Origin of the sequence: Methylobacterium sp. SyP6R (genome assembly GCF_019216885.1) — a bacterium.
In the GTDB taxonomy this organism is placed as follows: domain Bacteria; phylum Pseudomonadota; class Alphaproteobacteria; order Rhizobiales; family Beijerinckiaceae; genus Methylobacterium.
Genome location: NZ_JAAQRC020000001.1, coordinates 962112 through 1190811 on the forward strand (window position 1 = coordinate 962112; position 228700 = coordinate 1190811).

Below are 228700 nucleotides of genomic sequence, written 5' to 3' on the forward strand. Positions count from 1 at the left end.
TGCCGGCGGAGACGTTGGGCCGGAACCCGGTCGCATCGCCGGCGAGTACGGTGCGGGCGCCGAGATCGTAGTACAGCGCTTCGCCCTTGACCGAGAGATGCGGGCTGATCGCGACCTCGACGCCGCCGCCGGCGACCCAGCCGGTGCGCAACGCGCCCTTCCGCCCGTCGAAATCGGGCCGGTTGACGCGCTCGCCGAAGAATCCGGCATCCGCCGTGGTGGTGGTGTCGATCCGCACGCCGCCGAAGGCGACGCCGCCGGTGCCGTAGACGAAGACCCGGTCGAACGCGTAGCCGACCTTGCCCCGGGCCGTGGCGAGCCAGTCGAGGCGCTGCCCGGCATGGTAGACGCCGCCCGGATAGACGGCGCCGGGCTGGCCCGCCTGCGCGAAGGCGCCGGTCGTGAGGCCGTAGGAGCGGATCGGCGTGAACTGGTAATCGGCCGCCGCGCCGACGACGAGGCCCGGCCCCGGCGCGAGCTGGTAGGTGTAGCCGATCTCACTCCCGGCGACGACGTCGTCGGCCTTCGGCGAGAGCGCAGGCCGCACCGGGCAACGCAGGCCGTTCGCCCGGCCGTCGGCGCCGATGCAGGCCGGGCTCGTCCGGTTGTCGAGATGACCGTAGCCGGCGAACAGGCCGCTATAGAGGCCGGTCCAAGTGAAGACGGGCAGGGCTGCGACGGGTGGGGCCGCACGAAGGGGCAGATCCGCCGCGAGCGCGTCGGCCGCGAAGCCGGCCAGGGGGATCAGAGTGAGCAGGACGCGCATCGCAGGGGGCTCGACAAGGTCGGTCGCAAGTTCCGCCTGTATGCGCGCGCGCTCACGCGGCGCCTGTCACCTGGCGGCCACTCTCCCGGCCCGTCTGACGCAAGAGGATCAGGGAAACGTCGACCTGTCGAGAAAAATCCTTCGCTGGCATGGATTTACATCGATAGTCGCAAAAACGTGCGCAAGGGATGAAAACGACGCGTGCCATCGCCATTTCTTTCTCTCTATTTCTGCATGGCCCAGCAGAAACACGATCTGCGCCGTAACGCCCCGTCGGGGTCAAGGCTCGAGGGGCCGCCACGCCTCCGCCGTCGGGCGCGGCCGCGACGCCATCATCCCGCCCGGTCGGCGGATGGCAGCCAGGCCGACAGGGCGTCCAGCACGGCCGCGACCGTCGCCGGATGGTTCATCAGCCAGGTATGGTGGGCCGGCACCGCGCACCATCGCTCGCCGACGCCGAGGCGGGCGCGCTCCACGCTGACGAGGCCGTCATGCGGCGTCGGGATTCGGGCGCGGAAGAACGGGATGAGCGCCCGCGTGCCCGCCACCACCGCCATCGGGCAGGCCGGGATCGGAATCGCCCCGGACGCGTCGGTGCGCAGGTCGCGGAGTGCCGGACCGAACAAAGCCCGCCCGAGCCGGAAGGCCGCGACGCAGTCGGCCGCCTCGCTGCCGCGGTTCGGGGTACCCAGCATCACGAGGCCCGCCGCGAGCTCGGGCTCCGCCGCGGCGAGGGAGCGGGCGACGAGGCCGCCCATGGAATGCCCGACGAGGACGATCGGGCCGTCGGCCCGCTGCCGGATCCCCGAGACGACGGAACGCAGGTGCTCCGCGCAGGCCGCGATGCCGAGGCGGCGGGACGGGTAACCGAGATTTTCGACGTGGTAGCCGGCCGCGATGAGACGCGCGGCGAGTCGCGCCATGCTGGCCTTCGTGCGCCCCAGGCCGTGCAGCAGCACCACGGTCATCTGCGTCTCGAACCGGATCTCTCGCCGTTGCTGCCTTGCAGCCGGTTCGATCCGTGATCGTCAGGGGAGGGGAATGGTGGGCGCACTAGGGCTCGAACCTAGGACCCGCTGATTAAGAGTCAGCTGCTCTACCAACTGAGCTATGCGCCCGTCGCCCGAGGGCGAGAGGGGAACGGCCACCAACCGTTCCTCAGGTGACGGCTGCTCCTGAGAGCACCCGGTTCAAGCTACCGCGAGAGTAACTTGGGTCTTGTGGTGGGCGCACTAGGGCTCGAACCTAGGACCCGCTGATTAAGAGTCAGCTGCTCTACCAACTGAGCTATGCGCCCGCTCTCACAAGAGCGCCTCCGGGGAAGCCACCAAACCGCCCCGGCGGTGAGGGTCGTTTAAGGGGCCGGCGCCGGGCTGTCCAGCCCCGATCCCGCCGACCCGTCGATTTTTTGCCGGCTGGCTCGCCGACCTCGCCTACTCGGCCCGGGTCACTCCGCGGCGGCGTGCTGGGCGTGGAGGCGGCTGGCGCCGGCCATCAGCTTGTTCAGCGCGGCGAGATAGGCCTTGGCCGAGGCGACCAGGGTGTCCGGGTCGGCGCCGCGGGCGGTGACGATGCGATCGTCCTGGCGCAGGCGCACCGAGACCTCGGCCTGGGCATCGGTGCCCTCGGTGACCGCGTGGACGTCGTAGAGCTCGAGCGCGGCCTCGTGCGGCACCAGGGCGTGGATCGCCTTGAAGACCGCATCGACGGGCCCGTTGCCGTCGGTCTCCTCGGTGACGATGCGGCCCTCGATGTCGAGCTTCATCGTCGCCCGCTGCGGGCCGCGGGTGCCGGCCATCACCGTCAGGGAGACGAGCTTGATGCGGTCGTGCGCGGTGGCCAGGTTCTCGTCGACCAGGGCCTCGATGTCCTCGTCGTAGACGTGCTTCTTGCGGTCGGCCAGCGCCTTGAACCGCTCGAACGCGTCCTGGAACTGGTTGTCCGACAGCCGGTAGCCCATGTCGTCGAGCTTCGAGCGGAAGGCGGCCCGGCCGGAATGCTTGCCCATCACCAGCGAGGTCTTGTGCACGCCGACCGATTCCGGCGTCATGATCTCGTAGGTGGTCTGGTTCTTCAGCATCCCGTCCTGGTGGATGCCGCTCTCGTGGGCGAACGCGTTCCGGCCGACGATCGCCTTGTTGTATTGCACCGGGAAGTGGGTGGCGCCGGCCACCAGCTTCGAGGCGCGCACGAGTTGGGTGGTGTCGATGCCGGTGGCGTAGGGCAGCACGTCGGCGCGGGTCTTGATCGCCATCACGATCTCCTCCAGCGCGGCGTTGCCGGCCCGCTCGCCGATGCCGTTGATGGTGCACTCGATCTGGCGCGCGCCGCCCTCGATGCCGGCCAGCGAGTTCGCCACCGCCAGGCCGAGGTCGTTGTGGCAATGGACGGAAAAGACCGCCTTGTCGGCATTCGGCACCCGCTCGCGGACGGAGCGGAACATCGCCCGGTACTCCTCGGGCGTGGCGTAGCCGACCGTGTCGGGCAGGTTGATGGTGGTGGCACCGACCCGGATCGCCGCCTCGACGCAGCGGCACAGGTAGTCGATCGGCGTGCGGGTCGCGTCCATGGCCGACCACTCGACGTCCTCGACGAGGTCGCGGGCCTGGGCCACGGTCTTCAGGATGATCTCCAGGACCTCGTCCTCGGTCTTGCGCATCTGGTGGGCCAGATGGATCGGCGAGGTCGACACGAAGGTGTGGATGCGCCCGCGCTTGGCGAAGCGCACCGCCTCGCCGGCCCGGGCGATGTCGGCGGGGATCGCACGCGCCAGGCCGGCGATCACCGCGGATTTCGCGCGGCGGGCGATCTCCGCGACCGCCTCGAAATCGCCGTTGGAGGCGATCGGGAAGCCGGCCTCGATGATGTCGACACCCATCGTGTCAAGCATCTCGGCCACCGCCAGCTTCTCCTCCAGCGTCATGGTGGCGCCGGGGCATTGCTCGCCGTCGCGCAGGGTGGTGTCGAAGATCAGCACGCGTTCGGCCGAAGTCGCGGTACGGGCGGTCTGGTCGGTCATGGCACTGGAATCCTGGTTCGCCCGGGATCAGGGGTCGCGCGGGCGCGTCGTCAGAGGAAGGTGTCGGGAAAAAGTATCTCGGTCCTCGATCCCCCAAGGGCCCAGGCGCACGCCCGGACGGCCCTCAGGGGCTGGTAAGGAGGAGAAGGCCGCCGAGGAGGAGCGCGCGCGCCCGCGCCGCCGAAAGGGCGGTCTTGGGAAGCGTCAGCGGGGAGCCGGCATGAGCCACGGCTCGCGTCTCCTGAAGGGTGCTGGACCCGGGGCGAGGGTCGCTTGTGTACCGGGCCGGAGGATCGATGACAAGGGCGTGATGACGCGGGAGCGATGACGATCCGCGATCACCCCTTGCGTCGTCCGGCGATTGACCGGCCCGTCCGTGATTGCGACAAGCTCGGCTTTACGCAACCGATCCCAAGGTGGAGCCTCCCCGTGTCGTATTGGAAGCCCGGGCTTGCCGTCGCGGCCCTCCTCGCCCTCGCCGCCTGCCAGTCGAAGCCGGCCGTGCCGCCGCCCGCCGCCGCGCTCGGCCCGGTCGCCGCGCTGCCCGCCGGGGCGCTGCCTGCCGGCACCGGTTGCGGCCCCGCCATCGCCCGCACCCAGGCCATCGTCGACAGCGACGTCGCCACCGGCAACCTCAACGCCCCGGTCGGCAAGCGCTTCTCCGCCGATCTCGCCCAAGCCTCCGCCGCCTGCGCGGCCGGCCGCGACGGTGAGGCCCTGCACCTGCTGGCTGCGGCCCGGTCGCGCTACGGTTATCCGTAGGGCGCGAGCCCGTCGGATCGGGATGACTCGACAGTCTTGACATCCTCCTCGTCATTCCGGGGCCGCGAAAGCGGTGCCCGGAATCCAGAAACACAGGTGCTTCCAAAGAAGATGGGACGATCTCCGGTTTATCCCGCACCATCAGCGGTTCTGAATTCCGGGTTCCGCTTTCGCGGCCCCGGAATGACCCGGTGGGTGTGATCACTGTCGGAGACAGTCACACCGGCTCTTGCAGAAAAGCCGTCTGCGCCGCCTGCTCCAGATCGGCGATCAGGTCGCCGGCCTCCTCCAGCCCGGCATTGAAGCGAAACATCGCGCCCCTCTGTAGCGTCGCCGGATCGCGGCGCGGATGGACCGGCAGCACCAGGGAGACGTGGCCGCCCCAGCTCTCGGCGACGCGAAACAGCAGCAGCGCATCGACGAAGGCCTGGACCCGCTCGGCCGGCAGTCCCTCGTCGAACGCCACCGTGAACAGGCTGTTGCCGGCGCCGAAATACTGTCGGAAGCGGGCATGGTACGGGCTCGCCGCCCGGGCCGGGCTCAAGATGTCGGCCGTGAACGGCTTGTCCTCGAACCAAGCCATCAGCGACCCGGCGGAAGCCGCGTGCCGCTCCAGGCGGCTCTCCGCGCTGTCGACCCGGTGGAACAGACGGGTGCAGGTCTGGGGCGAGACCGCCCCGTTGCCGCTGATCCGCAACTGCCGGCGCAGGCGGGCGAGGTCGGCCGCCTCGCGCGCCACCACGATGCCGCTCGGCGTGTCGCCGTAGCCGCCCTCGTACTTCGTCGTCGCCTGGACCGCGACGGCGATGCCGTGGTCGAGGGGCCGGAAGCGGACGTGGCTTCCCCAGGTATTGTCCATCACCGTACGAATGCCGGCCGCGCGCGCCGCCGCGACGATGCCGGCGATGTCCGGGATCTCGAAGGTCCCGCTCGCCGGCGCCTCGAGGTAGAGCATCGTCTCGGCGGGCGCGACGCGCGTTCCGGCCTCGCGGATCAGGGCGGCGACCTCCTCGCCCGAGGCGCCGGACGGATAGGTCATGAGCGCGGCGCGCCCCGTCTCGGACAGGTAGCGCCAGGCCGGGAAGTAGATGGCGTCCGGGATCAGCACGACCTTCGGGGCGAAGGCGTCGACGACCGTCGCGATCGCCGCGAGGCCGGAGGCGCAGACGATCGCGCCGGCCCCACCATGCAATCGGGTGAACTTCGCGCAGACCGCCTCGGCCTCCGGCGACAGGACGACGCCGTATTCGGCACCGCCATAGGGCGCGCGGCCCGCCGCATCGGCCGCCTCGTAGTCGCCGAGCGTCTCGAAGCCGACGCTGCTCTGGCCGAGCGAGCCGAGGTCCGAGAAGGCGCGGGCCTCCCCGAGGCCGCCCGGATTGAGGTGGCCGCGCGAGGCCGCGAGGTCGAGGATCGGGGCGTGGATGGCCTGCGTCTCCGGTCCGCACCCGGCGAGGAAGGCGGTGCGACGCTCGGCCTTGGTGCCGGCCTCGGCGGCGGAGGGGGCGGGCGGAGAGTGGGGCACGGCGGCATGTCCTTCGGGAGCGGATGGCGTGCCGTATAGGCCTGTCCCGTCCGACCCGCCACGCCGCCTCATGTCCTGCCGCGGGGGCTGCCCGGCGGGAACGTCCGGCGCCGCCGGCGGTTCGGGTACTCGGCCGTGCATCTGCGATCCGCACCGCCCGACAGGAGCCCGGCAGACCCGATGCAATCCCCGCCCGACAACCTCGATGCCCACGCCCTCGGTCGGGCTGCCCCCGACAAGGGCCTCGCCCGCGCGGCCTGCCCCTATGCCGAGGGCACGGAGGCGCGGGAGCGCTGGCTTGCCGGCTACGACGAGGCCGTGGCGGCGGGGGCGGAGCCTGTGACCGGCGGCCTCAAGCGCGAACCGGGCCGCTGATCCCCCGGCATGGACGCGCGAAATCCAGTCCGCCCGGGCCTCGACCGCAAGGCGGTCGGCGCCGTGGTGCTCGGCAACGCCCTCGAATTCTACGACTTCACCGTCTACGCCTTCTTCGCCAAGGCGATCGGCGAGGCGTTCTTCCCGGCCTCGGACGCGAGCCACAGCCTGCTCGCCTCGCTCGCCCTGTTCGGCGTCGGCTACGTCATGCGGCCGATCGGCGGCGCCCTGATCGGGGCGCTCGCCGACCGGTCCGGGCGCAAGCCCGCCATGCTGGTCACCATCGTGCTGATGGCGCTCGGCATGCTGATGCTCGCCGCCTGTCCCGGTTACGCGCAGATCGGCGGCTGGGCGCAAGCCATCGTCATCGCCGGCCGGCTGATCCAGGGCCTGGCGCTCGGCGGCGAGGTCGGCCCCTCGACCGCCTACCTGCTGGAAGCGGCGCCCGCCAAGCACCGAGGCTTCGTCACCAGCTGGCAGATCGCCAGCCAGGGCTGCGCGGCCCTCTTCGCCGGCCTGCTGGCGACGGCGCTCGCGCTGACGATCGGCGAGGCCGCCATGGCGGCCTGGGGCTGGCGGGTGATGTTCCTGGTCGGCCTCGCCGTCGTGCCGGTCGGCCTCGTGATCCGCAGCCACCTGCCGGAGACCGGCGGCGTCGAAAAGGACCCGACCGCCGCGGCCTCGACCGGGGCGGTGATCGGGCGGCTCGTGCGCGAGCACGGCCGCCTGCTCGGGCTGACCTTCCTGGTCGTCGCCGCCTCGACGGTCTCGAACGCGGTCGGCACCAACATGCCGGTCTATGCCGGCGCGACCCTGGGGTTGAGCGAGACGGTCGCGACCGCGGTGCCGATCGCGCTGGGCCTCGCCTCGGTGGCCTTCCCGCTGCTCGGCGGATACCTCGCCGACCGCTACGGCCGCCGCCCGGTGATGATCTGGCCGCGCGCCCTGATCCTCGTCCTGGCGGTCCCGGCCTTCGCCTGGCTCCTGCGGGCGCCGGGACCGCTCGCCGTCTACGCCGTGACCTTCCTGCTCTCGGCCCTGTCCTCGATCAACGCCGCGGCGGTGATCGTCGGCATTCCGGAGGCCCTGCCGCGCGCGGTGCGCAGCTCGGGCCTCGCCATCGTGTACGCGCTCGCGGTCTCGGTGTTCGGCGGCAGCACCAACTACGCGATCAACTGGCTGATCGCGGCCACCGGCGACCGGATGGCGCCGGCTTACTACCTCGCCGCCTTCAGCCTCGTCGGCACGGTGGCGGCATGGATGCTGCCGGAGACGCGCGGGCGGGTTCTCGACGCCGGGGAGGGAGGTCGGCGCTAGACGCTCGCGACCGCTTCCCGCGCGCTCCGTCGCCTCCCGTGAAAATTCCGCCGGACCGACGCCCGCAGGGCGGGGCGATGCTGGCGGTCGGGCGTTTCATGACGGAGATCGGGGACGACGCGGCGCCCGTTCGGAGCCGCGAGAGCAAGGTGACATGAGCAGCACAACCGCCTCCACGCAACGCTGGCGCTTCCTCGCCCCCGGACGGCGCCTGCCGGGTTCGCCGCTGGCCTTCCTCCTCCTCGCTCTGGCCGTCGCGGCCGGCGGCTGGAACACCGTCGCGGGTGCCCGCAGCCGGGCCGAGGCCGAGCGGCTGGGTCGGGTCATGGCGCTGAGCGAGCATGTGCTGTCGAGCATGAAGGATCTCGAGACCGGCCAGCGCGGCTACGTGCTGACCGGCCGCGAGGATTACCTCCAGCCCTACGACGCGGCGCTCGCCCGGATCGACGGCGAGCTCGCCGCCATCGACGCCGTGACGCCCGACCGGACTGTCCGCGAGCGCCGCCGCAGCGTGATCGCGGCCGAGAAGGACTACGCCGCCCGCGTCGTCGCCGCCCGCCGGAGCGGCGGCCAGGAGGCGGCACTGAGCCTGATCCAGACCGGGGAGGGCAAGCGCGTCATGGACGCCGTGCGCGAGACGACGCGGGAGGTCCAGGACCGGGCCGCCACCGACCTGCGCCACCTGGCCGAGGCCGACGCTCTGCGCTCGCCGCTCCTGTCCCTCGTCACGCTCGCCTGCGCGCTCGCGGCGTTCGGCCTCCTGGCCCGCCTCGCCCTGATGCGCCGCCGCGAGAGCCAGCGCATGGCCGACCTGCTGGAGAGCGTCCTGGAGAACGCGCCCGTGGGCCTCGGCTTCCTCGACCGCGACCTGAACCTGCGTCACATGAACCGGGCGCTCGGCAACATGAGCGAGCGTGGCTTCGGCGCCGATCTCGGCGCGCCGATCTGGGCGCTGCTGCCGTCCTTGCGCGACGCACTCGGGCCGAAGCTCGCGGCGGCCCGGGACAGCGGGCTCGTCACCGCCAATGTCGAGGTCGCGGTGCCGGCTCCGAGCGCACCGGGCGGCATCCGCCATTTCGAGGCGAGCTTCTTTCCCTTGCGCCGCCGCGGCGGCGGGCCCGAGGGCGAGCGGGCCGACGGCGTCGGCATCGTCATGGACGACGTGACCCTGGGAAAACTCGCCGAGCGCCGCCTCGTCGACAGCGAGGAACGGTTCCGCTCGCTCACCGAGGCGACCTCCGCCATCGTCTGGACCACCACGCCGGACGGCGCCTTCCGGGAGATCACCTCGGAATGGACCCGCTTCACCGGCCAGGCCCCCGCCGAGGCTGCGGGCCAGGGCTTCCTGGCGGCGATCCATCCCGACGACCGGGAGGCGACGCGGGACGCCTGGGAGCGGGCGGTGGCCTCGCGCGCGCTCTACGCCATCGAGCACCGCGTCCGCCGCCACGACGGGGTGTGGCGCCACATGGAGGGCCGCGCCGTGCCGATCCTGGAGGCGGATGGCCGCGTGCGCGAATGGGTGGGGGCGCATGCCGACGTCACCGCCCGCAAGGAAGCCGAGCTGGCGCTGGAAGCCGCCAAGGAGGCGGCGGAGGAGGCCAACCGCGCCAAGAGCCAGTTCCTCGCCAACATGAGCCACGAATTGCGCACTCCGCTCTCGGCGGTGATCGGCTATTCGGAGATGCTGCAGGAGGAGATGGAGGATCTCGGCGAGGAGAACCTGCTCGCCGACATGCGCAAGATCGAGGCGAATGCCCGCCACCTGCTCGGCCTCATCAACGACGTGCTCGACCTCTCGAAGATCGAGGCGGAGCGGATGGAGGTCTTCGCCGAGGACCTGGACGTCGCCGAGACCGTCCGGGAGGTCGCCACCACGGTCGACGCCCTGGTGGTGAAGAAGGGCAACTCGTTGAGCCTCACCCTCGGCGACGATCTCGGACGGGCCCATACCGACGCGACGAAGCTGCGGCAGTGCCTGATCAACCTCTTGAGCAACGCCGCCAAGTTCACCGAGGGCGGCACCATCACGCTTCGCGCCGAACGCGAGCACCGCGAGGGCGGCGACCGGCTGCGCTTCACCGTATCGGACACCGGCATCGGCATGAGCGAGGAGCAGCAGGCCCGGCTGTTCCAGCGCTTCACCCAGGCCGACGCCTCGACCACCCGCCGCTTCGGCGGCACCGGGCTCGGGCTGGCCATCACCCGCGCCTTCGCGCAGATGCTCGGCGGCGAGATCGCCGTCGAGAGCCGGTTGGGTGAGGGCACCACCTTCACCCTGGAACTGCCGGCGCTCTACGAGGAGCGCGGCCCGGCCGAGCCTGCCGGCCCGGTCGTGCCCGAGGCGCCGGCGGCCGCCGGGGCGCGTCCCGATACCGGCTCCAACCTCGTCCTCGTCGTCGACGACGACCCGGCGACCCGCGACCTCCTCGCCCGCTTCCTGCGCCGGGACGGGTTCTCGGTCGCGACCGCCGCGGACGGTCGCGTCGGCCTGGAGCAGGCGCGGCTTTTGCGCCCCCGGGTCGTCCTTCTCGACGTGACGATGCCGCGCATGGACGGCTGGTCGGTGCTGCGGGCGCTGCGCGCCGACCCGGATTTCGGCGCGACGCCGGTCATCATGGTGACGGTGCTCGACGAGCAGAACCTCGCCTTCTCGCTCGGCGCCACCGACTACCTGCACAAGCCGGTCGAGTGGGGGGCGCTCAAGGAGGCGATGGAGCGCTTCCGGCCCGCCATCCACGAGGGACCGGTCCTGGTGGTCGACGACGACCCGGACGTGCGCGAGCGCATGACCACCATGCTGACCCGCGAGGGCTGGCGGGTGGCGACCGCCGAGCATGGGCTGGCCGGCCTGGAGGCGGTCGGGGTGCGCAAACCCGGCCTGATCCTCCTCGACCTGATGATGCCGGAACTCGACGGGTTCGGGTTCCTGCGCGCCTTGCGCGACCGGCCCGACTGGCGCGACATCCCGGTCGTCGTGCTGACCGCCAAGGACGTCACCGCGGAAGACCGCCGCCGCCTCGCCGGCCAGGCCGACCGGATCCTGCCGAAGGCGGGCTTAGGGATGGCGGATCTCGCGGCGACCCTGCGCGGGTTGATGAGCCCGGGGGTGGGGAACGAGGCGGCGGAGGCGCCGGATCGGGCGGCGGCGCCGTGACGGCGCGGCTCCGCGCCGCGAGGCCGAATCGCGCCGGTGCCCTACCTTCACCGTCATGATCCTGCTTCGCCATGGCCAGAGCCAGTTCAACCTCCACTTCCACGCCACCGGCGTCGATCCCGGCATCGTCGATGCGCCCCTGACGCCGCTCGGCCACGAACAGGCGGAGGCCGCCTCCCGCGCGCTCGCGGGGGAGGGGGTACGGCGCATCCTGTGCTCGCCGCTCACCCGTGCGCTCCAGACCGCCGCCCCGGTCGCGTCGCGCCTGGACCTCCCCGTCCTGGTCACGCCGACGGTGCGGGAGCGCCGCGGCGCGAGCTGCGACATCGGCACCTGCCGCACCGACCTCGCCCGCGCCTGGCCCCATCTCGACCTGAACCACCTGGACGAGGTCTGGTGGCGGGAGGCCGAGGACGAGGCCGACCATGAGCCGGATCACCTGTTCGACGCGCGCACCGCGTCCTTCCGGGCCGGGATGGAGGGTGATCCCGACTGGGCCCACACCCTGGTCGTGTGCCACTGGGGATTCATCATGGCGGTCACCGGATGCAGCCTCGCCAACGGCGAGTGGGTCCGCTGCCGGATGGATGCGGGCGGGCGGCTGGTGGCGGTCGAGCGTTGATCTGGGTCGAGGTCAACCTGGGTCGAGGTCAATCTGGGTCACGGCGGCGAGGCGACCGTTGCCGCATCCGCGATGCGGACCGGAAACCGCGGCGCCCGGCGCTTCACTTATGCGAAAATCCGGCTCCCACGATCCGGCGGACCGACATCCCTCATCCGGACGGTGGTCGATCACCCATGCGCGACACGATCATTCGGCGAACCCGCACGTAATACTGGCGCAACAAACCTCCGCCACTCTGCGAGGTGAAAGGCGGACGATCGAGTCAGTCTCTCCTCTGATGTATTCAACATGCATCATTCCGATGAGTCCGATTCATTCCCGTGCTGTATCGGTGGCGTAGACGTAAGGCTTCCCCTGTATCGAGAAGGGTCGACGCGATGACGGTTCAAGCACGGCGCAGGCTCGACTTCACGGAGAGCGCGACGGACCAATCCGGAGAGGAGATCCGGTCGCATGTCCGGTCCCGGCTGGAAAGACTCATCGCCAGTCTGAACCCGGGCGAGGCGAGGGTTCGGGTCGAGGCGGATTAGGACTCCGCCCCGGACCCTGATCGAACGGCTTCTCCTACGCTTTCCGATCGATCGCTTCGCGATGCGGATAGCGGCCTCGCTCAGGCGCCGGGCGGGCTGATGATACGAAATCCGGAAGTCATCTTCCGGATTCCGCATCATCTCGATTCCGGCCCATCAGGCGGTGCCCAGAAGGTCCAGGATGGCGCGTCGGTCGGCGACGACGCCCGGATCCTCGCGGTGGCGCGGATAGGGCCGGTCGCATGCGATGTCGGCCCTGATCCGGGCCGGGCGGTCCGAGAAGACCAGGATGCGCTGGGCCAGCATCAGGGCCTCCTCGACGTCGTGGGTGACGAGGAGCGCGGTGAACCCCTTGTCCCGCCACAGGCGCACCAGCTCGGCCTGCATCGCCAGGCGGGTCAGCGAATCGAGCTTGCCCAGAGGCTCGTCGAGCAGCAGCAGCGGCGGCGCATTGACGAGGGCCCGGGCCAGCGCCACCCGCTGCGCCATGCCGCCCGAGAGCTGGTGCGGGAAGGCGTCGGCAAAGCCGGAGAGCCCGACCAGAGCGAGCGCCTCCTCGACGCGCCCGCGTTCCGCCCTCAGGCGTCCGCGGGCTTCGGGGCCGATTGCGACGTTGCCGATGACGCTGCGCCAGGGATAGAGCGTCGGGTCCTGGAACACGAGGCCGCGGGAGGGATGCGGGCCGCGCAAGGGAGCGCCGTCGACGGCGATCCGGCCCTCGTTCGGCGGCTCCAACCCGGCGACGAGGCGCAGCAGGGTCGACTTCCCGCAGCCCGAGGGCCCGAGCAGGGCCACGAAGGCGCCGGGCGCGACGTCGAACGACACGCCGTCGAGGACCGGGAGCGGCGCCTTCTTCAGGGCGAAGGCGTGGCGCACGTCGCGCAGCGAGAGAGCGGCGCCCTCCGCCGGGACCGGGGCGGGCGCCACGGAGGCGGGGGTTCGGGCGGGAGTTCGGGACGGGGCGACCAGGCCGGCTACCATTGGACGAGGCCCTTCTGCCAGGACAGGAGACGGTCGCGCAGCCGGAACAGCAGGGTGATCAGACCCGAGCAGGCCAGCGCCATCACGGCCAGCGCCGCGTACATGTTGGCGTAGGCCGCCCAGCCCTGCGCCCATTGCAGGTACCAGCCGAGGCCGGCTTTCACGCCCAGCATCTCGGCCACCACCAGCACCGCGAAGGAGCTGCCGAGCCCCATGAACAGCCCGACGAAGACGTGCGGCAGGGCCGCCGGGATCGCCACCTTGAGGATCAGGAAGCCTTCGCGGGCACCGAGCGTCCGGGCGACGTCGTAATACGCCTTGTTGACCCCGGCGATGCCCGACCAGGTCAGCACCGTGACGGGAAAGCCGGTGGCAAGCGCAACGAGGAAGGTCGAGGCCGCGCCGCTCGACGGGAAGACGAAGAACGCGAGCGGCAGCCAGGCGGTGGCCGGCAGCGGGCCGACGAAGCGCAAAACCGGATGCACCCAGTAGCCGACGCTCCGCGACCAGCCGACCGCGACCCCGAGGGTGAAGCCGGCGAGCGCCCCGAGGGCGTAGCCGCCGGCCAGCAGCCGCAGGGAATGCCAGACGCTGTCGGCGAGCCGCGCGTAATCCTCGACGAAGACCTCCAGGATCGCCTGCGGCGGCGGGAAGAACGGCATCGGCAGCCAGGCGCGCTTGGCGGTCGCCACCTCCCATAGGCCCAGCAGGGCGGCGAGCACGATCAGCCAGGGCGACCAGCCCTGGATCCGGTGGATCGGGCCGGCCTCGCCGGGACGCAGGAAGCCGGCCGCCAGGACCAGGGCTCCGAACCCGGCGAGACCGATGGCGAGTTCGCGGGTGAGGCCGAAATCGCCGAGGTCGGGCGGCAGCGCCACGAGGGCGGCGAGCCCGAACCAGGCGGCCGACGCCGCGACGGAGGCAGGGGCGGGCAGGAAGGCGGGGCGCCGGACGGTGCCCTCCGCCCGGGGAAGCGCGATGTCGCTCATGGGCAGCGCCTCAGCTCAGGACGTCGGCATAGACGCGCTCGGCGAATTGCTTCGCGTCGGTGCGGGCGCGGATCACCTTCACGGTCTTCAGCTCGTCGATATAGGCGGCGATCTGCTGCTTCAGCTCGGCCCCGAGGGGGTGGTGATGATGCGTGTGGCTGCGCAGCATCGCGGCGAGTTCGTCCACCGAGCCCTTGCCGCCATAGCCGGCATAGATCTTGGCCGCATAGTCCGGATCGTGCGCGACCTGGGTGCCGGCCTCCAGCAGCGCCCGTGTCAGCGCCGCAGCCACCGGACGCTCGTCGCGCACCAGGGCGCCGCGAAGCGCCAGGATGCAGCAGGTGCGGTCGTGGTACTCGGCCGAGAGGTTGTTGGCGATCTCGGTCAGGCGGGCGTCCTTCGCCCACAGGAAGGTGCGCGGATCGCCGTCGGCCAGCGCCTGCGCCTCGCCCTTCTCGACCGCGAGGTTGAGGAGATCCATCGGATAGACCCGCCACTCGACCTCGCGCTCGGGATCGATGCCGCGCTTGGCGAGCAGCAGGCTGAAGAAGTTCTTGGCCGGCGAGGCCTGGTCGCTCACTGCGATCACCTTGCCCTTCAGCGATTCCAGGCTGGTCGCCCCGGCGGAGGTGGCGCCGAGCAGCCGCATGCAGCCGCCATGGATGCCGGCCGTGACCTTGACGTCGAAGCCCTGCTCCAGGGGCTTGAGCCAGCGCAGCGCCATGCCGATGCCGGCATCCGCCTTGCCGGTGGCGATCGCCTCCAGCAATTGCTCGGTCGAGCCGCCGAAATTGACGAACTCCACGTCGAGACCATGCCGGGCGAAGATCCCGCTCTCCTTGGCGACGGGCGCGGCCGCGGTGCAGATCGCCGAGGCGTTCCAGGCGAGCTTGATCGGCCGCGGCGTGCCTTTCGGCGCCGGCCCCTCGGCGGCAACCCGGCAGATCGGCGTGCCGGGGAGGTCGGGGACCGGCAGGAGCCCGGCCGAGGAGGGGGAGCCGACGAGGCCGAAAGGTGTCGCGAGACCCAGGGCCGCGGCGCGGGCGAGGAAGCGGCGGCGGGATTCCGGATGCGTGGGGTGGGGGAGCGTCATCGTCCGGGGGCTTCCGGTGGACAGGGGAGGGCGTGTCGGGCGGCTCGAGCGGGAGTTTTTCGGGCCTCAGGCTCGAGCGTGCCGCGAACGGCCCATGCGGCCGGCCTCGATTCGCACCCTCCGCGCCGCCAACGCCGCGCGCTTGTCCATGAAGTCTTCGTCGAGCGACATCATGCCGGCCCCATGCAATGGGCACGCCGCCATGCGCCGTACCCGCCTTGTCGAGAGGCCTTGATCTTGTCGTCTTCGATTCGATCGGTCAATGAAACGGGATTGTTTTGTCTCGCGGATTGCTGGGACGGCGTTGCGAGACTTGGCGATCCGACAGCGACATTCTTCTCGGGATGCCAATTTTGCCATGCTGATGCGGCGGGCGCGATCGATGGAGAGGGTCGCGCGGCGTCGTGCTGCCACGCCCGTCCGCGACGTCGGGACGAGGTCGCGGACGGGGGCCTCAGGTTGGTGCCGGGATCAGGCCGGTTCGCGGAACGGATCGGCGACGATCGGCCAGAGCGGGCGCGACGCCCTCGGCAGGCGCAAGCGCGCGAAATCGGGATTGGCGCTGCCCGGCACGGCGACGTGGAGGATGCGGTCGGCCCGCGGGGCGAAGCCGGCATTGAAGTGCTGGGCCGACTTCACGAACACGGTGGCGTAGTCGGTCAGTGCTACGCCGAACTGCTCGAACACGCTCGGCTGGAAGACCTGGGTGCGCGAGGCGTTGAGCACGATGTGCAGGCCGCCCGCCTCGACCATCACGCAATCGCCCATCGGCTGCTTGCCGTTGCCGTAGGTCTGGACCGCGTCGGGCCGGATGCCGAGCACCTGCACCGTCAGATCGATGGGATCGCCCGACATCGGGCCGGTCTTGCCGCCGATGCGGAGGCTGAGGCGCGCGCCTTCGCCGGCCTCGCGGCAGAGCCGGACCGCGACCGGGTCCCAGAAGCTGCCGATGGCGCACCGGGTCGCGCCGGCCTCGACGAGCGCGCGCAGCAGAACAGTCGAATCGCTCGCCGAGCCCGCCCCGGCATTGTCCGAGACGTCGGCCAGCACCGTCACGCCGGCCTCGGGCGAGAGCGCCGCCTGCACCGCCTCGTCGAGGGTCAGCAGTCGGTCGGTGGTCGCCTCGCGCATCTCCCACAGCTCGCGGGCGAGCGCCTCGGCCGTCGTCTTGGCCCGGTCCGGATCGCCGTCGGTCACCGCCACCACCTTGGCGCCGACATCCGGGATGTCGGCCCAGGGGAAGCCGTGGGCCAGCGACAGGGACAGGATGCCGTCCCGCCCCTCGGCCGCGCTCATCCGGTCGACGAAGCCACGGGTGGGCTGGTTGGGCGTGCGCCACACCGCCAGCATCCGGCAATCGGCGACTGCGATCACGGGCCGGATGCGCCCGTGCCGGGTGTCGTCGCAGAGGCGGAAGAGGTCGCGGGCCCGGTCGTCGACGTCGATATGCGGATATTCCTTGTAGGTGAGCAGCACGTCGCAGGCCGCGACGATCCGGTCGGTCAGGTGGCAATGCAGGTCGAGCTCGACCCCGATCGTCACCTCTTGCCCCACGATCTCCCGCGCCGCGGCGACGAGCTCGCCCTCGCAATCGTCTTGCACGTCGGCGATCATCGCGCCGTGGAGGTTGAACAGGACCATGTCGACCGGACCGGCGGCACGCAGATCGCCCAGCACGCGGTCGCGCAACTCCACCCAGACGTCCTGGCGCGTCGGCCCGCCGGGCGGCGCGAAGGCGGCCAGGCTCTCGACGATCTCGTAGCCGGCGGCCTCACCGAGCGCGCGCCAGACCCGCATCGGGCCCGCGAACCAGTGATCCGAGCCGTGCGAGGCACCGGTCTCGACGTAGAGGTCGTCCAGGAAGGCGGCGCGCCCGGTCGGGATCGGCGAGAAGGTGTTGGTCTCGGTGCCGAGCGCGGCGATGAAGAGCTTCACGGGTTGGGTCTCCTGATGATCGACTGGGATTGGACAGGTTCGAGCGCCGCCGTCTGAGCGGCTGCGACGCCTGCTCGCTCAGAACGGTCCATCCTACCCACGACCTCATCCTGAGGTGCGGGCGATCGGAGATCGCTGAGCCTCGAAGGAGGGCTCCAGAAGTCGCTGCGATCCCTGGACCCCTCCTGCGAGGTCAGTCCATCGATGATGGACTGACACCTCAGGAGGGGGTCGCGGGTGGGATGAAGCAGGTCCTTCTTCGCTACGTCGTGAGGCGCATCAGCCCTTCGCTGCGACATGCACCCCCGGCCGCCGCCCGTCGTTCCATTTCCCCCCGGTCGCCCGTTCCACCTGCGCGGCGAGCTGCAGCAGCAACCCGTCCCGCCCTTGCGCCGCCTGGGCCTGGATGCCGAGCGGCAGGCCGTGCTCGTTCCAGGCCAGCGGCATCGACAGGGCGGGCAGGCCGCACAGGTTGGCGAGCGGCGTATAGGCGAAGTTGCGCCACAGGTTCTCGAACCAGGCGTAGACCGATGGCTCGTCGCTGATCGTCAGGTACTCGGTGGTGCCGACCTTAGGCGTCGGAAGGGCGGTGATCGGGGTCAGGATGATGTCCCAGTCCTCGAAGAAGGCGCCGAAGCCCCGCGCCGTGGTGTTGAACGTCGCCTGCATCGCCGTGCGCTCGGCGTAGCTCGCGTGCCGCCCGGCCTCCCAGATCCGGATGTTCATCGGCTCGATCAGGTCTTCGGGCGGACGCTCGAGGCCCTTCAGGGCGAGGAGCCCGTTGATGGTCTGGGCGAAGTTGGTGACGTAGCAGGTGGTCTGGGCCCGGAAGGCGGCCCTGATGTCGACCGCCGGGAGCGCCCACTCGACCTGGTGGCCGAGCCCTTCGAGGAAGCGCCCGATCCGCTCCAGTTCGGCGACGTGGTGGGGCACGGCGCGGTAATCGCCCCATTCGTGCGAGAGCGCGATGCGCAACCGGCCCGGATCGCGTTCGATCAGCGTGGCGTAGGGCTCGGGCGCGGTCCAGTAGGGCATGAACTCGCCGGGCGCCCCGCCGCGGCAAAGGTCGACGAAGGTCGCGGTGTCGCGCACGCTGCGCGACTGGCAGCCCTGGATCGACACGACGCTGGTGAGATCCGACCCGTAGGGCGCGATCGAGAACACGCCGCGGGAGGGCTTGAGCCCGAGATTGCCGTTGACGCCGGCCGGGATGCGGATCGAGCCGCCCCCGTCGGTGGCATGCGCCATCGGCACCACGCCCGAGGCCACCGCGGCGGCCGAGCCGGCCGAGGAGCCGCAGGTGGTGTAGTCGAGGTTCCACGGGTTGCGGGTGACGTAGACCGCCGGGTTCTCCGCCGAGCTGCACACGCCGAATTCCGGCGTGGTGGTGCGGCCGATGAGGTTCAAGCCGGCCTTGCGCATCCGGCCCGTGAGATGGCTGTCCGACGAGGCGCGATGGCCGCGCATCAGCAGCGAGCCCATCTCCTGGAGCCGGCCTTTGAGGGTCGGCCCGAGATCCTTCATCAGGAACGGCACGCCCGCGAAGGCGCCGTCGAGGTCGGTTCCGTCCCGGGCCGGGTCGGCGACGCAATCGTCGAACAGCTCGATCACGGCGCTGGTCGCCGGGTTGGTCAGCGCCACGCCGGCCGCCGCCTGCGCGGCGAGTTCCGCCGCCGTCACCTCCCCGGCGCGCACCCGCGCGGCGAGCCCGCAGGCATCGTGCTGCGCCCATTCCTCCCAGGTCATGGCGAGGGTCATCGGTGTGGTCCTGTTTTTGTTATGAAGATCGTTTCAAGACAAAGCGCTTCCCCTCCCCCTTGTGGGGAGGGGTTAGGGGTGGGGGTAGAGCAGAAGGCACCGCCGAGGTCTATCCGGCACCACCCCCACCCCTGCCCCTCCCCACAGGGGGGAGGGGAAGTGCTTCATCCTTGTTCGTCTGCATCAGGCGGAAGCCGCTTCGGGAAGATGCTCCCCCCGCCCGAATTCCCGCCCAGGCGCCGCCTCGATCAGCGCGCGGGTATAGGCCGCCTGCGGCCGGGCGAAGACCTCCGCCGTCGGGCCCTCCTCGACGATCCGGCCGCGCTGCATCACGATCAGCCGGTCGCAGATCTGCGCCGCCACCCGCAGGTCGTGCGTGATGAACAGGATCGCGAGGTCGAAGCGCCGTTGCACGTCGTCGAGGAGGGCCAGCACCTGGCGCTGCACCGAGACGTCGAGGGCCGAGACCGCCTCGTCGGCGATCAGGATCTCGGGCTCCATGGCGAGCGCCCGGGCGAGCGCGATGCGCTGGCGCTGGCCGCCGGAGAACTGGTGCGGGTAGCGGGCGAGCGCCGACGGGTCGAGCCCGACGAGGCCCATCAGCTCCCGCGCCTTCGCCATCGCCGCATCGGGGCTCATGCCGAAATTCACCGGCCCCTCGACGATCGAGGCGCCCACCGTCCGGCGCGGGTTGAGCGAGCGGAACGGGTCCTGGAACACAACCTGGATTTTCTGGCGCAACGGCCGGAGCTTTCGCTCGGGAAGGCGGGCGATGTCCCGGTCGGCGACCATGATCTGCCCGCCGCTCGGGGCGATCAGCCGGGCGATGCAGCGCGCCACCGTGGACTTGCCCGAGCCCGATTCGCCGACGATGCCGACCGTCTCGCCGCGCCGGATCCGGAGTGCCACCTCGGCGGCGGCGTGGACCTCGCGAGTCTTCTTGAACAGGCCGCCGCTGCGATAGGTCTTCGCGAGGGCCGCCGTCTCCAAAGCCAGCGCCCCGGTCACCGGCGGCCGCCTTGCGGGCGCCATCGTCGGCACGGCGGCGATCAGCATCCTTGTGTAGGGATGCTGCGGGTTGCCCAGAACCTGCATCGCCGGCCCCTGCTCGACGATGCGGCCGTGCTGCATCACCACCACGCGGTCGGCGATCTCCGCCACCACGCCGAAATCGTGGGTGATGAACAGGACGCCGGTGCCGCGCCGCGCCTGCATCTCGCGGATCAACCGCAGGATCTGCGCTTGCGTCGTGACGTCGAGCGCCGTCGTCGGCTCGTCGGCGATGAGAAGGGCGGGATCGAGGATCAGGGCCGCCGCGATCATCACCCGCTGGCGCTGGCCGCCGGAAAGCTGGTGGGGATAGGAGGCGTGCATCCGCTCCGGATCGGGCAGGTGCATGGCCTCCAGCATCGCCAGCACCTTGGCCCGGCGCTCCGACGCCCCGAGGTCGGTGTGGATGCGCAGGACTTCCTCGATCTGGTCGCCGACGGTCAGCACAGGGTTCAGGGCCGTCATCGGCTCCTGGAAGATCATCGCCATCCGGTCGCCGCGAAGCGCCCGCAGGCGCTGCGGGCTTGCCGTCAGCACGTCCTCGCCGTTGAGCCGGATCGCGCCGGCGACGGGTTTCAGCACCTTGGCGAGGAGCCCCATCACCGAGAAGGCGGTGACCGACTTGCCCGAGCCGGATTCGCCGACGACGCAGACGATCTCGCCGGGGGCGACCGTGAAGGAGACACCGTCGACGGCGCGGAGCCGGTCGCCGCCGCCGGGAAGCGCGATGGCGAGGTTCTCGACGTCGAGAACGGGGGAGGATGCGGTGCTCATCGGCCGGTCATCTTCGGATCGAGGGTGTCGCGCAGGCCGTCGCCCAGCATGTTCACGGCGAGCACCGTCAGGCCGAGGAAGATCCCCGGATACAGGATGTTGTGCGGATAGACCCGGAACAGGTTGCGCCCCTCCGCCATGATGTTGCCCCAGCTCGGGATCTCAGGCGGGATGCCGATGCCGAGAAAGGACAGGACCGCCTCGACCAGGATCGCCGAGGCGGCGATGAAGGTGCCCTGCACGATCAAGGGCGCGATGGTGTTGGGCAGGATGTGGCGCGCCATCAGCAGCGGCAGGCGGGTGCCGGCCATGATCGCGGCCTCGACGTAAGGTTCCTCCCGCACCGAGAGCACGATCGAGCGCACCAGCCGGACCACCCGGGGGATCTCCGGCACCACGATCGCCGCGATGACCGCCGGAAGACCGGCCCGGAACAGCGACACCACCGCGATGGCCAGCAGGATGCCGGGGATCGCCATCAAGCCGTCCATCAGCCGCATGATCGGCCCGTCGAGGGGACGGATGTAGCCGGCCACCAGGCCGAGGAAGAGACCGATGGCGAGCGACAGCGCCGCCACCGAGACGGCGATGGCGAGGGAGACCCGGGCGCCGTAGAGCACCCGGCTGTAGACGTCGCGCCCCAGGCTGTCGGTGCCCATCCGGTGACGATAGGTCGTGGCCGTGCCATCCTCGGCCCGGAGCGTGCGCTCGAAGCCCGGCGGGCGGTTGCGGGTCGCCGGGTTGATCGCGGCCGGGTCGAGGGTGCCGAGAAGCGGCGCGAAGGCACCGATCAGCGCCATCAGGAGAAGGAAGCCGGCGCCGATCGCGACGACCGGGTTGCGCACGAGGCGGGCGGCGAGGGTGCGGCCGGGCGGCAGGGGCGCTGCCGCGGCGGCCGCCAGCAGGGTCGGCTCGGCACTCAATGGCGGATCCTCGGGTCGAACAGGCTGTAGGTCAGGTCGATCAGGAGGTTGATGAGGACGTAGACGCCCGAGAACATCAGGATCAGCGCCTGGATCGTCGGGTAGTCCCGGGCCAGCACCGCATCGACCGTGAGGCGGCCGAGGCCGGGGATGGCAAAGACGCTCTCGGTCACCACCACGCCGCCGATGAGGAGCGCGATGCCGATGCCGACCACGGTGACGATCGGCACCGCGGCGTTCTTGAGGGCGTGCCGAAACAGGATCTTGCGCTCGACCTGGCCCTTGGCCCGGGCGGTGCGGATGTAATCCTCGTTCAGGACCTCCAGCACGCTCGCCCGGGTCATCCGGGCGATGAGTGCGATGTAGACGACCGACAGGGTCACGGCCGGCAGGACCAGCCGGTGCAGGTAGCCGCTCAAGCCCCCGGAGAGCGGCTGGTAACCCTGGACCGGGAACCAGCCGAGCGTGATCGAGAAGAGGTAGATCATCCCGTAGCCGATCACGAAGACCGGCACCGAGAAGCCCAGCACCGACACGCCCATCACGATCCGGTCGAGCCAGGAGCCGTGCCGGTAGGCCGCCACGACGCCGAGCGGGATCGCCAGACAGACCGCGATCAGCATCGTGGCGGCGGCGAGCGACAGGGTCGGCTCGATCCGCCCGAGGATCAGCTCGCCGATGCTCTTCTTGAAGAAGAACGATTCGCCGAGATTGCCGTGGAGGAGGTTGCCGATCCAGATCGCGAACTGCGCCGGCAGCGGCTGGTCGAGGCCGAGCTTCTGGCGCACCTGTGCGATCTGCTCGCTCGAGGCGTTGTCCCCGGCGATCACCGCCGCCGGGTCGCCGGGGGTGAGCCGCAGCATCAGGAAGACCAGCACCGCGACGATCGCCAGGACCGGGATGGCGGCGAGCAACCGCCGCAGGATATAGCCGGCCATCGCCCTACTTCTTCTCGACGTTCCAGAACACCGGCACGGCGGCGGTCAGGATGCCGGTGACGTTCTTGCGCGCGGCGATCGGGATGTAGAACTGGCCGAGCGGGATGTACGGCACCACCTCGCGCCAGCGGGTCTGCACGGCCTCGGCGATCACCTTCTGCTTGGCCGGATCGACCTCGCGGGCGAAATCGTCGCGAAGCTTCTCCATCTCGGCATCGCAGGGCCAGCCGAACGGGGCCTTGTCGCAGCTCATGTTCATGAAGCTCGACATCACCGGGTTCAGGATGTCGGCCGAGACCCAGGAGGTGTTCATCAGGTTCCAGCCGCCCTTGTCGACCGGATCCTTGCGCACACGGCGCGACACCACGGTCTGCCAGTCGGAGGATTGCATGTCGACCTTGAAGCCGCCCTTCTCGAGGAGCTGCTTGGCGACGGGGCCGAGATTGGTCAGGGTCTGAAGGTCGGTCGATTGCAAGAGGACGATCGGCGTTCCGTCATAGCCCGCCTCCTTCAGCAACTGCTTCGACTTGGCGAAATTGGATTCGAGCAGCCCGTCCATGCCCTTGTCGGTGGCGAGCGGCGAACCGCAGACGAACAGGGCCTTGCACGGCTTATAGTAATCGGGATCGCCCACCACCGCCTGGAGGAAGTCGGTCTGGTTGAGGGCGTAGGTCAGGGCCTGGCGCACCTTCGGATTGTCGAAGGGCTTGATCAGGTGGTTCGGCCGCATCGCATATTGCAGGCCGAGCGGGTTGTAATCGACCAGGTTGACGCCATCGTCACCCTTGATCAGCGGAATCAGGTCGTAGGCCGGCTGCTCGATCAGGTCGATCTCACCGGCGAGCAGCGCATTGACCGCCTGCTGCTGGTCCGAGATCGCCAGCCACTCGACCCGGTCCACCTTGACCACCTTGCCGCCGGCGAGCCCCGAGGCCGGCTCGGGCCGCGGCTTGTAGTCCTTGAACTTGGTGTAGACGATTCTGTCGCCGGGCTTCCACTCGTCGGTCTTCATCACGAAGGGCCCGGAGCCGGTGAAGTCCGAGATCTGCTGGTTCGGGTCGGTCTCGGCGACCCGCTTCGGCATCATGAACGGCACGTTCGAGGACGGCTTGGCGAGGCCGAACAGCAGCAGCCCCGTCGGCGACTTGAGCTTGACGGTGAAGCGCTTCGCATCGTCGACGGTCATCCCGTCGACGAAGGTCATCAGCTTCTGGCCGAGGGAGTCGCGGGCGCTCCACCGCTTGATCGAGGCGACGCAGTCCTCCGCCGTCACCGGCTTGCCGTCATGCCAGGTCAGCCCGTCGCGCAAGGTGAACGTATAGGTCAGGTTGTCGGGCGACACGGTATAGGTGTCGACCATCTGCGGCTTGATCTCGCCCTTGCCGTCGAGCGCGAACAGCGTGTCGTAGATCATGTAGCCGTGGTTGCGGACGATGTAGGCGGTGGTCCAGATCGGATCGACGATCTTGACGTCCGAATGCATCACCGCCTTGAGCGTCTGCGCCGGTGCGGCCGCGGGGGCGATGAGGGCCGCGCTTGCCGCGAGGAGGCCGAGAACGGACCGACGAAACGCCATCAAATTGTCTCCTCGCGATGTCGCCGTGCGGCGATCCAGTCGGGGCGCGGGGCCCGATGCCCGCCGCGCAAGCCATGCAATCGACAGACCAGCTCGGCCGCAACAGCCGAAGCCGATCGGTTGCGCCGAAGAATTCGGCTCAGGTGAAGTCTCTGGACAGCAGAGGCGGGGCCGCGCAGGTCTTCGTGAGACCATGCCGCTGCAGACGCATCACAGGATGCGGGAGGGAGCCTGAGCTGACTACGACGAAATCGGGGGAGGGGTGCACCGCTTTTCGTGGCACCCTCGGGCCGTCAGGCCCGAACCCGGAGCAGCGCGGCTTCCAGCTCGCGACGCAGCCGCTCGGCGGCATAGCTCGGCTGGCGGGCGGCGGGCACGCAGAGGTCGAGGAAGGTCTCGACCGGCATCGTGTCGGGGAAGGGTACCGCCACCATCGTGCCGGCCTCGATCTCCTCGGCCATGGCGACGCGCGGCAGCACCCCGAGGGCGCCGGCCTGCCCGATCAGCGTGCGCTGGAGGTCGAGGGAGGCGGCCTCGAAGGTCGGCACGATCCGGCACCCGGCCTCCGCCGCCGCCCGGTCGAGGAAGGTGCGCACTCCGAATTCAGGTCCCGGCAGCACCCAGCGATAGGTTTCGAGCGCCGCGCAGGTCGCGCCGTCTCGTCGCGTCACCGGATGGCCGGGTGGGGCGATGATGAATTGCGGCAGCCGCACCCGCTTGACCACCGCGATCGCGTCGGAGGCCGGAGCGAAGAAGGTCAGGGCGAGGTCGCAGGAGGCGTCCTCGATCGCCCGCACCGCCTCCTTCGCGGTCCCGGTGCGCAGGCGGGCGCGGACCTGCGGGTGGCGGGCCGCGAAGGCGGCGAGCACCGGCACCAGGATCGCCGAGGCGACGCCCTCCGCCGCGTGGACGCCGACGAGGCCGCCGCGCAGGCCCTTCAGGTCGTCGATCAGCCGGACGACGTGGTCGAGCTCGTTGATCGTCCGGTCGAGCTTGGCGGCGAGCAATTCACCCGCCGCGGTCAGCCGGATGCCGAGCGGCCCGCGTTCGAGCAGCGGCGCGTTCATGTAGTATTCGAGTTGCGAGATGTGCCGCGCCAGCACGTTGGGATGGATGTCGAGCTGGGCGGCGGCGTCGCGCAGCGACGTGCAGCGGGTGACGACCGCGAAATAGTGGAGAGCGACGATCTTCGCCATGCCGGAGCGCTCCAGATCGTCGGGATTCGAGTCCACGCCCGCCCGTCACCGGCGGGACCGTCCGGGCAGGAAGGGCGAGGCTCGCCCCCGGCCGCGGAGCACTCCAGTAGAGATGGAAGTTCAGTCGAGTCAATCTCTTAGCAGGAGAGCTCCCCGAGCCCGGCGTCGCCCGGCACCCCCGCTTGCAGCGCCGTGCATCGCGCCGGCGCCGCGTCCCGGCTATGCAGGGGGCGTCCCTGCCTTCGAGGAGCCCCCGATGCCCCTGGATCCCGCCCTGCGCGACCGCATCGTCGCCGCAATCGCCGAGAATTTTTCCGCGCAGGTCGCTCACACGCAAGCGCTGATGCGCTTCCCCTCGACCCGCGGCGAGGAGCAGGCGATCCAGGACTTCGTCTTCCGCACCTTCCGCGAGCGCGGCTACGCCATGGACCGCTTCGCGATGGAGCGGGCGCAGATCGAGGCGCATCCGGGCGGCGCCAAGTTCAGTCCCGAGCATTCCGAGGCGCCGATCGTCGTCGGCATCCACCGGCCGCGGGAGGAGCGGGGGCGCTCGCTGATCCTCCAGGCCCATGTCGACGTGGTGCCGGCAGGCCCCGCCGACCTCTGGACACACCCGCCCTTCGAGCCGGTGGTGGAGGGGGACTGGCTCTACGGCCGCGGCGGCGCCGACATGAAGGCGGGGCACGCCGCCAACCTGTTCGCCCTCGACGCGCTCCGCCGCATCGGGCTCCAGCCTGCGGCCACCGTGACGCTGCAATCGGTGGTGGAAGAGGAATCGACCGGCAACGGCGCCCTGATGACCCATCTGCGCGGCTACCGCGCCGACGCGGTGCTGATCCCCGAGCCGGAGGAGGAGATGCTGGTGCGCGCCAATACCGGCGTCTTGTGGTTCCGGGTCGAGGTCCGGGGCCGGCCGGTCCATGTCCGCGAGATGGGCACGGGGGCGAACGCCATCGACGCGGCCTACCGGGTGATCGGGGCGTTGCGCGCCCTTGAGGAGCGCTGGAACGCCGACAAGGCCGGCCGCCCGCATTTCGAGGGCGAGGCGCACCCGATCAACCTCAATATCGGGCGGATCGAGGGCGGCGACTGGGCCTCCTCGGTGCCGGCCTGGTGCCGGATCGACTGCCGCATCGCGATCTATCCGGGGACCAGCGCAGCGGAAGCGGCGCGCGAGATCGAGGCGGCGGTCCAGGCCTTCGCCCGGGACGACGCCTTTCTCTCGAACAGCCCGCCGAGCGTCACATTCCACGGCTTCTTCTCGGAGGGCTACGTGCTGGAGGAAGGCTCGGAGGCGGAAGCCGTGCTGGCCCAAGCGCACGAGGCGGCGACGGGAATGGCGCTGAAGAGCTTCATGACCGCGGGCTACCTCGATACGAGGGTCCATGCCCTCTACGACCGGGTGCCGGCGCTCTGCTACGGGCCGAAGAGCGAGAACATCCACGGCTTCGACGAGCGGGTCAGCCTCGCCTCGCTGAAGCGCATCACCACCGCCATGGCGCTGTTCGTCGCCGAGTGGTGCGGGACGGAATCCGTGTCGTGACGGTGATCCCACCCACCACCTCATCCTGAGGTGCTGCCGCTTGCGGCAGCCTCGACGGAGGGCTCCAGAGACCACGGCAATTCCTGGAGCCCTCCTTCGAGGTCAGTCGATCTTCGATCGACTGACACCTCAGGATGAGGTCGCGAGTGGAGTCCCGTATTTTATCGTGCCGATCGAACCGCCGATCAATCGAAGCTGCGCTTCGTGCCCGACCCGCCGAGGCTGATCTTGCGGGTCTGGGGCGCCGCCGGGGCGGCCTGGACGGGTTTCGGCGGCGGCAGGTGGGCCTGGCCGTGGACCACGGCGCCGATCTCGCCCAAGGCCTTCACCAGGTCGTCCTTGCCGCAGGTGCGGGCGACGGTGAGGCCGAGCTTGTGGGTGTGGCTCTTGGCGTAGAGGTAGCCCGCGAGCTTGGCGCGGGTCTCCACCGGCAGGGCGTCGAGGAGGTCCGGCAGGTCCTCCGGCTCGGCCCGGTAGATCTCCCCGAGGGTCGCCAGCGGGACCGGGCAGTCGCGGTCGGCTTCGGCGCCGCTGGTGGGATGGCCCTGGATCATGATGCGTCCTCCGGCTGATGGCGTGCCGCCGACACTAGGTCCATCCGCGGGACGAAGAAACCGCGGGGCCTTCGAATCGGGGCGCTCGCGCTCCGCCGCCTCGATGCCCTATGCTCGCGCCGGAGACCAGGGGCAAAGGGGGGCAGCGGGGATCATGACCACCGACGCGACGACCGAAGAGGCGGCCCGGCCGCAGGGCGACCTGACGGTGCGGACCATCGCCATGCCGGCCGACACCAACGCCAACGGCGACATCTTCGGCGGCTGGGTGATGTCGCAGATGGACCAGGCCGGCGGCATCGCCGGGGTCGAGCGGGCGCAAGGACGCGTCGTTACGGTGGCGGTGGACGGCATGACCTTCCTGCGGCCGGTTCGGGTCGGCGACGTGCTCTGCGTCTACACCCAGGTGGTCGCCACCGGCCGGACCTCGATGCGGATCCAGATCGAGGCCTGGGCCCGGCGCTTCCGCACGCAGACGCGCGAGAAGGTGACGGTCGGCGTGTTCACCTTCGTGGCGATCGACGACGAGGGCCGCCCGCGCCCGATCCCGCCGGCGGCGCCGGGCGTGAGTCCGTGAGCCCGGCCGATCCGGACACGTTCGTTTGCCAGGAATGCGGCGCCTGCTGCGCCTATTCGGCGGAATGGCCCCGGTTCAGCACCGAGGACGATGCCGACATCGCCCGGATTCCAGAGATTTACATCGACGATCCGGCCGGGCGGATGCGCTGCGAGGGCGAGCGGTGCAGCGCCCTCGACGGCAAGGTCGGCGAGCGCGTGGCGTGCAAGGTCTACGCAGTGCGCCCCGAGGTCTGCCGCACCTGCGAGCCCGGCGACCCGGAATGCCTGATCGCCCGGCGGCATCACGGCCTGCCGGTCTGACGCGTCAGCCCCTTGCGCCGCAGGCGCAAGCCGTTCACATCCGCCGGATGATCGATCATCCGACCCGGGACGTCGGCTTCGGGGTCTACCTGCACTGGCCCTTCTGCGCCGCGAAGTGCCCCTATTGCGACTTCAACAGCCACGTCCGCCACGGGCGCCTCGACCAGGCGCGCTGGCGCGCCGCCTTCGCGCGCGAGATCGCCCACGCGGCCGCCCACGCGCCGGGGCGGACCGTGACCAGCATCTTCCTCGGCGGCGGTACGCCCTCGCTGATGGAGCCGGAGACGGTGGGTGCGCTCCTCGACGCGGTGGCGGGCGCCTGGAGCGTGTCGCCGGACGTCGAGGTGACGCTGGAGGCCAACCCCACCAGCGTCGAGGCCGGCCGCTTCCGCGGCTACCGGGCGGCGGGGGTCAACCGGGTCTCGCTCGGCGTCCAGGCCCTCGACGACGCCTCGCTGAGGACGCTCGGCCGGCTGCACAGCACCGAGGAGGCGATGCGGGCGGTGGAGACCGCCGCCGCCCATTTCGAGCGCTATTCCTTCGACCTGATCTATGCCCGCCCGCATCAGACGCCGCAGGCCTGGGCGGCGGAACTGCGCGGGGCGATCGCCCGGGCGGCGGAGCACCTGTCGCTCTACCAGCTCACCATCGAGGAGGGGACGCCGTTCTACGGGCTCGCCGCCGCCGGCAAGCTCACCGTGCCGGACGACGACACCGCGCGGCTCCTCTACGACGTGACGCAGGAGGTCTGCGAGGCCGCCGGCCTGCCGGCCTACGAGATCTCGAACCACGCCCGACCGGGCGCTGAGTCGCGCCACAACCTGCTCTATTGGCGCTACGGCGAATATGCGGGCATCGGCCCCGGCGCCCATGGCCGCCTCGTGCTCCCCGAGGGCCGCACCGGTACCTCGACCGAGCGCAACCCGGAAGCCTGGCTCGCGAAGGCCGAAGGCGAGGGCCACGGCATCGTCGAGACGGAACGCTTGAGCCCGGGCGACCAGGCCGACGAGTTCCTGATGATGGGCCTGCGCCTGCGCGAGGGCATCGACCCTGCTCGCTACGCCGCCCTCAAGGGCCGCCCCCTCGACCCGGACCGCATCGCCGGGCTGGTCGCGGCCGGGCTCGTCGCGCGAAAGGTCGACGGCCGCCTCGCCGCGACTCCGAGGGGCGCGCCGGTGCTCAACGCCGTGGTGGCCGAGCTCGCGGCCTGAGCCGGCCCGGTCGTGATGGTGTGCCTTCGGGCGGCGTCCGTGCGGGATGCGCCGGCCGAGGCGGGGACCAGGCGATGTCAGGACAGGAGAGGCCCGATCGGCTTCGGGTTCTCGTGGTCGATGACGAGTGCTTCGTCGCCGACGACATTGCGCGGGCGCCGATCCGGCACGGGGCCGAGGCGGTCGGCCCGGTGCCGACGGTCCGGGAGGCGCGGGCGCTCGCGGTCTGGCAATTCCTCGATCTCGCCGTCCTCGACATCAACCTGCGGGGTGAGCTGGTCTATCCCCTGGTCGCCGAGCTGACGCGGCGCGGCGCGGCGATCGTCTTCGCCGCCGGCCACGACGCCGCGGCGGTCCCGGCCGATCACGAAGCGACCCCGGCCTGGTCGAGACCCTTCGACGTCAACGGCCTGGCGGGCGTGCTGCCGTCCTTGCGCCGCGCCTGAACGCCGCGGGATTTTTCGCAGTGCAAAAACGTGCGGTACGCTGCGTTCCGATACCGCCGTGTTTTGACGCGCCGCAGCGGAACCGCCACGCGGACGCCCTGTTCTGAGTCGAGGCGATGTCTGCCCCGACGGCAGCACAGGAGACGAACTGCATGGCAGCTGAGAAGGAAACCAAGGCATTTCCCGCCGCCGCGAGCACGCGGGTCCCGTTCGCGCTGGCCCTGTCGGCGCTGGCCGGCTGCGCGGACGCGATCGGGTTCCTCGAATTCTCGCAGCTGTTCATGTCGTTCATGAGCGGCAACACCACCCGCCTGGGCGCCGCGGTCAGCCTCGGCGATTGGGGCAACGTCACCCGGGTCGGCAGCACCATCGCGCTGTTCTGCTTCGGGGCGTTCCTCGGCACGCTCATCGCCGCCGCCGTCGGCTACTGGCGGCTCGCGGTGCTGCTCGGCCTCCAGGCGCTCCTGCTCTGCGTCGGCCTGTTCATGCCGCGCGGCCCCGAGGAATTCCCGATCCACGCCTACCCGATCGTGCTGGCGCTCGGCATGCAGAACGCCGTCCTGCAGGACGAGGAGGGGAGGAGCCTGGCGCTCACCTACGTCACCGGCGCGGTGGTGCGCTTCGGCACCGGGCTCGCCAACCTGCTGCTCGGCCATCCCTCGCCGTCCTTCTGGATCCAGGCGCCGCTCTGGGCCGCCCTGACTCTCGGGGCGATCACCGGCGGTCTGCTGCACGGCGTCTTCGGGGAGCGCGCCTTCCTGGTCCCGGCCCTGGTGGCGGCGGTGCTGGCGGTCGTCGCCCTGGTGATGACCCTGATCCACGGCGACGGGCCGCTCGTCTCGGGCACCAAGTCGCCGGCACCGGACGCCGCCGCGACCGCGCCCCCGGTGGTGTGAGGCCGGGTCGGGCGTCCCGCTCCGGCAAAGATTACGCATCGTTCATCGGGCGGAGACACCGGCGTAAGCCGGCGGGGTCCATAACGGCATGGTCGCCGGACGCGGCGCCGCCCTCATCCCCCCGGGCGCCGCCGCGATCCAAGGCCCCGAGGGCCGAGGCGCCGGGTCATCATCGTCGCCCCCCAGACGACCCGGTGCTCCGCGCCGCGGCAGGCCGAGCCCCCCGCTCGGCCTGCCGACCCGGAGGCGACGCCCGACGTGCCGCACCTCCCCCCTCGAAGCGGCACGTCGGGCGGGGCCCGTTCCGGGGCCAGGGCGCCAGGATCCCGGATACGGAACTCTCCCGCGCGCCGGGGATCTGCCCTAGAATGCCCGACATGCGCCTCCTGATCATCGAGGACGACCGCGAGGCGTCCACCTACCTCTCCAAGGCCTTCCGCGAAGCCGGCCACGTCGCCGACACCGCCGATGACGGGCTCGACGGCTACGCGCTGGCGCGCGAGGGCGCCTACGACGTGCTGGTCGTCGACCGCATGCTGCCCAAGCTCGACGGCCTGTCGCTGATCCGGTCCCTGCGCGAGCAGGGCGTCGAGACGCCGGTGCTGATCCTGTCGGCGCTCGGCCAGGTCGACGACCGGGTGAAGGGCCTCAAGGCCGGCGGCGACGACTATCTCCCGAAGCCCTACGCCTTCTCCGAGCTGATGGCCCGGATCGAGGTCCTGGCCCGCCGCCGCGGCGGTGCGTCGTCCACGGAGGCGACGAGCTACCGCGTCGGCGACCTCGAACTCGACCGGTTGTCGCACCGGGTCACCCGGGCCGGCCAGGAGATCCCGCTCCAGCCACGGGAATTCCGCCTGCTCGAATACCTGATGCGCCATGCCGGCCAGGTCGTGACCCGCACGATGCTGCTGGAGCACGTGTGGGACTACCATTTCGACCCGCAGACCAACGTCATCGACGTCCACGTCTCCCGCCTGCGCGCCAAGGTCGACAAGGGCTTCGAGCGGCCGATGATCCACACCGTGCGGGGCGCCGGCTACATGGTCCGTGCCGGCGGCGAGGCGTGAGCGCGCCGGCCGCACCCGCGGGGCATGACGGCAGGAATGACGGGGTCCTGGCACGCCTCGGCACCCTGTTCCGCACCACCGCGTTCAAGCTCTCGCTCGCCTATCTCCTGGTCTTCGCCGCCTTCGCGTTCTTCGCCCTCGGCTACGTCGCCTGGAACGCCCGGCGCGTCCTCGACGACCAGATCGTCTCGACCATCGAGGCCGAGATCAACGGCCTGTCCGATCAATACGCCGCGGGCGGCATCCGTCGCCTCGTCAGCGTGGTCGAGCGCCGCTCGCGCGAGCCCGGCGCCTCGCTCTACCTCGTCACCACGCCGGCGGGCGAGCACGTCGCCGGCAACGTCGAGGCGCTGCCGCCCGGAACCCTCGCCGAGCCCGGGCAGACCGAGACGGCGTATGCCCGCAACACCGACAACGACCGCCTCGACCACCGGGCGATCGTCCGCATCTTCACCCTGCCGGGGGGCTTCCGCCTGCTCGTCGGCCGGGATGTGGAAGAGCGCGACCGCCTGCGGGCGGTGATCGGGAGGGCCTTCGCCTGGTCGCTGATGCTGGTGGTGGGTCTGGGCTTCCTCGGCAGCTGGTTCATCGCCCAGCGCGTGCTCAAGCGCGTCGACCACATGACCGACATCACCCGCACCATCATGGCGGGCGACCTCGACGGCCGTCTGACGCTCGCCGGCACCGGCGACGAGCTCGACCGGCTGGCGAGCAACCTCAACGCGATGCTCGACCGCATCGGCGAATTGATGCGCGGCATGCGCGAGGTCTCGGACAACATCGCCCACGACCTCAAGACCCCGCTCACCCGCCTGCGCAACAAGGCCGACGCGGCGCTCCGCGAGGGCAACGATCCGGATGCCTTGCGGGCGGCGCTCGAGGCCAACATCGAGGAGAGCGACAACCTGATCCGGGTGTTCAACGCCCTCCTGATGATCGCGCGGCTCGAGGCCGGCAATGCCCGCGAGGGGCTGGCGGAATTCGACGCGGGCGCAGTCGCCCTCGAAGTCGCGGAGTTGTACGAAGCGGTGGCGGAGGAACGCGGCATCGCCCTGACAGCCGAGGTCGAGGACGGCCTCAAGCTGCATGGCAGCCGCGAATTGATCGGACAGGCGATGGCGAACCTGATCGACAACGCCCTGAAATACGGCGCGGCCGCAGCCGAGCCGGTGCTCTGCGTCGCGGCGCGGCGGGAGGAGGGCGAGATCGTGCTGTCGGTCGCCGACCGGGGCGAGGGCATCCCGGAGGCCGAGCGCGGCCGGGTGCTGGAGCGCTTCGTGCGGCTGGAGACCGCCCGCACCCGCCCGGGCTTCGGACTGGGCCTGAGCCTCGTCAACGCGGTCGCCCGCCTGCACCAGGGCACCTTCGCGCTGGAGGACAACGCGCCGGGCCTGCGCGCGGTCCTGCGTCTGCCGGCCCTGCGCGACCAGGCACCGAAGGAGATCGCCGCATGACCGGGCCGCTCTCCGGGCGTCTCACCGCTGCGCCCCGCCTCGCCGAGCCGGAACGGGCGCAAGCGCGCCTCGCCGACCTCCTCACCGAGGCCCCCGACCTCGCACCGCTCCTCGGGGAGGACGGTCCGGCCCGCGACCTCCTGCTGGGCCTCGCCGACCACTCGCCGTTCCTGTGGGGCCTCGCCGCCCGCGATTCCGCCCGGCTCGCCGGGCTGCTCGCGCGCCCGCCGGAGGACTCGAACGCCGCGATTCTCGCCGACCAGCGGGGGGCCGGTCTCGCCGGGGGTGACGTCGCGCGGGCTTTACGCCGCAACCGCGCCGCCCACGCGCTCCTGGTGGCGCTCGCCGATATCGGCGGGGTCTGGTCGCTGGAGCAGGTGACCGCGGCGCTCTCGGATTTCGCCGATGCCTCGGTGAGCGCCGCCGTCGATGCCGCCCTCGTTCAGGCCGCCGGGACCGGCCGCTTCCTGGCGCCGGATCCCGCCCGGCCGCAGGACGGATCGGGCCTGATCGTGCTCGGCATGGGCAAGCTCGGGGCCGGCGAGCTGAACTATTCGAGCGACGTCGACCTGATCGTGCTGTTCGATCCCGACGTGGCTCCCCTGCGGGCGGGTGTCGAGGCGACGCCGTTCTTCAGCCGGATCGCGCAAACCGTCGCCAAGCTCCTCCAGGAGCGCACCGCCGACGGCTACGTCCACCGGGTCGACTATCGGCTCAGGCCCGATCCCGGCTCGACCCCGACCGCCCTGTCGCTGGCTTCCGCCTATACCTATTACGAGACGGTGGGGCAGAACTGGGAGCGCGCCGCCTTCATCAAGGCGCGGCCGGTGGCCGGCGACGAGGCGCTGGCCGACGGTTTCCTCGCCGAGCTGCGGCCGTTCATCTGGCGCAAATACTTCGATTTCGCCTCGATCGCCGACGTCCACGCGATGAAGCGGCAGATCCACGCGGTCCGCGGCCACGGCGCCATCGCGGTGGCCGGCCACGACATCAAGCTCGGGCGCGGCGGCATCCGCGAGGTCGAGTTCTTCGTCCAGACCCAGCAGCTCGTCTTCGGCGGGCGTCGCCCATCCTTGCGCGGCCGGCGCACGCTCGAGATGCTGGCGATGCTTCACGACGAGGGCTGGATCACGGCGGAGGCCCGCGACGAGCTCTCCGAGAGCTACCGCTTCCTCCGCACCGTCGAGCACCGTCTGCAGATGGTGGCCGACGAGCAGACCCAGCGCCTGCCCGACGATCCCCAAAAACTCGCGCGTTTTTCCCGCTTCCTCGGCTATCCCGACGAGACCGCCTTCGGCGAGGCGCTGACGGCGCAAGCGCGCCGGGTCCAGGGGCATTACGCCCTGCTGTTCGAGGCCGAGCCGGATCTGGCGGCGGAGGTCGGCGACCTCGTGTTCACCGGCGTCGAGGACGATCCCGGGACGCTCGCGACTTTGAGGCGCCTCGGCTTCCGGGCGCCGGAGCGGGCGACCGAGACGGTGCGGGGCTGGCATTTCGGCCGCCGCCCGGCGGTGACGAGCCCGCGGGCCCGCGAGGTGCTGACCGAACTGGTCCCGGCCCTGATCCAGGCCCTCTCCGGCACCGCCGATCCGGACGGAGCCCTCGCCGCCCTCGACCGCGCCTTCGGGCGGATGCCGGCGGCCGTCGAGCTTCTCACCATCCTGCGCTCGCACGAGCGGCTGCGGCTGCTCTTCGCCGATCTCCTCGGCACCGTGCCGCGCCTCGCCGACACGGTGGCGTTCAGCCCGCACGTCCTCGACGCGGTGATCGACCCCGCCTTCGTGGCGCCGGTGACCGAATCCGACGCGCTCTCCGAACAATTCCGCCTCGGTCTCGGCCAGCCCCGCGACTTCGAGGACTTCCTCGACCGCAGCCGCGACGCCGCCCGGCAATTGCGCTTCGTCACCGGCGCACGGCTCCTGTCCGGCATCCTGCCGCCGGCCGGCGCCGGCCGGGCCTATGCGGGCATCGCGGAAGCGGCCATCGCGGCGGCTCTCCGCGCCGTGGAGGCCGCCTTCGCGGAGGATCACGGCCGGGTGCCGGGGGGCCGCGTCGCGGTTTTGGGCCTTGGGCGTCTCGGCTCGCGCCAGCTCACCGCCGATTCCGACCTCGACCTCGTGGTCCTGTACGATTTCGACCCCGAGCGGCGCGAGAGCGACGGCAAGCGGTCCCTCGACGCGGCGGTCTACTACAACCGCCTGACCCAGCGCCTCGTCGCGGCGCTCACCGTGCCGACCCGGCGCGGCCGGCTCTACGAGGTCGACCTGCGCCTGCGCCCGAGCGGCGGGCAGGGGCCGATCGCCAACCAGTGGCAGCGCTTCTCGGCCTATTGGCGCGAGGAGGCGGCCCTGTGGGAGCACATGGCACTGACCCGCGCGCGGGCCGTTGCAGGCGACGACAGCCTGATGCGGGAGGCCGCGGCCGCCGCCGTCGAGGTCCTGCGCCAGAAGCGCGACGCGCGGAACGTCGTCGGGGAGGTGCGGACCATGCGCGCGCTCATCGAGCGCGAGAAGGGCGATCACGGCCCCCTCGACCTGAAGCTCGCCCCCGGCGGGCTTCTCGACCTGGATTTCCTCGCCCAGGCCCTCGTCCTGTCCCATGCCGTCACGCATCCCGACCTCGTCGGCCCCGACGCGCCGGAGGTGCTGGAGCGCGCCGGTCGCCACGGCCTGATGGATGCGGGGCTGACTGTGCGCCTCGTCACCGCCTACCGGCTCCTCGACGACGCCCACCACTGGCAGCGCCTGATGGTCGAGGGCGATTTCGGCCGTACCGCCCCGCCGGCGGCCCGCGCCCGCCTCGCCGCGGCGCTCGGCCAGCCCGACGAGGCGGCGCTGACCGCACAGCTCGCCGAGACTCGCGCCGGCGTGAGGGAAGCGTTCGGGGCCATCCTGGCGTGAGGCGCACGAAGGTTGCACGCCTGGGGAACATCCGGTCCTGCCGTGCGTTTTGGCCCCGGCTCGACACGGTTTCGACCAACGCATCCCGGTGGCGCGTCAGCCCTGCTCCGTTGCACAGCCAAAGCGTATATTTGCCGATATCACTGTAATACGGACAGGAATAAAAGCATCCGGCAGGATCGTGCAGGGGTGATCCCGTCCGGAACCGCCGGCACCCCGAGGCGAATAGGCTGGTTCACCGGTTCGGATCCTGGGGATTTACGCAGGATTAAGCCATTTGCCGTTTGCTGCGGTCCAACGGATATCGACCGAGGACCGGGCCCGTGCTCGCCAAATTCAAGATTCTTCACAAGCTCACCGCTGCCGTCCTGCTGATCGCCGCCCTGGTGGGCGGCTGCGTGTGGTACGCGCAGGGGCGTATGACGGCGATCGACGACGCCTACAGCCTGTACATCGTGCGCGAGGCGCGGGCGCCGGCCAGCGCCAGCCAACTCAACCGGACCCTCTTTTCCCTGACCTCCGCGACGTTCCGCATCATCGCCGAGACGGACGAGGCGCAGATGCGCCGCGCCAGCGCCGAGTTCGACGAAGCCGTCGCGATGGTCAAGCCGACCTTCGCGGCCCTGCGGGAGCGGGCGCCGACCTTCGCGGGCCGCGTCGACAAGATCGCCCATGACTTCGACGACCTCACCGCCAGGCTCAGGCAGGTCCTCGACCTAGGCATGACGCGCCGCAATGCCGAGGCGCTCGCCCTGTTCCGGCGCAGCGTCGATCCCGTCCTGCCCAGCCAGATCCAGGAGACGAGGAAGCTCGCCCTCGACATCCAGGACTACGTCGCCAAGACCTCGGACGAGCTGACCGACCAGACCAACGCCACCCGCGCCCGGCTGATGGCGATCAGCGCCCTCGGCCTCGGCCTGGGCCTCGTGGCGGTGGCCCTGGTGGCCGTGTTCGGCGTTACCCGCCCGATCGGCCGGCTGGTGCGCGTGCTCGAGCGCATGGCGCATGGCGAGATCGAGGCCGAGATTCCGGAAGCGCGCCGGGGCGACGAGGTCGGCGCCATCGGCCGCGCGGTCGAGGGCATCAAGGCGATGGTGGCCCAGAAGGCCGCCGAGCAGGCCGAGATCAAGCGGATCGCCGACGCGGCGGCGGCCGAGGCGCGCCGGCGCGCCATGATCGACCTCGCCGACGGGTTCGAGCGGGCGGTCGGCGGCATCGTCGGCATGGTCTCGACCTCGGCCACCGAATTGCAGGCGACCGCCGGGCAGATGACCGGGACGGCGACCGAGACGGCGAGCCAGTCCGCCGCGGTCGCGGCCGCCGCCGAGGAGGCGGCCTCCAACGTCGGTACCGTCGCGGCGGCGGCCGAGGAGCTCGGCGCCTCGGTGCAGGAAATCGGACGCCAGGTCGACGGCTCGGCGGGCCTCGCCCGCCAGGCGGTGGCGGAAGCCGACCGGACCGGCGCCCAGGTGCGCGCCCTGAGCCAGACCGTCGGCCGGATCGGCGACGTCGCCGGCCTGATCTCGTCGATCGCCGCCCAGACCAACCTGCTCGCGCTTAACGCCACGATCGAGGCGGCGCGTGCAGGGAGCGCGGGGAGGGGCTTTGCGGTGGTCGCCGCCGAGGTGAAGGAACTCGCGGCCCAGACCGCGAAGGCGACGGAGGAGATCGGCCAGCAGATCACTGCTGTGCAGAGCGCCACCGGCGAGACCGTCTCGGCGATCGGCGCCATCACCGCGCGGATCCGCGAGATCGACTCCGTCACGGTGGCGATCGCCGCCGCGGTCGAGCAGCAGGGCGTCGCCACCCAGGAGATCGTCCGCAACGTCTCCCAGGCCGCGACCGGCACCGGCGAGGTCACCGGCAACATCGCGGGTGTCGCCGGCGCCGCCGAGGAGACGGGCGCCGCCGCGACCCAGGTCCTCGCCTCCGCCACCGAGCTGTCGCGCCAGTCCGAGCATCTCGGGGCGGAAGTGGCACGTTTCCTCGCCACGGTGCGGGCGGCCTGACGCCTCGCGAGGTCCCGGGAGTGCCCGCGATTCGAGCGCAAGAAGCGGGATGAACCGCCGCCTCCGGACGCCGTAGGGCTCATGCCGGAGGTGACCGAATGACCGCTTTCCACTGTATCGCGATCGAGACCGAGACGGCCGCCCGCTTCCGGGCGACCGGCACGGACGATCGCGGCAACCCGCTCCGGCGGATCGTCGCGACGCCCGGCGGCGCCTTCCCGTGCCGGCACTGCCTGCGCCTCGCCGAACCGGGCGAGGCCATGCTGCTCGGATCCTACGACCTGCGAAAGCCGGTCGGCGTCTACTGGACGCCGAGCCCGATCTTCCTGCACGAGGCGGCGTGTCCGCGCGCCACAGCGGTCGACGAGGTCGCGCCGATCGTGCGGGCGAATCCGCTCGTCTCGGTTCGTGCCTATGACGGCCAGCACCAATGCCTCTACGATCTCGGCCATGTCTGCGCCGGTGCGGAAGTCGACGTGCCCCTCGCCCGCGCGCTCGACGATTCCCGCACGGCCTTCGTGAACATCCACACGGCGCGGCCGGGATGCCTGCTGGTGCGGGTCGAGCGCAGGCCGGTCGCGGACGAGGTTTGTCGAGGCGCCGCCGTCAGCGATCCGCCGGAATGAACCGGAGGGTGCCGGCGAGGCGTGCCGGCCTGCCGGTGTCGCCGGGATGCGCGATCCCGTCGGTCACCGGCACCTCGGGGAAATCGAACGGGCTGACCCCGTCGAGGCAGGCGACGTTCACGGCGTAGAGGCTGGTGTCCGATCGCCGCTGGTGGTGGGTGTAGATGCCGCAGCGGGAGCAGAAGAAGTGCTGCGCGGCTTTCGTGTGGAAGCGGTAGCGCGTCAGCATCGCCTCGCCCTGGAGGACCCTGATCCCGCCCACCTCCGCCATGGCGACGACGGCGCCGCGCATGCGGCAATACGAGCAGGTGCAGCGGCGGATCGAGTCGAATCCGTCGCCGAGCGATGCCTCGAAGCGCACCGCGCCGCAATGGCACTGGCCGACCCGGGTGATCCTGCTTCCCATGGTCCGTCTCCTGAGGTTCGTCACCAAGCCAGGCACGCCGCGCCGGCGGCGACGGCGAGGCACGAGGCGACCCGGCGCGGGCTCAAGCTCTCGCCGAGGAAGACCCGTCCGATGAGCGCGGCATAGACCACGCTGGTCTCGCGCAAGGCCGAGACCGTGCCCATCGCGTCGAACTGCATCGCCCAGATGACGATGCCGTAGGCGAGGATCGAGACGAGGCCGCCGCCGAGCGCCATCGCCGTCTGCCCAGGCGTGTAGGACGGCTTGGTTCTGCGCAATGCGAGATAGAGGGGCGGCATGGTCAGGCTCCAGAGCAGGAACATGCAGGCCGCGTAGGACGGGCTGTTGCCCGACAGGCGCACCCCGATCCCGTCGACGACGGTGTAGGCCCCGATGAGCAGGCCGGTGACGAAGGCGGCGGGGAGGAAGTCCGCCCGCAGCCGCCCGCCCTGGAGGGCAAGCGACAGGATGCCGCCGGAGACCAGCGCGATGCCCAGGATCGCAACGGGCCCGAGCGTTTCCTGCGCGAACAACGCCGCTCCGAGCGCGACGAGGACGGGCGAGGAGCCGCGCGAGATCGGGTAGGTCTGCCCGAGGTCGCCGGAGCGGTAGGTCCGTACCAGGGACAGGTTGTAGCCGGCATGGATCGCCGCCGAGGCGACGAGGTAGGGCCAGCTCGCCGGTTCCGGCCAGGGCAGGAGAACCACCGCAACCGCCGAGGCGCAAGCGACCGCGATCATCATCAGGGTCATCGACCAGAGCCGGTCGCTGCCGCCGCGCAGGACCGCGTTCCAGCCGGCATGGAGAATCGCCGCGCAGACGACGCCGGCAAGGACGATCGGGGTCATGCGGGGAGGACCCGGGGTAGCGTCGACCACCCGGGCGGGACGTCATTCTCGGTCTTCATGGGGGGCGAGGATGCCCCTCTCGCCGCACGCCGACAAACGCCTTATGGTGGCGCTCGCGTGAGGAAAACTGACACGTGCACCGCCGCCTGCCGCCGCTCAACGCCCTGAAGGCCTTCGAGGCGGCAGGCCGCCACGCGAGCTTCACCCTGGCGGCGGAGGAGTTGCGCGTCACCCACGGCGCGGTCAGCCGGCACGTGCAGGCGCTCGAAGCCTGGCTCGGCGTGAAGCTGTTCGAGCGCCACAACAGGCGGGTGGTGCTGACGGAGGCCGGACGGGGCTACCTCGCCGAGATCGGCGCGGCCCTCGACCGCGTGGCGCTCGCGACCGCGCGGCAACTGGAGCGCGGCCAGGCGCGGGTGCTCCATGTGAACACGCTCGCGACCTTCACCTTGCGCTGGCTGATCCCGCGGCTGCACGCCTTCCAGCGCGCCCACCCGGCCATCGAGGTCCGGCTGACGACCTCCACCGTGCCGCTTGCCGAGCTGGCCGGGCCCTACGACGTCGCGATCCGGGGCGGCCCCGATTCACGGCCGGGCCATGTCGGCCAAGAGTTCCTCACCGAGGAGCGCATCCCGGTCTGCAGCCCGGCCCTGCTGGCGCGCCTGCCGCTCGACGACTCGTCGCAGCTGACGGGGCACACGCTCCTGCACGCGGCGACGCTGCCCGGGGTCTGGCCGCAATGGCTCGCTGCAGCGGGCGTGCCCGACCTGGAGCCGCAGGCCTCGATCACGCTGGAGCACTTCTACCTGACCTTGCAGGCGGCGCTCGACGGGTTGGGGGTGGCGATGGGCCCGACGCGGCTCATCGCCGACGACGTGGCGGCGGGCCGGCTGGTGCTGCCCTTCGCAGGGCCCCGGCTTCCGGCGCACAGCTACTACACCTACGTACCGGAGGCCCGCCGGGACGATCCGGTCGTGCGGGCCTTCTGCGAGTGGCTGGCGACGGCGGGGTGAGGGCTTGTCGATTGGTCGCTGCAGATTGCAGCCCCACCGCGTCATTCCGCGGCCGCGTAGCGGAGCCCGGAAGCCAGAACCGCTGACTGCTCGGGAAAAGACGGATCGCGTTCCGCTTCATCCTTTCACCCCTGCGTTTCTGGATTCCGGGCTCCGCTTTCGCGGCCCCGGAATGACGCGGTGAATGCCAGAAGACTGTCGAGAAGCTCGTACGCTTTCCGATTGATCGCTTCGCGATGCGGAAAGCGGCTTCGCTCAGGCGCCGCGCGGGCTGGTGATACGGCTTCCGGAAGGAATCTTCAGGAAGCCGTATCAAACAAGCTTTGAGGCGAGGGGACAGGATGCGCCGTGCCGTCTTCGGCTTTCAGCGGACAGGGTCGCTCAGTCGCACACGGCCGGCCCTCACGCCTGGAGTTCCGCCGCCGCCTCCTGCGCCTCGGCCGCCTCGTTGCGGCCGGGCCGGGGCAGGCGCACCAGGACGATCGTGCCGGTGCCTTCCTCGGAGCGGATGCGCAGGCCCCCGCCATGGAGCTCGGCGAGCGAGCGGGCGATGGCCAGCCCGAGGCCCGAGCCCTTGTAGCTGCGGGCGAAGTTGGTCTCGACCTGCTCGAAGGGATAGCCGAGCTTCGGCAAAGCCGCCTTCGGGATGCCGATGCCGCTATCCTCGACGAAGATGTGCACCGAATCGATGGCGCGCCGGGTGCGCACCGCCACCCGGCCGGCCTCGGGCGTGAACTTCACGGCGTTCTGGAGCAGGTTGACCAGGATCTGGTGCAGGGCGCGCTCGTCGGCCATCACCAGGGTGTCGGCGCTCATCTCGACGCTGACGGTGAGCGCCTTCATTCGGGCCGGCTCGGCGATCAGCTTGAGGGCGCGCTCCAGCGCCTCGCTCACGGCGACCGGCTGCTTGGCGAGCTTCACCCGGCGGGCGTCGATCCGCGACATGTCGAGGATGTCGTCGATGACCGACAGCAGGTAGTGGCCGCTGGAGCGGATGTCGCGGCAATATTCGCGGTACTTCTCGGAGCCGAGGGACCCGAACACCTCGCTCTCCATCACCTCGGCGAAGCCCAGGATGGCGTTCAGCGGGGTGCGCAGCTCGTGGCTCATATTGGCCAGGAACTCGGATTTGGAGCGGTTGGCGCTCTCGGCCTGGGCCTTCTGGTCGAGGTAGCGCTCGGCGAGGTCGGCGAGCTGCTGGGTCTGGAGTTCGAGGGTCCGGCGGGACCGCTTGAGATCCGCGATGGTGGCGATGAGCTGGCGTTCCGATTCCACGAGCCGCTCCTGGTGCCGTTTCAGGGCCGTGATGTCGGTGCCGACCGAGACGTAGCCGCCGTCCTTGGTGCGGCGCTCGCTGATCTGCAGCCAGCGCCCGTCGGCGAGCTCGGCCTCGAAGGTGCGGGCTCCCGCTTCCGGGAACTCGCCGGCGGGGATCTCGCGCCGCACGGTCGGCAGGGCGGCGCGCCCCATGATGGCATCGTAGCGCCGGCCCGGCTGCGCCTCGTCGGCGGTGAGCGCGTGCAGGCGCCGGAACTTCGAGTTGCACAGGACCAGGCGGTTCTGCGCATCCCACAGCACGAAAGCCTCGGACACCGCCTCGACGGCGTCGCGCAGGCGCATGTCGGCGGTGGCGGTCGATTCGGCCAGCCGCCGCTGTTCCGAGATGTCGATCACGATGCCGACCAGGTGCCGGCCGTTGTCCTCGAGATCCTGCACGATCTCGGCCCGGGCCTTGAGCCAGACCCATTCGCCCCCGGCGGCACGGATGCGGAACTCGTGGTCGACGGTGGTGTCGCGGGCCGCCAATTGGCGGGCGAGGCCATAGAGGTCGGTGTCGTCCGGATGGACCAGGGCGTTCACGTCGCCGAAGGAGAGGAATTCCTGCTCCCGCACGTAGCCGAGGAGCTGGTACATCGAATCCGACCAGTAGATCCGGCCGCGCGGGATGTCCCAGTCCCACAGGCCGCAGCGGCCGCGGCCGAGCGCCGTGTCGAGGCGCTGGCGCACCTGCTCGCAGACCCGGTCGACGGCCCGCGCCCGGTCGGCCTGGAGCGCGTAGGCGAGGCCGGTGCAGACCACCACCAGCGTCACGGCGCCGACCAGCACCGCGGCGATGCGGGCCCGCCCGGCCCAGAGGGCGGTGACCGAATCGAGGGTCTGCACCACCGCGACCTGGGCGATCCCGCCCCCGCCCGGTACCGAACGCACCGTCGCCAGCGCCCGCTCGCCGTTGCCGAGCACGACGTTGAGCACGCCGGCACGCTCGCCCATGATGCCGAGCACCTGCACCTCGCCGACGAACTCGCCGAAATTGCGCGGCAGGGCGGGCTGCTCGGGCAGGGTGGCCAGGATCGCGTCGTCGGTGCCGATCAGCAGCACGGAGCGGCCGGCCGGCAGGCCGCCGGGCGGCAGCAGGCGCACCAGCCGCTCGCGCAAGGCGGCCGGCGCCATCACCTCGGACGGGACCGCGCCGGCGGAACGGGCGAGCGAGGCCGGCAACGTCCCGGCCATCAGGCGGGCCACCAGGTCGATATCGCGCCGCGCGTCGCTCACCACCTCCTCGCGGTGGCCGGAGAGTTGCAGGGCGGTGACGGTGCCGAGGCAGAGCAGGAAGGCCGCCAGCATCGCCGGGACGGCGAAGCGGAGCCAGGATTCCGCGTGGGCGAGGCGCTGGTGCGCGGATTTCGAAACCCGGCTGATCCCCAGGATCGTCGCGGCACGCGCCGCGAAGGGGGCGGGATCCGCCTCCAGCATACCCAAACCCCCAACGGAACAAAAAGACAGATGCCGCGGAGGTTCCCGGCAGGCCCCCGAATCGAGCGTCAATCTGGCATTTCCACAAGCATTTTGTCCAGCGCCTCGCGCCTTGGAAATGAAGTGTTAACCAGTGATCGGATCGCCCGCGGGTGCTGGATATGACGCGATTCTACCTGCGGCCACAACGGCTTATGCATTATTTCACGGGTGCGAGCGATCGTCCGGCGATGTCGCTGACGTCGGGGGAGAGGCCCGGCGCCTCGGCCACCCGCCGCAGGGCGGATTCGGCCCGCAGGCGGCGCCCGCCCTCGACCATACGCCAAGTATTGAAGGCAGTTAGCAGCCGCGCCGCGACTTGTGGATTTTTTCCGTCGAGGGCCAGGACGACCTCCGCGGTCAGGTCGTAACCCGCCCCGTCCGGGCGGTGGAACTGAGTCGGATTGTTGAGGCTGAAGCTGGCGATCAGCGAGCGGACCCGGTTCGGGTTGCCGAGCGAGAAGGCCGGGTGGCGCATCAACCCGCGGACCCGCTCCAGCGTCCCGTCCTCCGGGATCATCGCCTGGAGGGCGAACCACTTGTCGAGCACCAGGGGCTCGTGGCGGTAGGATTCACCGAAGCGGGCGAGGGCCGCCTCCCGGGCCTCGCCCGGCACCAGGCTCAAAGCGGCAAGCGCCGCAAGCCGGTCGGTCATGGTCGAAGCCGTCTCGAGCTGGGCCAGCGCCAGGGCGGTGCCGGCCTCCGGATCGGCCGCGGTCACGAGGTCGAGGGCGGCGTTGCGCAAGGCCCGGCGCCCGGCGCTGGCGGCATCGGGGCTGAACGGCGCACCCGGCGGCTCGGCCAGCGCGTCGCGCAAGGCGAGCAGCCGGGGCCCGAGATCGCGGCCGAACTGCACCCGCAGGCTCTGGCGCGCGCGCCAGATCGCATCGGGATCGACCTCGGATTGGAAGGTCTGCGCCACCTCCTGCTCGCCCGGCAGGGTCAGGACCAGGGCGGCGAAGGCGGGATCGGACAGCGCCTCGCCGTCGAGGAAGGTCGCGAGTGCCGCGGTGAGGCCCCCGGCCTCCGGCCCGGCCTCGGGCTCGAGCGGCGCACCGGCCTTCGCGCGGGAGACCAGCACCTCCATGGCGAGGGTCTGGGCCGACTGCCAGCGATTGAAGGCGTCGGAATCGTGGGCGAGCAGGGTCAGGCGCTCGTTCCGGGTGAGCGCGTGCTCGACCTTCACCGGCGCCGAGAAGCCGCGAAACAGCGACGGTACCGGCGCCTTGGCGATTCCGGTGAAGACGAGGCTGGCCTCCGCCGTCTCGAGCACGAACACGCCGTCCCGCACCCGCTCGCTCGCCGCTGCGACCGCCCCACCCTCGGGGGCGACGAGGCCGAGCGCCACCGGGATCACCAGGGGTTGCGGCGCGGCAGCGGCAGCGGCCTCGGTGGCGATCACCGGCAGGCTCTGGCGGAAGGCGAGGGTGTAGGTCCGGGCGGACGGGTCGTAGCTGCCCGATACCGCGACGGTCGGCGTCCCGGCCTGCTCGTACCAGCGGGCGAAGGCGGTGAGGTCGCGCCCGCTCTCGATGGCGAAGGCGGTGAGGAAATCCTCCACCGTGGCAGCCGTGCCGTCGCAGGTGGAAAAATACCGGTCCATGCCGCGCCGGAAGGTCTCGGGGCCGAGCAGGGTGCGCAGCATCCGGACGATCTCGGCGCCCTTCTCGTAGACCGTCGCGGTGTAGAAGTTGTTGATTTCGCGATAGGCCTGCGGCCGCACCGGATGGGCCAAGGGACCTGCATCCTCCGGGAACTGGCGGGCGCGGAGCGTGCGTACCTCGGCGATGCGGTGGACCGGGCGCGAGCGCTCGTCGGAGGAGAATTCCTGATCGCGAAAAACCGTCAGGCCCTCCTTGAGGCAGAGCTGGAACCAGTCGCGGCAGGTCACCCGGTTGCCGGACCAGTTATGGAAGTATTCGTGGGCGATGATCGCCTCGATGTTGGCGTAGTCCGCATCGGTGGCGGTGTCTTGACTGGCCAGAACGTACTTGTCGTTGAAGATGTTGAGGCCCTTGTTCTCCATCGCCCCCATGTTGAAATCGGAGACCGCGACGACGTTGAAGATGTCGAGGTCGTAGGCGCGTCCGAAGGTGCGCTCGTCCCAAAGCATCGAGCGGGCGACGGCGTCGAGGGCGAAATCGGCGCGACCTTCCTTGCCGGGCTCGACATGGACGGCGATCTCGACCTCGCGTCCCTCCATGGTGGTGAAGCGCGACGCCACCCGGCCGAGCCGGCCGCCGACCACGGCGAACAGGTAGGCGGGCTTCGGGTGGGGGTCGTGCCAGACCGCATAGTGCCGGGTCAGGCCGACCGCGCCCTGCTCGACCGGGTTGCCGTTGCCGAGCAGAACCGGCGCGTCGGCCCGCTCGGCCTCGATCCGGGTGGTGTAGACCGCCATCACGTCCGGCCGGTCGAGGAAGTAGGTGATGCGTCGGAAGCCGTCCGCCTCGCACTGGGTGCAATAGACGCCGTTCGAGCGGTAGAGACCCATCAGCTTGGTGTTGGCGCTCGGGTTCACCTGCGTGGCGATCTCGAGCACGAAGGGGCGCTGCGGCGGCTGGTGCAGGGTCAGCGAGCGGGGCGTCACGTCGATCGCGCCCGGACCGGTCGGCTGCCCGTCGAGCGCGATGGCGAGCAGGGTGAGCTCGTCGCCGTCGAGGACGAGCGGCGCCCCGGGCTCGCCGGCCGGGTTCGGCCGCAGGGCGAGCGTCGCGGTGATCCGGGTCTCGGTCGGATGCAGGCGCAGGTCGAGGTCGACGCGGTCGATCAGGTAGTCGCTCGGGCGGTAATCGGCGAGGCGCGTGATCGACGGCATGGCGGGGTCCTCGGCGGTCGCGCGGGGCGCGGCGCAAGAGCGGCGCTAGGATCGAGAGCCTTTGCACCGGTGCCGGCCGCAGCGCAACGCGGGATCGGCAAGAGACGGCCAAGGGACGGCCAAGGGACGGCCAAGAGGCGGCCAAGAGACGAACGCGGGGACCATCGACGCGAGGGATCTCGGCCTTTCCTCCCGACCCTCCCACCGGAGGACGGCCGCCCTAGCTACGACGCCGGACCCGGCGCCCGGGACGGGCGCCCCGACATGGAAGGAGCGAGAAGCGCCATGGAATACCTGCACACGATGGTCCGCGTCGCCGATCTGGAGCGTGCGCTCGACTTCTACTGCAACAAGTTCGGCCTCCAGGAGGTGCGCCGCACCGAGAGCGAGAAGGGCCGCTTCACCCTGGTCTTCCTCGCCGCCCCGGGCGACGCCGCGCGGGCCAAGGAGAGCAAGTCGCCGCTGCTCGAACTGACCTACAACTGGGATCCGGAGGAGTATACCGGCGGGCGCAACTTCGGCCACCTGGCCTATCAGGTCGACGACATCTACGCGACCTGCCAGAAGCTCCAGGATGCCGGCGTGACCATCAACCGCCCGCCGCGGGACGGCCACATGGCCTTCGTGCGCTCGCCCGACGGCATCTCGATCGAGATCCTCCAGAAGGGCGGGGCCAAGCCGCCGCAGGAGCCCTGGGCCTCGATGCAGAATACCGGCAGCTGGTAGTCACAGGCGGGCGGGCCCGACGCGGCCCGCCCTTCTGGCGGCGTCTACGCCCCGGCAGCGGGCGTAATGCCGAGTTCGGCCAGCTTGGCGTGGATCGCCGTGACCGGGCGCTTGAGCTTCAGGCTCATCACGGAGGGCGAGACGCCCTCCTGCGCCATGGCCTTGAGCTGCTGCACGGTCTCGAGCGTCCAGCCCGCCTCGATGTTCTCGCTCATCAGGGTTGCCTCCGTTCTCGCGGCCGCGTCGGGGCGGCCTTGAGACCGGCAGGTAGGGAGTATCGACGGCGCGGCAACCCGGCCCGCGCGCCTCGCGGACCACCACAGCCTTGACGCGGGCGCTCGCGCATCGCACATCGGCGCCGTCAGCCGGCCGGGCGGCCGCTCCGGTCCCGTCGGCAGGTTCGCCTGCCCAAGCGGGATCCGGGGAGGAAAGTCCGGGCTCCATGAAGAGACGGTGCCGGATAACGTCCGGCGGGGGCGACCCCAGGGACAGTGCCACAGAGAGCAGACCACCGCGCGGGTTCTCGCGAACCCTCCGCGGCCAGGGTGAAAGGGTGCGGTAAGAGCGCACCGCGGACGCGGCAACGCGGACGGCACGGCAAACCCCACCGGGAGCAAAACCGAATAGGGGCGGCACGCGCGAGACATCGCGCACGGCCTTCTTCAGGCCCGTCGCCCGGGTTGGTTGCTCGAGGCGGCCGGCAACGGCCGTCCCAGAGGAATGGCCGCCACGTCCGGGGGATCCTTGCGGATCCACCGGGCCATACAGAACCCGGCTTACAGGCCGGCTGATACCCAATTGATAAAAAGCCCGGTCCAGGGCCGCCCCAGCTGAAATTCAGCCGGGGCGAGGCATCGCCGAGATCAAGCCGGGGCCCGCGGGCGAACAGCTCTGCCCGCCTCGACTTTCCGGCGCGGCGCGCAGCCATCACAAGCCTTCGTTAACCTTGCTGGTCTCTGATGCCATCGGGGCGGGTGCTGCCCGCCGCGTGTGCCCTCGCGTTGACGACCCCAGAGGCCCATGATACCCCGAGCCACCCCGTCCACGGCGATTCCAGCATCGGCGGCCTCACCCCGCGAGAGCGGGCGCGATGGTCGCGCGTCGATGTCTCGCGTGGGCAAAGCGGCGCCCTGGCGCCGATCCCGGCCGGCTTCGGCCCGGCTCGTGCGGACAGCGGAACACCATGGATCGTCACGCCTCAGGGCGCGCCCGGCGCGCGGGATGGGCTTTTCGCTCGGTCGAGTCGGAGTGCCGGTCGTGACCGAGGCCGCCCCCCACATCCCGGTCCTGCTCGCCGAGGTCCTGACGGCGCTCGGCGTCTCCTCCGGCCCGGTCTCCGTGATCGACGGCACCTTCGGGGCCGGCGGCTACACGAGGGCGATCCTGGCGGCCGATCCGCGGACCCGCGTGCTCGCCATCGACCGCGACCCAACCGCCATCGCCGCCGGCCAGGCCCTGGTCGAGGCGGAAGGAGGGCGCCTGACCCTGGTCCAGGGCCGCTTCGGCGACCTCGACGCGATCGCGCGCGACCACGGCTTCACGCAAGCGGACGGCGTCGTGCTCGATATCGGCGTCTCGTCGATGCAGCTCGACCAGGCCGAGCGCGGCTTCTCGTTCCGGTTCGACGGCCCCCTCGACATGCGGATGGAACGGGCGGGCGAAAGTGCGGCCGACCTCGTCAACGAGGCCTCCGAGGCGGCGCTCGCCGACGTGATCTACCATTACGGCGAGGAGCGCCGGGCCCGCGCCGTCGCCCGCGCGCTGATCGAGGCGCGCCGGCGCGGCCGCATCGAGACCACCGCGGCGCTCGCCGACATCGTCGCCGGCGTCGTGCGGGCCGAGCCCGGCAGCGGCATCCATCCGGCGACCCGGACCTTCCAGGCCCTGCGCATCGCGGTCAACGACGAGCTCGGCGAGCTGCAGCGGGCCCTGCACGCCGCCGAGCACACCTTGAGGCCGGGCGGGCGCCTGGCGGTGGTCACCTTCCACTCGCTGGAGGACCGCATCGTGAAGCAGTTCTTCTCGGCCCGCAGCGGCCGGGCGGTCGCGGCCTCGCGCCACCTGCCGATGGCCGCGCAGCCGACACCGCGCAGCTTCACCCTCGCCACCAAGGGCCCGGTCGCCGCCGGCGAGGCCGAGTGCAGGGCCAATCCCCGGTCGCGCTCGGCCAAGCTCCGAGCCGGCGAGCGCACCGACGCGCCCGCGCCGCCGCCGCTGACCGTGCTCGAAACCCTGGCCTCCCTGCCCGAGACCCAGACGCGGGGAGGGCGCCGGTGATCCGCCTCCTGCACCTCGCGGCGATCGCCGGGCTGATCGCCTCCGCCATCTACGCCTACTCGATCAAGTACGACACGCTCTACCAGGCCGAGCAGGTCGCCAAGCTGAAGACCCGCCTGCGCAAGGAGCGCGACGCGATCGCGGTCCTGCGCGCCGAGTGGCAATTGCTCACCCGGCCCGACCGGCTCCAGGGTGCGGTCGACAAGTACCTCGACCTCGAGCCGATCGGCACCGCCCATCTCGGCCGGCTCGCCGACCTGCCGGCCAAGGCCGATCGCGGCGACGAGATCGCCCGCAAGCTCGAGGCGCTCGGGCTGGGCGCCACGGCGACGCCCGCGACCAAGGAGCGCGCGCCCTCCACCACCGCTGCCCGCAGCGAGGAGCCGCGCACCACCGGCTCCACGTCCACTCCCACCCGCACCGTCACCCCGACGGCCAAGAGGTAGGCGCCGTGACCCAGGATCAGGACTTCCAGGCTCACGACCCGCAGGCGCACGATCAGCACGGCCCCGAGGTCGATCCGGCGCCCATGGATGCGCGAGAGCCCGTCGCCGACGAGCCTGCACTGCCCCGGCGCAGCCTGGCGGAGATGCTTCGCGGCGGCGTGCTGGCGATGTTCCGCCTCTCGGTCGAGCGCAGCGCCGCCCGCGTCGGCCTCGTCGGCCTCGTCTTCGGCACGGTGTTCCTCGCGCTGATCGGCCGCCTCGTCAGCTTCGCGCTCCTGCCGGACGATCCGGGCACCGCCCAGGCTCGCCGGGCCGAGGCCGGCGGCACCGCGCAGGTGCGGCCCGACATCATCGACCGCAACGGCGAGATCCTGGCCACGGACATCCGCACCGTCTCGGTCTTCGCCGAGCCGAAGAACATCTACGACAAGGACGAGGCGGTGGAACTGCTCACCGCCGTCCTGCCGGACATCAACGCCCGCGACCTGCGCGAGAAGCTGTCGTCGAAGAAGGGCTTCGTCTGGGTCAAGCGCGAGATCACACCGCGCCAGCAGGCCGAGGTCCACCGCCTCGGTATCCCGGGCATCGGCTTCCTGTCCGACCACAAGCGGGTCTACCCGAACGGCACCGCGGCGGCCCACATTCTCGGCGTGACCAACCTCGACAATGTCGGCATCGCCGGCATCGAGAAGTACATCGACCGCCAGGGCCTGCGCGACCTCAACAGCCTCGGCTTCGTCGAGAAGTCGGCCGACATGGCGCCGGTCCAGCTCTCGATCGACCTGCGCGCCCAGCACGCGGTGCGCGACGAGCTGGCCTGGGGCATGGAGCATTACCGCGCCAAGGCGGCGGCCGGCGCGATCCTCGACGTGACCACCGGCGAGGTGATCGCGCTCGCCTCGCTGCCCGATTTCGATCCGAACGAGCCGAAGGACGCGCTCGATCCCGACCGGATCAACCGGATGAACGTCGGCGTCTACGAGATGGGCTCGACCTTCAAGGCGATGACGCTCGCCATGGCGCTCGATTCGGGCAAGTTCAACGTCAACTCGACCTTCGACACCCGCGGCGGCGTGCTGCATTGGGGCCGGCAGAAGATCCACGAATATCACGGCACCAACCGGGTCATCACGATGCCGGAGGTGTTCACCCACTCGTCCAACATCGGCTCGGCCAAGATGGCGCTCGGCATCGGCGTGCCCGGCCACAAGGCCTTCCTGAAGAAGATGGGCCTGCTCGACCGGATGCGCACCGAATTGCCGGAGAGCGCCGAGCCGATCATCCCGCCGCGCTGGACCGAGATCAACACCATCACCATCGCGTTCGGCCACGGCCTGGCGGTGGCGCCGCTCCAGGCCTCCGCCGCGGTGGCGGCGATCGCCAATGGCGGCTTCCTGATGACGCCGACCTTCCTCAAGCGGACCGAATCGGAAGCGCGCGAGAAGGCGACGCAGGTGCTCTCGCCCCAGACCAGCGAGGCGATGCGCTACATCATGCGCCTCAACGCCACCGAGGGCTCGGCCAAGAAGGCGGCGATTCCGTACTACTACGTCGGCGGCAAGACCGGCACCGCCGAGAAGGTGATCCGCGGCCGCTACGTCAAGAACCGGCTGTTCACCACCTTCATGGCGGTGGCCCCGATGGACAAGCCGAAATACCTGTTCGTCACCATCATGGACGAGCCGCAGCCCGTCGCGGCGGAATCCGGCTCATACGCCACCGCCGCCTACAATTCGGGCGTCGTCACCGGCCGGGTGATCGCCCGGGTCGCGCCGATCCTCGGCCTGCCGCCGCAATTCGAGCCGCCGGTGAAGCCGTTCCCGCTGATGGTCAAGCTCGGCGCCTACCACGTCAACATGCTGGACGGAAAATGAGCCCCACCCTCGGCGATCTGTTCGCGGAGGCCGGTGCGGATGCCGGCCTTGCCCTCACCGGCCTCACCGCCGACAGCCGCAAGGTCGAGCCCGGCTTCGTCTTCCTGGCGGTGCCCGGCAATGCCGCCGACGGCCGGCTCTTCGCCGCCAAGGCCGCTGCGGCCGGCGCGGTGGCGATGGTGGCGGAAGGAGAGCGCCCGGCCGACCTGCCCGACTCAGTCGCCTATCTCGCGGTACCGGATGCGCGCCGGGCCCTGTCGCAGGCCGCCGCCCGGCTGCATCCGGGCCAGCCCGGGACGGTGGTGGCGGTCACCGGCACTGCCGGCAAGAGCTCGGTCGCCGATTTCGTGCGCCAGATCTTCGGCCGTCTCGGCCGGGAGGCGGCGAGCCTCGGGACGCTCGGCGTGATCACCACGAGCGGCGGCGCCTACGGCTCGCTCACAACCCCCGACCCGATCACCCTGCACCAGACCCTCGACCGGCTCGCCCATGACGGCGTGACGGAACTCGCCATGGAGGCCTCCTCGCACGGGATCGAGCAGAGCCGCCTCGACGGGGTAAGCCTGACGGCGGCCGGCTTCACCAATCTCGGCCACGACCACCTCGACTATCACGGCACGCCGGAGGCCTATCTCCAGGCCAAGCTCCGGCTGTTCACGACGCTTCTGCCGAAGGACGGCACGGCGGTGGTCAATGCCGACGGGCCGCAGAGCGGGGCGGTGATCGCCGCCGTCCGGGCTCGCGGCACGAGGCTCGTCACCACCGGCCGGGCCGGGGAGGGGATCCGCCTCGTCTCCGCCCGCCAGGAGGGCTTCGCCCAGCGCCTCGAGATCGCGATCGGGGCCGCGGCTTACACAGTCGACCTTCCCCTCGTCGGCACGTTCCAGGTCGAGAACGCGCTGGTGGCCGCCGGCCTCGTCCTGGCGACCCCGGCCGGGGCCGGGCGCGAGGCGGAGGTGATCGCGGCGCTCTCGCATCTCGCCGGGGTGCCCGGGCGACTGGAGCGGGTCGGTACGGTGCGCGACGCGCTCTGCATCGTCGATTACGCCCACAAGCCCGATGCGCTCGCCAACGTCCTCGATGCGTTGCGCGCCTTCACCACCGGGCGCCTCGTCTGCATCGTCGGCTGCGGCGGCGACCGCGACCGGGCCAAGCGCCCGCTGATGGGCCGGATCGCCGCCGAGAAGGCCGACCGGGTCATCGTCACCGACGACAACCCCCGTAGCGAGGACCCCGCGACGATCCGCGCGGCGATCCTGGCGGCGGCGCCGGGTGCGGAGGAGATCGGCGACCGGGCGGAGGCGATCCGGACGGCGGTACGCGACCTTCGCGCCGGCGACGTGCTGGTTGTAGCCGGCAAAGGTCATGAAACGGGCCAGATCATCGGCGACCGCACGCTGCCTTTCTCCGACCGCGACGCGGTCCTGAGCGCGATCGAGGAGACCCGCGCATGACCGAGCCCCTCTGGACCCTGGATGACGCCGCCGCCGCCATGGGCGGCCGCGTGGTCGCGGACGCTTCCGCCCCGCGCGCGCTGTCCGGCATCTCGATCGACACCCGCACCCTGAAGGTCGGGGACCTGTTCTTCGCGATCCGCGGCGAGGCCCGCGACGGCCACGATTTCGTGCGCGACGCGCTCGCCCGCGGCGCCGGTGCCGCGGTGGTGGCCGAGGAGCGCGCCGCCGACCTCGCCGAGGCCGGCCCGCTGATCGCCGTGCCCGCCCGTGACGAAGACGGCGTGCTCGCCGCGATGCGTGGCCTCGCCGTCGCGTCGCGCGCCCGCACCGGCGCCCGGGTCCTCGCCGTCACCGGCTCGGTCGGCAAGACCGGCACCAAGGAGGCCCTGCGCCACGTTCTCGCCGCGCAGGGCACCACCCACGCCTCGGTCGCTTCCTACAACAACCATTGGGGCGTGCCCCTGACCTTGAGCCGGATGCCGGCGTCGAGCGCGTTCGGGGTGTTCGAGGTCGGCATGAACCATGCCGGCGAGATCGCTCCCCTGACCCGGCTGGTCCGGCCCGAGATCGCGATCGTCACCACGGTCGAGCCGGTCCATATCGAGCATTTCCGCTCGCTGTCCGGCATCGCCGACGCCAAGGGCGAGATCTTCTACGGCCTGGAGCCCGGCGGCGTCGCGATCATCAACCGCGACAACCCGAATTTCGAGCGGCTGAAGGCCCATGCGCTCGCCTCCCGCGCCGGCCGGGTGGTCAGCTTCGGCGAGCACCGCGACGCGGACGTGCGCGCCGAGCGCATCGTGATGCGGCCCGACCTGTCGATCGTCGACGTGCGGGCGATGGGGCTGCCCGTCACCTACCAGCTCGGCACCCCGGGCCGGCACACGGCGCTGAACTCGCTCGCCGTCATCGCCGCCGTGCAGGCGCTCGGCGCCGATCTCGCGCTCGCCGCCCTGTCGCTGGCCCAGTTGCGGCCTCCGGCCGGCCGCGGCGCCCGCCACGTCCTCCAGGTCGCGGGCGGCGAGGCGCTCCTCGTCGACGAGAGCTACAACGCCAATCCGGCCTCGGTGCGGGCCGCGCTCAGCACGCTCGCGGGCGTCGAGACGTCCGGGCGGCGCATCGCGGTCCTCGGCGACATGATGGAACTGGGGGCGGACGCTCCCCGCCTGCACCGCGAACTGGCGCAGGCCGTCGAGGAGCACGGCATCGATCTCGTCTTCACCGCCGGTCCCCTGATGCAGGAGCTGTTCGAGGCGCTGCCGGCCTCGCGGCGGGCCGGTGCCCGCGCGGCGTCCGTCGAACTCGTCGATCCGGTGGTCGAGGCCCTGCGGCCCGGCGACGCCGTGATGGTCAAGGGCTCGAACAGCACCCGCATGGGCCGGATTGTCGAGGCGCTCAAAGCCCGCTACGGCGGGGCCGCGGACCAGGATCTCGCCATCGGCCGATCCGGCTGAGCGACCCTCCAAGGACTTCTGACGCGGCGGCGCGGGCCTTTTGCCCGGGGCTGCCGCGCGCCCACGATCGGATGAATCCGGGATGCTCTACCTCCTCTCCGACCTGAGCGGCGTGTTCTCGCCGCTCAACGTCTTCCGCTACATCACCTTCCGGACCGGCGGCGCGCTGTTCACGGCGGGCTTCTTCGTGTTCTGGTTCGGGCCCTGGATCATCTCGCTCCTGCGCCTGCGCCAGGGCAAGGGCCAGCCGATCCGCGAGGACGGCCCGCAATCGCACCTCTTGACCAAGCGCGGCACGCCGACCATGGGCGGGCTGATGATCCTGGCCGGCGTGATGGTGGCGGTGATCCTCTGGGCCAATCCGCGCAACCACTACGTCTGGATCGTCATGATGGTGACGCTGGGCTTCGGCGCGATCGGCTTCTACGACGACTACCTCAAGGTCACGAAGCAGAGCCACAAGGGCTTTTCCGGCAAGTTCCGCCTCGCCCTCGAGGCCCTGATCGCGGTCGCGGCCTGCGTCGCGGTGGCGGAATACTCGGCGCCGGGCCTGGCCTACCGGCTCGCCTTCCCGGTCTTCAAGGACGCGATCATCAATCTCGGCCTGTTCTACGTCGCCTTCGCGGGCTTCGTGATCGTCGGCGCGGGCAACGCGGTCAACATCACCGACGGCCTCGACGGGCTCGCCATCGTGCCGGTGATGATCGCGGCGGCGACCTTCGGGATCATCGCCTACCTGGTCGGCAACGTCATTTATGCGTCCTACCTCCAGGTGAACTACGTCCCGGGCACCGGCGAGCTGGCGGTGGTCTGCGGGGCGCTCATCGGGGCGGGCCTCGGCTTCCTGTGGTTCAACGCGCCGCCGGCCCAGATCTTCATGGGCGATACCGGCTCGCTGGCGCTCGGCGGCCTGCTCGGCACCGTCGCGGTGGCGACGAAGCACGAGATCGTGCTCGGCATCGTCGGCGGCCTGTTCGTGCTGGAGATCCTCTCCGTCATCATCCAGGTCGCCTCGTTCAAGCTCACCGGCAAGCGCGTCTTCCGCATGGCGCCGATCCACCACCATTTCGAGCAGAAGGGCTGGAAGGAGCCGCAGGTGGTGATCCGGTTCTGGATCATCGCGGTGGTGCTGGCGCTGCTGGGGCTGGCGACCTTGAAACTGCGGTAGGGGCCGGGGCCGGGCTTGCGTTCTCTCCCACGACAATAACACCCTCCATGTCATTCCGGGGCCGCGCAGCGGAGCCCGGAATCCAGAACCGCAGGATGTTCAGAAGAAAGCGGAACGCTGTCCGCCTTTTCCTGACAAAACTGAGTGTCTGGATTCCGGGCTCCGCTGCGCGGCCCCGGAATGACGCGGAGGGTGTGAGTTCACGTGGGGGATCACGGACAGAACACTGAACCGGCACCGCCTTATCGGCAATGCCGGCCATCGCGTGGAGCCTTAAACCACCACCACCTTCCCGGGATTCATGATGTTGTCCGGGTCGATCGCGCGCTTGAGCGTGCGCATCAGGTTCAGCGCCTCGGGCCCGTGCTCCAGCTCCATGAAGCGCATCTTCTTCTGGCCGATGCCGTGCTCGCCGGTGCAGGTGCCCTCCATGGCGATCGCCCGGGCGACCAGGCGCTCGATGAAGCCGGTGACCCGGGCGATCTCGTCGGGATCGTCCATCATGACAAGCGGCGAGGTGTGGAAGTTGCCGTCGCCGACATGGCCGGCGATCGGCGCCGTGATGCCGCTTTCGACGATGTCGCGCTTGGTCTCGTCGACGCATTCGGCCAGCCGCGAGATCGGCACGCAGACATCGGTAGCGATGACCCGGGCCCCCGGCCGCATGGCGACCGCGGACCAGTAGACGTCGTGGCGGGCCTGCCAGAGCCGGGTCCGCTCCTCCGCCTTGGTCGCCCACTCGTAGGGCCCGCCCTCGAATTCCGCCGCGATCTCGCCGAAGCGCTCGGCCTGCTCGCGCACGCTGGCATCCGTGCCGTGGAACTCGACCAGCAGGAGAGGGGTCTCGGGCAGGGTGAGCTTCGAATAGGCGTTGCAGGCCGCGACCTGAACCTCGTCCAGAAGCTCGATCCGGGCCACCGGCAGGCCGGACTGGATCGTCACGATGACGGCGTCGCAGGCCGCCTTGATGCTCGGAAAAGGACAGACGCCGGCGGAGATCGCCTCCGGGATGCCGGCGAGCTTCAGCGTCAGTTCGGTGATGATGCCGAAGGTGCCCTCCGAGCCGACCATCAGCCGGGTCAGGTCGTAGCCGGCCGAGGTCTTGCGCGCGCGCGGGCTGGTGCGGACGACGTCGCCGTTCGGCATCACGGCGGTGAGCGACAGCACGTTGTCCTTCATCGTACCGTAGCGCACCGCATTGGTGCCGGATGCCCGGGTCGCCGCCATGCCGCCCAGCGAGGCGTCGGCGCCGGGATCGATCGGGAAGAACAGGCCCTGGTCGCGCAGGTGCTCGTTCACCGCCTTGCGGGTCACGCCGGGCTGGACCACGCAATCCAGGTCCTCGGCATGGACCGCCAGCACCTTGTTCATGCCGTTCATGTCGATCGAGATGCCGCCGAACGGCGCGTTGACGTGGCCCTCGAGCGACGTGCCGGTGCCGAAGGCGACGACCGGCATCTTGTGCGCGGCGCAGACCCGCACGATTGCCTGCACGTCCTCGGTGCTCTCGGCATAGACCACCGCGTCCGGCGGCTGGTTGGCGACCCAGGTCAGGGTGCTGCCATGCTGCTCGCGCACCGCCTGCGAGGTGACGACACGGTTGCCGAACTGCGCCGTCAGCTCGCGGATGACCGCCTCGACGGTCTCAGGGCTTGGTCGGGCGCGGCTGGGGGCGGGGCTCTGGGCGTTCATGGCGGATCTCCCGGACGGTTCTCGCGGCGGACGGTGCTGCTTGTTAAAACCGCCAGCCTTTTGCCGGCACTCTAGCAGCCGCTTCCAGGCCGGCATATCCGGCGGCCCGGTCACGGAGAAGTGCGCTGGATGGCCGCCACCTTGCCCCAAGGTGCAACCCATTCGGGGATGCATCCCGTGTCCAAGCGTGGTACGTGCCAGGGCGCCCTTGTCATCCCGCCTGCGCCCGACCGGGAGCCCCACAATGGCAGACGACCGCCCCGCTTCGGTCTTCTTCTTCGCGCCGTTCGTGTCGTCGACGATGGCGATCGAGCCGGGCTGGATCGACTATAACGGCCACCTGAACATGGCCTATTACCACGTCCTGTTCGATCGGGCGGTGGACGAGGCGTTCGGAGTCGTCGGCCTCGGGCCCGACTACATGGATTCCGGGCGCGGCACGACCTTCGCGGCCGAGGTCCATGTGCGCTACCGCCGCGAACTGGTCCTCGACGATCGGGTCCGGGTGACGCTGCAACTCATCGGCTTCGACGAGAAGCGCATCCACTTCTATTCCGAGATCCGCCACGCCAGCGAGGGATGGGTCGCCGCCACCTCCGAGAACCTGTCCCTCCACGTCGATCCGGAAACGCGGCGCGTGGCGCCGTTCCCCGAGGACATCCAGGCCAATCTCTCGGTCATGCTCGGCTCGCATGCAAGGCTTCCGCGGCCTGACGACCTGGGCCGGACGATCGGCATCGCTGCCCGCGGCCGCGACGGCCACAATGCCCGGCCGGACACCATGGCCTTTGCGTCCGCCGGGGCCCGGGTCAGGCACTGACCACGCCGCTCAGCGGTGCGGCACGACGATCGGCGCCGGGGGCGGCGGCGCGATGCTCTGCTGACGCTGGATCTGGCCCTGGAGCTGGTTGGTCTCGAACCGGTTCTGCTGCTGGATGCTGCGGGATTCGGCCCCCGATTCGATCGAGCGGTTGATCCCCTCGACCCTCTGCTGGGCGCGGTTGGTCGGCACCTGGTTCTGCGCCAGCGCCGGGAGCGGCGCGGCGGCGAGAGCCAGGATCAGGAGGGCATGGGCACGCATCGGGGTCCTCTCCGTGGGCGAAGGGTTTTTCATCGAGAACGACGCCGCTCCCGCGGCAAGGTTCCGGCGCCTCGCCCACAGGCATGCGCCCGCCACCCTCGACGCCGTTCGCGTTTTGGTCCAGTGATGCGGGCATGACTCGCGAACTGCCCGCCGGGACCGCCCCCACCTCGATCTCCGCCCGCGCCCGCGCCGCGGTGGTGCCGCAGGACGCCTCCTACCTCACGGGGCTCAATCCCGAGCAGCGCCGCGCCGTCGAGGCGACGGACGGGCCGGTCCTGGTGCTGGCCGGCGCCGGCACCGGCAAGACCCGGGTGCTCACCACCCGCATCGCCCACCTGATCTCGACCGGGCGCGCCCGGCCCTTCGACGTCCTGGCGGTGACCTTCACCAACAAGGCCGCCCGGGAGATGAAGGAGCGGATCGGCACGCTGATCGGCCCGGCCGGGGAGGGGATGCCGTGGCTCGGCACCTTCCACGCCATCGGCACGAAGATCCTGCGCCGCCACGCCGAGCTGGTGGGCCTGAGCTCCGACTTCACGATTCTCGGCACCGACGACCAGTTGCGGCTCTTGAAGCAGGTGATCGCCGCCGCCGACCTCGACGAGAAGCGCTGGCCGGCCCGCAGCCTCGCCGGCACGATCGACGGCTGGAAGAATCGCGGCCTGTCGCCCGAGCAGGTGCCGGCCGGCGAAGCCTCGGCCTTCGGCTTCGGCAAGGGCGGGGGGCTCTATGCGGCCTATCAGGAGCGGCTGAAGTCGCTCAACGCCGTCGATTTCGGCGACCTGCTGCTGCTCTGCCTGAAGCTGTGGCGCGAGAACCCGGACGTGCTGACCAATTACCAGCAGCGCTTCCGCTATATCCTCGTCGACGAGTACCAGGACACCAACGTCGCGCAGTATCTCTGGCTGCGCCTGCTGGCGCAGGGCCACCGCAACGTGGCGTGCGTCGGCGACGACGACCAGTCGATCTATGGCTGGCGCGGGGCCGAGGTCGACAACATCCTGCGCTTCGAGCATGATTTTCCGGGCGCCCTGGTGGTGCGGCTGGAGAACAACTACCGCTCGACCGGCCACATCCTCGCCGCGGCCTCGGTGCTGATCGCCCATAACGAGGGCCGGCTCGGCAAGACCCTGCGCACCGACAGCCCGGAGGGCGAGAAGGTCACGGTCACGGGCGCCTGGGATTCGGAAGAGGAAGCCCGCCTCGTCTGCGAGGAGATCGAGAGCCTGCAGGCCAAGGGCCACAAGCTGTCGGAGATCGCCGTGCTGGTGCGCATCTCGGCCCAGATGCGCGAGATCGAGGACCGCTTCGTCCAGCTCGGGCTGCCCTACCGCGTCGTCGGCGGCCCGCGCTTCTACGAGCGGGCCGAGATCCGCGACGCGCTGGCGTATTTGCGCATCGTCGCCAACGGCTCCGACGACCTCGCCTTCGAGCGCATCTTCAATACGCCCAAGCGCGGCCTCGGCGACGCGACGCTCCAGGCCCTGCACGGGCTCGCCCGCCGCGCCAAGGTCCCCCTGCTCCAGGCCGCCCGCATGATGAGCGAGACCGAGGAGCTGAAGCCGAAGCCCCGCTCGACCGTGCGCGCCCTGTGCCAGAGCTTTTCCCGCTGGGCCAAGCTCCTGGAGGACCAGCCGCATACGGAGGTGGCGCAGACGATCCTGGAGGAATCCGGCTACACCGAGATGTGGCAGAAGGAGCGCACCGCCGACGCCACCGGCCGCCTGGAGAACCTGAAGGAGCTGGTGCGCTCGATGGAGGAATTCCCGGACCTCGCCAGCTTCCTCGAGCACGTCTCCCTCGTCATGGACGTCAACGAGGCCGAGGGCGGCGACCGGGTCAGCCTGATGACGCTGCACGCGGCGAAGGGCCTGGAATTCGACACCGTGTTCCTGCCCGGCTGGGAGAACGGCCTGATGCCGAACCAGCGCGCCCTCGACGAGAGCGGGCGGGCCGGCCTGGAGGAGGAACGGCGTCTCGCCCATGTCGGTCTCACCCGGGCGCGCAAGCGGGCCAAGATCTCGTTCGCGGTCAACCGCCGCATCCACGGCCTGTGGTCATCGACCGTGCCGAGCCGCTTCATCGACGAGTTACCCGAAGCCAGCGTCGCGGTGCTCGAGGCGCCGGCCAGTTTCTCGCAAGGCCCCTCGCGCTTCGACCGGCAGGCGCCGGCCTTCGGGTCGTCCTATTCCACCCCGGGCTGGCAGCGGGCGCAGGCCCAGACCGCCGGCCAGGATCGCTACGGCCAGGGCGGCTTCGGCGGGGGAGGGCGCAGCCCCTCGCCCGGCCGGCGCGGGCCGCAGCAGATCGAGGGCACGCTGGTGGCCAAATCCACCACGGCCTCGGCCTACGAGGTGGGCGCGCGCATCTTCCACACCAAATTCGGGCCGGGCTCGGTGGCGGCCGTCGACGGCAACAAGCTCACCGTTGACTTCGACAAGGCCGGCCGGAAGATGGTCCTCGACAGCTTCGTCCAGCCGGGCTCGGGCTGAGGCCGTCCCGCGCGGGTGCCCCGCGCCAGACCGGGAGCGGCGATCAGGTGGCGACCTCGTCCAGCCAGCAGGTCCGCTCGACCATCGTCGTACCCCCTCCGGTCGATGCCCCTTCCACCGCTGTGTGGTTTTCATCACAACCGATCGTACCGTGCCATGCCCGCCGATTTCGCAGGGGCATGGTGCGGCGCGGCAATTGCTCGTTCATCATCGGCTGCTTACCCTGTTGGTCGAAACAGGCGGATTTGTCCACCGCCTGCGTCAACCCCGACCGGAACCGTCACGGCCGATGAGACTTTGAGTCATCACAACAACACGGGAGATCTGGGACACGAGAGAGGGCACACCATAGTCGGCACCGCAAGTCCAGTGGGAGTGTTGATCCGTGAAGAGACGACGCGCACGACTTGAACTGGTTGATGACCGCCCGATCCGAGTGCATCGCACTCGCTTCGAGGAAGAGCGCAACCCGCCACCGATTCAGCCGATGACGGCCCGTCAGGCCGAGTATCTGGACGCCCTCGGGTCCCACCCGCAAGTGATCGTGCTCGGCCCCGCCGGCACAGGAAAGACTTACATCGCCGGCACCCGCGCCGCGGACCTGCTGCGCCAGCGCCGGGTCGCGAAGGTGGTCATCACCCGGCCGAACGTGCCCTCCGGCCGCTCCCTCGGCTTCTTCCCCGGCACCCTCGAAGACAAGATCGCGCCCTGGGTCGCGCCGCTCACCGAGACGATGAAGGAGCGCATGGGCGACGGCGCCTTCGAGATCGCCGTGAAGGCCGGCGACATCGAGGTCGTCCCCTTCGAGGTCATGCGCGGCCGTACCTTCAAGAACTGCCTGGTGATCCTCGACGAGGCCCAGAACACCACCCCGGCCGAGATCAAGATGTTCCTGACCCGGATCGGCGACGACACCCAGGTCATCATCAACGGCGACGTATCCCAGACCGATCTGCGCGAGACCTCGGGGCTACGCACCGTCATCCATTTGGTCAAGAGCCGGATGATGCCGATCCCGATCGTCGAGTTCGGGCTGGACGACATCGTGCGCTCGGGGATCTGCGCGGAATGGGTGCGGGCCTTCGAGGAGGCGCGGGTGTGAGGGTGAGACGCCTGCCCGGCCGGGAGGTCGGGCAGGCTGTCGTCTTGAACGGCTTATCGACGAAACGGTTGAGCACGGCGCTTCGAAAATCTCCGCTGCCCGTCTGGCGCGCGAGAAGAGCGATTTGGCATGTCTTCTATCCCAATCTCGACCTCATCCTGAGGTGTTAGTCGATCGCGGATCGACTGACCTCGAAGGAGGGCTCCAGAGGTCTCAGAGTTATCTGGAGCCCTCCTTCGAGGCTCCCTACGGTCGCACCTCAGGATGAGGTCGAGGGTGGGGTGTAATAGGATAAGCGCCACGCGCCGCCCAACCCGCCAGATATCCCAGGCACATCGTCGCAACGCCGTCGCCCATCCCGAAATCTACCCCAGCGACAGCAACCATCCCGCGCCCGGACGTTTCCTTGGGATCGATCGATTCCCTCGCTCATCCAGGACGCAGCATGGCCCATCTCCTCGTCATCGGCGCCAGCCAGGGCATCGGGCTGGAGACGGTGAAGGCGGCGCTCGCCGCGGGACACCGGGTGCGGGCCTTCGCCCGCTCCGCCGGCAAGATCGCCCTTTCCGATCCGAATCTCGAACGCTTCCCCGGCGACGCCCTGTCGGTGCCCGACATCACGGCTGCGCTCGATGGGATCGATGCCGTGGTGCAGGCCCTCGGCGTGCCGTTCCGCGACCTGTTCGGGCCGGTACGGCTCTTTTCGGACGCCACCAACGTGCTCGTCCCGGCCATGGAGAAGACAGGCGTGCGCCGGCTGGTGGCGGTCACCGGCTTCGGCACCGGCGACAGCCGCGCGGCGATCGGCCCGCTCCAGCGCCTGCCGTTCCGCCTCGTCTTCGGCCGCGCCTACGACGACAAGGACGCGCAGGAAATCCGGATCCGGCAGAGCGGGCTCGACTGGACCCTCGTCCGGCCCGGCGTGCTCACCGGCGGGCCCGCGACCGGGCGCTACCAGGTGCTCGACCGGCCGTCCTCGTGGAAGAACGGGCTGATCGCCCGGGCGGACGTCGCGCAGTTCATCGTCCGGGAGATCGAGACCGGCGCCCATGTCGGGCGCCCGGTCGTGCTGATCCACCACCCGCTCCCGGTCTGATCCGATGGACAAGGTTCTCTACTACACCGTCACGCTGGTCGAATCGGTCCTCGGTGTGTTCGGGGTGCGCGCCTTCTACGACCAGCCGCGCTACGCGGTGATGGAGCGGCTCGACCGCGGCGTCGAGATACGGGCCTACGAACCGCGCATCGCGGTCGAGACCGATGCCCGAGGCCAGGGCGACGGCGAGGCCTTCGGACGGCTATTTCGCTACATCACCGGCGCGAACCGGGCCGGCGACCGCATCGCCATGACCGCGCCGGTGGAGGCTGGCGGGCAGCGCATCGCCGGTCAGACCATTGCTATGACGGTCCCGGTGGAGCAGGGGAACGGCGGCACGATGCGGTTCTTCCTCCCCCACGCCGTCGCGGCCGCCGGCCCGCCGGAACCGACCGAGGCGGGGGTTCGCCTCGTCACGGTGCCGCCGGAGCGGATCGCGGCCTTGCGCTTCTCCGGTCGCATCACGCCGGAGGTGCGGGCGGAGCAGGAGCGGATCCTGACCGAGGTGCTGCGGGCAGCAGGGAAAGCGCCGGCGGCGCCACCGTTCTTCATGGGTTACGATCCGCCGTTTGCGATCCCGTTCCTCAGGCGCAACGAGGTGGCCTTGCGGCTGGGGACGTGAGGTCTGGGCGCTTGGTTCCACGAAAGGTTCAAAGCAAAGTGCGTCCCCCTTTCCCGTGTGGGCGATCGCATCCACTTCCGATGGGTTAGCTCTCAAAGGAGAAGCGTGAATCCCCAAGCCCGCGTGAGACAGGGGATCCCCCGGCTTCAGTTTTTTGGTCTATTTGCTGGAAGAGAAATAATGATCAAACGACACGTCACCGCCCATCCGCCCGTGCCACCGCCCGCTTGATCACCTGCTGCACCTCGACGTTCGACAAAAACAGGTCGTGGTTGATGAAGCCGCTGCCATACTCCGACGCGTCGGCGACGCGCACACCGAGCGCCTCCAGCCGGCTGCGATCCGCCGCCCCCGCCCGCACCACGCCGCCCGCGATGGTGCTCGACAGTTCGAGCGCCCGGTCGTTGGTGGAGGAGATCACGGTGATCTTCTGCGCGGCGGTGCTTAAGCGCTCGATGCCGTTGGTGAACAAGTCGATGTCGATGTCGGGCGCGGCCAGCACGATGGCGCCGATCCGGTCCAGCGCCGCCTCGCCGGCATCGGCCCGCAGCATGCGCAGGGTCTCCAGGGTGAGCAGCGTGCCCATCGAATGGGCGACGATGTGGATGCGGCCGCCCTGCGCGGTGGCGAGCGCCCGCAGCAGATCCTCGAAGGCGTCGCGCGACCACAAGGCGCTCTCGCGGTCGTAGCCGTAATCGAAGGTCTTGCCCGCCGAGGGCCACGAGAACAGGCCGGAGACGCCGCGGAAGCGGATGCCGTCGGAGAGCTGCGCCGCGCTCACCGCCGCGGTCTCGAACGATTCGCGGTAGCCGTGGACGTAGATCAGGACGTCGCGGCCCAGCGCCGCTTCCGCGAAGGCGGTGGCGGCCTCCGGGCCGGTCACCACCCGCGGCGCCGAGGCGATGCGCCAGTCGCCGGTGACCACCGACGACACCTTGCCGATCAGCGAGCGGTCGGGCGGGGCGAGGCGCACCGTCGCGAAGGCGAGGCCGCGGCCGCGCTGGTCGGTGAAGTAGGGCGGGCGGCCGGCGGGATCGGCGGGGCGGCGGGTGGTGGCGACGAGCAGCACCGGGCTGACATCGAGGGCCGATTGCCGCTCCGGCCCCGGCGAGTCGCCTAGAAGGCCGCCACCGAATCCGCCGCCGAGGCAGCCCCCCAGCGACAGGCTGGCGAGGGCGGAGAGGCCGAGGCGGGCCAGGCCCCGGCGCGTCGGCACGGCGTTCGCTGTCATGTCGTCCCACTCGTCCCCGGCGCGAGGGCCGGTCTTCGCTTCGCTTTCAGGCCGGCGATGCGGCATGATCGTGGCCGTGGCGCGTCGGGGGACACATCGAGCCTGGGCAAAGCCGCGCTTGTTGCCCGAAGGTCACGCGTGTCGTCCCTTCGTCCACAGGTTCGGGCCCTCGACGGGCGCGCGGCGAGCCGGCAGAAAGGCCCCATGACCGTCCCGGCTCCCGACCTCGCCCAGCTCCTGTCCGGCAACCGCGCCGCCCTCGCCCGCGCCATCACGCTGGTCGAGTCGAAGCGGGCCGATCACCGGGCCGCCGCCCGCGAACTCCTCGATGCCGCCCTGCCGCATGCCGGAAAGGCGGTGCGGGTCGGCATCACCGGCGTGCCGGGGGTGGGCAAGTCCACCACCATCGACGCGCTCGGCGCCGCCCTGACCGCGCGGGGCCACAAGGTCGCGGTGCTGGCGGTCGATCCGAGCTCGTCGCGCACCGGCGGCTCGATCCTCGGCGACAAGACCCGGATGGCGCGGCTCGCCGTCGATCCGAACGCCTTCATCCGGCCCTCGCCCTCGTCGGGGACGCTGGGCGGCGTCGCCGCCAAGACCCGCGAGACGATGATCCTGTGCGAGGCCGCCGGCTTCGACGTGGTGCTGGTCGAGACCGTCGGCGTCGGCCAGTCGGAGACCGCGGTGGCGGATCTCACCGATTTCTTCCTGGTCCTGATGCTGCCCGGTGCCGGCGACGAGTTGCAGGGCATCAAGAAGGGCATCCTCGAACTCGCCGACATGATCGCGGTCAACAAGGCCGACGGCGAGGAGGGGATGCGCCGCGCCATGGCCGCCGCCGCCGAGTACCGGGCGGCCCTCCACATCCTGACCCCGGCGAGCGCCACCTGGTCGCCGCCGGTGACGACCATCTCGGGGCTCGCCGGCCAGGGGCTCGACGCCCTGTGGGACGCGATCCTCGACCATCGCAGCAAGCTCACCGCCACCGGCGAGATCGCCGCGAAGCGTCGGAGCCAGGACGTGAAGTGGATGTGGGCCCTCGTCCACGAGCGGCTGCATCAGCGCCTCACCGGCAGCGCCGAGGTACGCAAGGCGACGGCAGAGGCCGAACGCAGGGTCGCGGCGGGCGAGCGCTCGCCTGCGGCCGGCGCGGACCTGATCGCCGAGCTGATCGGGTTGTAGATCACTCGACCCGACTCCTGAGCGGAAAATCCTGCTCGAGCGGTCTCCACGCGCCTCTTCGATTGGTCTCCACAGAGCTCAAACCCGTCATGTCATTCCGGGGCCGCGAAAGCGGAGCCCGGAATCCAGACACTCGGATGGTGCCGATCAAGGCGAGAGGCGTTCCGATCAGTTCGGAACATCTTGCGGTTCTGGATTCCGGGCTCCGCTTTCGCGGCCCCGGAATGACGCGGAGGGTGTCGGTTCCTGTCGAGAGAACCGAGCGAGTACCCGCGGCCACGTATCGCCGCAAGGCAGCCCGCCCCACCTCATCCCACGGCAGAGCTTGACGAAGCGGTTCTCCGCGTCTCACTAACCGCCCAGAGACACGCGCCGAGCCCCGGCCCGGCGCCGCCCCGGCGCGAAGGCTCGAAGCGACGCATGACACCCTCCACCACCTTCGCCGGCCGGACGGTCGCCCTGTTCGGCCTCGGCGGCTCGGGTCTCGCCACCGCGCTCAGCCTCAAGGCCGGCGGCGCCCGGGTCATCGCCTGCGACGACAACCCGGCGCGGATGGAGGCGGCGGCCCAGCAGGGCATCGGGACCGGCGACCTCCGGCAGGCGGAGTGGACCACCTTCGCGGCGCTCGTGCTCGCCCCCGGCGTGCCGCTCACCCACCCGGCGCCGCACTGGACGGTGGATCTCGCCAAGGCCGCCGGCGTTCCGGTGATCGGCGACATCGAGCTGTTCTGCAGCGAGCGTGCGGCCACAAGTCCCGACGCGCCCTTCGTCGCCATCACCGGCACCAACGGCAAGTCGACCACCACGGCGCTGATCGCCCACGTGCTGGCGGCGTGCGGCCGCGACGTGCAGATGGGCGGCAATATCGGCACCGCCATCCTGTCGCTAGCGCCGCCGTCACCGGACCGGGTCCATGTGATCGAGCTGTCCTCGTTCCAGATCGACCTGACGCCGTCGCTGGCGCCGACGATCGGGGTTCTGCTGAACCTCACCCCCGACCACCTCGACCGCCACGGCGACATGGCTCACTACGCTGCCATCAAGGAGCGGCTGGTGGCGGGCGCCGCCCACGCGATCGTCGGCGTCGACGACGAGTTCTGCCGGGCGATCGCCGGGCGCCGCACGGGGCCGCTGACCCGGGTCCATGTGGGTGAAGCGGGGGAGGGGCCGGGGATTCTCGCCCGGAACGGCGTCGTCATCGACGGGCGGCCGGAGCCGGCGGAGGCTGTGGCGGATCTCTCCGGCATCGGCGCGTTGCGCGGCGCCCATAACTGGCAGAACGCGGCCGTCGCCTACGCGGTGGCGAGCGAACTGGGCATCACGCCCGACGCCTTCGCGGCGGCGCTCGCGACCTTCCCGGGCCTGCCGCACCGGATGGAGGAGGTCGGCCGGCGCGGCGCCGTCCTGTTCATCAACGATTCGAAGGCCACCAACGCCGATTCGACCGAGAAGGCGCTCTCGGCCTTCCAGCGCGTCCACTGGATCCTCGGCGGCAAGGCGAAGGAGGGCGGCATCGCGAGTCTCGCGCCGTATTTCCCCCGGGTCGCCCACGCCTACCTGATCGGTGCGGCGACCGAGGACTTCGCCGCCACCCTCGACGGGCAGGTGCCGTTCAGCCGCTGCGGCACGCTGAACGCCGCGGTCGCCGAGGCCGCGGCGGCAGCGGAGCGGGACGGAGCGGGGGAGCCGGTGGTGCTGCTGTCGCCGGCCTGCGCCTCCTACGACCAGTTCCGCAGCTTCGAGGATCGCGGCGACCAGTTCCGCGCGCTCGTGAGAGCCCTGCCGGGCCTGCGGGCCCCGGGCGACTGACGCGCCGTTCCCCGAATCGGCAAATCGGCGTATGCCGCTTCGCGCCGGCTCACGTTCTGAGCGCTTCCCCCGCGGTGCCATGCTGCCCCCCCAACGCCTCCTGCCCGCCGAGACCCCGGCCGCCCCCGGCCACGCGCCGCACCGGCCCGGCCCGCGCAAGATCATCAGCTGGAACCTGCTGCGGCGGACCGGCGCGACCGTCGACGCCCTCGAGGCGCTGATCGCGCAGGAGAAGCCCGACCTGCTGCTGATGCAGGAGGCCACGGTCGACATCACCGAGTTGCAGGCGAGGGCCGGCGGACACTACGCCTGGGCGCCGCTGCCGCGGCGCATCCACGGCCTGGCGATGTGGAGCCCGACCCCCTGGGCGACCCCGCCGCGGGTGATCACCCTGCCCTCGGGCGCCCTGATCGACCGGGTCTGCCAGATCCTCGATCTCGGCACCTTCGGGGTCGCCAACGTCCACCTGTCGCACGGCCAGGTGCTCAACCGGCGCCAGTTGCGCCGCATCGCCCAGCACCTGCCGGTGCGGGCGGCCGTACTCGGCGACTACAACATCGTCGGGCCGGCCCTGCTGCCGGGCTTCCACGATGTCGGGCCCCGCCACCCGACCCACGCCATGGTCGACCTCGTGCCCTTGCGCCTCGACCGCTGCCTGGTACGGGGGCTCACCTGCCGCGGCCAGGCGGTACTGCCGCGGGGCGCCTCCGACCACCGGCCGATCGTGGTCCATCTCGAACCCGGCAACCCGCAGGGCAAGCCTCAGCCCCTGCGCGACCGGATCGAGGCGTTCCGCGACCGCGCCGAGGACCTTCGCAAGCGGGCGCCGCTCAAAGATATGGCAGCAGCAATCGCACGGCGGCGTCGCGCAGGCGCACGGCCATCCCGCGAGAGTTGAGATCCTCGACCGTGAGGCGCTGCTCCATCTTGGCCCGCATCAACGTGTCGAGGTCGGCCGCGAAGTCGGTGTCGTAGACCTCGACGTTGAGCTCGAAGTTGAGCCGGAAGCTGCGGCTGTCCCAGTTGGCGCTGCCGACGAAGCACCAGGCCTCGTCCACCACCATCAGCTTCGAATGGTCGAAGGGCGGCCGGTCGAGCCAAATCCTGACGCCGGCCTCCAGTAGCGGCCCGACATGGGCCCGCGTCGCCCAGTCGACCACCCGGTGGTTGCTCGCCTGCGGGATGATGACGTCGACGGTGACGCCGCGCATCGCCGCGAGGCACAACGCCGTCAGCAGCGTCTCGCTCGGCAGGAAATAGGGGGTGGCGAGCCGCACCGAGTGCCGGGCGGTGGCGACCGCCTCCAGCACCACGAACTCGATCTTCTCGATGTCGGCGTCCGGGCCCGAGGTGACGACCCGGGCGAGCGACGGCCCGGCAGGCGGGATCTCCGGGAACCAGGCGGGTCCTTCCAGGTCCTCGCCCTTCACGAAAGCCCAGTCGCGCCAGAAGGCTTGCGCGAGCTGGCCGACCACCGGCCCGTCGATGCGGAAATGGCTGTCGCGCACCGGCTCGGGCGGGCTCTTCGCCATGACGTTCTCGTCGGCGATGTTGACCCCGCCGACGAAGCCGACCCGGCCGTCGACGAGCAGCAGCTTCTTGTGGGTGCGCAGGTTGAGGAACGGCATCCGCCAGGGCAGCGCCGAGTGCATGAACAGGCCGGCCGGGATGCCCAAGCGCCGCAGCCGCCGGTACATCGCCGGGAAGAAATAGCCGCTGCCGATGCCGTCGATCAGCACGCAGACAGCGACGCCGCGGTCCTGGGCTGCGCGCAAAGCCACCGCGAAGGCCCGGCCGCTGTCGTCGTCGCGCATGATGTAGCTCGACAAGGCGACGCTGGTGGTCGCCTCGTCGATCGCCGCCAGCATCGCCGGATAGGCCTCGTCGCCGTGGCGGTAGCGCCGGATGCGGTTGCCGGCGACCAGCGGCAGGCCGCTGATCCGCTGCACCGCCTGCTTCAGGGGCTGGAAGTCGTCGGGCACCTCGGCCACCGGCGCCGGCGGCGCGCCGGGGCGGGGGCCGGGCAGGACCGGCAGGCGGCGGGCGCGCCGGCTCACCCGGTTGATGCCGAACATCACGTAGAGCAGGCTGCCGAGCAGCGGCGAGAGCCAGACGAGCCCGATCCAGCCGATCGCCGCGCTGACCTCGCGCTTGCGCATCAGCGCGTGCACTGTGACGACGACCGCCAGGGCGAGGCCGATCGGCGCCAGCACGTCGGACCGGATCGAGGTCAGGATCCCGAGCCAGCGGTAGATCTCGTGTTCCACACGGCCTCCTGCCGGCGCGTCCGCGTCGCTCTCACGGCCGGGATACGGGAGGACGGACCCGGAATCCACTTGAGCGAACCGGCAGTCCACCGATCACGCCGGACTTTCGAAGAAATATCCGTACCGAGGATGGCGCGGGTTTCCCCCCGCTCCCCGTGGGTGGCAGGGCTGTCCGGGCAAAAGAAGTAGCGCAGGCTTTTCCCTCCCCCCTCTGCGGGGGAGGGTGCCCCACGGAGTGGGGCGGGAGAGGGGCAGCGCGACGCTACTCCAGCTGGCGCCCGTCACCATGGTCGCGATCTCTCCGGAAACGGCGTCCCCTCTCCCGGCCTGCTCCGCAGGCCACCCTCCCCCGCAGAGGGGGGAGGGGAAAAGCCTGCGCCATCCTGTCTGGTCGCCTCGACAGCACCACGGCCTGAAAAAAGAAAATCCCCCGCCCCGAAAGGGGCGAGGGACGAACTATCAAACCATCAGGCGGCCGATCAGGCGCTCAGCGACTCCTTGGCCCGCTCCGCCCGCTTGCGGTCGTTCGGGTCGAGGACGGCCTTGCGCAGGCGGATCGACTTCGGGGTCACCTCGACCAGCTCGTCGTCCTGGATCCAGGCGAGCGAGCGCTCGAGGGTCATGCGGATCGGCGGGGTCAGGCGGACCGCCTCGTCCTTCGAGGTGGTGCGGATGTTGGTGAGCTTCTTGCCCTTGAGCACGTTCACCTCGAGGTCGTTCTCGCGGTTGTGCTCGCCGATGATCATGCCCTGGTAGACCTTCCAGCCCGGCTCGATCATCATCGGGCCGCGATCCTCGAGGTTCCACAGGGCATAGGCGACGGCCTCGCCCTGGTCGTTGGACATCAGCACGCCGTTGCGACGGCCGGCGATCTCGCCCTTGTAGGGCTCGTAGGCCTTGAACAGGCGGTTCATGATCGCGGTGCCGCGGGTGTCGGTCATCAGCTCGCCCTGGTAGCCGATCAGGCCGCGGGTCGGAGCGTGGAACACCAGGCGCAGGCGGTTGCCGCCCGACGGGCGCATCTCGATCATGTCGGCCTTGCGCTCCGACATCTTCTGCACGACGACGCCGGAATACTCCTCGTCGACGTCGATCACGACCTCCTCGATCGGCTCCATGATCTCGCCGGCCTCGTCCTTCTCGAAGACGACGCGGGGACGCGACACGGCGATCTCGAAGCCCTCGCGGCGCATCGTCTCGATCAGGATCGCGAGCTGAAGCTCACCGCGGCCCGAGACGTAGAACGAATCCTTGTCGGCGGCTTCCTCGATCTTGAGCGTGACGTTGCCCTCGGCCTCCTTGAACAGGCGGTCGCGGATCATGCGGCTCGTGACCTTGTCGCCCTCGGTGCCGGCGAGCGGCGAATCGTTGACGATGAACGACATCGTCACGGTCGGCGGGTCGATCGGCTGGGCCTGGATCGGGGTCTCGACCTGGGGATCGCAGAAGGTGTCGGCGACGGTGCCCTTCACGAGGCCCGCGATCGACACGATGTCGCCCGCCTCGCCCATCTCGATCGGCTGGCGCTCCAGGCCGCGGAAGGCCAGGATCTTCGAGACGCGGCCGGTCTCCACGACCTTGCCCTCGCGGTCGAGGACCTTGATCGCCTGGTTCGGCTTCACGGTGCCGGCGGCGATGCGGCCGGTGATGATGCGGCCGAGGAAGGGATTGGCCTCGAGCAGGGTGCCGAGCATCCGGAACGGGCCGTCCTCGGTCTTGGCCGGGGGAACGTGCTCCAGCACCAGGTCGAAGAGCGGGGCCAGCCCGTCATCCTGCGAGCCCTCGGGCGAGGTCGCCATCCAGCCGTTGCGGCCCGACCCGTACAGGATCGGGAAGTCGAGCTGCTCGTCGGTGGCGTCGAGCGCTGCGAACAGGTCGAACACCTCGTTCACCACCTCGGTGATGCGGGCGTCGGGCCGGTCGACCTTGTTGACCGCCACGATCGGGCGCAGGCCGATCTTGAGCGCCTTCGAGACCACGAACTTGGTCTGCGGCATCGGGCCTTCGGCGGCGTCGACCAGCACGATCACGCCGTCGACCATCGACAGGATGCGCTCGACCTCGCCGCCGAAATCGGCGTGGCCGGGGGTGTCGACGATGTTGATCCGGGTGTCCTTCCAGACCACCGAGGTGGCCTTGGCCAGGATGGTGATGCCGCGCTCCTTCTCGAGGTCGTTCGAGTCCATCGCGCGCTCCTCGACCCGCTGGTTCTCGCGGAACGAGCCGGATTGCTGGAGCAGCTTGTCGACCAGGGTCGTCTTGCCGTGGTCGACGTGGGCGATGATGGCGATATTGCGCAGCTTCATAGGATATCCGAAGCAAACAAAGCCCGGCACGCCGCGGGCCGCCAGAATGGCAGCCGGACGCATCGAGCCGGGGGAAAACTGTTGCGTCGCAATATAAGGGATAGGGCTTTTTCGCAAGAGGGCCCGGTATCGCCCCTTGTCGGGGAGGCGCCGGCCTCCAGATGGGTCACTCGGCCGCGGCTGACAGCGGGTCCGGTCCGCGATCGACGGAATGGGCGTGTCTCTCCAGCAGAACGGCGCGGCGCTCCGCGATCGCCCGCCGCGCCTGGTCGAGGCCGAGGGTGAAGGCCGCGACCCCGGCATTGTCGATCGCCCCGGTGCCTGCCCGGGCGAGCGCCGCGGCCAGGATCTCGTCGGCCTGCCGCTCGAGGTCGGTCAGTTCCAGTTCGTCCTCGACGTCGCGGCTCGCCCGCACGATGGCGAGCAGCTGGCGCAGGAGCGCCATGTCGCGGGCCCGCGACCGGTTGGCCGCCCGCGACACCAGGGTGGCGGCGGCGGAGCCGAGAATCGAGACGCACATCACCAGGAGGTAGAACCAGTCGCCGTAGCGCTCGAAGAAGCTCTCGACCTCGCCCTCGTAATACGCCTGGGCGCCGGGATGCACCGGCAGCGACGCGCTCTTCGAGGTGTCGGGCGCCTCGATCTGGTTGGCGAGCGGCACCTCGGCGGCGAGGCCGGGCCGGTTGACGAAGAGCAGCCGCGTCAGTTCCGAGACCACGGAATCGGCGATTTGCGCCTGGGCCACCAGCCGGTGGCTGACCCCGACGGTGGTGACCGTCTCGGCCGGGCGCGGCGGCGTGCCGCCGAAGGTGCCGCGGGCGATCTCGACGCTCTCCAGCGCCGGCCAGCGCCGGGCCAGCACCGCCGCCTCGCCGATCGGGATGAAGGTCGCCGTGCCGCCTCCCCGCGTGATGCCCGCCACGACCTCGCCGGCGGTGCGGCCGGTCAGCGGGCTCACCACCATCACGGCATCGACCCGCCCCTCGCGCAACGCCTGGCCCGCCTCCTGCCCGTCGCCGAGGGGGATCGTCGTCACCGCATCGGCCGGCACCTCGTAATGTTCGAGGATGTGGGCGAGCAGCCGGGTGTTACCGGCCGGGTTGCGCACGATCCCGATCCGCTTGGCCTTCAGGTCCGGCACGGCGGCAAGGCCAGGGTCGGCCGCCAGCAGCAGCACCGCGTCCCGGTGCAGGATCGCCACGGTCTGGGTGCGGGCCGGGATGCCGACATCGGAGCGCACCACCGCGAGGTCGGCCTTGCCGTGCTCCGCCGTCTCGGCGCTCTCGGCAACGCCGCTCGTCGCCACGAGCCGCAGGCGCACGTCCTCGTGGGTGCGGGCGAGCGACTGCGCCACCGCCGCGACGAGGCGTGCATCCTCGCTCCCCGACGGCCCGACGGCGACGCGCAGGGTCGTCGGCTGCCCGAGCCATTGATAGGCGAGGAGCGCCGTCGCCACGAGGGCGAGGACGGTCGCGAGGACGATGGGAACGTAGCGCCGCATGGACCCTCATCCAAGCAGAGCGGCAGGGCGCGACTCCGCTCGCTTCCTTGCTTTTGCATCATTTTGGTCGCCGATCCGGCGACCACTCCGGCGAATGATGCTCGGAGCCCTTACCCTGGGCAGCCGGCCCGGATTCGGCAATCAGGCCGATTGGCGCGGGCGGCGATCGGCGGGGCGCCGTCAGCGCCCGGCGATGCGGTCGATGGAGAACTTCGCGTTGGACACGATCCGGTCGCGATGCTCCTCGGGGATCTTCGCCTCCATCAGGAGCTGGATGCAGGCGCGAAGACTCTCGACGGGACGCCCGGTCCACGACGCCGCGACGGCGTATTCGTCGATCAGCGCCCAGTCGTAGATCCAGGGCTCGACGGCCCGGCCGCCGGGCGGCAGGCGGATGCCGAGGCCCCGCGACGCCAGGGCATGGGCCTCCTCGTACCGACCCTGAGCGCGCGCATGCTGGGCGGCGCCGTGCAGCGCCTCCGCCCGCGACGGGGCCACACCGGCCGCCCGCTCGAAGGCCGCCAGCACCGCCTCCGGCGCCTCGCCGAGCGCGGCCTTCAGGCGCGCCGCGCGGGTGAGGGCGAGATAGACCTCCTCGCGGTCGGGCCCGCCGAACTCGCCCCGCGCGAGATACTGGTCGTGCGCCGCCCGCACGGAGCCGGCGACCTCCAGGATCTGCCCCAGTTCGTAGCCGCAGGACGGATCGTAAGGATCCTCCGCAGTCGCCAAGCGGGCCGAGCGGAACGCGCCCTTGTCGTACCGGACGGCCAGCCGCGGACCGAGCGCGTTGTAGATGCCGTGGTTGCCCACCTGTCCGGACTGGGCGAAGCGCTCCAGCGCGGCCATCCCGGAGAAGGTCGACCGCGACGTGCCGACGAAGAACGGCGCCGCGAGCGCGATCTCGAAATCCACCAGCGAGCGTTCGAGAAGGTTCACACCGCCGGACTGGAACGTCTCCACGAGGTCGGACTTCCAGAACGCCTCGATGTCGTAGGTCTCGCGCAGGGATCGGCGGATCGTCTCCTTCCCCTCGACGAGGGCCGCCTCGTCGCAGACGATGTAGAGTTTCGAGGTGCCGCTGGGATAAGTCGCGCGAAACTTGCGGACGATGCTCTCGGCCGAATGCCGGTTGTCTTCGTTGTGGCCGACCTCCGGATCGACGCGGATCCGGACGTGATCGTCCCAGTCGCGCTCGATGCGCATCTGGACCACGTGGGCGATGCCCAGCCGATCGAAGACGATGTCCCGCAACCGCGACGTGTCGGGCGCGCTCCGCGCCGCCGGCACCAGGGCGCGGAAGAACCGGACCACGACGCTGTCGCCGTCGAGCGCTCCGGACGCGGCCGCGTGGGCGATGTGACGCTCGCCGTGATGGAAGAACTCCCAGCCGCCTTCGTCGCCGGCGGGCGCGCGATCGAGGATGGTGACGCCGACCGTCTCCGCAAAATCCCGCAAGCGGGCCACGTCGAACGCCGCGGCGATCGGCACGCGCTCGTGGATGAAGGTGATCTGATCGAAGATCACGATGTCCGGCAGGATGATCCGGCGGTCGTCTCCCGCCATCGCCTTGAGGAACAGGCCGAGGAGGGCGATTTTCTGGTTGTTGATGCCGCCCCTGTTGTACGAATAGCAAAGCGGTCGGCCGGCATTCTCGGATGGATGAACCACACACGATCCCTTTTCGTGGATGTCGGCCCCGAGAAAATTTTTCGGACTTACAAGCCGAACACGGAAAGCCTGTTGGGACAGTGCCCCTCCGTCACGCGAGGTTCCGCCGATCATCCACGATGCGCTGCGGGCTGCCAACCCCGATGTGATGGGCATCGCGTCGAGGCGTGACTGCCAGGTCGACGATGAGGGCCGTTGAACGCCCCATCATGATCCATGATCGCCCACGGAAATCAGACCCTCCGGGTCATCCCGGGTTCTCGGCGTCGTCGAGCCCGGGGATGACCCGGAGGGTGCTATGACGACCGCGACGGTCAAATGGACTTTGACCGCCGATCCGCCCGCTTACAGGGCCACCCGCAAGCCCAACGCGACCACCGCCACGATCGCCGCCCCCAGGGCCGGGCCGAGTGTCGCGATCACCAGGGCGCCCGGGTGATAGCCCGGTGCCGCGAGGTAGCGCTGATGCGCGTTCTTCTCCTGCCGGAGCAGCGGCGCCGATCCGCGCGCCGCTGCTCCGGGCGTCCAACCCTGTCGCATGATGCCGTCCCCGCCCGCTTGGCCGCCCCATCTGGGGGCGGCGCGAGACCTGTTGTGTGGGTCCCATCAGGGCCTGAGCGGCGTGAAGAGGGGGTGAATCCGATCGCTCGCATTCTCCTCGTCGTGAATCAGGGGTTAGCGGGCCTTGATCGGGTCGAGGCCGGTCTCGACGATCGTGGCGGCGTGGTCCGGCGCCGAGAGCCAGGCGATCAGGGCGCGGGCCTCGGCGGGGTGCTTGGCGCCCTTCGGGATGCCGGCCGAGAACAGCGTGACCTTCTGCACCTCCGGCGGGATCGGCCCGACGATGGTGATGCCCTTGATCGGTTTGAGCTCGGCGATCTGCTGGAAGCCGAACTCGGCGTCGCCCCGGGCGACGACGTTGCCGACGCGCTCTGCGACGATCATCTTGCTCCTGGGCGCCAGTTCACTCTCCAGCCCCAGCTTCTTGTACATCTCCTTCTCAATGTAGACGCCGCTGGCGCTGTCGGAATAGGCGATCGAGGTGGCGCCGAGCAGCGCCTTCCTGAAGGCGTCGAGGGTGGAAATGTCCGGTACCTTGGCCCCGGCCTTCACCGCCAGCGCGATCTTGGAATCGGCGAGCGCCACCTTGCTGCCCGGCTCGATCTTGCCCTCCTTGTCGAGGGCGTCGAGGGCGTAGCCGACCATGATGACCACGTCGGCCGGCTCGCCGCGGGCGAGGCGCACGGGAATCGCCTCCGGCGCCGTGCCCATCGACGGGCCGAAGGCGGTCACGACCTTGTCGCCGGTCTTCGTCTCGAAACCCGGCACCAGGGCCTCGTAGGCGGCGGTGAAGCCGCCGGAGATCATCACGTGCACATCCGCGGCCCTGGCCGGGGCGGCGAGGGCAAGCCCGGCCGCCAGGCCGACGGCCATCAGGGCGAGGCGGCGTGCGCCACGGTCAGCGCGCGACGCCGTCATGGTCGTGAATCCGGTCTTCGTCATGCTTCCTCCCGGGGATGCCTCATGGAGATGTCCCGGCAGCATTCCCTGTTGGCAACCCAGCCGCCGCGCAAGCTCCATCGAATTTCGAGGGATGAAATTTCTGTATCAAACGTGCTGAGGATCGCTGTAGACAGAGCCCAATCCAGGGAGCCCGCGTTCGGGAGGAATTGAGCATGGCAGGTCCGGTCCACGGTCCGCAGGGGTCGAAGGTCGCCACGGTGTTGCGCGTCACGAGCGGCAACTTCCTGGAGATGTTTGACTTCTTCCTGTTCGGCATCTACGCGAGCCACATCTCGAAGGCGTTCTTCCCGGCGGAGAACGAGTTCGCTTCGCTGATGTTCACCTTCATGGCCTTCGGCGCCGGCTTCCTGATGCGGCCGCTCGGGGCGATCTTCCTCGGCGCCTATGTCGACCGGATCGGCCGGCGCCGGGGCCTCATCGTGACGCTCGGCATCATGGCGGCCGGCACGGTGCTGATCGCCTTCGTGCCGTCCTACCAGACCATCGGCCTCGCGGCCCCCTTCCTGGTGCTGATCGGCCGCCTGCTCCAGGGCTTCTCCGCGGGCGTCGAACTCGGCGGCGTGTCGGTCTACCTCGCCGAGATGGCGACCCCCGGCCGCAAGGGCTTCTACGTCTCCTGGCAATCCGGCAGCCAGCAGGTCGCCGTGATGGTGGCGGCGCTGATCGGCTTTACCTTGAGCCGCGCCCTGATGCCGACCCAGATGTCCGAGTGGGGCTGGCGCATCCCGTTCTTCATCGGCTGCATGATCGTGCCGTTCCTGTTCTACATCCGGCGCTCGCTGGAGGAGACCCAGGAGTTCCTGCACCGCAAGGAGCGCCCGTCGCTGCCCGAGGTCTTCGCGTCGTTGGGCCAGAACTGGCAGATCGTGCTGCTCGGCATGCTGCTGGTGGTGATGACCACGGTGTCGTTCTACACCATCACGGTCTACACTCCGACCTTCGGCAAGAGCGTGCTCAAGCTGTCCGAGACCGACAGCCTGATCGTCACCTTCCTCACCGCCCTGTCGAACCTGTTCTGGCTGCCGGTGATGGGCGCGCTCTCCGACAGGATCGGCCGCAAGCCGATCCTGCTGGCCTTCTCCGCGCTCACCCTGCTCACCGCCTATCCGGCGCTGGCCTGGCTCACCTCGAACATCTCGTTCACCAACATGCTGATCACGCTCCTGTGGCTGTCCTTCCTGTATGGCAGCTACAACGGCGCGATGGTGGTGGCGCTGACCGAGATCGTCCCGGCCAAGGTCCGCACCACCGGCTTCTCGCTCGCCTACTCGCTCGCCACCGCGCTCTTCGGCGGCTTCACCCCGGTCGTCTCGACCTGGCTGATCCAGACGCTCGGCAACAAGGCGGCGCCGGGCCTGTGGATGGCCTTCGCGGGCGCCTGCGGCCTCGTCGCGACCCTGCTGATCTACCGCCGCGGCGCACCCGCCGCCGCCGGGGTTCCGGGCAATGCCCGCCCGGTCGCCGGCGAGTAATCAGGCCAGCAGCCCGTCGAGGGCGCGGATCTCGCGCACGGGTGCGAGATCCGGATACTCGTCGGGCTGGCCCGTCCGGTTGACCCAGACCGGGGCAAAGCCGTAGGCCGCCGCCCCGGCGATGTCCCAGCGGTTCGACGATACGAACGCGATCCGCTCCCGCGCGACGCCGAGGCGCTCCGGCGCCAAGGCATAGGCGCGGGGCGAGGTCTTGAAGATGCCGGCCGGATCGACCGACAGGACGGCGTCGAGATGACCTTGGAGATTGGCCGCCGTCACTGCCGCATCGAGCATGGCGGTGTCGCCGTTCGACAGGATCGCGGTCTTCAGGCCTTCCCGGCGCAAGGCCTTCAGCGTGCCGGGCACCTCCGGATAGGCGTCGAGCGCGCGATAGGCCTCGAGCAGGCTTGCGCGCACCTCGCGGTCCACCCCCGGATGGCGGGCGAGAGCAAAATCCAGGGCCCGCTCGGTCAGGGTCCAGAACGGCGCGCAGCGCCCGCACAGCGACAACACCCAGGAATATTCGAGCTGCTTCTGCCGCCAGGTCTCGGACAGCCTCGGCGCCTCCGGCCCGATCGCGGCGGCATGGCGCTGCACGGCGGAATGGACGTCGAGCAGGGTGCCGTAGGCGTCGAAGACGACGGCGTCGGCGCGGTCGAGCGGGGCGGGGAGGGGCATGGCGGCCTCGTGGCGTCGCGGGCGGGATCGCGCCTGACAACGCGCACGGCATGACGCCGGGTTCAACATGGAGCCTGTCCGACCCCAGTCGAACATTCGTCCCACCCCACGACCTCATCCCGAGGTGTCAACCCAACGGCCCAAGATGCTGACGCATCGATTCGATCTCGGGCAGGCCCGAGATCGACGGGGCCGTCGACCCATCTCGAATTTTCGACACCAAGCCCAGAAGTCCGGGACCTCGGGCTTGGCGTAAATTCGAGACTTGGCAAAAATTCGAGAACGGGACCAAAGGTCGTTTTCACCGACCGTTGGTATCAGCCATCGACGATGGACCGACCTCGAAGGAGGGCTCCGGAGAGGGCATAGCGTTCCGGAGCCCTCCTTCGAGGCCTCCGCTTCGCTCCGGCACCTCAGGATGAGGTCGCGGGTGGGATCAGAAGAACACCTGCCGGATGGCCGCAGAAGCCTCACACCCGCCGCAGCCGCACCCCGAACAGCCGCAGGGCCACCAGCAGCGTCGCCCCGTAGGCGACCAGCCCGGCGACCCCGAGGGCCGTCAGCACGGCCAGCTCGCGGAAGCGCGGCATGGAGGGCATCAGGCGGTCGATCAGCGGCAGGCCGCCGAGCGTGCAGGCGGCGAGCACGATGCAGGCGGCCAGCACGCCGCAGGCGGTGACGATCAGCGTGCGGCTCGGCGCGGTCCAGCCGCGGCCATAGGCGAGGCAGAACAGGATCAGCACGTTGACCCAGACGCCGGCCGCGGTGGCGAGCGCCAGGCCCATCACGCCGAGCGGTCCGGTGAGCACCACCTTCAAGCCCACATTGACCGCGACCGCCGTGAGGGAGGCGACGACCGGCGTGCGGGTGTCGTGACGGGCATAGAAGCTCGCCACCACGCTGCGGATCAGCACCGCCGCCGGGAGCGCCAAGCCGTAGGCGGCCAGCACCGCGCCGGAGCGGGACGCCGCCTCGGCGTCGAAGGCGCCGCGCTGGAACAGGGCGGTCATGATCAGGTCGGGCACCAGCAGGAACGCCACCGCGAACGGCGCCGACAGGGCGAGCGAGAAGCCGGTGGCGCGGTTCTGCGCCGCATGCGCCCCGTCCGCGTCGCCCGCCGCAACCCGCCGGCTCATCTCCGGCAACAGCACCGTGCCGGCGGCGATGCCGATGACCCCGAAGGGTAGCTGATAGAGCCGGTCGGCATAGTAGAGCGCCGAGACCGCGCCGGTCGGCAGGAACGAGGCGATGATCGTGTCGGCGAACATCGCGATCTGCACGCCGGCCGAGCCGATCACTGCCGGTCCGAGCATCGCGAAGAACCGGCGCATGCCGGCATCGTTCAGGGTCGGGCGCACCAGGGCGGGGGCGAGCCCGGCCCGCCGCGCATCGGCCCAGACCAGCAGGAATTGCAGCACGCCGGACAAGGCGACGCCCCAGGCTGCGGCGTAGCCGGCATTCGGGAACAGGAAGGCGAGGGCAAGCGCTCCCAGCAGCGAGACGTTGAGCAGCACCGGGGCGGCGGCGGCGGCCGCGAAGCGCCGCCTCGCGTTGAGGATCCCCGAGAGCAGCGTCACCTGGGTGATGAACAGGAGGTAGGGGAAGGTGATGCGGGTCAGCGTCACCGCGAGCGCGAATTTTTCGGGCTCGTCGGCAAAGCCCGGGGCGAGGGCCCGCACGATCACCGGCATCAGCGGCAGGGCGAGCGCCAGCAGCGCCACCTGCACCAGCAGCATCAGGGTGTAGACCCGGTCGGCGAAGGCCCGGGCTGCGCCGTCCTCGGCGTCGAGGGCGGCGTAGGTCGGCACGAAGGCGACGTTGAAGGCCCCCTCGCCGAAGATCGCGCGAAAATGGTTCGGCAGCCGGAAGGCCACCACGAAGGCGTCGGCGATCGGGCCGGCGCCCATCACGGCGGCCATGAGCACGTCGCGCAGGAAGCCGGTGGCCCGGGAGACCAGCGTCCAGCCGCCGACCGAGAGGATGCTGCGAATCATGCGGCGGTCCATAGCACGGCGCGGCCGCAAGGCACGCGGCCGGACGGCCTAGGCGGCGCCGGAATAGCGCGCCCGCCTTCCCCCGCGGCGGTCGTCCCGGACCGGCCGGTCGTGGCCCGCCGCCGCCGGACCGATCCGCTCGGCCACGACGTAGAGCGGGCGCCGCTTCACCTCGGCGAAGATGCGGCCGATATACTCGCCGATGATGCCGAGCGACATCAGCTGTACCCCGGAGAAGAACATCACCGAGACGATCAGCGAGGCGTAGCCCGGCACGTCGGGGCCGCGCAGCAGGGTATCGGCGACGAAGTAGAGCGCGGTCAGGAAGGCGATGCCCGCGATGGTGCCGCCGAGATAGGTCCAGACCCGCAAAGGCACGGTCGAGAACGAGGTGATGCCGTCGAAGGCGAAGCGGAAGAGCTTGCGAAAGCTCCATTTCGAGGCGCCGTGCTGGCGCTCCTCGACCTGGTAGGGGACGCCGACCGAGCGGAAGCCGATCCACGAATACAGGCCCTTCGAGAACCGGGCGCGCTCAGGCAGCGAGCGCAGCACCTCGACGCCCTTGCGGTCGATGAGCCGGAAATCGCCGGCGCCCTCGGGCAGCGGCATCTCGCCGAAGCGGGCGAAGAGCCGGTAGAACAGCCGCGCGAAGCCGCGCCGCATCGCACTCTCGTCGTCGCGGTCGGTGCGCTGGGCGTAGACCATCACGTTGCCCTCCTGCCAGCGCTCCCAGAAGGTCGCGATCAGCTCGGGCGGGTGCTGCAGGTCGGCATCCATGATGACGACGGCGCGGCCCTCGGCATGGTCGAGACCGGCCGCGATGGCGATCTCCTTGCCGAAGTTGCGGCTGAACGAGACCGCGCCGATGCGCGGCTCGGCCCGGTGGTGGGCCGCCACCACCGCGGCGGTGTCGTCGTGGCTGCCGTCGTCGACGAACACCACCTCGTAAGACTGCGTCAGGCGCTCCAGCACCGGAAGCAGGCGGGCGAGGAGCGGGGCGACGTTGGCGCTCTCGTTGAAGACCGGTATGACGACGCTCAGGTCGACCGGCTCAGGCTGTCTGAACAGCTCCACGGCGCTGTCCCTCGTTTCGGTGTCTCTGCGCCGGCGGGGGCCGGCGGCGGGCGGTCATCAAGGCCGGTGCGGGCACCGGCGGCTCTCTCGGCGCGAGATCTACGCGATGCTTCCTGAACGGCACCCGGTCGTGCTCTGCGCCGACGATTACGGCCTGAGCCCGGGCGTCAGCCGGGGCATCCTCCACCTGGCGCGGATGGGCCGCATATCAGCCACCGGCTCGATGACCAACATCGCGGCCTTCCCGGACGCGGCGCCCGCCCTGCGCGAATTGCACGGCGCGGTGGCTTTAGGCCTCCACCTCACCCTGACGACGGGCGCCCCCCTCGGAAACCTGCCGCGCCTCGCGCCCGATGGACGGCTGCCGCCGCTGGGGCGGCTGATGCGGCTTGCCCTGTCGGGCGGGCTGAGACCTCAGGACGTGCGCCCCGAGATCGAGCGCCAGCTCGACGCCTTCGTCGGCGCGATGGGCCGCCTGCCGGATTTCGTCGACGGTCACCAGCACGTCCACGTGCTGCCGGGGGTGCGGGGGGCGCTTCTCGCGGCATTGTCAGACCGGGGCTGGCGGGGCTGGCTGCGCGACCCGGGCGACCGTCTGAGCGCGATCCGGGTACGGCCGCAGGCCGGCAAGGCCCTGGTGGTCGCAGGCCTCGGGCTGGGTTTTCGCGTGGCGGCCCGGCGGGCGGGCCTTGCCACCAATCGCGGCTTCTCCGGCTTCTCGGATTTTTCGGAAGGGGAAGGGTTCGCCGAGGCGTTCGAGCGGAGCTTCCGGGCGCTCGGACCGGCTCCGGTGGTGATGTGCCATCCGGGCGAGATCGACGACGGCTTGCGCGCCCTCGACCCGGTGGTGGCGAGCCGGCCGCTAGAGCTGGCCTATCTCGGCTCCGATCGCTTCGCGGAATTCCTGAAGCGGGAGCGGGTTCGGCTGGTGCCGCGGCCGGAGAATGCTCAGGCGCAGATGCGCTCTGCTCGACAATCCTGACACCCGCCATGTCATTCCGGGGCCGCGCAGCGGAGCCCGGAATCCAGAGTCGCGGATCGTTCAGGATCAAGCGAGGAGCGCCCCGCTTCGTTCTCCAACACCTGAGCGTCTGGATTCCGGGCTCCGCTTACGCAGCCCCGGAATGACGCGGTGGGTTCGAGATCTGTCGAGAAAGCCAAACAGGCTCTGCGTTCCGCCATAGAAAACCCCCTCACCCGGGAGGGGAGGGGGTTTCAGGATCGATAACGATCCGGCACCGATCAGGCGATCGCCTCGCCGTACATCTTCTCGACGTGCTCCCAGTTCACCAGGTTCTCGATGAACGCCTTGAGGTAGTCGGGACGGCGGTTGCGGTAGTCGATGTAGTAGGAGTGCTCCCACACGTCGACGCCGAGGATCGGCTTGGCGCCGTGCACCAGCGGGTTCTCGCCGTTGGGGGTCTTCATGATCTCGAGCTTGCCGTTCTTCACCGCGAGCCAGGCCCAGCCGGAGCCGAACTGCGACACGCCGGCCTGGATGAAGTCGGCCTTGAACTTGTCGGTGCCGCCCAGATCCTCGGCGATCTTCTTCTCCAGCGCGCCCGGGATCGCGCCGCCGCCATTCGGCTTCATCCACTGCCAGAAGTGGATGTGGTTGTAATGCTGGCCGGCATTGTTGAACAGCGGCTGGTTCTGGCCGTAGGAGGCCTTCACCACCTCCTCGACGCTCTTGCCGGCGAGCTCCGAGCCCTCGAGGAGCTTGTTGCCGGTATCGACATACGCCTTGTGGTGCTTGTCGTGGTGGAACTCCAGCGTCTCCTTCGACATGTAGGGCTGCAGCGCGTCGTAGGCGTAGGGGAGTTCGGGCAGCGTGAAGGCCATCGGCGTGTCTCCGGATCTCACGGGTCGGGCGCGGCGGTCCCCGAGAGGCGCAGCCGCGGCACCCGCGTCTACCTAAGTCGGCCCCGCGCCCGCGGCAACGCCGCAGGCCCGCCGTCACGGCCATCATCCCGATCTTTGCATCCCGATCTTGGCATCCCGATCCGCGACCGGTCCGGAGCTTTCCGGGGGGGTCCGGGGCTTTCCGGGGGCGGAGTCCAGGGAATTCAAGCGCGGCCGTTTTGCAAAAGCGGCCCGTGCGCCTAAATCTGAGCCTGGCGGGCGGGGCGGCGGCCCCGGACCCGCCCGTTCGGCTGCTCGCGTCGCCCGCGGGGCAGCCCCGTTTGATCGCCAGTGCCCCGAGAGTCCGAATGATCGTCGCGTTGACCGTGCTCGCCCTCCTGATGCTGATCGGCGGTCTCGCCGCGATGGTGCAGGGCATTCCCTTCGTGCGGCTCGAGGTCGGCTGGACCATGGTGATCGCCGGCACCGTCGGGGCGAGCGCCGGCGCCGTGCTGCTGGGCATCACCGCCGCGGTCGCGCGGCTCGGGCGCATCGAGCGCGCCCTCGCCGGGCACGCCCCGGCGGCGCGCCCCGCCGCGGACCTCGCTGCCGCCGAGACCAGTGCCGCCCCGGTCCGGGCGACCCGCAACGAGCCGGTCCTGTCACCCGTCCTGCCGCCGATCCCGTTCCCGGCCGCTCCGCCCCCCGCCCCCGAGCCGCGCCCGGCCGAGCCGACGGGCCTCGACGGCGGGACGGCGCTCGCGGCCGGCGCCGCGGTGGCGGCAGCCGGGCTCGCGGCGAGCGAACTGCGCCTCACCCGGGCCGAGGATCCGGACCTTTCGGCGGGGCGGCCCGACGATTCACGGCAAGAGACCGCATCGCAGGAATCCCCGCATCACGCGCCTGCGCCGTACGATCCTTCGCCGCGCGAGCCCGTCGCTCAGGAGTTCACGACGCCTGAACAACTTTCGGCGCATGAGACCGTCGCGCACGAGCCGCCGATGCACGACCCCGCGGCTCACGAGTCCGCGCCGCCACCGCCCGCGGAGGAGCCCCGGCCCGCACCGCCGCACGAGGCCGCGCCGCCGCCCGCTCCTCCGGCCCCCGAGCCCGTCGCCGAAGCGCCTCTGCCGCAGGAGCCCCCCTACGAGGACCTTCCCCCCGAGGAGCCACCGGGCAAGACGGTGATCGGCACCTACGATTCGGGCGGAAACACCTACACGATGTATGCCGACGGCACGATCGACGCCGACACGCCGGCCGGGCGCTTCCACTTCGCGTCGATCGAGGAGCTGAAGGTCTTCCGCAATGCCGGGGGCGAGGGCGCGGCCCGCAGCGCCTGAAGCGGCCGCCTCCAGCGTCGCCCGGGTCTTACAACGTCGCCAAGGGGTTGAGGGCGGCGTTGCGGGCCGGCAGGGGCGCCAGCATGGTCAGGACGAGGCCGCCGGGGGCGTAGTCGGTGGCGACCTCGGCCTGGACCTGGGTGGTGAGCACCCGCTGGAGCAGGCGCGAGCCGAAGCCCTGGCGGGTCGGCGGCGCCACCGCGGGGCCGCCGGATTCCTGCCAGTGGAAGCGCAGGCGCGGCCGGTCCGCCCCAGGCTCGACGCTCCAGCGGATTCGCACCCGGCCGCTGCGGTTCGACAAGGCGCCGTACTTGGCCGCGTTGGTGGTCAGCTCGTGGATCGCCATGCCGATCGGTACCGCGATCTCGGAAGGCAGGTCGACCGCCGGCCCGTCGAGCTCGATCCGCCCGCCGGAGCCGGCCCGCATCTCGCCGTCGGCATAGGGGCGCAGCTCGTTCTCCAGCAATCCGCGCAAGGAGGCGGTCTGCCACACGTCCTCGGTCAGCACCGAATGGGTGTGGGCGAGCGACATGATGCGGCCGACGAAGGCCTCGTAGAAGCTGTCGATGCTCGATGCCGTCCGGGCGGTCGAGCCGACGATCGCCTGCACCGTCGCCAGCGTGTTCTTCACCCGGTGGTGCAGCTCGCGGATCAGCAGCGACTGGCGCTCCGCGGCGAGCGTCCGGTCGGTGATGTCGGCGACGACGCCGATCAGGCGCCGCGGCAGGCCGGCCGGCCCGTCGCGCTCGAACCGGCCGGCCATCTCGATCGTGCGCCAGACCTCGCCGCCCTCGTCGTCCGGGCGACGGATGCGGGTCGTCGCGTGCAGCACCCCGTCGCCGTGGAGCGCCGCGGCGACGGACCGGCGGAAGGCCACCTTGTCCTCCGGGTGGACCACCGTGCGGAAGAACTCGCGCATGCTGATGGTGCCGTCCTGCGGCCGGCGGCGGAAGATCTCCCACATCCGCTCGTTCTCCCAGATCGACTGGTCGTCGAGCACATGCCATTCGAAGATGCCCAGCGCCGCCACGGTGGTCGCCACCCGCAGCCGCTGCTCGCGGTCGTGCAGGGCGCGCCGCGCCTCTTCCCGGGCGGTCACGTCCTGGAGCACGCCGATCATGCCGGTGAGCGTCCCGTCGGGCGCGAGGGTCGCCTGGCCGCGAGCGGAGATCCAGGCCTCCTGGCCGTCATTCGCCCGGCGGACGCGCATCTCGACCGCGTAGGGGATCGCCTTGGCGACGGCGTCCTGCACCGTCGCCCGGAGCCGGTCGAGGTCGTCGCGGGAGACCATCTCCTGCAGCCCGGCCCAGGGGGGCGTCGCGCCGGCCGGGTAGCCCAGGATCGCCGCGGCCCGGTCCGACAGGACGACGCGGCCGTCGGCCGGGCTCCAGCTCCACTCGCCGAGCCCGGCGGAGGCGAGCGCCAGATGGGTCTGCTCGGAATGGGTCTGCCGGGCCTCGGCGGCGGCATCCGCGACGGCCTCGACCGCGACGATCCGGCAGCCGTCCCGCTCCGGCCCGGCCCGGAGCCGCACCCGGATCGGGGATCCGTCGGCCCGGCGCAACCAGGCCTCGCCGGCAAGGTCCGGACTGGTTCCCGAACCCTGCGGGTGGTCGAGATCGGCGAGGCTGCGGCCGCGCAGGGTCGCGGGATCGGTGCCCAGAAGCGCCGCCAGGGCCGGGTTGGCGGCGAGGATGCGCCGGTCCGGTCCGCTCAGGCAGGCGAGGCCGACCGGCGCGCCCTCGAAGGCGAAACGGGGAAAAACTTCATCCGGCAGGCCGGGGGCGGCGTCGGGCCTCTGGTCCAAGACAGCGCAATCCTGGTGAACGGGGAGACGGGCAGGCGGGGTGCACCGGCTCCCGCGCGCCGTCCCGAGCCGACTTGCCCCGCCCGGCCCGGCTTGGCGGTTTCGCGGGGAAAACATGCCTTTCCGCGCGCCCGGCGGCAAGGTCGGCCGTCCGCCCCCCTGGCGCGGTGCGCCGGAGCACGTCGCGGCCGAAACGGTGCGATGCCCGCCTCAGCGGGCCGGCATGTATCGGATCGCCGCGATCAGGATGCCCCCGAGCGCCACCAGCATGGCGCCGAGCTTGATCGTCATGCGCTGTTCGAGGAGCTTCATCTCCGACCGGACGGAGGCGAATTCGGTCCGCGTCTCGATCTTGAAAGCCGCAATCTCGGCCCGGACAGCCGCGAACTCGTTCTTCATTTCCGATCGGACAGCGGCAAACTCGGCCTTCATCTCCGAGCGAACCGCCGCGAACTCGTTCCGGGTTTCGAGCTTGAAGGCCGCGAGTTCCGACCGAACCGCCGCGAACTCGTTCCTCGTCTCGATCTTGAAGGCCGCGAGCTCCGCTCGGACGGCCGCGAATTCGGCTTTGGTCTCGGCCTGGAAAGCCGCGATCTCGGCCCGGACGGCAACGAACTCGGCTTTGACCGAGCCTTCGAGGCCCTGCAGGTCGGCCCGGGTCGGCAGGCCGCCCTGCACCGCCTCGGCGAACACCTCCGACAGCCCCTCCGCCTGCTCGGCGGAGAGATGGGCCCGCTCCCGGAGGGCGCGGGCGAATTTCAGGGTGTCGAAGGCGACGGCGGTCATGGCGCGACCCTATCACGGGCCGGGTTGACGCGACAGGAGCCGAAAGCCGTCCTGCGCGGCCTACACCCGCTCGAAGGTCAGGTAGGTCGGCCTGCGGCCCTCGGCGGTGGTCTTCGCCTCGTAGCGGGTGCCGGGCCATTCCGGCCATGGCGTGGTCCAGTCGGGGCCGCGTGTCGCCGTCCAGCGCAAGCGAGGGGAGCGAGCGGCGCGGACCAGGGTCCAGCCGGCGTAATCGTCGATGTCGGAGGCGAAGCGGAACTCGCCGCCGGGCTTCAGCACCCGGGCGATCTCGGCCAGGGATTCGTCGGACACGAAGCGTCGCTTGCGCTGCCGGCGCTTCGGCCAGGGATCGGGATAGAGCAGGAATACGCGCCCGATGCTGGCATCGGGCAGCCGCGGCAGCAGCTCCATCGCGTCACGGTCCCAGAGGCGGACGGTGTCGATCGCCTCGTCGTCGAGGGTGCGCAGCAGCTTCACCACGCCGTTGACGAAGGGCTCGCAGCCGATGATGCCGGTGCCGGGATTGAGCCGGGCCTGCGCGGCGAGGTGCTCGCCGCCGCCGAAGCCGATCTCGAGCCAGGTCTCGGCGACCGGACGGGGAAACAGAGAGGGGGGATCGAGGCGGCCGGCCTCGGGCAGGCGCAGGCGCGGCAGGAGGTCGGCGAGGCGCTCCTCCTGGCCCGGGCGCAGGCGCTTGCCCTTGCGCCGGCCGTAGAAGGCGCGGGCCCGCTCGGGGCCTGCGTCGGTGTCGTGGTCGTCCATGGTGTCCCGGTGCCGAGAAAGGGGCGCATGTGGATGCCCCGCTAAAGCATTTTCCGACGAAGTGGAGACCGGTTCGTCGAAGAAAATACGGCAAACACAGAACGAGAGCGGCGTACGATCGCGATGCGATCGTACGCCGCTCTCGGACCGGGGCGCCGGATCAGGCCAGGGCGCCCTTGAGCTGGCCGACGAGGTCGGTGCGCTCCCAGGAGAAGCCGCCATCGGCCTCGGGCTCGCGGCCGAAATGGCCGTAGGCCGAGGTGCGGGCGTAGATCGGCTTGTTGAGGCCGAGATGGGTGCGGATGCCGCGGGGCGACAGATCGACGAGCTGGCCCAGGACCGACTCGAGCTTCGCCTCGTCGACCTCGCCGGTGCCGTGCAGGTCGACGTAGATCGACAGCGGCTTGGCGACGCCGATGGCGTAGGCGAGCTGGATCGTGGCCCGGCGGGCGAGGCCGGCGGCGACGACGTTCTTGGCGAGGTAGCGCGCCGCGTAGGCCGCCGAGCGGTCGACCTTGGTCGGATCCTTGCCCGAGAAGGCACCGCCGCCGTGGGGCGCCGCACCGCCATAGGTGTCGACGATGATCTTGCGCCCGGTGAGGCCGGCATCGCCGTCGGGGCCGCCGATCACGAACTTGCCGGTCGGGTTGACGTGCCACACCGTCTGGTCGGTGACCCAGTTCTCGGGCAGAGCCGCCCGGATGTAGGGCTCGACGATGGCCCGCACGGCGGCCGAATCGAGCGATTCGTCGAGGTGCTGGGTCGAGAGCACGATCTGGGTCGCCTCGACCGGGCGGCCGTCGACGTAGCGGACGGTGACCTGGCTCTTGGCGTCCGGGCCGAGCTTGGCCGCGTTACCCGACTTCGCCTTGCGGGCGTCGGCCAGGTCCTTGAGGATCTTGTGGGCGTAGTAGATCGGCGCCGGCATCAGGGCGGGCGTCTCGTCGGACGCGTAGCCGAACATGATGCCCTGGTCGCCCGCGCCCTCATCCTTGTTGCCCGCGGCGTCGACGCCCTGGGCGATGTCGGCGGACTGGGCGTGCAGGTAGATGGCGACGTCGTTGTGCTTCCAGTGGAAACCGTCCTGCTCGTAGCCGATATCCTTGACGGCCGCGCGGGTCAGCTCCTCCAGGTCCTTGAAGGTCACCGAATCGGGGCCGCGCACCTCGCCGGCGATCACGATGCGGTTGGTGGTCGCCAGGGTCTCGACGCCGAGGCGGGCCTCCGGCATCACCGCCAGGTAGGCGTCGACCACGGTGTCGGAGATCCGGTCGCAGACCTTGTCCGGATGGCCTTCGGAGACCGACTCGCTCGTGAACAGGTAATTGGAACGCGGCATGGCGTGCGAAGCCCCCAGGGTCTCTTCGGGCGCGGCACGTCGGCCGATTTCTACCCGACTCTTCGATCGCGGGGTTCTGGCAGCCGGAATCCCGAACGTCAATCCGACGGAGCGGAGACGTTCGCTTTATCGAACGATTGTTGCCCTGACAGCGCATGGTCGACGGCGCGAACGAGGCTGCCGAGGGCTTGGCGGCGATCGCCGTCGAGATGCGTGTCGGCGGCCCGGGCGACCGCCTCGGCGAACCCGGTCCATCCCTCGAGCGCCTCCAGCCGGGCCTGCGGCCGGTCGCTGAGCCCGGGCTGCGGCAAATCGCGGCCCGGCATGCTCTCGAAAAAATATCCTACCGGCACGCCGAGGACCCGCGCCACGACGTCGAGGTCGGTGGCGCTCAGGCGGTTGGCGCCCTTCAGGTATTTGCCGAGCTGGGAGAGCGAGACATCGAGGGGGCCGGCCAGCGCCTCCCGGCTGAGCCCGGCGCGCAGGCGCCGCTCCTCGATGAGGCTGCCGATATGCACGTCGCGGTAATCCGCAGGTTTCCCGGCCATCTCCCGGCTCGCAGGTCTGCCCGCGCGTCGCGCCGCGGCGTGGAAGGCGACGGGGTGATTGTTGATTCCCGATCGTTGCGATCGCGTAAATGCCCGCTTTTTGGCCGAACGCGTCATCCGTCATAGCGGATGGAGCGACCTGCGCCGGACCGGGCGACGACGCCGGTCTTGCAACGTCCGGTGCGGCGCCCTACCCGGGCTTGACGACTGGTCGGGAAGGATGGGCCGTGTCCCGTTCGCGCGAGGGAGACGGGCCGGGACGGGCGGCGTGAGGAGCGATGCATGAGGATCGTCATGGCGCATCCAGTTCCCCGCTCAGGTCTGGCTGCGGCGCGGAATTCGTGACCGCGATGCTCACGACTACCGACATCTGCCTCCGCCTCGGCGCCGCCGTGCTCGCCGGGGGACTGGTGGGCATCAACCGCGAGATGCATTCGAAGCCCGTGGGCGTGCGCACCCTGGGCCTGGTGGCCCTCGGCGCGGCCCTGGTGACCCTGGCCGGATCCGGCTTCTCCGACGAGGGAACGGACGCGAATGCCAGCCGGGCGATCCAGGGCATCGTCACGGGGATCGGCTTCCTGGGCGCCGGCGTGATCGTCAAGCGCGAGGGCCACGGCCGGGTGCACGGCCTCACCACCGCCGCGGCGATCTGGGTGACGGCGGCGCTCGGCATCGTCTGCGGCCTCGGCGCCTATCGCCCGCTGGCGCTCGGCACGGGCTTCCTCCTCGCGACCCTGATGGTCGGTGGCTTCGTCGACCGGGCCATCGACGAGAGGCGGAAGAGGGCGGAGGGTGGGAGTGCGGGTCGGGACGGGTGAGAGCGTCAGGGGCGTGTCTATCGAGGCTCCGGCGACATCGTCAGGACGAGGGAGGCCTCCAGCACGCGCCGGCCCGATGCATCCCGCACGGAGGCCTGGCAGCGCGATGCCTCGCCGGTGCAGGCCTCGGCGCTCATCATCTCGATCAGTGCAGATCGGACATAGTCGCGCGCCGCCTCCAGACCGGGCAGATCGACCCCCACGTCGTCAATGACGGCGATGCCATCGAACCTGTCGACGTAGTAGAGGGGCATTGGGTCACCTTTCGTGAATACCGGCGTAGGACATACCGGTCTCTCAGGGAAAGGTTCCCGGCGCCGTGCTCCGGGCCCTGCGCCGACTTTCAGCCGCGCGGCTGCATGTTCCGGCTCAGGTCGATCAGCTCGCGCTGCACCTGCCGGTCGAGGTCGCTCGGCGCGTCGCCGGTGACGGCCACCACGATGCGCTGGCGGGCCTCTTCGAGGAAGGCGGTCGCTTCGCGGCGGTCTCCCCGCAGATACAGCGATCCGAGCTTCTTCTCCCGCCAGAGGACCGAGATGATGAACTCGCCCGGCGCGACTTCCTCCAGCTCGATCTGGAGCGGGGTTCCCTGGGGAGGATGGCCTTCGTGCGCCATGATGCCGGGTTGCGCCGTGAGAGAAGCGACCGGGACCGGGCGCCTTGCGCAGCCCATAGCGCGAAATCGGGCGGCGGGGTACCGCGATCTCGCGGCCGGATCACCGTAAATCCCGCACCGTCACACCTGCGCTGCCGACCCGACGCGCGCCGGCCGCGCTCCCGCCAAAAAAGAAGCCGCCCTCGCGAGCGGCTTCAGTCAGGGAGGAAACGCCCTAGGAGGGCAGCAGCACTACGCGGGAGCGCGATGCTGCATTGCAACAATTCATCTCGCGCCGCATCGTTCCGCCCTGCGGCGTGCTTTCGCCGGGGCCCGGACGGCACCGGCCCGATCTCCCGCGAGACATGATCGCCGGCAAGGCATCGGGCGGTCGTCGTGCCGCAGGGCGCAAGCCGTCGCGCCTTCGAACTTCCCTCCGCGGCGGGCGTAGTCCCGGGACATCCATCCCTCTTGCGAGCCGAGGCCATGAGCGACGACACCGACGTTCCCCCGCACCTGTCGGCACAACGCGCCGATCCGCCGGCCCCGGTCGACGCCCCGAAGCCCAACACCGCGATGCTCAAGGGCGACATCGATTCCGGCCGCAGCGGCGACAAGGTCGAGGTGTTCGATCCCGGCATGGCGATGCTCGGAACCTGCGAGGAGGCGGGCGGCAACGCCCTCTCGCCGAAGGACATCGCCCGGGCCCGCTTCGCCGAGATCAAGGAACGGTGGCGCTTGTCTCCCCGCAAACCGGGCTACGCCCACGACCATGCCGACCCGACGCTGGCCCTGTATGTCGGCTTCATCGGGGTTGCGGGGGTGGGCCTCTCCGCGGCGATCTGGCTCATGCGCGCCGCCGCGTGATCGCCGCGAACCGGCGGGCGTCAGGCCCGCCGGAACGCCAACGCCGCCCGGACCGGCGCCGCCGCCAGGGTGAACAAGGCGCCGACCGTCAGGACGAGGGCGACGGAGAGGAGAGCGCCGAAGATGCCGATGAAACGCATGGTGCCGCCTCGCTGGAACGGTGTCGGGCCGCGTCTCGGCGGCCGGGTCGGATGGCAGGACGCGCCGCAAACAAGGCAGGAGTGAGGACTCGAAGACACGCTCAAGCTTGAATCGCAAGGGTCGCGACACTCGGCCTCGCTACCGCCGGGCCGCGGGGTGACCGGGGCACGACACGCAGAACGCCCGCCGGAGGGTTAGGACCTCGGCGGGCGCTCCGTCATCGTGGATTGGGGAATCCGCTACTGTCCCGGAAACGTGCGGCCGGCACACCGGTTCCGGAGGAGGCGGACAGGCATCCGCAGGTTACCGGCCGATACGGCTTCCGGAAGAGTCCTTCCGGACGCCGTATCACCAGCCCGCGCGGTGAAGCCGTAGGCTTCACACGCCTGAGCGAAGCCGGTTTCCGCCTCGCGGAGCGATCAATCGGAAACCATATGAGACGCACCGTTCCGGTGCAGCCTCACCCCTGGACACCAAGCAGTCAGGGCCGGATCGCCGCCGAGGCGTGCCAGGGCTTGCGGATGTCCCGCCGCCGATGATCCAGCCGGGACGAGCACTGCCCGGACCGGATGCGACGCGGGTCCATGATCCGTCCGCATCGGCCGATCGACGACATCTCGATCCAAAGAAATTTTTTCAGCCGGCACAACGGCCCGGCCCAAGCGTGGCGTCCCCGGCAGGGCTCGAACCTGCGACCCCAGGTTTCATACCACTTCGGCTTTCGCCGCCGCCGCGAGGCGTTCGTGGTCTGGACTATCCCTTCACCGTAGGCCCCCCGAGAATCCTCGAAGAGCCCTTAGGTGCCGCCCGTCTAGTCTCTACACCTTCCCGACCTGGCGGCCGGGCTTGGCTCGGGATCGGCGTGAGGCCGCGAACGGCTCGACGCTTTCCCCGACTTTGAGCGGATCCGCCGCGCGGTTTCCCGGCGCGACGCCCAATTCGGTTTAGGAAACCTGTGCTCTGTCCAGCTGAGCTACGGAGACCCACGGCGAGCCTCTTACCATCCCGGCCGCTTTCCGCCAACCTCGCCGATGAGGCGGCGGGCAGGCATTCACCACGGGCTTTTCCACCATGAGAGGACGGATCGCGGCAAGTCTCGGCCTCGGCCTCGCGCTCCTCGCGGGGGCGGCGGCGGCGAGCCCGCGCGGGCGCGAGCCGCCGGCCTGCCGGGGCCGCATCGCCGCAGAGGACCGGATCGAGGCGGTGGCCGCGCGGGGCGAGCTCGTCCTCGCCTCCGGGCGGCGGGCGCGCCTCGACGGGGTGCGCTGGCCCGACGACCCGGCGGCGGCCGAGGCCGCGCGGGCCTGGCTCGCCGGGTTCGCGGGCCGGACGCTCGCCACCCGCGAGGCGCCGGAGCCCGACCGCTGGGGCCGAATCGTCCTGGACGCCGCCACACAGGGTGGGGAGCCGGCCGACCTCGCCGGCGGGCTGGTGGCGGCCGGGCTGGTCGCGGTCGATGCCGGGGAGGGCGACAGCCTGTGCCGACCCGGCCTGCTGGCGCTGGAGGACGCGGCCCGCCGCCGGGGGCAGGGGCTCTGGGCGGCGGCACCCCCGGTGCCGACCGAGGAGGTGGCGCGGCTCGCGACGATGGTGGGCCGATTCGCGGTCGTGGAGGGGAGGGTGCGCAACGTCGGCGAGCGCGAGCGCCGCACCTACCTCAACTTCGCCCCTTTCGGTGCGGAAGGTGTTACGGTCACGGTGTCGAAACGCACTTGGCGGATCATGCTCGAACGTGGTTTCTCTTCCCCGGCGCTTCGGGGGCGGCGCGTGCGGGCTCGCGGCATCGTCGAGCTGTGGCGCGGGCCGACCCTGGATATCGGCGCGGCCGAGATGATCGAGATGCTGGACGAGGAGCAGGCGCCGCGGCGCTGATCGCCATGGGGTGGTCTTTCACGCGAACACGGCCGGCCGGGGGCGCGGCCATCTTGTCAGCGGCAGCCATCGTGCCGGCGGCGGCGATCATGCCGGCGACGGTCTTGGCGCTGCTCGTCGCCGCCTGCACGTCGGACCAGACCGGCGCGCTGGCGCCGGTGGCGGCCGTCGTGCCGCCCGAGGCGCCGCGCACCACCGGGCGCGACCGGCCGGCCAACGACGCCGACCACGCCAAGCTCGTGGCCTCGTTCGGCGGCGAGTACAAGGCGCCGTCGGCGTTGCGCCTCGTCAGCGACGTCACCGACCGCCTGGTCAAGGCGACGGAGCGCCCGGACGAGACCTACGCGGTGACGCTGCTCGATTCGCCGGTGGTGAACGCCTTCGCGCTGCCGACCGGCCGGATCTACGTCACCCGCGGCCTGCTGGCGCTCGCCGACGACACCTCGGAGCTCGCCGCGGTGCTGGCGCACGAGATCGCCCACGTGACCCTGCGCCACGCCAGCGCCCGCACCGAGATGGCGCTCCGCTCCGAGCTCGTCAGCAAGGTCGTGGCCGACGTGCTCAACGATCCCGCGACCGGCGCCCTCTTGCAGGACCAGTCCCGCTTCGTGCTGGCCCGCTTCTCGCGCACCCAGGAATTCGAGGCCGACCAGACCGGGGTACGCACGTTGGCCCGCGCCGGCTACGACCCGTTCGGGGCCTCGCGCTTCCTCACCGCGCTCAACCGTACCACTGCGCTCCGCGCCGGGTCCGGGCTCAATTCCGAGCCCGACATGCTGGCGACCCATCCGAGCACGCCCGAGCGCATCACCCAGGTGACGCAGGCCGCGCGGCGCATCGGCGCCCCCGGCCTCGGCGTCGACGACCGCAACCGCTACCTCGCGGCGATCGACGGCATCGCCTACGGCGACAACCCGGCCGACGGGCTGATCCGCGGCCGCCGCTTCATCCATCCGCGCCTCGGCGTCGCCTTCGAGGCGCCGGAGGGTTTCGGGCTCGACAACACCGCCCGCGCGGTGCTCGGCACCACCCCGGACGGCAAGAGCCGCCTCTTGTTCGACGCCGTCGAGACCAATGCCGGCCAGGGCCTCGAAGAGGTGCTGAAGGCGACCTGGAACGACGCGATCGAGACCGGGAGCTTCGAGAACCGGATGCTGAACGGCTTTCCGGCGGTGACGGCGGTGTCGAAGGGCAAGGAGTGGTTCTTCCGCCTCGCCGCGGTACGGGTCGGCTCCAACACCTTCCGGATGATCATGGCCGCCAAGGGCGCGACCGATCCGGAGCCCGCCTTCGGCCGCTGGCTCGCCAGCATCGCCCTGGTGACCCCGGAGGAGGCGCGCAGCCTCAAGCCCCTGCGCATCCAGGTCGTGACCGCCGCCGCCGGCGACACCGTCGAGAGCCTGGCCCAGCGCATGACGGCGGTCGACCGGCCGCTCGAGCGTTTCCAGGTCCTCAACGGGCTCGACAAGGGCGTGCCGGTGCGCGCCGGCCTGCCCTACAAGCTGGTGGTCGAGTAGGGCGCGGAAACGGGGCGATCCGTGCCGTTGCCCCGCTTCTCAACCCGGATCGACCGTGCTATCTGGGCAGCCGCCGCGGGTGTAGCTCAATGGTAGAGCAGCAGCCTTCCAAGCTGAATACGAGGGTTCGATTCCCTTCACCCGCTCCAGCTTCTCCCCCCTTGCATCGCAGGGGCGTGGATTGACGTCACGCTGGGCTCGCGTTCCCGGCGCACCCTAAACCCGCTGCGGGAAGTCGTCCGGCCTCTGGTCCTTCGGGGATTTATGCGTCCTGTCCTGGTGAAGACGCCGTAGCGTCCTCCCGCCCGACACGACCCTTGGGCCCCGCCGGCAGCGCCGGGCGGGGCGTTTCGGGCCGGGCCTACGCGGCGAGCCAGGCGAAGCGTTCGGCATCGTCCCAGGCGCAAGCGGCGCCGAGCGACGCCGCGAACACGCCCGACAGGCGCCTGCGCTCGGCCTCGACCACCGGACCGTCCACGGCAACGGGCCGGCAGCGGGCGGCAAGGCCCGGCACGACGAAGTCCGGATTGTGGAGCGCGTGATCGGAGGCTTCCGTGAAGAACGGACGGTCGCCCCAGTCGAGGTAGCTCTCAGCGGACAGGCCGTCGGCGAGCAGGATGTCGTGAGCATCGAGCTCGACGTGCCAGTAGGTGACCGAGGAGACCGCCTCGCGGGCGATGCTGGTGCCGTTGATCAGGCACATGATCGGCACGAGATGGCCGCCCGCGCCATCCGCATCCGCCCCGACGAGGACCGGATGGCCGGGGGAGAGGCGGAGATCCCGGGCGGGCAGCCCCGGCCCGAAGGCACCGGCGCGGATGCGGACCGGCTGCTGGTCGTGAGGCAGGGTCCGGCCGCGTCCATCGAGATGGCGATGCCCGATCCAGGTGACGGGTCGCAGGGCGCCGGAGACGGTGACGGCGAGGTCGCCGACCCATAGATCCTCCACCGCCACGTCGCCGCGCGCCGTGCTGATCCGGCTGCCTGTGACAAAGCATACGGCGACAGGGTTTGCTGCAATGTCTGCGGATTGCGCCTGTGTAAAGGTTGAGGTCGGTGGTGAAGTGCTGCCGTCGAAAATTATTCTTGTATATCTAGCATTATAAAAGACGCTATCTGATGGCGATTTTATGAATAAATTGAGATAACTATAATCTTCTGAAGGCTGCCCTTGGGTTAAATTAATATTATAGTATGTGGTTCTATCGATATTGAATTCCTTAAGGACAGTCCCGCTGGAAATTATTTTGCCGCCCGCTATGATATTTATATCATAAACTCGCATATTGCTGTAATCAATGATTAACGATCCGCTCGCTGGAATGGTACTTCCGTCGCTCTGGTTTATAAGCTGTGAGCTAAAAGAATAAGAATAAACGGTGGCCACGACGTTCTCCCCAGAGCACTCAATTTTCATATTATGTATTTTTCAGGTTGCAATCTGTCCCGCAACATCCAATTTAAGAGTTGCAAACAAACAACGAACCGTAGACCAAAAAGAGAACATCGCCTGGCCCCACGGATAGTTACTGCTTTCCACCCATCCGGCCATGGCGCATCCTAACAGATGACGAAGTGCAATTATCCTCCAGGGGAAGTCAGGCCGCCACGCCGCGCGATCGACAGCGGTAGGGCAGGGCGCCTGAACGGGGGGCTTGGCCGGAACGGACATCCGCTCCCACCCGATCAATCGACGGCTTAGCGGTTCATCATCGCACTCGAAACTCCTCCCCAGGGCATGGTGGTTAGGTTCGCGACGAGGAATGAGGCGCAGCAGGATCAAAGGCTTAGCTGAGCCTTCCAAGCTGAATACGAGGGCTCGATTCCCTTCACCCGCTCCAGCTTTCCCCCCTTGCAGAGCAAGGGCGTGGATTGACGTCACGCTGGGCTCGCGTTCCCGGCGCACCTTAAACCCGCTGCGGGAAGTCGTCCGGCCTCTGGTCCTTCGGGGATTTATGCGTCCTGTCCTGGTGAAGACGCCGTAGCGTCTTCCCGCCCGACACGACCCTTGGGCCCCGCCGGCAGCGCCGGGCGGGGCGTTTCGGGCCGGGACTACGCGGCGATCCAGGCGAAGCGCTCGGCCTCGTCCCAGGCGCAGGCCTCTCCGAGCGACGCGGCGAACACGCCCGACAGACGCTCGCGCTCGGCCTCGACCACCGGACCGTCCACGGCAACGGGCCGGCAGCGGGCGGCAAGGCCCGGCACGACGAAGTCGGGATTGTGGAGCGCGTGATCGGAGCCTTCGGTGAAGAACGGGCGATCACCCCAGTCGAGATAGCTCTCGGCGGGCAGGCCCTCGGCGAACAGGATATCGTGGGCGTCGAGTTCGATATGCCAGTAGGTGACCGACGAGACCGGCTCGCGGACGATGGTGGTGCCGTTGATCAGGCACATGATCGGCACGAGGTGGCCGCCCGCGCCATCCGCATCCGCCCCGACGAGCACCGGATGGCCGGGGGAAAGGGAGAGGTTCCGGGCGGGACGACCCGGCCCGAAGGCACCGGCGCGGACGCGGATCGGTTGCTGGTCATGAGGCACGACGCGGCCCTGCCCGTCGAGACGGCGGTGCCCGATCCAGGTGACAGGCCGAAGGGCACCGGAGGCGGTCACAGCCCGATCGCCGACCCGCAGGTTCTCGACGGCGACGTCACCGCGCGCCGTGCGGATTTGCGTGCCGGTGCAGAAGCAGACAGGAGTCGTCGCTACGGGTACAGATGCAGCCCGCGCATCCGTGATTACGGGTGGCATAGCCACGCTCGATGTGTTGCTAGCGTAATAATTCATATTTAATAATGATGACGGCTCTCTAGTTTCCCAGCTAAAATTCAGATTATAGCTATTATAAATTGATGTAGCATATGAAAAACCCACATTATAAGCATTGGGTCCGCTTTCAAATATGCTTCGTGCCGTTGTAGGAGCAAATATTGCGTCTCTTATTCTGATATCTACATTGTATATTTGCATTGTGTCGTAATTTACATAATATGATCCGGCGATGGGTATCGATTTGCCGTCCAAGTTGGTCAGCGAGCTATTAAACGTATAGGAATAAACGCTTGCCACGACATCCTCCTCCGAAGCAGGAAATTCTAAATTATAAGTACCAAAAGTTGCAATTCGGCTCAGGTCATTAAACCAAAATGTCGCAAATATACAACAAAAATCAGGTCAGAAGTAGAACGTGACTCGGGCGCGCACGTCTTTCCACCTCCCGCCTATCCGTCGCAAGTTCCGGAACGATGGGGCGGAGCCCAGAGGCGGGGGCGGCGAGGGTACCGGCCCCGGTCCGGACGCTCTGCGAAACCGGACGGGATATCCGCCCCCGTGATCTCAGATCGGCATCTCGAACGCCACGCCCACCTGGTCGCGCCGGCGCCACACCACGCGGCAGCGGCGCATCACGAACTCGCCGGCAGCGCCGGGCGGGGCGTTTCGGGCCGGGACTACGCGGCGAGCCAGTCGAAGCGTTCGGCCTCGTCCCAGGCGCAAGCGGCGCCGAGCGACGCCGCGAACACGCCCGACAGGCGCCTGCGCTCGGCCTCGACCACCGGGCCGTCCACGGCCACCGGCCGGCAGCGGGCGGAAAGACCCGGCACGACGAAGTCGGGGTTGTGCAGGGCGTGGTCGGAGGCTTCCGTGAAGAACGGGCGGTCGCCCCAGTCGAGATAGCTCTCGGCGGGCAGGCCCTCGGCGAACAGGATGTCGTGGGCATCGAGTTCGATATGCCAGTAGGTGACCGACGAGACCGGCTCGCGGACGATGGTGGTGCCGTTGATCAAGCACATGATCGGCACGAGGTGGCCGCCCGCGCCATCCGCATCGCCCCCGACGAGCACCGGGTGGCCGGGGGAAAGGGAGAGGTTCCGGGCGGGAAGACCCGGCCCGAAGGCACCGGCGCGGACGCGGATCGGTTGCTGGTCATGGGGCACGACGCGGCCCTGCGCGTCAAGACGGCGGTGACCGATCCAGGTGACCGGCCGCAGGGCGCCGGAGGCGGTCACCGCCCGGTCGCCGACGCGCAGGTGCTCGACAGCAACGTCGCCACGATCCGTGCGGATGCTCGTGCCGCTCGTGAAGCAAACGGCAACCGTGGTGACGGGGGCATTCGTCGCCTCGGCGCTCGTACGTACCGGCAGGAAATAGCGATCGCTGCCATATATGTTCCTCAAATAACTAACATTAGAAAATGAAGATGTATCTACCGACTCATATTTAAAATATAACCCGGCCGAATCTTTTGAAATAGACGCATATTGATTACTTACAGTACCTGAAGAATACGATAAATTGACTCTATATGATGAAGTTCCATCGAAATTTTTGCCATATTCGACCGTTCCAGACGTAAATCTTATATCTCCAGACACGACGTTAATGTCGTACACCCGCATAGAATTATAATCTACACTGAAAGATCCAATAGCCGACACATAGGAAGGGCGAAAAACTCCCGATTTGTAATCAAATGAATAGGAATAATTGTCCGCCATTGCGCTCTCCGCGATGCTGCATACGAACAATACATATTATTGGCCGCAAGTCTATTCGTACACTCAGCGATAATGTTGCCAATATGCAACACTCCTCGACCGGGCTGGTCGTCCCTTCCCCCCGATACGGTTTTCGTGCGGCCCGGTCGGAAAACCACATCAGGCGACGATTCACGGGTCTCGAGGACGACCTGGGCGGCACCGGGGCTCGCCGACGGAGCTTGTGCTCGATCGCACCGATCCTGGTCGGACACACGGCGATGTCGGCTCCGGTGACCTCAGACCGGCATCTCGAACGCCACGCCGACCTGGTCGCGCCGGCGCCACACCACGCGGCAGCGGCGCATCACGAACTCGCCGGCAATCGCCAGCGTGATCGCATCCGGCACCACGGTTCCGGCAGGGACCGTGAGCAATGCGCCGACGACCGTAAGGTTCGATACCTGACAATCCACCGCGGGTGACGGTGAATCGAAGATGATCTCGCCGCGTGATGCCATCGGCTCGCCCCTCGATGCCGACAATAAGTTCATAGTCAGGTTCCGGACAGCCCCATAGAGCGATTATTGCTCAAGATGGCCGATCGTTCGCGTGTGAAATCGACCGGAGGCGATAGGCACGAGGGCTTAAGGCGAGTGGCTCCGGCGCTGCCGGTACGGCCTCCCGCCCGCCTTGGCGCGCCCCTTGGTGCACCCCTTGGCGCGAAGCTTGCTCCCGGGGCGAGCGTGACCGTTGGAAACCCTGCAATCCGCCTTGACCGAGCGATCGGACCGAGGCGAACCTGGCAGGAGAGCCGGCTCTTCAGGGGCCCGGGCACGGCTCACGACCACAGGCCCCGCAGGCAGGATACGCCATGGACCGCAGGACGTTTCTGAAAGGCTCGGCCGCCATCGGCGCCGCCGGCATGGCGCCCCAGTTCGCCGCCCCGGCGCTGGCGCAACCGGCCAAGGTTCTGCGGTTCGTGCCGCAGGCGAACCTGGCGAATTTCGATCCGATCTGGGGGACGCAATACGTCGTCCGCAACGCCGCCGCCCTCGTCTGGGACATGCTCTACGGCGTCGACGCGCAGCTGAAGCCCCAGCGCCAGATGGTCGAATCGGAGGAGGTCTCGGCCGACGGCCTGACCTGGACTTTCCGCCTGCGGCCCGGCCTCAAGTTCCACGACGGCGAGCCGGTCCTGTCGAAGGACGTGGTGGCGAGCCTGACCCGCTGGTCGGCCCGCGACCCGATGGGCATCATGATCCGGGCGATCCAGGCCGAGCTGGTCCCGGTCGACGACCGCACCTTCCGCTGGCAGCTCAAGAAACCGTTCCCGAAGCTCCTGCTGGCGCTCGGCAAGAACAACGCTCCTTGCGCCTTCATCATGCCGGAGCGGATCGCCAAGACCGATCCCTTCACCCAGATCACCGAGTATGTCGGCTCCGGTCCTATGAAGTTCGCCAAGGCCGAATGGGTGCCCGGCGCCCGCGCGGTCTTCGAGAAATTTTCGGACTACAAGCCGCGCGACGAGCCGTCCTCGTGGCTCGCCGGCGGCAAGCGCATGCTGCTCGACCGGGTCGAGTGGATCATCATGCCCGATCCGGCCACCGCCTCGGCGGCGCTGCAGAACGGCGAGGTCGATTGGTGGGAGAACCCGATTCCCGACCTCGTCCCCCTCCTGCGCAAGAACGCCAACATCAACGTCGACATCGCCGATCCGCTGGGCAATATCGGCGCGTTCCGGATGAACCACCTCCATCCGCCCTTCGACAACCCCAAGATCCGCCAGGCCGTGCTCATGGGCATGAACCAGGAGGATTACATGCGGTCGCTGATCGGCGACGACGACAAGCTGTGGAAGCCGCTGCCGGGCTTCTTCACCCCGGGCACGCCGCTCTACAGCGAAGCGGGTGGTCAAAAAATCGGCAAGGGCGACATCGCGGCGGCCAAGAAGCTGCTGGCGGAGGCCGGCTACAAGGGCGAGCCGGTGGTCTGCGTGGTGGCGCAGGACCAGTCGATCACCAAGAACATGGGCGACGTCACCGCCGACCTCCTCAAGCAGATGGGCATGAAGGTCGATTTCGTCGCCACCGACTGGGGCACGGTGGGCACGCGGCGCGCCTCGAAGGCGCCGCCGTCGCAGGGCGGCTGGAACATGTTCCACACCTGGCATGCCGGCGCCGACTGCATCAACCCGGCGGTCTATCCGGCGATCCGGGCCAATGGCGACAAGGCCTGGTTCGGCTGGCCCGACCTGCCGCCGGTCGAGGCCGGCATCACCGAGTGGTTCGATGCCGCCGATCCGGCCGCCGAGAAGGCGGCGATCGACAAGGTGAACGCGGCGGCGGTGGACGGCGTCGTCTACGCGCCGACCGGCTACTTCCTCGGCTACCAGGCCTGGCGCAAGACCGTGACCGGCGTGGGCAAGGGGCCGCTGCCCTTCACCTGGGGCGTGTCCAAGGCCTGAGGAACCCCCCGTGTTCGGCTTCCTCGTCAAGCGCGTCCTCGCCGTCATCCCGGTGATGGCGGTCGTCGGGCTGTTCGTCTTCAGCCTGCTGTTCCTCGCCCCCGGCGACCCGGTGGCGCTCATTGCCGGCGACCAGGCCTCGCCGGCCGATATCGAGCGCATCCGCGCCTCGCTCGGCCTCGACCGGCCGTTCCTGGTCCGCTTCGGCGAGTGGGCCTGGCGCATCCTGCACGGTGATCTCGGCACCTCGATCTTCACCAACCTGCCGGTCACCACCATGATCGGCCAACGGGTGCAGCCGACCGTGTCGCTGATGCTGGTGACGCTGATCTTCGCGGTGCTGGTCGCGGTGCCGCTCGGCGTCCTGGCGGCCTGGAAGGCGGGGCGGCTCGTCGATCGCCTCGTGATGGGCGGGGCGGTGCTCGGCTTCTCGGTGCCGGTCTTCGTCGTCGGCTACCTGCTGGCCTACGTGTTCGCCCTCGAACTCGGCTGGCTGCCGGCGCAGGGCTACACGCCGATCGAGCAGGGGATCGGCCCGTGGTTCGCGAGCCTGATCCTGCCGGCGCTGACGCTGGGCCTCGTCTACATCGCGCTGATCGCCCGGGTCACCCGGGCGACGATGCTCGACGTGCTCCAGCAGGATTACGTCCGCACGGCGCGGGCCAAGGGCGTGGCGCAAGGGCAGGTGCTGTTCGTCCACGCGCTGAAGAACGCCGCGGTGCCGATCGTCACGGTGATCGGCATCGGCATCGCGCTGCTCATCGGCGGCGCCGTCGTCACCGAGACGGTGTTCGCGATTCCCGGCCTCGGCCGGCTCACCGTCGATGCGATCCTGCGGCGCGACTATCCGGTGATCCAGGGCGTCGTGCTGCTGTTCAGCTTCACCTACGTGCTGGTGAACCTCGCGATCGACGTCCTCTACACCCTCATCGACCCGAGGATCCGCTATTGAGCGCCGCCCAACCCTTGCAGGGCGAAGCGCCCCCCGGCCTCGCGGTCGCCGCGCCGCTGCCCGATCTCTACCCGCCGCGCAAGGCCTATGGCCGGATCCGCCGGACCTGGCGCCGCCACCCGACCATCGTGATCGGCGGCGTGATCCTGGTGACCGTCGCCCTGATGGCGGTGCTCGCGCCGTATCTCGGCACCGTCGACCCGACGGCGATCGCGCCGTCGCGGCGCACGCGGGTGCCCTCCGCCCAACACTGGTTCGGCACCGACATGCTCGGGCGCGACCTCTATTCCCGGGTGATCTACGGCGCCCGGGTGTCGCTCCTCGTCGGCTTCGCGGTCGCTCTCTTCGCCTCCCTCGCCGGGCTCGTCGTCGGCCTCGTCTCCGGCATGGTGCGCTGGGCCGACGGGATCATCATGCGGGTCGTCGACGGGCTGATGTCGATCCCGCCGATCCTGCTGGCCATCGCGCTCATGGCGCTGACAAGAGGTTCGGTCGGGAACGTGATCCTGGCGATCACCGTGGCGGAGATTCCCCGCGTGGCGCGGCTGGTGCGCGGCGTGGTGCTGTCGTTGCGCGAGCAACCCTATGTCGAGGCGGCGGTGACCACCGGTACCCGGATGCCGATGATCATCTGGCGCCACATCCTGCCCAATACGCTGGCACCGATGACCGTGCAGGCGACCTATATCTGCGCCTCGGCCATGATCGCCGAATCGATCCTGTCGTTCATCGGCGCCGGCGTGCCGCCCGCGACGCCGTCCTGGGGCAACATCATGGCCGAGGGCCGGGCGCTCTGGCAGGTGAAGTTCTACATCATCCTGTTCCCGGCGATCTTCCTGTCGCTCACCGTGCTCGCCGTGAACCTCGTCGGCGACGGGTTGCGCGATGCCCTCGACCCGCGGATGGCGAAGGATGTGTGAGGGCCTGCCTGCTGCGGAGAGGCAGCCACCCGGACATCCTCGTCCTCCCACGCGCGACCTCATCCTGAGGTGCGACCGCAGGGAGCCTCGAAGGAGGGCTCCAGCGAGCACCGCGCTTTCTGGAGCCCTCCTTCGAGGCTGCTACGCAGCACCTCAGGATGAGGTCGCGGGTGAGATCGTCATATTGAACACCTCATGCTCATTCCGGAGACGACGCCCATGACGCTCCTCTCCGTCGAGAACCTCCAGGTCCATTTCCGCACGCCCGACGGGGTCAACCGCGCGGTCGACGGGGTCTCCTTCGCGATTCGAGCCGGCGAGACCCTGGCGATCGTCGGCGAATCCGGCTGCGGCAAGTCGGTGACCTCGATGTCGATCCTGCGGCTCCTGCCCGAGCCGCCGGCGCGGCTCGCCGGCGCGATCCGGTTCGAGGGGCGCGACCTCCTCGGCCTGCCCGAGCGCGAGATGCGCCGCATCCGCGGCAACGCCATCAGCGTGATCTTCCAGGAGCCGATGACCTCGCTCAACCCGGTGCTGACGGTCGGGCGCCAGATCGGCGAGACCCTGCGGCTGCATCAGGGCCTGTCGCGCAAGGACGCCGAGGAGCGGGCGGTGGAGATGCTGACGCTGGTCGGCATCCCCGAGCCGCGGCGGCGCGTCCGGGAATACCCGCACCAGCTCTCCGGCGGCATGCGCCAGCGGGTGATGATCGCCATCGCGCTCGCCTGCTCGCCCAAGCTCCTGATCGCCGACGAGCCGACCACGGCGCTGGACGTGACGATCCAGGCCCAGATCCTCGACCTGATGCGCGACCTCAAGCGCCGGGTCGGGGCCGCCATCATGCTGATCACCCACGATCTCGGCGTGGTGGCGGAGGTCGCCGACCGGGTGGTGGTGATGTATGCCGGCCGCAAGGTCGAGGAGGCCGCGGTCCGCGACCTGTTTCGCGCGCCCCGCCACCCCTACACGCGCGGCCTGATGGGCGCGGTCCCGCGCCTCGGCGCCGCCGAACGGCCGGGTGCGCCCCAGCGGCTGGCCGAGATTCCCGGCATGGTGCCGAGCCTGAAGACCCGGATCGAGGGCTGCGTCTTCGCCGGCCGCTGCCCGTCCGTCACCGATCTCTGCCGCAGCCACGCCCCGGCACTCGAGCCGAAGGCGCCGGGCCATCTCGCCGCCTGCCACCATGCGCCGAAGGACGCGCTCGCCGCGTGAGCACCCCGCTCCTCGCCGTCAACGACCTGCGCAAGCACTTCCTCCTCGGCGGCGGCTTGCTGGGCCGCCAGGCCCGCAGCCTCAAGGCGGTGGATGGCGTCTCCTTCACCCTGGAGAAGGGCGAGACCCTGTCCCTCGTCGGCGAATCCGGCTGCGGCAAGTCCACGGTCGCCCGCAGCCTGATGCGGCTGTTCCCGCCGACCTCCGGCCAAGTGGTGCTTGCAGGGAAACGCATCGACGACCTGTCCGCCGGCGCGCTTCGCCCCCTGCGCCGGCGGATCCAGATGGTGTTCCAGGACCCGTTCTCCTCGCTCAATCCGCGGATGCGGGTGCGCGACATCCTGGCCGAGCCGATCCGCAATTTCGGTCTCGCCAGGAACCGCGCCGATCTCGATACGCGGCTCGCCGCCCTGATGGAGCGGGTCGGGCTGCCGCGGGAGGCGCTGACGCGATTCCCGCACGAATTCTCCGGCGGCCAGCGGCAGCGCATCGGCATCGCCCGGGCGCTCGCCGCCGAGCCGGACCTGATCATCTGCGACGAGGCGGTCTCGGCCCTCGACGTCTCGGTCAAGGCGCAGATCGTCAACCTGCTGCAGGATTTGCAGAAGGAACTCGACCTGGCCTTGCTGTTCATCTCGCACGACCTCGCCATCGTCGAGCACATGACGCATCGGGTCGCGGTGATGTATCTCGGCAAGATCGTCGAGATCGGCCCGCGCCGCGAGATCTTCCTGGCGCCGAAACACCCCTACACCCAGGCCCTGCTCTCCGCCGTGCCGGTGCCCGAGCCCGATGCAGGGCGCACCCGCATCGTCCTGCGCGGCGACGTGCCGAGCCCGATCGACCCGCCGAGCGGCTGCCGCTTCCACACCCGCTGCCCGCACGCCTTCGACCGCTGCCGCACCGAGGAGCCGCGGCTCGATCCGGTCGGCGGCCATCATTTCGCCGCCTGCCACCTCGACCGCGCCGGCCTGCCGGCGCAGGCCGCGTGACGGGCCTGCCCTGGAGCACGTCACGATCGCATCGCGATCGCGACGTGCTCCAGATTTTTGGTTTAGCCGCATTTTCTGCGACGAACCGGCATCCACTTCGTCGGAAAATGCTCTTGTGATCATCGCCAGAGGTAGAGCCGTGCAGCACGAGTTGATCCTGCGGGGCGCCCGCATCATCGATCCCTCGCAGAACCACGATGCGATCGCCGACGTCGCCTTCGCCAACGGCCTCGTCTCGGGCTTCGGCCGCGGCCTGCCGGCGGGGGAGGGGACGGAGGTCCGGGAGATGAACGGGGCGATCGTCACCCCGGGCCTCATCGACCTGCATACCCACGTCTATTGGGGCGGCACCTCGCTCGGCATCGATGCCGACGCGTTCTGCCGGCTGTCGGGCGTCACCACCTCGGTCGATACCGGCAGCGCCGGGCCCGGCAACTTTCCGGGCTTCCGCAAGCACGTCATCGAGCGCGCGGAAGCCCGCATCCTCGCCTACCTGCACGTCTCGTTCGCGGGCATCTACGGTTTCTCCAAGACCATCATGGTCGGCGAGAGCCAGGACATGCGCCTGATGGCGCCCCGCGAGGCCGTGGCGGTGGCCGAGGCCAACCGCGACGTGATCATCGGCATCAAGGTCCGGGTCGGCGCCCATGCCTCGGGCACGCAAGGCACGGCGCCGCTCGAGATCGCCCTCCAGGTCGCGGAGGAGACCGGCCTGCCGCTGATGGCCCATATCGACGAGCCGCCGCCGAGCTACGAGGCGGTGCTGGACATGCTCCGCCCCGGCGACGTGCTCACCCACGCCTTCCGGCCGTTCCCGAACTCACCCGTGACCGCGCAAGGCGCGGTGAAGCCGGCGGTGCGCCAGGCGCGCGAGCGCGGCATCCTGTTCGATATCGGCCATGGCAAGGGCTCCTTCGCCTTCAAGACCGCCCGCGCCATGCTGGCCGGCGGCTTCCAGCCGGACACGATCTCGTCGGACGTCCACGCCCTGTGCATCGACGGCCCGGCCTTCGATCAGGTCACCACGATGTCGAAGATGCTCTGCCTCGGCATGAGCCTGAACGAGGTGATCGCCGCCTCGACGGTGAATGCCGCGGTAGCGCTGAAGCGCATGGAATACGGCACCCTGAAGGTCGGGGCGCTCGGCGACGCGACGGTGCTGGCGGTCCGGGACGGACAGTTCGACTACGTCGATGTCCTGGGCGAGCACATGACCGGGGATAAGCGGATCACCTCGGAGGGTGTGGTTTTGCGCGGGCGGTGGTGGCATCCGGTGTAATGCCAACGGCCGCGAGACGATGGTCTTTGGCATCATCGGACCATCGACCTGGCCCATGACTCAGTGCCAGGTCGCTTTGGCCTCGCCCACGGCCATGTCGATGATGGGCAAGACGATGGGTTGGCTGCCGTCGCTGCATTCGACCACGACCTCGCCTTCCACCCACGGCACTCTCTGATCGGCGACGCTGAGGAGCGCCTGCGCGATCTGGCGCGCCTTCGCTACCGCAGCGTCTCTGTCAGGCAGCTCCAGCCAATTCCCCGGGTCGAGAAGACTCTCGAAGATGCTCAGCCTGAAACGGTAGCGTGGCATAAGTTGGAATTGTTTCAAAAATCGACAGGCATGCCGCATGCCCCAGCGATGGCGACTGAGCAACAAACGCGCGACCGGGGATACCCCTGATTCCCTTTGCGGGACGCACCGGATATTTTTTGGGACGCATTGCGCAGACACTGAATCGCAGCGGGCGACCGCGATCGACTGCGCCATGAGCAATCCTGTCGCGACCGAGGCCTCGCGATGCGGGATGGCCTCAAGCCTGGACCAGCACAGCTGACAAGGTTTGATGTCGGAATGACGCCGGTTTGCGTTAAGTCGTGCGGGCGCAACAGGTGAGGAGCACGAGTGCCGCGAATAGCATGCCGCCGGTGCTCTGCATCTCAGCGATAGCGCCGGTCACGACCACTAGAGCACTTCACGATCGCACTGCAATCGCGAAGCTCTCTAGGTCTTTGATTTTGCCGCATTTTCTGCGACGAACCGGCATCCACTCCGTCGAAAAATGCTCTAGGACAGCCAGCCGTACCGCATGGGGGATAGCTACAGCGACTAATCGAAGCCTAACGTTAAAGGCATGACCATCGCATCTAAACAATCAAAGGATTTTTTCAAACTGCCAGAAATCTGGCGGAGAGAGAGGGATTCGAACCCTCGATACGGTTGCCCGTATACACGCGTTCCAGGCGTGCGCCTTCAACCACTCGGCCACCTCTCCGGGCCAGACCTGCGGGGCGCCGGGGCGCCCGTGCGGGTCGGTGCCGTGCTCTAGCGGGGCGCGGGCCGCGGCGCAAGCGGCAGATCGCCGATGGGACGAATTCTCGTCGATGCGACGGCCTCGGGGCTGCAACCGGGGCAGGGTATCGGCCGTTTCGATCAACGGCCGGTGCGTGGGCGCCGGCCGGCCGGGAGCGGCCGCCCGACAACACGACGACGGCCTGTCCGACCGCGCCGCTTTCCGGGCGGGCGTCCCGGACGGGCCCGACCGGCAAGGACAGGCGACGTGAGCAACGACACCGTGAAGGCCGAGAACGCTGCCGAGGACGAGACCAGGCACGAGCGCCCCGTCATCCTGGTGGTGGAGGACGAGGCGCTGACGATCATGGATCTCAGCGACGTGCTGGATGCGGCCGGGTTCGAGGCGCTGCAATCGGCCTCCGCCGAGCGGGCGCTCTCCCTGCTCGAGCTGCGCCGGGACATCGTCGCGCTGATCACCGATGTCGAATTGTCCGGCAGGACCGACGGGTTCGAGCTCGCCCGCGCGGCGGCGCAGATGCGGCCCGATTTGCCGATCGTCGTCGTGTCCGGGCGCAGCAAGCCCGATCCCGACCGGATGCCCGCCCATGCCCGCTTCGTCGCCCGTCCCTGCCGCGGCGACGACATCCTGGACGAACTCAGGATCTTGCTGAAAGCCTAGGGTTGGGCGGAAGCCCCGGCGGCTCCGGCTCGGCCAGCCACACCTCCACGGGCGCGCAGGCCGGCCCGAAATCGAGGATCAGGTTGCGCAGCCGGCGCGCCGGGCTGCCCGGCGCCTCCGGCATCTCGACGGAATCGCCCACCGCCCGCAGGACACCCTCGATCCTGCGACCGCCCAGGGTCAGGCTCACGGGCGTTCCGGTGCAGGTGTCCACGGCTGGGCCTCCTCTCGCTGTCAACCGGGTAACGCGGTGCGGCGAGGGGTGGTCCATGCGGAACGGGATCAAGGTTACGGCCCGGTCACCGACGTGCACGACAGGCGGGCCTGCACCTCGCGGTTGAATACCCGGAGGGAGTGCCCCTGCGCGGGCGTCAGACGCTCCCGCCCTTGAGGGCGCGCAGGCGCAGGGCCCCCGTCTCGGCCGGGCTGCGGGCCGGGGAGAGGCGGCGCTCGATGGCCTCGAACTGGCGGCTCTGCGCGATCAGGAGCCGGCGCAGGGCCGCGATGCTGGCGTGCAGGTCCCGGGCATCGCCGAGCGGATCCGGGGCCAGATGAGCTGTCAGAGGCTGAGTCGGCATGGCCGGCATCAAGGACCGACATGCTTAACCACTGGTAAACAAGCCCCGCCGCGCGGGGCGCGGCGGGGCCGGTCTCGAGGGTGCGGACCCTCGACCCGATCAGCTGCCGGCGCGGTCGCGCAGGGCCGGGATGAACAGGTCCTGCCAGGTCGCCGGCTTGGTCTTCATGATGCCGGCCCGGTTCATGAAGGTCACGAACTCCATGATGCCGTGCGGCGTCGCCGAGAACCGGCTGTCCGGGTCGTCGAGGATCTGGGCGACGTCCTGGGGCGACACCTTCACCTTGGAGGCGCGGGCGAAGATCTCGGCGGTTTCGGCCTTGTTGGCCTTGATGAAGTCGCAAGACTCGTCGAGGGCGGCCAGGAAGGCCTGGGTCATCTTCGGGTTCGCCTCGGTGAAGCGCTTGAGCGCGAACACCACGTCGAGGGTGATGTCGCCGAAGACCTGCGAGGCCTTGAGGATCGTGCGGATCTTCGGGTCGGCGCGCTCGACGCCGGTGAAGGGCGGCGAGGCGAAATGGGCGACGATCTCGGTCTTGCCGGACAGAAGCGCCGCGACCGCCTCCGGATGCGGCAGGCCGACGGTGCTCGAATCGAGCTTGGCGTAGTTCTCCGGCCCGAACTGCTTGGCCACCGCCATCTGCAGCACCACCGCGGCCAGCGAGGTCTTGATGCCCGGAATCGCGATCTTGTCCTTCGGGGTGAAGTCGGCGAGCGACTTGATCTCGGGCTTGTTGACGTTGAGGTCGAGCGCCGTCGTCGACATGCCCGAGATGCCGATCACCTCGGTCTTGGGGCTGCCGCGGCCCTTCGACCACAGGGCGAGGAAGCCCGGCGCCCCGGTGCCGGCGATGTCGAGCGCGCCGGAGATCATCGCGTCGTTGATGACGTTGCCGCCGTCCAGCGTGAGCCAGCTCACCTTGACGTCGCCGAGGCCCGCCCTGGCGGCCTGGGCCTCCAGGAACTTCTTCTCCTGCATCACGAAGAGCGGCAGGTAGAGGACGCCGTAGCCCTTCGAGATGCGGACCTCCGACACCTCGGCGCGGGCAGGGACCAGCCCGAGGGAGAAAGCGAGGGCCGCGCCGGCCGCGAGGCCGAGGAGCTTGCGTGCGAACATGGGGGATCCTCCCGTTTTCGTCGTTCATGCCCCCGGGACCGTGCGCGATCCAGGGGCGCGGGGTCTTTTTTTCTTAGTGCTGCATGCCCCAGCGGCGGATCGTCTTCTTCTCGATGTTGGCGAAGATCACGTTCTCGACGAAGAGGCCGATCATGATGACGGTGAACAGGCCGGCGAAGACGTTGGTGGTCTCGAGCGCGTTGCGGTTCTCGAAGATGTACCAGCCGAGCCCGCCCGAACCCGAGGAGACGCCGAAGACCAGTTCCGCGGCGATCAGCGTGCGCCAGGCGAAGGCCCAGCCGACCTTGAGGCCGGTGAGGATCGACGGGAAGGCCGCCGGGATCAGGATCGCCCGCACCAGGCTCAGGTTGCGCAGGCCGTAGTTCAGCCCGACCATCTTGAGGGTGTTCGAGACCGAGCGGAAGCCCGCATGGGTGTTGAGGGCGATGGCCCACAAGACCGAGTGGACGAGGACGAAGACCACGCTGCCCTGGCCGAGGCCGAACCAGATCAGCGCCAGCGGCAGGAGCGCGATGGCCGGCAGGGGATTGAACATCGCGGTCAGCGTCTCGAGCAGGTCGGTGCCGATCCGCGAGCCGATGGCGAGCGTGGTCAGCAGGGCCGCGAGCCCGATGCCGATGCCGTAGCCGATGGCCAGCGTCTGGAGCGAGATCAGCGCCTTGGCGGGGATCTCGCCGCTCAGGACCGAGGAGACGAAGGCCTCGACGGTCGCCGAGAAGGTCGGGAACAGGAGCGGGTTGTCGAGCCAGCGGCCATAGATTTCCCAGACCACCGCGAGGGCGGCGAGCACGACGGCCTTGCGCAGCCAGCTCTGGCGATAGGCGAGCTCGGCGAAGGACAGGCGCTGCTCGACGCTGATCGCACCGGCGGCGGAGGTCTCGCGGACGATCTCGGGCCGCGGGGCCAGAGATGTCGAGAGGGGGGCGAGGGTGGCGGTCACGGCGTATCTCCCGGAATGTCTCGTTGTCAGGCGAACAGCATGTCGTTGATGCGGGTCTCCAGGGCGCCCTGCGCGGCGGTGCCCAGTTCCGAGGCCGGCAGGCTGTTCAGCTCCGCCTTGACCTGGCCCGGATGGGGCGAGAGCAGCAGGATGCGGGTGCCGACCTTGATCGCCTCCTCGATCGAGTGGGTGACGAACAGCACCGTGAAGCGGGTGTCCTCCCACAGGCGCAACAGCTCGTCCTGCATCTTGCGGCGGGTGAGGGCGTCGAGGGCCGCGAAGGGCTCGTCCATCAGCAGGATGTCGGGCTCCATCGCCATGCCGCGGGCGATCGCCACGCGCTGCTTCATGCCGCCCGACAGCATGTGGGGGAAGGAATCGGCGAACTTCGCGAGGCCCACCTTCTCGATGTACGACATCGCCCGGTCATCGGCTTCCGCGCCGGTCGCGCGGCCGCTCGCGGTGAGCGCGAAGGCGACGTTCTGCCTGACGGTCTTCCAGGGCAGGAGCTGGTCGAACTCCTGAAACACCATCATCCGGTCGGGGCCGGGCTCGGTGACCTTGCGGCCCTTGAGCTTGATCTCGCCCTCGACCGGAGTCATGTAGCCGCCGATCGCCTTGAGCAGGGTCGACTTGCCGCAACCCGACGGCCCGAGCAGGATGTAGCGGTCGCCCGGCATCACCTCGAAATCGACCCGGTAGGTCGCGGTGACCAGATGATCGGTCGTCTTGTACTGGAGCGTGACACCCTGGACCTGGAGCAGCGGCTCAGGGATGATGGTCGGGCGTGCGTTCATGGCGTGTCCTCCCCGTTTCGTCGTCTGCGGACCGAAGCTCTTGTCCTTGAAGGTGATTCTTTCCTTGAAGGTGCTTGGCCCGGCGTTGGGGGTTGGGTAGCCTTCGAACCTGTCGCCGACCTGACAGATAATGCCGGGTGATGATCGAAGAGGAATTTTCGTGCGTATCCTGCTCGTCGAGGACACGCGGGACGTGGGCGAGGCCATCGCCGCGCGGCTGCGCGGGCTCGGCCACGCGGTCGATTGGGAAACCGACGGGGCGGCCGGCGATGCGCTGCTCGCCGTCCAGGCCTACGACCTCGTGGTCCTCGACGTGAACCTGCCGGGGCTCGACGGCTTCGCGATCCTCAAGCGCCTGCGGGCGCGCCGGGGTCCGGTGCCGGTCCTGGTGCTCACTGCCCGATCGGAGGTCGACGACCGGGTCGGTGCGCTCGATCTCGGAGCCGACGACTACCTGGTGAAGCCGTTCGACTTCCGCGAACTGGAGGCCAGGGTGCGGGCGCTGCTACGCCGCAACAGCGGGCATGCCGACAACGCGCTGACGCTGGGCAACCTGCGCCTCGACCGGGAGGCGCGCAACGCCAGCGTGGCGGGCGAGACCCTGGACCTGACGCGCCGGGAATGGACCCTGATCGAGATCCTGGCGGCGCGGCCGGGGCGCATCTTCGCCAAGGGGGAGCTCCTGGAGCGGGTCTTCGCCTTCGAGGAGGAATCGAGCGAGAACGCCGTCGAGCAGATCGTGGCGCGCCTGCGCCGCAAGCTCACCGCCGCCGGGGCGCAGGCCGAGATCCGCACGCTTCGGGGGCTTGGGTATCAGGTGGTGTGCCAGGAGTGATGTCGACGACGATGGAGCCGCCGATGTCGCCCTCCCATCGGCGACCTCATCCTGAGGTGTTGGCGATCGCAGATCGACTGACCTCGAAGGAGGGCTCCAGAAGTCTCCGAGTTCACTGGAGCCCTCCTTCGAGGCTCGCTTCGCTCGCACCTCAGGATGAGGCCGGGGGTGGGACGAGACGTAGACTATCGGATCCTCGACCGTGATCCCCCGCACCGTCTCGCTGTTCTCCCGCCTCGTCACGGTGCTGGCCCTGGTCCTCGCCATGGGCGCCGGCCTGCTGCTCGTCGCCGCCTGGGCCTCGGCGCGGCTCGCCGCGGACGAGGCCTATGACCGGCTCCTCGTCGGTGCGGCGCTCCAGATCGCGGAATCGATCGCCAGCGACGGGCGGACGATCTCGGTCGATCCGCCGTTCTCGGCCTTCGAGACGCTGGCGCTCAGCCCCCGCGACCGGATCTTCTACAAGGTCGTCGATCCTGGCGACCGGCTGCTCACCGGCGATGCCGATCTCGCCATCCCGGTCGATCGCCAGCATCTCGGCGCCGGCCCGATCCTCCTCGACGGGGAGCATCGCGGCCAGGCGGTGCGGGCGGTGGTGGCGGGGCGCTACGTGCCGGACGCGACGCAGGCGGGCTTCGCCGCCGTGGTGGTGGCCCAGACCCGCGAGGCGCGCAGCCAGCTCACCCGCGCGCTCACCGTCAAGGCGAGCCTGATGGTGCTGGCGATGAGCGCGCTGGCGCTCGGCGCCGTCGCGGTGGCGGTGCGCGCCGCCTTGCGGCCGCTCGGCGCCATCGAGGGCGTGCTGGCGGCCCGCGGGCCCAACGACCTCCAGCCGCTCGGGCTCGCCGCGCCGCAGGAAATCCACCTGCTCGTCGCCTCGATCGACCATTTCATGGGGCGCCTCTCGGGCCACGTCGCAGTGATGAAGCGGTTCATTGCGGACGCCGCGCACCAGATCCGCACGCCGCTGACCGCGCTCGCCGCCCAGCTCGACCTCCTGTCGAGCGAGACCGACGAGGGGCGCCGGCGCGAGCAGCTCGCCCGCATCCGCCGGCGCACCGCCGAGCTGGGGCATCTGACCAACCAGCTCCTGAACCACGCGATGGTGATCCACCGCGCCCGCACGGCCGCCTTCGATCCGGTCGACGTGGCGGGGCTCGCCCGCCGTACCCTGATCGACGCGGTGCAGCAGGCCGGCGACCGGGCGGTCGATGTCGGCCGGACAATCGATTTCGGCTATGAGGGGCCGGAGGACGCCGTGACGATTCCCGCCGACGCCATCGCGCTGCGCGAGGCCCTGTCGAACCTGATCCACAATGCCCTCAAGCACGGCGCGAGGAGCCGGCTCACGGTGCGGGTCGGGCGCGAGCGCGGGCGGGTGGTGCTGGCGGTGGAGGATGACGGGCCGGGCATTCCGGCGATCGACTGGACCCGGGTGCGCCAGCCGTTCCAGGCCGCCACCGGCGGCACGGTCGGGTCCGGCCTCGGCCTGTCGATCGCCGCCGAGGTGGCGGCGGCCCATGGCGGCGAGATGCGCTTCGAGGCGCATTCAGACAAGGGGTTCTGCGTGATCCTGTCTCTGCCGGACGGGGAGGGGCGGGCATGATCCGCCTCGCCCTCGCCCTCGTTATCGGCCTCTCGGGCCCGGCCGCCGCCGAGGAGATGACCCGCTTCCCGGCGAGCGAGCACGAGCGCACGACGCTGACGATCCGGTCCGCCGCCGACCTCGACGCGATGGCGCCGCTGATCCGCGACTACCAATTGCTCTATCCCGACGTGACCGTCGTCTACCACGAATACATCACGGCGGACCTGTTCGGCGAGGTGGCGGCGGCCTGCGCCGCCGGGCGGGGCGCGTCCGACTACGCGGCCGACGTGGTGATCTCCTCCTCGGTCGACCACCTGATCAAGCTCGCCAACGATGGCTGCGCCCGATCCCACCGCTCGATCGAGACCGGCCGCCAGCCCGATTGGGCCGCCTGGCGCGACGAGGTGTTCGGCTTCACCACCGAGCCGGCGGTGATCGCCTACCGGCCGGATCTGGTGCCGCGCGAGGATCTTCCCCACAGCCGGGTCGAGCTCGTCGACCTGCTGCGACGCAAGCCCGATGCTTACGCCGGGCGGATCGGCTCCTACGACATCACATTGTCGGGCATCGGCTACCTGTTCGCGGTCTACGACGCCCGCGCGGCGGCCACCTATGGCCGCCTCGTCGAGGCGTTCGGGCGAGCGAACCTCCAGGTGCGCTGCTGCACCGGCGACCTGATCGCCGATCTCCAGGCGGGGCGCATCGTCATCGGCTACAACCTCCTCGGCTCCTACGTCTACGGGGCGATCCGGCGCGGCGCCCGCCTCGGCCTGGTGGTGCCGCGGGACTACACCCTGGTCCTCAGCCGCGCCGTCCTGGTGCCGGTCACCGCCCGGGCTGTGGGGGACGCCTTCGCCTTCGTCGATTACCTCCTGTCCGAGCGCGGCCAGCGGATCTCGCACGAGCAGGCCTTCTTCTTCCACCGCACCGGCCCGCTGCCGGAGGGCGTCGACGGCCCGCCGAGCCTCGCCGCCGCCGGCGCCTTCCGGCCGATCACCGTCGGCCCGGTGCTGCTCGCGGTGCAGGACCGGGCCAAGCGCGCCCGCTTCCTCGCGGAGTGGCGCCAATCGATCGGCGCGGAGGCGCCCAGGGGGGAGAGGCGGGGGGAGGAGCCGTGAGGGTCCCCGAGGTGACGACCGCTCCCTATTACACGGCTTCCGCTCGATCTGTTCAATACTTGATCTGTTCAATAGAGGCGTAGCGCATCTCCCCTCTCCCACACGGGAGAGGGGCTCCCGCACTTCATTGATTTCACAACCGATCAGTCGGAAGTCGTGTCACCCGCCATCAGCCACACGAGATGCCCGTCCGGGTCGCGCAGCAGCGCGTCTAGGCCGCCGCCGGGCCGCGGGACCGGCCCCCGCGACACGAGCCGCCCGGCATGAGCGGCGCAGGCCGCCGCCACGCCGTCGCCATTGCTCATTGCGATCACCAGCCGGGTCGCCGCAATATCGCCGGGCGCGAGGTCCGAGGCCGACCGAGAAAAGTCACCGCGGTAGCACAGCAATTCGACATGGGGCGGCCGCCCGTCCGGGAACCCGAGGCCCGTCACCTCGACCACAGGGTCGGCGACTGCGTCGAGGCGAGCCTGTTCCGGCCCGGTATTGAGCGAGCGCGACACCACCCGCAGCCCGAGGGATTCGTAGAAGGCGACGCTGCGGGCGGTGTCGGTGACCGAGATCGCCGAATGGTCGAGGCCGAGGCAGGGGTCGCCGGTCTCGCGCCCGCGCCAGGCCTCGGGCATGGCCTCCGGCGGAAAGGCGAGCAATTCGAGGGGATGTCCCTCGGGATCGCGGAACTTGAACGCCGTCACGCCGCCGGACGAGACGGGCAGCCGCACCGGACCGTCGGTCGAGATCGGTCGCCAGCCCGGATGCGCCGACAGGCGACGATGCGCCGCCGCCATGTCGGAGACGATGATGGCGCAGTGCTGGAACAGCGGGCTGTAACCCGGCACCTCGCCCGGAGAGGGCCGGCCGGAGGGGGTCACCGCCACGAGATCGAGGGGCTGGTCGCCGAGGCGTAACGGGACGGTCTGCGCCCGCGCCCCAGGCAGGCCGGCCACGGCGGCAAAATCCGCGGCCGGCGGCGCCGCGCCGTCGGTGAAGCCCAGAGCCCCACGGTAGAACGCCGCCAGGCGCCCCGGATCGACCGAGTTCAGGGCGATGCGGGCGAGGCGGAGCGCGCTCACGGCGTCTGTACCCCGCGCCGGTCGAGGAAGATCGCGTACAGCGTGTGCGAGCCGCCGATGAACAGCCGGTTCTTGGTCGGGCCCCCGAAGGTGATGTTCGAGACCCGGTGCGGCACCAGGATCTTGCCCATCAGCTTGCCCTCGGGGCTGATGCAGTGGACCCCGTCCGCCGCGCTCGACCAGACGTTGCCGTCCTCGTCGACCCGCATCCCGTCACAATAGCCGGGCGAGATCGTGTGGAAGACGTCGCCGCCCGACAATGCCCCGTCGGGCGCGACGTCGAAGACGCGGATGTACTGGCGCGGGTTCGGCTTCGACTGGTCGCCGGTCTCGGCGACGTAGAGCCGGCGCTCGTCGGGCGAGAAGGCGAGGCCGTTCGGCCCGTCGAAATCACCCGCCATCACCTGGATCTCGTTCGTCCGCGGATCGAAGCGGTAGAGGGCCGGCGGCTGCTCCGAGTGTTGGCGCCCGCCCTCGTAGTCGTTCGAGATGCCGTAGACCGGATCGCTGAACCAGATCGTCCCGTCCGACTTCACCACCACGTCGTTCGGCGAATTCAACCGCTTGCCGGCATGGCGCTCGACCAGCGTGGTGACCGTTCCATCGTACTCGGTGCGATAGAGGCAGCGGCCGCGATGCGAGCAGGCGATCAGCCTTCCCTCCCGGTCGCGGGTCTGGCCGTTGGCGTAGTTCGACGGCTCCCGGTAGACCGAGAAGCCCGCGCCCTCGATCCACCGCATGGTGCGGTTGCGCGGCAGGTCCTGGAACAGCAGGCAATCGGCATCGCCCATCCAGACCGGCCCCTCGATCCAGCGGAAGCCGGAGCCGAGTTCTTCCAGCGGCGCGTTGCCCAGGATGTAGTGCTTGAAGCGCTCGTCGTGGATCTCGAACCCGTCCATGGCGTCACCGGAACCGGCAGGCCGCGCCCGTGGTCGGGGGCTTGTCGTACTGGACGATCATCAGCACGGCGGGCTCGTTCCCGATCGTGCCGGAGCGGTGGCCCTTCTTGCCGTCGACCTCGCGGACGTTCTGGTCCTCGCCGAACGAGATCTCGCCCGGTCCCATCTCGACCCGCGTGCCGTCCATCGATTCGACGAACCAGCGGCCCGAGAGCGGGATGATCCATTGCGGCTTCGGGTTCGGGTGCCAGTCGCCGGTCCAGCCGACCGGCTGCACGGTCACGAACACGGTGGCGCCGTCATGGGTCTTCTGGCCCTGCCATTGCGGCGGGGCCGGCGGCGACATCGATTTCTCCTCGAACTCGGTGAAGGCGCAAAGGGTCTGGTGGCTCACCCCGTCCTCGTCGGCCCAGAGGTGCCAGTAGGGAACGGTCGGCTTCTGATCGCTCATCGGGCGGTCTCGCTGATTCTGTAGGGCTTCGACGAGGCGAAGGGGTGTGAGACGAAGCTCTCCACGGTGCTCGCCCCGGTGCCGAAGGTGACGAGCAGAAACCCGCCGGCGAGCGCGAGGTTCTTCCAGAAGTCCCAGAAAAGCTCGCGTCCCTTGCCGCCGGACCAGAAATCGCCCGGCTTCCAGAACTGCTTCCACAGCAGCGCGGTGACGCCGCAATAGCCGGCGAGGATGAACGCGGCGAGGCGGTCGGCGATGCCCGTGAGGATGCCGAGCGACATCACGATCTCGACGAACAGGCCGGCGAGGATCAGCGCCGTCGCCGGAGCGGTGGCGTGCACCGCCTGTTTCGCCTGGCCCACCGCCCCGCGGAAGTTCAGGATCTTGTCGAGCGCGCTGAACGGCAGGAAGAGCATCACCAGGAGGAGCCTGACCCCGAACGCGACCGCGATGCTGAAACTTGCCATCCGCCCGTGACCCCGCTGCCCTGTTTCGCGCTGCAAAAACCTAACTGGAGCGGGTCGACGTTCGCGCCAGCCCCGCCATATCCGCCTCGCACGGGCGAGGCGCCTTACGTCATCCCGCGGCTTTTTCGCAGAGGAGGGGACCCCGCCGATGAGCGAGAACCGGCACTACGACGTCGTCATCGTCGGCTCGGGGCCCGGCGGCGGCACCATGGCCTGGCGGCTGGCCCAGACCGGCAAGCGCATCCTGCTGCTCGAGCGCGGCGATTACCTGCCGCGGGAGCGGGAGAACTGGGACAGCCAGGCGGTCTTCGTCGACGCCCGCTACCAGGCGCCGGAGACCTGGTACGGCGCCGACGGGTCGAGCTTCCATCCCGGCCTGCACTATTTCGTCGGCGGCAACAGCAAGGTCTACGGCTCGGTCCTGTTCCGTCTTCGTGAAAAGGATTTTTATGAGATCCGCCACCCGGACGGCATCTCGCCGGAATGGCCGGTGAAGTACGACGTATTCGAGCCCTATTACCAGGCGGCGGAGGAACTCTATTACGTCCACGGCCTGCGCGGCGAGGACCCGACCGAGCCGCCGTCGAAAAAGCCCTACGCCTACCCGCCGGTCACCCACGAACCGCGGATCCAGGAGCTGTTCGACGGCCTCAAGCGCGAGGGGCACCACCCGTTCCACCTGCCGGTCGGCGTGCGGCTGGAGGAACGGAACGGCAAGCCGCTCCCGCACTCGGCCTGCATCCGCTGCGATGCCTTCGACGGCTATCCCTGCATCACCAACGGCAAGGCCGATTCGCAGGTGACCTGCGTCGACCCGGCTTTGGCGGCGCACGACAACCTCACGCTGATGACCAACGCTTACGTCGACCGGCTCCTCACCGATCCGGCCGGCCGGACGGTCACCGGCGTCGAGGTGAAACGCGGCGAGGCGACCGAGGTCTTCACCGGCGACATCGTGGTGGTGGCCTGCGGCGCGCTCTCCTCGGCGCTGCTCCTGTTGCGCTCAAGCAACGATGCCCATCCGCAGGGGCTGGCCAACCGCTCAGGGCAAGTGGGCCGCAACTACATGCGGCACAACAATTCGACGGTGCTGGCGATCTCCCGCACCCCGAACCCGACCAAATTCCAGAAGACGCTCGGCCTCAACGACTTCTATTTCGGCGCCGACGACTGGGAGTTTCCGCTGGGCCACATCCAGATGGTCGGCAAGTCGGACGGGGTGCAGATCCACGGCGAGGGGCTGCCGGGCTTCCTGCAATGGTTTCCGGAAAAGCCGTTCGACTGGCTCGCCAAGCATTCCCTCGATTTCTGGCTCACCACCGAGGACCTGCCGATCCCGCAGAACCGCATCTTCTACGACAGTGGAAAGGTGCGGCTCGACCTGACGCAGACCAACGAGGAGGCCCTGCACCGGTTGAAGGCCAAGCTGCGCGACCTCTGCTCCAAGCTCGACATCCACCCGCACCTGTTCGACCGCTCACTCTATCTCGGCAAGGACGTGCCGATCGGCGGCACCGCCCACCAGGCCGGCACGCTCCGCTTCGGCCCCGATCCCACGACATCGGTCCTCGACCTCGACTGCAAGGCGCACGAGCTCGACAACCTCTACGTCACCGATGCGAGCTTCTTCCCGTCGATCGGCGCCGTGAACCCGACGCTGACCATCATCGCGAATTCGCTGCGGGTGGCGGATCACATCATCGGGCGGTTGGGGGCGTGAGGGGAATTTGTTGGAAGAGGTGCCACTTCTCGTCACGATCCTTCATCCCACCCACGACCTCATCCTGAGGCGTTAGCCGATCGTCGATCGGCTGACCTCGAAGGAGGGCTCCAGGGATCACACAGACTTCCGGAGCCCTCCTTCGAGGCTCCCTGCGGTCGCACCTCAGGATGAGGTCGAGGGTTGGGATGGTGATACAGGGCAAGTCCCGGATCGCCTGCAAAAGAGATCCCGCGCTTGACTGATCTACGAATAGATCAAGAGAACCGGCTCACTCCTCACCCCGCACCCGCGCCAGCACCAGATCGGTAAAAATCCGCGGATGCGGCATCTCCGGCGCCGGCTGGCGCACCAGGGTCATCGGCGCGACCGGGGCCGGACCGGCGATCTCCCGATAGCGGACGCCCTCGGTCGCCAGCCGCGCCATCGAGCGCGGCACGATGGCGAGCGCGATGCCGGTGGCGACGAGATTGACCACCGAGGCGAGCTGCGGCGCGTTCTGGGCGATGTGGGGCGAGAACCCGGCCGCCGCGCAGGCCGCCATGATGCCATCGTAGAGCGCCCGTCCGTTGCGGCGCGGATAGACGATGAAACCTTCGTTGGAGAGGTCCGCCAGACCGACGGGACCGGTTCCGGCGGCCAGGCGATGCGTCGCCGGGAGCGCCACCACCATCGGCTCGTCGAACAGGTGGCGGGCCCACAGATCGTCGACCTCGCCCTCGTCCGGGCGCATGAAGGCAACGTCGACCCGGCCGGCCCGGAAGGCGGCGATGAGGCTCGCGGTCGTCTCTTCCAGCAGCTCGACCTGCACGTCCGGATGGGCGCTGCGGTAGTCGCGGATCGCCCCGGTCACCAGGGGGTGGAACGAGGCCGAGGAGGTGAAGCCGATGCGGATCCGGCCGACATCGCCGGTCGCGATGCGCCGGGCTCGGGTCGTGGCGGCCTCGACCGCGACGAGCACCGCGCGGGCATCCTCCGCGAAGGCGCGGCCCGGCTCGGTCAGCGCCACCCCGCGCGACAGGCGCTGGAGCAGGGCGGTGCCGATCTCGGTCTCGAGGCTCTTGATCTGGTGGCTCAACGCCGGCTGCGCGATGTTCAGCCGCTCCGCCGCCCGGGTGATGCTGAGATCGTCGGCCACGGCGACGAAGTAGCGAAGGTGGCGAAGCTCCATCGCGCCGGTATCCCCCCGATCCCCGGCCCTCGCGGCGGCTGCCGGAACATCGTCCGAGAGCCTAACGATAGCGGAGGTTCGGGGGGACCGCATGGGGCAAGAGAGAAGAGGGCTTATCCGCGCGGCACGGTGTCCCGCACCGACGGACGATCCGCTTGCGCATCGCGGAAGGCCGCGACGTTCGGGCACAGCTCGCGCCATTCGTGATCGGGGAAGCGGAAGACCAGGTAGTCGAGGGCGGTGATCGCGGCGATCGCCGGCAGACCGAACGGCTCCCGGACCCCGTCGAAGACCGCATCGAGGCGCCGCAGGCCCTCCCGCATGGTGCGGAAGCGCTTGGTGCCGACGAGACCGGCATCGAAATCCGGCGCCGACTTGCGGCCGATGATCACCGCCACCGCGGCATCGAACACCCCGATCGCCAGTCCTGCCGCCGAGAGCGCCTTCGGCCCGCCCGCCACCACCGCCGGCGTCGTGCCGACCGCGTCGAGATGGGCGAGGATCAGCAGCGCTTCCGTCAGCCGGGCGCCGTCGTCGGTGACCAAAGTCGGCACGCGGCCGGCCGGGTTGGCGTCGAGGAAGGCCGGGTCGTCGGCCCAGGCATCGACGAAGGTGGTGTCGGTGGCCTCGTTCAGGCCCTTCTCGATCAGCGCCATGCGGACGATGCGCACGAAGGGCGAGGTCGGGTTGGCGTAGAGCTTCATCGCGAAAGGCTCCGATCAGCCGGCGGTGGTCAGGGGGCAGCCGCTCTTGTCGGCCGGGGTGAACAGCGTGTCGCCCGGGATCGTCTCGATGACGCGGTAGAGATCGGCCTTGCTCTTCGACTCCTTCGGGCTCTTCACCTCGACCAGCATCATGTCCATCACCACCCGGCCGTTCGCCTGGATGCGCGGCTTGCCGTAGAAGCCGTCGTCGATCGGCAATTCCTTCATCGCCTTGTTGACGGCGGCCGCGTCGTCGGTGCCGGCCTTCTCGACGGCGCGCAGGTAGTGGCGCACCGAGGAATAGGCGGCGGCGTGGCCCATGGTCGGCACCACGTTGCCGTTGCGGGCCATCAGGCGCCTGGCCCAGGCGCGGCTGGCCTCGTTGGCGTCCCAGTAGAAGTTCACCGCCATGCGGATCCCTTGCGCCGCGTCGAGGCCGAGCGCCACGGTGTTGTTGGTGAAGACCAGCATCGCCACCACCTTCGAGGTGATGCCGAATTCCCGCGCCTGCTTGATGGTGTTGACGAGGTCCGGCCCGGCATTGGCGAGCCCGATCACGTCGGCGCCCGATGATTGCGCCTGGATCAGCTGCGAGGAGAGATCGGTGGCCCCGAGCGGATGGCGGATCTCGCCGACCACCGTGCCGCCCGCCGCCTTCACCGCCTTGCCGGCATCCGCCGCGAGGCCATGGCCGAACACGTAATCGGCGGTGATGAAAGTCCACTTCTTGCCGCCGCCCTGCACCACGGCGCCCGCCACCGCGTTGGCGAGCTCGCCCGTCGAGGGCACCCATTGCGTGCCGTAGGGCGAGCAGCCGGGGCCGGAGAATTGCGAGGCGTAGCCGCCGGTCACCATCGTGGTGATCCTGCGCTCCTTGGCATAGGCCTGGACGCCCAAGCCCACCGAGCTGGCGCCGCCGAGGACGAAGGCGGTGACGCCGCGCTGGTCGACGAGCTGGCGGGCGAGGCCCGACCCGATATCGGGCTTGTTCTGGTGATCGACGCCGATCACCTCGATCGGTCGGCCCAGCACCTTGCCGCCGACATCCTCGGCGGCCATCGTGGCGGCGAGTACCATGTTCGGCCCGCCATTGCCGGAATACATCCCCGACAGATCCTCGATCACGCCGATGCGAAGCGGCGTCTCGGCGGCCAGCGCAGGGGTGATCGATGGGGCCGTGAGCGTCGCGGCGAGCAGGCCGGCGACGGCGAGGCGTCGCGTCGGGGACGTGTGGGACATGACCTTGCGGGACATGGGGCGTTTCCTCGATGGGCGGCACCGCCCTTCTGGCGCCCGGCGAGGGGCGTCGGAGCGATGTTCGATGATGGTCGTTCTATCGCGCCCCGATCCCATCGCCGTCCAATAGTTTGCGCATCGCCCCGCCATCGTTTCCCGATATGGCAGGGCGAGGACCCCCGGGCTGCGGCGCCCCGCCATCGTCGTCGGCTATGGCTCGTGCCCGATCTTTGTATTGGACGGCGCGCCCGCGACCGGGCGACACCGCCGGCACGATCGCGAGGGCCCGACATCACAGGTGCCCCGCTCCCCGAGGAATTGCGCCCATGATCACCAGCTTCTACATGCCGACCCGGATCGTCGCGGGGAACGGCGCCCTCGCCACCATCGGCACGCTCGCCCGCGAGCTGAAGATGACCCGGGTGCTGGTCGTGTCCGATCCGGTGATCTCGGCGCAGGGCTTCCATGCCGAGGCGCTGGCGGCCCTCACGGAGGCGGGAATCGCGGTCTCGCGCTTCGACGAGTGCGGGATCGACGCGCGCTGCTCGCACATCGACGACCAGGGCGAGCGGGTGCGCCGCGATGGGCTCGACGGCGTCGTGTGCATCGGCGGCGGCTCGGTGATGTGCACCGGCAAGGGCATCGCCATCGTGGCGACGAACCGTAAGCCCATGGCGGAATGCACCGGGGTCGGGCAGTTCGACCGCAAGGCGCTGCCGATGATCATGGTGCCGACCACCGCCGGCTCCGGCTCGGAGGTGTCGCAATGGACCATCGTCAAGGACGAGGTGCGCCACCTCAAGCTCCTGGGCGGCGGGCCGCTCAGCTTCCCCGACGCGGCGATCCTCGATCCCGTGACCTTGCGCTCGCTGCCGATGCACGTGGCGGCGCTGCCCGCCGTCGACGCCCTGACCCACGGCGTCGAGGCCTATTTGAGCGGCATTGCCTCGCCGCTCACCGACGCGGTGGCGCTCGCGGCCGTGCGGCTCCAGGCCGCCTCCTTGCGCGCCTCGATCAACTCGGACGACGACCGCGCCCGCGAGGACAACCTGGTCGCCTCCTGCATGGCCAACATCGCCTGCGGCAATGCCCGCCTCGGCCACGGCCACGCCCTGTCGCTGCCGCTCGAGGGCCATCTCGACCTGCCCCACCCCTACGGCGTCGGGGTGCTGCTGCCGCACGTCGTGACGTTCAACCTCGCGGTGCTGCCGGCCAAGGTGCGTCCGCTGGCCGAGGCCCTGGAGGTCGAGACCGCGGGCCTGTCGCGCCAGGAGATGATCGCATCTTGCGCCGAGGCGATCCGGGCGCTCTACGCCGATATCGGCTTTCCCACCCGCTTCACCCCCGAGCAGCTGCCCCGCGACCGGGTGCGCGAGATGGCGCTGCGCGCCGTGCCGGGCCTCTATGCCGGCATCGCCGCCAAGGATTTCGACCCCGCCAGCGCCAACGACCGCACGATCATCGCCAGCCCAGCGGCGCGGAAGATGACAGTGAGGCAGGCGGAGGAGATTTTCGGGCTTTGCGTGGGGTGAGGCGTCATAAGATCAACCCGCACAAGAAGAGACGCGAGATCTTCCCTTTCCTCGCAGATGCAGGTCTGCTCAGGACGAAAATGGCGCGGGTTTCCCCTCTCCCCGCGGGCGGGGAGAGGGCTGTGTTCCCGTTCAGGGAATACAGCAAGCGGAGGCGCAGCCGCAGCGAGGGTGAGGGGGGTGTCGACGAGCGAGACTCCTCCGGCATCACCCCCTCACCCTCGCGGCGAACCTGCGGTTCGACGCTCCCTGAGCCCCTTCGGAGCTCAGGCCTCTCCCCGCCCGCGGGGAGAGGGGAAGCCCGCGCCTTTTCCTTTCCCGAACAGCCGTGCCGACCGTGAGGAGAGGAACGGCGCGCCGCCCCCTGTGCCCCCCACGCCCTGGCGAACCAGCCCGCACCATGCTTCTCTCCACCTCGAACGGGAGGGCGGGAGCATGCGCACGACATCGATGATCCTGGCGGCGGCCGGTCTCTTCGCGGCTGCCTTCACGATTTTGCCGGCCCACGCGCTCGACATCCGCGATCTTCCCATCGCCAAGGCGCCCGAGACCTGCCCGCACGAAGGCCCCGGCTTCCTCCGCTTCACCCCCGGAGGTCCCTGCACGCGGATCAGCGGCCGGGTGCGGGCCGAGGCGGGCACGCCGGTTCCCGCCCGCCCGGGGGCCGGGCTCGACGGGGCGGCGCGCGGCGTGGTCAGCGGCTCCGGCCGGGTCGCGATCGATACCCGGACGGAGACCGGGTACGGCCCGGCCCGGGCCTATATCCGCCTCGGCACCAGCCACTGAACCGTCACAGGCTACGCGACAGCACCAGGGGCGCGCTGCGGCGGTGTCCGTAAGGGGAGGGGGCGGGCCGTGTGCCGTAGCCCTTCGGCTCGGTGCTGCGGGTCAGCTCCGTCGAGAGGTTGCGCAGCAGCCCTTCCGAGACCGACCGGGCGGTGGCCAGCACCGCCTGGTTGGCCGCCACGACCTCCGAGAACCGGCCATGCGCCTCGCGCAAGCTCGCGATGCCCTCGGGGGCGAAGCGGGCCAGCGCCACGGCATTCGCCTTCACCGCCTGGAGGCCCCGGAGATAGGCGCCGGCGAGCGCGGTCTTCTGCGGCGCCTCGGCCAGGCCCTCGGCGAGGCGCCCGACCCGGATATGGTCGCTCTCGCGCCCGAGCAGGATCTCCAGCTCGCGCATCGTGGTCAGCGTCTCGGCGACCAGGCGCTCGGCGGCCGCGGCGTCGGTGACCTGAGTGTTGGTGACCGGGGCGGGACGGGCGGTCTCAGCCATGGGCTCCTCCCTGGAGGCGGATCATCTCGCGCATCACCTGGTCGCCGATGCCGATGCCGCCGCTCTGCACGATCGACTGGGCGTATTCCTTGTTGAGCATCGAGCGGTAGACGCCGCCGCCGGTGCCGTTCTGGCCGAGCGGCCCGTCGGTGCCCTCCGAGCGGTTGAGCACGTCGAGGCTCTGCTCCAGGAACATCGACTCGAAGTCCTTGGCGGTCTTCTGCATCTTGAGCGTGTCGGCCGACGGCGCCGGGCTGGGCGAGACCGCACCGGCCAGGGCCTGGCCGACCGCCAGGCCGGCGGAGGCCGCGAGGGAAGCGAGGGGGAACATCGGACGGACCTCGGGCTGTGAGGAAGGGAAAGAGGTGGCTCGCGTCACATCACTTCGATGTCGGCCTGGAGCGCGCCGGCGGCCTTGATCGCCTGGAGGATCGAGATCAGGTCGCGCGGGCCGATGCCGAGCGCGTTGAGCCCGTCGACCAGTTCGCGCAGGGTGACGCCCTCCTTGACCAGGGCGAGCTTGTTCTTCTCGCCGGCATCGACCTTCAGCGCGGTGCGCGGCACCACCACGGTCTCGCCGTTGGAGAACGGCGCCGGCTGGCTCACCTGCGGCTGCTCGGTGATGGTGACGGTGAGGTTGCCCTGCGCCACCGCCACGGTGGAGACCCGCACGTCGCGGCCCATCACGATGATGCCGGAGCGCTCGTCGACCACCACCCGGGCCGCCTGGTCGGGCTCGACCTTCAGCTGCTCGACCTCGGTCAGCAGCCGGATCATGTTGCCCTGGTAGCGCGGCGGCACCTGCAGGGTGACGGTAGAGGGGTCGGTCGGCTCGGCGGTGTCGGCGCCCATGAAGTCGTTGATCGCCGCGGCGATCCGCTTCGAGGTGGTGAAGTCGGGGTTGCGCAGCGACAGGCGCAGGCACTTCTGCTCGTTGAGCTTGAAGGCGATCTCGCGCTCGATCACCGCCCCGTTGGCGATGCGCCCGTTGGTCGGCACGCCGCGGGTGATCTTGGCCGCGTCGCCCTCGGCCTGGAAGCCCGCGATGGCGAGCGAGCCTTGCGCCACCGCATAGGCCTCGCCGTCGGCGGCGAGCAGCGTGGTGACGAGCAGCGTGCCGCCCTGGAGCGACTTGGCGTCGCCGAGCGACGACACCGTCACGTCGATCCGCGTCCCTTGCGCCGCGAAGGGGGGGAGGTTAGCCGTCACCATCACGGCGGCGAGGTTGGCGGTCCGCATGGTGGCGCCGCGGGTATTGACCCCGAGCCGCTCCAGCATCGCCTGCACCGATTGCTTGGTGAAGGGCGCGTTGTTCAGCGTGTCGCCGGTGCCGTTGAGGCCGACGACGATGCCGTAGCCGACGAGCTGGTTGATCCGCATGCCCTCGACGCTGGCGAGGTCCTTCACCCGCGACAGGGCGAGGGCGGGCTGCGCGGCCACGAGGGCCAGGGGGAGGAGAGCCAGGAAGGCAAGGACGAGGAGGCGAAGGCGCATGGCGGGGTCCCGAAACTCGAGGAACCGAATTGCCAGGACCGTGCCAGTGCCCGAGATCGGCGTAAGCCTCTGGTAAGGTTACCGATCCGTTTCCCGCACCCCGCGCCGGCGGCCGATCCGGACCCGGTCGATTTCGTCCCGGCGGCAAGATCTGCCGCCTCGTTTACGGCGCATTCACCATACCCGGGCGAGGTTTGGGGTGCGAACAGTGAAACCTGTGACCCGGACCCAGACCTCATGCGCGTCGACACACGCCTCGCGGCCGCTCCCCTGTCGGGAGCCGGTTCGCGCACCCTGCCGGCAGGCGGCGTGTTCACCCTCGGGCTGGAGGGCGCCCGCGGGCCGGTGAGCGCCGGCAGCGCGATGCCGCTCGCCAGCCTGAGCGCCATCCTGACCCTCCAGGGCCAGGACGAGATCGCCGCCGACCGCCGCCGCCGGGCGACGAAGCGCGGCCACGACCTCCTCGACGCCCTCGACCGCCTCAAGGCCGCGCTCCTCGGCGGCCGGGTCGCCGTGAGCGACCTGAAGGCCATCGCCGCCCGCCTCGCGGAGCGCAACGGCAGCACCGGCGATCCCCGCCTCGACGACCTCCTCGCCCATATCGAGCTGCGGGCGCAGGTGGAACTGGCAAAGATCGAGATGGCGGGGAAGTGAGGGGCGCAGCAGGTCGAGGGGGCTGGCGGCCGTTGACGCCCACACCCCGATCTCCCACAACGGCGCCCGCTTGAAGACCTGCGGCCTTGATGTGGCCGCACGACCCGCGTCACCCCGGCCGCGATGCTGTTCAACTCCTTCCCGTTCCTCCTCGGCTTCCTGCCGGTCGCCCTCGTCCTCCACGCGCTCGTGGCCCTGCACCGGCCGGGCTGGCGGCTGCCGCTGCTGGTCTTGCTCTCGCTCGTCTTCTACGGCTGGTGGGATCCGCGCTTCGTGCCGCTGCTCATGGCCTCGATCGGGCTGAACTGGCTCGTCGCGCGCTGGTTCGGGCAAAGCCGCGCCGCGCTCCTGGTCCCGCTCGCCATCGCGGCGAACCTCGCGGTGCTGGCCCTGTTCAAGTATGCGGGGTTCCTTGCCGGCCTCGCGGCACTCCTGCCGGGGCTCCACGACTTAAGCAGGCCGAGCCTGGCGCTCCCGCTCGGCATCTCGTTCTTCACCTTCCATCACGTGATGTACCTGACCGACCTGCGCGCCGGCCGGGCGCCGCAGATGAATCTCACGCGCTACGCCCTCTACATCGCGTTCTTCCCGCAGGTGCTCGCCGGGCCGCTGGTGCGCTGGAGCGAGATCCTCCACCAGTTCGACGAGAAACCCTATGCAAGGCCGGACGCCGCCGAGCGCTTCGGTCGCGGCCTGATGCTGCTGTGCATCGGGTTGGCCAAGAAGGTCTTCCTCGGCGATCCGCTCGCGGCCTATGCCAACCCGGTCTTCGAGGCGGCCGCCGCCGGCAAGGTGGTGAGCGTCGCGGAGGCCTGGCAGGGCACGCTCGCTTTCACGTTCCAGATCTATTTCGACTTCTCGGGCTATACCGACATGGCGCTCGGCCTCGCGCTGCTGTTCGGGATCGTGCTGCCGCAGAACTTCGACGTGCCCTACCGCGCCACCTCGCTGCGGGACTTCTGGCGGCGCTGGCACATGACCTTGTCGCGCTTCCTGCGCGACTACCTCTACATCCCGTTCGGCGGCAACCGCCGGGGCTTGAGCGTCCAGGTCGCCGCCTCGTTCGCCACCATGACGCTCGGCGGGTTGTGGCACGGCGCCGGCCTCACCTTCGTCGCCTGGGGGGCGGCGCACGGGGCGGGCCTCGGAATCGTCACCCTGTGGCGAAGAGCCGGCCTGCGGATGCCGGCTCTCCTCGGCTGGGCGCTGACCTTCGCTTTCGTCGCCCTGACCTGGGTGCTGTTCCGCGCCACCAGCTTCGAGGCGGCGTTGGCCGTGTTCAAGGGGCTGTTCGGCTTCGCGCCGTCCGGCCACGGCTTCAAGTGGCGGGCCTTCGCGCCCGCCATGCTGGTGGCGCTCGTCGGCCCGACCGCTTGGGCCGCGGTCCATCGCCTGCCGCCGCGGCCGGCCCTGGCGATCGCCTTCGCGGTGCTCCTCGTGGCGGTGCTGCTGCGCATCGGCGACGACGCCAATTACGAGTTCATCTATTTCCAGTTCTGAGGGGGCCGAACCGATGCGCGCCGACCCTCCCGCCCCGACCGAGGCCGCCTGGCGCCGTTTCTCGGTCCGCCTCGTCGCCGCGGCTTCCCTGCTGCTCGCCGGGTATCTCGCGCTGGCGCTCGCGGTCGATCCCTACGATACCGGCCGGCCGCGGCTGCTGGCCCGCGACGGCGTGCGCCCGCAGGGGCCCCGCACCGCCGCGGCGAGCCGGGGGCGCGATCCCGCCTACGAGGCGGCGATCATCGGCAACTCGCACATCCAGCTGATCTCGCCGGCGAATCTGCGGGCGGCCACCGGGATCCCGTTCGTCCAGCTCTCGGTGCCGGGCACCGGACCGGGCGAGCAGCTCATCGTCGCCGATTACTTCCTGCGCCACCATCCGCGGCCACGCGCCCTGGTGATCGGGGCCGATTCCTTCTGGTGCACCGGCGATCCCGCCGTGCCGCCTTTGCGGCCGTTCCCGTCCTGGCTCCTCGCCGAGGACTGGGCGAGCTACCTGCGCGGCCTCCTGCGCATCACCGTCGTCGGGGAGGTCGTCAACCGGATCGGCTGGGCGATGCGCACGGCCCCGCGCCGGGCCGCGCCGGACGGCTACTGGGATTACGAGCCGGACTACCTCGCGCTCGGCGATCCCGACATGCCCGCCCGAGTCGCCTCCCGGGCGAAAGCGGCCCCGGACGACCCCGATCCGGGGGAGGGCGGGCCCGGTTTCCCGGCCGCCGCCCGCCTTCGCGCCCTCACCGACCGGCTGCCGCCGGAGACGGCACTCGTCCTGGTCTTCCCGCCGGTCTTTGCCGCCACGCAGGCCAGGCCCGGCACGCCCCGGGCGACGGCGGAAGCGTCCTGCCGCGCCGCGCTCGCGGCCGCGGTGGCGCCGCGGGGCCGGATCGTCGACTGGTCCGGCGACCGGCCCGAACTGCACGATTCGCGCCTGTTCTTCGATGCCAGCCATTACCGCCAGCCCCTCGCCCGGCGTCTGGAATCGGACATCGTGGCGGCGATCGAGGGCCCGGCGCCCGGTGCAGATACCCCAAGACCGTGACACGATTGCAGCAGGGTGCCGCCGTCCCCTGGTCCGGTCCTTGCGTGTCGCTGCAGGGACATTGTGGTGTCGTGCAGCCTCTATTATAGGGCTGCGCAAAGTGGGTTGCGGCCATGATGTCGGCTGCGGTCAGGACAACAGCGATTTTCCGAGGGGCGGGATGGCGAAGATCGTGATCGAGGAGGGCTATGCCCCCAGTGACGCCGAGCCCTTCATGAACGAGCGTCAGCGGGAGTATTTCCGCCGCAAGCTCCAGGGGTGGAAGCAAGACATTCTGCGCGAGGCCCAGGACACGCTGGTGGCGTTGCAGAGCGAGAACGAGAATCACCCTGACCTGACCGACCGCGCCTCGTCCGAAACCGACCGGGCGATCGAATTGCGGGCTCGCGACCGGCAGCGCAAGCTGATCGCCAAGATCGATTCGGCCCTCGCCCGGATCGAGGACGGCTCCTACGGCTATTGCGAGGAGACCGGCGAGCCGATCTCCCTCAAGCGCCTGGAGGCCCGGCCGATCGCGACCCTGTCGCTGGAAGCCCAGGAACGCCACGAGCGCCGGGAGCGGGTGTACCGGGACGATTGAGGGCGGCGCGCCGCCAACCCTCCCCCCTCTGCGGGCTAGCATGTTCACACATCTCGGTTTGAGCGCTTTTCCCTCAAAGGTAGCGCGCCTCTCCTCCCCAGGCGATCTCGGGCTTGCCCGAGATCGCTCAAGCTTGTGGGGAGGAGTTGGAGGTGGGGGTGGTGCCGGAGGAGACTCAGCGGTGCCTCCTGCACCACCCCCACCCCTAGCCCCTCCCCACAAGGGGGAGGGGAAAGCGCGCACCTTTACAGGGGGTTAGCTCTCTGAGGAGAAGTGTGAATCCGCTAGCCTCTACGGGGGAGGGTGGCGAGCGGAGCGAGCCGGGAGAGGGGCAGCGCGACGCTGTTCCAGGGGGCGCCCGGCAGAACGGTGTCACCATATCCGGAACCGTGGTTCCCCTCTCCCGCCCCGCATCCGCGGGGCACCCTCCCCCGCAGAGGGGGGAGGGTTGAAGCGCTGCATCCGCAGCGCTTTTTCTTTTTGCCACCGGAATTTCGGCACCAAAAACGAGAGCGGCCCCGGCGGGGAGAGCCGGGGCCGCGCCGCGTCCGGGCGGCTCAGGGGGGAGCGTGCCGCCCGGTGCGGGATCCGTGGCAACCGCTCGTCAGAACGGCAGCACGATATCCAGGAATTGCTGGCCGTAGCGCGGCTGCTGCACGTCGGTGATCTGGCCGCGGCCGCCATAGGCGATGCGGGCCTGGGCGATCTTGCTCGAATCGATGGTGTTGTCGGACTCGATGTCCTCCGGCCGCACCACGCCGCCGACGATGAGTTCGCGCACCTCGAAGTTGATGCGGATCTCCTGGCGGCCTTCCAGCACCAGGTTGCCGTTCGGCAGCACCTGCGTGACGATCGCCGCCACGCTGGTGGTCACCGTCTCGGCCCGCTGCACCGAGCCGGCGCCGTCGTTCGAGGTGGTGGCGTCGGTGGTGAGCATCTTCGCCGGGTCCATGCCGGCGAGCAGCTTGCTCTTCGTCTCGAGGCCGAACGCGTTCGGCATCCCGAACGATTCGCTGTTCGAGCGCGAGCGCTTGGTCTCGTTGTTGAGGTTCGCCTTGTCGGTGACGTTGATCTTCACTGTCACGAGGTCGCCGACCTTGGCGGCGCGCTGGTCCTTGAAGAAGGCGCGCGAGCCGGTGCGCCAGAGCGAGTTCGAGGCGTAGGAGACCGGCTGGACGTCCGGCATCGGCAATCGCACCGGGCGGTAGCCGGGCTGCGCGGTCGGGTCGTCGATCGCCGACAGAGCCGGCGTCGCGCCGATCTGGGTGAGGCGGTCGGCGGTGTTGCAGCCGGCGAGCAGCGCGGCCGTGAGGCCGACCATGGCGAGGCGAGCGAGGATCATCGTAAAAATCCCCTCACGGCCGGGCCGAGGCGAGGCGGGCGGCCGGGGCCGCCGCCGTCACCGGCATGATCGGCGCCACGGTGACGCGGCCGGGGCCGATCACGGTGGCCTGGATCACCTTCTTGGAGACCGGGTTGACCACCCCGATCACCGCGCCGAGCGGCCCGCCGTCGCGGGCCTGACCGCGCAGCGACAGAGCCACGCCCGGGGTCTCGTACACGATGGTGACCGACTCGCCGCGGGCGACGAGGTCCGGCCGACTCAGCTCGCCGGCGCGGAGCGCCGTGCCGGCGCCGAGCGGTCGCTGCGCCACCTGGCCGATGAAGGCGGCGGCATCCGCCGCGCTATCGGCCGGCAGGCCCTCGCGCGGGCGGCGCTCGACCGCGATGTCGGGGGCCGACAGGGTCTCGCCCCGGTTGATCGCCCGGGTCAGCACCGCGACGTCGGCCATCTCGACGATCTGGCCCGACACCCGCAGCGAGGCCTGGCGCTCGCCCACCACCACCAGGGCGGAGACCCGGCGGCTGCGGGGATCGTAGGTCACTTCCTGGGCGGTGACCGCGGCATTGAGCTCCGGCGGCACAGTCAGCACCGGCGGCTCGCCCTCGAAGGCGATCGTGACGGAGCCGGCCTCGAGGCCGCGGACCTTGGCGAGCGCCGCCTTCACCGCGCCCTCGATCTCCGGGGCGGCGATGCGGCGGGCCGCGCGCTGCACCGAGATCTGGAGCCGGCCGCCGCTCTCCGGCGCGTCGAGCCCGAGCCCGGCCGTCGCCTCGACGATGCGCCGGACCTGGATCGTGCCGGAGGTGCCGAGCGCCGGCGCCCGGAACAGGGCCTTCTGGGCCAGCGCCGGCGGCGCCCCGGCGACGAGGTCGCCGAGGGTAATGACGTCGCGCTCGGCGGTGATGTCGCCCTTGAGCGAGAGGCGCTCGCCGGCGAGCACCGGCAGGGTGAGGAGGCCGAAAGCCAAGAGCGTCAGCGCGGTGCGCGACAGGATGCCGGGCCCGAGCAGCGCGCGGCGGGCCTCGGGAACCGCGGGGACGTGGACGACGGGAGCGAGGTCGATCATCGGGGCGCTCATCCGCGGAACATCTGCGAGGTGGTGGAGAGCATCTGGTCGGCGGCGGTCACGACCTTCGAGTTCATCTCGTAGGCGCGCTGCGCGGCGATCAGCGAGGAGATCTCCGAGACCGCGTTGACGTTGGCCTCTTCGAGGTAGCTCTGCTGCAGGTTGCCGAACCCGTCGGTGCCGGGATTGCCGGTGATCGGCGGGCCCGAGGCCAGGGTCTCGACGAACAGGTTGTCGCCGATCGATTCCAGGCCGACCTTGTTGACGAACCGGGCCATCTGGATCTGGCCGAGATTCTGCGGCGCGGTCTGGCCGGGGATCGTCGCCTGGACGATGCCCGAGGCGCTTATCGTGACGCTGGTGGCGTTGTTCGGCACCGTGATGTTCGGATTCATCAGGTAGCCTTCGCGGGTGACGATCTGCCCCTGCGCATCGAGGTCGAACGAGCCGTCGCGGGTATAGGAGGTCCGCCCGTCCGGCATCGTGACCTGGAAGAAGCCCTCGCCGCGCACCGCGATGTCGTAGGTCTTCTCGGTCGAGGTGAGGGTGCCCTGCGACATCACCCGGGCGGTCGAGGTGGTCTTGACGCCCGAGCCGATGGCGAGGCCCGCCGGCAGCTGGTTGTTCTGGTCCGAGGTCGCGGTGCCGGCCCGGCGCAGGTTCTGGTAGAGCAGATCCTGGAAATGCGCCTGCTGGCGCTTGTACCCGGTGGTGCGCAGGTTCGCGATGTTGTTCGAGATGACCTGGACGTTGAGTTCCTGGGCCGCCATGCCGGTGGCGGCGGCGTAGAGCGCGCGCATCGATCAGGCTCCCTTTACGCGTTGCCGACGTCGGCGAGGCGCTGGATCGCCTGGCCGCGTAAGGAATCGAGCCGCGAGACCGTGTCGGAGACGAGCTGGTAGGTGCGGTTGACCTCCAGCATCCGGCTCATCGCGAGCACAGGGCGGACGTTCGAGCGCTCGAGCGCGCCGGGCTCGATCCGCCCTTGCGGCCCCGCCGGTTGGGCGGGCGTGTTCGACGCATAGAGGTTGCCGCCGGCATTCGTCAGGCCTTGCGGGTTGGCGAAGGTGACCAGCCGCAGGCGGCCGCGGGTGCCCTGGTTGGTCGAGACGGTGCCGTCCGGCCCGAGCGCCAGCCCGGTCTCCTGCTGGCCGATCTGGATCGGGCCGCCGTCGCCGAGCACCGGGTAGCCGTCGCTCGTCACGATCTGGCCTTGCGGGTTCAGCTCGAAGGCGCCGTTGCGGGTGTAGCGCTCGCCCTGCGGCGTCTGCACCGCGAAGAACGCCTCGCCGCGGATCGCCGCGTTGAGCGGGTTGCCGGTCGGCTCGATCGGCCCCTGCTGCATGTCGAGGGGGGCTGCCGCGTCGATGACGTAGGAGACCTTGCGGTCGGGGCGCTGGAAGGTCTCCGCGCTCGCCTTCGGCATCAGGTATTCCTGGAAGCGCGTCGTGCGCGCCTTGAAGCCCGTCGTGGTGACGTTGGCCATGTTGTTGGCGATGACCTCGAGCTCGCGCCCGAGGGCCATCTGGGACGAGAGCCCGATCAACTGAGCATTCTGCACCGGCTACTCCCCGTCGATGCGTGGTGGCGGGCCACCCCGCTCCCCAGCGGCGGACCCAGCACTCTGATCGCAGGGGCCGTGCCAGGCGGGCCCGAACCGAATTCTGGTGTTATGGCAAATGCTTGGTTAATCGCGGAGCCTGGCCGGACCGGTCGTTTCGTGCCGGCCCGGCAAGTTCGACCGGGCAGAAATTGCCGCCTTAACGCGCCGTTAACCGTCTTCGCACACAGTTCAGTCACGGATTTCCAGGGTGTGGACGGCGGGCGATGGCCAAGAAGCCGAAGAAGGCCCCGACGCCGGAGGGCGACGGGGAAGGCGAGGAGGGGGCGGCCCCGGCCGCAGGCGGCGGCAAGAAGAAGCTCATCATCATCGTCGCGGCTTTTCTGGTGCTGGCGGGTGGCGGGGGCGGCGGCTTCCTGTTCATGCGCAGCCGCGCGGCCCATGCCGAGAAGGCGGCCTCCGAGCAGAAGGTGCCGGTGGCGTTCATGGATGTCCGCGAGATGACCATGAACCTGATGCCCGAGCCCGGGCAGACGCAGCCGCGCTTCCTGAAGCTGAAGGTGGCGCTGGAGGTGCGGGATGCGAAGGTGGCCTCCGAGATCCAGCCGCTGATGCCGCGGGTCGAGGACACGTTCCAGGTCTTCGTGCGCGACCTGCGCGTCGGCGACTTCGAGGCCGCCGGGGGCACCTATCGCCTGCGCGAGGAGCTGCTGCGGCGCGTCAACGTGGCGGTCTATCCCGCCAAGGTCGACGCGGTGCTCTTCAAGGACTTCATCATCCAATAATATCCTCGAGCGGGATGTGGTGCTTCCGTGGCCGGACCTGACGATACCATCGACGACGACGACTGGGCCTCGGCCCTGATCGAGCAGGGCGGGGGCGGCGACGCCTCCCTGGCGGAGGAATGGGGCGCGGCGCTCGCCGAGCAGGGGACCACCACCCAGTCGAACGACATGGCGGCCGAATGGGCCAACATGATCGACGAGGGCGAGTCGGAGAACCTGCCCGAGCTCGCCGGCAACGACCGCATCCTGAACCAGGAGGAGATCGACCAGGTCCTCGGCTTCTCGCTGCGGGAACTCTCGGCCTCGGGCGCGGGCGGCATCCGGGCCATCGTCGATTCGGGCGTCGTCTCGTACGAGCGCCTGCCGATGCTCGAGATCGTCTTCGACCGGATGATCCGGTTGTTGTCGACCTCGTTGCGCAACTTCTTCCAGGACAACGTCGAGGTCACCCTCGACAACATCACCTCGGTGCGCTTCGGCGACTACCTGAACGCGATCCCGCTGCCGACCCTGCTCGGCGTGTTCCGGGCCGATGCCTGGGAGAATTCGGGCCTCGTCACGGTCGAGTCGAACCTCGCCTACTCGACCCTCGACCTGCTGCTCGGCGGCAAGCGCGGCGGCTCCAGCATCCGCCTGGACGGGCGGCCGTTCACGCCGATCGAGATGCAGCTGGTGCGCCGGATGGTCGAGATCATCCTGACCGACCTCGAGGCCTCGTTCCAGCCGCTCTCGCCGGTGCGCTTCCTCATCGACCGGATCGAGACCAACCCGCGCTTCGCCACCATCACCCGGCCGGCCAACGCGGCGATCCTGATCGACCTCAAGCTCGACATGGAAGGCCGCGGCGGCCTGCTCCAGATCCTGTTTCCCTATGCGGCGATCGAGCCGATCCGCGACCTGCTGCTCCAGAGCTTCATGGGCGAGAAGCTCGGCCGCGACCACATCTGGGAAGGCCATCTCGCCACCGAGATCTTCCAGGCCGACGTCGCCGTCGAGGCGGTGCTGCACGAGATGTCGCTGCCGTTGCGCCGGGTGATGAAGCTGGAGGTCGGCGACACCATCATGTTCGACGCCAAGCCCACCGACCTCATCACCCTGCGCTGCGGCGACTGGGCGATGACGCAAGGCCGGATCGGCCGCCTCGACGACAGCATCGCCGTGCAGGTCACCCGTCCCCTGCGCCGCGCCCGTACCACCTTCGCGGCCTTCGAGGCCTCGATGCAGAACCGCAAGGACGGTTGAGCATGTTCCTGTCCCTCTTCCGGAACGAGGCCGCATCGTGAGCCTGATCGTCAGCATCCTGGCCGACCTGCTGGTGGCGGTCCTCCTCGTCGCCTGCATCGCGACCTCGGTCAGCCTCGGCCGCCGCATCACCCGCCTCAAGGGCGACGAATCGGCGATGCGCCAGACCATCGGCGACCTGATGGTGGCGACCGAATCCGCCGAGCGGGCGATCACCGGCCTGCGCACCACGCTCTCCGAGTGCGACCGCACGCTCGGCGAGCGCCTGCGCCTGGCCGAGCGCACCAATGCCGACCTCGCCGCCCAGCTCCAGGCCGGCGACGAGGTGCTGTCGCGCATCGCCCGCATCGTCTCCCAGGCCCGGGCGGCGGTGCCCGGCGAGGCGGCGCAAGCCCCGTTCGCTCAGGCGTTCGCGCAGCAGGCCGAGGCCGCGCCGTCCCCCGCCGCGCCGGCCTACGCCCCTGCGGCGTCCGCGGCCCCATTCGCGCCCGCGGCGCCCGTCGCAACGGCCCATGCCTCCGCCGTGCCCGAGCCGCGGCCGGTCTCCACCGGCGAGCGCCTCGGCGCCGCCGCCGCCGCCGCCCGCGCCCTCAGCGAGCGCGCCCTGAGCCGCCTGCAGGCCCAGGCCGCATGACCCTCGCGCTGCTCCTGCGCCGCTTCGCCGGGCTGCCGCCGAGCGCGGCCCCGGCCGGCGGCCCCGCCGCCGTCGCGGCCGGCACCGCGACGCCCGCCGCTGCGCCCGGGGCAGCGGCACCCGACGCAGCGGCGGCCCAAGCCGTGGCCGCCAAGGTCGCGGCGGCGAAGCTCGCGGCCGCCAAGGCAGCGGCGGCGGCCAAGGTCGCGGCGGCGAACCCCGCCGGCACGCTGCCGGCCACGGTCCCGCAGGCCCCCGTCTCCGTCGCCGTGCTGGTGCAGCGCGTGCTGGCCAACCCCGTCTGGCGCGGGCCGATGATCCGCCTGCGCCTCGTCGATGCCGTGGCGATCGCGGCCGCCGGGCTCCTGCTGCTGAAGGTCCTCGCTCTTCTGGAAGCCGGGCCGTCCACCGGCACCCGCTTCGCCGAGTTCCTGGTGCATGCCCGCTCGGGCTACGAGCCCCTCGACCCGACGGTCACGGGCTCGGTCTCGCCGAAGGAAGCCGCGAAGGAGCCGGCGGCCGCTGCCCCGCCGCAGGAGCCGCGGCCTTCCGCCGAGCCGGTCTCCTCCGAGCGGGCGATCCTGGAAAAACTCGGCGCCCGGCGCGACGCCCTTCAGCAGCGCTCGCGCGACCTCGAGACCCGCGAGCAGCTGATCGAGAATGCCGAGCGCAAGCTCGAGACCCGCATCAACGACCTCAAGTCCCTGGAGCAGAAGGGCGACGACGCCGCGGCCAAGCGCGCCGAGGCGGAGGCCGCCGGCCTCAAGTCCCTGGTGACCATGTACGAGACGATGAAGCCCAAGGAGGCCGCCCGGGTCTTCGATCGCCTGAAGCTCGACGTGCTGGTGCCGGTGGTGGTGGGCATGAACCCGCGCAAGATGGCCGAGGTGCTGGCGGTGATGCAGCCCGAGGCGGCCGAGCGCCTGACCGTGGCGCTGGCCCAGCGCGCCCGCGGCGCCGGCGGTCCGAAAGCCGCGGCCGCCGCCCCGGGCCTGCCGCCCGGCGAGCTGCCGGCGATCGAGGCGTCGCGCTGAAACGGGTCCTCCATAGCCTCGGGGATTCCTGATCCCCCGCCGATTAAGCCCTCATTAGCCCTGTGCCGGCATGGTGCCGTCTCGGGATGACGGGCGGATGCGATGGGTTCGACGGGCAGGAGCCGCCGCGCTGCGGCGCTGATCGCGCTGGCGGCGTTGGCTGCCGGAGCGGGCACGGCCGAGGCGGCGCAGCTCGTGGCGATCCAGGGCAGCGAGCAGAAGAATTTCGGGCGCATCGCGCTCATCTTCGACCACGGCGTGAAGGTGACCGCGAAGGTCACCGGCGGGGTGCTGGTGGTGGGTTTTCGCGAGGCGGTGACCGGGTCGCGCGACCGCCTGGCCGCCGAGATGCCGGCCTACGTGGCGCAGGTCCGCCGCGATCCGGACGGGTCCGGCCTGCGGGTCGCGCTGCAATCCTCCTACAAGGTCAACGTGCTGGAGGCCGGCGAGCGGGTCTTCATCGACCTGTTGCCCGAGGGCTGGACCGGGATGCCGCCGGGCCTGCCGCCGGAGGTGCTGGCCGATCTCAACCGCCGGGCCGAGGAGCTGAGCGAGCGCCTGCGCCGCGAGGCCGCAAGGGGCGCCCGGCGCACCACGCCTCTGCGCCTCGAAGTCGCGCACCTGCCGACCCTGACCCGGCTCTCGGTCCGCCTGCCGAGCGACGCGGAGGTGGGGCTGGAACGGGCCGGGTCCGAGATCCGCCTGCGCATCCCGGGCGCCTACACGATCGAATCCACCGAGGCCCGCGCGGGTTTGCCGCCGGCCGCCAAGGCGCTGACGGCCGAGGCCGGCACGGACGCCGCCCGCCTGACCCTGACGCTGGCCGAGGGCTACGGCGCGGAAGGCTATCGCGAGGACGATTCCTACATCCTCGACCTCGTCAAGCCGGCGGCCAAGAAGTCCGACGACAAGAAGCCGGACGAGCGCAAGCCGGATCCGGTCCCGGCGCCCCCGCCCCGGGCCGATTCCCTGCCGCAGATCGAGGCGCGTCCGCAGGCCGAGGCCCGCGCGCCGGCCGAGCCTCGCCCCGATGCCCCGCCTCGCGCGCAGGCCGAGGCGCCCGCCCCGGCGGAGCCGCCCGCGGCCTCCGGGCCGGTCCAGGCCCGGATCGCCAAGGCGGCCCAAGGCCTGCGGATCGCCTTCCCGTTCGCGGCTAAGCCGCCGGCGGCCCTGTTCGAGCGCGGCGGCATCGCCACCCTGGTCTTCGAGACCACCGCCGCGGTCGCCCTGCCGTCCCTGCCCGCGGGGGCGCCGGCGAGCGTCGTCGAGGGGCCGAAGGCCGAGGGCGCCTTCACGGTGCTGCGGCTACGCCTCGACCAGGGCGTGCTCGCCCAGCTCGCCGCGGGGGAGGGGCAGGGCTGGGACCTGGCGCTCGGCGACGGCAGCCTGCCGGGGGGCGATCTCCTGGCGCCGCAGCGCAGCGCCGATGCCACCGGCAAGCCGGCGGTGGCGGTGCCGCTCGCCCGCCCCGGCGGCGCCCTGTGGCTGGAGCGCGACGGCGAGCGCATCGCCGTGGTGACGGCCCGCGGGCCGCGGCTGACCGCGATGCCGAAGCGCGGCCGCTTCGTCGAGTTCGAGCTGCTGCCGACCCGCCAGGGCGTGGCCGTGCTGGCGGCGGCGGACGACCTCGCGGTGCGCCCCGGCCTCAACGAGGTGACGATCACCCGCCCCGGCGGCCTGTCGGTCTCTCCGACGGTGATCGAGGCACCGGAGGCCGGAGCCCAGGCCGCGTCCTTGATGGTGCAGCCCGATCGCTGGCGCGAGGACCAGCTCGGCGACGTGCGCGCCCGCATCCGCGCCGCGCAAGGAGCCGCCGCCGCGGCCGAGCGGCCGGCCCGCTCCGCCGCGCGCCTCGACCTCGTCCGGGTGCTGCTGGCCAACGACCTCGCGCCCGAGGCGGCCGGCGTGCTGGCCCTGGCGGTGCGGGAGGATCCGCCGCTCGCCGCCCAGCGGCCGGTGCGGCTCCTCTCGGCCATCGCCGCGCTCAGCATGGGCCAGAACGCCCGGGCGGGCGGTTTCCTCACTCCCGACGGCAAGCAGGCGCTCGATCCCGAGTTGCGGCTGTGGCGCGGCGTCGTCGATGCCCGCGGCCGGCGCAGCGCCGCGGCCCTCGCCGCCTTCAAGGCCGGCCTGCCGGTGATCGAGGCCTATCCCGACGATCTGCAGGTGCAGCTCTACCTGACCGCCATGGAGGCCGCCCTCGACGCCAAGGACCCGGCCTTCGTCCAGCGGGCGCTCACCGCGGTGACACCGCTGGCCGAGGCCCCGGCCGCCCGCGACCGGCTGACCTTCCTCAAGGCGCGCTTCGCCGAGGCGATCGGCCAGGAGGGCGAGGCCCGCCGCGCCTACCAGCAGCTCGCCGAGACCGCCCCACCGGCCACCGCCGCCGACGCGACACTGCGGCTGGTCGATCTCGGGCGGGCCTCCGGCACGATGACGCCGGAGACGGCGATCGACCGCCTGGAGCGCCTGACCCTCACCTGGCACGGCGACGCGGAGGCCGAGGCCCTGGCACGGCTCGGCCGGCTCTATGCCGGGATCGGCCGCTGGCGCGACGCCTTCGCGACCGCCCGCAAGGCCAACCGCCTGTTTCCCGATCACCCGGCGACCCGCGGCCTGCACGACGACACGGTGGCGCTGTTCTCCGCCCTGTTCCTGTCGGACAAGGGCGCGAGCCTCGGGAAGATCGAGGCCCTGGCCTTGTTCTACGACTTCAAGGAATTCACGCCGGTCGGCCGCCAGGGCGACGAGATCGTGCGGCGGCTGGCCGACCGCCTGGTCGCCCTCGACCTCCTCGATGCCGCCGGCGACCTCCTGCAGCACCAGGTCGACAACCGCCTCACCGGCGCGGCGCGGGCGAGCGTGGCGGCCAGGCTCGCCACCGTTCGGCTGATGGAGGGCGAGCCGCTCAAGGCCCTGAAGGTTCTGCAGAACACCCGCCTGCCGGAACTGCCGGGGCAGATCCGCGACGCGCGCCTGCTGCTCGAGGCCCGGGCCCTGTCCGATCTCTCGCGCACCGACCTCGCGCTCGAATTGCTCGACGGCAATGCCAGCCCGGAGGCGGCGCATCTGCGCGGCGACATCCTGTGGGGCGCGCGGCGCTGGCGGGAGGCCGGGGAAGCGCACGAGGCCCTGCTCGGCACCCGCTGGCGCGATCCCGGCCCCCTGACCGACCCCGAGCGCAACGACGTGATGCGGGCGGCGATCGGCTACGCGCTCGCCGAGGATCCCCTGAGCCTCGACCGGCTGCGCACGAAATACACCCAGAAGATGGCCGAGAGCCCGGATGCCCGCACCTTCGGCCTCGTCGCCTCGCCGAACGCGCCGGGCACCGCGGCCTTCCGCAGCCTCGTGCGCCAGGCGACCAGCGCCGAGACCCTGACCGATTTCCTGCGCGCCTACCGCACCCGCTACCCCGAGAGCGCCGCACCCGAGCGGCCGAAGCCGAACCCGGACGGAACCCCCGGGGCCGCCCCGGCGCCCGAGGCCCGCGGCGCCGGCGGGCCGTCGCCGGGCTGACGACCCGCGGCTTTCTCCGAGGTCCCGAACGCGGTCATTCGACGGCGACAGCCGTCGCTCCCGCGCCGCGCAACCTGCCGTAGCGTTGGACCGTATGCAACGCGATCGGGCGCTGCCCTACAGGGCGCGGCGCAAGGCCGCCACGCAGCGTTCGACGTCGCGCTCGTCGGCCCAGACATGCGGGCTGAGACGCAGCGCCCCGGATCGTTCGCTCACGTAGACGCCGTCCTGCCGCAGGCGGTCCACCAGGCCGGGGGACAGGCCGCCCGGCGCGCGGAGCCCGAGGATGTTCGGCGCGCGCAGATCCGCCGCAAGCGCGGAGAGGCCGAGGCCGACGAGGCCATCGGCCAGAAGATCGGTGAGGCGGCGCAGCCGGTCCGCCACCGCGGACACGTCGAAGGACAGGAGCAGTTCCAGTCCGGTCGCCGCCATCGGCAACAGGACCGGGTCGTTCAACTCGCCCCGGTCGTAGCGCCTGGCGCCTGTCGCGGGCGGGCGGTTGCCGATATTCTCCTCGATCGCCGCGCCGTCCTGCCGGTGCGGGGCGGCATACAGGAAGGCGAGCGCGTAGGGCCCGAGCGCCCACTTGTAGGTCGGGAAGGCCAGGAAGTCGGGGCGCCAGCGGCCCACATCCACCGGCACGGCCCCCGCCGCCTGGGTCGCATCGATCACCAGCGCGGCTCCCGCGGCGTGGACGGCCGGCGCGAGCCGGTCGAGGTCGATCAACCCGCCATCGGTCCAGTGCGACGGGGTCAGGGTCGCGATCGTCAGGGGTGGCGCCCCGGGGCGCCCGATCGCCGCCAGCAGGGACGCCGTCCAGTCGCCGTCCTCGGGACGGGGGACCTCCTCGACGATCAGGCCGCTGGCACGGGCGAGCCGGTCGAAGGCGTAGCACAGCGACGGGAACTCGTCGGCGACGCGCAGCACGCGCCCGCCCGGGGCGACGGCCAGGTTCGCCGCGACGGTGGCCATCGCGTGGCTCACGGACCCCACGATCGCCACGTCGTCGGCCGTTGCACCGATGAGCCGGGCCGCCGCCGCCCGTGCCCGCTCGGCCTGGGCTTGGACCGCCTCGCGCGGGTGCGCCCAGGGCCGGCTCTTCACCAACAGGCCCGCTTCCCCGGCCGCGCGGACGGAGAGGGGAAACGGCGACCACGCCGCCGCGTCGAGATAGCTGATCTCGTCGGGCACCTCGAACAGGTGCCTCTGGCAGGGCAGGGGGGCGACGGCATCCATGCGGGGCACCTCTCGGCCGTTCACCCGACCGTGCCGGCGGGCGGCCCGAACGGAGGGGGAGGGATCGGCCGGGCTCTACCACGACGCGGCCCGGATCTGGAGGTCGGGGGACGGCCGATCCCTCCCGCAGGCGTGCCCCGGCTCAGACCTCGCCCTCGCCCGCCGGGGCGGAGCGGCGGCGCGGCTCCTCGCCGGTGGTGCTGGTGCCGGGATCGAGGGCGTCGGGCTTGCGGGCGGCGTCGTGGTCGGCCGGCGTCACCCCGGCCTGGGCCGCCGCCTTGTCCTCGTCGCGACGGGTCAGGTGGGGGCGGGCGGTGAGCAGGTCGTCGCTGCGCGAAAGGGTATCGTCGCTGCGCGATGGGGTATCGTCGCTGCGCGGCATGCGCGTCTCCTCCGGTTGGCGCAGCCCAACGCGGGGCGGCCCGGACCGGTTCGGTACCGCGCGGCGAAACTCGCCGCGGAGCGGTACTCCCGTCGGAGGCCATCGATTTGTGTTGAAGGTCTGGCCGGCCCGATCCCCCACTCGGGGACGGCATCAACACCACCGATGGGTGTTGGTGCCCAGGAGAGGACTCGAACCTCCACGGCTTGCACCACTGGTACCTGAAACCAGCGCGTCTACCAATTCCGCCACCTGGGCCCGAAAGCGGTGCTGTGCACCGCCCCGGTGACGTTCGTTTAGAGGGCGACGACGGCGACGTCAACGGGCTTGAGCGGTGCGGACGCAGGATGGATGCGGAGGGCCCGCGCGGTCCGGTACGGGAGGAGCGGCCGGCCCCGGACGACGTCGGCGGAAATCCACCGATCCGGGCTCGCGATCGGCGCCGTTCCGCCCAAGAGGCGATGGGGCGCCCTTATAAGCAATTGATATCAATGGATTTTAATTTCTTCTGTCGCTGGCATCGCGCTTGCCATCGCTCTCCCGCTGCCCTCCGCAAGAGGCCGAAAGGCTCGCGACGGAGGGGATATCCATCGCGCCCGCGTCGACGCGGGGTGGTTCGCATTCAGGGAGAACGTCCATGACCACGGCTGCACCGGCGGCGATCGGGGTGAGCCCGGCCCCCGCCGAGACCACGGACCGCCAGAAGATCAAGGCCATCGTCGCCGCCTCGTCCGGCAACCTGGTCGAGTGGTACGATTTCTACGCCTACGCCTTCACGTCGATCTACTTCGCCTCCGCGTTCTTCCCGAGCAGCAGCCCGACCGGCCAGCTCTTGGCGACCGCCGGCATCTTCGCGGTCGGCTTCTTCATGCGCCCGCTCGGCGGCTGGATCTTCGGCCGCATCGCCGACCGGCGCGGCCGCAAGTCGTCGATGGTGTTCTCGGTGCTGCTGATGTGCGCCGGCTCGCTGATGATCGGCATCCTGCCGACCTACGAGACCATCGGCGTGTTCGCCCCGGCGCTGCTCCTCGTCGCCCGCCTCGCGCAGGGCCTGTCCGTCGGCGGCGAGTACGGCACCGCGGCGACCTACATGAGCGAGATCGCCGGCAAGGGCCGCCGCGGCTTCCTGTCGTCGTTCCAGTACGTCACCCTGATCGGCGGCCAGCTCCTCGCGGTGCTGGTGGTGTTCGCGCTCCAGCACATCCTCACCGGCGACGAGATGCGCGCCTGGGGTTGGCGCATCCCGTTCCTGCTCGGCGCCGTGGCGGCGATCGTCGCGATGATGCTGCGCGGATCGCTCAAGGAATCGGCCTCGCACGCGGCCATGAAGAGCAAGGAGGCCGGCTCGCTGCGCGCCCTGATGCAGCACAAGCGGGCGCTGTTGATCACGCTCGCCTTCACCATGGGCGGCTCGCTCTACTTCTACACCATGACCACCTACATGCAGAAGTTCCTGGTCAACACGGTGAAGCTCGATCTGAAGACGGTCTCGACGGTGATGACCCTGGCGCTCGTGGTGTTCATGCTGCTCCAGCCGGTCTTCGGCGCGCTCTCCGACAGGATCGGGCGGCGCAACAACATGATCCTGTTCAGCGGGCTCGCCACGCTCGGGGCGGTGCCGCTGCTCTCCAGCCTGTCGCTGGTGACGAATCCGTGGGCCGCCTTCGGGCTGATCCTGACCGGTCTGGTGATCGCGACCTTCTACACCTCGATCAGCGGCGTGGTGAAGGCCGAGCTCTTCCCGGCCGAAGTGCGGGCTCTCGGCGTCGGCCTGCCCTACGCCATCGCCAACGCGATCTTCGGCGGCACTGCCGAGTACGTCGCGCTCTCGTTCAAGACCTGGGGCAACGAGAGCCTGTTCTTCTGGTACGTCGCGGCCATGGCGGCGGTGGCCTTCGCCGCCTCGCTGTGGATGCCCGACACCCGCAAATACGGCTACCTCGACGGCAACGGCCGGATGAGCGGCTGACGCGCCACACGTTCCCCGGGATCGCCCGCCGGCTTTCGCTTGCGGGCGGTCCCCATTTCGAGGCACCCCGGTGCGTCACGATCCGCGTTCCCCCGCAGCGAGGCGACCGGCATGAGCCAAGCCCGTCCTGCCGAACTCCCGGCCGCAGTGCCGCGGCGCGCGCGCCTCGCCGGGATCGGGGGGTGGTGGGGATGGGCGGTCGCGATCCCGGCGCTCACCCTCGCGGCCTTCCTCCTCGCCCTGCGAGCCGGCCAGGACCAGGTCCGAACGGGCGCGCGCCAGCGCCTCGTGATCGCCGAGGCGGTCCTGCGCACGACGGTGGACCGCTACCGCTCCCTGCCGACCGTGCTCGCCCTCGACACGCAGGTCCAGGACCTGCTGGCCGCGCCCGGCGCATCCGGGGCCGCCGCCGTCAACGCCAAGTTCGAGGCCATCGCCCGGGCCTCGGGCGTCGCCGCGATCTACCTCATGGACGCGAGGGGGCTGACGCTGGCTGCGAGCAACTGGAACCAGCCGCTCAGCTTCGTCGGGTCCTCCTACGCCTACCGGCCCTACTTCCTCGATGCGCTGGCGACCGGCGCCTCGCGCTATTTCGGCATCGGCACCACCACCCAGCAGCCGGGCCTGTTCATCGGCCAGGCGGTGGAGGCCCGAGGAGACAGGCAAGGCGGCGGCGTCGCGGGCGTCGTGGTGGTCAAGGTCGACCTGGAGGGACTGGAGGGCGAGTGGCGCCGGGCGGGCGAGCAGATCCTGGTCTCGGACGCGGCCGGCATCGTCTTCCTGGCGAGCGAACCCGGCTGGAAGTACCGCCCGTTCCGGCCCCTCACCGTCCCTGAGACCGACCGCATCCGCACCGCCCGGCAATACGGCGACAGCGACCTGCGGCCCCTCCTGGCGGACGGTCCGCCCGATCCCGGCGGGACGATCCGGCTCCCCTCCGCCGGCGGGGCCGGGCACGGCCTCGTCGAGCCCGTGGCGATGCCGGATCTCGGCTGGACGCTCTGGACCATCGCCCCGACCGGAGCCGCGTGGCGCCAGGGCGTGCTGGTGGCCGCCGCCACGGGCATCGCCGGCCTGGCGCTGGCCTTCGCGCTCGCCGCCGCGAGCCAGAAGCGGCAGCGCCTGCGGGCCGAGCAGTCGATGCGGCTGTCCCTCGAGCGGCGGGTGGCGGAGCGCACCCACGACCTCAGCGAGGCCAATGCGCGCCTGCGGGCCGAGATGGCCGAGCGGGAACGCGCGACGACGGCGCTGCGGGCGACGCAAGACGAGCTGATCCATGCCGGCCGGCTCGCGGCTTTGGGCCAGATCTCCACGGCGATCAACCACGAGATCAACCAGCCCCTCGCGGCGCTCCGCACCTTCCTGGCCAGTACCGTCCTGTTCCTGGAGCGCGGCGACCAGGCGACGGTGCGCCGCAACCTCCAGCGCATGACCGAGGTGACGCAGCGCATCGCCGAGATCATCCGCCACCTCAAGGATTTCGCCCGCAAGACCGGCCCCGAGCACCGCGAGCCGGTCCGCCTCGCGAGCGCGGCGGAGGCCGCCCTCGACCTGCTGCGGGTCCGGCTGCGGGCCGACGGCGTCGCGGTCGATTGCCGGATTCCGCCCGACGCCCTGGTGCGGGCCGAACCGGTGCGCCTCGAACAGGTCATCCTCAACCTGATGGTCAACGCCCTCGACGCGATGCGCGACGTCCCCGAGCGCCGGCTCGATCTCTGCGCCACGCGCGAGACCTCCGACGGATCGGCGCCGTCCTGGCGGCTCGACGTGGCCGATAACGGGAGCGGGATCGCGCCGGAGCATCTGGGGCAGATCTTCGATCCGTTCTTCACCACCAAACCGGCCGGGGAGGGGCTGGGGCTCGGCCTGTCCCTGTCCTCGCTCATCGTGCGCGACCTCAAGGGCAGTCTCACGGCCGGAAACGGCGCGCAGGGCGCCGTGCTGACCCTCGTCCTGCCGGCAGCGGAGGCTTGAGAGATGGCGTCACGGGTGGAGCGCGTCCTGTTCGTCGACGACGAGGAGACGGTGCGGGAGGCGCTGGAGCAGTGGCTGACGCTCGCCGGGTACGCTGTCTCGACCTTCGAGGCGCCCGACGCCGCACTCGCGGAGATCGATTCGGGGTTTCCCGGCATCCTCGTCACCGATCTGCGCATGCCGCGGATGGACGGGCTCGCGGTGCTGGAGCGCGCCCTGGAGCGGGACCCGGACCTGCCGGTCCTCCTCGTCACCGGCCACGGCGACGTGCCGCAGGCGGTGGAGGCGATGCGGCGCGGCGCCTACGACTTCATCGAGAAACCCTTCGCACCCGAGCGCCTGACCGACGCGATCGGCCGCGCCTGCGAGAAGCGCCACCTGACCTTGCGCCTGCGCCGGCTCCACGCGCGCACCGACGCGCACGACATCGAGAATCGCCTGATCGGCACCTCCCGGGCGATGGAGATCCTGCGGCGCGAGGTGCTCGACCTCGCCGCGACGCCGGTCAACGTGGTGATCAACGGCGAGACCGGCTCCGGCAAGGAGCTGGTGGCGCAGTGCCTGCACGCCTTCTCGACAAGGCGCGACGGCCGTTTCGTGCCGGTCAATTGCGGCGCCATCCCCGACACGATGATGGAGAGCGAGCTGTTCGGCTACGAGGCCGGCGCCTTCACGGGCGCGCTCAAGCGCCGGATCGGCAAGCTCGAATACGCCCATCGCGGCACGCTGTTCCTCGACGAGATCGAGGCGATGCCGCTCTCCGGCCAGGTCAAGCTGCTGCGGGTGCTGCAGGAGCGCCGGGTGGAGCGGCTCGGGTCCAACGACTCGGTCGCCGCCGACCTGCGCACGCTGTGCGCCAGCAAGGTCGACCTGCGCGACGAGGCCGGGGCCGGGCGCTTCCGCCCCGACCTCTATTACCGCCTCGACGTGGCGAGCCTGCGCATCCCTCCCTTGCGTGAGCGGCGCGAGGACATCCCGCTGCTGTTCGAGCACTTTGCGGCGAAAGCCGCCGAGGCGCATGGACGGGCGATGCGGCCCCTGAGCGTCCGCCACGTCCAGGACCTCGTCGAGCAACCCTGGCCCGGCAACGTCCGCGAATTGCGCAACGCCGCCGAGCGCTACGCCTTCGGCCTCGACCGCCTCGGCGCCGCGCCGGAGCCGGGTGAAGCGGGGGTGCAGCCGCTGTCCGCCCGGGTCGAGGCCTATGAGCGGGGCCTGATCCAGCAGGCGTTGCAGCAGGCGCAAGGGAACATCGCCGAGGCGATGCGCCTCCTCGATCTTCCCCGGCGCACCCTCAACGAGAAGATGCAGCGCTACGGTTTGAGCCGTGGGGATTTCGTCGGCTAGGGGCGGGGCGTGCTCGTCCCGACGGGCCAGGGCTTGTTCACAGCCTGGTTCGAGTCGGCCGACCGACTTGAAACCCTCGATGTCATCCCGGGGCCGCGCAGCGGAACCCGGGATCCAGAACCGCTGACGATGCCGGATGAAGCGGGACGGGTACCGCCCCTTTCTTCGATCTGCGGTTATCGATTTCGGGCTGTCGCCTGCGGCGGGCCCAGGGATGACGCGGAGAGTTGCCGGCGTGTTGGCTCGTCGAACCGACGCATTCGGTCAACCAGCCCTTAGAAATCGGATCGATGGATTGAAAATCAGGATCAAACCGGATGAGAGCGCATCATCATCGCGGTCGGCATCAACACCATTGAAGGGTGTTGGTGCCCAGGAGAGGACTCGAACCTCCACGGCTTGCACCACTGGTACCTGAAACCAGCGCGTCTACCAATTCCGCCACCTGGGCCCTAGAGCGTCGCCTTGGCGGCGCCCCGGTGTCAGTCGTTTAGTCGGCGGCGGAGCCGGCGTCAACGCCGAACTCCGCCGTGTCGTGAGACGAGATCAGACGGCGAGGTCTCAGAGTCCTGCCGGCCACTCGCGGATGTCGACGAAATGGCCGGCGATCGCCGCGGCCGCCGCCATCGCCGGGGAGACGAGGTGCGTGCGGCCCTTGTGGCCCTGGCGGCCCTCGAAGTTGCGGTTCGAGGTCGAGGCGCAACGCTCGTGCGGCTTCAGGCGGTCGGCATTCATGCCGAGGCACATCGAGCAGCCCGGCTCGCGCCAGTCGAAGCCGGCCTCGATCAGGATCCGGGCCAGGCCCTCCTCTTCCGCCTGCTGCTTCACCAGGCCCGAACCCGGCACCACCATGCCGCTGACGTTCGGGTGGATTTTCTTGCCCTCGACCATGCGGGCGACGATCCGCAGATCCTCGATCCGGCCGTTGGTGCAGGAGCCGATGAACACCTTGTCGAGGGCGATGTCGGTGATCTTCGTGCCCGGGATCAGGCCCATGTAGGACAAGGCCTTCTCCTTGGAGGAGCGCAGGTTCTCGTCCTCGATCGAGGCCGGATCCGGCACCCGGCCCTGGACCGAGATCACGTCCTCAGGCGAAGTGCCCCAGGTCACGATCGGGGGGAGGTTGGCGGCATCCAACCGGATCTCGCGGTCGAAATGCGCGCCCTCGTCCGAGACGAGGTCGCGCCAATAGGCGACCGCGCGCTCGTAGGCCTCGCCCTTCGGCGCCTTCGGCCGGTCCTTGATGTAGGCGAAGGTGATCTCGTCGGGGGCGACCATGCCGGCGCGGGCGCCGCCCTCGATCGACATGTTGCAGATCGTCATCCGGCCCTCCATCGAGAGGCCCCGGATCGCCTCGCCGGCATATTCCAGCACGTGGCCGGTGCCGCCGGCGGTGCCGATCTCGCCGATGATCGCCAGGATGATGTCCTTGGCGCCGACGCCGGCGGGCAGGCGCCCGTCGACGACGGCGCGCATGTTCTTCGCCTTCTTCTGGATCAGCGTCTGGGTGGCGAGCACGTGCTCGACCTCCGAGGTGCCGATGCCGTGGGCGAGCGCCCCGAAGGCGCCGTGGGTCGAGGTGTGGGAATCGCCGCAGACGATCGTCTGGCCCGGCAGGGTGAAGCCCTGCTCCGGCCCGATGATGTGGACGATGCCCTGGCGCTTATCCAGCGCGTCGTAATACTCGATGCCGAACTCGCGGACGTTCTCGGCCAGGGTGTCGATCTGCGTGCGGCTCTCGGGATCCTCGATGCCGAAGCTGCGGTCCGAGGTCTGGACGTTGTGGTCGACGACCGCCAGCGTCTTCTCCGGGTGGCGCACCCGGCGCCCGGCGAGACGAAGCCCCTCGAAGGCCTGGGGAGAGGTGACCTCGTGCACGAGGTGCCGGTCGATGTAGAGGAGGCAGGTGCCGTCCGGCTGACGATCGACGACGTGGTCGTCCCAGATCTTGTCGTAGAGGGTGCGAGGGGCAGTCATCGGGGTTTTTGCCTTGTCACGAAGACCTGTCGTGGAAGCCGGGCGCATGGCGTGCGCGCCCGGCGGACCCGTCATGTAACCGTCTCGACCGCCGACGGGTAGACCCCTTCGCGCCGCAAGGGGATGCGGGGCTCGCAAGGCGGTGGGACCCTCGTGGCTTCGGAGTCTGCTTGATGAGCCTCCGAAGACTTCATACCCACCGGGTCATTCCGGGGCCGCGCAGCGGAGCCCGGAATCCAGACACTCAGGTGATGCAGAACGAAGCGGAAGGCCGTCCGATTCTTCCTGAATCATCCGCGATTCTGGATTCCGGGCTCCGCTGCGCGGCCCCGGAATGACCCGGATGATATCAGGACCGTCGAGCGAGTCGATCGGACCCACTCGGGCGGTGCGCGTCCTAGGCGGTGTGGACAGTTACCTGAGCCATAGGACGATGGCGGCGATGGTGACCACTGCGGCATAGTTGCGGGCTGTTTTCTCGTAGCGTGTGGCGACACGCCGGAACTGCTTGAGCTTGGAGAAGCAGCACTCAATCAGGTGCCTCTCGGTATAGAGCGCCGTGTCGAGCTCGTACTTCTTGGCGCGTGAGGGATTGTTCGGGATCACAGCCGTGGCGCCCTTGCCGGCAATCGCCTCGCGCAGCCGATTACTGTCGTAGGCCGCATCGGCCAGGACCACCGCAGCAGGGAGATCCGCCAGGAGCGCCTCGGCCTGGGGCGCATCGCCTTTCTGCCCCGCCGTGAGGGCAAACCGGATCGGACAGCCAAGGCCGCGTACGACCAAGTGGATCTTGGTGCTCAGGCCGCCGCGGGACCGGCCCAGTGCCTGATCGGGCGGATCATCAGACCCCCTTTTTTTGCGCCCGCCGCATGTTGGTGAGCGCGCACGATCGTGGAGTCGACGATCAGGTACTCAAAGTCGGGATCGTCAGCCATCGCCTCGAAAATGCGCCACCACACGCCCTTCTGGCTCCAGCGACTGAAGCGGCGGAACACGCTGTTCCAGTCGCCGAACGCCTCGGGCAGGTCGCGCCACGGTGCGCCGGTGCGCACGATCCAGAGCACGCCCTCCACGAACATGCGGTTGTCGCGTCCGGTCGAGCCGCGTTGATCCGGCCGGCCGATGATCAGGGGGGATAAGCGCTCCCACTGACCATCGCTGAGAACGAGACGATCCAGAACTCCCAAGGCGGCCCCCCAAAAAGCAGCCTTGAATCACTCCCCACCCGCAAAGGGAACCCCAAGAGTCCACACCGCCTAGAACACTCTCACCCGAGAGTGCAGGGTTGCTATTCCTTCACCGCCCCGGTCATTGCCGAGACGTAGTGCTCGACGAAGAACGAGTACAGGATTACCAGCGGCAGCGAGCCGACCAGCGCACCCGCCATCAGCGAGCCCCAGCGATAGATGTCGCCGTCGACGAACTCGCTCACCACCGCCACCGGCACGGTCTTGTTCTGGGTCGAGGACAGGAAGGTCAGGGCGTAGATGAACTCGTTCCAGCATAAGGTGAGCGAGAAGATGCCGGCCGAGATCAGCCCCGGCACCGCCAGCGGCAGGATGATCTTGACGAGGATCTGCCAGCGGCTCGCCCCGTCGATGAGCGCGCATTCCTCCAGCTCGTACGGGATGGTCTTGAAGTACCCCATCAGCAGCCAGGTCGAGAACGGGATCAGGATGGTGGGATAGACCAGCACCAGGGCGAAGGGCGAATCGTAGAGCCCGTAGGCCTGGATGATGGTGGCGAGCGGGATGAACAGGATCGAGGGCGGCACCAGGTAGGCGAGGAAGATCGCCGCGCCGACCGCCACCGCGCCCTTGTAGCGGATCCGCACGATCGCGTAGGCCGCGAGCACGCTGGCGAACAGCGACAGCACGGTCGCCGCCACCGAGATCATCATCGTGTTCCAGAGCCACAGCGGATAGTTGGTCTGGAACAGGAGCTTCGAGATGTGCTTGAGCGTCGGCGACACCACCCAGAACGGGTTGTAGGTGTCCATGTCGATGAGCTGCTCGTCCGGTTTGATGGCGGTCAGCGCCATCCAGTAGAACGGGAACAGCAGCACCACCAGGATGACGAAGAGCGGAAGGTAGACCGTGACGACGCGCCTCGGCAGCGTGTCGAGATAGGCCATGCCCTCGCTGTTGTCGGGGGTGGTATCGGCGGTCGTGGTCGTGGCGGCCATGGGTGCTCGATCCTTCTTTTAGCCGGTCTGCCACTTGCGGTTCTGGAGGCCGAACCACGAGATCCCGATGGCGAAGATCAGGAACGGCACCATCGCGGTGGCGATGGCCGCGCCCTCGCCGAGATTCCCCGACAGGATGCCGCGCTGGTAGGACAGGGTCGCCATCAGGTGGGTCGTGTTCACCGGGCCGCCGCGGGTCATCGCCCAGATCAGCTGGAAGTCGGTGAAGGTGAACAGCACCGAGAAGGTCATCACCACGGCGATGATCGGGGTGAGGAGCGGCAGCGTGATGTGGCGGAAGTTCTGCCACGGCGTCGCGCCGTCGATCGTCGCCGCCTCGTAGAGCGAGGGCGACACGGTTTGAAGACCGGCGAGCAGCGTGATGGCGATGAACGGCACCCCGCGCCAGATATTGGCGAAGGTCACGCAGATCCGCGCCATGGTCGGATCGCCGAGGAAATCGATGTTGTGGTCGAGCAGGCCGAGATGGCGCAGCGACCACGAGATGATCGAGAACTGGCTGTCGAAGATCCACCAGAACGCCAAAGCCGACAGCACGGTCGGCACGACGAACGGGATCAGCACGATCGAGCGGATCAGCGCCTTGAACGGCAGCCGCTTGTTGAGGAGCAGCGCCAGGTAGAGGCCGATGCCGAACTTCGCCACCGAGGCAAAGCCCGTATAGACCAGGGTGTTGAACACCGAGAGCCAGAAGACGCTGTCGTCCCACAGCCACTCGTAGTTCTCGATCCCGACGAAATTGCCGCCGCGGCCGATCCGGGTGTCGGTGAGCGAGAGCCAGACGCCCTTGCCCAGCGGATAGGCCAGGAACAGCAGCAGGATCGCGGCTGCCGGCAGCATGAACCAGAAGCCCAGCCAGCCGCGGCTCGTCCGCAACCGGCTCCAGGCCGAGCCGGTCGGGGGCGCCGCCGCGGCGGGGCGGGCGAGGGCGATATCGGCCACGGGGAGCCTCCTCCGGGTGTTTCTTGGTTTGGGAACGCCTCGGGGAAGTGGAGGGCAGCAGAGTCGGACTGCCACGTCCATCATTGGCCGCGTGAGGCGCGGGTTTCTCCTCTCCCCGCGGGCGGGGAGAGGGCCGTGTCACCGTTCAGGTGATGCGGCAAGCGAAGGCGAAGCCGGAGCGAGGGTGAGGGGGTGATGCCGGAGGAGTCTCATCCGTCGAGACCCCCTCACCCTCGGCTGACGCCTCGCTTTGGTGACGGCAAGGTCACCAAAGCCCTCTCCCCGCCCGCGGGGAGAGGGGAGTTGCGCGCCGACCTTGCGTAAGGTTGCTTACGCCGACCGGAAGATCCGCTGGGCCTGCCTCTCCGCCGTCTTGATCGCGCCCTTCAGGTCCTCGCGGCCGGTGCAGTAGGAGGCGAACATGTCGACGACGACGAAGTCGGCGAGCACGGCGGCCACCTTCTCGCTCACCGGGGCGAGGCCGCCGGCGGCGAGCGTCCGGCTCGAGGCCTCGCCGAACACCTTGTTCTTCGGGTCGGCGGTCCAGATCGGGTTGTTGGAATAGGCCTTGAGCGGGTGGCAGAGGTAACCCTGCGAGGCTTCCAGCCAGGAATTGTAGTTCTGGGCCTCCAGCGCGAAGGCCATGAAGGCCTTACAGGCGTTCGGCGCCTTGGTGTAGGTGTAGGCCAGGATCGGGAAGGCGAGCTGGAACTCGGTCGGCTTGCCGGACTTGCCGACCGGCCACAGGCCGTGATCCATGTCCGCCGCGATGTCCTTCTTCTCGGCCTTGGCCGCGGCGTAGACCGAGATGCCGTTGCCGGTGAGATAAAGGTCGCCGGACAGGAACGCCTTGTTGTTGGACGAATCGTTCCACGACGCGGTGCCGGGCACGAAGGTCTCGTAGAGCGCCTTGACGTAGTCGAGTGCCTTCGCGGTCTCCGGCGAGTTGATGACGATCTTCTCGTTGGCGTCGACCAGGTAGGCGTCGTGCGACCACAAGGCCCAGTGGATCCACGAATTGGCGTCGCCGGTGGCGTGACCGAGCGCGAAACCGGCCGGTGTGTTGTTCTTCTTCATCGCCCGGCACAGTTCCAGGAAGCCGGCATGGTCCTCCGGGAACTTCTGGAACCCGGCCTTGTTCATGGCCGAGATGCGGTAGTTGATATAGCCGCCGTTGAACGCCATCGGGATGGCGATCCACTCGCCCTTGACCTTGCCGTAGGCCTCGGCCGCGGGCAACCAGCCGCCGTACTTCTTGCCGAGATAGTCGGCGACGTCGCCGACCTTGAGACATTTCGACGGGAAGAGGGCCGGGAACGAGTAGAGGCCCCAGACCATGTCCGGGCCCTGGCCGGTATTGGCCGCCACCGAGGCCTTGGGCTGGATGTCGTCGAAGGATTCGCTCGTCACGCTCACCGGCACGCCGGTCGCCTTGGTGAAGGCGTCGACGAGGCGCATGAAGGCCTCGTCCTCGGAGGGGATGAAGCGCTTCCAGCGCAGGAGCTTGAGCGAGGCGCCGGCCTCCGGCTTCCACTGGTTCTCCTGCGCCCAGGCGCGGGCGAAGCCCTCCAGGCCCGCGGCGGAGGCGAGGCCGAGGGCGGCGCCCCCCTTGAGGATCTGGCGACGATCGAAGGCTGACATCGTGGCGTCTCTCCCGGGATGATCGTTATGGTGTCGGTGAAGCTTTTTACTGACGCATTGTCTGCGACGAACCGGCATCCACTTCGTCGGACAATGCTCCAGGCGGCGGCGGGATGGCGTCCCGCCGCCGGCCGGAATCGGGCCATCAGCTCAGCCGGCGGCCGTTCTCGGCATCGAACAGGTGGACGAGGGCGGGATCGGCGGTGATGCTGATCCGCTCGCCCGGGCCGGCGCCGATCCGGTCGCGGAACACGCAGGCGATGTCGCGGGCGACCTCGTTGGCGATGTCCTTGGCGCCGCCGCCGGGCGGGCGCACCAGCACCATGGTCTCGGAGCCGGTCGGCTCCACCACCGCCACTTCCACCGGCACGCCGTTCTCGGCCAGGCGCACATGCTCGGGCCGCAGGCCGTAGACCGCCGGCATCCCGTCGGCCGGGCGCGAGCCACGGGTCGGCAGCGGCAGGGTCAGGCCGCCCTCGGTGCGGAAGGTGTCGCCGGCGATCTTGCCCTTCAGGAAGTTCATCGACGGCGAGCCGATGAAGCCGGCGACGAAGATGTTGTCGGGCCGGTCGTAGAGTTCGAGCGGCGCGCCGACCTGCTCGACCACGCCGTCATGCATCACCACGATCTTGTCGGCCATGGTCATGGCCTCGATCTGGTCGTGGGTGACGTAGACCGTGGTGGTGCGCAGGCGCTGGTGCAGCTCCTTGATCTCGGCCCGCATCGCGACGCGCAGCTTGGCGTCGAGGTTCGACAGCGGTTCGTCGAACAGGAAGACCTGCGGGTCGCGCACGATCGCCCGCCCCATGGCGACGCGCTGGCGCTGGCCGCCCGAGAGCTGGCGCGGATAGCGGTCGAGGAGCTTCTCGAGGCCGAGAATCGCCGCGGCGCGGCCGACCCGGCTGTCGATCTCCTCCTTGGCGGCCTTCCGCAACTTCAGCGAGAAGGCCATGTTGTCCTTCACGGTCATGTGCGGGTAGAGCGCGTAGTTCTGGAACACCATGGCGATGTCGCGCTCCTTCGGCGGCACCGCGTTGACGACGCGCGAGCCGATCCGGATCTCGCCCGCCGTGATGTTCTCCAACCCTGCGATCATGCGCAGAAGGGTCGATTTCCCGCAGCCCGACGGGCCGACCAGGATCACGAATTCCCCATCCTGAATGTCGATCGAGACGCCGTGCAGGATCGGGGTGGCCCCGAACGATTTGCGCACGTTCCTGATTTCCAGCCCGGCCATCGGCTCCTCGTAGTCGTGTTGATCAGACAGCGGTCGCGCGCGGCGCGCGGACCGAAACGGCAGCGCTGCCACAGGCAGACGACGAACACACGACAGGCGAGCCCGGAGCAGGGCGTCTGGCGCTCATCTGGGTTGTTTCCTCGACCCGTAAGAACGGGGCGGCCTTGGCTTGCCGCCTCTCGTGTTGGCGGCCATCATCGGGCGCGCGGGGCGCAAGATCAAGCGTCCTCGCCATGCGCCCATCGTCGGATGCGCCAGAAACGACCGGGAGACAGGCTTGAAGTCCACAGATGTTCTGATCCTGCGGCCGATGTCGCCGCTCGTGACCGAGAGCCTGGAGCGGCATTTCACCGTTCACCGCGGCGACCTCGTCGAGGACAAGGAGCGCCTCATCGACGAGGTCGGGCCGAGAATCCGCGGCATGGCGGTGAGCCACGTCCACGTCGACGACGCCCTGCTCGACCGGCTGCCGAAGCTCGAGATCGTCGCCAATTTCGGCGTCGGCTACGACACGATCGACGCGGCGGCCTGCGGCCGGCGCGGCGTGATCGTGACGAACACGCCCGACGTGCTGACCGACGAGGTCGCCGACCTGGCGGTGGGCCTGCTGCTCGCCACCGTGCGGCAGATCCCGCAGGTCGACCGCTACCTGCGCCAGGGCAAGTGGCTGGAGAAGCCCTATCCGCTCACCGGGACCTTGCGCGGGCGCAAGGTCGGCATCCTGGGTCTCGGCCGGATCGGCCGGGCGATCGCCCACCGCCTCGTCGCCTTCGGCCTGCCGATCGCCTATCACGGCCGGACGAAGCAGGCGGACGTGCCCTACGAATACTTCCCGTCCCTGCTCGAGATGGCGAAGGCCTGCGACGTGCTGATGGTGGTGGCGCCGGGCGGGCCCGAGACGAAGAACATCGTCGGGCGCGAGGTGCTGGAGGCGCTGGGATCCCAGGGCGTGCTCGTCAACGTCGCCCGCGGCACTCTCGTGGACGAGGATGCGCTGGCCGCGGCCTTGGCCGACGGCACGATCCAGAGCGCCGGCCTCGACGTGTTCGCCGAGGAGCCGAAGGTGCCCGACGCCCTGATCGCCCAGGAGCATGCGGTTCTGCTGCCACATGTCGGCTCGGCATCGCACCACACACGCAACGCGATGGGCCAGCTTGTCGTTGATAACCTGACCTCCTGGTTCCAGGGCAACGGTCCGGTGACCCCCGTGGCCGAGACACCCTGGAAGGCTCAGACCTAGAAAGACTCGCGCCATGTGCCTGCGCCGCCTCCTTCCGGTCCTCGGTCTTCTTGCCTGGACGGGATGCGCGGCGGCGCAGGAGACCAGTCCGCCCGGGGATGCCTCGGGAGCAAGAGAGACCGCCGCCGCAAGAGAGGCCGCGGGCCCAAGAGAGGCCGCGGGCCCAAGAGAGGCCGCGGGCCCCTGGGAACTGGCGCTCGACGGCAGCTTCCGCCGCTGCGGCCTGATGCTGGCCGCCGAGCCCGGCCCGGTCGGCCAGGCCCTGCGCTTCCCGGCCGGCTGCCGGCGGGCGCTGCCCGTGGTCAACGGGCTGAGTGGCTGGCGCGTCGACAATGGTCTGATCCAGCTTCTCGACCGGGAGGGCCAGCCGGTTCTGGCCTTCGCGAGCCCGGACAATGAGGGCATCCGCAGCGCGGAATCGGTGAGCGGAGAGCGCTACAGCCTCGCCCAGGCGGGGGCACGGCCGGCCGCCCCCGAGACGCCGCTCGTGACCCAGGCGGCGCTCTCGACCCTTCCGAATGCCCGCGACGCCGCCCGCGACAGCTGGACCGGCGCCCCCGCGACCCCGGCCGCCGTCGTCGGGCTCTACACCCTCGACCGCTTCGTCGAGAAGGACGTCTGCCGGGTGGTGCTCAGGGCCGAGGGCGCGCAGGTGCAGGAGGGCTGCCGCGATCCCGGCCTCGCCCTGTTCGATCCCACTGCCTGGCACTACGAGGCCGGCCGCCTCAGCCTGGTGGCGCGGCGCGGCCACAGCGTCGAGCTGATCCCCGTGGGGGAGGGGCGCTGGCGCCGCGACCCGGAGATCGGCACGACCTTCCTGCTGCGGCGGGTCGAGCCGTGAGGGGCGGCCTCGCCCTGTCCTGAACCGATCTCCGATCCGCCAACGCGCCCTCACGCCTCCGTGCCGGTCAAACGGCGCCCCCGCGGCGCAGTGCCGATTCCGGGCAGGGCCGACGAAAAATCTCCGCGGGATGTCACATCCGCCGAGGCTGCCTCGTCATGAGCGCGAAGGGGCCCGCAATTCGGCGCGCCCCCGCGGAGGCAGACGGATCATGAGGATCGTGATCGAGGACAGGGCCGCGGCGGCTCGGCGCGCCCGGGTGGAGCCATGATCGGGCCCGCCCGCATCGCGGCGGCGATGCTTCTCCTCGCGAGCGGAGCGCTCGCGCAGGAACCGACCGTCACACCACCGACCGTCACCCCTCTGACCGCCCAACCGCCGGCCGCAGGCGAGGCCCGGGTCGCCGTCGTCTTCGACCAGGCCATCCCGAACGTTCCGGGCAAGAGCCTGCGGGCGGTATTGGTCGAGTACGGGCCGAACGGCGCCTCGCCCGCGCATACCCATGCCCGAAGCGCCTTCATCGTCGCGACGGTTTTGGCCGGCGCGATCCGCAGCCGGGTGAATGACGGGCCCGAGCGCGTCTACGAGGCCGGCGAGAGCTTCACCGAGAGGCCGGGGGACCGCCACGGCGTCAGCGCCAATGCCAGCGCCACGGAGCCGGCCCGCCTGCTCGCGGTCTTCGTCGTCGATACGGCCGAGACCACCCTGACGACCCCGATCCACTGACCGGCCGCCCGCCGGCCGCCCGAACCGACATCCCGATCACGGAGAGCCGACCATGACCCCTCGCATCGAGAACCCCTACGCGCACGCCCCCGCGACCATCAAGGCGATGATGAACGTGGAGAGCAGCCTCCGGGCCGGAATCCTGGAGCACGGCCTGCTGGAACTGGTGAAGCTGCGGGCGTCGCAGATCAACGGGTGCGCCTACTGCATCGCCATGCACGCCGCCGCTTCCCGCAAGAGCGGCGAGAGCGAGATGCGCCTCTACCTCCTGAATGCCTGGCGGGAGGCGACCGTCTACAGCCCGCGCGAGCGGGCGGCGCTCGCCTGGACCGAGGCGCTGACCCGCGTCGCCGAGACCGGTGCCCCCGATGCGGTGTATGACGAGGTCAGGCAAGCCTTCAGCGAGGCGGAGCAGGTGCAGCTCACGCTCCAGATCGGCGCGATCAATCTCTGGAACCGGCTCCAGGTCGGGCTGCGCGGGCGCCACGACGCGGATCCGTCGCGCGATGCGGCCTGACGACGGTACGCGGGCCTTCGAGGCGGAACGGGCGAGGCTCGTGCGCCTCGCCTACCGCATGCTCGGCTCGTTCGCGGAAGCCGAGGACGTGGTCCAGACCGCGTGGCTGCGCTGGGCGGAGGCCGACCGGGCGGCGGTGCGATCACCGGGCGCCTTTCTGTCGCGGATCGTCACCCGCCTCTGCCTCGACACGCTCCGCTCCGCCCGCCTGCGGCGCGAGACCTATGTCGGCGCGTGGCTGCCCGAGCCGCTGGTGGACTTCGCCGACGAGGACGAGGTGGACGGCGACGGCCTGACCCTGAGCCTGATGCTGGCGCTCGAACGGCTGTCGCCGCTGGAGCGGGCCGCCTTCCTCCTGCACGACGTGTTCGGCGTGCCGCTCGGTGAGGTCGCAGACACGCTCGGCCGCGACCCGGCGGCCCTGCGCCAGCTCGCGGTCCGGGCGCGCCGGCACGTCCGGGCCGGCCGGCCCCGCTATCGGATCGCCCGCGAGGAGGGCGAGCGCCTCGCCCAGGCCTTCTTCACCGCCGCGCATGACGGGGACACCGAGGCCCTGCGCACGATGCTGGCCGAGGACGCCGTCATCCACGCCGATGGCGGCGGCAAGGTCGTCGCCTTCCTCAATCCGATCGTCGGCCTTGCGCGCATCCTGCGGCTGTTCGCGAGCCTCGCCCGCAAGCACCGGGCGGACCCGGCGACCTTCCTCGCCGCCGTCACCGTCGACGGCCTTCCGGGCTATGCCAGCCTGGAGCGCGGCGGCGTGCTGCAGGTGACGGCGCTCGCCGTCGAGGACGGCCGGATCGCCGGCATCTACATCACCCGCAATCCGGACAAGCTCCGCCGTGTCGCGGAGCGGCTCGGGCTGGCGCGGGGCGAGGGGCCGCCGTCATGACGTCGAGACCGGCTAGCAGACGCTCACCGCCAGCCTCGGCCCCTTGAAGGGACGATCGCTCGGTCCGTGCTGGCCGTGCCCGATGCTCCAGGCTGGAGGCCAATCAATGCTCTCGACGCCCGTCGCGGTGGCGGATTTGAGCGAGGTCCAGGAGGCTTTGCCGCTGTTTCGGAGGAGAATGCCTCCCGGCCCCATATCCGGATAGAAGGCGACCTCGATGTCGAACGCGCGATCGACCGGAAGGTCGGGGCCGAGCCAGTAGGACGGGCTTCGTCCCGGCGTTTTCCCCACGATGAGGGTCAGGGTCTGCTTCGGTCCGCGCAGGCCGAGCCAGATCGGGGCGATCGTGTCCCGAGCGTGCGCGGTGAACAGGGTCTGCTCCGGGGCCCACGCCTCCGTCGCGGTTTTTCCGGAGAAGCGGAATGCGACGAGATCGCCGGGGTCGATCGATCCCGTGAAGAGGGCGTCCGATCGGCCCGTCGCGACGCGTCGCCAGCCTGCGGAGGAGACGGCGGCGGGCGGCCAGTGCAATCGCTCCCGCGCGATGCCGTTCGTATCCAGCACCTGGTACCGCAACCCGTCCCGATCGAGGGCCGCCTGGATGCAGTGGAGGTATTCGATACCCTCGGGCATCCTGTGCGCCGTCCCGGCACCCGCAGTACAGATTTGCAGCACCCCCTCATGCACCTGAACATCGTAGGCAAGGATGTGGCTGCACACGTAGGCGAGGACACCGGCCTCCTTCAGAGTCGTCCAGAAAACCTCCGCATATTCGTGGCCGATCTCGCGTTGATAGGCCCCGGAAAATCCATTGACGGGGTGGACCGGGTGATGGCCCAGGACGATCTTGTGTCGGGCGTCGGCATGCTGATCGAGCACGGCCTTCAGCCAGTCGGTTTCGACGTGCCCCTCGCCGCCGAGGCCGGTCCAGAGGGTATGAACGAAGACCATCAACAGATCGTCGCGACGAACCCAGTAGGACAGTCCTTTCTGGTCGTCGGGACCGTTGGTGGGCAATCGCAGGATGTCGCGGAAGATGTCCTCGCTCATCGTGTCGTATGTCGTGTGATTGCCGGTGGTGTGCCACATCGGAATCGTGCGACGATCGAGCCAGGCGGTCTCGACATCGAGCCAGTGTTTCCACTGGGCACGCAGAGCGGTTGGGTCCGGTGTCAATCCGATGATTTCGTCACCTGGAAACAGGATGAACTCCGGCTGCGGCGCGAGACGCCTCAACACAGCATTCACGGCAGCAAATGTCTGCTCGTGCAAGGCTCCTGGAACTCCGGAGCATGAATCACCGTAGATGACGAATTGATGACCCAGCGATTGTGGCTGGAGCGCCTGAACGTAATTTTGCGAAGGCAACATCTTTTTCCGTTTGACAGAGCATGCGGCGGCAAAAACACGGATTTCATAGTCCGTGCGGTCAGGGCGCAACCCATAGCTGACGACTGCGCAGCCGATGGCAACGTCTCTCATTCTCCGGATGCTCGACCCAATATGCAACGATAAATCATCCTGCCATTGCGTCATTTGCTGGGTTCGCCGTGGATGGCCTACGCGCCACGGGACACTGACGCCGGGAGCCTTACAATCGGGTCCTTGCCAGCCCACACGCCCCCGTCCGACAACCCGACGACGATTCCACCACGACCGGATTTCCCCATGCAGGCCTACCGCGCCCTCGAAGCCACCTTCGCCCGCATCAGCGCCCTCGAGGACGCCTCCGGCATCCTCGGCTGGGACGCCCAGACCCTGATGCCGGACGGGGCGGCGGAGGGGCGGGGCGACCAGATCGCGGTGCTGCGCGGCCTCGCCCACGACCTCCTCGTCGATCCCGCCACCGCCGACCGGCTCGCCGCAGCCGAGGCGGAAGGCGGGCTGGACGACTGGCAACGGGCGAACCTCACCGAGATGCGCCGGGCCTACACCCACGCCGCGGCGGTGCCGCGCGACCTGGTCGAGGCCAGTTCCCGCGCCGTGTCGCGGGCCGAGATGACCTGGCGCGAGGCCCGCCGCACCGCCGATTTCGCGCTGTTGCGGCCCGACCTCGCCGAGGTCCTGCATCTCCAGCGCGAGATCGGCCGGGCGAAGGGCGAGGCCTTGGGCCTCTCCCCCTACGACGCCCTCCTCGACAGCTACGATCCGGGCCTGCGGCAGGCGGCGATCGACCCGCTCTTCGCCGTGCTGGAGGCTGAATTGCCGGGCCTGATCGCCGAAGCGCGGGCGCGCCAGGAGGCGGCGGGGCCGGCTCCGATCCCGGAAGGACCGTTCCCGGTCGAGACCCAGCGCCAGGTCGGGCTGGCGCTGATGCGGGCGGCGGGGTTCGACTTCGACAGGGGGCGCCTCGACGTCAGCCTGCACCCGTTCTGCGGCGGCGCCACCGACGACGTGCGCATCACCACCCGGTACGACGAGACCGACTTCGCCCGCGCCCTGATGGGCGTGCTGCACGAGACCGGCCACGCCCTCTACGAGCAGGGCCGCCCCGCCGCCTGGCGCCGCCAGCCCGTGGGGGCTGCCCGCGGCATGAGCCTGCACGAGAGCCAGTCGCTCACCCTGGAGATGCAGGCCGGCCGCAGCCGCGAGTTCGTCGCGTATCTCGCGCCGCTGGTGCGCGAGGCCTTCGGCGGCGCCGGGCCGGCCTGGGAGGCCGAAGCGCTGTACCGGAACTACACGAAGGTCGCGCCGGGCTTCATCCGGGTCGATGCCGACGAATGCACCTATCCGGCCCATATCCTGCTGCGCTACCGGCTCGAGCGGGCGCTGATCCAGGCCGAGATGGAGATCGGCGACCTGCCGGGCGCCTTCGACGACGGGATGCACCGGCTCCTCGGGCTCACCGTGCCGGACGATGCCCATGGCTGCCTCCAGGACATCCACTGGCCCGGCGGCGCCTGGGGCTACTTCCCGACCTACACGATCGGGGCGATGATGGCGGCGCAACTGTTCGACGCCGCCTGCACGGCAGAGCCCGACCTGCGCCCCGGCCTCGCGCGCGGCGACTTCGCGCCCCTCGTCGGCTGGCTGCGGGCGACCGTGCACGGCAAGGGCAGCGCCTCGGGGACGCAAGAAATCCTGACCGCGGCGACCGGGCGGCCGCTCTCGGCCGACATCTTCCTCGGCCATCTCCGCCGGCGCTACCTCGAGGCCTGAACGGCAGTGAAAACCAGTCTTCGCTGCGCTTGACGCGCGCAGCGAAGAAATGGGATCAAGCGATCGCATTCGATTCAAATTTTACGATATTTTTTGAATTGTCATGCAATAGTCATAGTATTGCTTCGGCGACTAAATTTAATATTACAGAAGGATTTTCCACTGTAGGGCGCACCATCGGTTCATTTCTCGGTGCATCCATGCGTTTCACGTTAGGCCGGAAGCTCGGCATCGTCGTCGGGCTGCCCATCCTGGTCGCCGCCGGCATCGCCGCCTTCGCGATCTCCCTGTCGCAGAACGAGCAAAGCCGCGCGGGCGCCGTGGAGGCGGCCTGGGAGGCGGCGTTCCACACCCGCACCCTGGCGCAAGGGATCGAGCACGTGGTGGTGACGGTGCAGGCCCTGGTGGCGGCCGAGGACGTCGCCGAGGCCGGCCAGAAATTCGGGGCGCTGGACGCGGCGCTCGCCGCGGTCGAGGCCGAGCGCCCGGCCTTCTTCGCGGCGCTCAAGCCCTCTCTCGACGAGGCCGAGGCGCGGACGCTCTCGCTGACCCTGCAGGAATTCCTGGCCTACCAGCGCGACACGGCGGAGCTCGGCCGGACGCTCTCGCCCAAGGCGGCGCGGATCCAGGCCGCCGACGAGGCGACGATCACGAGCCGCGAGCGGATGGTGGCAAAAATCCTGGCGCTGGGCGACGCGGTGCTCGCGCGGCTCCAGGACGAGCGCGAGGCGGTGGCCCGGGCGAGGGCCCGGGAGGCGGTGGCCCTCGTCGCGGTGCCGGCCCTCGGGCTCGTCGTCGCGGTCGCGGGCGCGGCCTGGGTGAGCCTGACGCAGGTGCAGCGCCCGCTCCAGGCCTTGCGCCGCACGATGCTCTCCCTGACCGCCGGGGACCTGGCGGTGAGCGTGCCGTTCACCCGGCGGCGCGACGAGATGGGCGAGATGGCCTCCTCCATCGCGGTGTTCCAGGCGGCCCTGTGCGAGCAGGGCGCGGCGCAGGACGCGGAGCGGGTCCGGGCGGGAATCGAGCGGCGGCGGGCCGAGCGGCTGGACGGAGCCTGCCGGGCCTTCGAGGCCCGGGCCTCGCAGGCGGCCGAGGCGCTGGACGCCTCGACCCGCGAGATGGAGCTGACCGCCGACGTGCTGTCGCGGGCGGCGCACGAGGTCGAGCAGCAATCGGCGGCGGTCACCGGCGCCTCCGGCGTCGCCGCGCGGGCGGTGGCGGAGGTGGAGGGCGCGTTCCGGCATTTTTCGGACTCGGCTGCCGGCGTCGGCGGACGGGTCGGCCGGGCGAGCGAGATGGCGAGCGCGACGCTCGCCCGCAGCCAGGCCACCGCCGACACGGTGGGGCGGCTGGTGAGCGCGTCGGGCGAGATCGGCGAGGCCGCCGACCTGATCCGCACCATCGCCGAGCAGACCAACCTGCTGGCGCTGAACGCCACGATCGAGGCGGCGCGGGCCGGCGCCGCCGGCCGGGGCTTCGCGGTGGTGGCCGGCGAGGTCAAGGCGCTCGCCGGCCAGACCGCGGCCGCGACCGACCGGATCGCCGCGCAGATCGCCGCGATCCAAGGCGCGACCCGGCACACCGCCGAGGAGATCGGCGCGATCATCGACGCGGTGGCGGAGACGAGCCGGCTCGCCGACGAGATCCGCGGCGCGATGCTGGACCAGGCGACGACGAGCGACGGCATCGGCCGCAACATCGACCGCGCCGGCGCCGAGGCGCGCCGCGTCGCCGAGAGCATCGACCAGGTCCGCACCGCCTCCCTGGCGAGCGCCGCGCAATCGGACCAGGTCCGGGCGGTGGCCGGGGTGCTCGCGCAGAACTCGGCCCTGCTGGCGGAATCGGTCACGGCGTTCCTGGGGGAGGTGCGGGCGGCGTGAGGGCGTCACGGCCCTGGGGTTCGACCGGCGGCGAGCCGGTCCAGGGGGAAGCGGGTATTGGCGAGGAACCGCGCACGCTGATCCTCGGGCACCGTGCCGGAGGCGAGGGCGCGCAAGGTCGCCTCCAGGCTCGTGCGGTCGTCGCCGGCCCAGTAGGCGTTGACCGCAAGCTCGTCCAGGGCGCCGTAGGCGTAGATCCAGGGCTCCAGGAACAACCCGTGCTCGGGCCTCGGCGTGGCGGCGGCGATGATGGCGTAGCGGGTGGCACGGGCGTAATCGGCGTGCATCCGGCAGGCGCCGCTCGCGGCGTGCGGCGCCTCGGCGCGGGTGGGGATCAGGGCCATCGCCCGGTCCAGGGGTTCCAGCACCGAAGCCAGCGGCCGCCTGGCCCGCTGCATGAGGCGGCCGGCCTCCAGCAGCGACACGTAGACCTCGTCGGGCGAAAAGCCCTGGTCGGCCCGTTCGAGGAACCGCGCGATCGCCGCCTCGACCTCGCCGCGATCCCGGTGGCCCTGCGCGAGGTGGAAGGTGTAGTGCGCGGCGAGCGGCGGGGTGGGCGCCTCGGCCAGGGCTCTCTCGACCGCCGCGGTGGCGAGCCGGTCGGCCTCGGGGTCGCGCCTCTCGGCGCGAGGTCGGCGGAGGGTCGGGCCCGGCAGGTGCCCGGCGGCCCCGGCCGTGTCGCAGGCGAGGGTCTCCGGGATCACTCCGTCAGAGCGCCAGGGCAGGGCGGTGCGCAGGATCCGCGGCCGGCGGCTGACGGTGTCGCCGCAGGCGACGTCCAGGGTGTAGCTGTCGGCGGTGAGGGTCGGCAGCGTGGTGCCCGCCGGGACGTCGAGCCGCTCCTCGGCCTCGATCAGGAGGCAGTAGGTGCCGTGCCGGCGGGCGAGGTGCAGCGCCTCGCTGCGGGTCCGGGCGATGTCATCCCCTAGGCGCTCGTGCAGGGCGCCGGGCAGGCCGGCGAGCGCGCGCCGGACCACGTCCTGCGTGCCGTCGGTGGAGCCGGCATCGACGACGACCCACGAATCGATCAGCGGACGCACGCTGTCGAGGCAGGCGCGGATGAGCGGCGCCCGGTCCCGGACGACCAGGCACAGGCACAGAGTCTGGCCGGACGGCACCGCGTGTTCCCTCCGGGACGGACCGGGGGAGGGCGGGGGTGTAGCCGAGGGCGGGCGGAGCAGGGCGTCGCAGGCCTGCGCGACCCCGCTCTCGGCCCGCATCAGCACCTGCACCTCGCGGCAGGCCTCCGCCACAACGGCCGAGCCCACCAGATCCTCGATCGCCCGCCGCGCCCGCCCGGCCGTGAAACGCCAGCGCGGGAGAGATCGCCCGACCTCGAGACGCACCACCCGCTCGGCCTCGTCGGCATGGTCGAACGCCACCGGCACGATCAGCTGCGGGCAGCCGGCCGCCAGCGCCTGCGCCACCGTGCCGACCCCGCCATGATGCACCAGGGCCGCGCAGTCCGGCAGGAGCCGGCTCAGCGGCGCGTAAGCGGCGTGGATCACCCCGGGCGGCAGGCCGGCGGGGATCTCCTCGGCCCGGCCGGAGAGCAGGATCGCGCGCCGGCCCGAGAGCCGGCACGCCGCGGCGGCGGCGGCGAAGAATCCTTGCGCCCCGGCCATGGCCGAGCCGTAGGTGAAGACGACAGGCGCCGGTCCGGCGCGCAGGAAGGCGGCGAGGTCGGGGGCGAGGTCCGCGGCCTCGCCGAAGGTGTCGGCGAGGGGAAAGCCGACCTGGACGATCTGGGCCGGCCAGTCGGGCTGGGGCGGGGCGTACCAGTCGGGCACGGCGAGCAGGACGCGCTCGGGGCTGTGCCACCAGTGGCGCAGGCGCCGGACCGGGCCGAGGCCGAGGCGGTCCCGGAGGGCGTTCAGGGGCGGGAGCGAAGCGGGATCGAGGACGAAGCGGTCGGCGCCGCGGCCGAGCGCGTGGCGCAAGGAGGCGGGCAGGCAGCGGGGCAGCGGCAGGCCGGGCAGACGGGGCGGGGCGAACCGGCTCTCGATGAGCATCGGCATGAGGTGGAGCGTCGTGAGCGACAGCCCGCGATGCTCCTGGGCCACCCGCGCGCCGAGCGCCAGGGAGGAGGCGACGACGAGGTCGTCGGGACCGGCTCGGGCTTCGAGCCAGTCGTGGGTCGGCGCGATGGCCGCCGCCACGGCCTCGATCATGGCCCGCGCGCCGCGAACCGGACGCCACAGCTCCGCCTGTCCCACGGTCTGAGCGAACTCGGCCGCGGTGCCGATGGGGTGGAAAGCGAGGCCGGCATGGTTCGCGAGCGGCCGGAACGGCTCCGGTGCCGCGACCTGCACCGCATGCCCCCGCGCCTGCAGCGCCGCCGCGATGGCGAGGACAGGCAGGATGTCGCCATGCGTGCCCACGGCCGCGAGGAAGACGCGTCGGGTCATGCCGCGCTATCGGTCGGCCGAAGGAGGCGTCGTAAGATAGCGTCGGCCTTCGTGACAATCATCGAAGCAGATTTTCATTTCGTTTCGCCCGCGACGGATCGCCATGCTCAGCATGCATCTCGAAAATTCATGATAAGACGATGCCGATGTATCGTCCCTCCGCATCGGCTGCGCCGGGCCATGCGCCTGCAATCACTTTTCCCTGGCGGATATGCGTGCATCGAAGGTTCATGGCTCGCCAGCGATGGCCATGCTCGCGTCTTTGCGCGCTTGCGTCGAACGGCGCAAGGCAAAACATCCGGACGCAGCGAGTGGGTTAGATATAGCAACTATATTTTGACATGAAGATAATTATTGACGCCGCTCAAAGACGTGTTGCTTGATTTTTTATCGCCGAGCGATCTGCCCTGATGCGATGCCGGCAGAGTCGTTCTCCCCGGGGAGCGCCGGGCTGTCCGGGACAGGAAAAGGCGCGGGTTTCTCCCTCCCCCCTCTGCGGGCAGGGTTGTCCGGGGAAAGCCTTTGGCGCGCTGGCTCAAGGACAGCACAGCCAAAAGACGCCCTACGGCGACCAAACCGGAATGACCGCCGGCGATCCCGCCAGCCGATCCCTCACGCCGCCGCCCGGAATCCCACCCGGTCCGGCCCGGCCACCCGCACCGGCTCGCCCGCGCGCGCCAGGAGCGTGCCGCCCTTCGGCACTTCGGACCAGCCGGCCCGCAATCCGTCGATCGGCTCGGAGACGACCGCGAGGCCGGTGCCGGTCTCGCGCCAGTACAGGCTCGGCGGGCGGCCGTCGCAGGCCCAGCGGAAGGCGGTGAGGCTCTCGCCGTCGGTGAGCACGGCGGTGAAGCGCAGGGGCTCGTCGATCCCCGCCTCGCGCATCAGGCCGCTTGCGGCCGACAGGCTCGCCGCCATGGCGCCGACGGGATCCCGGTCGAGACCGTGCGCCAGCGCGAGGAGGAACAAAGCCTCCGAATCGGTCGATCCCTGGCGCGCCTCGTAGAGCGCATCCGGAATCATCGCCTCGAGCCGCCGGCGGATGCGCGCATAGCCGCCGATCTGGCCGTTATGCATGAACAGGTGGCGGCCATGGGCGAAGGGATGGCAATTCGCCCGGGTGGTCGCGGTGCCGGTCGCGGCGCGGACATGGGCGAAGAAGGTGCGGGCGCGGATCTGCCGGGAGAGGCTGCGCAGGTTCTCGTCGGACCAGGCCGGCCGCACGTCGCGGTAGAGGCCGGGCTCGGGCCGGTCGCCGTACCAGCCGATGCCGAAACCGTCGCCGTTGGTCTCGGTCTGGGCCTCCGTCGCGTGCAGCGACTGATGCACGAGGGAATGGGTCGGCGCGCAGACCAGTTCGTCGAGATAGACCGGGTCGCCGTGGTAGGCGAGGAAGCGGCACATCGGCTCTTCACCTCCCGCGGCGGGTGCCGGTCCCGCTCCGGGCCGTGCCTCGTCCGCCGCCTTCATCGAACCGTAACATTCCGCCCCGGACGGTGAACAGCCCGTTAATGCACCGCAGCATGCCCGAAGGTTCCCCATATGCCCAAGGCTCATGCCCAAGATACAGGCAATGCCGTTGGGTCAGGGCCTGGCATGCGCGGCACGCATCACAAGCCCGGATGAGGGTAGACCTTTTGCCGGGATCAATGTCAGCATTGAGTCGTTGATGCTCACGCAGGCGTGTTCGCGTCGCCGGGTCGCGTCCCTTGTTCCGGCCATGCATCACACCGGGCCCGATCTCCGTCCCGTCGGTTCCGCTCGCCCCCGTCGCCTCGCGCATCGGGAGCGTCGCGGCGATGCGTCGGGCGGCCCTGCATCAATCCCGAGCACTCACGAGGACCCGGGACTCAATAAATCGTCAAAGAATACAGGAGGCTTCATGGGCAGAGCAGCACCCACACCGTCGATCGCCGTCGTGGTCGAGGACGACGAATCCGTCCGGGATTTCGCCGCGGCGATCCTGGAGGAGACCGATCTCGACGTGATCGCCTGCGACAGCGCCGCCGACGCGCTGGCGGTGATGCGCGAGCACGGCTCCGAGGTCGCGCTGCTGTTCACGGAGATGCAGCTCTCCGGCGAGATGGACGGGGCCACCCTGGCCCGCACGGTGGAGCGGGACTGGCCTGACGTGCGCCTCGTGGTGACCTCGCGGCCGGGCGCGGCGCAAGCCGTGCCGGACCATGCGGTCTACATGCAGAAGCCGTGGCGGCCGCTCGACGTGCTGGTCGAGGCCGAGCGGGCCGCCCACGCGGCGGCGTGACGAACGACAAGAGCCCGCACGCCTCGCGGCGTCGGGCTCACGTCCGGTCGACGACCCCACCCGAAGGGTGGGGCGCGACCAGTGGCTTTAGGCCGAGGCGGCCGGAGCGGCGGCCGGGGCCGGAGCCGACGGGGCCATGCCCGGACGGCGGGGACCGCCGACGCGGGGCTTCGGCTTCGGAGCGGCGATCAGGCCCTCACGGATGGCGGTCTTGCGGGCCTGCTTGCGGGCGCGGCGCACGGCCTCCGCCTTCTCGCGGGCCTTGCGCACCGACGGCTTCTCGTAGGCCTTGCGCTGCTTCATCTCGCGGAAGATGCCCTCGCGCTGCATCTTCTTCTTGAGGACGCGGAGGGCCTGATCGACGTTGTTGTCCCGAACGAGTACCTGCAAGGGTGTATGTCCTTTTGCCTAAATCCAGAATCGTGGCCGACCTTGCGCGGAACGCGCCCGGATGGCTGCCTGCCCGGCCAACCGAAATGCGCCCCACGGCCCGGACCTGCAAGGGACCGGGAGGGGCTTAGGTTGCATCGCGGTTACACCGGAGCCCGGCGCAAGCTGTCGGCGCACGGTATGCGCCTGATCGGGGCCTTACACCACTCCGCCAGGACTTCCAACCGGGGAGTGGCTGCCTGACCGAAATTTGAGCGGCTATGGACCCGGAACGGGGCCGGATTCGCGTCCCGTCGCAGGTAGGCCGAGGGCCGGGCGGGTCAAGCGTTGGCCTGGATGAAGTTGCGCACCAGCGGGTAGGTCTGGCTCTCCCACTTGCGGCCGGAGAACACCCCGTAATGGCCGACTCCGGCCTGGAGGTGGTGGCTCTTGCGGAAGGGTTTCAGGCCGGTACAGAGGTCGTGCGCCGCCACCGTCTGGCCAACGGCGCAGATGTCGTCGCGCTCGCCCTCCACCGTCATCAGGGCGGTCTTGCGGATCGCCCGCATGTCGATCGGCGCCCCGCGGAAGGTCAGCTTGTTCTGCGCCAGGGTAGCGTCCTGGAACACGGTCTTGACCGTCTCGAGGTAGAATTCCGCCGCGAGGTCGAGGACGGCGAAATACTCGTCGTAGAAGGACTCGATCTGTGCCGCCTTGGCCCTCGCCTCAGGGACACCCTCGCCCTCGGCGAGGTGCCAGAACAGGTCGAGATGGCCGTGCATGTGGCGCGCGGCGTTCATCGACATGAAGGCCCCGACCTGCATGAACCCCGGATAGACCCGCCGCCCGGCCCCGGCATGGCGGCGCGGCACGGTGGCGATCAGGTTGCGCTCGAACCATTCGATCGGCTTCGAGGTGGCGAGCTCGTTGACCTTGGTCGGGTTGATCCGGGTGTCGACCGGGCCGGCCATCAGGGTCATGCTCGCCGGCTGCGCCGCGTTGCGGCTCTCGGCCATCACGGCGGCCGCCGCGAGCGCCTGCACGCAGGGCTGGCACACCGCCACGAGGTGGGCGCCCTCGCCGATCGCCTCCAGGAACTGCACCAGGTGGGCGACGTAATCGTCGAAGCCGAACCGGCCGGCGCTGAGCGGCACGTCGCGGGCATTGTGCCAGTCGGTGATGTAGACGTCGTGGTCGGCGAGAAGCGTGCGCACCGTGCCGCGCAGGAGCGTGCCGAAATGGCCCGAGAGGGGTGCCACCACCAGCACCCGGGGCTGCTCGCTGACCATGTCCTTGCGGAAGCGCAGGAGCGTGCCGAAGGGCGTGGAGAGCACCGGCTCCTCGGTCACCGGCACCTCGCGGTTGCCGATCCGCAGGGTCTCGATCCCGTAGGAGGGCCGCGCATGGGTGAGGCCGGCCCGCATCATCATCCGGGCGGCGGCCGCGATCCAGGTCGCCGCGCCGTAGCCGCCCGTCGTCCAGGGCGCCGCGCCCTGGTGCAGCATCCGCCCCCAGGCGCGGGTGGCGGTGGCGATATCCGACTGGACCTCGAAGGCATCGTACAGCATCGGCCCGGGCTCTCCCTCACGGACACGCGCGGGATGCGGCCCGGCGACAAGCGTAGGGCACCGCTTCCTCCTCCCGCGACCGGACTTTCGGCTGACCGCGAGAGGCATCCCCATGCCGGCGGGATGCGACCCTCGTGCCAAATCTCTCGTCCAACTCTCTCGCGGGGGTAGTCTAGGTGCGGCTGACTTGTGCGAAGATTGCGCCCCTGCGCGCGCGCCGGCCGGCACGTGTCCTTCGGCACGAGTCTTGGATCGCTCGGGTGGGAACCCAGGGGCAGACGGGCCGCGCGACACCGGCCCGGGGAGGAGACGGCATGGCCGAGGCGACGCTGACGATCTCAAGCCGCAACTATTCGTCCTGGTCGCTGCGGGGCTGGCTGCTCTGCCGCATGGCGGGGCTCGACCTCGACGTGGAGGTCCTGTCCGGCGATCCGGCGAGCCGGGCCGAGCTCCTGCACCTCACGCCCTCGTTCCTGGTGCCGCGGCTGACCCACGGCGCGGTGCGGGTCTGGGACGTGCTCGCCATCGCCCAGTACCTGACGGAGATCCGCCCCGAAGCAGGGCTCCTGCCCGCCGACCTCGCCACCCGCTCCTGGTCGCGCTCGATCTCGGGCGAGATGCATGGCGGCTTCATCAACCTGCGCTCGGCCCTGCCGATGAACCTGCGCGCCCGCTACACCGACTTCACGGTCTGGGGCGGCGCCCAGGCCGACATCGCCCGGGTGATCGAGATCTGGCAGGAGGCGCTCGAGGCCCACGGGGGACCCTATCTGTTCGGCGCGCGGCCGGTGGTGGCTGACGCGATGTACGCTCCCGTCTGCACCCGCTTCGTCACCTACGGCGTCGCCCTGCCGCCCGATTGCGCCGCCTACCGCGACACGATCATGGACTGGGACCTGATGCGCGACTGGATCGCCGCGGCCGCCGACGAGCCGGAGGAGATCGAGGAGCTGGACATGGAGTTCTGACACCGTTTTTCCCGAACGTCGAAGAGATGCGAGACTCCTCGATCCCACCCACGACCTCATCCTGAGGTGCGAACGGAGTGAGCCTCGAAGGAGGGCTCCAGAAATCTCGAAGATGACTGGAGCCCTCCTTCGAGGCTGCTTCGCAGCACCTCAGGATGAGGTCGTGGGTGGGATGAACGATGAGAGCGTTCACCCGGATCCGGGGTTCACGACTCAGATCAGCCCCGCCAGCCGCAACCCCACCCCCGCCGCCGCGCAGGCCGCGAGCACCGGGATCATCCCGGCCTTGAACCGGAACACCGCCACGATCGCGGCGAGCGCCAGGGCGAGCGCGTAGGGGTCGACGCTGGCGAGCACCGGCACGTCGAGCGTCAGCGGCCCGACGGTCACCGGGCGCACCGTCCGGAACAGCGTGTGGAGGGCGAACCAGACCGCCAGGTTGAGGATCACCCCCACCACCGCCGCGGTGATCGCCGAGAGCGCGCCGGCCAGCGCCACGTTCCCCCGCAGGCGCTCGACGTAAGGGGCGCCGACGAAAATCCACAGGAAGCAGGGCGCGAAGGTAACCCAGGTGGTGAGCAAGCCCCCGAGCGTGCCGGCGGCGAGCGGCGAGAGCGCCCCGGACGCCCGATAGGCGGCGAGGAAGCCGACGAACTGCGTCACCATGATGAGCGGGCCGGGCGTGGTCTCGGCCATGCCGAGGCCGTCGAGCATCTCGCCCGGCCGCATCCAGCCGTACTGCTCCACCGCCGCCTGCGCCACGTAGGCGAGCGCCGCATAGGCGCCGCCGAAGGTCACCAGCGCCATCTTGGAGAAGAACACGGCGATGCGGGAGAACACGTCGTCGGGCCCCAGCGCCAGGAGGAGCGCGGCGACCGGAACGAGCCAGATCGCCGCCCAGACGGCGAGGGTGGTCAGCGTCTCGCCCCAGGTCGTGCGCTCGCGCGGCAGCGCGTCGTCGCCGAACAGGTAGGGACCGTCGCCCGCTCCCGCCGCGTGACCGCCGCCGGGACGGAAGGCCGGATGCCCGGCCCGGCCGCCGAGAAAGCCGACGAGGCCCGCCGCCACGACGACGAGCGGGAACGGCACGTCGAGGAAAAAAATGCCCACGAAGGCGGCAGCGGCGAGCCCGGCCATCGCCGGACCGCGCAAGGCCCGCCGGCCGATGCGCTGCACCGCTTCGAGCACGATGGCGAGGACCGCGGCCTTGAGGCCGAAGAACAGCCCGGCGACCGGCCCGGCCTCGCCGTAGAGGACGTAGATCCAGCTCAGGGCCATGATGGCGAGAAGTCCCGGCAGCACGAACAGCCCGCCGGCCAACAGGCCGCCCCGGGCCCCGTGCATCAGCCAGCCGACGTAAGTCGCGAGCTGCTGCGCCTCCGGCCCGGGCAACAGGGTGCAGAAGTTGAGGGCGTGCAGGAAGCGGTTCTCGGAGATCCAGCGTTTCTCCTCGACCAGCACCCGGTGCATCACCGCGATCTGCCCGGCCGGCCCGCCGAAGGACAGGGCGGCGACCCGCAGCCAGACCGGCAGGGCCTGCCCCAGGGTGACGGGCCGGGGCGGCGCCCGGTCCAGCGTCGCAGGCTCGATCGTCGTCACGGGGTCGGGCTCTCCGGGGCAGGGATGCCACAGCGTAGCGCGATCGGTCGCGTTGTGCGACAGAGGCCAGCGATTACATCCGGCGGGCGGTCGACCGCCCGGGCGGCGGAAGCCGCCGGCCTCGCGCCGTCGATGATGCACACCGTCAGGTCCCGCGTGAGCAAGCCCAGCAAAGCCCTCCTCACCCCCGAGCGCCGCATGGACGATGTCGAAGCCTCGATCCGGCCGCTCAGCCTCGCCGATTTCACCGGCCAGAGGGCGGCGCGCGCCAACCTCCAGGTGTTCATCGACGCGGCGAAGAAGACCGGTCAGGCCCTCGACCACGTGCTGTTCGTCGGGCCCCCGGGCCTCGGCAAGACGACGCTCGCCCAGATCGTCGCCCGCGAGCTCGGGGTGAACTTCCGCTCGACCTCCGGCCCGGTGATCGCCAAGGCCGGGGATCTGGCCGCGCAGCTCACGAACCTCGAAGAGCGCGATGTCCTGTTCATCGACGAGATCCACCGCCTCAACCCGGCGGTGGAAGAGATTCTCTATCCGGCGATGGAGGATTACCAGCTCGACCTCATCATCGGCGAGGGGCCGGCCGCCCGCTCGGTGAAGATCGAGCTGCCGAAATTCACGCTCGTCGCCGCCACCACCCGGGCTGGCTTGCTCACCACGCCGTTGCGCGACCGCTTCGGCATCCCGGTCCGGCTCGAATTCTACGAGATCGACGAACTCGAACTCATCGTCGGCCGCGGCGCCCGGGTGCTCGGCATCGGCATGGCGCCGGACGGCGCCAACGAGATCGCCAAGCGCGCGCGCGGCACGCCGCGCATCGCCGGGCGGTTGCTGCGCCGGGTGCGCGACTTCGCCATCGTGGAGGACGCCCCCACCATCACCCGGGCCATCGCCGACCGGGCGCTCCGGCTCCTCGACGTCGATCCGGCCGGCCTCGACACGATGGACCGCAAGTACCTGAGCATCATCGCGCATTCGTTCAACGGCGGGCCGGTCGGGGTGGAGACCATCGCGGCGGCGCTCTCCGAGCCCCGCGACGCGATCGAGGAGATCATCGAGCCCTACCTGATCCAGAAGGGCTTCGTGCAGCGCACGCCCCGCGGCCGGGTGCTCACCGCCCACGCCTTCCGCCATCTCGGCCTGCCGGAGCCGAGGCGCGACGGGACCGTGCAGTTCGGGCTGTTCACCGGCGGCGACGAGGATGCGTGAGGCGGGGAGGGGATACCGCCTCTTCACCCGCCGCCGGGTGCTCCAGGGCGCGGGCGCCGTCGCGCTCTCAGGCGTCAGCACCGGCGCCTACGCCACCGGGATCGAGCCCTTTCGCCAGGTCGTGACCCGGTACGCGATCACGGCCAACCCCGCCGCGCCCTGGCCGGCGGGGCTCTCCTTACGCATCGCGGTGCTCACCGACATCCATGCCTGCGAGCCCTGGATGAGCGCGGAGCGCATCGCCGGCATCGTGGATGCGACCAACGCGCTCCAGGCCGATCTCGTGGTGCTGGTCGGCGATTTCGTGGCCGGCCAGCGTTACGTCACCCGCTACGTGCCCGCCGCCGAATGGGCGCCGGTGCTGGGTAAGCTCACGGCGCCGCTCGGCGTCTACGCGGTGCTCGGCAACCACGACTGGTGGGAGGACAAGACCGCCCAGAAGCGCGGCGCCGGACCGACCATCGCCGGCACGGCACTCACCGAGAACGGCATCCGGGTTCTGTCGAACGAGGCCGTGCCGCTCGCGACCCGGGCCGGCCCGGTCTGGCTCGCCGGGCTCGAGGACCAGCTCGCCCTGCTGCCCGCGCGCCGCCGCACCGGCCGCGGGCGGGTCGGCCTGGACGACCTGCCCGCCACCCTGGCGGCGGTGCCCGACGGCGCGCCGATGATCCTGCTGGCGCACGAGCCCGACATCTTCGCCCAGGTGCCGGCCCGGGTGGCGCTGACCCTGTCGGGCCACACCCATGGCGGGCAGATAAGGCTGTTCGGCTGGTCGCCGGTGGTGCCTTCGCGCTATCCCGGCCGCTACGCCTACGGCCATGTCCGCGAGGCGAGCGACCTGGTGATCTCCGGGGGCTTGGGCCTCAGTATCGCGCCGATCCGCATCGGGGTGCCGCCGGAGATCGTGGTGGTGGAGCTGGGGGCGGGGGCGGTCGCTTGATACATTTTTCCACCGAACCCGTTTAAAGTAAAAAGCGCGGGATCCCCTCTCCCGTGTGGGAGAGGGGAAGCGCGCGACTTGTCGGCCTCGGTTCATCGGAGACGCTTCCAGGCGCGACCAGAACGAGATCAAAACGGAATTCTACGTGACCGAACCCATGCCCCCGGACGCCCACGCCCTGCCTTTGCGCGTCTACTACGAGGACACGGATTTCTCCGGCTTCGTCTACCACGCGAGCTACCTGCGCTTCATGGAGCGCGGCCGGACCGAACTCCTGCGCGGCCTGGCCGGCGACCAGTCCGACCTGCATCGGGAGGCGGACGGTCTCGTCTTCGTGGTGCGGCGGATGAGCCTCGACTACCTCAAGCCCGCCCGGATGGACGACGCGCTCACGGTGCTGACCGCGACCCGCGAGCTGCGCGGCGCCTCGATGCATCTCGACCAGGAGGTGCGCCGCGGCGACGAGGTTCTGGTGCGCGCCGAGGTGGTGGTGGCCTGCGTGCGCGACGGACGCGCCGTGCGCCTGCCCGAGGCCCTGCGCCGCACGCTGGCGCGCCGTTGAGCGGTCCCACTCACCATTCCTTAACCCTGCCGGGGGCTTAACTCGCGGCGGGCGAACGCTCTTTCCGGAGCGGCGGCCCATACTTTCGACAGATTCGGGCGCGATCGAACCACGATACGCAAAACCCCGATCCCGGTTGGAGTGCCCGAGGGCCGTTCATCGGCCCGGGACGCGAGGATGAGCCGCATGAATCCCGCCGACGCCGCCCAGGCGATGCCCGTGGTCGAGATCACGATGTTCGGCCTGTTCTGGCAGGCCCACCTCGTCGTCAAGGTGGTGATGCTCGGCCTGCTCGGCTCCTCGATCTGGTGCTGGTCGATCATCGTCGACAAGACGCTGCTGTTCCGCCGCACCAAGGCGGAGATGGACGCCTTCGAGGAGGAGTTCTGGTCCGGCCGGCCGCTGGAAGAACTGTTCCGCGCCTACAACGACAAGCCGGCGACCGGGCTCGCCGCCCTGTTCGTCGCCGCGATGCGCGAATGGCGCCGCTCCTACGAGGGCTCCGGCCGCTCGATCCGCAGCCTCGGCCAGCGGATCGACAAGGTGCTCGACGTGACGATCCAGCGCGAGGTCGAGCGGCTGGAATCGCGCCTGCTGTTCCTGGCCTCGATCGGCTCGGCCGGCCCGTATATCGGCCTGTTCGGCACGGTGTTCGGCATCATGACGGCGTTCACGTCGATCGCCGCCTCGAAGAACACCTCGCTGGCGGTCGTGGCGCCCGGCATCGCCGAGGCCTTGTTCGCCACCGCGATCGGCCTGTTCGCGGCGATTCCCGCGGTGCTCGCCTACAACAAGCTCCAGGCCTCGGTCGCCAAGGCGCAAGGGCGTCTGGAGGGCTTTGCCGACGAGTTCTCGGCGATCCTGTCGCGCCAGATCGACGAGCGCATGGCCCTGGCGGCCTGAACCTTGAGCCTCTTCAGGAAGGATCGAGCCCGATGAGCATGGCCTCCGGAGCGGCACAGGGCGGCGGGCGCCGTCGGCGCGGCCGGCGGAGCGGCGGCGCGATCAACGAGATCAACATGACGCCGTTCATCGACGTCGTGCTGGTGCTCCTGATCATCTTCATGGTCGCCGCCCCGATGATGACGGTCGGCGTGCCCCTCGACCTGCCGCAGACCAAGGCCGCGCCGCTCAACCAGGATTCGAAGCCGATTACCCTCTCGATCCGCCAGACCGGCCAGGTCTTCCTCGGCGAGGACGAGCTCACCGACGACACCATCGTCGCCAAGCTCTCGTCGACCGCCAAGGACGGGTTCGAGGAGCGGGTGTTCGTGCGCGGCGACAAGCGGGTCGATTACGGCCGCGTCGCTCAGGTGATGGCGATCGTGACGGGCGGCGGCTTCAAGAAGGTCGCCCTCGTGACCGAGCCCGACCAGCGTTAGTAGGGCGGGGTTCTTCCGGTGGCGTTTCCCTTCGACAGGTCCGAGCCCGGCGTCTGGGTCTCGGCCGGCGCGCACGTGGTGCTGATCGGCTTGGCGCTCTTCGCCGCCGCCTCGCACACGCTGCCGCAGGCCGAGGAGGGCGTGCCGGTCGAGGTCATCACCGAGAACCAGTTTTCGGAGTTGACCAAGGGCCAGCGCGACGGCGACGCCCCGGCCAAGAGCCCGCGCGCCGACCGTGTCGCCGACAAGCAGCAGGAGAACGATCCCGGCGAGGCCAAGGCCAACGTGCCGACCCCGCCGACGCGCCCGCCCGAGATCAAGGTCGCCAACGCCGAGGAGATGCCGACGCCGCCCCTGCGCCCGGCCCTCGAGCAGCCCGAACCCGCCCCGATGCCACCGGCCCGCCCCGACACCGCCAAGGCTGACGCTGCAAAGGCCGATGCCGAGAAGGCCGCGGCGGCTGCCGCAGCCGCCGCCGAGAAGGCCAAGGCGGAGGCAGAGGCGCGCGCCGAAGCCAAGGCGGAAGCCGAGCGCGAGGCCAAGGAGGCCGCCAAGGAAGCGGCCCGCGAGGCCGCCAAGGAGGCGGCGAAGGCCGCAGCCAAGGAAGCGGCGAAGGAAGCAGCCAAAGCGGCGGCCGAGAAGGCGGCGGCCGTGGCCGCCAAGGAAGCTGCAAAGGCCGCGGCGGAGAAGGCGGCGGCCGAGAAGGCCGAGGCCGAGGCGATCCGGCGCGAGGAACTGGCCGAGGCCAAGGCAGCGGCCGAGAAGGCCGCCGCCGAGAAGGCGGCGGCGAAGGCCAAGGCCGAAGCCAAGGCCCGCGCCGACGCCGAGGCGAAAGCGAAGGCCGAGGCCAAGGCGGAAGCCGAGGCCGAAGCGAAGGCGAAGGCTCAAGCGGACGCCGAGGCGAAGGCCAAGGCAGTCGCCGAGGCCAAGGCGAAGGCGGACGCCAAGGCGCGCGCCGAGGCCAAGGCCGAAGCGGAGGCCCGGAAAGCCGAGGCGGAAGCGAAGGCCGAGGCCGAAGCCGAGGCGAAAGCGCAAGCCAAGGCGGACGCCGAGGCCAAGGCCCACGCCGCCGCGGAGGCCAGGGCCAAGGCGGAGGCCGCCGCGAAGGCCAAGGCCATGGCGGACGCGAAGGCCAAGGCCGCTGCCGAGGCCAAGGCCAGGCGCCAGGCCGAGCTCGCCGCCAAGTTCAATTCGGGCTCGATCCGCGACATGCTGGCCTCGCACGGGCCGTCGCAATCGACCGGCGCCACCGGCCGCGAGGTGCAGCGCACCGCCGCCCTCGGAGCCGCGACCGGCACGTCGCAGCGCCTCAACCCGAGCCAGCGCGACGCCCTGGTCGGCCTGCTCCAGCAGCAGATCGAGCGCTGCTACTCGGCGCCGCCCGGCGCCGCGCAGGGGATCGTGCTGCCGCAGCTCGACATCCGCCTGAACCCCGACGGGTCGCTCACCACCGAACCGCGCATCCTGCGCGCCGGCGGCAGTGCGGTCGATCGCTCGATCGCCGAGGCCGCGGTGCGGGCGGTGCGGCGCTGCGCGCCCTTCCGCATCCCGTCCCAGTTCGCCCCGTTCTACAACGACTGGCGGGTCATCAACGCCGAGTTCGAGCTGCCGCGGGCCTAAAACTCCTGCCGGCCGCCTGCCTCACCCCACGATGGACGTCCCTTCCATGCACTCCCCCTCGCGATTGCGTTCCGCGCTCGCCGCATTCCTGTGGCTGTGCCTCGCCGCTTGCTTCGCCTCGCCGGCGCAGGCGCAGCTCAACCTGCGCATCGGCCCCGGCGGCGCCTTCCAGCCGATGCCGATCGCCATCGCCGACTTTTCCGGCGATCCGAGCCTCGGGCCGACCCTGTCGGGCATCGTCACCAACAACCTGAAGCGCTCCGGCTACTTCACCCCGGTCGAGAAGGCGCGCTTCCCCGAGAGCCCGAACTTCGACGCCGCGCCCAACTTCGCCGCCTGGAAGGATATGGGCGTGCAGGGCCTCGTCACCGGCCGGGTCATCCGCGACGGGTCGGGCCGGCTCAAGGCCGAGTTCCGGCTGTGGGACGTGCTGTCGGGCCAGCAGATGATCGGCCAGCAATATGCCGGCGACGGCGCCAATGCGCGCCGCATGGGCCACCTGATCTCGGATGCGGTCTACACCAAGATCACGGGCATCGGCGGCTTCTTCGACACCCGCGTCGCCTTCGTCGACGAATCGGGCTCGAAGGAGCACCGCCGCAAGCGCCTCGCCATCATGGACCAGGACGGCGCCAACGTGCGGTATCTCACGAGCGGCGAGGCCTCGGTGGTGGCGCCGCGCTACTCGCCCTCGACCCAGGACATCACCTACATGGCCCAGGTCACCGGCCAGCAGCCGAGGGTGCAGGTGATCAACCTCTCGACCGGCGCCCGCCAGGTGATCCCGACCAACGCCGAGATGAGCACCAGCCCGCGCTTCTCGCCGGACGGGCGCCGCCTGGTGATGAGCGACCAGGATGGCGGCAATGCCAGCATCTACGTGATGGACCTCGCCTCCAAGGCGCAGACCCGGATCACCAACGCTAACGCCATCGACACCTCGCCGTCCTTCTCGCCGGACGGGCGCGAGATCGTGTTCGAATCCGACCGCGGCGGCCAGCAGCAGGTCTACGTCATGGGCGCCGACGGCTCGAACCCGCGCCGCCTGACCTTCGGCGACGGCTCGGCCTCGCAGCCGGCCTGGTCGCCGCGGGGCGACTACATCGCCTTCACCCGCCAGCGGAAGGGCTCCTTCGCGATCTGCATCATGAAGCCCGACGGCACGGGTGAGCGCGTGCTGACGGAAGGCTTTCACAACGAGGGCCCGACCTGGGCGCCGAACGGCCAGTACCTGATCTTCTTCCGCGATCCCGGCGGCCAGGCCGGCGGCAAGCTCTACATGGTCGACATCACCGGCAAGGTCGAGCAGCCGGTCCCGACGCCGTCCTATGCGTCCGACCCGACCTGGTCGCCGCTGATCGACGCGCAGAAGTAAAGATGGTGCCGGTCACGGCAGTGGCCGGGCACGAGTGTTCGCATCTCTCGACATTCATGAGGCTCCATCCCATCCACGACCTCATCCTGAGGTGCTGAGCGATCTTCGATCGCTCAGCCTCGAAGGAGGGCTCCAGAAGCCTCTGCGGCAACTGGACATCTCCTTCGAGGTCAGTCGATCTTCGATCGATCGACACCTCAGGAATGAGGTCGGGGGTGGGATGAATGCTGTGCGCTCCTCGGCGGAAAGCGGAACGCTGCCCGCCTCATCCTGAACCGCATGGGTGTCTGGATTCCGGGTTCCGCTGCGCGGCCCCGGAATGACGAGGAGGGTGTTCGATCGACAGAAGAAAATCAATCAGTCCAACAGCAAGAAGAGCGCCGCGGGCGAACAAAAACCCGCCGCGCGACCGTGACTTATGCCAATGGCCCGAGATGCTGACGCATCGATTCGATCTCGGGCAGGCCCGAGACCGACGGGGCCATTGACCCATCTCGATTTTTCGATGTCAAGCCAGAGGCTTGGCAAAAATTCGAGAACGGAATCAAAGGTCGTTTCCAACGACCGTTGGTATCACTCAAGGCTCAACGCCACGAACCGCACCTCGCCATCCTTGTTCGAGACGAGGAGCAACGCCGACTTCCGTCCGTCCTTCTTGATCTGGTCGATGCGGCGGGTCACGTCGGCCGGCGAGGTCACGGCCTCCTGGCCGACCTCGACGATCACGTCGCCGGCCTGGATGCGCTTGTCGGCGGCGTTGGAATTCGGGTCGACCCGGGTGACCAGCACGCCCTTGACGCTCTCCTTGACCCCGAAGCGCTTGCGCGACTCGTCCGAGAGGCCGGTGAGGTTGAGCCCCAGCGCCTGACGGGTGACGTCGGCCTCCGGCTGCGGCCGGTTGAGGGCGGCCTGCGTTTGCGGCTTGTCGCTGTCCTCCAGGCGGCCCAGCGTGACCTGCTTGGTCTGCTCCTGGCCCTTGCGGATCGTGGTCACATCGACGACCTTGCCGACCGGGGTCGAGGCGACGATGCGGGGCAGGTCGCTCGAACTCTTGACCTCGACGCCGTTGAACTTGGTGATCACGTCGCCGACCTCGAGGCCGGCGGTCTTGGCCGGGCCCTTCTCGTCGACGCCGGCGATCAGCGCGCCGCGGCCGCCGCCCTTGAGGCCGAGCGCCTCCGCCGTGGTGTCGTCGACGTTCTGGATCCGCACGCCGAGCCAGCCGCGGCGGACCTCGCCGAACTGGCGCAGCTGGTCGATCACCGGGCTGGCGGTGGAGGTCGGGACGGCGAAGCCGATGCCGACCGAGCCGCCGGTCGGCGACAGGATCGCCGTGTTGATGCCGATCACCTCGCCGTCCATGTTGAACAGCGGACCGCCGGAATTGCCCTTGTTGATGGCCGCGTCGGTCTGGATGTAGTTGTCGTAGGGGCCCGACTCGATGTTGCGGCCCCGGGCCGAGACGATGCCGGCCGAGACCGAGCCGCCGAGGCCGAACGGGTTGCCGATCGCGATGACCCAGTCGCCCGGCCGCATCTTGTCGGAATCGCCGAGCGGCACCGACTTCAGCGGCCGGTCCGGATCGGGCTTCACCCGCAGCACCGCGAGGTCGATCTTCGAATCCTTGCCGATGATCTCGGCCTTCAGCTTGCGGCCGTCATGCAGGATCACTTGGATGTCGTTGGCGTCGCCGATGACGTGGTTGTTGGTGACCACGATGCCGGACGAATCGATGATGAATCCGGAGCCGAGCGAGTTCGAGCGGCGCGGTGCCCGCGGCTGGCTCTCGCCCCCGCCGCCACCCTGGCCGCGGCGGTTGAAGAATTCCTCGAACAGGTCCTCGAACGGCGTGCCCGGCGGCAGCTGCGGCATGGTGCGGCCACGCGCCTCGACGGTGGTGGAGGCCGAGATGTTCACCACCGCATCCGTCACCTGCTCGGCGAGGTCGGCCAGCGAGGCGGGACCCTTGGCCAGCGCGACGCTCGGCAAGGCGGCCGTGCCGACGGAGAGCGCGAAGAGGGCCCCCGCGAGAGCGGGCAGGCGCCGTCTCGCGAAGGCGGGGTTACGGCGCGAGGAAGCGGCCATCTGGGAACCTCGTTGGGCAGGATCGTCGTCAAAACGGTTCGGGCCCGGAAGCGGGGGGCGGCGTTCCACCCCGTCCGCATCATGGCCCGGACAATCCCGGCGACCGGGCCGGGAATCCCCTTAAGATCGTCTCCCGGCGAACCGGTTCAAGTCCCGGCGGATCGCCTCGGCCCAAGGACCAGCTTAACGGCCAGCGGAAGGGTGTGCCGAAGGATCGGTTTGGGAGTCAGCCGAGCAGCAGGCGCACCACGCCGACCACGACGACGCCGGCAGCGGCCGAGAGGAGGCCGACGAGACGCATCCGCTCCATCGGGGTCTGGGAGGCTTCCTGCATCGCCCGACGCATCGCCCCCGGGAAGGCGGCGCAGAGCAGGCCCTCGATGGCCAGCGCCAAGCCGAGGGCGGCGACGAGATCCTTCACGGCAGGACACCGCGCGCCCGCCCGCGGGCGGGCCCTTGCGCCTGTCCTGTTCCCCCCTGCGGTCGCATCTTGTTGGTCTCCGCGGCACGGCAGGCCCGGGGCCCGCCGTCACAAAAGCGCGCCCCGCCGGGGCGGGGCGCTCGGGTATCGTCGCGTATCGGCGTCCGCTGAGGCGGAGGGGCGCCGGCCTACTGGCCGGCCGCCGGAGCCGCGGCGGGGCGGGCCCGCCCCTGCGGGTCGTTGAAGTAGCGGAAGAACTCCGAGCCGGGGCTGATCACCAGCCGCGTGTCGGACCCGCTCAGGCCCTTCTCGTAGGCCTGCATCGACCGGTAGAAGGCGAAGAAGTCCGGGTCCTGCCCGAAGGCGTCGGCGAGGATGCGGTTGCGGTCCGCCTCGCCCTGGCCTCGGAGCTGGTCGGCCTTCTGGTTCGCCTCGGCGAGGAGCACGGTCACGTCGCGGTCGGCCTTGGCCTTGATGGTCGCCGCCACCTGGTTGCCGTTGGCGCGCAGATCCGCCGCCTCGCGCTCGCGCTCGGTCCGCATCCGCTGGTAGACCGCCTGCGAGTTCGCCGCCGGCAGGTCGACCCGGGTCAGGCGCAGGTCGACGATCTCGATGCCGAGATTCTTCGCCTGCCGGTTCACGTCCTCCTGGATGCGGTTCATCAGGCCCTCGCGCTGGGTCCGCACGATCGCGTCCCGCGAGGCGCTGGCGAGCACGTTGCGCATCGCCGCGTTGGTGAAGCTGGACAGGCGCTGGTTGGCGACCTGGATGTTGTTCACCGACTGGTAGAAGCGCAGCGGGTCGACGATCTTGTAGCGGGCGAAGGCGTCGACCTCGAGGTTCTGGCGGTCGGCCGAGAGAACGGTCTGCACCGGCAGGTCGAGGTCGAGCAGCCGCTTCTCGAACAGCACGACGCTCTCGACGAACGGCACCTTGAAGTACAGGCCCGGCTTGTCGGTGCCGGCCTGGTTCAGGACGGTGCGGACGCCGCCGAACCGCAGCACCAGGGCCTGCTGGGTCTGGCCGACGGTGAAGGCCGCGGCGTAGACCATCACCAGGACGAGGACGCCGAGGACGACGGCGCCGGTGCGAAGCGCGTTGCCGTTCATCGCGCGCTCCCCTGAGCCGAGCTCCCTTGGGCAGCGTTACCCGGACGGGCCGTGTTGGCGAATTCCTGCAGCGGCAGGACCGGCAGCACGCCGGCCGCCGCGGCACCGGCACCCGCCGTGCCGCCCTGGTCGATGATCACCTTGTTCACGCCGCCCAGCACCTTCTCCATGGTGTCGAGGAACATCCGCTCGCGGGAGACCGCGGGCGAGAGCTTGTAGGAGTCGTAGACCTCGCGGAAGCGCGCGGCCTGGCCGGTCGCCTCGGCGGTGGCCTGGGACTTGAAGGCCTCGGCCTGCTGCTGGATCTGCGAGGACCGGCCACGGGCCTCGGGCACCACGCGGCTGGCATAGGTCTCGGCCTCGTTGCGGGCGCGGGCGGCGTCCTGCTGGGCCGCGTTCACGTCGACGAAGGCCTGGCGCACCTCGGCCGGCGGGCTCACGCCCTGGAGCTGGACCACGTTGATCAGCACGCCGGCGCCGTAGGAATCGAGCGCCTTCTGGATGATCTGCTGCACCTCCTGCGCCACGCTCGACTGCTCGGTGGTCAGGATCGCCTGGATCTGGCGCCGTCCCACCACCTCGCGCATCGCGCTCTCGGCCACCGACTTGATGGTGCCCTCGGGGTTCTGGAGGTTGAACACGAAGTCCTCGGCCTTGGCCGGGTTCACGCGCCACTGCACGTCGAAGTCGATGTCGACGATGTTGTCGTCGCCGGTGAGCATCAGGCTCTCCTCGGGCACGTCCCGGGAGCGCTGGGCGCCGACGCCCGAGCGGTAGCCGATCTGGATGCTGCGCGACTCGCCGACATTCGGCTTGACCACCGCGCCGACCGGGTAGGGGAAGTTCCAGCGCAGGCCCTCGCCGGACTGGCCGGTATAGCGCCCGAACACCGTGTTGATGCCGACCTGGCTCGGCAGCACCGTGTACCAGCCGGTCATCAGCCACAGCACCAGCACGACCAGCACCGCCAGCACCGCGCCCTTGGTGCCGACCGAGCCGCCGCCGGGGATCAGGGTCTTCAGACGGTCCTGGCTGCGGCGCAAGAGGTCCTCGAGGTCCGGCGGCTGGTTGCCGCCGCCCGAGCCCCCGCCGCCCCACGGGCCGCCACCGCCACCGCCGCCGGAGCCGCCCCCCCAGGGACCGCCGCTATTGCCGCCGCGATTGCCCCAGGGACCGCCCCCGTTGCCGCCGCCGCCACTGCCGCCGCTCTGATTGCTCCAAGGCATGCTCGCCCACGTCCTTTCCCGGCCGGCACGCCCCGCGCTGTCTCTCGCGTCCCGCGCGGCACTCGCATTGCACTGGCACTCGCTCCTCAGCGATATCGGCTGAGCCCCCGGCGAAAGCAACCACCGGCGCGGCTCCAATTCTCAAGGTTTGTGCCCCGCTGCGGGAGTTCCATCGCCGCACCCGGGAACTTGAGATGGATTCGTCGTCTCGGACGTATCGGAACAGGGACTCACCGGCTCACCGCGCGAGCGTCACGAAGCGGAAGCCGTGCTCGTCCTCGGGCCCGGCCGGATGCGCCTCCGCCGCGACCTCGCGGAAATCCGGCGGGATCGTGGGGAAATGGGCATCCCCTTCGGGCGCGACGTCGACCTCGGTGAGGTGGATGCGATCCGCATGAGGCAGGGCGAGCGCGTAGATCTCGGCCCCGCCCGCCACCATCACCTCGTCCGCTCCCGCGGCGAGGCGCAGGGCATCCTCCCACCCGGAGGCCCGCTCGGTGTCGGGCGCCGTCCAGGCGGGATCGCGGGTCATGACGATCACCCGCCGCCCCGGCAGCGGCCGGCCGATCGAGTCCCAGGTCTTGCGCCCCATCACCACCGGCTTGCCCATGGTGAGGGCCCGGAAGCGCCGCAGGTCGCTGCGCAGGCGCCAGATCAGCGCATTGTCGCGGCCGATGACGCCGTTCCTCGCGACGGCGACGATCAGGGTGACGGTGGGCGGAGCCATCGTCACACCGCCACCGGCGCCCGGATCGCCGGGTGCGGGTCGTAGCCCTCGATCGCGATGTCGTCGTAGCGGAAATCGAACAGCGAGCGCACCGAGGGGTCGAGGCGCAGGCGGGGCAGGGGGCGGATCGCGCGGGACAGCTGCTCGCGGGCCTGGGTCAGGTGGTTGGAATAGAGGTGCGCGTCGCCGAGCGTGTGGACGAAGTCGCCGGGGGCGAGATCGAGCACCTGCGCCATCATGTGGGTGAGGAGCGCGTAGGAGGCGATGTTGAACGGCACGCCGAGAAACACGTCGGCCGAGCGCTGGTAGAGCTGGAGCGAGAGCCGCCCGTCCGCGACGTAGAACTGGAACAGGCAGTGGCAGGGGGCCAAAGCCATGCGGTCGAGGTCGGCCGGGTTCCAGGCCGAGACGACGAGCCGGCGCGAATCCGGGTTGCGGCGGATCTCGTCGAGCACCCAGGCGATCTGGTCGACGCTGCCGCCGTCGGGCTTGGCCCAGCTCCGCCATTGCCGGCCGTAGACCGGGCCGAGATCGCCGTGCTCGTCGGCCCACTCGTCCCAGATCGTCACGCCGTTCGCCTGGAGATACGCGACGTTGGTGTCGCCGGCCAGGAACCACAGCAGCTCGTGGATGATCGACTTCAGGTGCAGCCGCTTGGTCGTCACCAGGGGAAATCCCTCGGCGAGGTCGAAGCGCATCTGGTGGCCGAACACCGACAGGGTGCCGGTCCCGGTGCGATCGTGCTTCTCGACGCCGTCGTCGAGGATGCGCTGGAGGAGGTCGTGGTAGGGGCGCATGGCGGACATCCTCCGCGTGACAACGGCCCGGGGCGCCGCGCGGCGCCCGGCGGGCTCCAACTCTGACCTGTGCCCGGCCGGAAAAACGGTTCCCGGCCGCGCAAGGTCGGCACGATAACGCGTCCCCGGGCCGAATCGCAGCGCCGGATTCGAGAATCAGCCGGTACTCCACACCCGCGCCAGCACCACCGCGCCGTTGCTCGCGGCGTGGAGCGCGATGCAGGGCCACAGGCTCCCGGTCCAGAGCCGCATCAGCCCGAGCGCCACCCCGAGGGGCAGGACCGAGACCGGCTGCAACAGGCCCCGCTCGGCATGGCAGAGCACGAACACTGCCGTCGCCACGGCGACCGTCGCCGCCGGGGCGAGGTGTCGCGCCAGGCGCCCGAACAGGTCGCCGCGAAACAGCATCTCCTCGGCGAGCGGCGCCAGCACCACCAGCCAGAGCGTCCAGGCCAGAAAAACCTCGCCGGAGAGGAAGGGCGACAGGCGCCAGGCCCGGACGGGCATCTGCCCAGAGAGCAGCAGCAGCCCGGCCGTCCAGGCGACCTGGAGCGGCGGCCAGGCAAGCAGGAGCCAGGCGGCGCGGCGGGGCAGGGCGGGTCGCGTGAAGCCGAGAGGCTTGCCGGGGCGCAGGCGGATCGCCGCGAGGAGCAGGAGCGCCAGGGCCGCATGCGGCAGCACCGTGAGGGCGAGCACGGCCCGCTCGTTCCCGCTCAGGGACGGGAAGGGCAGGAGGCCCGGCGGCAGGGCGGGCAGGCGGCCGAGCCCGGCCACCGCCGCGAGGACGAAGCCGAAGGCGGCGAGCTGGAGCAGCACCGCCCGCAGGATCGCGGCGGCGACGCCGAGCCAGGGCGCGCGCCGTCGGGAACCGGCGGGTCCGGATGGCGCCGGCGCATCACTTCGCGAAACGGTCGCAGAATGGTGCGGGGCGGGCTTCAAAAGCGGCACGGGACCCTCTATATTCCCCCTTGCCGGTCGCGAGGCCGGCTATGGCGATAAACGTTCTTCGGAATAAACCTATCGGACCCGGGGGCGGTACCCGGCGCCTCCACCCAAGCCCGGAACGGCCCGTTCGGTTCGGGCTTCGGCGGGGGCGAAATAGGATCGACGAGGGCGTAAAGGTAGAGCTTTCGCTCGGCATGGTTCCGCCGTTATCGGGCCAATGCAATAGTTGCCAACGACAACTTTGCTCCGGTGGCGGTGGCCGCGTAAGCGGTCCCCAATACCAAACGAAGTCCTAGCGGGTAGCACTGCATAGGCGGGGTTCGGAGGCACCTGGCAACAGAAGCCTCCACTCGAATTCCCTCCCCGCGAGCGATGCGGCGCCAGGCAACGGTTGATGGCAGACGATCTGATTCGCTACGATCTCCTGGTGCAGGATGCCCTGCGCAACGTCGTGCGCAAGGTACTGGGCGATGCGGCACGCGACGGCCTGGCCGGCGAGCACCATTTCTACGTCTCGTTCCGGACCGATTATCCCGGCGTGCGGATCTCGCAGCGCCTGCGGGAAAAATACCCGCAGGACATGACGATCGTCCTGCAGCATCAGTTCTGGGACCTCGGCGTCACCGAGCACACCTTCGAGGTCGGCCTGTCCTTCTCCGGCGTGCCGGAGCGGCTGCTGGTGCCGTTCGAGGCGGTGACCGGCTTCTTCGACCCCTCGGTGCAGTTCGGTCTCAAGTTCGAGCTGAACGACGGCACGGCCTCGACCGAGGATGCGGCACCGGCCGGCACGACCTCCCTGCGGGCGATCCGCGGTGCCGGCTCCGAGCCGAGCGAGGCGCTGCCGAAGATCCCGGCGATCGGCAGCAACCTGCCGAAGATCGTGCCTGCCGCCAAGGCCGAGGCCAAGCCGCAGGGCAAGGACGCGACCGGCAAGGACGAGTCCGATAGCGAGGCGAAGCCCGACGAGGCCGCCGAGCGCACCGATGCCCCGCAGGAGGGCGCCTCGGTGGTCAGCCTGGACGCGTTCCGCAAGAAGAGCTGACGCGCGAGGGCGGTTTCGCCCTTCCGGGTTCGCGGGAGTGAAGCATGAGGCCCGCCCGCGGGCGCGTGCCTTGCGCGGACACGCGATCGATCTTCGGTCAGGCCGTTGCGGTCGCGTACCGACTCCGCGTCGGTGTAAAGTGGCGCGCGGCGGTTCAGGGCCTGTTCGAGCGAGCCGACTGAACTCAGCCCCTCCATCGTGATCCCCAGGGTTGCGCAGCGCACGGCACGCGACACAGCAGGTCGCGCAGTGCGAGAGCGACGGCCGCCGCGCACGGAACCCTCCCCCCTCTGTGCAGGGCTGTCCGGGGACAAGAAGAGCGCGGGTAATCTCCTCTCCCCGCGGGCGGGGAGAGGGCTTCATCCCCCTTGTCGGGGATGAAGCAAGCGGAGGCGCAGCCGAAGCGAGGGTGAGGGGGTCTCGCCGGAAGAGTCTCCTCCGGAAACACCCCCTCACCATCGCTGCGAACCTGCGGTTCGCTGCTCCCTGAGCCTCTTCGGAGCTCAGGCCTCTCCCCGACCGCGGCGGGGCTGTCCGGGGAAAATCCCTTTCAAAACCAGGCGCGGGATCCCCTCTCCCGTGTGGGAGAGAGGTAGGGGCGATCGAAGATCGCGCGAGGGTGCTACGGTTCCACAGAAGCCTCGGACCGTCCCGCTGCCAGCACCACGTTCAGCGCTCTGCACGGAAGCGTGTCACCCTCACCCCCGGCCCCTCTCCCACACGGGAGAGGGGAGGCGCGCCATCCCTTTCCCCGGACAGCCCTGCCTCTGCGGGGGAGGGTTGGGCTGGGGAAGCCTTGCGACCGAGAAAGCATCAAATACCATCAGTATTGAGCTGAACGAGCGTTGTTCAGCTGACCTTGGCCGCACGTCATTGTCATGCACTGCACGTGCAGCAGAACACAGACGCTATAATCGCTGAGATTTTAGAAGGGGCCGGGCCGCATTCCAACTCGTCCTGCACCGTCAGCGATTCTAGATTGTGTTGCGCGTCCCATCAGGTCCGGGCTCTCGACTTCGTCGAGCCCCGGGATGACCATCGAGAGATCGTGGCGAGCGCGCCGGATCGTCGGCCCAGACAGGGGCAAGAACTCTCGACGGGAGCACGCGGCGGACGCCTTCCGCGACGGCGGCCGCCCCCACTCAGCGCGATTCCCGCTTCTCCAAAGCCGTCTTCACCTGCTTCAGCTGGTCGAACACCGCGCTCGGCGTCGTGCCGAAGAAGGCGAAGCCTGCATTGACCGACCAGTAGCAGGCGAACAGGATCACCGGCACCAGGATCCAGCCCAGGATCTCCTCGCCGATCTTGCGGCGGCGGCGGCGCTGCCGGCGCTTCTCGCGCCCGGTCAGCTTCGGGGAGGGCGGGGTCACCGTCGCGGCCGGGGCGAGGGGGCCCTCGTTGAGATCTCCGCTCATGGGATTCTCTCACGTCCTCTGACGCGGGGGCTTGCGAACCCTCGCGTGTCCATCCATCGCCCCGCGACAGCTCAAGGAGCCGGGGCCTCAAATGCGCATCCCGGCGGGGAGTCCCCGCCGGGATGCGCACGTCTCGCGAAGCCTCATACACGGGAGGCGGTCCGGGATCGAGGGGGCTACCCCCGATCCGCCGGGTCAGGCCCGAACCAGCGGCACCTTCGGCACCGTGCGGACCCCGCCCTCGCCGCCGCCCGAGCCGCCATCCTTCGGCTTCTTCGGCGCGGCGCGCGGGCGCTTCTGCTTCTTCGCGGCGTTCTTGGCCGCCTTCTTGGTCGCGTCCGTCACGTCCTTCTCGGGGCGCGGCATCACCGGGCCGGCCGGAAAGACGAAGCCGAGGCTCGGCTTCTCGCCGTCGGGCCGCTTGACGATCACCCGGACGGCGCCGCCGTCCTTGAGCTTGCCGAACAGCACCTCGTCGGCGAGCGGGGTCTTGATGGTCGACTGGATCAGGCGGGCCATCGGGCGGGCGCCCATGGCCTCGTCGTAGCCGTTCTCGACCAGCCAGTCCCGCGCCTCGTCGGAGAGTTCGATGGTGACGTTGCGGTCGGCGAGCTGCGCCTCGAGCTGGAGCACGAACTTGTCGACGACCTTGGCCACGACGGTCTTCGGCAGATGGCCGAAGGACACGGTCGCGTCGAGGCGGTTGCGGAATTCCGGGGCGAACAGGCGGTTGATCGCCTCCTGGTCGTCGCCGGTGCGCTTGTTCTGCGTGAAGCCGAACGCCGCCTTGGCGAGGTCGGCCGCGCCCGCATTCGTCGTCATGATGATGATGACGTTGCGGAAATCGACCTGCTTGCCGTTATGGTCGGTGAGCTTGCCGTGGTCCATCACCTGCAACAGGATGTTGAACAGGTCCGGGTGGGCCTTCTCGATCTCGTCGAGCAGCAGCACGCAATGCGGGTGCTGGTCGATGCCGTCGGTGAGGAGGCCGCCCTGGTCGAAGCCGACATAGCCCGGAGGGGCGCCGATCAGCCGTGAGACGGTATGCCGCTCCATGTATTCCGACATGTCGAAGCGCAGCATCTCGACGCCGAGGCTCGACGCCAGTTGCTTGGCCGCCTCCGTCTTGCCGACACCGGTCGGGCCGGCGAACAGGTAGGCGCCGATCGGCTTGTCGGGATCGCGCAAGCCCGCCCGGGCGAGCTTGATCGAGGCGGTGAGCGCGTCGATGGCGGCGTCCTGGCCGTAGACCACCCGCTTCAGGTTGTCGGTGAGATGCGCCAGCACCTCCGCGTCGTCCTTCGAGACGGTCTTCGGGGGGATCCGGGCCATCGTGGCGATGGTCGCCTCGATCTCCTTGACGCCGATCGTACGCTTGCGGCGGCCTTCCGGCACCAGCATCTGCGAGGCGCCGGTCTCGTCGATCACGTCGATCGCCTTGTCCGGCAGCTTGCGGTCGTTGATGTAGCGGGCCGACAGCTCGACCGCGGCCTTCACGGCCTCGGTCGTGTACTTGAGCTTGTGGAACTCCTCGAAGGAGGGGCGCAGGCCCTTGAGGATCTCGATCGCATCCGGGATCGACGGCTCGTTGACGTCGATCTTCTGGAAGCGGCGCACGAGCGCCCGATCCTTCTCGAAGTACTGGCGGTACTCCTTGTAGGTGGTCGAGCCGATGCAGCGTAAGGACCCGGAGGCCAAAGCCGGCTTGAGCAGGTTCGAGGCATCCATCGCGCCGCCCGAGGTTGCACCGGCGCCGATCACCGTGTGGATCTCGTCGATGAACATGATGGCGTTGGGATGCGCCTCGATCTCCTTCATCACCTGCTTGAGGCGCTCCTCGAAGTCGCCCCGATAGCGGGTGCCGGCAAGCAGCGTGCCCATGTCGAGGGAGAAGACGGTTGCGTCCGCCAGGACCTCCGGCACCTCGTGCTGGATGATCTTGCGGGCGAGCCCTTCCGCGATCGCGGTCTTGCCGACGCCGGGATCGCCGACGAGCAGCGGGTTGTTCTTCTGCCGGCGGCACAGGACCTGGATCGTGCGCTGGACCTCGGTCTCGCGGCCGATCAGCGGGTCGATCTTGCCCTCGCGGGCCTTCTTGTTGAGGTTGACGCAATAGGCGTCGAGCGCGTCACCCTTCTTCTTCTGGCCGCCGCGCTCGTCCTCGGCCCCGCTCGGACGTTCCGTCGGACCCTCCTCGTCGGCGCCGCGCACCGGCTTGCCCTCGGACAGGCCGGGGCGCTTGGCGATGCCGTGGCTGATGTAGTTGACCGCGTCGTAGCGGGTCATGTCCTGCTCTTGCAGGAAGTAGGCGGCGTGGCTCTCGCGCTCGGCGAAGATCGCCACCAGCACGTTGGCGCCGGTAACCTCCTCTCTCCCCGAGGACTGCACGTGGATCACCGCGCGCTGGATCACGCGCTGGAATCCCGCCGTCGGCTTGGCGTCCTGCCGGCCGTCGCCCGTGAGGTTGGCGAGCTCGGTGTCGATGTACTCGACGAGGTTGCGCTTCAAGAGGTCGACGTCGACGTTGCAGGCCCGCATGACCGCCGCCGCGTCCTGGTCGTCGACCAGGGCGAGCAGGAGATGCTCGAGCGTGGCGTATTCGTGTCGGCGCTCGCCGGCCAGCGCCAGGGCGCGGTGAAGAGCTTGTTCTAGGCTGCGTGAGAAGCTGGGCAAAGCGGGCCTCTTTGCTGGTGCCTGTCTTGGTTGGCGCTTATTTCTTTTCCATGACGCATTGCAGAGGATGTTGGTGTTTCCGCGCAAAGTCCATGACCTGCGTCACCTTGGTCTCCGCGACCTCGTAGGTGAAGATGCCGCACTCGCCGACGCCGTTCTGGTGGACGTGCAGCATGATGCGGGTCGCATCCTCGCGCGACTTGTTGAAGAATCGCTCGACCACGTGGACCACGAATTCCATCGGGGTGTAGTCGTCGTTGAGGAGCAGCACGCGGTAGAGGTTGGGCCGCTTGGTGCGCGGCTTCGTCCGCGTGATCACGGCCGTTCCCGATCGCCCGTCGCCGTTGCCGTTGCCGGGGGCGCGGGGATTGGCCGCGACCGGCCTGGTGGAGGGTTCTCCCTGCCTCGGGACCTGAGCCATCTGAATCGTACCGACCTCGCTCTGGCGACCGCGACAAACCGCACCGGCCTCTCTCGCGCGAGAGGGTCGGGGTGTGACGCGGACCGGCAGCCTATCACGTCGGCTGCCGGTACCGAGCCTAATCTATAGGCCGAGTCGGCGCTTCGCCAGTCGGCTGCGCGCTCTTGTCGTGCAGGCCCCCCGCGGGGCGTGCAGTCCCCTCGCGGGGGGGCCCGAAACGCGCGCGACCGGCACGGGGTCCCGTGCCGGTCGCGATCGCGGTCTCGATGGGTCGCGAGGGCGGCAGCCTTGTCCGCCCGCCCTCGCGTGACGCCCGACTTACGCGGCGTACTGGACCTTGGCGGCCTCGTCCTCGACCTTCTTCAGGCCGTCCTTGGCCGACGCAAAGGCGCGGTCCTGGGCCTTGAAGGCCTGCTCCTGGGCCTTGGCGACGAAGCCCTCGTACGGCTTCGCCATCTCCTTGGCGAGGTTCTGGTAGAGCTCGGTCATCTTGGTGGTCTGGGCCACGAGACGCTCGTAGGAGGTCTTCATGTATTCGGTCTGGATCTCGACCGCCTTGTCGAGCGAGCGCACGCCGGCGAGCTTCTCGAGGGTGGCGGTGCCGAGCTCGAAGGACTGCTTGGCGAAGTCGGTCGCCTCGACGGCGATCGCCTGGCTGGCCTTCGACAGGGTGCCGAAGCTGCGCAGCATCGCGTCCATGCCGTCCTTGCCGAACTTCTGGGCGGCTTCGGCCTGCTGGCTGATGGTCTGCTGGTTCATGGTCTGGTGACGCCTCCGGGAGGCGCCCCTCCTCGCGCGGCATTCAGGGCTTCGGCAGGGCAGCCCGCGCGTCGCGCCCCGCTGCCTTGCAATATGTGCAGCGCACAAAATTCGTCAAGAGCGAATTGTGCGTTGCACAATGACGCGAATCCGAGCATCGGAATTCGTCGCCGGTTAACCGGGGCGTAACCGAGCCTCCCTAGCCTGATTGACAGTGATGCCGATGCGCCACGCCGTTCGTCGCGGGGCGCGGTCGGTCCAGGGCGTCGCCGCTGTCGCAGGCGCCCTTTCCATCGAGTGGGGTATCTGCGTGATGCGTTGCGTTCACGGCCAATCTGGACCCGCGCTGCCGGCCGTGCTCGCCGCCGCGGCGGTGCTGACGGCGCTCACCGCCTCGCCCGCCGAGGCGCGCCGGCGCGCCCATCACGGCGGCGGCGGAGGCTACAACCCGCCCTACGCGGCGATGGTGGTCGATGCCAAGACCGGCCGCGTGATGCACGCGGTCAACGAGGACGCCCTGCGCCACCCGGCCTCGATCACCAAGGTGATGACGCTCTACCTGCTGTTCGAGCAGCTCGAGCGCGGCAAGATTGACCTCGACACGCCGCTGACGGTCTCGGCCAACGCCTCGCGGATGCCGCCCTCCAAGCTCGGCGTGCGCCCGGGCTCGACCGTGACGGTCGAGGAGGCGATCAAGGCGCTGGTGACCAAGTCCGCCAACGACATCGCCTGCGCCATCGGCGAGAACATCGCCGGCTCGGAGGCCGCCTTCGCCGAGATGATGACGCGCAAGGCCCATGCGCTCGGCATGAGCCGCACCCACTACGCCAACGCCTCGGGCCTGCCGGACGCCGACCAGATCACCACCGCGCGCGACCTGACGATCCTCGCCCGGGCGATCCAGGAGCGGTTCCCCAAATATTACCGCTACTTCCAGACCCGCTCGTTCGCCTTCCACGGCCGGGTGATCGGCAATCACAACCACCTGGTCGGCCGGGTCGAGGGCGTGGACGGCATCAAGACCGGCTACACCCGCGATTCGGGCTTCAACCTGATGACCTCGGCCCGCATCGGCGAGCGCCACATCGTGGCGGTGGTGCTCGGCGGCAAGTCGGTGGCGAGCCGCGACACCATCATGACGAAGCTCGTGCGGGCCAACCTGCCGGTGGCCTATGCGGGCGCCCGCACGGCGCCGCCGGTGGTCGAGGTGGCCGAGCGGCCGCGCCCCGCCGTGGTGGCGGAGCGCCCGGTCGCCACCCGCACCCTCGTGGCCTCCGCCGACGAGGACGATGCGGTCGAGACCACCAACTCCACCGGCCAGCCCCTCGACATCGCGCCCCGCGGCGGCGCCACCCCGCAATCCTCGACGAAATGGCGCGCGGGTCTCGGCGCGGTGCCGGCGAGCGCCCAGGCCTATGCGCCGGCCCCCGCTGCCGCCTTCCCGGCGGCCGGGGCCAAATACGCCTCGCGCCTGCCGGCCTCCGAGCCCGGCGAGGCCCGGGCCCCGCGCGAAGCCGCCGCGCCCGCCGCGAAGGCCGTCACGGTGACGCCCTGGGTGATCCAGCTCGGCGCCATGGACGACGAGGGCAAGGCGAAGTCGATGCTCGCCGAGGCGCGCCAGCGCAGCGGTGGGGCGCTCGGCAAGGCGGCGCCCTTCACCGAGAAGGTGACCCATGGCGGCACCACGTTGTTCCGCGCCCGCTTCTCCGGCTTCTCGGAGGCGGAGGCCGCGCAGGATGCCTGCCGGGCGCTCAAGCGCAACGGCTTCACCTGCTTCGCGACCCGGAGCTAGCAAATTTCCCCTCCCCCCTGTGGGGAGGGGTCAGGGGTGGGGGTGGTGCAGGATTGAGCGCTGCGGTGCCTCCTGCACCACCCCCAACCCCCATACCCCTCCCCACAAGGGGGAGGGGAGGCGCGCAACGCCAACACGTATGCGCCCGTAACAACCGGAAAATTCTCAAACATCCCCTGCCGCGGTGCGTCCCTGCCGCGGCGTCGTCGACACGCGCGTGGAGTATCAGCGATGTCGGTTGAGCAGAAAGTCCTTGGCCGCGTTGACGCGGGCCGCCAGGTAGTCGGACCCGCCCTGGTCCGGGTGAAGCCGCTTCATCAGGGCCCGGTGCGCCCGGCGCACCTCCTCGAGGGGCGCCCCGCGCTGAAGCCCCAGGATCTGATAGGCCTCCTCCTCCGTCATCGGCCCTGGCTGCGCCGCACCGCGCGGCCCCGGGTCGCGGTCAGCCTCAGCGTCTACGCGCCATCCGGCAAACCGGCGGTCCAGATACGCCTCTAGCAGCCGGGCGCCGTCCGGGTCGCCCATGCGGCATTCGGACAGGAGCGCGACGAGGCGCGGCAGGGCCAGGCCGTCGAGGGCCTGGCCGGCGAGCGGCCCGGTAAGCACCGTGCCGCGCATCGCGCCGCTGGCGTGATCCAGCTCCATCTCCAACAGGGCGGAGCGCACCCGCGAGACGGCATCGGCCCGCGGCGCGGCATTGCCGAGGCCGAACCGGCCGCCGAAATTGCCCATCCGTCCCAGGCCGAAGGGCAGGGGGGAGCCCTGGCGCCAGCCGAGCAGCCAGGCGCCGCCGAGGCCGAGCGCGCCGGCCATGTCGAAGCGTCCGCGTAGGAACAGGAGGGCGGCCGCGGCCAGGGCCAGCCAGCCGCCGGCCTGGCGGATCACCCGGGCGATCGTCTGGGGATTCGCATTCGCGTAGTGGCGGCCGAGCCACCACAGGCCGACGAGGACCAGGACACCGAGGCCGAGGGCGATCATGCGTTGTCCATCACCCTCAAACGCGCGAAAGGGTCGTGTCTACCCGCCGGTCATGCCGACGAGGAGCCGGCGCGCCGCCGCATCCTCATGCGCGGCCAGGCGCAATCCGTCGAGTCCCCGGGTGGCGTAGATCGCCGCGGCGCGCAGGAGCGCCGCTAGCACCTCCGGCGCCGTGAGATCGAACCGCGCCGAGGCGCCGCCGCTCAGCCGGGCGATCTCGGAAAATCCGGCGGCGACCGTCGGGTCAGGCCCTTCGTGAAAGCAGAAGGCCGGCAGCCCGAGGAGGCCGAGTTCGCCGGCGACGCCGCAGAGGTCGTCGATGTCCTCCTCGATCGCGTCGCCGACCAGCACCAGGGCCTTGACCGGGCCGCGCCCGGCCTCGTTGCGGACGTGGCGCAGGACCCGGCCGATCTGGGTCTGGCCGCCCTGGCAGGTCACCGCCCGCATCAGGCCGGTGAGCGCGCGGGCGTCAGAAACGAAGCGCGAGGCCCGGCACTCCGACAAACCCCGGAAATAGACGAGTTGCACCGCGAGGCCGCCGAGCCGGGCCGTCGCCTCGAACATCCCGGCCTGGACCCCGCAGGCGAGGTCCCAGGTCGGCTGCCGGCTCATCGTGGCGTCCAGCGCGAAGATCAGCCGCGGCGCATCGCCGACGGGCGCGGCGACCTGCCGCGCCGTCTCCAGGAAGGCGTCGACCGCCGCACCCCGCGCCCGGTCGAGGTCGGACCCGGCCATCCGCCGGTCAGTGCCGCCGGATGCTGCTGGAGGTCAGCGCATGGACCGAGAAAAGCGCCTCCGGATCGGTCCAGACCCGGGCATGCTCCCAGCCGGCGCCGCGGGCGAGCGCCCGGAAGCCCGGCACCGTGTACTTGTAGCTGTTCTCGGTGTGGATCGTCTCGCCGGAGGCGAAGTGGAACGGTACGCCCGCCACGGTGACGAGCTGGCTGCGCCGGCTCACCAGGTGCATCTCGATCCGCCCCAGGTTCTCGTCGAAGAAGGCCTGGTGGGCGAAGCCGTCGAGGTCGAAATCGGCGCCGAGTTCGCGGTTGATGCGGGTGAGCAGGTTGAGGTTGAAGGCTGCCGTCACACCGGCGGCATCGTCGTAGGCCGCGTCCAGCACCGCCTTGTCCTTCACGAGGTCGATGCCGACGACGAGCGTGGCCCCGGCCCCGAGCGTCCGGGCGAAGCTGCCAAGGAGCGCGGCGGCGATCTCGGGCTCGAAATTGCCGATCGTCGAGCCCGGGAAGAAGCCGACCTTGGGCGCGTCCCGCAGGTCGTCGGGCAGGGTGACGGGCCTGGTGAAGTCCGCCGCCACCGGCTCGACCCGCAGGCGCGGGAAGTCGCGGCCGAGTTCCTCGGCCTCGCTGCGCAGGAACTCCTCCGAGACGTCGATCGGCACGTAAGCCGCGAGATCGGTGAGGTGCGGCAGCAGGCGGCGTACCTTGGCGGTGGAGCCGCTGCCGAACTCGACGAGGGCCGCGCCCGGCGGCAGCCCGGCGGCGATCTCGGGGCCGTATTGGTCGAGGATCGCGAGCTCGGTCCGGGTGGGATAGTATTCCGGCAGCCGGGTGATCTGCTCGAACAGATCCGAGCCGCGCCGGTCGTAGAAATACTTGGCCGAAAGATGCTTCTGCGGGGCGCGCAGGCCCGCGATCACGTCCTGGAGGAAGGTCCGGTCGATGCGTGCGGGGCTCTGTTCGAGATGGGGAAGCGGGGCGTTCACGGGCAGGCACTCCGAAATCGGGCGGGCGCCGTCGCGGCACCCGGATCGAGGCGGATCACGCCTCAGGCTTGGTATCGAGATAGACGCAGGCCCGTGAACTGCCAGCGCTGGTGGGGATAGAAGAAGTTCCGGTAGGTCGGCCGGCTGTGGCCCGCGGGCGTCGCCACGGAGGAGCCGCGCAGCACGAACTGGCTGACCATGAACTTGCCGTTATACTCGCCGAGCGCGCCCGGCAGCGGCCGGTAGCCCGGATAGGCGGAATAGGCGCTGCGGGTCCATTGCCAGACATGGCCGAAGGCGGCGTCGAGGGAGTCGCAGGCCGCCTCCCACTCAGCCTCCGTCGGCAGGTCGCGCCCGGCCCAGCGGGCGAAGGCGTCGGCCTCGTAGTAGCTGACATGGGTCACCGGCAGGGCCGGATCGACGGGCTTGAGGCCGGCCAGCGTCATGCTCGACCACACTCCGTCCTGGCGCCGCCAGTAGCCCGGCGCCTCCCAGCCCTCGTTCTGGACGGCCACGAACCCGTCGGAGAGCCACAGTTCGGGCTTGGCGTAACCGCCATCCTGCATGAATTCGAGCCACTCGCCGTTGGTGACGAGGGCGCGGTCGATCTCGACCGGCCGCAGCAGCACGTCGTGGCGGGGCTCCTCGTTGTCGAAATGGAAGCCGGAGCCCGCATGGCCCATCTGCGTCACGCCGCCGTCGAGCGCCACCCGGCCCGGCTGCTGCGACAGGGCGCGCCAGCGCCAGCCCTCGTCATAGGCCGGCAGCAGCGGGTTCTGGGCGAAGGCGTGCAGGATGTCGGTGAGCATCAGCTCCTGGTGCTGCTGCTCGTGATGCAGGCCGATCTCCACGATGGCGACGATCTCCGACACTTGCGCCTCGGGGGCACCGGCGATCAGGTCGGCGACCTGGCGGTCGACATGGGCGCGGTAGGCCGCGACCTCGTCGCAGGTCGGCCGCGTGACGAGACCGCGGCTGATCCGCGGCGCGCGCGGGCCCGCCTGCACGTAGTAGGAATTGAACAGGTAGAAGTATCGCTCGTCGAAGACGGTGTAGCCCGGCACCACGGCCTTCAGCAGGAACTGCTCGAAGAACCAGGTCGTGTGGGCGCGGTGCCACTTGGTCGGGCTCGCATCCGGCATCGACTGGATCTGCTGGTCCTCCGGGGACAACGGGGCGGCGCGGCGCTCAGACTCGTCGCGGACATGGCGGAAGGCCGCGATCCAGGCGCCCCGGTCGACCGGGCGGGCATCGGCGGGCGGCGGAGGGAAGGCGGGGCGCGTCTCGTGTCGCATGTCGAGGACCTGGGCGGTCGCGGTCGCTGCCATCGGATCATCCCTCATGCGCAGACGGATCGTTCACGATCAACGTTGGTCAGGGGAATCCGTTTCTCCAGCGCGGCGTTACCGCGCAGCTTGAGGCGGGCGCCGGCCCGGCCGCTTGTGCGTTGCAGGAGAAGCGGGGCCTTTTTGCCGCCGCAGTGACCAAGCCTTAACGATCGCGCCGGACTCTCGCCGGCAACCTTCCATCCCTCTCGGTCAAGACCTCCCATGCGGTTCGATCTGATGGCCGGCACTGCCGCGGCGCCCCTGGCGCCGATCACCCGTGCCCCCGTGGTCCTCGTGTTCGATTCCGGCCTCGGCGGCCTCACGGTGCTCTCCGAGGTGCGGCGCGCCCGGCCCGATGCCCGGGTGGTCTACGCCGCCGACGATGCCGCCTTCCCGTATGGCGGCCTCGCCGAGCCGGTGCTGGTGGCCCGCGTGCTCGCCGTCATGGAGCGGCTGATCTCAGTTCACGCCCCCGACCTCGTGGTGGTCGCCTGCAACACCGCCTCGACCCTGGTGCTGCCGGCCCTGCGGCAGCGCTTCGACATCCCGTTCGTCGGCACCGTGCCGCCGATCAAGCCGGCGGCGGCCGCGACCCGCTCAGGGTACGTCAGCGTGCTCGCCACGCCCGGCACCGTGCGCCGCGACTATACCCGCGACCTGATCGACACCTACGCGGCGGGCTGCCGGGTCACCCTCGTCGGGGCGACGGGGCTGGCGGCGCTCGCCGAGGCGGCGCTCTCCGGCCTGCCGGTCTCGGACGCCGACCTCTGGGCCGAGATCGGACCCTGCTTCGTCGAGGGCGAGGCGGGACGCACCGACGTGGTGGTGCTCGCCTGCACCCATTACCCGCTGCTGCTCGCTCGCTATCAGGCGATCGCGCCCTGGCCGGTGACCTGGATCGACCCCGCCCCGGCGATCGCCCGGCGCATGACCCAGCTGATCGGCGGTCCTTCCCGGAACCTCGTCGACGACATCCCGGGTCCGGTGCTCGCCGCCTTCACCTCCGGCGACCGGCTGACGCCGGCCCTGCGCGCGGCGCTCGGTGACCGGGGCGTCGCCGAACTCGCCGTCGAGGCGATGCCGCTCGTCCTCCAGTAGAGGCTTGAGCCCTGTGACCCTGATGCGGGTGGCGGCCGGCCTGCTGCTCGTGGTCCTCGTCCTGTACGGCGCCGTCGTGGCGGCGTTCTGGTGGTTCCAGCGCGGCCTCCTCTATCCGGGACAGGGCGGTCCGGTCCCGGCGACCGGCGCCCGCCTGCCGCCCGACCTCCAGACGATCGCCGTCCCGACGCCGGACGGCGAGCGCCTGCGCGCCCTCTGGCTGCCGCCGGCCCCCGGCGCGGGCGTGGTGGTGACGTTCCACGGCAACGCCTCGCTGCCGGAATGGCACGCCGAGCGCTTCGCTGCGGGACCCTGGCGGGCGCGGGGCTGGGGCGTGATGGCGCCGGCCTATCGCGGTTATCCGGGCTCGACGGGGAGCCCGAGCGAGGCCGGCCTGATCGCCGACGGGCTCGCGGCGCTCGCCGAGGCGCGCCGCCTCGCGCCGGGGGTGCCGGTGCTGCTGCACGGCCATTCGCTGGGCGCCGCGGTCGCCGTCGCGGTGGCGGCCCGGGCCGGCGCGTCGGGCATGCTCGGCCTCTATCTCGAGGCGCCGTTCGACTCGATGACCGCGATGGCACGCCACCATTTCCGGCTCCTGCCGACGGGCCTCCTGTCCGATACCTGGCACTCCGACCGGATCATCGGCGCCGTCTCGGTGCCGATCCTGATCGTCCACGGCGATGCCGACCCGGTGATCCCCGCCAAGTACGGCGCGCGCCTCGCGCGCGCCGCCAAGGCCGAGTTCGTCGAGGTGCCGGGGGACCACGTCTCGATCCTCGGCAGCCGGGACGACGAAGCCGCGGCGCGGTTCCGACCGGGCCCCTGACTCTTGACCAAGTAAGCTTTGTCGCCTAAGAGCGCCCGGTTCGCGGGGCTCCGGTTCGGGGCCCCGAAACATTTTGCGCACCCGCGAGCGGCTCGTCACGGCCGCTCTGTCGCCCCGGTTTACGGGGGGAGGAGGGCGCGTTCCTCTCACGACGTGATGCATTTCTAGAGGACACGCGATGTCGAAACGCGTTCAGGCGAAGCACAAGCTCGATCGCCGCATGGGCCAGAACATCTGGGGCCGCCCGAAGAGCCCCGTGAACCGCCGCGAGTACGGCCCGGGCCAGCACGGCCAGCGCCGCAAGGGCAAGATGTCCGACTTCGGCACGCAGCTGCGCGCCAAGCAGAAGCTCAAGGGCTACTACGGCAACATCACCGAGAAGCAGTTCCGCCGTTACTACGCCGAGGCGATCCGCCTGCGCGGTGACTCGGGCGAGAACCTGGTCGGCCTGCTCGAGCGCCGCCTCGACGCGGTGGTCTACCGCTCGAAGTTCGTGGCGACCCCCTTCGCCGCCCGCCAGTTCGTGAACCACGGCCACATCCGGGTGAACGGCGTGCGCGTCAACATCCCGAGCTACCTCGTCAAGCCCGACGACGTGATCGAGATCAAGGAATCCTCCAAGCAGCTCGAGATCGTCGTGGTGGCGAGCCAGCTCGCCGAGCGCGACGTGCCCGACTACATCGAGGTCGACCACGGCAAGATGACCGCGCGCATGACCCGCGTGCCGACCCTGTCCGAGGTGCCGTACCCGGTGCAGATGGAACCGAACCTGGTCATCGAGTTCTACTCGCGCTAATTGCGCGACGCCGAGAACCGAGAGCTTTTGGAAAGCCGCCCGAGAGGGCGGCTTTTCTTTTTCAGGCTTGGCGCAAAATCCCCCGCATGCACCGCGGGCCGGGGATGTCGGCTCGTCAATCCCCGAGCGCCGCCCGGATCCGCTCCGCGTGCTGGGCCAGCACGGCCGGATCGGCCATGCCGTCGACGTGGCGGCGCGGCGCGACGCCCTCGTGCCGGGGCAGGACGTGGACGTGGAGGTGGAACACGGTCTGGCCGGCCGCCGCCTCGTTGTACTGGTAGACCGCGACGCCGTCGGCCGCGAAGGCGGCCTTGGCGGCCCGGGCCACGGTCCGGACCGCGGCGTAGAGGTGGCCGAGGGTGGTCGGGTCCGCATCGAGGAGGTTGCGGCTCGGCGTCTTGGGCACCACCAGGGTGTGGCCGTCGGCCTGGGGCATCACGTCCATGAAGGCGATGACGTGCGCGTCCTCGTAGACCTTGTGGCAGGGAATCTCGCCCCGCAGGATCTTGCCGAAGATGTTCTGGGGGTCGTAGGCGGTGTCCGTCATCGCATCGTTCCTGTCGGGACTCGGATCGGTTCGCGGGCCGATCGCGCCACCCGCCCGATCGTCCCGGGGCCGCGACGCGGAACCCGGGATGACGCAGGGCGAGGGCGTCGCCGGACCTTATCCGAACGCCCCTTCAGCCGGAACCGGGTCAGCCGGCCGCCGCCGCCGAACGCCGCTCGACCAGCCGCGCCAGATACGCTGCGCCGAGCGGGATGATCGCGTCGTCGAAGTCGTAGGATGCATTGTGGACGGCGGCCCCGGCCTTGCCGTCGAGCCAGGCATAGGTGCCCGGCACGGCGAGCAGCATGTCGGCGAAATCCTCGCTGCCCATCTTGGGCTCCGGCGCCGTGTCGACCTTGGCCGCCCCGAACAGCTCGGTGGCGATCTCCGCGGCGGCCCGCGTCTGGGCCTCGCTGTTGCGCAGGACCGAGAAGATGTTGCGGATGTCGACGACGATCTCGGCCCCGAAGGTCGCCGCGATGCCGGCCGCGATCTCGCGCAGGCGCTGGGCCACCAGGGCGCGGATGCCGTCGTCGAAGGTGCGGATCGTGCCGGCGAGGTGGGCCTCCTCCGGGATCACGTTGTAGGCCGCCCCGGCATGGACCTGGGTGATCGACAGCACGGCCGATTGCAGCGGGTCGGCGTTGCGGCTGACGATCGTCTGGAGCGCCTGGACCAGGGCGGCCTGGACCACGACCGGATCGACGCCGCGATGCGGCTGCGCCCCGTGGGCGCCGCGGCCGACGATGCGGATGTCGAAGAAGTCCGCTGCCGCCATCGCGGCACCGGTCCGGACCGACAGCTCGCCGAAGCGCCCGCCCGGGTTGTTGTGCAGGCCGTAGACCTCGTCGCAGGGGAAGCGCGAGAACAGCCCGTCGGCCAGCATCGCGCGGGCGCCGCCCAGTCCCTCCTCGGCGGGCTGGAAGATGAACACCGCCGTACCGTCGAAGTCGCGGGTCTCGGCGAGGTACTTGGCGGCGCCGAGCAGCATCGTGGTGTGGCCGTCATGGCCGCAGGCGTGCATCTTGCCCGGCACCGTCGAGCGGTAGGGGAGGTTCGTCGCCTCCTCGATCGGCAGCGCGTCCATGTCGGCGCGCAGTCCGATGCGCCGGGTGCTGGTGCCGCGTCCGGTCAGGACGCCGACGACGCCGGTGCGGCCGATCCCGCGATGCACCTCGATGCCCCAGGAGGCGAGCTTTTCCGCCACGATGCCGGAGGTCCGCACCTCCTCGAAGCCGAGCTCGGGATGGGCGTGGAAGTCGCGCCGGATGGCGGTGAGGGCGTCGAGGTCGGCGGCGATGCGGTCGATCGGGGACATGCGGCGAAGGCGCTCCGAACTTCGACCCGGGAGGCGGGCCGGACGGGGCGCATCCTCCGGTGTCGTCACTCACGAGTCCAGGGGCGCGGATGCATACCCGCGCCCCCGGCGACCGCTCAATCGGCGATGGCGCCGTAGACGAGCTGCTTGATCTCGCGCCGGTAGAAGGCCCGGCTCGGTCCCGGTGCCTGGGTCATCATCACCACCGCCAGGTCCTCCTTGGGATCGACCCAGAAGAACGTGCCGGCATAGCCCGCCCACATGAATTCGCCCTTGGAGCCCGGCACGCCGGCGATGCCGGCGTCTTTCCGCACCATGAAGCCGAGGCCGAAGGTGTAGCCGGGCACGCCCATCAGCAATTCGCCGGGGCCGACCACCGGCTTGATCCGGTCGCCGAGATGGTCGGCGGTCATCAGTTCGACGCTGGTGCGGCTGAGCACCCGGGCGCCGTCGAGGCTGCCGCCGTCGAGCATCGCTTGCGCGAAGCGCAGGTAATCGGCCGCCGTGCCGTAGCCGCCGGCCCCGCCGGAATCGTTCTTCGGCACCGCGCCGTCGATCAGCCGGTTCGGCGCGCCGGTGGCGGGATCGGTCGGCAGCGCCTGGGCGATCCGCCCCGCCTTGTCGGCCGGCACCGAGAAGCCGGTCTCGCTCATCTTCAACGGCCGCAGCACCCGCTCGGCCAGGTAATCGCCGAGGCGCTGGCCCGACGCCTTCTCGACCACGCGGCCGAGCACGTCGACGGCGAGGCTGTACTGCCAGACCGTGCCGGGCTGGTAGGCGAGCGGTGCGCCGGCGATCCGGCTGGTGAACTCCTCGGGATTGAGGTCGGTGGTGTTGTAGTCGAAATCCGGCTTGAACAGCCCGGCCTTGGCATAGGCCGCCTTCACCGCCGGGTTGGTGGTGATCTCGCCATAGGCGAGGCCGGCGGTGTGGCGCAGGAGATCCTGGATTGTGGGCGCACGCTCAGGCACCACCAGATCGGGCGCGGCCTCGCCGAGCGCGTTGGGGCGGGTGCCCGCCACCTTCAGGTCCTTGAACTCGGGCAGGTATTTCGAGACCGGGTCGGTGAGCTGGAGCCGGCCGTCCTCCATGAGCGTCATCGCGGCAACCGAGGTCAGCGGCTTCGTCATCGAGTAGATGCGGAAGATCGCGTCCTGAGGTAGCGGCGCCCCGGCGGCCTTGTCGCGAAAGCCGACGCTCTCGGCATAGGCGAGACGCCCGCGCCGGGCGATCATCACCACGGCGCCGGGCAGGCGGCCGGCCGCGACCTCCTCCTCCATGACCCGCTTGATCCGGCCGAGGCGCTCGGAGGACAGCCCGACCTCCTCCGGCCGGGCCGGCGCCAGGGCCTCGCCGCCGCGGGGCCTCAGGGCCTGATCCGCGAAGGCCGGAGTAACGAGCGCGGTGGCGAATGCCCCGATGCAGCCCAGCAGGAACCGGCGGGACGCGCGACCGCGTCCTCCCTCGCTCATGCGCATGGTGTCTCTCCCGAACCGGAGCCTCTTGCCGGGCCCCGTGGGGTCAGCGTAGCGGCCCGCCGATCCGGGCGCTACGGCGCCGTCAGTCGTCGCCCTTGCGGAACGGCGTCGCCTCGTCGAGAGCCTCGGCCGCCGCCTCGACGTGGCGCGCCTCGCGGGCGAGATAATCGGCGATGGCCGCGCGTAAAGACGGATCGGCGATGTCGTGGGCCGAGTGGGTGATGACCGGGCGGTAGCCGCGGGCGAGCTTGTGCTCGCCTTGCGCCCCCGCCTCGACCCGGGCGAGGCCGCGGGCGATCGCGAAGTCGATCGCCTGGTAGTAGCAGACCTCGAAATGCAGGAAGGGGTGATCCTCGATGCAGCCCCAGTTGCGGCCGTAGAGGGCGCGGTCGCCGATCAGGTTGATGGCGCCCGCCACGTACTGCCCCTCGCGCTTGGCCATCACCAGCAGGATGCGCTCCGGCATCCGCTCGCCGATGAGCGAGAAGAAGCGCCGGTTGAGGTAGGGCCGGCCCCATTTGCGCGAGCCGGTATCGACGTAGAACCGGTAGAAGGCGTCCCAATGCGCCTCCGTCAGGTCCGAGCCGGTGACCCACTCGATGGTGAGCCCGGCGGCCAGCGCATCGCGGCGCTCGCGCTTGATCGCCTTGCGCTTGCGCGAGGCCAATGCTCCGAGAAAATCGTCGAAGGTGGCGTAGCCCGCATTGTCCCAGTGGAACTGCTGGTCGACCCGGCGCAGGAAGCCGAGATCGCCCGCCCGCTCGGCCTCGGATTCGGGCAGGAAGGTCGCGTGGATCGAGGAGGCCTCGACCTGCTTGCGCAACGCCCGCAGGCCCGCGACCAGGGCGGCGGTGGCCTCGTCCGGGTCCTCGCCCGGGGCGATCAGGAAGCGCGGGCCGGTGACGGGCGTGAACGGCACGCTGACCTGGAGCTTCGGGTAGTAACGGCCGCCGGCACGCTCGAACGCGTCGGCCCAGCCGTGATCGAACACGTACTCGCCCTGCGAATGGGACTTCAGGTAGCAGGGCGCATAGCCGATCACCTGGCCGTCGCGCTCGGCGGCGACGTGCAGCGGCAGCCAGCCGGTGCGGCCGCCGACGCAAGCGGAATCCTCCAGCGCCGACAGGAAGGCGTGGCTGACGAAGGGGTTGTAGCTCTCGGCCGCGCCAGAAAGCGATTCGGCCGAGAGCGCGCAGCGGTCCCACGCGGCCGCCGCGATCTCGGAGATGCGCTGGACGACGCGGACCTGCAAGGTGCCCGTCTCCGGGGTGGCGCCGCACCCTGCTTCGCCGGTCTGTTCCATGGTGACCGGAGTTAGGTCGCGGCCGGCGGCTCGGCAATGCGGCGCGGCCTCGCAGGAGCGACGGAACCCAGGCGGAACTCTCGGGCCGCTTTGCTGATTTGTATCTCACCATGATGGACGACGACACCACGACGCGCCCGCGCGTCCCGACGGCGATGCCGAACCCGCAAGGTTCCCCAAACCCGCTCGCGCAGGCCTGGGACGACCGGATCGCCCGGCTGCTCGACCTGCTGCCGAAGCGGGTGGGCGATGCGATCGCCTGGCTGCGGGCCCCGTCCCGGCGCTGGGTCCGGATTCCGGCGGCGATCCTGCTGATCCTCGGCGGCTTCCTGGCGGTCCTGCCGGTCTTCGGCCTGTGGATGCTGCCGCTCGGCCTCGCCCTCCTGAGCGAGGACCTGCCGGGCATGAAGCCGTCGCTGGAGCGCTCGGCCCGCTGGCTGGAGGACAAGTGGACGCGGGTCGTCGCGTGGTGGCGCGGCCGGTAATCCGGCATGGAATCCGCCACCGGAAGGACGCAACCGTCCCACCGCACAGGGTCATCCCGGGGCCGCGCAGCGGAGCCCGGGATCCAGACCCTCAGGTGATGAAGAAGAGAGCGTGACGCCGTCCGCTCTATCCTGAACCCTCCGCGGTTCTGGATTCCGGGCTCCGCTGCGCGGCCCCGGAATGACGCGGAGATCTATGGTTACTCTCGCGGCAAGAAAAGCTTCGTCGCTCCTCAGACAACGGCCCCCTAGTTCAACGACGTCATCGCCCCCGTCCGCGGCGCCGGCCAGGACACCGCCGGCAGGTCGATGTTGGGCAGTTCGACGCTCACGGAATCCCCCGGCATCAGCGCCATGGTCTCGTCGGCGCCGATCTCCTGTACGCCCGTGCCGGCCTGGCGGCTGACGCGGTAGGTCGGCTTGGCGCGGCGGGCCTGGGCGCGGTCGGTGAGGAAGCGCGGGGCCGAGACCTCGGCCTCGAGGATCAGCCGCTCGGCCACCTCCATCCGGGGCTTCAGCTGCTCGAGCTGGCGCTGGGTGTCGCGCGCCTCCGCGGTGACCTCGGTGGCGCGCCGGCTGCGCAGGTCGAGGATCGAGAGGTCGGCCCGCGAGATCGATTCGCGGGCGCGCAGCAGGTCGGTGGTGGTGCGCAGCTTCTCGCTCTCCATCTGGGCCATCGAGCGGCCGGACGCGATGGTGCGCTGCTGGGTCGCCAGCCCGCGCTCGGCGAGCTGCTCGTTGCTGCGGATCTCGGTGGCGATCAGCTTGATCTGGGTATCGATGGTGGCGAGCTGGCCGTTCAGCGCGTCGATCTGCTGGCGCAGGAAGCGCTTGAGGTCCTCGATGGCGTCGACCTGGGTCGCCAGCGCCTTGCGGCGGGCCTCGAAGATCGAGGTCTCGCGGTCGATGAGCGCCAACAGGCCCGGATCCGGCCGCCCGGTCAGTTCCTTCGGCAGCTCGATCTTGGGCTTGTCGTCGCGCTCGGCGGCGAGGCGGGCGAGCCGCAGGGTGAGTTGGTCGCGGTCCTTGTGCAGGCCGGCGAGATCGCCCCGTGCGGTGATCGCGTCGCGTTCCAGGCGCAGGAGCCCGCCATCGGTGACCCGCGGCGGTCCGCCGGCGAGCGCCACCGCCTTGCCCACCGTGAGCCCCGGCCGGAAGGCGTATTCGCCCGGCTTGTCGACGGCGCCGCTGATGTAGAACGGCCGGTAGACGGCGATCTCGACCGCGGTGTCGGGCGGATCGGCCAGGTCCATCCGGTCGCGCAGGCGCCGGGCGACCAGCCGGCCGACCTCCCGGGTCGGCAGGCCGGCCACCGGGATGTCGCCGATGATCGGCAGGGACAGGGTGCCGTCCGCCCCGATGGTGAACTCGTCGTTGAGCGCCGTCCAGGCGAAGATCTCGTCGCGGCTCGCCCGCCACTCGAACACCCGCAGCCGGATGCGGTCGAGCGGCCCGAGGGCGTAGCCGGGAAGTAAATTCGACGGGGTGCTGGCGGCGACCGGTGCAGGAGCCGGCGGGGCGGCGGGTGCCGGACGCGGCCCGTTCGCCGCGCCCGCGAACCCGGCCGGCAGGCAGAACGCGCCGAGGAGGAGCCCGCACCGGAGGGAGGCGGGAAGACTTTGTGCGGCTCGCATGCGGATCAGGCCTTCTCGTCCCAAAAGAATCTGTCGCCGAAACCTCTCGTCCCGACAGGCCGGCCGGCACGGCGCCGGGCTCGTTGCCGGTGCAGGCTCATGGCCGGTGCGGGCTCATGGCCGGTGCGGGCTCGTCCTGATGCAGGACCTTGCCGGTGAATGCCGCAGACCCTCGGCCGTCCGGCGCCACGGCGCAGCCTCCCAATAAGCGGTAGGGGCCGCACCACCCCTTAGCGCTTTGCCTCTCCCACCCGTGTTCACCTTCGCTTCGTCGGGCGATGGGCCTGCATCCGAACGGCGTAATACAAGATTAAGCGACGTATATCCGCGTGCTATTGTGGTGAAATTGACCGAACGGTCGCGCCTCTGCCTATCGTTAACCGCTCGTTAACGGTGGAGACGGCGCATGGCTCGTGGAGCACGACCGCAATCCCGCGTGGGCGGTGGTGATGAACTTGGCAGTAATGGGCTCGCCGGGAATACCCTGACCGGAAGGAGCGGCTTGACCGGGCGGAGCGGCCTGGTCGGAGGGAGCCTGGCCGGGAGCGGGCTCGGAGGTGCGGTGCCGGCCGGCGGCCTCGCGCTCCTGCTCGCCCCGGGATTGCTGGCTCCCGGGGTGCTGGCCCAGAGGCATCTGGCCCTCGCGCCGCCAGTCGAGGCCGGCACCGTGCCGGCCGTCGCCCGGAGCCGTCCGGCGATCCCGGCACGGCCCGGGGCGGGTCCGGTCGTCAAGCGCGCCGTCGACGTGGTGGGCGCCGCCCTCGGCCTGGTGCTGCTGCTGCCGCTCTTCCTCGTCGTCGCGGTGCTGATCAAGTGCGATTCGCGCGGGCCGGTGCTGTTTCGCCAGAGCCGCATCGGCCTCGGCAACCGGCCGTTCCGGGTATGGAAGTTCCGCACCATGACCTGCTGCGAGAACGGCAGCGTGGTCCGGCAGGCCCGGCGCGACGATCCGCGGGTGACCCGGGTCGGCCGGGTCCTGCGCCGCACCAGCCTCGACGAGCTGCCCCAGCTCGTGAACGTGCTCCTCGGCTCGATGTCCCTGGTCGGGCCGCGGCCGCACGCGGTGGCGCATGACGCGCAGTTCACCGGTACGGTCGCCCGCTACGCCGATCGGCACGCGGTGCGGCCGGGCATCACCGGCTGGGCCCAGGTGCGCGGCTGCCGCGGCGAGACGCCGAACGCCGCCGCGATGCAGCGCCGGGTCGATCTCGACCTCGCCTATATCGAGCATTGGTCGCTGCTGCTCGACCTGATCATTCTGGCGATGACGCTGCGCGAGATCTTTCGCTCGCAGGCCGCCTACTGAACTCCTCCTCCCGCTTCATCATCATGTCCCGGCCGCGCGCCCGCGCAGCCGGGACATGATCCTTGCCCAAAGGATTATTTTCTTGATGATGATCGTCGATCTCCTCCTCTGCGCCCTGGCGCTCGCCGGCACGGTGCCGGTCCTGGTCCTCGCCGCGCAGGTGCTGGCCTCGCTGCCCGCCCTGCGCCCGGCGCCCCTGGCGCCGCGCCGCCCCTCCCTGGCGGTGCTGGTGCCGGCCCATGACGAGGCCGGCCAGATCGCCGGCACGGTGGCTGCCTTGCGCGCCGGCCTCGGCCCCGGCGACCGCCTGGTGGTGGTGGCCGACAATTGCCGCGACGCCACCGCGGCGACCGCCCGGGAGGCCGGGGCGGAGGTGGTGGAGCGCCACGACCTCGCGCGGCGCGGCAAGGGCTACGCCCTCGATTGCGGCCATCGTCACCTCGTCCGGACCGGGCTACCCGAGACCCTGGTGGTCGTCGATGCCGATTGCGCCTTGAGCCCGGCCGGCCTCGACCGGATCGCCCGCTTGAGCGCCGCCCTCGACGGCCCGGTCCAGGCGGCCTACCGCCTCGATCCACCGCCGCAGGCCTCCTCGTCTCTGCGCCTCGCGACCTTCGCGACGGTGGTGAAGCAGATCGGCCGGCCCCTCGGCGCGAGCCGCCTCGGCTGGCCCTGCGGCATCTCCGGTACCGGCTTCGCGGTGCCGACGCGCCTCCTCGGCAGGGTCGGGCTCGCGAACGGCCACATCGCCGAGGACCTGAAGCTCGGCCTCGACCTGGCGCTGGCCGGCCATCCGCCCCGCTTCTGCCCGCAGGCCGAGGTGACGAGCGCGCTCCCCGCCGGCGCGGCGGCGCGGCGAGCGCAGCAGACCCGCTGGGAGCACGGCCACCTCTCGCTGATCGCTCCCTATGCCGGCCGGCTTCTGCGTGCCGCCCTGCGCCGGGGCGATGCCCGGCTCGCGGCGCTCGCCCTCGACCTCTGCGTGCTGCCCCTGGTCACCCTCGCGCTGGCGGAGGCCGGGCTCGCCGGTCTCGGTCTCGCCTGGTGGGCGATCGGCGGCGGGGCGGGACCGCTGCTGATCGCCAGTGCCAGCCTCGCCCTCCTCGTCCTCGCCTTCGGGCTCGCGGCCCGGCGCTGGGGCGGCGGCCTCCTGCGCTGGCACGACCTCGCCGCCCTGCCGCGCCTCGTCGCCGGCAAGGCCGGGATCCTCGGTCGGTTCGCGCTGCGGCGCCGGTCGGAATGGGTGCGGACCGAGCGGGCCGGGGAGGGGCCGTCGGTGGGGTAGGGGCCGTGCGCCGGGGCGGGAGCCCCGGCGGTTGGGAGCCCCGGCGGTTGCTTGAGACCGACCGGGTTTTTCCACGGGGGGATTTTTATAACAGCCAAGTCGTACGGTTTCCGATTGCTCGCTTCGCGATGCGGAAACCGGCTTCGCTCAGGCGCCGCACGGGCGGGTGATACGGCGTCCGGAAGGAATCTTCCGGACGCCGTATCATTCACGGGCCGCGACAGCGGAACCCGGAATGACGAAGAGGGTACGAGATCCCACCGAGGGGAAACCGGGGCAAGGTTGGGGCCGCGCTCAACCCGCCGAACTCCGCGAGGGCTCCCCCGGCATCCCCACGCCGGACAAACCCGCCGCCCGCATCCGGGCCGCGTCGAGCACCGCCGCCATCGCGGGCGCGACCGCCCGGAAGGTGGTGCCCTCCGCCACCGTGCGGCGCGCGCCCGCGCCGAGGCGGGCGCGGGCAGCGGGGTCGTCCCACAGGGCCGTGATCGCGGCGGCGAGCGCCAAACAATCCTCCGGCGGCACCAGGAGGCCGTTCTCGCCCTCGATCACGTAATCCTCGGTCCCGGCGGCCCGGGTCGCCACGACGGGCTTTCCCAGCATCATCGCCTCCAGCACCGTGACCTGGCCCGAGGTGAAGGCCGTGTTGCGCAGGGGCACGACGTTGACCCGCGCCCGCCCGCAGAGGTCGTGGCACTCGGCGATCGTGAGGCCGCTGCGCACGGTCACGTGGGGCGGCAGGTCGAGGCCGGCGACCGCGTGGGCACCGGCGACGATCACGGTGGGGAGCCCGAGGGGGGCGACCGCGGCCGCCAGGGTGGCGTAATCCCGGTTGGCCGAGCCCATGGCGAGCACGAAGGGCGCGTCGTCCTCCCGGGTCTCTCGCGGCTCGTCGTGGATCGACAGCGGCACGAACACGAACCGGTCGCGGGGCAGGTCCAGCCATTCGGCGTAGAGCCCGACCTCGCGGCGGGAATGCACCACGAACACATCCACCTCGCCCAGCAGGCCCCGAGCGAAGCGCGCCTTCCAGCCCCCCGGCGTGCGGCCGAGGTTGAAGCACCAGGCGACGAGGGGCACGTCACGCCGCCCCAGCAGGCGCTTGATCACGGCGGCCGTGACGGCGAGTTGCGGGAAGCCGGTCATCAGGCCGACCCCGCCCCGGGGCGCCGCCCGTACCAGGCGCCAGGCGGCCCAGGCATGGCGCAGGTAGTCGAACCATTCCGCCGCCCCGGTCACGGCCCGCGAGCGATCGTGGTCGTAGGGCGCCGGCGCCGTCGTGAAACGATGGGGAGCGCCGACATGGCGGGGAATCCAGTCGCCGCCCTCGTCCCGCAGGAAGGGGACCGCGAGGACCCACTGCATCGAACCGGCTGTCGTCATGGTCGATCCGAAGTCTCGCCCGGGCGCGCCCGAGGCCGCTGTCAGGCAGCTTAAGGACCGGCCGGCCGGACCGGAGCGGGACAATCCGGCGGCGCGGGCCCCGAGAAAGGCGATGGGCTCCGCCGAAAGGGGCAGGAGCGCCGCCCCGTCCGGCGAGGGCCGAGCGTCCGAAGGCATCGCTTCGCGCGCCGCCAAGTCTCGCTACCCTGCTACCCGCTATCCTGCTGCCCGCTACCCTGCAGGCGACCCCGCCGTCCTCGCTGCCGGGAGATCCACGCCGATGCCCCGTTCCGCCGCTCTCCTCGCGCTCGGCCTCACCTTCTGCCCCATTCTCGGCCTCGACCTCTTCGGCACCCCCGCCCGGGCGGAAGGGCCGTTCCGCGATCCCGTCGCGCAGCCCTTCGCCTCGACGAGCATCTGGAACACGCCGCTCGGCCGCGGAGCCACGTTCCAGCCCGGCGCCGGGCCTGAGACGGCGCTCCTGCGCAACCAGAATGCCGGCGGGCCGGCCGGCGCCTATGCGTGGATCGGCGGCCACGCCTTCGGGATCTACCGCCAGGGACCGACCGATCCGGAGCGGAGCTGGACCTATCGCGGGCGGCCGCCGACATTGCCCTGGCCGCATGGCGGCAGCCCGGGGGGAGGCCGCTTCACCTTGCGCACCCCACCGGGCATCGCCTTCCTGGGCGGCACCGACCGGCACGCGGTACTGGTCGACGCGGAGGGGCGCTACGCCTACGAGATCTGGCTCGGTGCCTTCGATCCGGCCCGCAACCTCTATTCGGCGCAGTACCTCGTGCGGACCGACCTGCGCGGCAGCGGCATTTCCGCGACGCCGGGCGCCCAGGAGGGCGTGCGCGCCTTCGGCGGCTCGCTCATCGGCGGCCTCGTGCGCCGGGCCGAGCTCGAGCGCGGCGAGATCCGCCACGCCATCGCGATGGCGGCGAGCACCAGCCAGGCGAGCCCGACCCGCATCGTCTGGCCGGCCTCCTCGACCGACGGGGGCGGCCACAACGGCCATACCGGCGTGATCCCGATGGGGGCCCTGTTCGCGATCCCGCCGCAGGTCGATCTCGGCCGCCTCGGCCTGACCACACCGGAGGGGCGGGCGCTCGCCCGGGCGTTCCAGGAGTTCGGCGGCTACATCACCGACACCGCCGCCCGCACCCTGGTGATCGCCTACCTGGAGGAGGGCTGCACCGACCGGCAGATCGACCACCTGCAATCGGACAAGGACCGGATCCTGTCCGTGCTGGCGATGGTGACGAACAACGAGGCCGCCCATCCGGGCGGCCCCGGCCCCCGGGTGGCGGCCCCGCCGCCGCCCCTGGAGGGGGAGTGATACCAACGGTCGTTGAAAACGACCTTTGGTCCCGGTCTCGAATTTTCGCCAAGCCTCGAATTTACGCCAAGTCTCGAATTTACGCCAAGCCCGAGGTCCCGGACTTCTGGGCTTGGTGTCGAAAACTCGAGATGGGTCGACGGCCCCGTCGATCTCGGGCTTGCCCGAGAGCGAATCGATGCGTCAGCATCGTGGGCCGTTGGTATGATGCATCACCTGTATGCATCACCTGTGCGTCTGGATTCCGGGTTCCGCGGCGCGGCCCTGGAATGACGCGGAGGGTGGCAGCTCTGTCGCGCGAGAATATCAGTGCAGACGGATACCGCTCGCCACGACGACGACACCCCGACCTCGGCCGGCTGGACCGCGTCGGGGAATGGACAGCGCGAAAGGCAGCCCGGGCTCGCGCTCCGGGCGGGACCGCGCGGGGGAGACCGGCCCCCGCGCCCCCTGGCGTCACAGCTTCATGTCGGACCGGGATTCGAAGGCCCGGATCGCCACCTCGGTCCGGTTGGTCGCCCCGACCTTGCGCATGATGTTGCGCACGTGCACCTTGACGGTGCTCTCCTTCATGTTGAGCTCGAAGGCGATGATCTTGTTCGCCTTGCCCTTCTGCAACTGCTCCAGCACCGCGGTCTGGCGCGGGGTGAACTGGCTGCGGGGATCGGCGGCCCCCGCCTCCTCGGCCCCGCCGCGGCGCTGCAGCAGGCAGCTCGCCGGCACGAACACGCCGCCGGCCCGCACGAGCCGCATCGCCTCGATCGCGACCTTCAGGCTGACATTGGTGGGGATGTAGCCGCGGGCGCCCTCGTTGAGGCGTTCGACGATCTCGCTCGGATCCTCGCTGTCGCAGAGCAGGACGAGACTGGTATTCGGCCCGATCCGCGAGCGCAGGGCGGCCTCGCGCTGGGTGGAACCGCGGCCGGCTTCCCGCGGATCGTAGTAGAGCACCACCAGGTCGCCGTCCCGATGCCCGACCTTGCCCCGTTCCCACTCGTCGATCGACGCGAAGGTCACGACGTCGTGGTCGGGGATCGCCTCCGCCAGGCAGTTGCGCAGGCATTCCCGCACCAGCTGGCGCGGCTCGATGATCGCGATGGCGGGCTTCAGTCCGGCTTCCTCCTCGGGCTGGGACGCATCCATCGCGGGTTCGCTCACTTCGACCAGTCTGCGGCCCCGCGAAGCGAGGCCGTAATCAACGAGAGCAGGCGTCGACATGCTTCACCTCCACCACTGTACGATCGATCAATTATTATTGGATGGGTCTCGCGGAGCGATGGTCGCGGCAGCGATGAATCCGCCGTGACCCTCATTCTGTTCCGCAGCCGGATCTGTGAAGGCAACCGGCGCCGCCGGGGCTTCGACTGCACGATCCAGTCGATCCGCCCCCCTGCATCCGCCCGCCCCTCGTGATTTCATTCCTAACACGGCCACAAAACAGTTACAATCCTCAATATGGCGGTCTAATCCACCTTTCACTGACGATGTCGACCGGATTGATTGATAACGATCGATAAGTAGCTGATCGAAGCACACGCAAGACGTGCATCTGCCGATCGTCCGCGGAACAATATTGACGCTGGAGCATGTCCGAAAACGCACGAAAGCACCCGTCGGGACATTGGACTGTCCGCGGGCTCGGATAGATCTCAGGTGAGTGTGGCGTTTAGCGCTCTACACCTCGGCCCGACGCCGCCTGGAAGGCGGGCTGCCGGATCCGGTCTGAACGGCGCCGCTTCATTTCGTGTCGTCAGCGGCGGGTCGGGTGGCCAAGTTCTCGAGCTTCTTCATCCAAGGCAGCGCAATCCAGGGCAGCGCAACGCGCGCCGATTCCGGCAGGTCAGAGCGCGCGGAACGGCATCCGCCCTTCATTCCCGGCGTGCATGAGTGCCGTCTCCATACATTAATCTACATACAATCAGACATTTCCGCATTCAGGAGGCGCGCATCCGTCACGCTCGACAATTACCCCAAGCATGTCACGTCAGCCATATCGTTTGATAATTTTTAACCGTCAATGTTACGCCACAACGGTCCAGACCAGCGAAGAACAGCGGCGGATTAGGCCATCCGCCGCTGTTCCATCATCGTGACGGGCTGTTGGATCAGGCGCTGAGGGGCAGGGCGGGCCGTCCCGCCAGGGCCTCCGCCAGGGCGTCCGCGACGGCGTGGACGGTCTCCTCGCCCATGCCGGCATAGAGCGGCAGCAGGATGCAGCGGTCGCGGGCGGCCTCGGAATGGGGCAGGGGCGCGCGTAAGGACAGGTCGGCATAGGCCGGTTCGAGGTGGATGCACATCACGCCGCGGCGGCTGGCGATGCCGCGGTCGAGCAGGCCCTGCATCACGGAAACTTGATCGGCTCCTTCGCCCAGGCGCACCGCGTAGCTCTGCCAGTTCGAGCGGGCCCAGTCCGGCTCCACCGGAACCGCGACGGCAAGACCCGCCAGCGCCTCGGCGTAGAGGCCGGCGAGGCGCCGGCGCTCGGCCACGATGGCGTCGAGCCGCGCGAGCTGGACCCGGCCGATCGCCGCCTGGAGGTCTGTCAATCTATAGTTGTATCCAACCGTCGGGTAATCCTCGAACACCACGGCCCGGCTGGCATGGCGGGCGACGTCCGACACACCCATCCCGTGCTGGCGCCAGAGCCGGAACCGGCGGTCCCATGCGGCGTGGCGGGTGACCAGCATGCCGCCCTCGCCGGTGGTGAGGATCTTGCGCGGGTGCATCGAGAAGCAGGCGACGTCCCCGAGCGGCCGGCCGATCCGCTGCCACGCCCCGTCGATCCGGATCTCGGAGCCGATGGCGCAGGCGGCGTCCTCGACGAGGGCGACGCCGTGGCGGCGGGCGATGGCGATCAGCCGGGCCATGTCGCAGGGCATGCCGATCTGATGCACCGCCAGGATGGCCTTCGTCCGCGGCGTGATCGCGGCCTCTGCGAGGTCCGGGTCGATGGTGAGGGTGACGGGGTCGATATCGACCAGCACCGGCTCGGCCCCGCATTGCCGGATGGCGTTGGCGCAGGCGATGAAGGTGTGGCTGACGGTGACGACCTCGTCGCCGGGGCCGACACCGGCGGCGAGAAGGGCGAGATGCAGGGCCGTGGTGCAGTTCGAGACCGCGCAGGCATGCGGCGCCCCGACGGCGTCCGCGAACTCGGCCTCGAAGGCGGAGACCTGGGGTCCCTGCGTGAGCCAGCCGGAGCGGATGACGGCGCTCGCCGCCTCGACCTCGGCCTCGCCGAGGGACGGCTTGATGATCGGGATCACGAGGCGAGCTCCATCACGGGGGCGAGGCGAGGGGCGGGAGCCGCCTCGGCGGGCATGCGGTTGGCCCGCCACCAGGCGACCAGGTCGTCGAGGCCCTGGTCGAGGCCGATTCCCGCCTGGAAGCCGGTGAGGTCCCGGGCGAGCCGCACGTCGGCGAGGCGCCGCGGCACCGGGTTGACGCTGCGCTCGGCCTCGTGGACCGGCACCAGGTCCGGCCGGCCCATCACCGCGGCGAGGCGTTGCGCCAGTTCGAGGAGCGAGGTCTCTTGCGCGCGCCCGATATTGAGCGCCACGTCGCTCGCCGGGGAGAGCCCCGCCAGGACGTTGGCCCGGGCCACGTCACGCACGTCGATGAAGTCCATGGTCTGCAACCCGTCGCCGAAGATCAGCGGCGGCTCGCCTCGCGCGATCCGCTCCATCCAGCGGATCAGGACTTCGGTGTAGCGCCCGTGCAGGTCCATGCGCGGGCCGTAGACGTTGAAGTAGCGGAGCGCGACGTAGTCGAGCCCGGCCATGTCGTTGTAGGAGCGCAGCAGGCCCTCGCCGAAGCTCTTGGCCGCGCCGTAGAGTGTGCGGTTGCCGGAATGCGCCTCGGATTCCGGGGTCGGGAAGGTCGAGGCCATGCCGTAGACCGAGGCCGAGGAAGCGTAGACCACCTTGCCCACGCTTGCAGCGACGCAGAGTTCGACGAGGCTGGCGGTGGCATCCACCATCACCTCGATCGCCTCGCGCGGCTCGGCGGCGCAGTGGGTGATGCGGAGCGCCGCCTGGTGGAAGACGGTGTCGCAGCCTGCCACCAGCCCGGCCATCAGGTCGCGGTCGCGGATGTCGCCGATGACCAGCTCGACCGCCCCGGAGCCGAGCGCGCCCGACAGGTTCTCGGTCCGGCCCCGGACCAGGTTGTCGACCACCACGATCTCGCGGCAGCCCCGCGCCACCAGGAGGTCGACGATGTGGGAGCCGACGAAGCCGGCCCCACCGGTGACGAGGACCCGGCCCAACTGGCGAGAGGGCTCACACGGCTTCGGCATAACCTTCTCCCAGGCTGTCGGTGAGGGCCGCGACCACGGTGGCGATCTGGCGATCGGTGATCTCGGGGAAGAGCGGCAGGGACAGCCACTCGCCGGCCAAGGCCTCCGAGACCGGGCAGGGCGTGCCGAGGCGCACGCTGTCGGCATAGGCCGGCTGGTGGTGCACCGCCCTCGGGTAGTGGATGCCGGTGGCCACACCCGCCTCCTGCATCCGGGCCCGCACCGCGTCGCGGTCCGGCACCCGCACGGCGTAGACGTGGTAGACGTGGTCGCGCCCGCCGGCCTTCGGCGCCTTGAGGCCGGCCTGCCCGAGCAGCGCGTCGTAGCGCGCGGCGGCCCGCCGCCGGCCTTCGGTCCAGCCGTCGAGGTAGCGCAGCTTCACGCCCAAGGCCGCCGCCTGCACCGTATCGAGGCGGTAGTTGAAGCCGGGACGGACGTGGTTGTAGCGCCCCTCCTGGCCCCAGTCGCGCAACGAGCGCAGGGTCCTGGCGATGTCGGGATCGTCGGTGGTGATCGCCCCGCCCTCGCCGCAGGCGCCGAGATTCTTGCCCGGATAGAAGCTGAAGCAGCCGACCGTGCCGAAGGCACCGGCCCTGGTGCCGTTCCGCTCGGCGCCGTGGGCCTGGGCGGCATCCTCGATCACCGTGATGCCGTGACGCTCGGCGATGGAACAGATCGCCGCCATGTCGGCGAGACGCCCGTGCAGGTGGACCGGCACCACCGCGCGGGTGCGGGGCGTGATCGCCGCCGCGAAAGCCGCCGGGTCCATGGTGTAGGTCTGGGGATCGACATCCACCAGGACGGGCTTTGCGCCGGCATAGAGGATCGCCGCGACGGTGGCGACGAAGGTCATGCCGACGGTGATCACCTCGTCGCCGGGGCGCACCCCGGCGGCGATCAGCCCGAGATGGAGGGCGGCGGTGCCGGTGCTCACCGAGACCGCTTCCGCGGTCCCGCAATGGGCCGCGAAGTCGCGCTCGAAGGCGGCGACGGGGGGCCCGAGCACGTAGGCGCCGCTGCGGAGCACCGCCAGCACCGCCTCTTCCAGGGGTTCCTGCACGGCCCGGTACTGGGCCTCGAGGTCGAGAAGCGGGATCATCAGGCGGCCCTCAGGGGAGACAGGTCGATCGGGTGGCCGCGCTGGGCGAGCGACTGCGAGGCGGCCTCGAGCAGGCGCACCACCCGCAACCCGCTCTCGCCGGAGGTGAGCGGGGTCTCTCCCTGCGTGATGCAGCGGGCGAAGTGCTCGACCTCGGTGACGAGCGCTTCCTTGACCGGGATGTGCGGGGTCCAGACGTCGCCCATGCGGTAGGCCGGCAGGATGCGGCGAATTTCCTCCTGCGAGGGCCGCTCGGCGAACTCGACGCCGCGGTCGTAGACCTTGACCTTCTCGCTCGGCTCCATGTCGTCGAAGACGATCATCCGGCGGCTGCCGCCGATCAGCGTGCGGCGGATTTTTACGGGAGCGAGCCAGTTCACGTTGAGATGCGCGGTGACCCCGCCCTCGAGATAGAGGGTGATGTGGGCGAGGTTCTCGGGGCTGCCCTTGATGTGGCCGGCGCCGGTGGCGGAGATCGCCAGGGTCTCGGCCGGCAGGAGGTAGTCCAGGATGGCGAGGTCGTGGACCGCCAGGTCCCAGATCACGTTCACGTCGTCCTGGAACAGGCCGAAATTGATCCGCGTCGAGTCGTAGTAGAACAGGTCGCCGGTGACGCCGGTATCGATCAGCTCGCGGATCTTCTGGACCGCACCGGTATACACGAAGGTGTGGTCGACCATCAGCGTGAGGCGGCGCTTGGCGGCCTCGGCCACGAGCCGGGCCGCCTCGCGGGAGGTCGGCGTGATCGGCTTCTCGACCAGCACGTGCTTGCCGGCCATGAGAGCGGCGAGCGCGATCTCGTAATGCAGCTTGGTCGGCGTCGCGATGGCGACCGCGTCGATCTCCGGGTCGGTCAGCATGCGCTGCCAGCTCTCGTCGATCGTCACCCCCGGATGGCGGGTGGCGGCGCGGCTTTGCGCCGCCGGCGACGGATCGGCGATCGCCTTGAGCGTGGTGCCGTTCGCCTCCGCGACGCAGCGGGCGATGTTCGGCCCGAAATAGCCGTAACCGATGACTCCGATCCCGATCATGATGCCTCCGCGAGGTCGAGCAGGGACGAGGGGTGAAGGGGGGTGGCGGGCACGCCCGCGACGTGGGCGCCGTCCGGCACGTCGCGGGTGACCACCGAGCCGGGGGCGATCCGGGCGCCGGCCCCGATCGTCAGCCCGCACAGGATCGTGGCATTGGCGCCGACGACCGCGCCGGCGCCGACCCGGGTCGTCTCCAGGGTCCAGTCGTCGGGCCCCATCAGGGTGCCGGCGGCGGTGACGGCGCGGGGATGGCGGTCGTTGGTGAACATCACGCCGGGGCCGACGACCACGTCGTCGGCGAGGCTCACGCCTTCGCACAGGAAGGCGTTGGCGCCGATCCGGCAGCGTGCCCCGAGAACGGCGCCGCGCTGGATCTCCACGAAGGGCCCGACCTGCGACTCCGCGCCGATCGTGCAGCCGTAGACGTTGACGAGGGCGGGATCGGCCAAGGCAACGCTCGCCTCGATCCTCGCATTCACGACCGGCATTCCGTCCCCCGTCGCCACCCAGTGCTGGAACGCTAGGCGGCCGGCGCGGCCAAGTAATCGTGTCAATGCGGGGGTGGATGTTACACCCTAATCACCCCGATCGATGCCAGAACGGTCCGGTCTTTCTACCGCTTCGGGCGTACAGCCCGCCGGCATGACTGATCCGGCGGGGCGGAACGCCTCGCCGTTTTCCGGTCTGGGCAGGGGAGGGGGTGGATTCCGACACTCGTCCGCGAAGGAGCACCCTCATGCCGACCTTAGCGGATACCGCCCCCACCTGCGTCGTGCGGGGCCTGAGCTTCGACGCCCTGGCGGCGGCCTTGGTGAGGGGCCGGACCTCGGTCTTCACCCTCAACATGATGCATATGCGGCTCTTGGGCCGGGAGCCGGAATTCCGCGAGAGCTACCGCCAGGCCTCGATCGTCACCCTCGACAGCAACCTCCTCAACACCTGCTTCCTGCGCCGGCGCATGACGGTCGCGACCGGCAGCGACCTGGTGCAGCACCTCTCGGCCCGGCGGACCTTCCACGATCGCTCGGTCCTGGTGATCGGCAACGTCACGCCGGAGGAGGCCGCCTCGGTGATGGCGAGCCGGCGCCTCGAGGTCTACCGCCCGCCCTTCGGCTTCATCCACGACCCGGCGGCGGTGGATGCGGTGATCGCCCGGGTGCGGGAGATGGCACCCGACATGGTGTTCATCGCCGTCGGCGCGCCGCAGAGCGAGATGCTCACCCTTCGGCTTCGCCGCGCCGGCCTCGTCGAGCCGTCGATCCTGTGCTGCGGCGCCGCCTTCGAGTTCGCGCTCGGCAAGCAGACCCGCTCGCCGGCCTTCGTCAGCCGCACCGGCCTCGAATGGGCCTGGCGGCTGGCGAGCAATCCCCGGCGACTGGCCGGCCGCTACGCCTCGGATGCCGGCTTCCTCCTGTCGATGCTGGGGCCGCTGAACCGACTCGCGCGTTCGGGTGCGCTGAAGGTCGGCGGGTTGCAGCTGCAGTTCCGGCAGGAGGCGGGCTCGGGGCTCACGCTGGGGCGGGGGGCGCTGGGGGCGGGGTAACGGGGGGCCATGTCCATTCCGTAGCCGCGATCGCGGAGCCCGGAATGCAGGCTATACGACATAGGAGGCTGCGCGGCAGCGGGCGCAACGGCCGCCGCGCATGAACCCTCCCCCCCTCTGCGGGGGAGGGTGGTCCCTGCGTCAGCAGGGGCCGGGAGAGGGGCAGCGCGACGCTGATCCAGTTGTTCGCCCGTCACCATGGTCGCGACCTCTCCGGAAGCGTGGTTCCCCTCTCCCGCCCGGCTCCGCCGGGCACCCTCCCCCGCAGAGGGGGGAGGGTTCATGCTCCCCGCCGTACCAGCCAAACAGACCCCGAAACGCAAAAAGGCCGCCTCGACCCGGACGGGGAGGCGGCCTCTTCAAGCGTCGCGAGAACTCGCGAAAGATCTTACTCCGCGGCGGCGGGCTTCTTGGCCTTGGTCTTGCCCTTCTCGGCGCCGCGCTCGGCGCGCTCGGCGATGCGGGCCGACTTGCCGCGACGATCGCGCAGGTAGTACAGCTTGGCGCGACGCACCTTGCCGCGACGGACCACCTTGATCGAGTCGATGTTCGGCGAGTAGATCGGGAAGACGCGCTCGACGCCCTCGCCGTAGGAGATCTTGCGGACGGTGAAGCTCTCGTTGATGCCGCCGCCGGACCGGGCGATCACGACGCCCTCGTAGGCCTGGACGCGGCTGCGCTCGCCTTCCTTCACCTTGACGTTCACGATGACCGTGTCGCCGGGCTCGAAGTCGGGGATCGTCTTGTCGAGCTTCGCGATCTGCTCCTGCTCGAGCTGCTGGATGATGTTCATCGGTCAAACTCCTGCCGTCGCCGCCGCGCCCCGGGATGGGATCCGGCGTCAGGATTTCGGCGTCCTGTTGTGAGTTGCCGGCTCCTTACAGGAACGGCCGCGGCTTGTCGACACGC

196 protein-coding genes, 6 tRNA genes, 2 other RNA genes and 1 pseudogene (1 of these 205 running past the window's edge) are annotated in these 228700 nt (G+C 70.1%); 93 read left to right on the forward strand and 112 right to left on the reverse strand.

What is annotated here, in order from left to right; genetic code table 11:
• From HBB12_RS04365 to HBB12_RS04385, 5 genes are all read right to left on the reverse strand, one after another.
• On the reverse strand, positions 1–766 hold the start of the coding sequence (locus tag HBB12_RS04365; protein ID WP_236988234.1) for an omptin family outer membrane protease. Its footprint begins 1013 nt before the window's first position; the window shows 766 of its 1779 coding nt (coding positions 1–766); its start codon is at positions 764–766; its stop codon lies beyond the left edge, outside the window.
• A 332-nt stretch (positions 767–1098) separates the two neighbouring features.
• A complete protein-coding gene (locus HBB12_RS04370) occupies positions 1099–1734 on the reverse strand; it encodes an alpha/beta fold hydrolase (RefSeq protein ID WP_236988235.1) in 636 nt (211 codons plus the stop codon).
• Between the two features lie 74 nt (positions 1735–1808).
• Positions 1809–1884: transfer RNA gene (locus HBB12_RS04375), tRNA-Lys, on the reverse strand.
• A gap of 103 nt (positions 1885–1987) precedes the next feature.
• Positions 1988–2063, reverse strand: a tRNA-Lys gene (locus HBB12_RS04380).
• A 150-nt stretch (positions 2064–2213) separates the two neighbouring features.
• Positions 2214–3785: a 2-isopropylmalate synthase gene (locus tag HBB12_RS04385; RefSeq protein WP_236988236.1), complete on the reverse strand. Its 1572-nt coding sequence runs from the start codon at positions 3783–3785 to the stop codon at positions 2214–2216.
• Positions 3786–4214: 429 nt separating this feature from the next.
• Here HBB12_RS04385 and HBB12_RS04390 point away from each other — a divergent pair, with 429 nt between their 5' ends.
• Complete coding sequence (locus HBB12_RS04390) at positions 4215–4547, forward strand: hypothetical protein (RefSeq protein WP_236988237.1); 333 nt, start codon at positions 4215–4217, stop codon at positions 4545–4547.
• 217 nt (positions 4548–4764) lie between these two features.
• Here the strand turns inward: HBB12_RS04390 and HBB12_RS04395 are convergent, their stop codons facing one another.
• Positions 4765–6072, reverse strand: coding sequence for a PLP-dependent transferase (locus HBB12_RS04395; RefSeq protein WP_236988238.1), 1308 nt, complete (start codon positions 6070–6072; stop codon positions 4765–4767).
• Positions 6073–6252: 180 nt separating this feature from the next.
• Between HBB12_RS04395 and HBB12_RS04400 the strand changes: the two genes are divergently transcribed.
• The 4 genes from HBB12_RS04400 (at position 6253) to HBB12_RS04415 (ending at position 11543) form a co-directional block, all read left to right on the forward strand.
• Entirely contained in the window at positions 6253–6447 is a 195-nt protein-coding gene (locus tag HBB12_RS04400; RefSeq protein ID WP_236988239.1) for a ribosome modulation factor, read from the forward strand.
• Between the two features lie 9 nt (positions 6448–6456).
• Complete coding sequence (locus tag HBB12_RS04405; protein ID WP_236988240.1) at positions 6457–7764, forward strand: MFS transporter; 1308 nt, start codon at positions 6457–6459, stop codon at positions 7762–7764.
• A gap of 154 nt (positions 7765–7918) precedes the next feature.
• Positions 7919–10921 carry a response regulator gene (locus HBB12_RS04410; RefSeq protein ID WP_236988241.1) on the forward strand — a complete coding sequence of 1001 codons (3003 nt, stop codon included), beginning with the start codon at positions 7919–7921 and terminating at the stop codon, positions 10919–10921.
• 55 nt (positions 10922–10976) lie between these two features.
• Positions 10977–11543, forward strand: a complete 567-nt coding sequence (locus HBB12_RS04415) for a histidine phosphatase family protein (protein ID WP_236988242.1) — start codon at positions 10977–10979, stop codon at positions 11541–11543.
• A gap of 689 nt (positions 11544–12232) precedes the next feature.
• Here HBB12_RS04415 and HBB12_RS04420 read toward each other — a convergent pair.
• The 10 genes from HBB12_RS04420 to HBB12_RS04465 form a co-directional block, all read right to left on the reverse strand.
• Positions 12233–13057, reverse strand: coding sequence for an ABC transporter ATP-binding protein (locus HBB12_RS04420; RefSeq protein WP_236988243.1), 825 nt, complete (start codon positions 13055–13057; stop codon positions 12233–12235).
• Positions 13051–14046 (reverse strand): ABC transporter permease, encoded by a 996-nt coding sequence (locus HBB12_RS04425; RefSeq protein WP_236988244.1) that lies wholly within the window; start codon positions 14044–14046, stop codon positions 13051–13053. The genes HBB12_RS04420 and HBB12_RS04425 overlap by 7 nt, the downstream gene beginning before the upstream one ends.
• Before the next feature lie 10 nt (positions 14047–14056).
• A complete protein-coding gene (locus HBB12_RS04430; protein ID WP_236988245.1) occupies positions 14057–15139 on the reverse strand; it encodes an ABC transporter substrate-binding protein in 1083 nt (360 codons plus the stop codon).
• 471 nt (positions 15140–15610) lie between these two features.
• Entirely contained in the window at positions 15611–17074 is a 1464-nt protein-coding gene (locus HBB12_RS04435; RefSeq protein WP_236988246.1) for a M81 family metallopeptidase, read from the reverse strand.
• Positions 17075–17353: 279 nt separating this feature from the next.
• On the reverse strand, positions 17354–18832 hold the full coding sequence (locus HBB12_RS04440) for an amidase (RefSeq protein WP_236988247.1): 1479 nt from the start codon (positions 18830–18832) through the stop codon (positions 17354–17356).
• Positions 18833–19015: 183 nt separating this feature from the next.
• A complete protein-coding gene (locus HBB12_RS04445; RefSeq protein ID WP_236988248.1) occupies positions 19016–20656 on the reverse strand; it encodes an ABC transporter ATP-binding protein in 1641 nt (546 codons plus the stop codon).
• On the reverse strand, positions 20653–21579 hold the full coding sequence (locus tag HBB12_RS04450; protein ID WP_442919226.1) for an ABC transporter permease: 927 nt from the start codon (positions 21577–21579) through the stop codon (positions 20653–20655). Before HBB12_RS04450 ends, HBB12_RS04445 begins: the two co-directional genes overlap by 4 nt.
• Positions 21576–22517, reverse strand: a complete 942-nt coding sequence (locus tag HBB12_RS04455; protein WP_236988249.1) for an ABC transporter permease — start codon at positions 22515–22517, stop codon at positions 21576–21578. Before HBB12_RS04455 ends, HBB12_RS04450 begins: the two co-directional genes overlap by 4 nt.
• Positions 22518–22521: 4 nt before the next feature.
• The gene (locus HBB12_RS04460; protein ID WP_236988250.1) at positions 22522–24093 is read right to left on the reverse strand and encodes an ABC transporter substrate-binding protein; all 1572 of its coding nucleotides are present in this window, start codon (positions 24091–24093) and stop codon (positions 22522–22524) included.
• A 293-nt stretch (positions 24094–24386) separates the two neighbouring features.
• Positions 24387–25325, reverse strand: a complete 939-nt coding sequence (locus HBB12_RS04465; RefSeq protein WP_236988251.1) for a LysR family transcriptional regulator — start codon at positions 25323–25325, stop codon at positions 24387–24389.
• A 220-nt stretch (positions 25326–25545) separates the two neighbouring features.
• Here HBB12_RS04465 and HBB12_RS04470 point away from each other — a divergent pair, with 220 nt between their 5' ends.
• Positions 25546–26832 (forward strand): ArgE/DapE family deacylase, encoded by a 1287-nt coding sequence (locus HBB12_RS04470; RefSeq protein ID WP_236988252.1) that lies wholly within the window; start codon positions 25546–25548, stop codon positions 26830–26832.
• Between the two features lie 185 nt (positions 26833–27017).
• On the opposite strand, the gene HBB12_RS04475 is transcribed toward HBB12_RS04470, so the two are convergent.
• The gene (locus tag HBB12_RS04475; protein WP_236988253.1) at positions 27018–27386 is read right to left on the reverse strand and encodes a hypothetical protein; all 369 of its coding nucleotides are present in this window, start codon (positions 27384–27386) and stop codon (positions 27018–27020) included.
• A gap of 154 nt (positions 27387–27540) precedes the next feature.
• Between HBB12_RS04475 and yciA the strand changes: the two genes are divergently transcribed.
• The 10 genes from yciA (at position 27541) to HBB12_RS04525 (ending at position 38874) form a co-directional block, all read left to right on the forward strand.
• A complete protein-coding gene (gene yciA / locus HBB12_RS04480; protein WP_236988254.1) occupies positions 27541–27963 on the forward strand; it encodes an acyl-CoA thioester hydrolase YciA in 423 nt (140 codons plus the stop codon).
• Positions 27960–28265 carry a YkgJ family cysteine cluster protein gene (locus HBB12_RS04485; protein WP_236988255.1) on the forward strand — a complete coding sequence of 102 codons (306 nt, stop codon included), beginning with the start codon at positions 27960–27962 and terminating at the stop codon, positions 28263–28265. Before yciA ends, HBB12_RS04485 begins: the two co-directional genes overlap by 4 nt.
• 47 nt (positions 28266–28312) lie before the next feature.
• Positions 28313–29476 (forward strand): radical SAM family heme chaperone HemW, encoded by a 1164-nt coding sequence (gene hemW / locus HBB12_RS04490; RefSeq protein WP_236988256.1) that lies wholly within the window; start codon positions 28313–28315, stop codon positions 29474–29476.
• A gap of 74 nt (positions 29477–29550) precedes the next feature.
• Positions 29551–29922 (forward strand): response regulator, encoded by a 372-nt coding sequence (locus HBB12_RS04495; RefSeq protein ID WP_236988257.1) that lies wholly within the window; start codon positions 29551–29553, stop codon positions 29920–29922.
• 152 nt (positions 29923–30074) lie between these two features.
• Positions 30075–30818 carry a YoaK family protein gene (locus HBB12_RS04500; protein ID WP_236988258.1) on the forward strand — a complete coding sequence of 248 codons (744 nt, stop codon included), beginning with the start codon at positions 30075–30077 and terminating at the stop codon, positions 30816–30818.
• 377 nt (positions 30819–31195) lie between these two features.
• Complete coding sequence (locus HBB12_RS04505; protein WP_236988259.1) at positions 31196–31885, forward strand: response regulator transcription factor; 690 nt, start codon at positions 31196–31198, stop codon at positions 31883–31885.
• Positions 31882–33339 carry a sensor histidine kinase gene (locus tag HBB12_RS04510; RefSeq protein ID WP_236988260.1) on the forward strand — a complete coding sequence of 486 codons (1458 nt, stop codon included), beginning with the start codon at positions 31882–31884 and terminating at the stop codon, positions 33337–33339. The genes HBB12_RS04505 and HBB12_RS04510 overlap by 4 nt, the downstream gene beginning before the upstream one ends.
• The gene (locus HBB12_RS04515) at positions 33336–36239 is read left to right on the forward strand and encodes a bifunctional [glutamine synthetase] adenylyltransferase/[glutamine synthetase]-adenylyl-L-tyrosine phosphorylase (protein ID WP_236988261.1); all 2904 of its coding nucleotides are present in this window, start codon (positions 33336–33338) and stop codon (positions 36237–36239) included. The genes HBB12_RS04510 and HBB12_RS04515 overlap by 4 nt, the downstream gene beginning before the upstream one ends.
• Before the next feature lie 419 nt (positions 36240–36658).
• Complete coding sequence (locus HBB12_RS04520) at positions 36659–38248, forward strand: methyl-accepting chemotaxis protein (RefSeq protein WP_236992660.1); 1590 nt, start codon at positions 36659–36661, stop codon at positions 38246–38248.
• A 98-nt stretch (positions 38249–38346) separates the two neighbouring features.
• Positions 38347–38874, forward strand: coding sequence for a DUF1203 domain-containing protein (locus HBB12_RS04525; protein WP_236988262.1), 528 nt, complete (start codon positions 38347–38349; stop codon positions 38872–38874).
• Here HBB12_RS04525 and HBB12_RS04530 read toward each other — a convergent pair.
• Positions 38855–39280: a GFA family protein gene (locus tag HBB12_RS04530; RefSeq protein WP_236988263.1), complete on the reverse strand. Its 426-nt coding sequence runs from the start codon at positions 39278–39280 to the stop codon at positions 38855–38857. The genes HBB12_RS04525 and HBB12_RS04530 overlap by 20 nt on opposite strands.
• 20 nt (positions 39281–39300) lie before the next feature.
• Entirely contained in the window at positions 39301–40128 is an 828-nt protein-coding gene (locus HBB12_RS04535; RefSeq protein ID WP_236988264.1) for an EamA family transporter, read from the reverse strand.
• A gap of 134 nt (positions 40129–40262) precedes the next feature.
• Between HBB12_RS04535 and gcvA the strand changes: the two genes are divergently transcribed.
• Positions 40263–41141 carry a transcriptional regulator GcvA gene (gene gcvA / locus HBB12_RS04540; RefSeq protein WP_236988265.1) on the forward strand — a complete coding sequence of 293 codons (879 nt, stop codon included), beginning with the start codon at positions 40263–40265 and terminating at the stop codon, positions 41139–41141.
• A 402-nt stretch (positions 41142–41543) separates the two neighbouring features.
• Here the strand turns inward: gcvA and HBB12_RS04545 are convergent, their stop codons facing one another.
• Both HBB12_RS04545 and pepN read right to left on the reverse strand, forming a co-directional pair.
• Positions 41544–43895, reverse strand: coding sequence for a PAS domain-containing sensor histidine kinase (locus HBB12_RS04545; protein ID WP_236988266.1), 2352 nt, complete (start codon positions 43893–43895; stop codon positions 41544–41546).
• A gap of 199 nt (positions 43896–44094) precedes the next feature.
• Positions 44095–46752 (reverse strand): aminopeptidase N, encoded by a 2658-nt coding sequence (gene pepN / locus HBB12_RS04550; protein ID WP_236988267.1) that lies wholly within the window; start codon positions 46750–46752, stop codon positions 44095–44097.
• 285 nt (positions 46753–47037) lie between these two features.
• Between pepN and HBB12_RS04555 the strand changes: the two genes are divergently transcribed.
• On the forward strand, positions 47038–47478 hold the full coding sequence (locus HBB12_RS04555; protein WP_236988268.1) for a VOC family protein: 441 nt from the start codon (positions 47038–47040) through the stop codon (positions 47476–47478).
• A 44-nt stretch (positions 47479–47522) separates the two neighbouring features.
• Here the strand turns inward: HBB12_RS04555 and HBB12_RS04560 are convergent, their stop codons facing one another.
• Entirely contained in the window at positions 47523–47693 is a 171-nt protein-coding gene (locus HBB12_RS04560) for a hypothetical protein (protein WP_165083051.1), read from the reverse strand.
• A 146-nt stretch (positions 47694–47839) separates the two neighbouring features.
• Here HBB12_RS04560 and rnpB point away from each other — a divergent pair.
• From rnpB to mraY, 7 genes are all read left to right on the forward strand, one after another.
• Positions 47840–48273, forward strand: an RNA gene (gene rnpB / locus HBB12_RS04565) — RNase P RNA component class A.
• A gap of 426 nt (positions 48274–48699) precedes the next feature.
• Positions 48700–49755, forward strand: coding sequence for a 16S rRNA (cytosine(1402)-N(4))-methyltransferase RsmH (gene rsmH / locus HBB12_RS04570; protein ID WP_236988269.1), 1056 nt, complete (start codon positions 48700–48702; stop codon positions 49753–49755).
• A complete protein-coding gene (gene ftsL, locus HBB12_RS04575; RefSeq protein ID WP_236988270.1) occupies positions 49752–50201 on the forward strand; it encodes a cell division protein FtsL in 450 nt (149 codons plus the stop codon). The genes rsmH and ftsL overlap by 4 nt, the downstream gene beginning before the upstream one ends.
• Positions 50202–50284: 83 nt before the next feature.
• On the forward strand, positions 50285–52075 hold the full coding sequence (locus tag HBB12_RS04580) for a peptidoglycan D,D-transpeptidase FtsI family protein (RefSeq protein WP_236992661.1): 1791 nt from the start codon (positions 50285–50287) through the stop codon (positions 52073–52075).
• A complete protein-coding gene (locus HBB12_RS04585) occupies positions 52072–53529 on the forward strand; it encodes a UDP-N-acetylmuramoyl-L-alanyl-D-glutamate--2,6-diaminopimelate ligase (RefSeq protein ID WP_236988271.1) in 1458 nt (485 codons plus the stop codon). The genes HBB12_RS04580 and HBB12_RS04585 overlap by 4 nt, the downstream gene beginning before the upstream one ends.
• Positions 53526–54986, forward strand: coding sequence for a UDP-N-acetylmuramoylalanyl-D-glutamyl-2,6-diaminopimelate--D-alanyl-D-alanine ligase (locus tag HBB12_RS04590; protein ID WP_236988272.1), 1461 nt, complete (start codon positions 53526–53528; stop codon positions 54984–54986). The genes HBB12_RS04585 and HBB12_RS04590 overlap by 4 nt, the downstream gene beginning before the upstream one ends.
• An 82-nt stretch (positions 54987–55068) precedes the next feature.
• Entirely contained in the window at positions 55069–56154 is a 1086-nt protein-coding gene (mraY, locus tag HBB12_RS04595; protein WP_236988273.1) for a phospho-N-acetylmuramoyl-pentapeptide-transferase, read from the forward strand.
• A 273-nt stretch (positions 56155–56427) separates the two neighbouring features.
• Here the strand turns inward: mraY and HBB12_RS04600 are convergent, their stop codons facing one another.
• Complete coding sequence (locus tag HBB12_RS04600; RefSeq protein ID WP_236988274.1) at positions 56428–57846, reverse strand: FAD-binding oxidoreductase; 1419 nt, start codon at positions 57844–57846, stop codon at positions 56428–56430.
• 244 nt (positions 57847–58090) lie between these two features.
• Here HBB12_RS04600 and HBB12_RS04605 point away from each other — a divergent pair, with 244 nt between their 5' ends.
• Positions 58091–58666 (forward strand): thioesterase family protein, encoded by a 576-nt coding sequence (locus HBB12_RS04605; protein WP_236988275.1) that lies wholly within the window; start codon positions 58091–58093, stop codon positions 58664–58666.
• Between the two features lie 9 nt (positions 58667–58675).
• Here HBB12_RS04605 and HBB12_RS04610 read toward each other — a convergent pair whose 3' ends face one another.
• A complete protein-coding gene (locus tag HBB12_RS04610; protein WP_236988276.1) occupies positions 58676–58927 on the reverse strand; it encodes a hypothetical protein in 252 nt (83 codons plus the stop codon).
• Between the two features lie 134 nt (positions 58928–59061).
• On the opposite strand from HBB12_RS04610, the gene HBB12_RS04615 reads away from it, so the two are divergent.
• A complete protein-coding gene (locus HBB12_RS04615) occupies positions 59062–61422 on the forward strand; it encodes an ATP-dependent helicase (RefSeq protein WP_236988277.1) in 2361 nt (786 codons plus the stop codon).
• A gap of 43 nt (positions 61423–61465) precedes the next feature.
• On the opposite strand, the gene HBB12_RS04620 is transcribed toward HBB12_RS04615, so the two are convergent.
• Positions 61466–61675, reverse strand: a complete 210-nt coding sequence (locus HBB12_RS04620; RefSeq protein ID WP_236988278.1) for a hypothetical protein — start codon at positions 61673–61675, stop codon at positions 61466–61468.
• A gap of 132 nt (positions 61676–61807) precedes the next feature.
• Here HBB12_RS04620 and HBB12_RS04625 point away from each other — a divergent pair, with 132 nt between their 5' ends.
• From HBB12_RS04625 to HBB12_RS04635, 3 genes are all read left to right on the forward strand, one after another.
• Positions 61808–62524, forward strand: coding sequence for a PhoH family protein (locus HBB12_RS04625; protein WP_048433019.1), 717 nt, complete (start codon positions 61808–61810; stop codon positions 62522–62524).
• Positions 62525–62969: 445 nt separating this feature from the next.
• Positions 62970–63620 carry an NAD(P)-dependent oxidoreductase gene (locus HBB12_RS04630; protein ID WP_236988279.1) on the forward strand — a complete coding sequence of 217 codons (651 nt, stop codon included), beginning with the start codon at positions 62970–62972 and terminating at the stop codon, positions 63618–63620.
• 4 nt (positions 63621–63624) lie between these two features.
• Positions 63625–64242 carry an SOUL family heme-binding protein gene (locus tag HBB12_RS04635; RefSeq protein ID WP_236988280.1) on the forward strand — a complete coding sequence of 206 codons (618 nt, stop codon included), beginning with the start codon at positions 63625–63627 and terminating at the stop codon, positions 64240–64242.
• Between the two features lie 196 nt (positions 64243–64438).
• Here the strand turns inward: HBB12_RS04635 and HBB12_RS04640 are convergent, their stop codons facing one another.
• Positions 64439–65473: an alpha/beta hydrolase gene (locus HBB12_RS04640; RefSeq protein WP_236988281.1), complete on the reverse strand. Its 1035-nt coding sequence runs from the start codon at positions 65471–65473 to the stop codon at positions 64439–64441.
• 204 nt (positions 65474–65677) lie between these two features.
• Here HBB12_RS04640 and meaB point away from each other — a divergent pair, with 204 nt between their 5' ends.
• From meaB to HBB12_RS04655, 3 genes are all read left to right on the forward strand, one after another.
• Positions 65678–66655 carry a methylmalonyl Co-A mutase-associated GTPase MeaB gene (gene meaB / locus HBB12_RS04645; protein ID WP_236988282.1) on the forward strand — a complete coding sequence of 326 codons (978 nt, stop codon included), beginning with the start codon at positions 65678–65680 and terminating at the stop codon, positions 66653–66655.
• Between the two features lie 420 nt (positions 66656–67075).
• Positions 67076–68464, forward strand: a complete 1389-nt coding sequence (murD, locus tag HBB12_RS04650) for a UDP-N-acetylmuramoyl-L-alanine--D-glutamate ligase (RefSeq protein WP_236988283.1) — start codon at positions 67076–67078, stop codon at positions 68462–68464.
• Positions 68465–68543: 79 nt separating this feature from the next.
• A complete protein-coding gene (locus HBB12_RS04655; RefSeq protein WP_236988284.1) occupies positions 68544–69362 on the forward strand; it encodes an endonuclease/exonuclease/phosphatase family protein in 819 nt (272 codons plus the stop codon).
• Here HBB12_RS04655 and HBB12_RS04660 read toward each other — a convergent pair.
• The 6 genes from HBB12_RS04660 to HBB12_RS04685 form a co-directional block, all read right to left on the reverse strand.
• Entirely contained in the window at positions 69295–70731 is a 1437-nt protein-coding gene (locus HBB12_RS04660) for a phospholipase D-like domain-containing protein (protein WP_236988285.1), read from the reverse strand. The two genes, HBB12_RS04655 and HBB12_RS04660, sit on opposite strands and share 68 nt — an antisense overlap.
• A gap of 479 nt (positions 70732–71210) precedes the next feature.
• Positions 71211–73037 (reverse strand): translational GTPase TypA, encoded by a 1827-nt coding sequence (gene typA, locus HBB12_RS04665; protein ID WP_236988286.1) that lies wholly within the window; start codon positions 73035–73037, stop codon positions 71211–71213.
• 166 nt (positions 73038–73203) lie between these two features.
• The gene (locus HBB12_RS04670; protein WP_236988287.1) at positions 73204–74538 is read right to left on the reverse strand and encodes a TAXI family TRAP transporter solute-binding subunit; all 1335 of its coding nucleotides are present in this window, start codon (positions 74536–74538) and stop codon (positions 73204–73206) included.
• 180 nt (positions 74539–74718) lie between these two features.
• Complete coding sequence (locus tag HBB12_RS04675) at positions 74719–76320, reverse strand: O-fucosyltransferase family protein (protein WP_236988288.1); 1602 nt, start codon at positions 76318–76320, stop codon at positions 74719–74721.
• 231 nt (positions 76321–76551) lie between these two features.
• Complete coding sequence (locus HBB12_RS04680) at positions 76552–76746, reverse strand: hypothetical protein (protein WP_236988289.1); 195 nt, start codon at positions 76744–76746, stop codon at positions 76552–76554.
• Positions 76747–76881: 135 nt separating this feature from the next.
• A complete protein-coding gene (locus HBB12_RS04685) occupies positions 76882–77709 on the reverse strand; it encodes a substrate-binding domain-containing protein (protein WP_236988290.1) in 828 nt (275 codons plus the stop codon).
• 173 nt (positions 77710–77882) lie between these two features.
• Between HBB12_RS04685 and HBB12_RS04690 the strand changes: the two genes are divergently transcribed.
• The gene (locus HBB12_RS04690; RefSeq protein ID WP_272913244.1) at positions 77883–79202 is read left to right on the forward strand and encodes an MFS transporter; all 1320 of its coding nucleotides are present in this window, start codon (positions 77883–77885) and stop codon (positions 79200–79202) included.
• Here the strand turns inward: HBB12_RS04690 and HBB12_RS04695 are convergent, their stop codons facing one another.
• From HBB12_RS04695 to HBB12_RS04705, 3 genes are all read right to left on the reverse strand, one after another.
• Positions 79203–79880, reverse strand: a complete 678-nt coding sequence (locus HBB12_RS04695) for a haloacid dehalogenase type II (protein ID WP_236988291.1) — start codon at positions 79878–79880, stop codon at positions 79203–79205. It lies immediately after the preceding gene.
• 470 nt (positions 79881–80350) lie between these two features.
• Entirely contained in the window at positions 80351–81874 is a 1524-nt protein-coding gene (gene murJ / locus HBB12_RS04700) for a murein biosynthesis integral membrane protein MurJ (protein ID WP_236988292.1), read from the reverse strand.
• A gap of 48 nt (positions 81875–81922) precedes the next feature.
• Complete coding sequence (locus tag HBB12_RS04705) at positions 81923–82948, reverse strand: glycosyltransferase family 2 protein (protein WP_236988293.1); 1026 nt, start codon at positions 82946–82948, stop codon at positions 81923–81925.
• Positions 82949–83054: 106 nt separating this feature from the next.
• Between HBB12_RS04705 and HBB12_RS04710 the strand changes: the two genes are divergently transcribed.
• A complete protein-coding gene (locus tag HBB12_RS04710) occupies positions 83055–83930 on the forward strand; it encodes a ChbG/HpnK family deacetylase (RefSeq protein WP_236988294.1) in 876 nt (291 codons plus the stop codon).
• A gap of 260 nt (positions 83931–84190) precedes the next feature.
• Here HBB12_RS04710 and HBB12_RS04715 read toward each other — a convergent pair whose 3' ends face one another.
• Positions 84191–84790 carry a superoxide dismutase gene (locus tag HBB12_RS04715; RefSeq protein WP_048429540.1) on the reverse strand — a complete coding sequence of 200 codons (600 nt, stop codon included), beginning with the start codon at positions 84788–84790 and terminating at the stop codon, positions 84191–84193.
• 368 nt (positions 84791–85158) lie between these two features.
• On the opposite strand from HBB12_RS04715, the gene HBB12_RS04720 reads away from it, so the two are divergent.
• Complete coding sequence (locus HBB12_RS04720) at positions 85159–86133, forward strand: hypothetical protein (protein ID WP_236988295.1); 975 nt, start codon at positions 85159–85161, stop codon at positions 86131–86133.
• 28 nt (positions 86134–86161) lie between these two features.
• Here the strand turns inward: HBB12_RS04720 and HBB12_RS04725 are convergent, their stop codons facing one another.
• From HBB12_RS04725 to HBB12_RS04745, 5 genes are all read right to left on the reverse strand, one after another.
• The gene (locus tag HBB12_RS04725) at positions 86162–87940 is read right to left on the reverse strand and encodes a sensor histidine kinase (protein ID WP_236988296.1); all 1779 of its coding nucleotides are present in this window, start codon (positions 87938–87940) and stop codon (positions 86162–86164) included.
• Between the two features lie 210 nt (positions 87941–88150).
• Positions 88151–88726: a CCDC90 family protein gene (locus HBB12_RS04730; protein ID WP_236988297.1), complete on the reverse strand. Its 576-nt coding sequence runs from the start codon at positions 88724–88726 to the stop codon at positions 88151–88153.
• A gap of 60 nt (positions 88727–88786) precedes the next feature.
• Positions 88787–89488 carry a tRNA (guanine(46)-N(7))-methyltransferase TrmB gene (trmB, locus tag HBB12_RS04735; protein ID WP_236988298.1) on the reverse strand — a complete coding sequence of 234 codons (702 nt, stop codon included), beginning with the start codon at positions 89486–89488 and terminating at the stop codon, positions 88787–88789.
• Between the two features lie 160 nt (positions 89489–89648).
• Entirely contained in the window at positions 89649–90827 is a 1179-nt protein-coding gene (metK, locus tag HBB12_RS04740; RefSeq protein WP_236988299.1) for a methionine adenosyltransferase, read from the reverse strand.
• Between the two features lie 98 nt (positions 90828–90925).
• Positions 90926–91375, reverse strand: coding sequence for a helix-turn-helix domain-containing protein (locus HBB12_RS04745; protein WP_236988300.1), 450 nt, complete (start codon positions 91373–91375; stop codon positions 90926–90928).
• Between the two features lie 350 nt (positions 91376–91725).
• On the opposite strand from HBB12_RS04745, the gene HBB12_RS04750 reads away from it, so the two are divergent.
• A complete protein-coding gene (locus tag HBB12_RS04750; RefSeq protein ID WP_236988301.1) occupies positions 91726–92193 on the forward strand; it encodes an MgtC/SapB family protein in 468 nt (155 codons plus the stop codon).
• 17 nt (positions 92194–92210) lie between these two features.
• Here HBB12_RS04750 and HBB12_RS04755 read toward each other — a convergent pair whose 3' ends face one another.
• A complete protein-coding gene (locus HBB12_RS04755) occupies positions 92211–92447 on the reverse strand; it encodes a DUF6894 family protein (protein ID WP_236988302.1) in 237 nt (78 codons plus the stop codon).
• A gap of 89 nt (positions 92448–92536) precedes the next feature.
• Positions 92537–92809, reverse strand: a complete 273-nt coding sequence (locus tag HBB12_RS04760; protein ID WP_236988303.1) for a hypothetical protein — start codon at positions 92807–92809, stop codon at positions 92537–92539.
• A gap of 465 nt (positions 92810–93274) precedes the next feature.
• Here HBB12_RS04760 and HBB12_RS04765 point away from each other — a divergent pair, with 465 nt between their 5' ends.
• The 4 genes from HBB12_RS04765 (at position 93275) to HBB12_RS04780 (ending at position 97334) form a co-directional block, all read left to right on the forward strand.
• Positions 93275–93655 carry a hypothetical protein gene (locus tag HBB12_RS04765; RefSeq protein ID WP_236988304.1) on the forward strand — a complete coding sequence of 127 codons (381 nt, stop codon included), beginning with the start codon at positions 93275–93277 and terminating at the stop codon, positions 93653–93655.
• A gap of 1212 nt (positions 93656–94867) precedes the next feature.
• Positions 94868–95668 (forward strand): DNA-binding protein, encoded by an 801-nt coding sequence (locus HBB12_RS04770; RefSeq protein WP_236988305.1) that lies wholly within the window; start codon positions 94868–94870, stop codon positions 95666–95668.
• A gap of 89 nt (positions 95669–95757) precedes the next feature.
• Positions 95758–97185, forward strand: a complete 1428-nt coding sequence (locus HBB12_RS04775; RefSeq protein ID WP_236992663.1) for a M48 family metalloprotease — start codon at positions 95758–95760, stop codon at positions 97183–97185.
• A 75-nt stretch (positions 97186–97260) separates the two neighbouring features.
• A tRNA-Gly gene (locus HBB12_RS04780) sits at positions 97261–97334 on the forward strand.
• Positions 97335–97546: 212 nt separating this feature from the next.
• Here the strand turns inward: HBB12_RS04780 and HBB12_RS34240 are convergent.
• The 4 genes from HBB12_RS34240 to HBB12_RS04800 all read right to left on the reverse strand — a co-directional run bounded on the left by HBB12_RS34240 (position 97547) and on the right by HBB12_RS04800 (position 102178).
• On the reverse strand, positions 97547–98269 hold the full coding sequence (locus tag HBB12_RS34240) for a Hint domain-containing protein (protein ID WP_442919342.1): 723 nt from the start codon (positions 98267–98269) through the stop codon (positions 97547–97549).
• 968 nt (positions 98270–99237) lie between these two features.
• On the reverse strand, positions 99238–100152 hold the full coding sequence (locus tag HBB12_RS04790) for a Hint domain-containing protein (RefSeq protein WP_336886963.1): 915 nt from the start codon (positions 100150–100152) through the stop codon (positions 99238–99240).
• A 479-nt stretch (positions 100153–100631) separates the two neighbouring features.
• Positions 100632–101357 carry a Hint domain-containing protein gene (locus HBB12_RS04795; protein WP_236988308.1) on the reverse strand — a complete coding sequence of 242 codons (726 nt, stop codon included), beginning with the start codon at positions 101355–101357 and terminating at the stop codon, positions 100632–100634.
• Positions 101358–101956: 599 nt separating this feature from the next.
• Positions 101957–102178, reverse strand: a complete 222-nt coding sequence (locus HBB12_RS04800) for a PilZ domain-containing protein (protein WP_236988309.1) — start codon at positions 102176–102178, stop codon at positions 101957–101959.
• A gap of 353 nt (positions 102179–102531) precedes the next feature.
• On the opposite strand from HBB12_RS04800, the gene HBB12_RS04805 reads away from it, so the two are divergent.
• The 6 genes from HBB12_RS04805 to HBB12_RS04830 all read left to right on the forward strand — a co-directional run bounded on the left by HBB12_RS04805 (position 102532) and on the right by HBB12_RS04830 (position 109479).
• Positions 102532–104124: an ABC transporter substrate-binding protein gene (locus tag HBB12_RS04805; RefSeq protein WP_236988310.1), complete on the forward strand. Its 1593-nt coding sequence runs from the start codon at positions 102532–102534 to the stop codon at positions 104122–104124.
• Positions 104125–104134: 10 nt separating this feature from the next.
• Complete coding sequence (locus HBB12_RS04810; RefSeq protein ID WP_236988311.1) at positions 104135–105076, forward strand: ABC transporter permease; 942 nt, start codon at positions 104135–104137, stop codon at positions 105074–105076.
• Positions 105073–105996: an ABC transporter permease gene (locus HBB12_RS04815; RefSeq protein WP_442919227.1), complete on the forward strand. Its 924-nt coding sequence runs from the start codon at positions 105073–105075 to the stop codon at positions 105994–105996. Before HBB12_RS04810 ends, HBB12_RS04815 begins: the two co-directional genes overlap by 4 nt.
• A 219-nt stretch (positions 105997–106215) precedes the next feature.
• Positions 106216–107208 carry an ABC transporter ATP-binding protein gene (locus HBB12_RS04820; protein WP_236988312.1) on the forward strand — a complete coding sequence of 331 codons (993 nt, stop codon included), beginning with the start codon at positions 106216–106218 and terminating at the stop codon, positions 107206–107208.
• The gene (locus tag HBB12_RS04825; RefSeq protein WP_236988313.1) at positions 107205–108200 is read left to right on the forward strand and encodes an ABC transporter ATP-binding protein; all 996 of its coding nucleotides are present in this window, start codon (positions 107205–107207) and stop codon (positions 108198–108200) included. The genes HBB12_RS04820 and HBB12_RS04825 overlap by 4 nt, the downstream gene beginning before the upstream one ends.
• Before the next feature lie 139 nt (positions 108201–108339).
• On the forward strand, positions 108340–109479 hold the full coding sequence (locus tag HBB12_RS04830) for an amidohydrolase/deacetylase family metallohydrolase (protein ID WP_236988314.1): 1140 nt from the start codon (positions 108340–108342) through the stop codon (positions 109477–109479).
• Between the two features lie 60 nt (positions 109480–109539).
• Here the strand turns inward: HBB12_RS04830 and HBB12_RS04835 are convergent, their stop codons facing one another.
• Together HBB12_RS04835 and HBB12_RS04840 are read right to left on the reverse strand one after the other, a co-directional pair.
• Complete coding sequence (locus HBB12_RS04835) at positions 109540–109968, reverse strand: hypothetical protein (protein ID WP_236988315.1); 429 nt, start codon at positions 109966–109968, stop codon at positions 109540–109542.
• A gap of 415 nt (positions 109969–110383) precedes the next feature.
• Positions 110384–110473: transfer RNA gene (locus HBB12_RS04840), tRNA-Ser, on the reverse strand.
• 285 nt (positions 110474–110758) lie between these two features.
• Between HBB12_RS04840 and HBB12_RS04845 the strand changes: the two genes are divergently transcribed.
• On the forward strand, positions 110759–111172 hold the full coding sequence (locus HBB12_RS04845) for a response regulator (RefSeq protein ID WP_236988316.1): 414 nt from the start codon (positions 110759–110761) through the stop codon (positions 111170–111172).
• On the opposite strand, the gene HBB12_RS04850 is transcribed toward HBB12_RS04845, so the two are convergent.
• From HBB12_RS04850 to HBB12_RS04870, 5 genes are all read right to left on the reverse strand, one after another.
• Positions 111150–111386: a hypothetical protein gene (locus tag HBB12_RS04850; protein ID WP_236988317.1), complete on the reverse strand. Its 237-nt coding sequence runs from the start codon at positions 111384–111386 to the stop codon at positions 111150–111152. The two genes, HBB12_RS04845 and HBB12_RS04850, sit on opposite strands and share 23 nt — an antisense overlap.
• 157 nt (positions 111387–111543) lie before the next feature.
• Positions 111544–111750, reverse strand: a complete 207-nt coding sequence (locus tag HBB12_RS04855; RefSeq protein ID WP_236988318.1) for a hypothetical protein — start codon at positions 111748–111750, stop codon at positions 111544–111546.
• A gap of 99 nt (positions 111751–111849) precedes the next feature.
• Entirely contained in the window at positions 111850–112866 is a 1017-nt protein-coding gene (locus HBB12_RS04860) for an ABC transporter substrate-binding protein (protein WP_236988319.1), read from the reverse strand.
• Positions 112867–112939: 73 nt separating this feature from the next.
• Complete coding sequence (locus HBB12_RS04865; RefSeq protein ID WP_442919343.1) at positions 112940–113794, reverse strand: ABC transporter permease; 855 nt, start codon at positions 113792–113794, stop codon at positions 112940–112942.
• 59 nt (positions 113795–113853) lie between these two features.
• Positions 113854–114624, reverse strand: coding sequence for an ABC transporter ATP-binding protein (locus HBB12_RS04870; RefSeq protein ID WP_109960103.1), 771 nt, complete (start codon positions 114622–114624; stop codon positions 113854–113856).
• Between the two features lie 160 nt (positions 114625–114784).
• Between HBB12_RS04870 and HBB12_RS04875 the strand changes: the two genes are divergently transcribed.
• The 3 genes from HBB12_RS04875 (at position 114785) to HBB12_RS04885 (ending at position 118165) form a co-directional block, all read left to right on the forward strand.
• Positions 114785–115459, forward strand: coding sequence for a response regulator transcription factor (locus tag HBB12_RS04875; protein WP_236988321.1), 675 nt, complete (start codon positions 114785–114787; stop codon positions 115457–115459).
• A 202-nt stretch (positions 115460–115661) separates the two neighbouring features.
• Complete coding sequence (locus tag HBB12_RS04880) at positions 115662–117065, forward strand: sensor histidine kinase (protein WP_236988322.1); 1404 nt, start codon at positions 115662–115664, stop codon at positions 117063–117065.
• A complete protein-coding gene (locus HBB12_RS04885; protein WP_236988323.1) occupies positions 117062–118165 on the forward strand; it encodes an ABC transporter substrate-binding protein in 1104 nt (367 codons plus the stop codon). The genes HBB12_RS04880 and HBB12_RS04885 overlap by 4 nt, the downstream gene beginning before the upstream one ends.
• Positions 118166–118308: 143 nt before the next feature.
• Here HBB12_RS04885 and HBB12_RS04890 read toward each other — a convergent pair whose 3' ends face one another.
• Genes HBB12_RS04890 through HBB12_RS04905 form a run of 4 tightly spaced genes read right to left on the reverse strand, consistent with a single transcriptional unit; the run spans position 118309 to position 121055 of the window.
• Positions 118309–119238 (reverse strand): VOC family protein, encoded by a 930-nt coding sequence (locus HBB12_RS04890; protein ID WP_236988324.1) that lies wholly within the window; start codon positions 119236–119238, stop codon positions 118309–118311.
• Complete coding sequence (locus HBB12_RS04895) at positions 119235–120137, reverse strand: SMP-30/gluconolactonase/LRE family protein (protein ID WP_236988325.1); 903 nt, start codon at positions 120135–120137, stop codon at positions 119235–119237. Before HBB12_RS04895 ends, HBB12_RS04890 begins: the two co-directional genes overlap by 4 nt.
• 4 nt (positions 120138–120141) lie before the next feature.
• Positions 120142–120588, reverse strand: a complete 447-nt coding sequence (locus tag HBB12_RS04900; RefSeq protein ID WP_236988326.1) for a cupin domain-containing protein — start codon at positions 120586–120588, stop codon at positions 120142–120144.
• A complete protein-coding gene (locus HBB12_RS04905) occupies positions 120585–121055 on the reverse strand; it encodes a DoxX family protein (protein ID WP_236988327.1) in 471 nt (156 codons plus the stop codon). The genes HBB12_RS04900 and HBB12_RS04905 overlap by 4 nt, the downstream gene beginning before the upstream one ends.
• 148 nt (positions 121056–121203) lie before the next feature.
• Here HBB12_RS04905 and HBB12_RS04910 point away from each other — a divergent pair, with 148 nt between their 5' ends.
• A complete protein-coding gene (locus HBB12_RS04910; RefSeq protein ID WP_236988328.1) occupies positions 121204–122775 on the forward strand; it encodes a GMC oxidoreductase in 1572 nt (523 codons plus the stop codon).
• Positions 122776–123046: 271 nt separating this feature from the next.
• Here the strand turns inward: HBB12_RS04910 and HBB12_RS04915 are convergent, their stop codons facing one another.
• The 3 genes from HBB12_RS04915 to HBB12_RS04925 form a co-directional block, all read right to left on the reverse strand.
• Complete coding sequence (locus tag HBB12_RS04915; protein WP_236988329.1) at positions 123047–123946, reverse strand: LysR family transcriptional regulator; 900 nt, start codon at positions 123944–123946, stop codon at positions 123047–123049.
• Between the two features lie 113 nt (positions 123947–124059).
• Entirely contained in the window at positions 124060–124650 is a 591-nt protein-coding gene (locus HBB12_RS04920; protein ID WP_236988330.1) for a glutathione S-transferase family protein, read from the reverse strand.
• Between the two features lie 15 nt (positions 124651–124665).
• Complete coding sequence (locus tag HBB12_RS04925; protein ID WP_236988331.1) at positions 124666–125904, reverse strand: ABC transporter substrate-binding protein; 1239 nt, start codon at positions 125902–125904, stop codon at positions 124666–124668.
• A gap of 308 nt (positions 125905–126212) precedes the next feature.
• Between HBB12_RS04925 and HBB12_RS04930 the strand changes: the two genes are divergently transcribed.
• Positions 126213–127418, forward strand: coding sequence for an iron-containing alcohol dehydrogenase (locus tag HBB12_RS04930; RefSeq protein ID WP_236988332.1), 1206 nt, complete (start codon positions 126213–126215; stop codon positions 127416–127418).
• Positions 127419–127853: 435 nt separating this feature from the next.
• Complete coding sequence (locus HBB12_RS04935; protein ID WP_236988333.1) at positions 127854–128204, forward strand: porin family protein; 351 nt, start codon at positions 127854–127856, stop codon at positions 128202–128204.
• Positions 128205–128208: 4 nt separating this feature from the next.
• Here HBB12_RS04935 and HBB12_RS04940 read toward each other — a convergent pair whose 3' ends face one another.
• From HBB12_RS04940 to HBB12_RS04950, 3 genes are read right to left on the reverse strand one after another with little or no spacing between them, the layout of a single operon-like run.
• Positions 128209–128694 carry a hypothetical protein gene (locus HBB12_RS04940; protein ID WP_236988334.1) on the reverse strand — a complete coding sequence of 162 codons (486 nt, stop codon included), beginning with the start codon at positions 128692–128694 and terminating at the stop codon, positions 128209–128211.
• Positions 128687–129025, reverse strand: a complete 339-nt coding sequence (locus tag HBB12_RS04945; RefSeq protein WP_236988335.1) for a rod-binding protein — start codon at positions 129023–129025, stop codon at positions 128687–128689. The genes HBB12_RS04940 and HBB12_RS04945 overlap by 8 nt, the downstream gene beginning before the upstream one ends.
• Positions 129026–129069: 44 nt before the next feature.
• Complete coding sequence (locus tag HBB12_RS04950; protein ID WP_236988336.1) at positions 129070–130188, reverse strand: flagellar basal body P-ring protein FlgI; 1119 nt, start codon at positions 130186–130188, stop codon at positions 129070–129072.
• A gap of 237 nt (positions 130189–130425) precedes the next feature.
• Between HBB12_RS04950 and HBB12_RS04955 the strand changes: the two genes are divergently transcribed.
• The 4 genes from HBB12_RS04955 to dksA all read left to right on the forward strand — a co-directional run bounded on the left by HBB12_RS04955 (position 130426) and on the right by dksA (position 133964).
• Complete coding sequence (locus tag HBB12_RS04955; RefSeq protein WP_236988337.1) at positions 130426–130842, forward strand: flagellar assembly protein FliX; 417 nt, start codon at positions 130426–130428, stop codon at positions 130840–130842.
• 123 nt (positions 130843–130965) lie between these two features.
• The gene (locus HBB12_RS04960) at positions 130966–132342 is read left to right on the forward strand and encodes an MBOAT family O-acyltransferase (RefSeq protein WP_236988338.1); all 1377 of its coding nucleotides are present in this window, start codon (positions 130966–130968) and stop codon (positions 132340–132342) included.
• A gap of 13 nt (positions 132343–132355) precedes the next feature.
• Positions 132356–133384 (forward strand): hypothetical protein, encoded by a 1029-nt coding sequence (locus HBB12_RS04965; RefSeq protein ID WP_236988339.1) that lies wholly within the window; start codon positions 132356–132358, stop codon positions 133382–133384.
• A 160-nt stretch (positions 133385–133544) separates the two neighbouring features.
• Positions 133545–133964 (forward strand): RNA polymerase-binding protein DksA, encoded by a 420-nt coding sequence (dksA, locus tag HBB12_RS04970; protein WP_236988340.1) that lies wholly within the window; start codon positions 133545–133547, stop codon positions 133962–133964.
• A 604-nt stretch (positions 133965–134568) separates the two neighbouring features.
• Here the strand turns inward: dksA and flgH are convergent.
• The 4 genes from flgH to flgF are packed head-to-tail and all read right to left on the reverse strand — an operon-like array spanning position 134569 to position 137936.
• Complete coding sequence (gene flgH / locus HBB12_RS04975) at positions 134569–135306, reverse strand: flagellar basal body L-ring protein FlgH (RefSeq protein WP_236988341.1); 738 nt, start codon at positions 135304–135306, stop codon at positions 134569–134571.
• 13 nt (positions 135307–135319) lie between these two features.
• On the reverse strand, positions 135320–136387 hold the full coding sequence (gene flgA / locus HBB12_RS04980; protein WP_236988342.1) for a flagellar basal body P-ring formation chaperone FlgA: 1068 nt from the start codon (positions 136385–136387) through the stop codon (positions 135320–135322).
• Positions 136384–137175 (reverse strand): flagellar basal-body rod protein FlgG, encoded by a 792-nt coding sequence (gene flgG / locus HBB12_RS04985; protein ID WP_048466000.1) that lies wholly within the window; start codon positions 137173–137175, stop codon positions 136384–136386. Before flgG ends, flgA begins: the two co-directional genes overlap by 4 nt.
• Positions 137176–137189: 14 nt before the next feature.
• Complete coding sequence (gene flgF, locus HBB12_RS04990; RefSeq protein WP_236988343.1) at positions 137190–137936, reverse strand: flagellar basal-body rod protein FlgF; 747 nt, start codon at positions 137934–137936, stop codon at positions 137190–137192.
• Positions 137937–138202: 266 nt separating this feature from the next.
• Between flgF and fliL the strand changes: the two genes are divergently transcribed.
• The 5 genes from fliL to HBB12_RS05015 all read left to right on the forward strand — a co-directional run bounded on the left by fliL (position 138203) and on the right by HBB12_RS05015 (position 145150).
• On the forward strand, positions 138203–138721 hold the full coding sequence (gene fliL / locus HBB12_RS04995) for a flagellar basal body-associated protein FliL (RefSeq protein WP_236988344.1): 519 nt from the start codon (positions 138203–138205) through the stop codon (positions 138719–138721).
• A 27-nt stretch (positions 138722–138748) separates the two neighbouring features.
• A complete protein-coding gene (gene fliM / locus HBB12_RS05000; protein ID WP_236988345.1) occupies positions 138749–139963 on the forward strand; it encodes a flagellar motor switch protein FliM in 1215 nt (404 codons plus the stop codon).
• Between the two features lie 37 nt (positions 139964–140000).
• Positions 140001–140597: a DUF6468 domain-containing protein gene (locus tag HBB12_RS05005; RefSeq protein ID WP_442919228.1), complete on the forward strand. Its 597-nt coding sequence runs from the start codon at positions 140001–140003 to the stop codon at positions 140595–140597.
• 314 nt (positions 140598–140911) lie between these two features.
• Positions 140912–141631, forward strand: coding sequence for a MotE family protein (locus tag HBB12_RS05010; RefSeq protein ID WP_236992666.1), 720 nt, complete (start codon positions 140912–140914; stop codon positions 141629–141631).
• Between the two features lie 102 nt (positions 141632–141733).
• Entirely contained in the window at positions 141734–145150 is a 3417-nt protein-coding gene (locus HBB12_RS05015) for a hypothetical protein (RefSeq protein WP_236988346.1), read from the forward strand.
• A 117-nt stretch (positions 145151–145267) separates the two neighbouring features.
• Here the strand turns inward: HBB12_RS05015 and HBB12_RS05020 are convergent, their stop codons facing one another.
• From HBB12_RS05020 to HBB12_RS05030, 3 genes are all read right to left on the reverse strand, one after another.
• On the reverse strand, positions 145268–146386 hold the full coding sequence (locus tag HBB12_RS05020) for an aminotransferase class V-fold PLP-dependent enzyme (RefSeq protein ID WP_236988347.1): 1119 nt from the start codon (positions 146384–146386) through the stop codon (positions 145268–145270).
• A gap of 142 nt (positions 146387–146528) precedes the next feature.
• Positions 146529–146768 (reverse strand): hypothetical protein, encoded by a 240-nt coding sequence (locus HBB12_RS05025; protein ID WP_236988348.1) that lies wholly within the window; start codon positions 146766–146768, stop codon positions 146529–146531.
• A gap of 173 nt (positions 146769–146941) precedes the next feature.
• Positions 146942–147026, reverse strand: a tRNA-Leu gene (locus HBB12_RS05030).
• Positions 147027–147405: 379 nt separating this feature from the next.
• On the opposite strand from HBB12_RS05030, the gene HBB12_RS05035 reads away from it, so the two are divergent.
• The 3 genes from HBB12_RS05035 (at position 147406) to HBB12_RS05045 (ending at position 152058) form a co-directional block, all read left to right on the forward strand.
• A complete protein-coding gene (locus HBB12_RS05035; protein ID WP_236988349.1) occupies positions 147406–148737 on the forward strand; it encodes an MFS family transporter in 1332 nt (443 codons plus the stop codon).
• Between the two features lie 111 nt (positions 148738–148848).
• Positions 148849–150711, forward strand: a complete 1863-nt coding sequence (locus tag HBB12_RS05040) for a sensor histidine kinase (protein ID WP_236988350.1) — start codon at positions 148849–148851, stop codon at positions 150709–150711.
• A 3-nt stretch (positions 150712–150714) separates the two neighbouring features.
• Complete coding sequence (locus HBB12_RS05045) at positions 150715–152058, forward strand: sigma-54-dependent transcriptional regulator (RefSeq protein WP_236988351.1); 1344 nt, start codon at positions 150715–150717, stop codon at positions 152056–152058.
• 366 nt (positions 152059–152424) lie between these two features.
• Here the strand turns inward: HBB12_RS05045 and HBB12_RS05050 are convergent.
• From HBB12_RS05050 to HBB12_RS05080, 7 genes are all read right to left on the reverse strand, one after another.
• Positions 152425–152509, reverse strand: a tRNA-Leu gene (locus HBB12_RS05050).
• Between the two features lie 110 nt (positions 152510–152619).
• Complete coding sequence (gene leuC / locus HBB12_RS05055; RefSeq protein WP_236988352.1) at positions 152620–154035, reverse strand: 3-isopropylmalate dehydratase large subunit; 1416 nt, start codon at positions 154033–154035, stop codon at positions 152620–152622.
• 414 nt (positions 154036–154449) lie between these two features.
• A protein-coding gene (locus tag HBB12_RS05060) for an IS5 family transposase (RefSeq protein ID WP_442919229.1) occupies positions 154450–155222 on the reverse strand; the annotation gives its coding sequence in 2 pieces (ribosomal slippage) (positions 154450–154890 and positions 154893–155222; 771 coding nt in all).
• Positions 155223–155323: 101 nt separating this feature from the next.
• Positions 155324–156220, reverse strand: coding sequence for a carbohydrate ABC transporter permease (locus HBB12_RS05065; RefSeq protein WP_236988353.1), 897 nt, complete (start codon positions 156218–156220; stop codon positions 155324–155326).
• An 18-nt stretch (positions 156221–156238) separates the two neighbouring features.
• Positions 156239–157183 (reverse strand): carbohydrate ABC transporter permease, encoded by a 945-nt coding sequence (locus HBB12_RS05070; RefSeq protein ID WP_236988354.1) that lies wholly within the window; start codon positions 157181–157183, stop codon positions 156239–156241.
• Between the two features lie 330 nt (positions 157184–157513).
• The gene (locus HBB12_RS05075; RefSeq protein ID WP_236988355.1) at positions 157514–158824 is read right to left on the reverse strand and encodes an ABC transporter substrate-binding protein; all 1311 of its coding nucleotides are present in this window, start codon (positions 158822–158824) and stop codon (positions 157514–157516) included.
• A 145-nt stretch (positions 158825–158969) separates the two neighbouring features.
• Complete coding sequence (locus tag HBB12_RS05080; protein ID WP_236988356.1) at positions 158970–160061, reverse strand: ABC transporter ATP-binding protein; 1092 nt, start codon at positions 160059–160061, stop codon at positions 158970–158972.
• Positions 160062–160338: 277 nt separating this feature from the next.
• Here HBB12_RS05080 and HBB12_RS05085 point away from each other — a divergent pair, with 277 nt between their 5' ends.
• The 5 genes from HBB12_RS05085 to sigJ all read left to right on the forward strand — a co-directional run bounded on the left by HBB12_RS05085 (position 160339) and on the right by sigJ (position 164277).
• Entirely contained in the window at positions 160339–161301 is a 963-nt protein-coding gene (locus HBB12_RS05085; RefSeq protein WP_236988357.1) for a 2-hydroxyacid dehydrogenase, read from the forward strand.
• Positions 161302–161314: 13 nt separating this feature from the next.
• Positions 161315–162142: an AprI/Inh family metalloprotease inhibitor gene (locus HBB12_RS05090; protein WP_272913245.1), complete on the forward strand. Its 828-nt coding sequence runs from the start codon at positions 161315–161317 to the stop codon at positions 162140–162142.
• 267 nt (positions 162143–162409) lie between these two features.
• Positions 162410–162868: a cupin domain-containing protein gene (locus HBB12_RS05095; protein ID WP_236988359.1), complete on the forward strand. Its 459-nt coding sequence runs from the start codon at positions 162410–162412 to the stop codon at positions 162866–162868.
• Positions 162869–162920: 52 nt separating this feature from the next.
• Positions 162921–163385: a carboxymuconolactone decarboxylase family protein gene (locus HBB12_RS05100; RefSeq protein ID WP_236988360.1), complete on the forward strand. Its 465-nt coding sequence runs from the start codon at positions 162921–162923 to the stop codon at positions 163383–163385.
• Positions 163375–164277 (forward strand): sigma-70 family RNA polymerase sigma factor, encoded by a 903-nt coding sequence (gene sigJ / locus HBB12_RS05105; protein WP_236988361.1) that lies wholly within the window; start codon positions 163375–163377, stop codon positions 164275–164277. Before HBB12_RS05100 ends, sigJ begins: the two co-directional genes overlap by 11 nt.
• 12 nt (positions 164278–164289) lie before the next feature.
• Here the strand turns inward: sigJ and HBB12_RS05110 are convergent, their stop codons facing one another.
• Positions 164290–165759: a metallophosphoesterase family protein gene (locus HBB12_RS05110; protein ID WP_236988362.1), complete on the reverse strand. Its 1470-nt coding sequence runs from the start codon at positions 165757–165759 to the stop codon at positions 164290–164292.
• A 186-nt stretch (positions 165760–165945) separates the two neighbouring features.
• On the opposite strand from HBB12_RS05110, the gene HBB12_RS05115 reads away from it, so the two are divergent.
• Both HBB12_RS05115 and HBB12_RS05120 read left to right on the forward strand, forming a co-directional pair.
• Positions 165946–167436, forward strand: coding sequence for a carboxypeptidase M32 (locus HBB12_RS05115; protein WP_236988363.1), 1491 nt, complete (start codon positions 165946–165948; stop codon positions 167434–167436).
• Between the two features lie 200 nt (positions 167437–167636).
• Positions 167637–169316 (forward strand): methyl-accepting chemotaxis protein, encoded by a 1680-nt coding sequence (locus HBB12_RS05120; RefSeq protein WP_236988364.1) that lies wholly within the window; start codon positions 167637–167639, stop codon positions 169314–169316.
• A 5-nt stretch (positions 169317–169321) separates the two neighbouring features.
• Here HBB12_RS05120 and HBB12_RS05125 read toward each other — a convergent pair whose 3' ends face one another.
• Both HBB12_RS05125 and HBB12_RS05130 read right to left on the reverse strand, forming a co-directional pair.
• The gene (locus tag HBB12_RS05125; protein ID WP_236988365.1) at positions 169322–171724 is read right to left on the reverse strand and encodes a nucleotide disphospho-sugar-binding domain-containing protein; all 2403 of its coding nucleotides are present in this window, start codon (positions 171722–171724) and stop codon (positions 169322–169324) included.
• 612 nt (positions 171725–172336) lie between these two features.
• Positions 172337–173128 carry a class II glutamine amidotransferase gene (locus tag HBB12_RS05130; RefSeq protein ID WP_236988366.1) on the reverse strand — a complete coding sequence of 264 codons (792 nt, stop codon included), beginning with the start codon at positions 173126–173128 and terminating at the stop codon, positions 172337–172339.
• Positions 173129–173606: 478 nt separating this feature from the next.
• Between HBB12_RS05130 and HBB12_RS05135 the strand changes: the two genes are divergently transcribed.
• The gene (locus HBB12_RS05135) at positions 173607–173987 is read left to right on the forward strand and encodes a response regulator (protein ID WP_236988367.1); all 381 of its coding nucleotides are present in this window, start codon (positions 173607–173609) and stop codon (positions 173985–173987) included.
• 87 nt (positions 173988–174074) lie between these two features.
• Here the strand turns inward: HBB12_RS05135 and rpsU are convergent, their stop codons facing one another.
• Both rpsU and HBB12_RS05145 read right to left on the reverse strand, forming a co-directional pair.
• Positions 174075–174377: a 30S ribosomal protein S21 gene (gene rpsU / locus HBB12_RS05140; protein ID WP_203158559.1), complete on the reverse strand. Its 303-nt coding sequence runs from the start codon at positions 174375–174377 to the stop codon at positions 174075–174077.
• Between the two features lie 320 nt (positions 174378–174697).
• A complete protein-coding gene (locus HBB12_RS05145; protein WP_236988368.1) occupies positions 174698–175924 on the reverse strand; it encodes a polyhydroxyalkanoate depolymerase in 1227 nt (408 codons plus the stop codon).
• A gap of 314 nt (positions 175925–176238) precedes the next feature.
• Here HBB12_RS05145 and HBB12_RS05150 point away from each other — a divergent pair, with 314 nt between their 5' ends.
• The gene (locus HBB12_RS05150) at positions 176239–176892 is read left to right on the forward strand and encodes a glutathione S-transferase (protein ID WP_236988369.1); all 654 of its coding nucleotides are present in this window, start codon (positions 176239–176241) and stop codon (positions 176890–176892) included.
• Between the two features lie 213 nt (positions 176893–177105).
• Here HBB12_RS05150 and chrA read toward each other — a convergent pair whose 3' ends face one another.
• Positions 177106–178491, reverse strand: coding sequence for a chromate efflux transporter (chrA, locus tag HBB12_RS05155; protein ID WP_236988370.1), 1386 nt, complete (start codon positions 178489–178491; stop codon positions 177106–177108).
• Between the two features lie 135 nt (positions 178492–178626).
• Between chrA and ruvB the strand changes: the two genes are divergently transcribed.
• From ruvB to tolB, 7 genes are all read left to right on the forward strand, one after another.
• Positions 178627–179700, forward strand: coding sequence for a Holliday junction branch migration DNA helicase RuvB (gene ruvB, locus HBB12_RS05160; protein ID WP_272913315.1), 1074 nt, complete (start codon positions 178627–178629; stop codon positions 179698–179700).
• A complete protein-coding gene (locus HBB12_RS05165; protein WP_236988372.1) occupies positions 179693–180640 on the forward strand; it encodes a metallophosphoesterase in 948 nt (315 codons plus the stop codon). Before ruvB ends, HBB12_RS05165 begins: the two co-directional genes overlap by 8 nt.
• Positions 180641–180797: 157 nt before the next feature.
• The gene (ybgC, locus tag HBB12_RS05170) at positions 180798–181202 is read left to right on the forward strand and encodes a tol-pal system-associated acyl-CoA thioesterase (protein ID WP_236992667.1); all 405 of its coding nucleotides are present in this window, start codon (positions 180798–180800) and stop codon (positions 181200–181202) included.
• Positions 181203–181388: 186 nt separating this feature from the next.
• A complete protein-coding gene (tolQ, locus tag HBB12_RS05175) occupies positions 181389–182105 on the forward strand; it encodes a protein TolQ (RefSeq protein WP_236988373.1) in 717 nt (238 codons plus the stop codon).
• A gap of 32 nt (positions 182106–182137) precedes the next feature.
• A complete protein-coding gene (locus HBB12_RS05180; RefSeq protein ID WP_236988374.1) occupies positions 182138–182584 on the forward strand; it encodes an ExbD/TolR family protein in 447 nt (148 codons plus the stop codon).
• A gap of 339 nt (positions 182585–182923) precedes the next feature.
• The gene (gene tolA, locus HBB12_RS05185; RefSeq protein WP_502306734.1) at positions 182924–184204 is read left to right on the forward strand and encodes a cell envelope integrity protein TolA; all 1281 of its coding nucleotides are present in this window, start codon (positions 182924–182926) and stop codon (positions 184202–184204) included.
• Positions 184205–184250: 46 nt separating this feature from the next.
• A complete protein-coding gene (tolB, locus tag HBB12_RS05190) occupies positions 184251–185579 on the forward strand; it encodes a Tol-Pal system beta propeller repeat protein TolB (protein ID WP_236988376.1) in 1329 nt (442 codons plus the stop codon).
• Positions 185580–186152: 573 nt separating this feature from the next.
• Here tolB and HBB12_RS05195 read toward each other — a convergent pair.
• The 7 genes from HBB12_RS05195 to HBB12_RS05225 all read right to left on the reverse strand — a co-directional run bounded on the left by HBB12_RS05195 (position 186153) and on the right by HBB12_RS05225 (position 192760).
• Complete coding sequence (locus HBB12_RS05195; protein WP_236988377.1) at positions 186153–187664, reverse strand: DegQ family serine endoprotease; 1512 nt, start codon at positions 187662–187664, stop codon at positions 186153–186155.
• Positions 187665–187890: 226 nt separating this feature from the next.
• A complete protein-coding gene (locus HBB12_RS05200) occupies positions 187891–188085 on the reverse strand; it encodes a DUF2065 family protein (RefSeq protein WP_236988378.1) in 195 nt (64 codons plus the stop codon).
• 188 nt (positions 188086–188273) lie between these two features.
• On the reverse strand, positions 188274–189194 hold the full coding sequence (hflC, locus tag HBB12_RS05205) for a protease modulator HflC (RefSeq protein ID WP_236988379.1): 921 nt from the start codon (positions 189192–189194) through the stop codon (positions 188274–188276).
• Positions 189191–190420: an FtsH protease activity modulator HflK gene (hflK, locus tag HBB12_RS05210; protein ID WP_236988380.1), complete on the reverse strand. Its 1230-nt coding sequence runs from the start codon at positions 190418–190420 to the stop codon at positions 189191–189193. Before hflK ends, hflC begins: the two co-directional genes overlap by 4 nt.
• Before the next feature lie 238 nt (positions 190421–190658).
• Positions 190659–191147 carry a dihydrofolate reductase gene (locus HBB12_RS05215; RefSeq protein WP_236988381.1) on the reverse strand — a complete coding sequence of 163 codons (489 nt, stop codon included), beginning with the start codon at positions 191145–191147 and terminating at the stop codon, positions 190659–190661.
• Positions 191148–191149: 2 nt separating this feature from the next.
• The gene (locus HBB12_RS05220; RefSeq protein ID WP_236988382.1) at positions 191150–191944 is read right to left on the reverse strand and encodes a thymidylate synthase; all 795 of its coding nucleotides are present in this window, start codon (positions 191942–191944) and stop codon (positions 191150–191152) included.
• A gap of 156 nt (positions 191945–192100) precedes the next feature.
• The gene (locus tag HBB12_RS05225; protein ID WP_236988383.1) at positions 192101–192760 is read right to left on the reverse strand and encodes a CPBP family intramembrane glutamic endopeptidase; all 660 of its coding nucleotides are present in this window, start codon (positions 192758–192760) and stop codon (positions 192101–192103) included.
• Between the two features lie 114 nt (positions 192761–192874).
• Here HBB12_RS05225 and ssrA point away from each other — a divergent pair.
• Positions 192875–193240: a transfer-messenger RNA gene (ssrA, locus tag HBB12_RS05230) on the forward strand.
• Between the two features lie 43 nt (positions 193241–193283).
• Positions 193284–193931, forward strand: a complete 648-nt coding sequence (locus HBB12_RS05235; RefSeq protein ID WP_236988384.1) for an SspB family protein — start codon at positions 193284–193286, stop codon at positions 193929–193931.
• A gap of 1142 nt (positions 193932–195073) precedes the next feature.
• Here the strand turns inward: HBB12_RS05235 and HBB12_RS05240 are convergent.
• From HBB12_RS05240 to HBB12_RS05255, 4 genes and pseudogenes are all read right to left on the reverse strand, one after another.
• A complete protein-coding gene (locus HBB12_RS05240; RefSeq protein ID WP_236988385.1) occupies positions 195074–195346 on the reverse strand; it encodes a hypothetical protein in 273 nt (90 codons plus the stop codon).
• A gap of 195 nt (positions 195347–195541) precedes the next feature.
• On the reverse strand, positions 195542–198019 hold the full coding sequence (gene clpA, locus HBB12_RS05245) for an ATP-dependent Clp protease ATP-binding subunit ClpA (protein ID WP_236988386.1): 2478 nt from the start codon (positions 198017–198019) through the stop codon (positions 195542–195544).
• A gap of 37 nt (positions 198020–198056) precedes the next feature.
• Entirely contained in the window at positions 198057–198440 is a 384-nt protein-coding gene (clpS, locus tag HBB12_RS05250; protein WP_048443496.1) for an ATP-dependent Clp protease adapter ClpS, read from the reverse strand.
• A gap of 417 nt (positions 198441–198857) precedes the next feature.
• Positions 198858–199184, reverse strand: a pseudogene (locus HBB12_RS05255) (phasin family protein); the annotation flags it as partial.
• 328 nt (positions 199185–199512) lie between these two features.
• On the opposite strand from HBB12_RS05255, the gene HBB12_RS05260 reads away from it, so the two are divergent.
• Positions 199513–200991: a D-alanyl-D-alanine carboxypeptidase gene (locus tag HBB12_RS05260; RefSeq protein WP_236988387.1), complete on the forward strand. Its 1479-nt coding sequence runs from the start codon at positions 199513–199515 to the stop codon at positions 200989–200991.
• Positions 200992–201216: 225 nt separating this feature from the next.
• Here HBB12_RS05260 and HBB12_RS05265 read toward each other — a convergent pair whose 3' ends face one another.
• The 4 genes from HBB12_RS05265 to egtB all read right to left on the reverse strand — a co-directional run bounded on the left by HBB12_RS05265 (position 201217) and on the right by egtB (position 205020).
• A complete protein-coding gene (locus HBB12_RS05265; protein WP_236988388.1) occupies positions 201217–201969 on the reverse strand; it encodes a DnaJ domain-containing protein in 753 nt (250 codons plus the stop codon).
• A 39-nt stretch (positions 201970–202008) separates the two neighbouring features.
• The gene (locus HBB12_RS05270; RefSeq protein ID WP_236988389.1) at positions 202009–202704 is read right to left on the reverse strand and encodes a VWA domain-containing protein; all 696 of its coding nucleotides are present in this window, start codon (positions 202702–202704) and stop codon (positions 202009–202011) included.
• A 7-nt stretch (positions 202705–202711) separates the two neighbouring features.
• The gene (gene egtD / locus HBB12_RS05275; protein ID WP_236988390.1) at positions 202712–203692 is read right to left on the reverse strand and encodes an L-histidine N(alpha)-methyltransferase; all 981 of its coding nucleotides are present in this window, start codon (positions 203690–203692) and stop codon (positions 202712–202714) included.
• A gap of 62 nt (positions 203693–203754) precedes the next feature.
• The gene (gene egtB / locus HBB12_RS05280; RefSeq protein ID WP_236988391.1) at positions 203755–205020 is read right to left on the reverse strand and encodes an ergothioneine biosynthesis protein EgtB; all 1266 of its coding nucleotides are present in this window, start codon (positions 205018–205020) and stop codon (positions 203755–203757) included.
• A 222-nt stretch (positions 205021–205242) separates the two neighbouring features.
• Between egtB and murI the strand changes: the two genes are divergently transcribed.
• The 3 genes from murI to rpsD all read left to right on the forward strand — a co-directional run bounded on the left by murI (position 205243) and on the right by rpsD (position 207740).
• On the forward strand, positions 205243–206118 hold the full coding sequence (gene murI, locus HBB12_RS05285) for a glutamate racemase (protein ID WP_236988392.1): 876 nt from the start codon (positions 205243–205245) through the stop codon (positions 206116–206118).
• Positions 206119–206131: 13 nt separating this feature from the next.
• A complete protein-coding gene (locus tag HBB12_RS05290; protein ID WP_336886964.1) occupies positions 206132–206944 on the forward strand; it encodes an alpha/beta hydrolase in 813 nt (270 codons plus the stop codon).
• A gap of 178 nt (positions 206945–207122) precedes the next feature.
• Positions 207123–207740 (forward strand): 30S ribosomal protein S4, encoded by a 618-nt coding sequence (gene rpsD, locus HBB12_RS05295; RefSeq protein WP_048433566.1) that lies wholly within the window; start codon positions 207123–207125, stop codon positions 207738–207740.
• 115 nt (positions 207741–207855) lie between these two features.
• On the opposite strand, the gene HBB12_RS05300 is transcribed toward rpsD, so the two are convergent.
• The 4 genes from HBB12_RS05300 to HBB12_RS05315 form a co-directional block, all read right to left on the reverse strand.
• Complete coding sequence (locus tag HBB12_RS05300) at positions 207856–208287, reverse strand: HIT family protein (protein ID WP_236988393.1); 432 nt, start codon at positions 208285–208287, stop codon at positions 207856–207858.
• Between the two features lie 148 nt (positions 208288–208435).
• Entirely contained in the window at positions 208436–209605 is a 1170-nt protein-coding gene (locus HBB12_RS05305) for a M20 aminoacylase family protein (RefSeq protein ID WP_236988394.1), read from the reverse strand.
• Between the two features lie 116 nt (positions 209606–209721).
• Complete coding sequence (locus HBB12_RS05310) at positions 209722–211077, reverse strand: serine hydrolase domain-containing protein (protein WP_236988395.1); 1356 nt, start codon at positions 211075–211077, stop codon at positions 209722–209724.
• Between the two features lie 88 nt (positions 211078–211165).
• Positions 211166–212386, reverse strand: coding sequence for a GNAT family N-acetyltransferase (locus HBB12_RS05315; protein ID WP_236988396.1), 1221 nt, complete (start codon positions 212384–212386; stop codon positions 211166–211168).
• Positions 212387–212541: 155 nt separating this feature from the next.
• Between HBB12_RS05315 and HBB12_RS05320 the strand changes: the two genes are divergently transcribed.
• Entirely contained in the window at positions 212542–212871 is a 330-nt protein-coding gene (locus HBB12_RS05320; protein ID WP_236992669.1) for a hypothetical protein, read from the forward strand.
• A 248-nt stretch (positions 212872–213119) separates the two neighbouring features.
• Here HBB12_RS05320 and HBB12_RS05325 read toward each other — a convergent pair whose 3' ends face one another.
• Positions 213120–214505 carry a polysaccharide biosynthesis/export family protein gene (locus tag HBB12_RS05325; RefSeq protein ID WP_236988397.1) on the reverse strand — a complete coding sequence of 462 codons (1386 nt, stop codon included), beginning with the start codon at positions 214503–214505 and terminating at the stop codon, positions 213120–213122.
• Between the two features lie 502 nt (positions 214506–215007).
• On the opposite strand from HBB12_RS05325, the gene HBB12_RS05330 reads away from it, so the two are divergent.
• Both HBB12_RS05330 and HBB12_RS05335 read left to right on the forward strand, forming a co-directional pair.
• A complete protein-coding gene (locus HBB12_RS05330; protein ID WP_236988398.1) occupies positions 215008–215811 on the forward strand; it encodes an exopolysaccharide biosynthesis polyprenyl glycosylphosphotransferase in 804 nt (267 codons plus the stop codon).
• 85 nt (positions 215812–215896) lie between these two features.
• Positions 215897–217096: a glycosyltransferase family 2 protein gene (locus tag HBB12_RS05335; RefSeq protein WP_236988399.1), complete on the forward strand. Its 1200-nt coding sequence runs from the start codon at positions 215897–215899 to the stop codon at positions 217094–217096.
• A 294-nt stretch (positions 217097–217390) separates the two neighbouring features.
• On the opposite strand, the gene HBB12_RS05340 is transcribed toward HBB12_RS05335, so the two are convergent.
• Positions 217391–218479, reverse strand: a complete 1089-nt coding sequence (locus HBB12_RS05340) for a glycosyltransferase (protein WP_236988400.1) — start codon at positions 218477–218479, stop codon at positions 217391–217393.
• A 280-nt stretch (positions 218480–218759) separates the two neighbouring features.
• On the opposite strand from HBB12_RS05340, the gene HBB12_RS05345 reads away from it, so the two are divergent.
• The gene (locus HBB12_RS05345) at positions 218760–219821 is read left to right on the forward strand and encodes a hypothetical protein (RefSeq protein ID WP_236988401.1); all 1062 of its coding nucleotides are present in this window, start codon (positions 218760–218762) and stop codon (positions 219819–219821) included.
• 456 nt (positions 219822–220277) lie between these two features.
• Here the strand turns inward: HBB12_RS05345 and HBB12_RS05350 are convergent, their stop codons facing one another.
• The 6 genes from HBB12_RS05350 to HBB12_RS05375 all read right to left on the reverse strand — a co-directional run bounded on the left by HBB12_RS05350 (position 220278) and on the right by HBB12_RS05375 (position 226697).
• Positions 220278–221039: a response regulator transcription factor gene (locus tag HBB12_RS05350; protein WP_236988402.1), complete on the reverse strand. Its 762-nt coding sequence runs from the start codon at positions 221037–221039 to the stop codon at positions 220278–220280.
• Positions 221040–221926: 887 nt separating this feature from the next.
• Positions 221927–223087, reverse strand: coding sequence for a DegT/DnrJ/EryC1/StrS family aminotransferase (locus HBB12_RS05355; RefSeq protein ID WP_236988403.1), 1161 nt, complete (start codon positions 223085–223087; stop codon positions 221927–221929).
• Positions 223084–224118 (reverse strand): NAD-dependent epimerase/dehydratase family protein, encoded by a 1035-nt coding sequence (locus tag HBB12_RS05360; RefSeq protein ID WP_236988404.1) that lies wholly within the window; start codon positions 224116–224118, stop codon positions 223084–223086. The genes HBB12_RS05355 and HBB12_RS05360 overlap by 4 nt, the downstream gene beginning before the upstream one ends.
• Complete coding sequence (locus HBB12_RS05365) at positions 224102–225217, reverse strand: DegT/DnrJ/EryC1/StrS family aminotransferase (RefSeq protein WP_236988405.1); 1116 nt, start codon at positions 225215–225217, stop codon at positions 224102–224104. The genes HBB12_RS05360 and HBB12_RS05365 overlap by 17 nt, the downstream gene beginning before the upstream one ends.
• Positions 225217–226248, reverse strand: a complete 1032-nt coding sequence (locus tag HBB12_RS05370) for a Gfo/Idh/MocA family protein (protein WP_236988406.1) — start codon at positions 226246–226248, stop codon at positions 225217–225219. The genes HBB12_RS05365 and HBB12_RS05370 overlap by 1 nt, the downstream gene beginning before the upstream one ends.
• Entirely contained in the window at positions 226245–226697 is a 453-nt protein-coding gene (locus HBB12_RS05375) for an acyltransferase (RefSeq protein WP_272913246.1), read from the reverse strand. The genes HBB12_RS05370 and HBB12_RS05375 overlap by 4 nt, the downstream gene beginning before the upstream one ends.
• A 287-nt stretch (positions 226698–226984) precedes the next feature.
• Between HBB12_RS05375 and HBB12_RS05380 the strand changes: the two genes are divergently transcribed.
• Positions 226985–227791, forward strand: coding sequence for a WecB/TagA/CpsF family glycosyltransferase (locus tag HBB12_RS05380; protein WP_236988408.1), 807 nt, complete (start codon positions 226985–226987; stop codon positions 227789–227791).
• 388 nt (positions 227792–228179) lie between these two features.
• On the opposite strand, the gene rplS is transcribed toward HBB12_RS05380, so the two are convergent.
• A complete protein-coding gene (gene rplS / locus HBB12_RS05385; RefSeq protein ID WP_236988409.1) occupies positions 228180–228584 on the reverse strand; it encodes a 50S ribosomal protein L19 in 405 nt (134 codons plus the stop codon).
• Between the last annotated feature and the right edge of the window lie 116 nt (positions 228585–228700).

Coding starts and splice junctions, on each gene's coding strand:
- HBB12_RS04370 (WP_236988235.1), bottom strand. CDS start 1,734: ATGACCGTGGTGCTGCTGCACGGCCTGGGGCGCACGAAGGCCAGCATG.
- HBB12_RS04385 (WP_236988236.1), bottom strand. CDS start 3,785: ATGACCGACCAGACCGCCCGTACCGCGACTTCGGCCGAACGCGTGCTG.
- HBB12_RS04400 (WP_236988239.1), top strand. CDS start 6,253: ATGCAATCCCCGCCCGACAACCTCGATGCCCACGCCCTCGGTCGGGCT.
- HBB12_RS04405 (WP_236988240.1), top strand. CDS start 6,457: ATGGACGCGCGAAATCCAGTCCGCCCGGGCCTCGACCGCAAGGCGGTC.
- HBB12_RS04410 (WP_236988241.1), top strand. CDS start 7,919: ATGAGCAGCACAACCGCCTCCACGCAACGCTGGCGCTTCCTCGCCCCC.
- HBB12_RS04415 (WP_236988242.1), top strand. CDS start 10,977: ATGATCCTGCTTCGCCATGGCCAGAGCCAGTTCAACCTCCACTTCCAC.
- HBB12_RS04420 (WP_236988243.1), bottom strand. CDS start 13,057: ATGGTAGCCGGCCTGGTCGCCCCGTCCCGAACTCCCGCCCGAACCCCC.
- HBB12_RS04425 (WP_236988244.1), bottom strand. CDS start 14,046: ATGAGCGACATCGCGCTTCCCCGGGCGGAGGGCACCGTCCGGCGCCCC.
- HBB12_RS04430 (WP_236988245.1), bottom strand. CDS start 15,139: ATGACGCTCCCCCACCCCACGCATCCGGAATCCCGCCGCCGCTTCCTC.
- HBB12_RS04440 (WP_236988247.1), bottom strand. CDS start 18,832: ATGACCCTCGCCATGACCTGGGAGGAATGGGCGCAGCACGATGCCTGC.
- HBB12_RS04445 (WP_236988248.1), bottom strand. CDS start 20,656: ATGAGCACCGCATCCTCCCCCGTTCTCGACGTCGAGAACCTCGCCATC.
- HBB12_RS04455 (WP_236988249.1), bottom strand. CDS start 22,517: ATGGCCGGCTATATCCTGCGGCGGTTGCTCGCCGCCATCCCGGTCCTG.
- HBB12_RS04460 (WP_236988250.1), bottom strand. CDS start 24,093: ATGGCGTTTCGTCGGTCCGTTCTCGGCCTCCTCGCGGCAAGCGCGGCC.
- HBB12_RS04470 (WP_236988252.1), top strand. CDS start 25,546: ATGCCCCTGGATCCCGCCCTGCGCGACCGCATCGTCGCCGCAATCGCC.
- HBB12_RS04475 (WP_236988253.1), bottom strand. CDS start 27,386: ATGATCCAGGGCCATCCCACCAGCGGCGCCGAAGCCGACCGCGACTGC.
- yciA (WP_236988254.1), top strand. CDS start 27,541: ATGACCACCGACGCGACGACCGAAGAGGCGGCCCGGCCGCAGGGCGAC.
- hemW (WP_236988256.1), top strand. CDS start 28,313: ATGATCGATCATCCGACCCGGGACGTCGGCTTCGGGGTCTACCTGCAC.
- HBB12_RS04495 (WP_236988257.1), top strand. CDS start 29,551: ATGTCAGGACAGGAGAGGCCCGATCGGCTTCGGGTTCTCGTGGTCGAT.
- HBB12_RS04500 (WP_236988258.1), top strand. CDS start 30,075: ATGGCAGCTGAGAAGGAAACCAAGGCATTTCCCGCCGCCGCGAGCACG.
- HBB12_RS04505 (WP_236988259.1), top strand. CDS start 31,196: ATGCGCCTCCTGATCATCGAGGACGACCGCGAGGCGTCCACCTACCTC.
- HBB12_RS04515 (WP_236988261.1), top strand. CDS start 33,336: ATGACCGGGCCGCTCTCCGGGCGTCTCACCGCTGCGCCCCGCCTCGCC.
- HBB12_RS04520 (WP_236992660.1), top strand. CDS start 36,659: ATGACGGCGATCGACGACGCCTACAGCCTGTACATCGTGCGCGAGGCG.
- HBB12_RS04525 (WP_236988262.1), top strand. CDS start 38,347: ATGACCGCTTTCCACTGTATCGCGATCGAGACCGAGACGGCCGCCCGC.
- HBB12_RS04530 (WP_236988263.1), bottom strand. CDS start 39,280: ATGGGAAGCAGGATCACCCGGGTCGGCCAGTGCCATTGCGGCGCGGTG.
- HBB12_RS04535 (WP_236988264.1), bottom strand. CDS start 40,128: ATGACCCCGATCGTCCTTGCCGGCGTCGTCTGCGCGGCGATTCTCCAT.
- HBB12_RS04545 (WP_236988266.1), bottom strand. CDS start 43,895: ATGCTGGAGGCGGATCCCGCCCCCTTCGCGGCGCGTGCCGCGACGATC.
- pepN (WP_236988267.1), bottom strand. CDS start 46,752: ATGCCGTCGATCACGCGCCTCGCCGATTACCGCCCGAGCGACTACCTG.
- HBB12_RS04555 (WP_236988268.1), top strand. CDS start 47,038: ATGGAATACCTGCACACGATGGTCCGCGTCGCCGATCTGGAGCGTGCG.
- HBB12_RS04560 (WP_165083051.1), bottom strand. CDS start 47,693: ATGAGCGAGAACATCGAGGCGGGCTGGACGCTCGAGACCGTGCAGCAG.
- rsmH (WP_236988269.1), top strand. CDS start 48,700: ATGGGCTTTTCGCTCGGTCGAGTCGGAGTGCCGGTCGTGACCGAGGCC.
- HBB12_RS04580 (WP_236992661.1), top strand. CDS start 50,285: ATGGATGCGCGAGAGCCCGTCGCCGACGAGCCTGCACTGCCCCGGCGC.
- HBB12_RS04585 (WP_236988271.1), top strand. CDS start 52,072: ATGAGCCCCACCCTCGGCGATCTGTTCGCGGAGGCCGGTGCGGATGCC.
- HBB12_RS04590 (WP_236988272.1), top strand. CDS start 53,526: ATGACCGAGCCCCTCTGGACCCTGGATGACGCCGCCGCCGCCATGGGC.
- mraY (WP_236988273.1), top strand. CDS start 55,069: ATGCTCTACCTCCTCTCCGACCTGAGCGGCGTGTTCTCGCCGCTCAAC.
- HBB12_RS04600 (WP_236988274.1), bottom strand. CDS start 57,846: ATGAACGCCCAGAGCCCCGCCCCCAGCCGCGCCCGACCAAGCCCTGAG.
- HBB12_RS04605 (WP_236988275.1), top strand. CDS start 58,091: ATGGCAGACGACCGCCCCGCTTCGGTCTTCTTCTTCGCGCCGTTCGTG.
- HBB12_RS04610 (WP_236988276.1), bottom strand. CDS start 58,927: ATGCGTGCCCATGCCCTCCTGATCCTGGCTCTCGCCGCCGCGCCGCTC.
- HBB12_RS04615 (WP_236988277.1), top strand. CDS start 59,062: ATGACTCGCGAACTGCCCGCCGGGACCGCCCCCACCTCGATCTCCGCC.
- HBB12_RS04630 (WP_236988279.1), top strand. CDS start 62,970: ATGGCCCATCTCCTCGTCATCGGCGCCAGCCAGGGCATCGGGCTGGAG.
- HBB12_RS04635 (WP_236988280.1), top strand. CDS start 63,625: ATGGACAAGGTTCTCTACTACACCGTCACGCTGGTCGAATCGGTCCTC.
- HBB12_RS04640 (WP_236988281.1), bottom strand. CDS start 65,473: ATGACAGCGAACGCCGTGCCGACGCGCCGGGGCCTGGCCCGCCTCGGC.
- meaB (WP_236988282.1), top strand. CDS start 65,678: ATGACCGTCCCGGCTCCCGACCTCGCCCAGCTCCTGTCCGGCAACCGC.
- murD (WP_236988283.1), top strand. CDS start 67,076: ATGACACCCTCCACCACCTTCGCCGGCCGGACGGTCGCCCTGTTCGGC.
- HBB12_RS04655 (WP_236988284.1), top strand. CDS start 68,544: ATGCTGCCCCCCCAACGCCTCCTGCCCGCCGAGACCCCGGCCGCCCCC.
- typA (WP_236988286.1), bottom strand. CDS start 73,037: ATGAAGCTGCGCAATATCGCCATCATCGCCCACGTCGACCACGGCAAG.
- HBB12_RS04670 (WP_236988287.1), bottom strand. CDS start 74,538: ATGCGGCGCTACGTTCCCATCGTCCTCGCGACCGTCCTCGCCCTCGTG.
- HBB12_RS04675 (WP_236988288.1), bottom strand. CDS start 76,320: ATGATCGGCGGAACCTCGCGTGACGGAGGGGCACTGTCCCAACAGGCT.
- HBB12_RS04680 (WP_236988289.1), bottom strand. CDS start 76,746: ATGCGACAGGGTTGGACGCCCGGAGCAGCGGCGCGCGGATCGGCGCCG.
- HBB12_RS04685 (WP_236988290.1), bottom strand. CDS start 77,709: ATGACGAAGACCGGATTCACGACCATGACGGCGTCGCGCGCTGACCGT.
- HBB12_RS04690 (WP_272913244.1), top strand. CDS start 77,883: ATGGCAGGTCCGGTCCACGGTCCGCAGGGGTCGAAGGTCGCCACGGTG.
- HBB12_RS04695 (WP_236988291.1), bottom strand. CDS start 79,880: ATGCCCCTCCCCGCCCCGCTCGACCGCGCCGACGCCGTCGTCTTCGAC.
- murJ (WP_236988292.1), bottom strand. CDS start 81,874: ATGATTCGCAGCATCCTCTCGGTCGGCGGCTGGACGCTGGTCTCCCGG.
- HBB12_RS04710 (WP_236988294.1), top strand. CDS start 83,055: ATGCTTCCTGAACGGCACCCGGTCGTGCTCTGCGCCGACGATTACGGC.
- HBB12_RS04715 (WP_048429540.1), bottom strand. CDS start 84,790: ATGGCCTTCACGCTGCCCGAACTCCCCTACGCCTACGACGCGCTGCAG.
- HBB12_RS04720 (WP_236988295.1), top strand. CDS start 85,159: ATGATCGTCGCGTTGACCGTGCTCGCCCTCCTGATGCTGATCGGCGGT.
- HBB12_RS04730 (WP_236988297.1), bottom strand. CDS start 88,726: ATGACCGCCGTCGCCTTCGACACCCTGAAATTCGCCCGCGCCCTCCGG.
- trmB (WP_236988298.1), bottom strand. CDS start 89,488: ATGGACGACCACGACACCGACGCAGGCCCCGAGCGGGCCCGCGCCTTC.
- metK (WP_236988299.1), bottom strand. CDS start 90,827: ATGCCGCGTTCCAATTACCTGTTCACGAGCGAGTCGGTCTCCGAAGGC.
- HBB12_RS04745 (WP_236988300.1), bottom strand. CDS start 91,375: ATGGCCGGGAAACCTGCGGATTACCGCGACGTGCATATCGGCAGCCTC.
- HBB12_RS04750 (WP_236988301.1), top strand. CDS start 91,726: ATGCTCACGACTACCGACATCTGCCTCCGCCTCGGCGCCGCCGTGCTC.
- HBB12_RS04755 (WP_236988302.1), bottom strand. CDS start 92,447: ATGCCCCTCTACTACGTCGACAGGTTCGATGGCATCGCCGTCATTGAC.
- HBB12_RS04760 (WP_236988303.1), bottom strand. CDS start 92,809: ATGGCGCACGAAGGCCATCCTCCCCAGGGAACCCCGCTCCAGATCGAG.
- HBB12_RS04765 (WP_236988304.1), top strand. CDS start 93,275: ATGAGCGACGACACCGACGTTCCCCCGCACCTGTCGGCACAACGCGCC.
- HBB12_RS04770 (WP_236988305.1), top strand. CDS start 94,868: ATGAGAGGACGGATCGCGGCAAGTCTCGGCCTCGGCCTCGCGCTCCTC.
- HBB12_RS04775 (WP_236992663.1), top strand. CDS start 95,758: ATGCCGGCGACGGTCTTGGCGCTGCTCGTCGCCGCCTGCACGTCGGAC.
- HBB12_RS04790 (WP_336886963.1), bottom strand. CDS start 100,152: ATGCAAATATACAATGTAGATATCAGAATAAGAGACGCAATATTTGCT.
- HBB12_RS04800 (WP_236988309.1), bottom strand. CDS start 102,178: ATGGCATCACGCGGCGAGATCATCTTCGATTCACCGTCACCCGCGGTG.
- HBB12_RS04805 (WP_236988310.1), top strand. CDS start 102,532: ATGGACCGCAGGACGTTTCTGAAAGGCTCGGCCGCCATCGGCGCCGCC.
- HBB12_RS04820 (WP_236988312.1), top strand. CDS start 106,216: ATGACGCTCCTCTCCGTCGAGAACCTCCAGGTCCATTTCCGCACGCCC.
- HBB12_RS04835 (WP_236988315.1), bottom strand. CDS start 109,968: ATGGCGCAGTCGATCGCGGTCGCCCGCTGCGATTCAGTGTCTGCGCAA.
- HBB12_RS04855 (WP_236988318.1), bottom strand. CDS start 111,750: ATGCCGACTCAGCCTCTGACAGCTCATCTGGCCCCGGATCCGCTCGGC.
- HBB12_RS04860 (WP_236988319.1), bottom strand. CDS start 112,866: ATGTTCGCACGCAAGCTCCTCGGCCTCGCGGCCGGCGCGGCCCTCGCT.
- HBB12_RS04870 (WP_109960103.1), bottom strand. CDS start 114,624: ATGAACGCACGCCCGACCATCATCCCTGAGCCGCTGCTCCAGGTCCAG.
- HBB12_RS04885 (WP_236988323.1), top strand. CDS start 117,062: ATGATCCGCCTCGCCCTCGCCCTCGTTATCGGCCTCTCGGGCCCGGCC.
- HBB12_RS04895 (WP_236988325.1), bottom strand. CDS start 120,137: ATGGACGGGTTCGAGATCCACGACGAGCGCTTCAAGCACTACATCCTG.
- HBB12_RS04900 (WP_236988326.1), bottom strand. CDS start 120,588: ATGAGCGATCAGAAGCCGACCGTTCCCTACTGGCACCTCTGGGCCGAC.
- HBB12_RS04905 (WP_236988327.1), bottom strand. CDS start 121,055: ATGGCAAGTTTCAGCATCGCGGTCGCGTTCGGGGTCAGGCTCCTCCTG.
- HBB12_RS04910 (WP_236988328.1), top strand. CDS start 121,204: ATGAGCGAGAACCGGCACTACGACGTCGTCATCGTCGGCTCGGGGCCC.
- HBB12_RS04915 (WP_236988329.1), bottom strand. CDS start 123,946: ATGGAGCTTCGCCACCTTCGCTACTTCGTCGCCGTGGCCGACGATCTC.
- HBB12_RS04920 (WP_236988330.1), bottom strand. CDS start 124,650: ATGAAGCTCTACGCCAACCCGACCTCGCCCTTCGTGCGCATCGTCCGC.
- HBB12_RS04925 (WP_236988331.1), bottom strand. CDS start 125,904: ATGTCCCGCAAGGTCATGTCCCACACGTCCCCGACGCGACGCCTCGCC.
- HBB12_RS04930 (WP_236988332.1), top strand. CDS start 126,213: ATGATCACCAGCTTCTACATGCCGACCCGGATCGTCGCGGGGAACGGC.
- HBB12_RS04935 (WP_236988333.1), top strand. CDS start 127,854: ATGCGCACGACATCGATGATCCTGGCGGCGGCCGGTCTCTTCGCGGCT.
- HBB12_RS04940 (WP_236988334.1), bottom strand. CDS start 128,694: ATGGCTGAGACCGCCCGTCCCGCCCCGGTCACCAACACTCAGGTCACC.
- HBB12_RS04945 (WP_236988335.1), bottom strand. CDS start 129,025: ATGTTCCCCCTCGCTTCCCTCGCGGCCTCCGCCGGCCTGGCGGTCGGC.
- HBB12_RS04950 (WP_236988336.1), bottom strand. CDS start 130,188: ATGCGCCTTCGCCTCCTCGTCCTTGCCTTCCTGGCTCTCCTCCCCCTG.
- HBB12_RS04955 (WP_236988337.1), top strand. CDS start 130,426: ATGCGCGTCGACACACGCCTCGCGGCCGCTCCCCTGTCGGGAGCCGGT.
- HBB12_RS04960 (WP_236988338.1), top strand. CDS start 130,966: ATGCTGTTCAACTCCTTCCCGTTCCTCCTCGGCTTCCTGCCGGTCGCC.
- HBB12_RS04965 (WP_236988339.1), top strand. CDS start 132,356: ATGCGCGCCGACCCTCCCGCCCCGACCGAGGCCGCCTGGCGCCGTTTC.
- dksA (WP_236988340.1), top strand. CDS start 133,545: ATGGCGAAGATCGTGATCGAGGAGGGCTATGCCCCCAGTGACGCCGAG.
- flgH (WP_236988341.1), bottom strand. CDS start 135,306: ATGATCCTCGCTCGCCTCGCCATGGTCGGCCTCACGGCCGCGCTGCTC.
- flgA (WP_236988342.1), bottom strand. CDS start 136,387: ATGAGCGCCCCGATGATCGACCTCGCTCCCGTCGTCCACGTCCCCGCG.
- flgG (WP_048466000.1), bottom strand. CDS start 137,175: ATGCGCGCGCTCTACGCCGCCGCCACCGGCATGGCGGCCCAGGAACTC.
- fliL (WP_236988344.1), top strand. CDS start 138,203: ATGGCCAAGAAGCCGAAGAAGGCCCCGACGCCGGAGGGCGACGGGGAA.
- HBB12_RS05010 (WP_236992666.1), top strand. CDS start 140,912: ATGATCCGCCTGCGCCTCGTCGATGCCGTGGCGATCGCGGCCGCCGGG.
- HBB12_RS05015 (WP_236988346.1), top strand. CDS start 141,734: ATGGGTTCGACGGGCAGGAGCCGCCGCGCTGCGGCGCTGATCGCGCTG.
- HBB12_RS05020 (WP_236988347.1), bottom strand. CDS start 146,386: ATGGATGCCGTCGCCCCCCTGCCCTGCCAGAGGCACCTGTTCGAGGTG.
- HBB12_RS05025 (WP_236988348.1), bottom strand. CDS start 146,768: ATGCCGCGCAGCGACGATACCCCATCGCGCAGCGACGATACCCTTTCG.
- HBB12_RS05035 (WP_236988349.1), top strand. CDS start 147,406: ATGACCACGGCTGCACCGGCGGCGATCGGGGTGAGCCCGGCCCCCGCC.
- HBB12_RS05040 (WP_236988350.1), top strand. CDS start 148,849: ATGAGCCAAGCCCGTCCTGCCGAACTCCCGGCCGCAGTGCCGCGGCGC.
- HBB12_RS05045 (WP_236988351.1), top strand. CDS start 150,715: ATGGCGTCACGGGTGGAGCGCGTCCTGTTCGTCGACGACGAGGAGACG.
- leuC (WP_236988352.1), bottom strand. CDS start 154,035: ATGACTGCCCCTCGCACCCTCTACGACAAGATCTGGGACGACCACGTC.
- HBB12_RS05065 (WP_236988353.1), bottom strand. CDS start 156,220: ATGGCCGCCACGACCACGACCGCCGATACCACCCCCGACAACAGCGAG.
- HBB12_RS05075 (WP_236988355.1), bottom strand. CDS start 158,824: ATGTCAGCCTTCGATCGTCGCCAGATCCTCAAGGGGGGCGCCGCCCTC.
- HBB12_RS05080 (WP_236988356.1), bottom strand. CDS start 160,061: ATGGCCGGGCTGGAAATCAGGAACGTGCGCAAATCGTTCGGGGCCACC.
- HBB12_RS05090 (WP_272913245.1), top strand. CDS start 161,315: ATGTGCCTGCGCCGCCTCCTTCCGGTCCTCGGTCTTCTTGCCTGGACG.
- HBB12_RS05095 (WP_236988359.1), top strand. CDS start 162,410: ATGATCGGGCCCGCCCGCATCGCGGCGGCGATGCTTCTCCTCGCGAGC.
- HBB12_RS05100 (WP_236988360.1), top strand. CDS start 162,921: ATGACCCCTCGCATCGAGAACCCCTACGCGCACGCCCCCGCGACCATC.
- sigJ (WP_236988361.1), top strand. CDS start 163,375: ATGCGGCCTGACGACGGTACGCGGGCCTTCGAGGCGGAACGGGCGAGG.
- HBB12_RS05110 (WP_236988362.1), bottom strand. CDS start 165,759: ATGAGAGACGTTGCCATCGGCTGCGCAGTCGTCAGCTATGGGTTGCGC.
- HBB12_RS05115 (WP_236988363.1), top strand. CDS start 165,946: ATGCAGGCCTACCGCGCCCTCGAAGCCACCTTCGCCCGCATCAGCGCC.
- HBB12_RS05120 (WP_236988364.1), top strand. CDS start 167,637: ATGCGTTTCACGTTAGGCCGGAAGCTCGGCATCGTCGTCGGGCTGCCC.
- HBB12_RS05125 (WP_236988365.1), bottom strand. CDS start 171,724: ATGACCCGACGCGTCTTCCTCGCGGCCGTGGGCACGCATGGCGACATC.
- HBB12_RS05130 (WP_236988366.1), bottom strand. CDS start 173,128: ATGTGCCGCTTCCTCGCCTACCACGGCGACCCGGTCTATCTCGACGAA.
- HBB12_RS05135 (WP_236988367.1), top strand. CDS start 173,607: ATGGGCAGAGCAGCACCCACACCGTCGATCGCCGTCGTGGTCGAGGAC.
- HBB12_RS05145 (WP_236988368.1), bottom strand. CDS start 175,924: ATGCTGTACGATGCCTTCGAGGTCCAGTCGGATATCGCCACCGCCACC.
- HBB12_RS05150 (WP_236988369.1), top strand. CDS start 176,239: ATGGCCGAGGCGACGCTGACGATCTCAAGCCGCAACTATTCGTCCTGG.
- ruvB (WP_272913315.1), top strand. CDS start 178,627: ATGCACACCGTCAGGTCCCGCGTGAGCAAGCCCAGCAAAGCCCTCCTC.
- HBB12_RS05165 (WP_236988372.1), top strand. CDS start 179,693: ATGCGTGAGGCGGGGAGGGGATACCGCCTCTTCACCCGCCGCCGGGTG.
- ybgC (WP_236992667.1), top strand. CDS start 180,798: ATGCCCCCGGACGCCCACGCCCTGCCTTTGCGCGTCTACTACGAGGAC.
- tolQ (WP_236988373.1), top strand. CDS start 181,389: ATGAATCCCGCCGACGCCGCCCAGGCGATGCCCGTGGTCGAGATCACG.
- HBB12_RS05180 (WP_236988374.1), top strand. CDS start 182,138: ATGAGCATGGCCTCCGGAGCGGCACAGGGCGGCGGGCGCCGTCGGCGC.
- tolA (WP_502306734.1), top strand. CDS start 182,924: ATGCCGACGCCGCCCCTGCGCCCGGCCCTCGAGCAGCCCGAACCCGCC.
- tolB (WP_236988376.1), top strand. CDS start 184,251: ATGCACTCCCCCTCGCGATTGCGTTCCGCGCTCGCCGCATTCCTGTGG.
- HBB12_RS05195 (WP_236988377.1), bottom strand. CDS start 187,664: ATGGCCGCTTCCTCGCGCCGTAACCCCGCCTTCGCGAGACGGCGCCTG.
- hflC (WP_236988379.1), bottom strand. CDS start 189,194: ATGAACGGCAACGCGCTTCGCACCGGCGCCGTCGTCCTCGGCGTCCTC.
- hflK (WP_236988380.1), bottom strand. CDS start 190,420: ATGCCTTGGAGCAATCAGAGCGGCGGCAGTGGCGGCGGCGGCAACGGG.
- HBB12_RS05215 (WP_236988381.1), bottom strand. CDS start 191,147: ATGGCTCCGCCCACCGTCACCCTGATCGTCGCCGTCGCGAGGAACGGC.
- HBB12_RS05220 (WP_236988382.1), bottom strand. CDS start 191,944: ATGCGCCCCTACCACGACCTCCTCCAGCGCATCCTCGACGACGGCGTC.
- HBB12_RS05235 (WP_236988384.1), top strand. CDS start 193,284: ATGGCAGACGATCTGATTCGCTACGATCTCCTGGTGCAGGATGCCCTG.
- HBB12_RS05240 (WP_236988385.1), bottom strand. CDS start 195,346: ATGAGCGGAGATCTCAACGAGGGCCCCCTCGCCCCGGCCGCGACGGTG.
- clpS (WP_048443496.1), bottom strand. CDS start 198,440: ATGGCTCAGGTCCCGAGGCAGGGAGAACCCTCCACCAGGCCGGTCGCG.
- HBB12_RS05260 (WP_236988387.1), top strand. CDS start 199,513: ATGCGTTGCGTTCACGGCCAATCTGGACCCGCGCTGCCGGCCGTGCTC.
- HBB12_RS05265 (WP_236988388.1), bottom strand. CDS start 201,969: ATGATCGCCCTCGGCCTCGGTGTCCTGGTCCTCGTCGGCCTGTGGTGG.
- HBB12_RS05270 (WP_236988389.1), bottom strand. CDS start 202,704: ATGGCCGGGTCCGACCTCGACCGGGCGCGGGGTGCGGCGGTCGACGCC.
- egtB (WP_236988391.1), bottom strand. CDS start 205,020: ATGGCAGCGACCGCGACCGCCCAGGTCCTCGACATGCGACACGAGACG.
- murI (WP_236988392.1), top strand. CDS start 205,243: ATGCGGTTCGATCTGATGGCCGGCACTGCCGCGGCGCCCCTGGCGCCG.
- rpsD (WP_048433566.1), top strand. CDS start 207,123: ATGTCGAAACGCGTTCAGGCGAAGCACAAGCTCGATCGCCGCATGGGC.
- HBB12_RS05300 (WP_236988393.1), bottom strand. CDS start 208,287: ATGACGGACACCGCCTACGACCCCCAGAACATCTTCGGCAAGATCCTG.
- HBB12_RS05305 (WP_236988394.1), bottom strand. CDS start 209,605: ATGTCCCCGATCGACCGCATCGCCGCCGACCTCGACGCCCTCACCGCC.
- HBB12_RS05310 (WP_236988395.1), bottom strand. CDS start 211,077: ATGAGCGAGGGAGGACGCGGTCGCGCGTCCCGCCGGTTCCTGCTGGGC.
- HBB12_RS05315 (WP_236988396.1), bottom strand. CDS start 212,386: ATGGAACAGACCGGCGAAGCAGGGTGCGGCGCCACCCCGGAGACGGGC.
- HBB12_RS05320 (WP_236992669.1), top strand. CDS start 212,542: ATGCCGAACCCGCAAGGTTCCCCAAACCCGCTCGCGCAGGCCTGGGAC.
- HBB12_RS05325 (WP_236988397.1), bottom strand. CDS start 214,505: ATGCGAGCCGCACAAAGTCTTCCCGCCTCCCTCCGGTGCGGGCTCCTC.
- HBB12_RS05335 (WP_236988399.1), top strand. CDS start 215,897: ATGATGATCGTCGATCTCCTCCTCTGCGCCCTGGCGCTCGCCGGCACG.
- HBB12_RS05340 (WP_236988400.1), bottom strand. CDS start 218,479: ATGACGACAGCCGGTTCGATGCAGTGGGTCCTCGCGGTCCCCTTCCTG.
- HBB12_RS05345 (WP_236988401.1), top strand. CDS start 218,760: ATGCCCCGTTCCGCCGCTCTCCTCGCGCTCGGCCTCACCTTCTGCCCC.
- HBB12_RS05350 (WP_236988402.1), bottom strand. CDS start 221,039: ATGTCGACGCCTGCTCTCGTTGATTACGGCCTCGCTTCGCGGGGCCGC.
- HBB12_RS05360 (WP_236988404.1), bottom strand. CDS start 224,118: ATGCCGAAGCCGTGTGAGCCCTCTCGCCAGTTGGGCCGGGTCCTCGTC.
- HBB12_RS05365 (WP_236988405.1), bottom strand. CDS start 225,217: ATGATCCCGCTTCTCGACCTCGAGGCCCAGTACCGGGCCGTGCAGGAA.
- HBB12_RS05370 (WP_236988406.1), bottom strand. CDS start 226,248: ATGATCGGGATCGGAGTCATCGGTTACGGCTATTTCGGGCCGAACATC.
- HBB12_RS05380 (WP_236988408.1), top strand. CDS start 226,985: ATGCCGACCTTAGCGGATACCGCCCCCACCTGCGTCGTGCGGGGCCTG.
- rplS (WP_236988409.1), bottom strand. CDS start 228,584: ATGAACATCATCCAGCAGCTCGAGCAGGAGCAGATCGCGAAGCTCGAC.